This window comes from Jeotgalibacillus sp. R-1-5s-1 (genome assembly GCF_004405105.1).
In the GTDB taxonomy this organism is placed as follows: Bacteria; Bacillota; Bacilli; order Bacillales; family Jeotgalibacillaceae; genus Jeotgalibacillus.
Genome location: NZ_SORW01000028.1, coordinates 57,672 through 266,330 on the forward strand (window position 1 = coordinate 57,672; position 208,659 = coordinate 266,330).

201 protein-coding genes, 2 tRNA genes, 1 other RNA gene, 1 pseudogene and 2 riboswitches (1 of these 207 cut by a window edge) are annotated in these 208,659 nt (G+C 44.0%); of the genes and pseudogenes, 161 read left to right on the forward strand and 44 right to left on the reverse strand.

What is annotated here, in order from left to right; genetic code table 11:
* From E2491_RS11410 to E2491_RS11625, 44 genes are all read left to right on the forward strand, one after another.
* A protein-coding gene (locus E2491_RS11410; RefSeq protein WP_134375779.1) for an ATP-dependent helicase ComFA crosses the window boundary here: on the forward strand, positions 1-1,225 show its 3' portion. It extends 86 nt beyond the left edge of the window; the window shows 1,225 of its 1,311 coding nt (coding positions 87-1,311); its start codon lies beyond the left edge, outside the window; the stop codon is at positions 1,223-1,225.
* A 2-nt stretch (positions 1,226-1,227) separates the two neighbouring features.
* A complete protein-coding gene (locus E2491_RS11415) occupies positions 1,228-1,914 on the forward strand; it encodes a ComF family protein (RefSeq protein ID WP_134375780.1) in 687 nt (228 codons plus the stop codon).
* A gap of 94 nt (positions 1,915-2,008) precedes the next feature.
* On the forward strand, positions 2,009-2,422 hold the full coding sequence (locus E2491_RS11420; protein WP_134375781.1) for a TIGR03826 family flagellar region protein: 414 nt from the start codon (positions 2,009-2,011) through the stop codon (positions 2,420-2,422).
* A 114-nt stretch (positions 2,423-2,536) separates the two neighbouring features.
* The gene (gene flgM / locus E2491_RS11425) at positions 2,537-2,800 is read left to right on the forward strand and encodes a flagellar biosynthesis anti-sigma factor FlgM (RefSeq protein WP_134375782.1); all 264 of its coding nucleotides are present in this window, start codon (positions 2,537-2,539) and stop codon (positions 2,798-2,800) included.
* Positions 2,801-2,817: 17 nt separating this feature from the next.
* Positions 2,818-3,288 (forward strand): flagellar protein FlgN, encoded by a 471-nt coding sequence (locus tag E2491_RS11430; RefSeq protein ID WP_134375783.1) that lies wholly within the window; start codon positions 2,818-2,820, stop codon positions 3,286-3,288.
* Positions 3,289-3,309: 21 nt separating this feature from the next.
* Positions 3,310-4,962 (forward strand): flagellar hook-associated protein FlgK, encoded by a 1,653-nt coding sequence (gene flgK, locus E2491_RS11435; protein ID WP_134375784.1) that lies wholly within the window; start codon positions 3,310-3,312, stop codon positions 4,960-4,962.
* 17 nt (positions 4,963-4,979) lie between these two features.
* Entirely contained in the window at positions 4,980-6,062 is a 1,083-nt protein-coding gene (gene flgL / locus E2491_RS11440) for a flagellar hook-associated protein FlgL (protein WP_134375785.1), read from the forward strand.
* 16 nt (positions 6,063-6,078) lie between these two features.
* Positions 6,079-6,657: a DUF6470 family protein gene (locus E2491_RS11445; protein WP_134375786.1), complete on the forward strand. Its 579-nt coding sequence runs from the start codon at positions 6,079-6,081 to the stop codon at positions 6,655-6,657.
* 9 nt (positions 6,658-6,666) lie between these two features.
* Complete coding sequence (fliW, locus tag E2491_RS11450) at positions 6,667-7,104, forward strand: flagellar assembly protein FliW (RefSeq protein ID WP_134375787.1); 438 nt, start codon at positions 6,667-6,669, stop codon at positions 7,102-7,104.
* Complete coding sequence (gene csrA / locus E2491_RS11455) at positions 7,104-7,325, forward strand: carbon storage regulator CsrA (RefSeq protein ID WP_134375788.1); 222 nt, start codon at positions 7,104-7,106, stop codon at positions 7,323-7,325. Before fliW ends, csrA begins: the two co-directional genes overlap by 1 nt.
* A 401-nt stretch (positions 7,326-7,726) precedes the next feature.
* Entirely contained in the window at positions 7,727-9,406 is a 1,680-nt protein-coding gene (locus E2491_RS17790) for a flagellin N-terminal helical domain-containing protein (protein WP_134375961.1), read from the forward strand.
* Between the two features lie 101 nt (positions 9,407-9,507).
* Positions 9,508-11,424: a motility associated factor glycosyltransferase family protein gene (locus E2491_RS11465; protein ID WP_166805861.1), complete on the forward strand. Its 1,917-nt coding sequence runs from the start codon at positions 9,508-9,510 to the stop codon at positions 11,422-11,424.
* 312 nt (positions 11,425-11,736) lie between these two features.
* On the forward strand, positions 11,737-12,708 hold the full coding sequence (gene pseB / locus E2491_RS11470; protein WP_134375790.1) for a UDP-N-acetylglucosamine 4,6-dehydratase (inverting): 972 nt from the start codon (positions 11,737-11,739) through the stop codon (positions 12,706-12,708).
* A 5-nt stretch (positions 12,709-12,713) separates the two neighbouring features.
* On the forward strand, positions 12,714-13,913 hold the full coding sequence (gene pseC, locus E2491_RS11475; RefSeq protein WP_134375791.1) for a UDP-4-amino-4,6-dideoxy-N-acetyl-beta-L-altrosamine transaminase: 1,200 nt from the start codon (positions 12,714-12,716) through the stop codon (positions 13,911-13,913).
* On the forward strand, positions 13,910-14,644 hold the full coding sequence (locus E2491_RS11480; RefSeq protein WP_134375792.1) for a cytidylyltransferase domain-containing protein: 735 nt from the start codon (positions 13,910-13,912) through the stop codon (positions 14,642-14,644). Before pseC ends, E2491_RS11480 begins: the two co-directional genes overlap by 4 nt.
* 17 nt (positions 14,645-14,661) lie before the next feature.
* On the forward strand, positions 14,662-15,645 hold the full coding sequence (pseG, locus tag E2491_RS11485) for a UDP-2,4-diacetamido-2,4,6-trideoxy-beta-L-altropyranose hydrolase (RefSeq protein ID WP_166805862.1): 984 nt from the start codon (positions 14,662-14,664) through the stop codon (positions 15,643-15,645).
* A gap of 175 nt (positions 15,646-15,820) precedes the next feature.
* Positions 15,821-16,531 carry a metallophosphoesterase family protein gene (locus E2491_RS11490; protein WP_134375794.1) on the forward strand — a complete coding sequence of 237 codons (711 nt, stop codon included), beginning with the start codon at positions 15,821-15,823 and terminating at the stop codon, positions 16,529-16,531.
* Positions 16,518-17,486: an ATP-grasp domain-containing protein gene (locus tag E2491_RS11495; protein ID WP_134375795.1), complete on the forward strand. Its 969-nt coding sequence runs from the start codon at positions 16,518-16,520 to the stop codon at positions 17,484-17,486. Before E2491_RS11490 ends, E2491_RS11495 begins: the two co-directional genes overlap by 14 nt.
* A gap of 13 nt (positions 17,487-17,499) precedes the next feature.
* Complete coding sequence (gene pseI / locus E2491_RS11500) at positions 17,500-18,552, forward strand: pseudaminic acid synthase (protein WP_134375796.1); 1,053 nt, start codon at positions 17,500-17,502, stop codon at positions 18,550-18,552.
* 317 nt (positions 18,553-18,869) lie between these two features.
* The gene (locus E2491_RS11505; RefSeq protein WP_134375797.1) at positions 18,870-19,238 is read left to right on the forward strand and encodes a DUF8042 domain-containing protein; all 369 of its coding nucleotides are present in this window, start codon (positions 18,870-18,872) and stop codon (positions 19,236-19,238) included.
* A gap of 12 nt (positions 19,239-19,250) precedes the next feature.
* Complete coding sequence (locus E2491_RS11510) at positions 19,251-19,451, forward strand: YjfB family protein (protein WP_134375798.1); 201 nt, start codon at positions 19,251-19,253, stop codon at positions 19,449-19,451.
* Positions 19,452-19,599: 148 nt separating this feature from the next.
* Positions 19,600-19,986 carry a flagellar protein FlaG gene (locus tag E2491_RS11515; protein WP_166805863.1) on the forward strand — a complete coding sequence of 129 codons (387 nt, stop codon included), beginning with the start codon at positions 19,600-19,602 and terminating at the stop codon, positions 19,984-19,986.
* Positions 19,987-20,139: 153 nt separating this feature from the next.
* Positions 20,140-22,281: a flagellar filament capping protein FliD gene (fliD, locus tag E2491_RS11520; protein WP_166805864.1), complete on the forward strand. Its 2,142-nt coding sequence runs from the start codon at positions 20,140-20,142 to the stop codon at positions 22,279-22,281.
* 30 nt (positions 22,282-22,311) lie between these two features.
* A complete protein-coding gene (fliS, locus tag E2491_RS11525; protein ID WP_134375801.1) occupies positions 22,312-22,713 on the forward strand; it encodes a flagellar export chaperone FliS in 402 nt (133 codons plus the stop codon).
* On the forward strand, positions 22,713-23,066 hold the full coding sequence (gene fliT, locus E2491_RS11530; RefSeq protein WP_134375802.1) for a flagellar protein FliT: 354 nt from the start codon (positions 22,713-22,715) through the stop codon (positions 23,064-23,066). Before fliS ends, fliT begins: the two co-directional genes overlap by 1 nt.
* 130 nt (positions 23,067-23,196) lie before the next feature.
* Entirely contained in the window at positions 23,197-24,891 is a 1,695-nt protein-coding gene (locus tag E2491_RS11535; RefSeq protein WP_134375803.1) for a methyl-accepting chemotaxis protein, read from the forward strand.
* A 182-nt stretch (positions 24,892-25,073) separates the two neighbouring features.
* Complete coding sequence (locus tag E2491_RS11540) at positions 25,074-26,759, forward strand: methyl-accepting chemotaxis protein (RefSeq protein WP_134375804.1); 1,686 nt, start codon at positions 25,074-25,076, stop codon at positions 26,757-26,759.
* Positions 26,760-26,945: 186 nt separating this feature from the next.
* On the forward strand, positions 26,946-27,929 hold the full coding sequence (locus E2491_RS11545) for an aldo/keto reductase (protein ID WP_134375805.1): 984 nt from the start codon (positions 26,946-26,948) through the stop codon (positions 27,927-27,929).
* Positions 27,930-28,210: 281 nt separating this feature from the next.
* Positions 28,211-28,804, forward strand: coding sequence for a ribosome hibernation-promoting factor, HPF/YfiA family (hpf, locus tag E2491_RS11550; RefSeq protein ID WP_134375806.1), 594 nt, complete (start codon positions 28,211-28,213; stop codon positions 28,802-28,804).
* A gap of 496 nt (positions 28,805-29,300) precedes the next feature.
* Positions 29,301-30,329 (forward strand): YecA family protein, encoded by a 1,029-nt coding sequence (locus E2491_RS11555; protein WP_134375807.1) that lies wholly within the window; start codon positions 29,301-29,303, stop codon positions 30,327-30,329.
* A 241-nt stretch (positions 30,330-30,570) separates the two neighbouring features.
* On the forward strand, positions 30,571-32,181 hold the full coding sequence (gene ggt / locus E2491_RS11560; RefSeq protein ID WP_134375808.1) for a gamma-glutamyltransferase: 1,611 nt from the start codon (positions 30,571-30,573) through the stop codon (positions 32,179-32,181).
* 30 nt (positions 32,182-32,211) lie between these two features.
* On the forward strand, positions 32,212-32,739 hold the full coding sequence (locus E2491_RS11565; RefSeq protein WP_134375962.1) for a chromate transporter: 528 nt from the start codon (positions 32,212-32,214) through the stop codon (positions 32,737-32,739).
* Positions 32,736-33,266, forward strand: a complete 531-nt coding sequence (locus E2491_RS11570; protein ID WP_134375809.1) for a chromate transporter — start codon at positions 32,736-32,738, stop codon at positions 33,264-33,266. Before E2491_RS11565 ends, E2491_RS11570 begins: the two co-directional genes overlap by 4 nt.
* A gap of 36 nt (positions 33,267-33,302) precedes the next feature.
* Entirely contained in the window at positions 33,303-34,130 is an 828-nt protein-coding gene (locus E2491_RS11575; RefSeq protein WP_134375810.1) for a DUF1028 domain-containing protein, read from the forward strand.
* A gap of 529 nt (positions 34,131-34,659) precedes the next feature.
* Positions 34,660-37,173 (forward strand): preprotein translocase subunit SecA, encoded by a 2,514-nt coding sequence (secA, locus tag E2491_RS11580; protein ID WP_134375811.1) that lies wholly within the window; start codon positions 34,660-34,662, stop codon positions 37,171-37,173.
* Positions 37,174-37,256: 83 nt separating this feature from the next.
* A protein-coding gene (gene prfB, locus E2491_RS11585) for a peptide chain release factor 2 (protein ID WP_134375812.1) occupies positions 37,257-38,361 on the forward strand; the annotation gives its coding sequence in 2 pieces (ribosomal slippage) (positions 37,257-37,328 and positions 37,330-38,361; 1,104 coding nt in all).
* Between the two features lie 546 nt (positions 38,362-38,907).
* Complete coding sequence (locus E2491_RS11590) at positions 38,908-39,777, forward strand: YitT family protein (protein ID WP_134375813.1); 870 nt, start codon at positions 38,908-38,910, stop codon at positions 39,775-39,777.
* A 77-nt stretch (positions 39,778-39,854) separates the two neighbouring features.
* A complete protein-coding gene (cccB, locus tag E2491_RS11595; protein ID WP_134375814.1) occupies positions 39,855-40,184 on the forward strand; it encodes a cytochrome c551 in 330 nt (109 codons plus the stop codon).
* Positions 40,185-40,452: 268 nt separating this feature from the next.
* Positions 40,453-41,139, forward strand: a complete 687-nt coding sequence (ftsE, locus tag E2491_RS11600; RefSeq protein ID WP_134375815.1) for a cell division ATP-binding protein FtsE — start codon at positions 40,453-40,455, stop codon at positions 41,137-41,139.
* Complete coding sequence (ftsX, locus tag E2491_RS11605; protein WP_134375816.1) at positions 41,129-42,013, forward strand: permease-like cell division protein FtsX; 885 nt, start codon at positions 41,129-41,131, stop codon at positions 42,011-42,013. The genes ftsE and ftsX overlap by 11 nt, the downstream gene beginning before the upstream one ends.
* A 40-nt stretch (positions 42,014-42,053) precedes the next feature.
* Complete coding sequence (locus E2491_RS11610) at positions 42,054-43,409, forward strand: murein hydrolase activator EnvC family protein (RefSeq protein WP_244093945.1); 1,356 nt, start codon at positions 42,054-42,056, stop codon at positions 43,407-43,409.
* Between the two features lie 435 nt (positions 43,410-43,844).
* Complete coding sequence (locus E2491_RS11615; protein WP_134375817.1) at positions 43,845-44,411, forward strand: TlpA family protein disulfide reductase; 567 nt, start codon at positions 43,845-43,847, stop codon at positions 44,409-44,411.
* Positions 44,412-44,462: 51 nt separating this feature from the next.
* Positions 44,463-45,854, forward strand: a complete 1,392-nt coding sequence (locus E2491_RS11620; RefSeq protein ID WP_244093946.1) for a S41 family peptidase — start codon at positions 44,463-44,465, stop codon at positions 45,852-45,854.
* 82 nt (positions 45,855-45,936) lie between these two features.
* Positions 45,937-47,109: a PDZ domain-containing protein gene (locus E2491_RS11625; RefSeq protein ID WP_166805865.1), complete on the forward strand. Its 1,173-nt coding sequence runs from the start codon at positions 45,937-45,939 to the stop codon at positions 47,107-47,109.
* Positions 47,110-47,124: 15 nt separating this feature from the next.
* On the opposite strand, the gene E2491_RS11630 is transcribed toward E2491_RS11625, so the two are convergent.
* Complete coding sequence (locus tag E2491_RS11630) at positions 47,125-47,370, reverse strand: CsbA family protein (protein WP_134375820.1); 246 nt, start codon at positions 47,368-47,370, stop codon at positions 47,125-47,127.
* A gap of 32 nt (positions 47,371-47,402) precedes the next feature.
* Positions 47,403-48,041, reverse strand: a complete 639-nt coding sequence (locus E2491_RS11635) for an HD domain-containing protein (protein WP_134375821.1) — start codon at positions 48,039-48,041, stop codon at positions 47,403-47,405.
* 595 nt (positions 48,042-48,636) lie between these two features.
* Between E2491_RS11635 and uvrB the strand changes: the two genes are divergently transcribed.
* The 4 genes from uvrB to E2491_RS11655 all read left to right on the forward strand — a co-directional run bounded on the left by uvrB (position 48,637) and on the right by E2491_RS11655 (position 55,385).
* Positions 48,637-50,619, forward strand: a complete 1,983-nt coding sequence (gene uvrB, locus E2491_RS11640) for an excinuclease ABC subunit UvrB (RefSeq protein ID WP_134375822.1) — start codon at positions 48,637-48,639, stop codon at positions 50,617-50,619.
* Positions 50,620-50,625: 6 nt separating this feature from the next.
* Positions 50,626-53,511, forward strand: coding sequence for an excinuclease ABC subunit UvrA (gene uvrA / locus E2491_RS11645; protein ID WP_134375823.1), 2,886 nt, complete (start codon positions 50,626-50,628; stop codon positions 53,509-53,511).
* A gap of 223 nt (positions 53,512-53,734) precedes the next feature.
* Positions 53,735-54,976, forward strand: coding sequence for a DUF4097 family beta strand repeat-containing protein (locus E2491_RS11650; RefSeq protein ID WP_166805866.1), 1,242 nt, complete (start codon positions 53,735-53,737; stop codon positions 54,974-54,976).
* A 157-nt stretch (positions 54,977-55,133) separates the two neighbouring features.
* Entirely contained in the window at positions 55,134-55,385 is a 252-nt protein-coding gene (locus E2491_RS11655; RefSeq protein WP_134375825.1) for a hypothetical protein, read from the forward strand.
* Between the two features lie 356 nt (positions 55,386-55,741).
* On the opposite strand, the gene E2491_RS11660 is transcribed toward E2491_RS11655, so the two are convergent.
* A complete protein-coding gene (locus E2491_RS11660) occupies positions 55,742-56,401 on the reverse strand; it encodes an N-acetylmuramoyl-L-alanine amidase (RefSeq protein ID WP_134375826.1) in 660 nt (219 codons plus the stop codon).
* Positions 56,402-56,563: 162 nt separating this feature from the next.
* Between E2491_RS11660 and hprK the strand changes: the two genes are divergently transcribed.
* Genes hprK through E2491_RS11685 form a run of 5 tightly spaced genes read left to right on the forward strand, consistent with a single transcriptional unit; the run spans position 56,564 to position 60,444 of the window.
* Entirely contained in the window at positions 56,564-57,499 is a 936-nt protein-coding gene (gene hprK, locus E2491_RS11665; RefSeq protein WP_134375827.1) for an HPr(Ser) kinase/phosphatase, read from the forward strand.
* 11 nt (positions 57,500-57,510) lie between these two features.
* Positions 57,511-58,341 carry a prolipoprotein diacylglyceryl transferase gene (gene lgt, locus E2491_RS11670; protein ID WP_134375828.1) on the forward strand — a complete coding sequence of 277 codons (831 nt, stop codon included), beginning with the start codon at positions 57,511-57,513 and terminating at the stop codon, positions 58,339-58,341.
* A 12-nt stretch (positions 58,342-58,353) separates the two neighbouring features.
* Entirely contained in the window at positions 58,354-59,301 is a 948-nt protein-coding gene (locus E2491_RS11675) for a nucleoside recognition domain-containing protein (RefSeq protein ID WP_134375829.1), read from the forward strand.
* Positions 59,288-59,938 carry a pyrophosphatase PpaX gene (ppaX, locus tag E2491_RS11680; RefSeq protein ID WP_134375830.1) on the forward strand — a complete coding sequence of 217 codons (651 nt, stop codon included), beginning with the start codon at positions 59,288-59,290 and terminating at the stop codon, positions 59,936-59,938. The genes E2491_RS11675 and ppaX overlap by 14 nt, the downstream gene beginning before the upstream one ends.
* A complete protein-coding gene (locus E2491_RS11685) occupies positions 59,935-60,444 on the forward strand; it encodes an acyltransferase (RefSeq protein WP_134375831.1) in 510 nt (169 codons plus the stop codon). The genes ppaX and E2491_RS11685 overlap by 4 nt, the downstream gene beginning before the upstream one ends.
* Before the next feature lie 18 nt (positions 60,445-60,462).
* Here E2491_RS11685 and E2491_RS11690 read toward each other — a convergent pair whose 3' ends face one another.
* Positions 60,463-61,056 carry a biotin transporter BioY gene (locus E2491_RS11690; protein WP_134375832.1) on the reverse strand — a complete coding sequence of 198 codons (594 nt, stop codon included), beginning with the start codon at positions 61,054-61,056 and terminating at the stop codon, positions 60,463-60,465.
* Positions 61,057-61,613: 557 nt separating this feature from the next.
* On the opposite strand from E2491_RS11690, the gene E2491_RS11695 reads away from it, so the two are divergent.
* The 11 genes from E2491_RS11695 (at position 61,614) to trxB (ending at position 72,673) form a co-directional block, all read left to right on the forward strand.
* Positions 61,614-62,387, forward strand: a complete 774-nt coding sequence (locus E2491_RS11695) for a SurA N-terminal domain-containing protein (RefSeq protein ID WP_134375833.1) — start codon at positions 61,614-61,616, stop codon at positions 62,385-62,387.
* Positions 62,388-63,022: 635 nt separating this feature from the next.
* Positions 63,023-64,201 carry an ATP phosphoribosyltransferase regulatory subunit gene (locus tag E2491_RS11700; RefSeq protein WP_134375964.1) on the forward strand — a complete coding sequence of 393 codons (1,179 nt, stop codon included), beginning with the start codon at positions 63,023-63,025 and terminating at the stop codon, positions 64,199-64,201.
* On the forward strand, positions 64,198-64,833 hold the full coding sequence (hisG, locus tag E2491_RS11705) for an ATP phosphoribosyltransferase (protein WP_134375834.1): 636 nt from the start codon (positions 64,198-64,200) through the stop codon (positions 64,831-64,833). Before E2491_RS11700 ends, hisG begins: the two co-directional genes overlap by 4 nt.
* A 29-nt stretch (positions 64,834-64,862) precedes the next feature.
* Positions 64,863-66,140 carry a histidinol dehydrogenase gene (gene hisD, locus E2491_RS11710; RefSeq protein WP_134375965.1) on the forward strand — a complete coding sequence of 426 codons (1,278 nt, stop codon included), beginning with the start codon at positions 64,863-64,865 and terminating at the stop codon, positions 66,138-66,140.
* A 21-nt stretch (positions 66,141-66,161) separates the two neighbouring features.
* Complete coding sequence (gene hisB, locus E2491_RS11715) at positions 66,162-66,755, forward strand: imidazoleglycerol-phosphate dehydratase HisB (protein ID WP_134375835.1); 594 nt, start codon at positions 66,162-66,164, stop codon at positions 66,753-66,755.
* A complete protein-coding gene (hisH, locus tag E2491_RS11720; RefSeq protein ID WP_134375836.1) occupies positions 66,756-67,391 on the forward strand; it encodes an imidazole glycerol phosphate synthase subunit HisH in 636 nt (211 codons plus the stop codon).
* A complete protein-coding gene (hisA, locus tag E2491_RS11725) occupies positions 67,388-68,116 on the forward strand; it encodes a 1-(5-phosphoribosyl)-5-[(5-phosphoribosylamino)methylideneamino]imidazole-4-carboxamide isomerase (RefSeq protein ID WP_134375837.1) in 729 nt (242 codons plus the stop codon). The genes hisH and hisA overlap by 4 nt, the downstream gene beginning before the upstream one ends.
* Positions 68,116-68,874: an imidazole glycerol phosphate synthase subunit HisF gene (gene hisF / locus E2491_RS11730; protein WP_134375838.1), complete on the forward strand. Its 759-nt coding sequence runs from the start codon at positions 68,116-68,118 to the stop codon at positions 68,872-68,874. The genes hisA and hisF overlap by 1 nt, the downstream gene beginning before the upstream one ends.
* Positions 68,871-69,509 (forward strand): bifunctional phosphoribosyl-AMP cyclohydrolase/phosphoribosyl-ATP diphosphatase HisIE, encoded by a 639-nt coding sequence (hisIE, locus tag E2491_RS11735; RefSeq protein WP_134375839.1) that lies wholly within the window; start codon positions 68,871-68,873, stop codon positions 69,507-69,509. The genes hisF and hisIE overlap by 4 nt, the downstream gene beginning before the upstream one ends.
* A gap of 673 nt (positions 69,510-70,182) precedes the next feature.
* The gene (locus E2491_RS11740) at positions 70,183-71,628 is read left to right on the forward strand and encodes a tetratricopeptide repeat protein (RefSeq protein ID WP_134375840.1); all 1,446 of its coding nucleotides are present in this window, start codon (positions 70,183-70,185) and stop codon (positions 71,626-71,628) included.
* Positions 71,629-71,722: 94 nt separating this feature from the next.
* A complete protein-coding gene (gene trxB, locus E2491_RS11745) occupies positions 71,723-72,673 on the forward strand; it encodes a thioredoxin-disulfide reductase (RefSeq protein WP_134375841.1) in 951 nt (316 codons plus the stop codon).
* A 149-nt stretch (positions 72,674-72,822) separates the two neighbouring features.
* On the opposite strand, the gene E2491_RS11750 is transcribed toward trxB, so the two are convergent.
* Positions 72,823-73,329 carry an LURP-one-related family protein gene (locus E2491_RS11750; protein WP_134375842.1) on the reverse strand — a complete coding sequence of 169 codons (507 nt, stop codon included), beginning with the start codon at positions 73,327-73,329 and terminating at the stop codon, positions 72,823-72,825.
* Positions 73,330-73,579: 250 nt separating this feature from the next.
* Here E2491_RS11750 and E2491_RS11755 point away from each other — a divergent pair, with 250 nt between their 5' ends.
* The 7 genes from E2491_RS11755 to E2491_RS11785 all read left to right on the forward strand — a co-directional run bounded on the left by E2491_RS11755 (position 73,580) and on the right by E2491_RS11785 (position 79,861).
* The gene (locus tag E2491_RS11755; protein WP_134375843.1) at positions 73,580-74,038 is read left to right on the forward strand and encodes an NUDIX hydrolase; all 459 of its coding nucleotides are present in this window, start codon (positions 73,580-73,582) and stop codon (positions 74,036-74,038) included.
* A 14-nt stretch (positions 74,039-74,052) separates the two neighbouring features.
* Positions 74,053-74,937: an RNase adapter RapZ gene (gene rapZ, locus E2491_RS11760; protein ID WP_134375844.1), complete on the forward strand. Its 885-nt coding sequence runs from the start codon at positions 74,053-74,055 to the stop codon at positions 74,935-74,937.
* Positions 74,934-75,917 (forward strand): gluconeogenesis factor YvcK family protein, encoded by a 984-nt coding sequence (locus tag E2491_RS11765; RefSeq protein ID WP_134375845.1) that lies wholly within the window; start codon positions 74,934-74,936, stop codon positions 75,915-75,917. Before rapZ ends, E2491_RS11765 begins: the two co-directional genes overlap by 4 nt.
* Before the next feature lie 29 nt (positions 75,918-75,946).
* Positions 75,947-76,897: a DNA-binding protein WhiA gene (gene whiA, locus E2491_RS11770; protein ID WP_134375846.1), complete on the forward strand. Its 951-nt coding sequence runs from the start codon at positions 75,947-75,949 to the stop codon at positions 76,895-76,897.
* A 24-nt stretch (positions 76,898-76,921) separates the two neighbouring features.
* The gene (locus E2491_RS11775; protein ID WP_134375847.1) at positions 76,922-77,179 is read left to right on the forward strand and encodes an HPr family phosphocarrier protein; all 258 of its coding nucleotides are present in this window, start codon (positions 76,922-76,924) and stop codon (positions 77,177-77,179) included.
* A 385-nt stretch (positions 77,180-77,564) separates the two neighbouring features.
* Entirely contained in the window at positions 77,565-78,380 is an 816-nt protein-coding gene (locus E2491_RS11780; protein ID WP_208528070.1) for an SDR family NAD(P)-dependent oxidoreductase, read from the forward strand.
* Positions 78,377-79,861, forward strand: coding sequence for an AMP-binding protein (locus E2491_RS11785; RefSeq protein WP_134375848.1), 1,485 nt, complete (start codon positions 78,377-78,379; stop codon positions 79,859-79,861). The genes E2491_RS11780 and E2491_RS11785 overlap by 4 nt, the downstream gene beginning before the upstream one ends.
* Positions 79,862-79,904: 43 nt before the next feature.
* On the opposite strand, the gene E2491_RS11790 is transcribed toward E2491_RS11785, so the two are convergent.
* Positions 79,905-79,976: transfer RNA gene (locus E2491_RS11790), tRNA-Arg, on the reverse strand.
* Positions 79,977-80,216: 240 nt separating this feature from the next.
* On the opposite strand from E2491_RS11790, the gene clpP reads away from it, so the two are divergent.
* The 10 genes from clpP (at position 80,217) to E2491_RS11840 (ending at position 90,242) form a co-directional block, all read left to right on the forward strand.
* Positions 80,217-80,813, forward strand: a complete 597-nt coding sequence (clpP, locus tag E2491_RS11795) for an ATP-dependent Clp endopeptidase proteolytic subunit ClpP (protein ID WP_134375849.1) — start codon at positions 80,217-80,219, stop codon at positions 80,811-80,813.
* A 322-nt stretch (positions 80,814-81,135) separates the two neighbouring features.
* Positions 81,136-81,348: a hypothetical protein gene (locus tag E2491_RS11800; protein ID WP_134375850.1), complete on the forward strand. Its 213-nt coding sequence runs from the start codon at positions 81,136-81,138 to the stop codon at positions 81,346-81,348.
* Between the two features lie 604 nt (positions 81,349-81,952).
* The gene (locus tag E2491_RS11805; protein WP_134375851.1) at positions 81,953-82,192 is read left to right on the forward strand and encodes a glutaredoxin family protein; all 240 of its coding nucleotides are present in this window, start codon (positions 81,953-81,955) and stop codon (positions 82,190-82,192) included.
* A 187-nt stretch (positions 82,193-82,379) separates the two neighbouring features.
* Positions 82,380-83,414 (forward strand): sugar-binding transcriptional regulator, encoded by a 1,035-nt coding sequence (locus E2491_RS11810; RefSeq protein ID WP_134375852.1) that lies wholly within the window; start codon positions 82,380-82,382, stop codon positions 83,412-83,414.
* Between the two features lie 45 nt (positions 83,415-83,459).
* Positions 83,460-84,470: a type I glyceraldehyde-3-phosphate dehydrogenase gene (gene gap / locus E2491_RS11815; protein ID WP_134375853.1), complete on the forward strand. Its 1,011-nt coding sequence runs from the start codon at positions 83,460-83,462 to the stop codon at positions 84,468-84,470.
* Positions 84,471-84,612: 142 nt separating this feature from the next.
* The gene (locus E2491_RS11820; RefSeq protein ID WP_134375854.1) at positions 84,613-85,797 is read left to right on the forward strand and encodes a phosphoglycerate kinase; all 1,185 of its coding nucleotides are present in this window, start codon (positions 84,613-84,615) and stop codon (positions 85,795-85,797) included.
* A gap of 27 nt (positions 85,798-85,824) precedes the next feature.
* Entirely contained in the window at positions 85,825-86,586 is a 762-nt protein-coding gene (tpiA, locus tag E2491_RS11825; protein WP_134375855.1) for a triose-phosphate isomerase, read from the forward strand.
* Positions 86,579-88,111: a 2,3-bisphosphoglycerate-independent phosphoglycerate mutase gene (gene gpmI / locus E2491_RS11830; protein ID WP_134375856.1), complete on the forward strand. Its 1,533-nt coding sequence runs from the start codon at positions 86,579-86,581 to the stop codon at positions 88,109-88,111. The genes tpiA and gpmI overlap by 8 nt, the downstream gene beginning before the upstream one ends.
* 140 nt (positions 88,112-88,251) lie before the next feature.
* Entirely contained in the window at positions 88,252-89,544 is a 1,293-nt protein-coding gene (eno, locus tag E2491_RS11835) for a phosphopyruvate hydratase (RefSeq protein WP_134375857.1), read from the forward strand.
* 548 nt (positions 89,545-90,092) lie between these two features.
* Positions 90,093-90,242 carry a DUF1540 domain-containing protein gene (locus E2491_RS11840; RefSeq protein WP_134375858.1) on the forward strand — a complete coding sequence of 50 codons (150 nt, stop codon included), beginning with the start codon at positions 90,093-90,095 and terminating at the stop codon, positions 90,240-90,242.
* Between the two features lie 243 nt (positions 90,243-90,485).
* On the opposite strand, the gene E2491_RS11845 is transcribed toward E2491_RS11840, so the two are convergent.
* Together E2491_RS11845 and E2491_RS11850 are read right to left on the reverse strand one after the other, a co-directional pair.
* Positions 90,486-91,277, reverse strand: coding sequence for an ABC transporter permease (locus tag E2491_RS11845; RefSeq protein WP_134375859.1), 792 nt, complete (start codon positions 91,275-91,277; stop codon positions 90,486-90,488).
* Entirely contained in the window at positions 91,270-92,223 is a 954-nt protein-coding gene (locus tag E2491_RS11850) for an ATP-binding cassette domain-containing protein (RefSeq protein WP_134375860.1), read from the reverse strand. Before E2491_RS11850 ends, E2491_RS11845 begins: the two co-directional genes overlap by 8 nt.
* A gap of 175 nt (positions 92,224-92,398) precedes the next feature.
* Here E2491_RS11850 and secG point away from each other — a divergent pair, with 175 nt between their 5' ends.
* The 13 genes from secG (at position 92,399) to E2491_RS11915 (ending at position 105,964) form a co-directional block, all read left to right on the forward strand.
* Positions 92,399-92,632 carry a preprotein translocase subunit SecG gene (secG, locus tag E2491_RS11855; RefSeq protein WP_134375861.1) on the forward strand — a complete coding sequence of 78 codons (234 nt, stop codon included), beginning with the start codon at positions 92,399-92,401 and terminating at the stop codon, positions 92,630-92,632.
* Between the two features lie 314 nt (positions 92,633-92,946).
* A complete protein-coding gene (locus tag E2491_RS11860; RefSeq protein ID WP_134375967.1) occupies positions 92,947-93,699 on the forward strand; it encodes an alpha/beta hydrolase in 753 nt (250 codons plus the stop codon).
* Between the two features lie 24 nt (positions 93,700-93,723).
* Positions 93,724-96,042, forward strand: coding sequence for a ribonuclease R (gene rnr / locus E2491_RS11865; RefSeq protein WP_134375862.1), 2,319 nt, complete (start codon positions 93,724-93,726; stop codon positions 96,040-96,042).
* 44 nt (positions 96,043-96,086) lie between these two features.
* The gene (gene smpB / locus E2491_RS11870) at positions 96,087-96,551 is read left to right on the forward strand and encodes an SsrA-binding protein SmpB (protein WP_134375863.1); all 465 of its coding nucleotides are present in this window, start codon (positions 96,087-96,089) and stop codon (positions 96,549-96,551) included.
* A gap of 120 nt (positions 96,552-96,671) precedes the next feature.
* Positions 96,672-97,029, forward strand: a transfer-messenger RNA (tmRNA) gene (gene ssrA, locus E2491_RS11875).
* Positions 97,030-97,593: 564 nt separating this feature from the next.
* The gene (locus E2491_RS11880) at positions 97,594-99,060 is read left to right on the forward strand and encodes an FAD-binding oxidoreductase (protein ID WP_244093947.1); all 1,467 of its coding nucleotides are present in this window, start codon (positions 97,594-97,596) and stop codon (positions 99,058-99,060) included.
* A gap of 11 nt (positions 99,061-99,071) precedes the next feature.
* Complete coding sequence (locus E2491_RS11885; RefSeq protein ID WP_134375864.1) at positions 99,072-99,611, forward strand: hypothetical protein; 540 nt, start codon at positions 99,072-99,074, stop codon at positions 99,609-99,611.
* 1,248 nt (positions 99,612-100,859) lie between these two features.
* On the forward strand, positions 100,860-101,189 hold the full coding sequence (locus E2491_RS11890) for an ArsR/SmtB family transcription factor (protein WP_134375865.1): 330 nt from the start codon (positions 100,860-100,862) through the stop codon (positions 101,187-101,189).
* Positions 101,190-101,270: 81 nt separating this feature from the next.
* Entirely contained in the window at positions 101,271-101,633 is a 363-nt protein-coding gene (arsD, locus tag E2491_RS11895) for an arsenite efflux transporter metallochaperone ArsD (protein ID WP_134375866.1), read from the forward strand.
* Positions 101,634-101,641: 8 nt separating this feature from the next.
* Positions 101,642-103,399, forward strand: coding sequence for an arsenical pump-driving ATPase (arsA, locus tag E2491_RS11900; protein WP_305778193.1), 1,758 nt, complete (start codon positions 101,642-101,644; stop codon positions 103,397-103,399).
* A 5-nt stretch (positions 103,400-103,404) separates the two neighbouring features.
* Positions 103,405-103,680, forward strand: a complete 276-nt coding sequence (locus E2491_RS11905; protein WP_134375867.1) for an adhesin — start codon at positions 103,405-103,407, stop codon at positions 103,678-103,680.
* Positions 103,681-103,764: 84 nt separating this feature from the next.
* Entirely contained in the window at positions 103,765-105,423 is a 1,659-nt protein-coding gene (locus tag E2491_RS11910; RefSeq protein WP_134375868.1) for an FAD-dependent oxidoreductase, read from the forward strand.
* A 172-nt stretch (positions 105,424-105,595) separates the two neighbouring features.
* Positions 105,596-105,964: a PilZ domain-containing protein gene (locus E2491_RS11915; protein ID WP_166805867.1), complete on the forward strand. Its 369-nt coding sequence runs from the start codon at positions 105,596-105,598 to the stop codon at positions 105,962-105,964.
* 43 nt (positions 105,965-106,007) lie between these two features.
* On the opposite strand, the gene E2491_RS11920 is transcribed toward E2491_RS11915, so the two are convergent.
* Both E2491_RS11920 and E2491_RS11925 read right to left on the reverse strand, forming a co-directional pair.
* A complete protein-coding gene (locus E2491_RS11920) occupies positions 106,008-106,901 on the reverse strand; it encodes a DMT family transporter (protein ID WP_134375870.1) in 894 nt (297 codons plus the stop codon).
* A 10-nt stretch (positions 106,902-106,911) separates the two neighbouring features.
* Positions 106,912-107,316, reverse strand: coding sequence for a secondary thiamine-phosphate synthase enzyme YjbQ (locus tag E2491_RS11925; protein WP_134375871.1), 405 nt, complete (start codon positions 107,314-107,316; stop codon positions 106,912-106,914).
* Between the two features lie 243 nt (positions 107,317-107,559).
* Between E2491_RS11925 and ilvD the strand changes: the two genes are divergently transcribed.
* Complete coding sequence (gene ilvD, locus E2491_RS11930) at positions 107,560-109,254, forward strand: dihydroxy-acid dehydratase (RefSeq protein ID WP_134375872.1); 1,695 nt, start codon at positions 107,560-107,562, stop codon at positions 109,252-109,254.
* Between the two features lie 424 nt (positions 109,255-109,678).
* A complete protein-coding gene (locus E2491_RS11935) occupies positions 109,679-110,380 on the forward strand; it encodes a DsbA family oxidoreductase (RefSeq protein ID WP_134375970.1) in 702 nt (233 codons plus the stop codon).
* Positions 110,381-110,641: 261 nt separating this feature from the next.
* Here E2491_RS11935 and E2491_RS11940 read toward each other — a convergent pair whose 3' ends face one another.
* Entirely contained in the window at positions 110,642-112,057 is a 1,416-nt protein-coding gene (locus E2491_RS11940) for an alanine/glycine:cation symporter family protein (protein WP_134375873.1), read from the reverse strand.
* A 376-nt stretch (positions 112,058-112,433) separates the two neighbouring features.
* On the opposite strand from E2491_RS11940, the gene E2491_RS11945 reads away from it, so the two are divergent.
* Positions 112,434-113,399, forward strand: a complete 966-nt coding sequence (locus tag E2491_RS11945; protein ID WP_134375874.1) for a class F sortase — start codon at positions 112,434-112,436, stop codon at positions 113,397-113,399.
* 121 nt (positions 113,400-113,520) lie between these two features.
* Here the strand turns inward: E2491_RS11945 and E2491_RS11950 are convergent, their stop codons facing one another.
* From E2491_RS11950 to E2491_RS11960, 3 genes are all read right to left on the reverse strand, one after another.
* A complete protein-coding gene (locus E2491_RS11950; RefSeq protein WP_134375875.1) occupies positions 113,521-116,598 on the reverse strand; it encodes an efflux RND transporter permease subunit in 3,078 nt (1,025 codons plus the stop codon).
* Positions 116,599-116,882: 284 nt separating this feature from the next.
* Positions 116,883-117,647 (reverse strand): HAD family hydrolase, encoded by a 765-nt coding sequence (locus tag E2491_RS11955; RefSeq protein ID WP_134375876.1) that lies wholly within the window; start codon positions 117,645-117,647, stop codon positions 116,883-116,885.
* Between the two features lie 21 nt (positions 117,648-117,668).
* Positions 117,669-117,986, reverse strand: coding sequence for a thioredoxin family protein (locus E2491_RS11960; protein ID WP_134375877.1), 318 nt, complete (start codon positions 117,984-117,986; stop codon positions 117,669-117,671).
* 189 nt (positions 117,987-118,175) lie between these two features.
* Between E2491_RS11960 and E2491_RS11965 the strand changes: the two genes are divergently transcribed.
* Both E2491_RS11965 and E2491_RS11970 read left to right on the forward strand, forming a co-directional pair.
* The gene (locus E2491_RS11965) at positions 118,176-118,994 is read left to right on the forward strand and encodes an ABC transporter ATP-binding protein (RefSeq protein WP_134375878.1); all 819 of its coding nucleotides are present in this window, start codon (positions 118,176-118,178) and stop codon (positions 118,992-118,994) included.
* 117 nt (positions 118,995-119,111) lie between these two features.
* Positions 119,112-119,357 (forward strand): DUF2573 family protein, encoded by a 246-nt coding sequence (locus tag E2491_RS11970; RefSeq protein ID WP_134375879.1) that lies wholly within the window; start codon positions 119,112-119,114, stop codon positions 119,355-119,357.
* A 265-nt stretch (positions 119,358-119,622) separates the two neighbouring features.
* On the opposite strand, the gene E2491_RS11975 is transcribed toward E2491_RS11970, so the two are convergent.
* A complete protein-coding gene (locus tag E2491_RS11975; protein ID WP_134375880.1) occupies positions 119,623-119,916 on the reverse strand; it encodes a spore coat protein in 294 nt (97 codons plus the stop codon).
* A gap of 12 nt (positions 119,917-119,928) precedes the next feature.
* Positions 119,929-120,156 carry a hypothetical protein gene (locus E2491_RS11980; RefSeq protein WP_134375881.1) on the reverse strand — a complete coding sequence of 76 codons (228 nt, stop codon included), beginning with the start codon at positions 120,154-120,156 and terminating at the stop codon, positions 119,929-119,931.
* Between the two features lie 180 nt (positions 120,157-120,336).
* Here E2491_RS11980 and E2491_RS11985 point away from each other — a divergent pair, with 180 nt between their 5' ends.
* From E2491_RS11985 to lipA, 28 genes are all read left to right on the forward strand, one after another.
* Entirely contained in the window at positions 120,337-121,254 is a 918-nt protein-coding gene (locus tag E2491_RS11985) for a proline dehydrogenase family protein (protein WP_134375882.1), read from the forward strand.
* 720 nt (positions 121,255-121,974) lie between these two features.
* A complete protein-coding gene (locus E2491_RS11990; protein ID WP_134375883.1) occupies positions 121,975-124,380 on the forward strand; it encodes a 3-hydroxyacyl-CoA dehydrogenase/enoyl-CoA hydratase family protein in 2,406 nt (801 codons plus the stop codon).
* Between the two features lie 81 nt (positions 124,381-124,461).
* Entirely contained in the window at positions 124,462-125,640 is a 1,179-nt protein-coding gene (locus E2491_RS11995) for an acetyl-CoA C-acetyltransferase (RefSeq protein ID WP_134375884.1), read from the forward strand.
* 160 nt (positions 125,641-125,800) lie between these two features.
* Positions 125,801-127,585, forward strand: a complete 1,785-nt coding sequence (locus tag E2491_RS12000; protein ID WP_134375885.1) for an acyl-CoA dehydrogenase family protein — start codon at positions 125,801-125,803, stop codon at positions 127,583-127,585.
* A gap of 153 nt (positions 127,586-127,738) precedes the next feature.
* Positions 127,739-128,509, forward strand: coding sequence for an SDR family NAD(P)-dependent oxidoreductase (locus tag E2491_RS12005; RefSeq protein WP_134375886.1), 771 nt, complete (start codon positions 127,739-127,741; stop codon positions 128,507-128,509).
* Positions 128,510-128,534: 25 nt separating this feature from the next.
* Positions 128,535-128,837 (forward strand): ArsR/SmtB family transcription factor, encoded by a 303-nt coding sequence (locus E2491_RS12010; protein ID WP_134375887.1) that lies wholly within the window; start codon positions 128,535-128,537, stop codon positions 128,835-128,837.
* 16 nt (positions 128,838-128,853) lie between these two features.
* The gene (locus E2491_RS12015) at positions 128,854-129,213 is read left to right on the forward strand and encodes an arsenate reductase family protein (RefSeq protein WP_134375888.1); all 360 of its coding nucleotides are present in this window, start codon (positions 128,854-128,856) and stop codon (positions 129,211-129,213) included.
* Positions 129,214-129,297: 84 nt separating this feature from the next.
* Positions 129,298-129,681, forward strand: a complete 384-nt coding sequence (gene gcvH / locus E2491_RS12020; protein ID WP_134375889.1) for a glycine cleavage system protein GcvH — start codon at positions 129,298-129,300, stop codon at positions 129,679-129,681.
* A gap of 805 nt (positions 129,682-130,486) precedes the next feature.
* The gene (locus E2491_RS12025) at positions 130,487-130,849 is read left to right on the forward strand and encodes a toprim domain-containing protein (RefSeq protein WP_134375890.1); all 363 of its coding nucleotides are present in this window, start codon (positions 130,487-130,489) and stop codon (positions 130,847-130,849) included.
* Positions 130,850-131,173, forward strand: coding sequence for a thioredoxin family protein (locus tag E2491_RS12030; RefSeq protein ID WP_371414475.1), 324 nt, complete (start codon positions 130,850-130,852; stop codon positions 131,171-131,173).
* A 93-nt stretch (positions 131,174-131,266) separates the two neighbouring features.
* Positions 131,267-131,371, forward strand: a riboswitch (SAM riboswitch).
* A 143-nt stretch (positions 131,372-131,514) separates the two neighbouring features.
* A complete protein-coding gene (locus E2491_RS12035) occupies positions 131,515-132,540 on the forward strand; it encodes a methionine ABC transporter ATP-binding protein (protein WP_134375891.1) in 1,026 nt (341 codons plus the stop codon).
* Positions 132,533-133,201 (forward strand): methionine ABC transporter permease, encoded by a 669-nt coding sequence (locus E2491_RS12040; protein WP_134375892.1) that lies wholly within the window; start codon positions 132,533-132,535, stop codon positions 133,199-133,201. Before E2491_RS12035 ends, E2491_RS12040 begins: the two co-directional genes overlap by 8 nt.
* A gap of 26 nt (positions 133,202-133,227) precedes the next feature.
* A complete protein-coding gene (locus E2491_RS12045) occupies positions 133,228-134,073 on the forward strand; it encodes a MetQ/NlpA family ABC transporter substrate-binding protein (RefSeq protein ID WP_134375893.1) in 846 nt (281 codons plus the stop codon).
* A 759-nt stretch (positions 134,074-134,832) separates the two neighbouring features.
* A complete protein-coding gene (locus tag E2491_RS17500) occupies positions 134,833-134,991 on the forward strand; it encodes a YuzK family famiily protein (RefSeq protein ID WP_166805869.1) in 159 nt (52 codons plus the stop codon).
* Between the two features lie 201 nt (positions 134,992-135,192).
* Positions 135,193-135,975: a Fe-S cluster assembly ATPase SufC gene (gene sufC / locus E2491_RS12050; protein ID WP_134375894.1), complete on the forward strand. Its 783-nt coding sequence runs from the start codon at positions 135,193-135,195 to the stop codon at positions 135,973-135,975.
* Between the two features lie 17 nt (positions 135,976-135,992).
* Positions 135,993-137,300 carry a Fe-S cluster assembly protein SufD gene (gene sufD, locus E2491_RS12055; protein WP_134375895.1) on the forward strand — a complete coding sequence of 436 codons (1,308 nt, stop codon included), beginning with the start codon at positions 135,993-135,995 and terminating at the stop codon, positions 137,298-137,300.
* The gene (locus E2491_RS12060) at positions 137,300-138,529 is read left to right on the forward strand and encodes a cysteine desulfurase (RefSeq protein WP_134375896.1); all 1,230 of its coding nucleotides are present in this window, start codon (positions 137,300-137,302) and stop codon (positions 138,527-138,529) included. Before sufD ends, E2491_RS12060 begins: the two co-directional genes overlap by 1 nt.
* The gene (gene sufU, locus E2491_RS12065) at positions 138,519-138,953 is read left to right on the forward strand and encodes a Fe-S cluster assembly sulfur transfer protein SufU (protein WP_134375897.1); all 435 of its coding nucleotides are present in this window, start codon (positions 138,519-138,521) and stop codon (positions 138,951-138,953) included. Before E2491_RS12060 ends, sufU begins: the two co-directional genes overlap by 11 nt.
* Positions 138,954-138,986: 33 nt before the next feature.
* The gene (gene sufB, locus E2491_RS12070) at positions 138,987-140,384 is read left to right on the forward strand and encodes a Fe-S cluster assembly protein SufB (RefSeq protein ID WP_134375898.1); all 1,398 of its coding nucleotides are present in this window, start codon (positions 138,987-138,989) and stop codon (positions 140,382-140,384) included.
* A gap of 688 nt (positions 140,385-141,072) precedes the next feature.
* Complete coding sequence (locus tag E2491_RS12075; RefSeq protein ID WP_134375972.1) at positions 141,073-141,921, forward strand: DUF72 domain-containing protein; 849 nt, start codon at positions 141,073-141,075, stop codon at positions 141,919-141,921.
* 22 nt (positions 141,922-141,943) lie between these two features.
* The gene (locus tag E2491_RS12080) at positions 141,944-142,771 is read left to right on the forward strand and encodes a sulfite exporter TauE/SafE family protein (protein ID WP_134375899.1); all 828 of its coding nucleotides are present in this window, start codon (positions 141,944-141,946) and stop codon (positions 142,769-142,771) included.
* Positions 142,772-142,790: 19 nt separating this feature from the next.
* Positions 142,791-144,158, forward strand: coding sequence for a bifunctional metallophosphatase/5'-nucleotidase (locus E2491_RS12085; RefSeq protein ID WP_134375900.1), 1,368 nt, complete (start codon positions 142,791-142,793; stop codon positions 144,156-144,158).
* 57 nt (positions 144,159-144,215) lie between these two features.
* Positions 144,216-145,322, forward strand: coding sequence for an HD-GYP domain-containing protein (locus E2491_RS12090; RefSeq protein WP_134375901.1), 1,107 nt, complete (start codon positions 144,216-144,218; stop codon positions 145,320-145,322).
* A gap of 49 nt (positions 145,323-145,371) precedes the next feature.
* Positions 145,372-146,112 (forward strand): sporulation protein YunB, encoded by a 741-nt coding sequence (gene yunB / locus E2491_RS12095; RefSeq protein ID WP_134375902.1) that lies wholly within the window; start codon positions 145,372-145,374, stop codon positions 146,110-146,112.
* A 67-nt stretch (positions 146,113-146,179) separates the two neighbouring features.
* Positions 146,180-146,349: riboswitch (Lysine riboswitch) on the forward strand.
* A gap of 147 nt (positions 146,350-146,496) precedes the next feature.
* Entirely contained in the window at positions 146,497-148,119 is a 1,623-nt protein-coding gene (locus E2491_RS12100; RefSeq protein ID WP_134375903.1) for a Na+/H+ antiporter NhaC family protein, read from the forward strand.
* A 340-nt stretch (positions 148,120-148,459) separates the two neighbouring features.
* Entirely contained in the window at positions 148,460-149,983 is a 1,524-nt protein-coding gene (locus E2491_RS12105; RefSeq protein ID WP_134375904.1) for a sodium-dependent transporter, read from the forward strand.
* A gap of 15 nt (positions 149,984-149,998) precedes the next feature.
* The gene (locus E2491_RS12110) at positions 149,999-150,106 is read left to right on the forward strand and encodes a methionine/alanine import family NSS transporter small subunit (protein ID WP_134375905.1); all 108 of its coding nucleotides are present in this window, start codon (positions 149,999-150,001) and stop codon (positions 150,104-150,106) included.
* Positions 150,107-150,316: 210 nt separating this feature from the next.
* The gene (lipA, locus tag E2491_RS12115) at positions 150,317-151,237 is read left to right on the forward strand and encodes a lipoyl synthase (RefSeq protein WP_134375906.1); all 921 of its coding nucleotides are present in this window, start codon (positions 150,317-150,319) and stop codon (positions 151,235-151,237) included.
* A gap of 63 nt (positions 151,238-151,300) precedes the next feature.
* Here lipA and E2491_RS17505 read toward each other — a convergent pair whose 3' ends face one another.
* Entirely contained in the window at positions 151,301-151,471 is a 171-nt protein-coding gene (locus E2491_RS17505; RefSeq protein WP_166805870.1) for a hypothetical protein, read from the reverse strand.
* A 114-nt stretch (positions 151,472-151,585) separates the two neighbouring features.
* Here E2491_RS17505 and E2491_RS12120 point away from each other — a divergent pair, with 114 nt between their 5' ends.
* A complete protein-coding gene (locus E2491_RS12120; protein WP_134375907.1) occupies positions 151,586-151,867 on the forward strand; it encodes a YutD family protein in 282 nt (93 codons plus the stop codon).
* Positions 151,868-152,326: 459 nt separating this feature from the next.
* Here E2491_RS12120 and E2491_RS12125 read toward each other — a convergent pair whose 3' ends face one another.
* Together E2491_RS12125 and E2491_RS12130 are read right to left on the reverse strand one after the other, a co-directional pair.
* Positions 152,327-152,554, reverse strand: a complete 228-nt coding sequence (locus tag E2491_RS12125) for a cytosolic protein (RefSeq protein ID WP_134375908.1) — start codon at positions 152,552-152,554, stop codon at positions 152,327-152,329.
* Positions 152,555-152,602: 48 nt separating this feature from the next.
* Positions 152,603-152,872, reverse strand: a complete 270-nt coding sequence (locus E2491_RS12130) for a DUF3055 domain-containing protein (protein ID WP_134375909.1) — start codon at positions 152,870-152,872, stop codon at positions 152,603-152,605.
* Between the two features lie 120 nt (positions 152,873-152,992).
* Between E2491_RS12130 and E2491_RS12135 the strand changes: the two genes are divergently transcribed.
* The 3 genes from E2491_RS12135 to E2491_RS12145 all read left to right on the forward strand — a co-directional run bounded on the left by E2491_RS12135 (position 152,993) and on the right by E2491_RS12145 (position 155,245).
* Positions 152,993-153,430, forward strand: coding sequence for a DUF86 domain-containing protein (locus E2491_RS12135; protein ID WP_134375910.1), 438 nt, complete (start codon positions 152,993-152,995; stop codon positions 153,428-153,430).
* A 64-nt stretch (positions 153,431-153,494) separates the two neighbouring features.
* Complete coding sequence (locus E2491_RS12140) at positions 153,495-154,262, forward strand: TIGR01457 family HAD-type hydrolase (protein WP_134375911.1); 768 nt, start codon at positions 153,495-153,497, stop codon at positions 154,260-154,262.
* Positions 154,263-154,285: 23 nt separating this feature from the next.
* A complete protein-coding gene (locus tag E2491_RS12145; protein ID WP_134375912.1) occupies positions 154,286-155,245 on the forward strand; it encodes a 2-hydroxyacid dehydrogenase in 960 nt (319 codons plus the stop codon).
* Between the two features lie 223 nt (positions 155,246-155,468).
* On the opposite strand, the pseudogene E2491_RS12150 reads toward E2491_RS12145, so the two are convergent.
* Positions 155,469-155,761: pseudogene (locus tag E2491_RS12150) on the reverse strand (NifU family protein).
* Between the two features lie 46 nt (positions 155,762-155,807).
* Between E2491_RS12150 and E2491_RS12155 the strand changes: the two are divergent.
* Positions 155,808-156,146 carry a YuzD family protein gene (locus E2491_RS12155; protein ID WP_134375913.1) on the forward strand — a complete coding sequence of 113 codons (339 nt, stop codon included), beginning with the start codon at positions 155,808-155,810 and terminating at the stop codon, positions 156,144-156,146.
* A 43-nt stretch (positions 156,147-156,189) separates the two neighbouring features.
* Here the strand turns inward: E2491_RS12155 and E2491_RS17510 are convergent, their stop codons facing one another.
* From E2491_RS17510 to E2491_RS12165, 3 genes are all read right to left on the reverse strand, one after another.
* Positions 156,190-156,357, reverse strand: a complete 168-nt coding sequence (locus tag E2491_RS17510) for a hypothetical protein (protein ID WP_166805871.1) — start codon at positions 156,355-156,357, stop codon at positions 156,190-156,192.
* A gap of 88 nt (positions 156,358-156,445) precedes the next feature.
* Complete coding sequence (locus E2491_RS12160; RefSeq protein WP_134375914.1) at positions 156,446-156,760, reverse strand: hypothetical protein; 315 nt, start codon at positions 156,758-156,760, stop codon at positions 156,446-156,448.
* A gap of 274 nt (positions 156,761-157,034) precedes the next feature.
* Positions 157,035-158,102, reverse strand: a complete 1,068-nt coding sequence (locus tag E2491_RS12165) for an NAD(P)/FAD-dependent oxidoreductase (protein WP_134375915.1) — start codon at positions 158,100-158,102, stop codon at positions 157,035-157,037.
* A gap of 241 nt (positions 158,103-158,343) precedes the next feature.
* Between E2491_RS12165 and E2491_RS12170 the strand changes: the two genes are divergently transcribed.
* A complete protein-coding gene (locus E2491_RS12170; RefSeq protein ID WP_134375973.1) occupies positions 158,344-158,583 on the forward strand; it encodes a YuzB family protein in 240 nt (79 codons plus the stop codon).
* A gap of 652 nt (positions 158,584-159,235) precedes the next feature.
* On the opposite strand, the gene E2491_RS12175 is transcribed toward E2491_RS12170, so the two are convergent.
* Positions 159,236-159,928 carry a DUF2225 domain-containing protein gene (locus E2491_RS12175; protein ID WP_134375916.1) on the reverse strand — a complete coding sequence of 231 codons (693 nt, stop codon included), beginning with the start codon at positions 159,926-159,928 and terminating at the stop codon, positions 159,236-159,238.
* 186 nt (positions 159,929-160,114) lie between these two features.
* Here E2491_RS12175 and E2491_RS12180 point away from each other — a divergent pair, with 186 nt between their 5' ends.
* Positions 160,115-160,477, forward strand: a complete 363-nt coding sequence (locus tag E2491_RS12180; protein ID WP_134375917.1) for a HesB/IscA family protein — start codon at positions 160,115-160,117, stop codon at positions 160,475-160,477.
* A 336-nt stretch (positions 160,478-160,813) separates the two neighbouring features.
* Here the strand turns inward: E2491_RS12180 and E2491_RS12185 are convergent, their stop codons facing one another.
* A complete protein-coding gene (locus tag E2491_RS12185) occupies positions 160,814-161,461 on the reverse strand; it encodes an SDR family oxidoreductase (protein ID WP_134375918.1) in 648 nt (215 codons plus the stop codon).
* A gap of 68 nt (positions 161,462-161,529) precedes the next feature.
* The gene (locus tag E2491_RS12190; RefSeq protein WP_134375919.1) at positions 161,530-162,531 is read right to left on the reverse strand and encodes an NAD(P)/FAD-dependent oxidoreductase; all 1,002 of its coding nucleotides are present in this window, start codon (positions 162,529-162,531) and stop codon (positions 161,530-161,532) included.
* Between the two features lie 304 nt (positions 162,532-162,835).
* On the opposite strand from E2491_RS12190, the gene E2491_RS12195 reads away from it, so the two are divergent.
* The 5 genes from E2491_RS12195 to E2491_RS17795 all read left to right on the forward strand — a co-directional run bounded on the left by E2491_RS12195 (position 162,836) and on the right by E2491_RS17795 (position 166,773).
* Positions 162,836-164,050 (forward strand): NAD(P)/FAD-dependent oxidoreductase, encoded by a 1,215-nt coding sequence (locus tag E2491_RS12195; protein WP_134375920.1) that lies wholly within the window; start codon positions 162,836-162,838, stop codon positions 164,048-164,050.
* A 459-nt stretch (positions 164,051-164,509) separates the two neighbouring features.
* Entirely contained in the window at positions 164,510-164,992 is a 483-nt protein-coding gene (locus E2491_RS12200; protein WP_134375921.1) for an NUDIX domain-containing protein, read from the forward strand.
* Positions 164,993-165,307: 315 nt separating this feature from the next.
* Entirely contained in the window at positions 165,308-165,421 is a 114-nt protein-coding gene (locus tag E2491_RS17515) for a YuiA family protein (protein WP_166805872.1), read from the forward strand.
* 229 nt (positions 165,422-165,650) lie between these two features.
* A complete protein-coding gene (locus tag E2491_RS12205; protein WP_244093950.1) occupies positions 165,651-165,941 on the forward strand; it encodes a YuiB family protein in 291 nt (96 codons plus the stop codon).
* 169 nt (positions 165,942-166,110) lie between these two features.
* Positions 166,111-166,773, forward strand: coding sequence for a 3D domain-containing protein (locus E2491_RS17795; RefSeq protein WP_305778194.1), 663 nt, complete (start codon positions 166,111-166,113; stop codon positions 166,771-166,773).
* 55 nt (positions 166,774-166,828) lie between these two features.
* Here the strand turns inward: E2491_RS17795 and E2491_RS12215 are convergent, their stop codons facing one another.
* Positions 166,829-167,626, reverse strand: a complete 798-nt coding sequence (locus E2491_RS12215) for an ABC transporter substrate-binding protein (RefSeq protein ID WP_134375923.1) — start codon at positions 167,624-167,626, stop codon at positions 166,829-166,831.
* 18 nt (positions 167,627-167,644) lie between these two features.
* Positions 167,645-168,124: a divergent PAP2 family protein gene (locus tag E2491_RS12220; protein ID WP_134375924.1), complete on the reverse strand. Its 480-nt coding sequence runs from the start codon at positions 168,122-168,124 to the stop codon at positions 167,645-167,647.
* A 145-nt stretch (positions 168,125-168,269) separates the two neighbouring features.
* On the opposite strand from E2491_RS12220, the gene E2491_RS12225 reads away from it, so the two are divergent.
* The 5 genes from E2491_RS12225 to E2491_RS12245 all read left to right on the forward strand — a co-directional run bounded on the left by E2491_RS12225 (position 168,270) and on the right by E2491_RS12245 (position 173,719).
* Positions 168,270-169,778: a leucyl aminopeptidase gene (locus E2491_RS12225; RefSeq protein WP_134375925.1), complete on the forward strand. Its 1,509-nt coding sequence runs from the start codon at positions 168,270-168,272 to the stop codon at positions 169,776-169,778.
* A gap of 214 nt (positions 169,779-169,992) precedes the next feature.
* Complete coding sequence (locus E2491_RS12230; protein WP_134375926.1) at positions 169,993-171,315, forward strand: Na+/H+ antiporter family protein; 1,323 nt, start codon at positions 169,993-169,995, stop codon at positions 171,313-171,315.
* Between the two features lie 129 nt (positions 171,316-171,444).
* Positions 171,445-171,843 carry a hotdog fold thioesterase gene (locus tag E2491_RS12235; RefSeq protein WP_134375927.1) on the forward strand — a complete coding sequence of 133 codons (399 nt, stop codon included), beginning with the start codon at positions 171,445-171,447 and terminating at the stop codon, positions 171,841-171,843.
* Between the two features lie 60 nt (positions 171,844-171,903).
* Positions 171,904-172,269, forward strand: a complete 366-nt coding sequence (locus E2491_RS12240; protein WP_134375928.1) for a DUF2188 domain-containing protein — start codon at positions 171,904-171,906, stop codon at positions 172,267-172,269.
* 116 nt (positions 172,270-172,385) lie between these two features.
* A protein-coding gene (locus tag E2491_RS12245; RefSeq protein ID WP_134375929.1) for an IS3 family transposase occupies positions 172,386-173,719 on the forward strand; the annotation gives its coding sequence in 2 pieces (ribosomal slippage) (positions 172,386-172,761 and positions 172,761-173,719; 1,335 coding nt in all).
* A 58-nt stretch (positions 173,720-173,777) separates the two neighbouring features.
* Here the strand turns inward: E2491_RS12245 and mnhG are convergent.
* From mnhG to E2491_RS12280, 7 genes are read right to left on the reverse strand one after another with little or no spacing between them, the layout of a single operon-like run.
* Positions 173,778-174,155, reverse strand: coding sequence for a monovalent cation/H(+) antiporter subunit G (gene mnhG, locus E2491_RS12250; RefSeq protein ID WP_134375930.1), 378 nt, complete (start codon positions 174,153-174,155; stop codon positions 173,778-173,780).
* Positions 174,139-174,423: a Na(+)/H(+) antiporter subunit F1 gene (locus tag E2491_RS12255; protein WP_134375931.1), complete on the reverse strand. Its 285-nt coding sequence runs from the start codon at positions 174,421-174,423 to the stop codon at positions 174,139-174,141. Before E2491_RS12255 ends, mnhG begins: the two co-directional genes overlap by 17 nt.
* A complete protein-coding gene (locus tag E2491_RS12260) occupies positions 174,423-174,899 on the reverse strand; it encodes a Na+/H+ antiporter subunit E (protein WP_134375932.1) in 477 nt (158 codons plus the stop codon). The genes E2491_RS12255 and E2491_RS12260 overlap by 1 nt, the downstream gene beginning before the upstream one ends.
* A gap of 6 nt (positions 174,900-174,905) precedes the next feature.
* Positions 174,906-176,387 carry a Na+/H+ antiporter subunit D gene (locus E2491_RS12265; protein WP_134375933.1) on the reverse strand — a complete coding sequence of 494 codons (1,482 nt, stop codon included), beginning with the start codon at positions 176,385-176,387 and terminating at the stop codon, positions 174,906-174,908.
* Positions 176,380-176,721, reverse strand: a complete 342-nt coding sequence (locus E2491_RS12270) for a Na(+)/H(+) antiporter subunit C (protein WP_134375934.1) — start codon at positions 176,719-176,721, stop codon at positions 176,380-176,382. The genes E2491_RS12265 and E2491_RS12270 overlap by 8 nt, the downstream gene beginning before the upstream one ends.
* A complete protein-coding gene (locus E2491_RS12275) occupies positions 176,721-177,146 on the reverse strand; it encodes a Na(+)/H(+) antiporter subunit B (RefSeq protein WP_134375935.1) in 426 nt (141 codons plus the stop codon). Before E2491_RS12275 ends, E2491_RS12270 begins: the two co-directional genes overlap by 1 nt.
* On the reverse strand, positions 177,143-179,551 hold the full coding sequence (locus E2491_RS12280; RefSeq protein ID WP_134375936.1) for a Na+/H+ antiporter subunit A: 2,409 nt from the start codon (positions 179,549-179,551) through the stop codon (positions 177,143-177,145). Before E2491_RS12280 ends, E2491_RS12275 begins: the two co-directional genes overlap by 4 nt.
* A 356-nt stretch (positions 179,552-179,907) precedes the next feature.
* Between E2491_RS12280 and E2491_RS12285 the strand changes: the two genes are divergently transcribed.
* On the forward strand, positions 179,908-180,477 hold the full coding sequence (locus E2491_RS12285) for a DUF5366 family protein (RefSeq protein ID WP_134375937.1): 570 nt from the start codon (positions 179,908-179,910) through the stop codon (positions 180,475-180,477).
* A gap of 314 nt (positions 180,478-180,791) precedes the next feature.
* On the opposite strand, the gene E2491_RS12290 is transcribed toward E2491_RS12285, so the two are convergent.
* Entirely contained in the window at positions 180,792-182,642 is a 1,851-nt protein-coding gene (locus E2491_RS12290; RefSeq protein ID WP_134375938.1) for a transglycosylase domain-containing protein, read from the reverse strand.
* 22 nt (positions 182,643-182,664) lie between these two features.
* The gene (locus E2491_RS12295) at positions 182,665-183,873 is read right to left on the reverse strand and encodes an MFS transporter (protein WP_134375975.1); all 1,209 of its coding nucleotides are present in this window, start codon (positions 183,871-183,873) and stop codon (positions 182,665-182,667) included.
* 177 nt (positions 183,874-184,050) lie between these two features.
* Between E2491_RS12295 and kapD the strand changes: the two genes are divergently transcribed.
* Positions 184,051-184,671: a 3'-5' exonuclease KapD gene (gene kapD, locus E2491_RS12300; protein ID WP_134375939.1), complete on the forward strand. Its 621-nt coding sequence runs from the start codon at positions 184,051-184,053 to the stop codon at positions 184,669-184,671.
* 35 nt (positions 184,672-184,706) lie between these two features.
* Here the strand turns inward: kapD and kapB are convergent, their stop codons facing one another.
* A complete protein-coding gene (gene kapB, locus E2491_RS12305) occupies positions 184,707-185,093 on the reverse strand; it encodes a kinase-associated lipoprotein KapB (protein WP_134375940.1) in 387 nt (128 codons plus the stop codon).
* 123 nt (positions 185,094-185,216) lie between these two features.
* On the opposite strand from kapB, the gene E2491_RS12310 reads away from it, so the two are divergent.
* The 3 genes from E2491_RS12310 (at position 185,217) to E2491_RS12320 (ending at position 187,600) form a co-directional block, all read left to right on the forward strand.
* Positions 185,217-185,978 carry a peptidylprolyl isomerase gene (locus E2491_RS12310; RefSeq protein WP_134375941.1) on the forward strand — a complete coding sequence of 254 codons (762 nt, stop codon included), beginning with the start codon at positions 185,217-185,219 and terminating at the stop codon, positions 185,976-185,978.
* 104 nt (positions 185,979-186,082) lie between these two features.
* Positions 186,083-187,309, forward strand: coding sequence for an aminopeptidase (locus E2491_RS12315; protein WP_134375942.1), 1,227 nt, complete (start codon positions 186,083-186,085; stop codon positions 187,307-187,309).
* A gap of 81 nt (positions 187,310-187,390) precedes the next feature.
* Positions 187,391-187,600, forward strand: a complete 210-nt coding sequence (locus E2491_RS12320) for a hypothetical protein (protein WP_208528072.1) — start codon at positions 187,391-187,393, stop codon at positions 187,598-187,600.
* 56 nt (positions 187,601-187,656) lie between these two features.
* On the opposite strand, the gene E2491_RS12325 is transcribed toward E2491_RS12320, so the two are convergent.
* The gene (locus tag E2491_RS12325; protein ID WP_208528073.1) at positions 187,657-188,814 is read right to left on the reverse strand and encodes a MalY/PatB family protein; all 1,158 of its coding nucleotides are present in this window, start codon (positions 188,812-188,814) and stop codon (positions 187,657-187,659) included.
* Positions 188,815-188,890: 76 nt separating this feature from the next.
* On the opposite strand from E2491_RS12325, the gene E2491_RS12330 reads away from it, so the two are divergent.
* Complete coding sequence (locus E2491_RS12330) at positions 188,891-189,151, forward strand: DUF1871 family protein (protein WP_134375944.1); 261 nt, start codon at positions 188,891-188,893, stop codon at positions 189,149-189,151.
* A 319-nt stretch (positions 189,152-189,470) separates the two neighbouring features.
* On the opposite strand, the gene E2491_RS12335 is transcribed toward E2491_RS12330, so the two are convergent.
* The gene (locus E2491_RS12335) at positions 189,471-190,811 is read right to left on the reverse strand and encodes a sodium-dependent transporter (RefSeq protein WP_134375945.1); all 1,341 of its coding nucleotides are present in this window, start codon (positions 190,809-190,811) and stop codon (positions 189,471-189,473) included.
* A 246-nt stretch (positions 190,812-191,057) separates the two neighbouring features.
* Between E2491_RS12335 and E2491_RS12340 the strand changes: the two genes are divergently transcribed.
* The 3 genes from E2491_RS12340 (at position 191,058) to yugI (ending at position 195,699) form a co-directional block, all read left to right on the forward strand.
* Complete coding sequence (locus E2491_RS12340) at positions 191,058-193,211, forward strand: hypothetical protein (protein ID WP_134375946.1); 2,154 nt, start codon at positions 191,058-191,060, stop codon at positions 193,209-193,211.
* Positions 193,212-193,274: 63 nt separating this feature from the next.
* Complete coding sequence (locus E2491_RS12345) at positions 193,275-195,239, forward strand: hypothetical protein (protein WP_134375947.1); 1,965 nt, start codon at positions 193,275-193,277, stop codon at positions 195,237-195,239.
* A 76-nt stretch (positions 195,240-195,315) separates the two neighbouring features.
* Positions 195,316-195,699, forward strand: a complete 384-nt coding sequence (yugI, locus tag E2491_RS12350; RefSeq protein WP_134375948.1) for a S1 domain-containing post-transcriptional regulator GSP13 — start codon at positions 195,316-195,318, stop codon at positions 195,697-195,699.
* Positions 195,700-195,799: 100 nt separating this feature from the next.
* Here yugI and E2491_RS12355 read toward each other — a convergent pair whose 3' ends face one another.
* Positions 195,800-197,152, reverse strand: coding sequence for an AAA-type ATPase lid domain-containing protein (locus E2491_RS12355; RefSeq protein WP_134375949.1), 1,353 nt, complete (start codon positions 197,150-197,152; stop codon positions 195,800-195,802).
* Between the two features lie 189 nt (positions 197,153-197,341).
* Between E2491_RS12355 and pruA the strand changes: the two genes are divergently transcribed.
* The 3 genes from pruA to E2491_RS12370 all read left to right on the forward strand — a co-directional run bounded on the left by pruA (position 197,342) and on the right by E2491_RS12370 (position 201,573).
* On the forward strand, positions 197,342-198,886 hold the full coding sequence (pruA, locus tag E2491_RS12360) for an L-glutamate gamma-semialdehyde dehydrogenase (protein ID WP_134375950.1): 1,545 nt from the start codon (positions 197,342-197,344) through the stop codon (positions 198,884-198,886).
* A gap of 154 nt (positions 198,887-199,040) precedes the next feature.
* Positions 199,041-200,237 (forward strand): ornithine--oxo-acid transaminase, encoded by a 1,197-nt coding sequence (locus E2491_RS12365; RefSeq protein ID WP_134375951.1) that lies wholly within the window; start codon positions 199,041-199,043, stop codon positions 200,235-200,237.
* 91 nt (positions 200,238-200,328) lie between these two features.
* Entirely contained in the window at positions 200,329-201,573 is a 1,245-nt protein-coding gene (locus E2491_RS12370) for a Glu/Leu/Phe/Val family dehydrogenase (protein WP_134375952.1), read from the forward strand.
* A 265-nt stretch (positions 201,574-201,838) separates the two neighbouring features.
* Here the strand turns inward: E2491_RS12370 and E2491_RS12375 are convergent, their stop codons facing one another.
* A complete protein-coding gene (locus tag E2491_RS12375; protein ID WP_134375953.1) occupies positions 201,839-202,078 on the reverse strand; it encodes a DUF378 domain-containing protein in 240 nt (79 codons plus the stop codon).
* Between the two features lie 171 nt (positions 202,079-202,249).
* Here E2491_RS12375 and E2491_RS12380 point away from each other — a divergent pair, with 171 nt between their 5' ends.
* From E2491_RS12380 to E2491_RS12390, 3 genes are all read left to right on the forward strand, one after another.
* Positions 202,250-203,413 (forward strand): iron-containing alcohol dehydrogenase, encoded by a 1,164-nt coding sequence (locus E2491_RS12380; RefSeq protein ID WP_134375954.1) that lies wholly within the window; start codon positions 202,250-202,252, stop codon positions 203,411-203,413.
* A 210-nt stretch (positions 203,414-203,623) separates the two neighbouring features.
* A complete protein-coding gene (locus E2491_RS12385; protein ID WP_134375955.1) occupies positions 203,624-204,973 on the forward strand; it encodes a glucose-6-phosphate isomerase in 1,350 nt (449 codons plus the stop codon).
* A 222-nt stretch (positions 204,974-205,195) separates the two neighbouring features.
* Positions 205,196-205,597, forward strand: a complete 402-nt coding sequence (locus E2491_RS12390) for a YugN family protein (RefSeq protein WP_134375956.1) — start codon at positions 205,196-205,198, stop codon at positions 205,595-205,597.
* Here the strand turns inward: E2491_RS12390 and E2491_RS12395 are convergent.
* The gene (locus E2491_RS12395; protein ID WP_166805873.1) at positions 205,594-206,340 is read right to left on the reverse strand and encodes an ion channel; all 747 of its coding nucleotides are present in this window, start codon (positions 206,338-206,340) and stop codon (positions 205,594-205,596) included. The genes E2491_RS12390 and E2491_RS12395 overlap by 4 nt on opposite strands.
* A 97-nt stretch (positions 206,341-206,437) precedes the next feature.
* On the opposite strand from E2491_RS12395, the gene E2491_RS12400 reads away from it, so the two are divergent.
* Positions 206,438-206,509, forward strand: a tRNA-Ala gene (locus E2491_RS12400).
* Positions 206,510-206,604: 95 nt separating this feature from the next.
* On the opposite strand, the gene E2491_RS12405 is transcribed toward E2491_RS12400, so the two are convergent.
* Positions 206,605-207,294, reverse strand: a complete 690-nt coding sequence (locus E2491_RS12405) for an MgtC/SapB family protein (RefSeq protein WP_134375958.1) — start codon at positions 207,292-207,294, stop codon at positions 206,605-206,607.
* A 96-nt stretch (positions 207,295-207,390) separates the two neighbouring features.
* Between E2491_RS12405 and E2491_RS12410 the strand changes: the two genes are divergently transcribed.
* On the forward strand, positions 207,391-208,284 hold the full coding sequence (locus tag E2491_RS12410) for a DMT family transporter (protein ID WP_134375959.1): 894 nt from the start codon (positions 207,391-207,393) through the stop codon (positions 208,282-208,284).
* The last annotated feature ends 375 nt before the right edge of the window (positions 208,285-208,659 follow it).

Sequence of the window (208,659 nt, forward strand, 5' to 3'; positions counted from 1 at the left end):
ACTCCAAAAGAAACCAGCGATTGATAATAAAACGTGCATGCGGTGCGGAAATACTAAATCTTATTTGTTTGGCAGTCACCCATGCGCCAAATGCAATAAAAGATGTTTTTACTGCCGCAACTGTATAAGTGTCGGAAAAGCATCCGCCTGTACATCCGTCCTCTTATGGATTGAACAACCTTACAAGAAATCATCTCCGAGTGAACCAATTCTCCATTGGCAGGGCACCCTTTCACCGCCTCAGTTAAGAGCAGCTCATCTTATAAAAGAATCCATTCAATCTAAAAAATCAATACTTGTCCATGCTGTTTGCGGTGCTGGTAAAACAGAGATTTTATTTCCCGCAATCGAGCAGGCGATGCGGCTTGGACTTCGTATTTGTCTTGCAACACCGAGACGAGATGTTGTTCAGGAGCTGGCCCCGCGTTTAAAGCAGGCTTTCCCGACAGCTGATATTGAATCCTTGTATGGAGGCAGCGAGGACAGGCTGTCATTTGCGCATCTTACTATTGCGACGACTAACCAGTTATTTCGTTTTCGCGATGCGTTTGATGTGATGATCATTGATGAAGTGGATGCCTACCCTTATTCTGCTGATCAATCGCTTCAAAAAGCCGTGGAAAATGCCCGCAAACCGGATTCCTCTCTTATTTACCTAAGCGCTACCCCTTCCAGAAATATAAAATTAGACCGGATTGTTCGCATTCCGGCACGTTATCACGGTCATCAACTCCCCGTTCCACAAACGAAATGGCTCGGCAACTGGAAGAAGACAATCAAAAAAGACAAGATCGATCCTGCCTTAATAAAGTGGCTTTTGGCACATCCAAAAGCACTTGTTTTTATGCCTGATGTTGAATCAATGGAGCACTATTCGCGTATTCTTGGGATTCCATCTGTTCATGCCGAGGACCCGTTGCGGAATGAAAAGGTGATGCAATTTAGAAAAGGAGAGGTGAAGGTACTTTTGACGACGACGATTTTAGAGAGAGGCGTAACTTTTTCCAATGTGCATGTGGCGGTTGTGGGAGCTGACGAAGCGGTTTTTACAGACAGTGCGCTTGTTCAGATTGCTGGGCGGGTGGGCCGTGATCAGGATTTTCCGACAGGTAATGTGACGTTTTTTCACTGTGGGCTCACGAATCATATGATGAGAGCGATCCGGCAGATTAATAGCATGAATGAAGAAGCGGGAAAGCTCGGTTTGTTGAAGGAAGGGCTCTGACAATGAGGTGCCTCGTATGTCACGAGAGATTGGCTGTAGATATTGGCTGGTCGGACTTGTTTTCACCTCCGGATCCCGATCCGTTTTGTGAAAGATGCAGACGAAAACTTGTCAGAATTGATGATGATCATAAATGCAGTCTTTGCTCACGAAAAATGGACGTATTGACTGATGCCTGTGAAGATTGTGAGAGATGGGCGAGACATCCGGTTTATGGAAAGGTTCTTGATAAAAACTTCGCAATATATGAATACAATGACGAGCTGAAGGAGTTAATTAAAACGTTGAAATACAGTGGTGACTATGCTCTGGCAGGATGCTTCCAGAAAGAGATGAGACAGACTGTGAAAAAATTAAAGGGAATAGACTTGATTGTGCCTGTTCCTCTTAGTGAACAAAAGCTTAAAGAAAGGGGATTTAATCAGACGGAAGCATTTTTGGCTGAAGCAGGAATTCTTTTTCAGCCGTTTCTTCAGCGGATGAATGATCAGGGTAGGTCGCAGGCAAAAAAGAATAAACGAGACAGACATACCGGACAAAATCCTTTTAAAACGGATGAGCATGTTAGAGGTCAATCCATTTTAATCGTTGACGACCTGTACACAACGGGCACAACCATACGTCATGCAGCATGGACATTAAAACGTGCAGGGGCAGACAGGATTTATTCGCTGACTATTGGACGCTGATAAAAAGTAATTACTGATAAAGTCCTATAACCCACCTTCCACTTATCTGCCTTTTGATATATACTGAAGAAAAGAATCGAAGGAGGGCTTTTTTATGGCTGAACTGCGTAATTGCCCGAAATGTGATGCGATTTTCAACTTTAATGGTTTGCGGGATGTGTGTCCTTCCTGTCATAAACAGGAGGAGGAATTATTTGAGATTGTGTACCGTTTTCTCAGGCAGCGTGAGAATCGTGCTGCTACGATGGAACGGATTGAGGAAGTGACTGGAGCTGACTCGAGCCTTCTATATAAATGGGTTCGTAAGCGCAGATTACACCCTGCCCAGTTTCCCGGACTCGGTTATCCGTGTGATAACTGCGGGACGCTGATCACGCAGGGGAAACTTTGCAGAACTTGTACGGATAATATTAAAAATGATTTGAAGCAGCATGATTCAAACGTAGCATTTAGAGAAGCTGTTGAAAAATCGGGTAAGAAAACATATCTTTCAAACCGGGATCGTTAATAGAAGGCGCATGGGACTTTTTTTCTAATTTCCCCATGCGTCTTTAATTTATTTTTAAATTGCCGATATACTTAATAACGATAACCTTTAGTTCAAGGAAAGCAGGTGAAATCAATGAAAATTAATCCGTTAAATAATAGTGCGATCAATCCGTACAAACGCCAGCAGGCGAAGGTGGAGCAGGCGGAAGCACAGAAGCAGAAAACAACGGATAAGCTTGAGATTTCCAATCAGGCAAAAGAATTACTCGGTAATGGACGTATTCAGGCTGAGCGCAGGGAGAAAGTCGATCAGCTGAAATCGGAGGTTGAGAACGGCACTTATAAGGCAGATCCGAAAAAAACCGCTGAAGATCTTCTTAAGTTTTTCAGAAGCTAATATAAAGGAGTCCCCACATGAGCAAACCACTACTTGAAACCCTTGACCAGCTGATTCAGTTACATCAGGATTTTCTGAAAGTGGCTGAAGAGAAAGCAGATGTTCTGAAAAATAAAGATGTATCTGAACTACAGGTGATCCTGAAAAAAGAACAGACATATGTAGCGGCCATTCAGACATTGGAAAAAAGACGTATGGAACAGGCTTCTTCTTTTATCAGCAAAGACAATGCAACACTTGCTGACATTATTGAAGAAGCCGAACCTTTGTTAAAACAGCATTTGGAGCAAAAACGTGATGAATTGATACTGGCTGTAGCAAATCTGGCACAGCAGAATGAACTGAATAGAGAATTAACAATTACTTCACTACAGTTTGTCAATATGACAATTAATATGCTTCGTCCAAAAAACGATACGATGAACTATTCAAATATGAAGAGAAAACCGCAGCGGATGAATCAGTCAATGTTTGATTCCCGTACCTGAGGATAACGGAGGGACTATTCAATGAGAGCAACTTTCCAGGGGCTTGAAGCCGCAAAACGTGCCATTTTTACACAACAGAGTGCCCTGTATACAACAGGCCACAATATTGCCAATGCAAATACGCCGGGCTTTTCCCGTCAGCGTATTGACTTTAAAGCAACAGACGGATTCCCGACTGCAGCGATGAACCGTCCTGAAATGCCGGGACAGGTTGGTACAGGTGTAGAAGCTGGTGCCGTTCAGCGTTACCGGGATACATTTCTTGATATGCAGTACCGTCAGCAAAATACAGGGCTTGGCTACTGGAGCTCACAGGCACAGGGGCTTCACCGGATGGAAGAAGTGATGAATGAACCTTCCGATCAGGGTCTTTCGAAGGTTCTTGATCAGTTCTGGTCCTCTCTTGAAGATTTATCCGTTAACCCGGAGGATGCTGGAGCACGTGCTGTCGTACTTCAGCGCGGTCAGGCTGTTGCCGAAACGTTTAATTATCTGAACGACCGTCTATCTGTCAATAAAAAGGATATCGGTGCACAGATTGATAATACGAACTTTGGTGTAAACGGTATTTTACGTCAGATCCATGCTTTAAATCAGCAGATTGGTGATATTGAGCCGAACGGTTATTTGCCAAACGATCTTTATGATCAGCGTGACAAGCTTGTAGACGAACTGTCTGAACACGTTTCAATTCGTGTGAGCTATACGAGCAGCGGTGGAAATTCAGGTGGAGCAGCACAGGGCAAGGCCACGATTGAGCTGCTGGATGCCAATCTCAAGCCAATGGCTTTTCTTGTAGATGGCAAAGTGGATCAGGTAAACCAGGTTAAAGTTCAGATGGACGACACGAAAAATCACGTTGTATCTGTCAGCGTAGGTTCTTTTGCAGCGAATGGGAATTTTAACGCTGAACGAACATTTGATATGAACCAGTTTACTTCGCAGGGATCACTGCTCGGGCATATCCACAATTTTGGTTACACTACAGACACGACGGATCCAACAAATCAGAACGTTGAGGTGAAGGGCAATTATCCGGAAATGCTGGATGAAATTGATCTGATTGCCTTTAACTTTGCGGATGCTTTTAATAAAGTTCACCGGGCAGGATTCAGCCTTGAAGATATTACATCAGGAACGAAAACAAACAGAGACTTTTTTACCGGCATGAACTACCTTCCGCCAGTTGATCCAATGGATCCAAATGAGGTGCCAGTTATTGACCCGGCTTCACTCAAAGGTTTTGCCGCAGCCATTAAATTAAGCAATCAACTTTCAAACAATCCTGAAAGAATTGCCGCAGCAGCAGAATCAGAGGCAACACCGGGAGTTGCTTTCTCCGGAAATGGAAGAAATGCTCTTGAAATGGCGAGGGTCAAGGATGCCATGATGAGTTTTAATGGTCAGCAAACGAGCGTGTCAAACTATTACCAGGGCGTCATTGGTAATATGGGGGTTAAGACGTCTGAAGCGGACCGTCTCGGTGGCAACAACCTGATTCTTCTTGATTCCATCCAACGTAACCGTGATTCAGTCAGCTCTGTTTCTCTCGATGAGGAAATGACAAATATGATCAAATACCAGCAGGCGTTTAATGCTGCTTCGCGTAATATTACAGTTGTCGATGAAATGCTTGATAAAATCATTAATGGAATGGGCCTTGTCGGCCGGTAAGGGAGGGAACTGATTAAATGAGAATTACACAATCCATGCTCAGCAATAACTCGCTTCGTCATTTAAGTGAGAGCTATAAAAGAATGCAGACGTATCAGGATCAGCTGAACACAGGTAAAAAAATCACAAAACCTTCCCAGGATCCGGTCGTGGCGATGAAGGGAATCCGTTACCGTACAGAGGTGACGGAAACCCGCCAGTACCTTGAACGAAACCTTTCACAGGTATACAGCTGGGTTGAAAACTCAGATACGTCGCTTGATAAAGTTGGCGCAACGCTCTCCAGAATGCGGGAACTCACCGTTCAGGCATCAAATGATACATATGAGGCAAATCAGCGCCGTGCCATTTCAGATGAAGTGTCGCAGCTGATTGAACATGTGGGGACGATTACAAATACTAAGGTCAATAATCAGTATATTTTCAATGGGACAGATACGATTACACAGCCTTATAATTCGGAGGAAGTGTTTGTCGATCATGCTGATTATGGAACATTTGCACCTGAAGATATTGCGATCGGCTATGATGGAGAGTCTTATTTCTATGATGGCGCAGGCCTTTATGTCGGAAAAGATGATCCATCCAAAACGATCGCATTCGATGGAACAAACTTTGTCGATCAGGCAGGTGCAGTGCTTGAAGAGGATGAGACAATTCTGATGCAAAAGAATATGCTCCCTTCAAACAACGAATCCGTTGAAATTGAAATTATGAAGGGCATTTCACTTGGTGTTAATATCCGTCCTCAGGATGTCTTTACGCCAGCCTTTTTCGGGGATATGAAGGTTTTGTTAAATAAACTTGAATCCGGCGAATCAAATGAGGAGCTCAGTCCGTTTCTAAGCAAACTAGACCGGCATATGGATGCTTTTGTTGCTGAACGTGCAAATATTGGAGCGAAATACAACCGCGTTGAAATGATTGAGACGCGCCTGTCAGAACAGGAAGTGACGGCTACACGTGTTATGTCTGAGAATGAAGATATTGATGCAGAACGTGTGATCATCGATATGCTGTCAGAAGAAACACTTTTACGTGCAACCCTTTCTACAAGCGCACGGATTATCCAGCCTACATTGATGGATTTTCTCCGATAAAAAATGAGGTGAGTGTATGATCCCATCAATGCTGCAATACAATATCACCAATGCCAGAACAGGTATCAACTATAACCAGCCTGTTATGAATATAAAGCAGCCAAAAGCGACACTGGACATTAAGCAGCCAAAAGCGGATATGACGATTTCGACGACACCATCAAAACTTTTGATCGATCAGACGGAGGCATTTGCTGCTATGGATCGTCTTGATCCACTTCGCAGAGCTAAAGAATATGTAGATAAAATCATGGCCGAATATCCTGAACTCGTTAAAAAACGTGCGCGTCAGGGTGATCAGATGATGAGGATTGAAAACGGTGGAGGTGCGATCGCAGCCATTGCTAAAGAAAATGGCACGCCACCTATGAAACAGATGGTGATGGGCTTTATACCAAAAACACCATTTGACGTGAAGATTGATTACCAGCCATCAGAGGTGAACATTGATGTCCGCCGGAATGCACCTGTTATTAATTCAAGTGTCAACAGGCCACAGATTGACATTCCAAGATGGTCTGCTTCTATTTATATGGAGCAAATGCCATCCATTGATTTTGACTATCTAGGCAAAAACATTAATCTCAACGGATAGGATGAGAAGATGAAAACGAAATACCACGGAGAAATAAATGAAACTGATTTTCCGGCTCTGACGTTCGAGGAAGGGATTCCCGGATTTCCTGCTGAGAAGGATTTTGTTTTAGTTCCACTTGATCAGCAGTCACCTTTCACGGTCATGCAGTCAAAAAAGGAACCGGAGCTTGCCTTTATCATCGTGAATCCGTTTGATTTCTATCCTGATTACGAAATCCAGCTATCTGATACGACGATTGCAAAGCTCGGTATCGAACAGGAATCAGATGTGATGATTTTTTCTATTTTGACTGTGCAAAATCCTTTTAAAAACACAACAGCCAACCTGCAGGCGCCTGTCGTGTTAAATAAGAAAAACAAAAAAGCACGCCAGATTATCCTGAATCAGTCTGAGTATTCAACAAAGCACCTCATTACAAGTCCGCTTGTAAAGGAGAAACGCTGATGCTGATCCTCAGAAGAAAAAAAGATGAGTCGATTATGATCGGGGATCAGATTGAAGTGAAGGTTCTCGGGATAGATGGTGATCAGGTGAAGATCGGGATCAAAGCCCCGGGTGATGTGGATGTGTTCCGTACGGAGATTTATGTTTCCATTCAGGAAGAAAACAGTCGTGCTGCGTCACAGACGATTGATATTAGTCAGTTATTAAATCAAAAAAAGTGATCATCACAATAATTGTGGTGATCATTTTTTTGTGGTATTTAATAACCGTGCCGGGTTATTCCTTCGCTTTCCACGGCCGCGCGGTGAGCCAGCTGTGCTGCGCACATCTGTCTCACCTGTCGCTTCTCTGCCGTAGGAGTCTACGGAATAACCCGGCACTAAGTGTTTGTTAAAACTACAAGGATTATAAATAGTCTTATAAATTTATTGTTTTGTAATTTCACTCGTAATCTTAAAAATTATTTATGAAGAATTTTTTATATTTAGTATTAAAGGATCAGCTTTTCGTCCGATATATACATTGTAGCAGCGGAACGCCGGTCGGCCGACGAGCGGTTCGTCTGTTACATATTGCAGGGCCACAAGGACGTGGAACCTTACATTCAGGGAGGAATTTACTTATGATTATCAACAATAACATTCCGGCGTTAAATACTTACCGCCAAATGGGCATCAACCAGGGTGCTGCACAGAAAGCTATGGAAAAACTATCTTCAGGTCTTCGTATTAACCGTGCAGGAGATGACGCTGCAGGTCTTGCGATCTCTGAAAAAATGCGTGCACAGGTTCGCGGTTTGGACCAGGCATCACGTAACTCACAAGACGGTATCTCTATGATCCAGACTGCTGAGGGTGCACTTCAGGAAACACAAAACATCCTTCAGCGTATGCGTGAGCTTGCTACACAGGCTGCCAACGATACAAACGTTGAAGTTGACCGTAAAGAAATCCAGAAGGAAATGAACCAGCTTACTTCTGAAATTAACCGTATCGGTAATACTACAGAGTTCAATACTCAGAAGCTACTTGATGGAAATCTTTCATCTACATTTACAACTACATCTAGTTCTTTGGCATCTACTACAGGCGCTGCAACATTCAGTCATGCAAATGTTACGTTAGTAGCTGGATTAACTACTAACAACATTCCTAAATTCATGAATGGTACTACTGAAAATGAAGTTGCAATTGATACTAGTGGTAATTTCTCGCAAAATATTTCATCTTCTCAGGGAACAATCACAATTACGAGAAGTGGTGACCAGTTAAATGTTAACCTTTCAACGTCCACTACAGGTAACGGGACTTTAGAAATAGCAAATGATGACATCTCTGTTGATGAAGATGGTAACTTCACTTATGACGCTCATGGAGTAAGTTTTACTCTAACAGCTGAAGAGTTTAGTAAGCTAGGTGAAGGACAAGGAATCTCGATCACAGGTATCGATAGTGCTGCAACTGAAGCAACTACTTCTAGCAGCTTTAGTTCAGTTGTAGGTGTATCAGCAGGTGGAACGAACCCTGAAATTACAGGATTTGAAGTTGATGCAACAGACGCAGGTGCATTCGCAAATGCTAGTTCGCTGGAAGTAACATCTAACTCTGCAGGAGCAACTGTGACCATCAAAGACGCTAGTGGAAATGTATTGAGTGAAGATACATTTACTGCTTTGAGTGCTGGTGGAACGCTTTCTTATGACGCTCACGGAGTTGAGTTCGATCTGGCTATGGAAGATGCTGAAGGTGTATCTTTTGTACATCAGTTTGCTACAACATCAACTGAGAATGTTGAAGACAAATCAGTAAGTTTCCAAATTGGCGCTAACCAGAACCAGGCGTTAAGCATCTCAATCAATGATATGAGAGCAAGTGCACTCGGAATCAGTGGTACTGGTGACCAACTATCTTTCACAAACCGTGAGGGAGTTGTAGAAACTGTATCATTAACATCTACATCTGATGTTACTGATGGTACTGATAACGTTGGTGTTGAAAAAGCACTTGACGTTTCTACTCACGAAAATGCTGCTAAGGCAATTACAGTTCTTAACAACGCGATTGAGTCTGTATCTTCTGAGCGTTCTAAGCTTGGGGCAACTCAAAACCGTCTTGAGCACACAATCTCTAACCTGAACAACTCTTCTGAGAACCTTCAGGCTGCTGAGTCTCGTATCCGTGACGTTGACATGGCTAAAGAAGTAATGGAAATGACTCGTGCGAATATCCTTGGACAGGCTTCTCAGGCAATGCTTGCGCAAGCTAACCAAGCTCCACAGGCAGTTCTTCAGCTTCTTGGATAATTTCTCTATTGAAAGGGCTCGATATTTAATTGAGCCCTTTTATTTTAATAAAGCTTAATCTTTTAAGCTTTATTAAAATGAAAGGGTGTGTAAAGTTATTTATGTCAACTATTACTACAGATTTATATCTGAAAAATACATACAAAAAGAATATAGATTCTTTGAGCAAGATTTATCCTGAAGTAGCAGAGCGATTAAAGGATACAACAGTTAATAATAACAAATATTCATTAAAGAAATTAAAGAAAAATAATTATAATTTAGAAGTAAAATACAAGAATTTATTCTATTACAATGGTATGGATCCATTTCAAGATTCAAAAAGTGAACTGCAAAAATTAAATTTAGTAAACACAAAAATGGCTTTATTTCTTGGATTAGGATTAGGGTATGAATTGTTAGCTTTTGTTAAAGAGGTTTCACAAAAGCAAAAAACAATGCAAATTATGGTTGTTGAAAAAGAATGGGAGATTTTCAAATTAGCACTCATGGTGAACGATTTTTCTAGTTTTATTAATAACAAAAATTTTTTGTTTATTATAGGAAAAAATGATGAAGAATTACCTCACGAGTTGTTTCATATACTAAAATCAAATAATCGTATATTATATCTAAAAGCGACAAACCCTGTTTATCACACGAGTTCATTAAGGGTTAATAAAGATTATTATGTAAATTTAATTAAAGTTTTTAGAGAAACAGGTTTGCGGGTCATTGAATTTTATGGGAATGATCCTGAAGATTCTTTAATTGGAATAGAGAATATGCTTGAAAATATAATTGAAATTGTGAATAACCCTGGAATTGATTATTTATACAATAAATTTAAAGGGAAACCTGCTATTATAGTTTCAACCGGTCCGTCATTGAATAAGAACAAGCATTTATTAAAAGGGCTCGAAGATAAAGCACTAATAATATGTCCGGATGCATCTTTAAGAATATTGATCGGCATGGGTATCAAACCTCACCTTGTTACTTCACTCGAAAGGGTTCCTCAAGTAATTGAATTAGTGAAAGGTTTTAAAAAGGAGGAAGTGGAGGATATACATTTTGCGGCATGTCCCGTCATTCAAAACAGTGTGTATGAGGCGTATCCTGGTCCACGAGTAATTGTATATAGAGATTTCTCTCATTTTAATTGGCTGGGCATTGAAAAGGGAACCCTTAACATTAAAGCATCGTCAGGGAATATGGCATTTAAGCTAGCAGAGGCATTGGGATGTAATCCTATTATACTTACTGGACAAGATTTAGCGTTTAGTAGAGATGGTACTACTCATGCTAAAGGTGCCGACTTAGGTGAAAGACAGGAGTCGTTTCTTAAAGGAAATTACTTAAAAGTCATGGGTAATGATGGAGAACTAATTGAGACGACACCTGTGTGGAATATGTTTAGAAAAGGTTACGAAGAAGATATTCACTTTTATAGCGGACAATGTATTAATAGCACTGAAGGTGGCGCATATATTCAGGGAACTGAAATAATGCCTTTAGCAGAATCAATTCAAAGACATATTAATAAGAGCTTTAATCCCCTCGAATTAATTAAAGAGTCTCTTTCTAATTTTAAAGATTCCGATCGTTTTAATGATATAAATAGAGTAAAGATTTTGTTAGATGAAACCATTTTAGATACAGATAAGATCATTGAAATTTGTAATTCATCTGTTCAAATGATTAATGAAAAAAAGATATATTTGGAAGAAATTGTTTTAAATCGACATACTGAATTTTCAGACCGAAAATTAATAAATATTAACAATGAGATATTGAAATGTAAATCAAAGATACAAACTGCTTATCCTAAAACTTTTGGAGGGTTAATAATGCACACGATACAGTCATATTTCATTAAATTCGAAATAGATATTAATGCAATTCCTTCGAAATATAGTTCTAATCACCAAGCTATTGCTGAAAGTAGTTTACTACATGAGGTTTTTTTTATAAATGTGGCAAAAATGACTAAGAAAGTGCAAGAATGTCTAAAAACAGCAAGTGAAAAACTAAATTAATTACTTTCACGTATCGATTTCTTATTTTTTATGATTGGAATAAAGTTTAATAATAAATTTGAGTAGATCAAAATTAACAAAGTTGGCCCCTCGTGAAAATCTTGCAATCTTACATTTTTTATGATGTAAATGATTCAGGTAAAGGAGAGTTATTTTTAGCTCTCCTTTATTTTTCGTATAAAATTAATGTAATATGAAAAAAAATAGCCGATATAAGTTATATAATTGAATAATCATGTTTTGTACATATAAAGTTCATTATTTTTGAAGGATAAATCATAAATACTTATTTTCCTATTAGGAGTGATTAAATTGAATTTAGACAACAAAATAATTTTAGTTACAGGTGGAACAGGATCTTTTGGGAAAAAATTCACAAAGAAAATAATTGAATCTAATTTAAAAAAGGTCATTATTTTTAGTCGTGATGAATTAAAGCAATATGAAATGGCCAAGGAATTTACTGATCCTAGGATCAGATTTTTTATTGGAGATGTTCGAGATAAAGATCGATTGTACCGTGCTTTTGACGGAGTTGATATAGTAATACATGCAGCTGCTTTAAAGCACGTTGAGGCTTGTGAATATAATCCATTTGAAGCCGTAAAAACCAATATAAATGGTGCTCAAAATATCATAGAAGCTGCCATAGATCGCGGCGTTGGAAAGGTTATTGCGCTCAGTACTGATAAAGCAGCAAGTCCGGTAAATTTATATGGTGCTACAAAGCTTGCTTCAGATAAACTTTTCGTTGCCGGAAATTCGTATGCTGGGGATAAGCCAACACGGTTTTCTGTCGTTCGATACGGAAATGTTGTAGGTAGCAGGGGGAGCGTTGTTCCATTTTTTAAAAAGCTTGTTGATCAAGGATCAGATTCAATTCCAGTTACAGATGAGCGTATGACGCGTTTTTGGATTACTTTAGATCAAGGAGTTCAATTTGTTATAGATAGTTTAGATAGGATGAAGGGTGGGGAGATTTTTGTTCCTAAAATTCCAAGTATGAGAGTAAAAGATTTAGCTCGGGCTATAGCTCCAAATGTAGAAACTAAAATCATTGGCATCCGTCCTGGAGAGAAACTTCATGAATCTATGATTACTGAAGACGATGCCAGGAGAACCTTGGAATATGATTCTTATTACGTTATACAACCCGAATTTCCTTGGTGGGATGAGGGGTTTGCAAATGGTGGAATAAAACTTCACGATGGTTTTAGCTATGTCAGTGATCGTAACAATGATTGGTTAACAGTGGAACAGCTGAGAGAACTAGTAAAGGGTTGAGCAAAATGAAGAGTAAGCTCACGTTAGAGAATGCAACTAAAAGAAAAGAGTTCTTACCTTATGGTCGTCAGTGGATAGATGAAGATGACATTAAGACGGTCATTGATGTATTAAAGGGAGATTACCTCACGACCGGGCCATATGTTCAAAAGTTCGAACAAGCAATTGCCCAATATACCGGAGCTAAATATGCAGTCGCTTTTTCTAACGGTACTGCTGCTTTGCACGGGGCGTGTTTTGCTGCAGGAATTGAAGCAGGTGACGAAGTGATCACAACACCCCTTACTTTTGCAGCCAGTTCAAATTGTGTGCTGTATCAGGGAGGGACACCTGTTTTTGCAGACGTTGACCCCAATACTTATAATATAGATCCAGTTGAAGTGGCATCGTTAATTACGCCAAAAACCAAAGCGATCATCCCTGTAGATTTTACAGGACAACCAGCAGACTATGAGAAACTGAATGAATTAGCAAAAAAGCATAATTTAGTGATTATTGAAGATGCTGCACATGCGCTGGGAGCAACATACAAAGGCATGAAAACAGGTTCTTTCAGTGATATGACGATGTTCAGTTTCCATCCTGTTAAGCATATTACGTCCGGCGAGGGTGGAGTCATTACCACAAATAGTGAAGAGTATTATCGTAAATTAGAGATGTTCCGCTCTCATGGCATCACACGGAATCCTGCACTCTTAGGAAACAATGAGGGGCCATGGCATTATGAAATGCAATTTCTGGGATACAACTATCGCATGACTGATATCCAGGCTGCATTAGGGGAAAGTCAGCTGAAAAAGCTTGATCATTTTATTGATGTTCGTAAGAAATACGCATTAATGTATACAAATTCATTTAAAGAGTTGGATGAAATCATTACTCCATTTCAGCACGGAGACGGTGAATCGAGCTGGCATTTATATACGATCAGGTTGAATAAAAATGTTTTTCGTACAAATAGAAAAATGGTTTTTGAAGCACTTATTGATGAAAATATTGGTGTTAATGTTCACTATATACCAGTGTATCAGCATCCCTATTATAAAGAACTTGGATATCCAGATGGTCTCTGTCCTGTTGCTGAAGAAATATATGAGAGTATTATCACATTACCACTGTTTCCTGCAATGTCTGAAAACGATGTGAATGATGTGATAGCTGCGGTTAAAAAGGTAATCATTGAATTACGGGAGAAGACGGTATGAAGATAACTGCGATCATTCAAACCAGGATGGGCTCTACACGTTTGCCGGGGAAAGTGTTGAAAAAATTAGGCGACAAGACTGTACTTGCGCATGTTATCGAGAGAGTTTCACAGTCAACTGAGGTTGATGACATCATCATTGCAACAACAGAAAACCCGGAAGATCACCAGGTTGTTGATGAAGCATTAAAAGCTGGGGTGAAAGTTTTTAGAGGTAGTGAATCTGACGTTTTGAGCAGGTATTATTATGCTGCTAAACAAAACAATACTGATGTAGTCGTCAGAATTACCTCTGACTGTCCATTAATTGATCCAAACATTATTGATGAGATGATAAAATTATACATTAATGAAAGTTATGATATAGTTACAAATGCTGGATCAGACATTTCACAAAGAACATATCCAAGAGGACTTGATGCGGAAATATTTTCTTTTGGGGAATTGAAGAATGCGTTTTCATATGCAAAAGAACCTTATCAATTAGAACATGTTACCCCGTATTTATATGAGAACAGTAATAATATTTATATTTATAAGCATCCTTATGATTATTCGATGTATAGATGGACGCTAGATACCAATGAAGATTTTAATCTAATTACTGAAATTTATAAAAGGCTATATAGGGGAGAACATAGTTTTTACTTAAACGATATTATACAAGTATTTAAAAAAGAGGCTGACCTTTTCGCAATTAATAAACATATAGAGCAAAAGAAAATCAATTAAATTGAAGGATGAAAAACATGAAGGTGTTAATCTTTACTGAAGGCGGGAGTCAAAGTGGATTTGGACATATTTCAAGATGTTGCTCTATTTACGATGAATTAGAGCGGAGAGCTATTAGCGTAAAATTTATTATTTGTGGGGATAAAAAACATATAAGTGAAACTCTGAAGAATAGAAAATACGAACTTTATAATTGGACTGAACTTCAAAATATTAAAAGAATCAATCTGAAAGATATGATATGTATAATAGATTCATATAAAGCATCTTCTGCCATATACAATTATATCGCCAACCAATCAATTAAAATTTTATGCATAGATGATTATAACCGTTTAAATTATCCGGAAGGTATTGTATTAAATCCATCGATATATACAGACGAACATTATTATCCTGAAAACATGAATATCAAATATTTATTAGGAAAAGAATACATCATTCTTAGAGATGCATTTTATAGTCGACATACAAAAATAATAAATAAAGATGTACAAAAAGTATTGATTACTTTAGGAGGCTCAGACATAAGAAACCTTACACCGAAAATAATGGACTGCCTAAAAGTATATCCACATATTTCTAAAAACGTAGTAATTGGAAGCGGCTTCAACAATATTAATGAAATTAAGCAAAAATGTGATTGTAAAACTAATCTACATTACAACTTAATCGATGAAGATATGAAAAATTTTATAGACGTTTCTGACATAGTAATAACAGCAGCTGGACAGACTGTATATGAATTGCTGAGTAGGAGAACACCTTTTATTCCCATTCAAGTGGTTGATAATCAGAAATACACGACAAAAGGTTTAATTAAATTTAATTTGGTAAATAAAATTTTGAACTGGGAAAAAGTAGATTTTGAAAAAGATTTAATGAATGAGTTTAATATACTTATGAACTATGATGAAAGAGTAGCCTTAAACAAAAGATACAAAACTCTAATTGATACTTCTGGTATAAAAAAAATTGTTACCGCATTATTAGAAAGTTAATGTCAAGTGAATTAAATTTGGAAACAATACTATAATCTGGATTTGGGATAATAATTATTATTTCCTGAAAATCACCATAAAAAAACGAGAAATTTTAAAATATCAAGCTTTATTTTTTTGTAGCCGATTATGTATATATGTATAGAATTATTTAACATGAGAATAGGTGAAATGAATGAAAGTGGCAATTTTTTCAGATATACATGGAAATAACTACTCATTTGAAAGAGCATTTAATTCCATGTTAGATGATAATGTAGATTATTTTCTTTTCTGTGGTGATATTTGTGGTTATTATTACAATCAGAACGAAATAATTGATGTGTTAAGATCAATCAAAAACATTCGTTGCATATTAGGAAATCACGATAAGATGTTTTTAGATATTATGAAAGGCAAGGTAGATTTAGAATTTTATTCAGGAAAATACGGAAAATCTTTCGAAAACCTTTCTTTTAATATTACAAAAGAGAATTTTCTTTTTTTGGAAAAACTACAAAGTGAGTGTGTATTAACAATAGATGGACTGAATATTGCTATGTTTCATGGTACACCATGGGATTCATTAAATGAATATTGTTATCCTGATTATAATTTTGATAAATATAAAGAATTTAACTTTGATTATATACTTCAGGGACATACTCATTATAGATTAAATAAAAAAATTGGAAATACACACATAATTAATCCGGGTTCACTTGGACAACCTAGAGATGGAAAACCGCCATGTTATGTACTTCTTGATACTACTACCCGGAGTATTGAATTTATATCCATTAAATATGAAATTGAAAAGTTAATTTCTGAAATAAAAGGATTTGATGCTGAGCCAGCATATCTCGTCGAAGTTTTGAAAAGGAGTTTTAAGTATGCTGAAGAATAGGAACCTGAAATTATTTGTGACTGGTATTGGTGGAGATATAGGATTTGGAATTTTAAAGTGTTTAAACGAGATAAAATATCACTCTATGCTTGTAGGTTGCGACATTAACGATTATCCAATTGGGAAACTTGAAGTGGATAAATTTCACATAGCCCCTAAGGCTTCTGAAAAAGATCACTATATAAATTTCATGTTAGAGATATGTTTGAAGTATGATATAGATATAATTATACCTAGCTCCGAACAAGAAATAAAAGTATTAAATGAAAACAAAGAATTATTTAATACTTATAACATAAAAATATTAATAAATAATAATTTTATAGTTAGGAATTTTACAGATAAGCATAAAACAATAGAGTTTTTCAAAAAAAATCACATCAAGCACCCTAAAACATATATATTGAAAGAATTTAAAGGAGAATTAAAATTCCCTATAATTCTAAAACTTAAGGAATCAGTAGGGGGTAAAGGCATATTTAAAATAGATGATGAAATAGACTTAGATTATTTTAAGAAGAAACATCAAGATGCAATTGTTCAGGAAATCATAGGTACAATAGATAATGAATATACAATAGGGATATTTTCGGATGGAAAGTCAACTTATAATATCGCTTTTCAAAGATACTTAGGTTTCGGGAGTTTAAGTCGGCAAGTAAAGTTAGTTCAAGATGAAAAGATTGATCAGTTGTCAAAAAAAATTGCGAAAATTACTAATTTAAGAGGATCTATTAATGTACAAGTTAGGAAAGACTTTACTGGAGAATATATACCCTTTGAAATTAACCCTAGGTTATCTAGCACTATTTATTTTAGACATTATTTCGGATTCGAAGATTTAAAATGGTGGTTAGACATATATCTAGGTAATAAAATCTGCTATACTCCTAAGTTTAAAAAAGGAGTTGGCGTAAGGACATTAAATGAGGTTTTTTTTGATTTAGAGAAATGAGAGGTACTTGATCATGAATCGTGTTATTAAAATTGGAAATAGGGACATTACTAAAGAGTCCACAGTATTTATTATCGCTGAAATGTCTGCAAATCATGGACGAGATATAGATATTGCCAAAAAAACAATAAAAGCAGCTAAGGAAGCAGGGGCTGATGCTATAAAAGTTCAAACTTTTACTCCTGATACTATTACGATTGATTGCGATACTGAGCATTTTAAACTGAATCAAGGAACTATATGGGATGGAAGAACTCTATATGATTTATATAAAGAGGCCTATACCCCATGGGAATGGCACGAAGAACTCATGAATTATGCTAAAGAACTCGGACTCATTTGCTTTTCTAGTCCTTTTGATCATACAGCTGTAGATTTCCTAGAGAAATTAAATGTACCGGCTTATAAAATTGCATCCTTTGAAATAACAGATATTCCTTTAATAGAGTATACAGCTTCTAAGATGAAACCAATGATCATTTCAACTGGCATTGCTACAATTGGTGAAATAGATGAAGCAGTAAATGCTTGTAGAAGAAAAGGTAATGATCAGATCATTTTGCTGAAGTGTACGTCCGCATATCCGGCAAAAATTGAGGATGCCAATCTAAGAACGATCCCAAACTTGAAAGAAACATTTCATGTGGAAGTGGGTTTATCAGATCATACGATCGGTTCAACTGTTCCTGTTACAGCTGTAGCATTAGGAGCAAAGGTTATAGAAAAACACTTTATTCTGGATAAAAGTATAGGAGGACCGGACTCCAGCTTCTCAATGGACCCTCAAGAATTTAAAAGCATGGTTGAAGCAGTTAGGGATGCGGAAAATTCTATGGGTAAAGTTGACTACGAGATGACTGATAAAAAGAACAAGAGTCGTGAATTTGCGAGGTCTCTTTTTGTAATTAAAGATATCAAAGCTGGAGAAATTTTCACAAACGAAAATGTGAAATCAATTCGACCAGGCTATGGTTTACCACCCAAGTATATTGATGAAATAATAGGTTCAATCTCGACCAGAGATTTAAAAAGAGGAACTCCTGTTAATTGGGGCCATATAAAATGATGGTTTCACGTATCTGTTTGAAATTTTCATACTTTATTAAACTTACTCAAGCAAATAATTCAGATGTATCTTAAGTTTTTTATATAGATGCCGATTATAATAAAAACGATATTAATAATTTCATACTAATTTTTCGTAAATTGTGTCTGTTAGTAACAATCCAATTAACTTTATTGTATAAACACAAAAATAAGTTAATGCTCGATGTATGTCATTCTTATTAAGAAAAACGGAAAAAATATTCAGTTCTTGAAAAACTTATGTAATTGTCTGATTTAGACATGTGTTAAATTAAATTCAGTTTAGGATGTGATGATATGGAAAAGTATAGTGATGTAATAAAGCAGGCAGTTAATTTATCGGATACTATTCTGGAAGCAATTTTACATACCCGTAAATTGATTGATGAGTGCAAAAATGAACAGGCAATTTTTATGTTTGAGGAATCAATGAAGGGCTATGCTCAACTTAATACTTCTATAAAGCCAATAGCATTAGAGATAGAAAATAATGACTTATGCACAGTGCTCGATAATATAACTGATTCAGCGTATAATGTTGTGGAATTCTTTGGATTCAAAGATTTTCAAAAAGTCATAGAGATACTTCAGTTCTCTTTAATTCCACAGTTCAGTCAGTTTCAGCGTATAATGACATCTTCATTTGAACCATTACTTTTACAATAAAGGAGAGATTGGATGGATATTGCACTATTATCAATGGCAATGAGCCAAGGGCAGCTTCAGCAGAATACGTCAATCGCCCTAATGAAAAAACAAATGGGTCAGGCAGAGCAGCAGGGTGCAGCGTTACAGGAGCTGATGAGCTCAGCTGATTCCTTGGCTATTCAACATGCTGCACAGCCACACTTAGGCGGGAATATTGATATTAAGCTTTAATCAGCAGTCCTATCATAAGGGCTGTTTTTTTATGCTGTGATATTGAATAAGAATTGATGCATATCAAAAAAATTACACACTATCCTCTACACTATACACCTGTCATGACCGATATAAAGAATAAATATGAATGCAGGAGAGGGATGACATGAAGATTCAAGTTGCATCAAACACCACGGTGAACCGTGAGCTGTTAGATAAGATCGTCCAGGAGCGCCGCCCAAATGAAACACCAAATGTAACAGAAGCTGCCGTGGAGCAGGCAAAAGAGGCTGTGAAAAAAGCCAAGCGTGATGAAAACAGCCATGAAACACTGCAGGAGATACAGCGTCAGGTTGATCAGACAAATAAATTGTTTGAAGTCAATTATACGACTGTTAAATTTAATGTTCATGAAGAAACTGAAAGACTGATGATTAAGGTGGTTGACAAAAAAACGGAAGAAGTCGTCCGTGAGATTCCATCAGAAGAATTTCTTGATATGGTTTCACGAATGGTTGAATATATGGGATTCATGATTGACGAAAAAGCTTAAAAGACAGTCCTTTGAAACGGAAAAACGATTCCGGAGCAGAGGACTGTTTTTTGATATTTTTTCTAAACTTCATGGACAACGTGCCGATACTACTTATAGAAGAAAATTGGCTTCTTTGTTCGGAATTTATAGAAGCCTGGAGGGATGATAAAAATGGATCGAATTCGATTTGGTGGTCTGGCCTCAGGTTTTGATACCCAAAGCATTGTTGAAAATCTGATGAGGGCTGAACGTCTTCCTTTTGATAAAATCAAACAGCAGAAGCAGGCACTGCAGTGGAAGCTGGAGGATTACCGTTCTGTTAATACAAAGCTGTCTACATTTAGAGACAGTCTTTTGAATATGCGTTTACAGTCAACCTTCACATCTAAGACTGTTGCATCTTCTGATACCAGTAAAATAACAGCAACAGCGAACTCATCAGCTGGTAATGTATCTTATACTTTTGACAAGGTGACGGCACTTGCTACTGCTGCAACCAACAATAGCGCTGATAAGATTAGTGCAGATGGCATTAAACTTGATTCGACACAAAGTATCTCATCACAGAGAGATGTTTTTGATGGTTTAACTTTTCATGCTACTGCAGTCAAAGTCGGGACTGCTGTCACGGATAAAATCGAAGTAAAGACTACAGGTACAGATTTTAGACTTAGCAATATGTCTGCAGGTGGAGAAGTTCAGTTTGGTGCCAACCCACCTGTAATTAAGGTCAATGGAGATGCAAGAAACCTAATTACAAGTGCAACAGCAGAACTTGGGGACAATGACGTCCGTCTTTTGAAAAATGGGAATCTGGAGTTTGGTAAAGCGTTAGCTGTTAATGATGAAATTCAAGTAGATTATAATTACCTCCAGGTGGATACAGTCAGAACGAATTCCACACCAACTAGTCAGCTTCAGCTGAGACAGCACGGATTTGTGAATTCGGTGGACGTGCCTGCTAAGATTAAAACATTCAGCTATACGACTAACGCAAGCGGACAGAGAACATATGGAGCTGAAAAGAACTGGTCCCAGGGAACGATTACTCCGGGTGACTCATTTGAAACAGCGGTTGGAAAGCTTGAAAATGATGAATACCTTGTGGACAATGAAGGGAAAATACATTTTGGAGAGCAGCTGGCAGCGAATACTGAGTTGAGGGCAACTTATGCTCATGAATATGCGAAGGCTTCTGTAGAGGTTCACAGGGAAGCAGGAAGTGAAGTAAAGGAATTTAAATTTGATGGGAATCTTACGTTGGATCAGGTGATCTCAAGAGTAAATAGCGCTAATATTGGCATTAATATGTTTTATGACAAACAGGCTGATAAGGTTGCCGTAACACGAACTGAGACAGGGAATTTCAACGATAATAGTACTGAGGGTGTTCCTGATACTGCTAAGGAAATGATCTTCGGCAATGATTTCTTTGGTTCTGCTCTAAAACTTGATTCAGCGGGAGAAATAAATGGAACGAATGCGCAGTTTACAATGAATGGCCTTAAGACTGAAAGATCCTCTAATGCATTTACTGTAAACGGAATGTCTTTCACTCTAAAAGGGACGTTTGATAGCACTAATAACAGTGGGGATAACTCTGTTTCTATAACGTCATCAAATGATACAGACAATGCATTGGAAAACATCAAAAAATTCGTAGAAGAATATAACACGCTCATTGACGAAATGAACGGCAAGCTTCGTGAAGAAGTAAACCGTGACTATAAGCCGTTAACAGATGAACAGCGTGAATCCCTCTCCGAAAAAGAAATTGAAAAGTGGGAAGAGGAAGCACGTAAAGGTAATCTGAGAAATGATCAGTATTTACGTTCTGCCATTGACGGTATGCGATCAAGGTTTTATGAGTCAGTTAATACAGGCGGTGCTTTTTCTAACCTGACTCAGATCGGGATCACGACAACCCGTAATTATATGGATGGCGGTAAGCTTGAGATCAATGAGGATAAGCTGAGAGAGGCGCTTGAAACAGATGCGGATTCTGTTTATCAGCTGTTTGCTGCAGATGGTGAAGGTAACCGTGGTATTGCCCGTACGATTGGGGATACAGTGAGTACGACGATCACGCGCATTACAGACCACGCAGGTAACGGGATTCGTACGAATCAGTCCTTTACACTCGGACGAAACCTTGACGACATTGACAGCCGGATCTCTAATTTTGAACGTCGCCTTCAATCGACTGAGGACCGTTACTGGAAGCAGTTTGCCGCATTTGAAAAAGCAATGCAGCAGCAGAATGACCAGCTGAGCTATATGCTTTCACAGCTTGGTATGAACCAGCAGCAATAAAATTGAAAGACAAAAGGAGAGGTTTTTCCCATGGCAATGGCAAATCCTTACGCGAAATATCAGAATAATACAGTGACAACCGCTTCCCCGCAGGAATTGACGTTCATGTTGTATAACGGCTGTCTGAAGTTTATGAATCAGGCAAAAGCGGCGATGCAGGAAGAAAATATCGAAGAGCGTAATCGTTTAATCGGCCGTGCTCAGGCGATTGTACAGGAGTTTATGGTGACGCTTGATCTGAATGCTGACGTTTCAAAAGGGATGCTGCAGCTTTATGATTATGCGAACAGTAAGCTAGTGGATGCGAATGTGAAGAATGATCTTGCTTCACTTGAGCAGGCGGAAGAAGTGATTCAGCAGCTCCGTGATACGTGGAAGGAAGCAATGCAGCTGAATCGTCAACAGCAGTTCGGGAATAAGGATCAGGCTTAATGGCAGTTCTCCATGAGCTATCAAAGCTTCACCGTTCTATGCTGTTGTTTATCCGAAACGATGCGGAGAAGGCGGAACGCGAGATTGTGATTGAGCGCATTAATCAGTTTCACGCTGAGCGAGCCGTGCTGCTTGATCAAGTAACACCTCCTGAAACGGATGAAGATCGCGAGCGGGTGAATGAAATTCTTCAGTTTAACGAACTGATTACCCGTTTTATCGAACAATCCGGTGCAGAAGTCAAAAAAGACATCCAGCTGCACCGTCAGAAGAAAAAACAAAATCGTCAGTATGTTGATCCCTACAGTCAGCAGAGAGGGATGGACGGGGCGTTTTACGATACGAAGAAATAGATAAGCAGCCGGAAAATTTCCGGCTGCTTTTAAATTTGTCAAACTTGTGAATTGGTTAATTAGCACTATAAAACATCAAACATCTTCCGATAATAGTAAAGGATAGATTGAAATTACTGGAGGATGAAAGATGAACATCAGGACGAGACTTGTGGCTGCATTCAGTGTGATGGCGCTGATTATGTTAATGTTAGGGGCTGTGAGTATATATGCCTTGCAGCTGGTGAATCAGAATGGTAATGAAATGTATGAGCAGCGGGTTTTGCCTAATGCGATTTTGATGGATATTACGCGTCTTGCTGAGAATACGCGGGTGCAGATGGTCAGTGCGGCTCTTTATGAAAATCCTGAGCTGACGCAGTCTGCTGAGAATAATATGGGACGGATTGATGAATTGATCGCCTCTTATAAAGAAGCAGGTGTGCACGGCAGTGAAGTGGATATGGTGGCTAATTTTGAGGCTTCCTGGACAAAGTTTACGGATGCTGTGAAAACTGATATCGCGCTGATTGAAGAGCGTCAATTTGAAGAGGCAGAGAAGGGACTTCAAAGTTCTGGCACGCTGTTTGCGGTAGCGCAGGGGAATCTGCTTCAACTGAAAATACGGAATGAGGAAAAAGCAGCTGAGCTTGATGAGACAAACGGTAAGATTTATGAGGCAAATCGTAATCTTGTGATTGGAATAGGTATCGCTGCACTCATTTTGGCTATTGGTCTTGGTGCTTTTATGGGTCAGCGAATTGGCCGCGCAGTCAAAATGGCTTCTTCAAGAATGGAACAGATTACTGAGGGGGATCTGACTGGTGAACCGCTCGTGTCGAAACGCCGGGATGAAATTGGGAACCTGATTCGTGCTGAGAATAAAATGCAGGAGCAGTTGGCTGAAGTGATTCGGAAAATCAATGAGGCGACCGCTCATGTCACGGCGCAAAGTGAAGAGCTGACCCAGTCGTCAAATGAAGTGCGTGAAGGAAGTGAGCAGATTGCCGTTACCATGCAGGAGCTGGCATCTGGATCTGAGGCGCAGGCGAATCACTCAGCTGATCTGTCTGAAAAGATGGATGGCTTTGCGGCAAAAGTACATGAGATGAATCAGCAGAATCGCGAGATCACGGAGCGTTCTGAGTCAGTGATCAAAAACGCTGAGGAAGGGTCAGAGATGATGGAGGCTTCCGTTCACCAGATGATGGTCATTGATCAGGTGATGGCTCTATCTGTTGAAAAGGTTAAAGGGCTGGATCAACAAACCAATGAAATTTCTAAGCTTGTGAATGTTATACGGGATGTGGCAGAGCAGACAAATCTGCTGGCGTTAAATGCTGCGATAGAGGCTGCGCGTGCCGGTGAGAACGGTAAAGGGTTTGCTGTTGTGGCAGATGAGGTTCGAAAGCTTGCTGAACAGGTATCTAAATCAGTCAGCGAAATTACCGGATTTGTCGGTGGGATCCAGCGTGAGTCAAGAGAAGTTGTAGAGTCTCTCGAAAAAGGCTATCAGGAAGTGAATGATGGAACACAAAAAATTGCAGGCACCGGTGAAAAGTTTAGCGAAATTCATCGATCTATTGAAAGTATGATCGGCAAAATTGCTGATGTGTCAGTGAGTCTTGCTTCGATAAATGAAGACAGCCAAGTGATGAATGCCTCTATCCAAGAGATTGCCTCTGTTTCTGAGGAAGCGGCTGCCGGTATTGAAGAAACGGCTGCTTCCAGTCAGCAGTCACTCAGTACGATGGAGACCATTTCTGCGAGTGCGGATGAACTGGCAAAGCTTGCTGAAGACTTGTCTGAAGAAGTTAAGCGTTTTAAAGTCATCCCAACTGAATAGCAACTTTTTATGATTTTCGGCCTCCAAAAGAGATTTTGGAGGTTTTATTATTTTTCAGAATATCAGGAGAATGATTCAATTATATTGTGATAAAAATAAAAAAATTGAGACTATCATACTACTATTTAAACCGTCCGATATATAAATTAGATAGACATTATGAATTTGAGGAGTGTTGGGCGATGAAGATTAAAGGGAAGCTGATTATCTCATATTTGGCTCTAGGACTTTTAGTCATCGTTTTAGGAGCTGTCAGTTTATTTTCTTTAGGACAGATGAATGCAAATAGTGAAAGTACTTATTATGACCGTGTCATCCCGATTATGAAGTTAGGTGAGGTCGGAATGCTGACGGAAAATACCCGGGTACAGGTGATGTCGGCTGTCGTAAACAGAGACCCATCATTAACAGCGAATGCAGAGGAGAATATTGCTAAAGTAGCCGAACTGCTTGAGGAATATCAGTCGACGGCTATGACAGCGCAGGAAACGGAAGTCGTGCAGCGATTCGAATCTGAATGGAATATTTATGCCGAGCGTGTTCAGGTGCTGGCAGGCACGATTAGCCAGGGAGATTATGACGCAGCTGAGGTTCAGCTTGGTGAAAATGCCCCTTATTATTCCACTGCTAAGGACTCCCTTATCGAGCTTGAGGAATTGAATGTTTCCATTGCAGAATCAACTTATAAGGATTCAGTGAGCCTTTTTGAATTCAACCGGTTACTCATTTACATCATTGGTATAGCTGTCGTCATCGCAGCAATTGTGCTTGGTATTTTCATGGGACGTGCGATTGGCGGGCCATTAGCGAGAGTGGCGGACCGGATGCAGCTTGTGGCGAACGGTGATTTAACAAATGAACCGATTCATTCTAAACGTAAAGATGAAATCGGTGTTCTTGTCAAAGCGACGAACAAAATGCAGGAGGATCTGCGCTCTGTCATTCAAAGTATTTCTGCTGTTACAGGAAATGTATCGGCTCAGAGTGAAGAGCTGACACAGTCATCGGTTGAAGTACGTGAAGGCAGCGAACAGATTGCCGTGACGATGCAGGAGCTTGCTTCAGGGTCTGAGGCACAGGCGAATAATGCAGGTGAGCTATCAGAAAAAATGGAGCTGTTTGCGTTGAGAATTCAGGAGATCAATGATCAGAGTGCTGATATTTCCAGACAATCGGAATCGGTTATTCGTCATGCAGAGGACGGTTCTTCCATGATGGAAGAGTCGGTTCAGCAGATGATGGTCATTGATGATGTGATGGCGGATGCGGTTCAAAAAGTTCGTGGACTCGACCATCAGACGAATGAAATTTCAAAGCTTGTCAATGTCATCCGTGAAGTGGCAGAACAGACAAACCTGCTTGCACTAAATGCGGCGATTGAAGCAGCCAGAGCAGGTGAACATGGTAAGGGGTTCGCTGTCGTTGCAGATGAAGTCCGGAAGCTTGCTGAGCAGGTAGCGAGCTCAGTTAATGAAATCACTGGTTTTGTCAGTGGGATCCAGATCGAATCAAAAGGCGTCGTCACTTCTCTTGAAAAAGGGTACGGTGAAGTCAATACGGGAACTCAGAAAATTGCCGGAACTGGCGAGAAATTTAACGAGATCAACCACTCCATTAAAAATATGATTGAGATGGTCAGTCAAATTTCCGTTAACCTGTCTGCGATCAATGAAAACAGCCAGGTCATGAATGCCTCCATCCAGGAGATTGCCTCCGTTTCAGAGGAAGCGGCTGCCGGGATTGAAGAAACGGCAGCTTCGAGTCAGCAGTCCCTTAGCACGATAGAGACGATCTCTGCAAGTGCGGATGAATTGGCGAAGCTTGCTGAAGGGTTGTCGGATGAGGTTGGGAAATTTAAATTAACTTAATTTCTACTGTGTGTAGATGTTATTTAAATAGTTGAAAATGAGAAACGGACACGTCAGTTTAAAGGCGTGTCCGTTTCTCAATTCTGGAAACATTTAATAAAACTGAATTTTGTAAATGTTTGTTCTTCTTTGGTGATCCGTTGTACAATTAGGGGGAGAAGTCGTGTTTGAAGGAGAGTGACATCGATGAAGTACAGACAGCTGGGGAATACTGATTTCAGGGTGAGTGAAGTCAGCTTCGGAACGTGGGCGATCGGTGGTGCGTGGGGCAAAAAAGATGACCGTGAATCACTGCGGGCCCTGCATTATGCAATTGATCGCGGCGTAAACTTTTTTGATACGGCTGATGTATATGGTGACGGTCACAGTGAAGAACTGCTTGCAAAAGCGACAAAAGGCCAGGAAGAGCACATTCATGTCGCGACTAAGTTTTGCCGCGCGGGTGATATTCATGATCCAAAAACGTACGAAATGCCGCAGGTTGAAGCCTATTTGGATGCAAGCTTAAAAAGGCTGGAGCGGGAGCGAGTTGACTTGTACCAGATTCACTGTCCGCCAAAAGCCATTTTGGAAGACGGCAGTGTGTTCAACGTCCTCGATGACCTGACGCGTAAAGGGAAAATCCGCTATTACGGCGTCAGTGTGGAAACAGTGGAGGAAGGGCTGATCTGTCTTCAGCATCCAAACGTCAGAAGTCTCCAAGTGATATTTAATGTTTTCAGACAGAAACCGCTTGAAGAGCTTTTCGGTGAAGCTCAAAAAAAAGGCGTCGGTATTATTTCTAGAGTGCCGCTAGCGAGTGGACTGCTGACGAACAAATTTACAAGTGGTCATCAGTTCGAGGAAGACGACCACCGCCGATTTAACGAAAATGGTGAGCAGTTCAATGTGGGTGAGACTTTTGCCGGACTTGGTTTTCAAAAAGGCGTGGAGCTGACAAAAAAGCTCGAATGGATCGAAGAAGGCCGCGGTAACATGGCACGTGCCGCCCTGCGATACATTCTTGATCAGCCCGAAGTCAGCTGCGTCATACCCGGTTTCAAAAACCAGGCCCAAATCGAAGAAAACTTAAATGCCCTGCATACCCCGTCATTCAGCGGAGCAGAACTGAATAAATTACGTGATTTTTACCATAACGAAGTACATGATCATATCAGGGGTGCTTACTAATGAAGTTGGCTGAAGTGGAAGATGGCGACTCCTGCGGCAGAGAAGGGCAGGTGAAACTCTGCAGGCGCGCAGCGTCAAAGAGGTTCACCGCCCGGCCGCGGAAAGCACCATCTGGAACGGAAGCCAACGTTTCAAAAGACAGCTAATAACTTGACATCAAACCAAATAAATGTCTATAAATTCGACAAAAAATTAATAAAATATTTACGGTTAAGCAGGAGATTGCAAGGGTAGAGGAGAAATAGGTAGTATAGCTTTTATGATTTAAAGGAGGAGTTCACATGTTGAATTATAATGTCAGAGGAGAAAATATCGAGGTAACTCCAGCGATCCGCGAATACGTGGAAAAGAAAATCGACAAGCTAGAGCGCTATTTCAACGATACACCTGATGCCAACGTGCATGTTAACCTAAAGGTGTATAACGATAAACAAACGAAAGTGGAAGTCACGATTCCAATGCCACGACTTACCCTTCGTGCTGAAGAGCGTCATGAAGAAATGTATGCTGCGATTGATCTGATCTTAGATAAACTAGAGCGCCAGATCCGCAAACATAAAACGAAAGTAAACCGTAAATTCCGCGAAAAAGGCAACGAACCTGAATTCTTCGCAACAAGCGTCGATGCGGAAAACGGAATTGAAGAACTTGAGCCGGTTGCAATCGGCGCAGATGATGACGGAGACGACAGCGAATTCGACATCGTCCGTACAAAAACATTCAACCTGAAACCAATGGACAGCGAAGAAGCCGTCCTCCAAATGAACATGCTGGGCCACAGCTTCTACGTCTTCACTGACGCAGAATCAAACGGCACAAACATCGTCTACAAACGTAAAGACGGCAAATACGGGCTGATCGAAACAGAAGCCTGATCATATGATACGGAAACGTCCCTTGATTGGGGCGTTTCTTTTTGGTTCTGACGGGATTGTTGCAAGGAGGAGAGTTTCTGGTGTAAGAGAGCTTGATTCTGTTATAAGGCTCATGATTTGAAAGAGAAATGTTGATAAGGTAGTGATTTTTGTTGATAGCCGCTGGATTATTGTTGAAGCAGCGATGGTTTATGTTGCTAGGATGGCAATTTCTGTCGATGGCTTGTGTAGCTATTGAAGCGGCTTGGTTTTGTGTTGTTGTGGATTATATTGGAAATAAACATCTTCTCAAACCAGAGGACCTTCCACACCCGAAGACTCCTGTGGCGGAAAGGGACAGGTGAAACAGCGTAATGCGAAGCATTAGCTGGTTCACCGCCCGGCCACGGAAAGCGCAGGGTGTGGAAGGTCCGGTCCCCCTATTCAGCATGATTTTTGCCTTTTCCGCTCCGCATGGTACAATAAAGGGTGATTATTTTACAAAGGAAGTGCCGATATGCAAGTAGTTGGACGTAACGAACCGTGCCCGTGCGGCAGCGGTAAAAAATATAAAAAATGCTGTGCATCAAAAAAAGTTGTGAATCTCCAAACCCTCCTTGTCAACGAACAAATGGATCTGCAGCTGGCTTTTTTAAATGAAGGTAAAGCACCAAATCCACAGAACAACAAGGATTCTTACCAGTACATTCTTGAAGAAACGCAGGATGTGTTTGGTGAGCCGCAATTTTTAACCGTTTATTTAACATACTTATTTGGCTTAAGAGAAACGCCTTCTCACTGGGATGCTTTTCTGGATGAACGTATTCCACAAATGGAAAGACCCCGCATGAAGGAGCTCGCTTCAGAATGGAGAGAGCCTGTTTCTGTGCTGGCTGACGTTGGTGAAATGGATGAAGCAACCCGTGAGGTCCAGATGACGGATCTGCTTGATGGAACGGTGTATGATGTGATCATTCCGGAATTCCACTCATGGGCATCGATCGATTTTCTATTCACGTATCTGCTCCCACTTGAGGATAAATGGGTGCCGTATGGCTTCATGTTCCCGTCTGTTTATACGAAGGATGAAAAATCAACGCTCGTAAACCGTTTACAAGTGTTGAATCGCGATGAATTACTGACTGATGAAGGTATCGTTTCTGTGATCACAGCGCTTGTCGGCCGTGATGAAGCGGATGGTGAGGACTGGTTTGCGGGAATGCTTGCGGATCATGAAGAGAATGAAGACCAGCAAAGCGCACTGCATGAAATGAAAGCATACTGGGATGGACAGGGAGATGACTCACTTCCACTATTTGCGTGTCATTTAGCAGCGGATTATTTTGCAGAACACGGAGAGAAAATCCGCAAACCGCAAACCTATCTGGCTGCGATTTCCTACCTCATGTCACAGCACGCAACCGATACACCACTGACCCAAAAAGAAGCCGGTGAAGCCTTTGACGTAACCGCTTCAAGCGTATCATCCGCTGTGAGAAAAATTGAAGACTGGTTTAAGGAAGAATTGAGTGAGTTCAAGAAATAAGAGTGAGAGCACATGGCTGAGGCTGTGTGCTTTTTCTAATGGGGGACGGAGCGGCTGTTCTTTTTTCTGAGCTATGTCCCTCATTCATTAAAAAGAACCAGGGGCTCCGTCCCCGTGTTCCTGTCAGGCTGGAGCGCAGTGCTCCACCTCCTGGCAATCGCTGTCTGGAATTTTCTCAACATTTCAACTATAATGGACGGGTGATGTTTTTCGGAATTCGAAATAAAGGAGTGTTGAGTATATGAATCAGGATTTTTTGTATCATCCGTTTGCGTCTCAGCGTAATACGGTGTTTGCGAAGCGTGGGATGGTGGCGACGTCTCAGCCGCTTGCTGCTCAGGCGGGTCTTGAGATTTTGCAGAAGGGTGGAAATGCGATTGATGCGGCGATTGCGACTGCTGCGGCGTTAACCGTTGTAGAGCCAACGTCTAATGGGATTGGCGGGGATGCGTTTGCGCTTGTCTGGACGAAGGGGAAGCTGCATGGTTTAAACGCTAGTGGACCGGCGCCGAAGTCCATTTCTATTGAAAAGCTGAAGGAAAAAGGGCATGATAAAATGCCGGTGTTTGGTGTTGAGCCTGTGACGGTGCCGGGTGTTCCTGCAGCGTGGGCAGAGCTGTCTGAAAAACACGGCAAGCTTTCATTTGAGGAGCTGCTGCAGCCGGCGATTCGTTTAGCTGAAGAGGGGTATCCGGTTTCACCGATCCTCGGAAAGTATTGGAAGCTTGCGGCGAAGAAGTTTCAGGAGATTTTTAAGGATGACGTTTATAAGCCGTGGTTTGATACGTTTACTCCTGACGGCAAGATTCCTGAAATCGGTGAGATGTGGGCATCAAAAGGTCATGCTGATACGTTAAAGGAAATTGCTGAAACGAAGGCTGAGAGCTTTTACCGCGGGGCGCTTGCTGAAAAGATTGATACATATATGAAGGAACATGGCGGTTATTTAGCGAAAGAGGATTTGGCCGCTTTTGCACCCGAATGGGTTGAGCCGGTTTCTGCGAATTACCGCGGTTATGATGTGTGGGAAATTCCGCCGAACGGTCAGGGAATGATTGCCCTGATGGCGCTCAATATTGCAAAAGGCTTTGAGTTTAATGAGTTCCAGAGCGCGGACAGTTATCATAAGCAGATTGAGGCGATGAAGCTTGCATTTACAGATGGAAAAGCGTTTATTACAGAGCCTGAGGATATGCCGATTTCTGCTGAGGAATTGCTATCTGACGGTTACGCTGAGAAGCGGCGCGGACTGATCGGTGACGAGGCACTGAATCCTGAGCCGATGGAGCTTCCGAAAGGCGGGACGGTTTACTTAGCGGCTGCGGATGATGAAGGCAATATGATTTCCTATATTCAGAGTAATTATATGGGCTTTGGATCGGGTGTGGTTATTCCGGGTACGGGGATTGCGCTTCAGAACCGTGGGCATGATTTCAGCCTGGACCCTGAACATCCGAATGCACTGAAGCCTGGTAAAAGGACGTATCATACGATTATTCCGGGCTTTTTAACGAAGGATGGAGAGCCGGTTGGACCGTTTGGTGTGATGGGTGGCTATATGCAGCCGCAGGGACATTTCCAGGTGGCGGTCAATACGATTGATTTTCATTTAAATCCTCAGGCGGCACTTGATGCGCCGAGATGGCAGTGGATCAATGGAAAAACGGTTCACGTTGAGCCGCATTTTCCAAATCATTTAGCGCAGGCTCTTGTGCGCAAGGGACATACGATACAGGTAACGACAGACGGCGGATCGTTTGGCCGTGGTCAGATTATCTGGCGTGATCCGAAAACAGGTGTGCTTCGCGGGGGAACGGAATCCCGCACAGATGGACATATTGCAGCGTGGTGATGAAAAGTGAGTAAACAAAGTGGATTATTTATGGCGTTTTTCAGGGTGGGGATCTTCGGTTTTGGTGGAGGTCCTTCCTCGATACCGCTCGTTCATAAAGAAGTGGTGGAGCAGTATAAATGGATGAGTGATGAAGAATTTTCAGATGTGCTGGCGCTCGGTAATGCAATGCCGGGACCGATTGCAACAAAGATGGCGGGCTATATCGGGTATCGTGTAGGTGGCGTTGCCGGGATGATCAATGCGGTTCTGGCAACGACCATTCCAACGGTTGTCGCCATGATTTTTTTGCTGACTGTGTTAAATGCATACCGGGATGTAGCCTGGGTAAACGGGATGGCGGCTGCGGTTGTACCGGTTGTCGGGGTGATGCTTGCTGTGCTGACGTGGGATTTTGTGAAAAAGTCCAAAGGTGCGCTCGGCTGGGGCCTGGCGATTGTGATGATCGCGGGAAGCCTTGTGCTGCTTGAAGTACTTGGTGTACATCCGGCAATTGTGATTCTGGCGATTTTACTTTATGCCCTTCTTTTCGGCGGGAAGACAGGTGCGAAGGCATGATTTACTGGGAAATCTTTTTAGCATTTTTTATTCCGGGGATATTGGGTTATGGCGGCGGACCGGCTTCGATTCCGCTTGTTGAAAATGAAGTGGTGGACCGATATGGCTGGATGACGACACAGGAATTTTCAGAGGTGCTTGCGCTCGGAAATTCACTGCCGGGTCCGATCGCCACAAAAATGGCCGGATATATCGGTTATGCGGAAGGTGGCATTTTAGGTGCAGGTGTTGCGCTGTTTGCAACGGTTGCGCCGTCACTGATTTTAATGGTTGTACTATTAGGCCTTATTATGAAATATAAGGACTCACCGCGTGTGAAAAAAATGTCTACGCTTGTTCGCCCGACGATTGCGGTACTGCTGGGCGTGATGACGTGGGGATTTTTCGCAGATGCGATTGAGGCAAGCGGAACGGTTCAGACGGTTGTACTCGCTGTAATCAGCTTTGTGCTGCTTGAACGGTTTAAAGTTCATCCGGCTTTTGTGATCGCCGGAGCGCTGGTTTATGGAGCGGTTTTCTTAGGGTAAACAAAGAAAAAAGTTCATTTAGAGGGAGTGTTGACGATGACGTATTCCATTGTTGCCTATGATCCGGTTGAAAAAGAGTGGGGTGTGGCGACGCAGTCGAAGTTTCTCGCAGTTGGCGCCGTTGTGCCGCATGCTGTGGCAGGTGTCGGTGCGGTAGCGACCCAGTCTTATGCCAATACTGCGTATGGACCTGAGGCGATGACGTACATAATGGCTGGTAAAAATGCAGAGGAAACCATTAAGCTGTTGACTGATGAAGATGAAGAGCGCGATTTTCGTCAGGTTGGAATTATTGACAGCCAGGGCAACCCTGCAACCTTTACAGGATCAAGATGTTACGACTGGGCAGGCGGTGTGACCGGCAAAAACTACGCTGTCCAGGGGAATATTCTCGTGGAAGGAACCGTCGAAGCGATGGCCAGAGCGTTTGAAAATGCAGAAGGTACGCTTGCTGAACGGATGCTTGCTTCCCTTGCAGCCGGTCAGGCAGCAGGAGGAGATTCCCGCGGTCAGCAATCCGCCGCACTTTTAGTCGTGAAGGATAAAGGCGGTTATGGTGGCTATAACGACCGCTACATCGATCTACGTGTGGATGACCACGCCACACCGGTTGATGAACTGATCCGCATTTACCGCATGCACCAGCTTTATTTTGCGAAAGCGAAGAAAGAATTCGTGGCGAAAGTTGAGGGTGAAGTCGAGCGAAAACTTGAGCTGCAGCTCGCACGCCACGGCTACTTAAAAGACGGTATGTCCATCCACCAGGCGCTGCGCAACTACCTCCACACCGAAAACTTCGAAATGCGCGAGCAGGCTGAAGGCTACGTGGATATGGAAGTTGTGGAGTATATGGAGAGAAGTTAGAGATGAAACCGAATCCTTAAGGGGTTCGGTTTTTTTAAATGGTTAAAAGGCAAAATATCATGCGAGGTCCACAAAATACAGCCCGAGGTCCGCAAAATAGTCGGGAAAGTCTATCTAATTAGAGCACACCCCCTCAAAATACCCATACTACAGTGAAAAATCACAAGCGCAGCGTCCGTTTAAGCAGGTTTTGAGTAACCTGAGAGCATCCAGTGCCCCCGGTCTGCGCCGGGAGTATACAAAATGAGGAGCGAGGTCCACACAATAAAGACCGAGGTCCACACAATAAAGACCAAGGTACGCAAAATAACCAGGAAAGTCGATCTAATCGCACATCCTCTCCGCACAGTCCCCATCACCAAAATAACCCACACTCATCCCCCCTTTTCTTGTATCCCTTCTTATGTAATGGTAAGATAAGTACGTATATTTATATGTTTAATGATCGCAAAGCAGGGGAATAAAATGTTCCGCTGATTTTGATAAGGAAGGATGGCGCAGGCTGTCCGTTAAATAAAGGAGCGTTAACATGCTTGGAATTTTAAACAAGGTGTTTGATGGGAATAAGCGTGATGTGAAACGGTTTGAGAAGACGGCTGAGCAGGTTGAGGCTGCAGCGGTTGAGATGGATAAGCTGACGGATGATCAGCTTCGTGCAAAAACAGACGAATTCAAAGCGCGTTATGAAAAAGGCGAATCCACTGATGATTTAATGGTTGAAGCATTTGCGGTCGTGAAGGTAGGAGCGAAACGTGTGCTTGGCCTGGATCCTTACCGCGTGCAGATCATGGGTGCGGCTGCACTTCATGAAGGTAATATTTCCGAGATGAAAACCGGGGAAGGTAAAACACTTACTTCCACCATGCCGGTTTATTTAAATGCACTGACTGGAAAAGGTGTTCACGTTGTAACGGTCAACGAATACCTGGCCAGCCGTGATGCTGAGGAAATGGGTCAGCTGTATCAGTTTCTTGGACTGACAGTTGGATTAAACCTGAACAGTATGGATAAGGATCAGAAGCGTGAAGCGTATGCGGCTGATATCACATACAGCACAAATAATGAACTTGGATTTGACTATCTTCGTGATAACATGGTGCTTTATAAGGAGCAGCGCGTTCAGCGTCCGCTTCATTTTGCCGTGATTGATGAAGTTGACTCGATTTTAATTGATGAGGCGCGTACACCGTTAATCATTTCGGGTCAGGCACAGAAAAATACACAGCTTTACATTCAGACGAATGCATTTGTACGTAATCTGCGTCCTGAAGAAGATTTTACCTACGATGAGAAGACGAAGGGCGTTCAGCTGACGGAGGAAGGGATTACGAAAGCGGAAAAAGCTTTCCGTATTGAGAATCTGTATGATTATGCTCATGTAACCTTGAATCATCATATTACCCAGTCACTAAAAGCGCATGCGTCAATGAAAGCTGACGTAGATTATGTAGTAGAAGAAGGCAAAGTTGTCATCGTTGACCAGTTCACCGGTCGTTTAATGAAAGGCCGCCGCTACAGTGACGGGCTTCACCAGGCGATTGAGGCGAAGGAAGGTCTTGAGATTCAAAACGAATCAATGACGATGGCTTCGATCACATTCCAGAACTACTTCCGTATGTATGAAAAGCTGTCCGGTATGACAGGTACAGCAAAAACGGAAGAAGAGGAATTCCGCAACATTTACAACATGCGCGTCATTGTCATTCCGACGAATCGCGACATTGTCCGTGATGATAAAGCAGATCTCATTTATGCGTCAATTAAAGGGAAGTATGCCGCTGCGGTGGAGGATATTGCCGCGCGTCATGAAAAGGGCCAGCCGGTTCTTGTCGGTACAGTGGCGATTGAAACGTCTGAAATCATTGCTAATGAACTGAAGAAAAAGGGCATTCCGCACAACGTTCTTAATGCGAAAAACCATGGTCGTGAGGCGGAGATTATCGCGGATGCCGGTAAACGCGGTGCCGTGACGATCGCAACTAACATGGCCGGTCGTGGTACGGATATCAAGCTTGGCGATGGTGTGAAGGAAATTGGCGGACTTGCGGTAATCGGTACAGAGCGTCATGAATCGCGCCGTATTGATAACCAGCTCCGCGGACGTTCAGGCCGTCAGGGAGATCCGGGTGTGACGCAGTTCTACCTTTCAATGGAAGATGATCTGATGCGCCGATTTGGATCAGACAATATGAAAAACATGATGACCCGTCTTGGTATGGATGATTCCCAGCCGATTCAGAGTAAAATGGTCACGCGTGCTGTTGAATCAGCGCAAAAGCGTGTTGAGGGTAATAACTTTGATGCACGTAAGCAGCTTCTTGAGTATGACGATGTTCTTCGTCAGCAGCGTGAGGTCATTTACGCTGACCGTAACGAGGTGCTTGATTCAGACAGCCTTCGCGGTATCATTGAAAAGATGATCGAGTCTACGGTTTACGGTGCCGTTGATGCCCATGCACCGATGGTTGAAGAGAGAGCGAAATGGGATCTGACAGGTCTTGAGCACTTTATTTTCGCAAACCTTCTGCCTGAAGGTGAAATTAAGGCGGCAGACCTCGAAGGTAAATCGAATGACGAGATGAAGTCGTTTATCCTTGATAAAGTCATGGCGCGTTATGATGCGCGTGAGGAAGAGCTTGCCGAAAGAATGCGTGAGTTCGAAAAGGTTGTTCTTCTGCGTTCACTTGATTCGAAATGGATCGACCATATTGATGCCATGGATCAGCTTCGTCAGGGTATCCATCTGCGTGCGTATGGTCAGATTAATCCCCTTCGTGAATATCAGAATGAAGGATTCGCCATGTTTGAAACGATGCAACAGACTGTAAATGAAGAAGTAACGAAGTATATTATGAAGGCGGAAATCCGCAGTAACCTTGAGCGTCAGGAAGTCGCGAAAGGGCAGGCCGTTAATCCAAAAGAAGAAGGCGCAGCGAAAAAGAAGCCTGCACCGGTCCGTCGTGAAAATACCGTAGGACGTAATGATCCTTGTCCTTGCGGAAGCGGCAAAAAGTTTAAAAACTGTCACGGTGCCATTCAATAATTGATTGCCAAAGTCCCGTACTTTTTCAGGTGCGGGACTTTCACAGGCATATACAAAATAGAAAATAAAGGTGGACTTTTAACATGGAATTATCAGATGTAAGAAACGAGCTCGAAAAAACAGCCAGCGTTCTGGCGGACTTCAGGGGGTCTCTTTGACTTAGAAAACAAAGAGGCACGACTTGCAGAAATTGATGAACTGATGGTTGAACCTGATTTCTGGGATGACCAGCAAAAAGCGCAGGGCATTATCAGTGAACAGAATGGGTTAAAAGATGTTGTAGTCGGCTACCATAACCTCGTGGACACGCAGGAAAATCTGGAGTTAACGCTTGAGCTGCTTCGTGAAGAGCCGGATGAGGATATGAAGGCTGAGCTTGTAACAGAGCTGAAGGAATTCAGACAGACGCTTGATGAGTTTGAGCTGCAGCTTCTGTTAAGTGAGCCATACGATAAAAACAATGCCATCCTTGAGCTTCACCCGGGTGCCGGTGGGACTGAGTCGCAGGACTGGGGCTCTATGCTTCTGCGTATGTATCAGCGCTGGGGCGAAAAGCGCGGCTTTAAGGTGGAAACGCTGGATTATCTTCCAGGAGACGAAGCCGGTATTAAATCCGTAACACTTTTATTTAAAGGGCACAACGCATACGGCTACCTGAAGGCTGAAAAAGGTGTACACCGTCTCGTGCGTATTTCACCGTTTGATTCATCTGGCCGCCGACATACATCATTTGTGTCTTGCGACATCATGCCGGAATTTAATGATGAAATTGAAATCGAAATCCGCACTGAAGATCTGAAAATCGATACGTACCGTGCAAGCGGCGCCGGCGGTCAGCACATTAATACGACCGATTCAGCGGTCCGGATCACGCACATTCCAACCGGCTCTGTTGTATCGTGTCAGTCTGAACGCTCACAGATTAAAAACCGCGACCAGGCGATGAAGATGCTGAAAGCCAAGCTTTATCAGCTGAAAATCGAGGAGCAGGAGCAAAAACTTGCGGATATTCGCGGTGAGCAAAAAGAGATCGGATGGGGAAGTCAGATCCGCTCTTACGTTTTCCACCCTTACTCTATGGTGAAGGATCACCGTACAAGTACGGAATCAGGAAACGTGCAGGGTGTGATGGACGGCGATCTTGATCCGTTTATTAATGCTTATCTCCGTTCGAAGATTACGAATTAATTGTTTTGATGAGGGAGTCCAATTTGATTGGGCTCTTTTATAATCGTGCCGGGTCATTCCTTCGCTTTCCGCGGCCGCGCGGTTAGCCACCTTGCGCTCCGCGCTACGCTGTCTCACCTGTCGCTTCTCTGCCGCAGGAGTCTACGGAATGACCCGGCACTTATTATGTGATACTCCCTTATGTATTTTTAAATGACAATACTAAAATAGAATAAAATCAAAGAGCAGAACCTGTTTAATTTCAGGAGAACGTTAATGAAGGTAGTGTTCTTGTCGAAAACCAATCAACTTCTGTTGAAGGCATTCCAGCCAATAATGTTAACGTCGATAGGAGATTTGATTTCGCTTATAGACAATTTGTTTCTATTTATCTCATAAATAAAAGTGTCAATACACCTCCAGCACCCCACCCTCAAACACCCACTTCTATCTCTTTATACAATCCTTTACCACACTAACGCTCTATCCTGACAGCATTCACACGGGCGGGACTTCGTGCTATACTCCAAAACGTTGTCGAACGTGTGAAGAAAGGATGAACGATTGATGAAAAAACGTAATCGTGGGGTACAAAAAGCGTCTGGAAAATGGCCGGTTGTGCTCGATTTTGTGTATATTTTAGTTGGGGCGTTTTTTGTTGCAGTGGCGTTTAACGTGTTTCTGTTGCCGAATAATGTGGCATCAGGCGGTGTGAGCGGGATCAGTACGATCTTAAATGGAGTGTTTGACTGGCGGCCTGCTTATGTTCAGTATGCTTTTAATATTCCTTTATTTATAGCGGGGTTAATCTTTCTTGGCGTACAGTTTGGATTGAAAACGGCAGTCGGCACAGTTGTGCTTCCTTTTTACGTGCTGCTGACTGAAAATTGGGAGCCATGGACAGAGGATCCGCTGCTCGGCGCATTGTTCGGCGGGATTGGTGTTGGAATAGGTTTAGGAATTGTTTTTCGAGGTAAAGCATCTACAGGTGGGACAGACCTTGCCGCACAGATTATACATAAATACAGCGGGTTAGGTCTTGGCACGTGTGTTGCGATGATTGACGGCATGATTGTACTTGCCGCCGCACTTGTTTTTGAAATTGAAGCAGGGTTGTATGCATTGATCGGTCTTTATGTGACGAGCAAAACGATTGATCTCGTTCAGGTCGGGTTAAACCGTTCGAAAATGGTGCATATTATTACCAACCGCCAGGAAGAAATCAGTCAGGCTATTTTTGAGGAAGTGGATCGCGGTGTAACAAAGCTGTCAGCGTACGGCGGTTATACGGATCATGAGCGTCCGATTTTGATGTGTGTGATTGATCAGACAGAATTTACAAGATTGAAAAATGTAGTTAAAAAGATCGATCCGAAAGCATTTGTCATTGTCAATGATGCGTCCGAAGTCCTTGGCGAGGGTTTTAAAAGGGAATAAAAAGTTATTTTGGAAAAAGAACGATTCACTTTCATTTATATAAAAGAAAGTGAATAATTGAAGAATGAGGTGAAGAAATGAAGAAATGGTGGTTAGCATTAGCAGCAGGTTCTGTTCTCGTACTCGGTGCGTGTGGCGGAGGAGAAGAAACAACTGATAGCGGATCAGGCGAACAGGCGTCATCCGGTGAACTGGACCCGCGTGAAGTGTATGTTGGGAACTGTTCAGGCTGTCACGGTGATAATCTGGAAGGTGGAAGCGGTCCAAACCTGGAAGATGTCGGATCTCGCTACAGTTATGACGAAATTTTGGACATTATTCAGAATGGTAAAGGCCGTATGCCTGGCAATCTGATCGAAGGTGAAGAGGCAGAAGTTGTCGCACAATGGCTTTCTGAACAGCAATAAGGATGGAAAATAAAAGAGTCTTTTGCCTAAATTGGTAAAAGATTCTTTTTTTGTTGCAGTTAAGAAATATAAATGTAATATAAATATCGTTAACAAAAATTCTTAGAATGATATAATACTCTTGTGCCAAAAATTCGAGCTATTTTGTCCATGTTAGACAGATAGCTATTTATTCCTATAAAATACAAGGATTGGCGCTGTCGAATTGAATCTGCAGCCAGGCGACTATCATCATAGAATGAAATACAGCGATAAGGTGAGTAATGATATGATCGAGATGAAAGAGGTTTACAAGAAATACCCGAACGGCATCATGGCTGCAAATGGGTTTGATGTTAAGATTCAACCCGGCGAATTTGTCTATGTTGTCGGACCATCCGGAGCTGGTAAATCAACATTTATTAAAATGATGTACCGCGAAGAAAAGCCGACAAAGGGTACCATTTCCGTTAATGGAATTGATATTGGCAGCTTAAAAAATAAGCGTGTGCCTTATTTAAGAAGAAACATCGGTGTGGTGTTTCAGGATTTTAAGCTTTTAAGTAAGCTTACGGTTTATGAAAATGTCGCATTTGCCTTAGAAGTAATTGAGGAACAGCCAAAGGTAATCAAGGAGAAGGTTATGGAAGTCCTTTCCCTTGTTGGGTTGAAACACAAAGCCCGCATGATGCCCGATGAGCTTTCCGGAGGAGAACAGCAGCGCGTATCGATTGCAAGGTCCATCGTTAACACTCCAAAAGTGGTGATTGCCGATGAGCCAACTGGAAATCTTGATCCGGAGACGTCATGGGAAATTATGAACCTTTTCGAAGAAATTAATTCGAGAGGTACGACGATAATAATGGCTACGCATAACCGCGAAATAGTCAACACGATCCGTCACAGAGTACTGGCCATCGAAAACGGTGTCATTGTACGTGATGAACAGCGGGGGGACTACGGTTATGAAAACTAGAACATTATCAAGACACTTCAGAGAGAGCTTTAAAAGCCTCGCACGGAACGGCTGGATGACTTTTGCATCTATCAGTGCCGTTACCGTTACACTATTGTTAGTCGGTGTATTCACTGCGCTTATGTTAAATATGAACAAAGCAGCAGATGATATAGAAAATGATGTAGAAATGAATGTGTATGTTGAACTTGAAGCTGATGAAACAGCTATCGCTTCACTTGAACAGCAGATGGATGAATTATCGGGTGTCGAATCGATTACCTTTTCATCTAAGGAAGAAGAGCTTTCAAGCCTTGTAAGCAGTTTTGGTGAAGACATGGCACTGTTCGAACAGAACAATCCGCTACGTGACAAATTTGTTGTCAAAGCAGTCGATCCGAGACAGACTGAGCGTCTGGCCTCACAGATCGAAAATTTTGATAACACATACAGTGTCGAGTACGGAGAAGGAAAAATCGATCAGCTGTTCAGTGTGCTGGAAGTCAGCCGGAATGTCGGTGCCGTTTTAATCTTCGGTTTACTGTTTACCGCAATGTTCCTGATTTCAAACACAATTAAAATCACGATCATGGCAAGAAAGACGGAAATTGAGATTATGAAACTCGTTGGAGCCTCCAACTGGTTTGTCAGAATTCCATTTATTCTTGAAGGGATCTGGCTGGGCATCATCGGTTCCATTCTTCCGATAACTGCTGTTACACTGCTTTATTACAACGTTACACAGTTTATGGAACCAAGACTGGAAGGTTCATTCATTCAGCTGCTTGAGTTCTCACCATTTATTTATCAAATTAACGCATTAATCCTTCTGATGGGCGTCGTAATTGGCGTATGGGGAAGCTTTATGTCCGTCAGAAAATTCCTGCGCGTTTAAACATAAAAAAAGAGTACTAGATTCGAAGGGAGAACAGATTGTGAAAAAGTCATTCGTCAGTTTGTCATTAGCAACAGCGTTAGTTGTAAGCAGCGTTCCTGCTTTTTCAAATACAGCAAGTGCTGAGTCACTGGATAATTTAAAAGAAGAACGTTCAACAATCGAAAGCCAGCGTGAAGAAATCAGCGGTGAAATTTCAACAACGAATTCACGTATCGAAGAAATCGTAGCGGAGCAGGAAGCTGTTACAGCTCAGATCAAAGAGCTTGACGCTAAAATTGCCAGCACAACAGAACAAATCAACCAGGTTTCAGCAGAAATTGATGAAACAAATGCTCAAATCGCTCAGTTACAAACTGAAATCGAAGAGCTGAAAAAGAAAATTGCTGAGCGTGATGCACTTCTTCAGGAACGTGCACGTGCAATTCAGATTTCAGGTGGATCAGTCAGCTATGTTGACGTACTGCTTGGCGCTGAAAGTTTCGGTGATTTCATCGACCGTTTCACAGCAGTTAACACGCTAGTGGATGCAGATCGTAAAATCATGGAAGAACAGCGTAAAGATAAAGAAACACTTGAGCAAAAAGAAGCTGAAGTTCAGCAGCAACTAGCTGATCTTGAAGCACAAAAAGCGGATCTTGATAATCTGAAAGCTGATCTAGACGGTCAAAAAGCAGATAAAAATGATTTAATGGCAAGCCTTGAGGCAAAACAGGCTGAGCTTGAAGAAGAAAAGTCTAAGCTTCAAGAAAAAGACGGTGAGCTGAAAGAGCTTGCTGCAGATGTTGAAAACCGTATCGTAGCGGAACAGGAACGCCTTGCAGAGCTTGCACGTCAGCGTGAACTTGAGCGCCAGGCAGAGCTTGAAGCACAGCGTAAAGCTGAAGCTGAAAGACAGGCTGCAGCAGCGGCAGCGAGCCAGACTTCAGGTGGTGGATCATCTGCACCAGCTGCAGCGCCGGCACAAACTGCACCAGTAACAGGTGACTGGGTAAGACCGGCATCTGGAAGAACAACTTCAGAGTTTGGTTATGACATTCTTAACGGACAGCCACGTTACCACTACGGTATCGACGTTGCCGCTCCGGTTGGAACGCCAATCGTAGCAGCTGCTGGCGGTTATGTCATTGAAGCATCATCTGGACACAATGGTGGATACGGAAATATGGTAATGATTGCGCACAACATTAACGGACGTCAGTTTACAACTGTTTACGCACACTTGAGCAGTATTTCAGTATCGAATAATCAATATGTCGAAGCCGGCCAGTATATTGGTGGAATGGGTAACACAGGTTATTCTTTCGGTTCTCACCTTCACTTTGAAATTCACGAAGGTGGCTGGAATGGATCTAAATCAAATGCTGTAAACCCTCGTAAATATATCGGATTCTAATACTCTTAATTGAACCGGGACTACTCTTTGAGTGGTTCCGGTTTTTTGTTTTGGGTGGGGACGTCTGGTGGGGTGCGTTGGCAGAGGAGAAGGCGCTGCGGGATTCCATCACTGCCGGAACTTATTCAGGCTTTTGAGAAATTAATCCCTTCTTTCCAGAAATCGATTCCTTCGTTTGAAAATTTAATTCCTTCATTACCTCAAGCAGCCTCCCTAATTCCTTCTTTTGAGGTGACGGATTCCTTCAATAATCTCAGGAATCCCTTCTTTCCAGAAATTAATTCCATCACTTGACGTTAGAGAATAATCCCCAGTTTTACTTCCACTTCCCAAGCATCAAGTAATCTCAGATATTTATCCAAACTCCACTAAATTCTCTACCCGTCTTTTTCTATCCTCCCAGGCATAGGATGTCTAAAAAGGGGGACCGTTACGGTGAGAAAACGTGGCCTGGCCTGGCTTTTGATGATGACTCTTTGTTTTGTGATGTTTTTTATGGGTGTAGAAGATCGGACGGAGCCTGGATTTAAACAGTCGGAAAAAGCGGAAGCGGTGTCGGGATCCGAAACGTATGAAAAGGCACCAGATTTTCAACTTGAAATGATGAATGGTACGTGGATCTCCAGTGATACTCTCAAGGGTAAGCCGGTTATTTTAAATTTCTGGACGAGCTGGTGTCCGCCATGTGTGGAGGAGATGCCTGAACTTGAAGCATTTTACCGCACAGAAAGGGAACGGGCTTCAATCATCGCAGTCAATTTAACGAAGGGTGAATCGGGTGCAGATGCAGTGAAAAAATTTTTGGATGAGGAAGGGCTCTCACTTCCGGTAAGTCTTGACAGGGAGGGTGTCCTTCAGGAGACTTTCCGTATTTCGGTCATTCCAACAACGATTATATTGACACCGGACGGCCGGATTTTTGAACGGATTCCCGGTCCGGTGGATCAGAAAAAGCTGACTGAAATCACTGACAGACTTCTATCCTCGTACAAGCCGTCATAGCCTAGGTGAGAAATGCAATTGAAAGGCGGGGGAAAAGTGAGGAAAGCGCTCATGATGATTATATGTGTAGCACTGGGTGCCGGTCTTTTTTTCGGGGTGGACCGGATGTGGCTGAAACGGGTACCTGAAACAACAGATGAGCAGGTCACGCTTTCAAAAATTGAAAAAGCGCAGAAAATCATTCAGGAAAGCTATGTGGACAAAGTGGATGCTGACAAGCTGATGGATGGTGCTTTAAAAGGCATGGTGGCGGCGTTGAACGATCCATATTCTGTTTACATGGACAAGGACGCTTCAAAGCAGTTTAATGAATCATTACATTCTTCATTTAGCGGAATCGGTGCGGAAATTACGAAGCAGGACGGACAGTTTGTTGTGGTATCTCCTTTAAAGGAATCCCCGGCTGAAAAAGCAGGTCTTAAGCCGAATGATGTGATCAAAAAAGTGGACGGGGATGAAGTCGCAAGCTTGACGATTTACGAATTAACATCGAAAATACGCGGTCCAAAAGGAAGCAGGGTTCAGTTAAATATTGAACGGGGACAGAGTGAAAAGGAATTAACGGTAACGGTTGTTCGTGACGATATCCCGATTGAAACCGTATCGCACAGCGTGTTTGAACAGGATGGTGTGAAAACAGGCTACATTGAAATTACGACTTTTGCAGAGGGCACCGGCCAGGACGTTCAAAAAGCGCTTGAAAAACTTGAAAAAGAGGAGATAACAGGGCTGATCCTTGATGTCAGGGGCAATCCTGGCGGGCTGTTATCCAGTGTGGAAGAAGTACTTGATCCATTTATCACAGATCGCAAGCCTTTTATGTATGTCGAGGAGCGAAACGGAAATCGTGAGCCTTTAACTGCCAAAACGAAGGAGAAAAAAGAATATCCCGCAGTTGTCCTGATTGATGGAGGAAGTGCGTCGGCAGCGGAGATTTTAGCTGCTGCGATGAGAGAAGTTGAAGGGACAACACTAATTGGAACGAAAACGTTTGGTAAGGGAACGGTCCAGCAGTCGCTTGATCTCGGGGATGGCAGTCAGATGAAACTGACGGTATCGAAATGGCTGACGCCTGATAAACGCTGGATTCATAAGAAAGGAATTGAACCGACGATTGAAGTCGTGCAGCCTGATATTTTCTCACTCTCACCGCTGCAATCCGCCGTTATTCTGAAAAAAGGGATGAATGATGAACGAATTGCGTCCCTGCAGAGACTTTTAGAGGGGCTCGGGTATGACATTGACCGTAAAGATGGCTACTTTAATACAAAAACAGAGGAAGCGGTTATGAAATTTCAAAAAACCGCCGGCTTAAAAGAAACGGGTGAGGTCAATACTTCTACTTTGAAAAAGCTAGAAGAGACGCTTACAGCCTATCAGGAAAATGTCAATCATGATCACCAGCTCCAGTCTGCACTGGATTTTCTGGGTAAAAATCAATAAGTATCGAAATTCTCATGCGGCATCACTCCTTGTCTGATACAATAAAGCTACCTTTATTATGTCAGAATCCGGGAGGGATAGTTTGATTGATCAATGGTTTTCAGAACTTTTAACGGCTGGGCTGTCTATTTTGCTGAATCCGGTTTTATACATAGGAGCAGTCGCAGCCGGATTGGCAGGTGTCTGGCGGATTAAGCGTGAACGGAAAGATCTGCGTACATCTGTTAAACCGTGGTATATTGAGCTGGCTGGATTTTTCGGTCTGTCACTGATTCTTGGACTCCTATTTTCAGTTGGACTCAGCGGTGCAGGGATTCCGTTAAATCTGTACTGGATTTATGCGGTCAGTGCATTGACACTGCTGATTATGCTCACGGGTCAATTCCGATTGCTGTCGTCAGCGTTTCTGTTTCCTATTGTGGCAGGAGGAGCAGTCGCGATTATGTTTTTTAATGTGACGCTGCCGGAGTGGTTTCCTGAACCGGCAACAGAACTTCTGCTTCCCGCAGCGGTTATCATGTCTCTATTGCTGATCGGAGAGGGGTTATTAATCCGCTTCAATGCAGGGGAAAATACATCCCCGCGATTTATAACTACACCAAGGGGGATGAAGGCTGGAGCTTTCTTTACAAAAAGAATGTGGCTCGTGCCGCTGCTGATTCCTGTTCCGGACGGTGCCATCACTGCATTGGGCTGGTGGCCGCTGATTGACACAGGCGGCAGCTATTCGTTGCTGATCTTACCGGCAGTCATCGGGTTCCAGCTGACGGTTGTGCATGATTTGCCTGACAGCATTTTAAAACGGATTTCAGCGCAGGTGATTTGGCTTGGTCTTCTGTGCGGAGTGATCGCAGCTGGCTCCATTTACGCTCCCGTTCTGATCTATGTGTCATTTGCTGCAGCTTTTATCGGGCGTCTTGTGCTGGTTCTCAGAACAAGGGCATTATGCCGTTATTCCGGGTATCATTTTATTGATAAGGAACGCGGTGTGATGATTATCGAGGTTCTTCCCGGGTCACCAGCTGCCAAAATGGGTCTGCTTAGAGGGGAAATCATTCATAAAGTGAATGGTCAACTCGTTAAAAATGAAACAGAGATATATGCAGCACTGCAAAAAAATCTTGCTCACTGCAAGCTTGAAATTTTAAATTATGACGGGGAAGTCCGGTACGCACAGACTGCCCTTCATGAAGGACAGCATTATCAGCTTGGACTGATCCTGATTGAGAATCGTTCAAGATACCAGGCATCATAAAAAAACAGCGCGGCCTCACACGGCACCGCGCTGTTTTTCGTTATACTTTTTCATATATCTGTTGACGTACCAGAGCCCCACAGTCAAAGAAGCTGCATCAATGATCACAACGTACCACGTTTCCACATACCCCTTATAAGAAGAAGCGGCAATCAGGGCAACCGTGAGAATCATGGCAATGGTACGGCTGTAGGTAACGCGTGTAAATAATATGACTAAAATAGCTGGTGCGACCATTGCAAGAATAATTTTGGTCTCCATCGTATTCACCTCATGAATCCATCATACTGAACTCACTGTGATGGTGCAATAAGATTCTGAGTGATCTTGCTCAGCTCACTGTGAGGAATAAATTTCTCTGACAGCATATCCGGCAGGACGCGGTTTAAAAAGAACTCAACGCTCGTCATTTCGTGATAGCGGACAATGGTTGTCAGTGCCTCCTGATAGATTTCCAAAAAGATCGGTTCAGGATTTCCCTTCTGAATTTCCCCGAAGGATTCATAAAGCAGGTCGATCTTATCCGCCACCGCTAAAATCTTTCCTTCAAGCGATCCATCTTTGCCTTCTTTAAAACGCTCAAGATAAATCGCTTGATACTCCTCAGGAAACTCTGCCATCACAAATTTATGCGCCATTTCTTCCTCAACCTGGCTGAATAACCGGTTCAGCTCATCCGACGCATACTTCACCGGCGTTTTAATATCCCCTGTGAAAATTTCAGGATAATCATGATTCAACGCCTTCTCATACAAATCCTTCCAATTCACCTGTTTGCCGTGATGTTCTTCCACTGTACCGAGAAACTGCGCAATCTTCGTCACTTTAAATGAATGAGCAGCCACCGTGTGCTCGTTATATTTAAACTTCCCCGGACAGCGGTACAGCTTTTCCATATCCGACAGGCTCTTAAAATAATGATGAATCCCCATTTTCCTTCACCCCGTTAACTGATTTAGCTTATAGTAGCACCACAAAACCTCCGAAACAAGGGATAAAGAGTTAATTTTGTTTAAATAGGTGGTGTAATGGCGAGATTTAATGAATCAGCGCTAAAGTCTGTGTGCATTTATATCTCGCCATCTTTAAAAATCAGTAAATATACACTCCTGATTTTTTCATCTAAAAATATATCTGGGAAAGAAACGATCGAAGGCCCGTCCTCATCCGCAGACTCCTGTGGCGGAAAGGGATGTAATGTACTTCCTTCCAATAACAAAAAAGTATTATGACTCTGCATCTTAGGGGCTGTCTTTTCCGCAGACTCCTACGGCAGAGAAGCGACAGGTGAGACAGCGTAGTGCGTAGCACTAGCTGGCTCACCGCGCGGCCGTGGAAAGCGAAGGGAAAGACAGCCCCGATCGATAAAGTCAAACATACGTTCCCTTTTTACTATCTTTTCTATAGCCCACTATGCTAAACTTGACTGAGACAACAAATTTGAATTTTCCCCTGTTTCATTTCATGATAAAGGGTATGAATAGATAGAAGAGTTATTTTTGCATTTACAACAGGAGGCGTTTTAATATGGTGCAGTCATTTGACCTTCAGTCATCTTACAAACCTGCAGGCGATCAGCCTGTAGCAATCAAAAAACTCGTAGAAGGTGTGAAAAAAAAGACACGCCATCAGACATTACTTGGGGCTACCGGGACAGGAAAAACCTTTACCGTCTCAAATGTCATTCAGGAAGTGAAAAAGCCGACGCTGGTCATTGCCCATAATAAAACGCTGGCAGGACAGCTGTATAGTGAGTTTAAGGAGTTCTTTCCGAACAATGCTGTTGAGTATTTCGTCAGCTATTATGATTACTATCAGCCGGAGGCGTATGTGCCTCAGACCGATACTTTTATAGAAAAAGATGCAAGTATTAACGATGAAATTGACAAGCTTCGTCACTCGGCAACCTCCGCTCTGTTTGAACGGGATGACGTCATTATTATCTCATCTGTTTCATGTATATACGGCCTCGGTTCTCCTGAAGAATATAAGGAACTGGTTGTTTCACTGAGAACCGGTATGGAAATAGAACGGAATCAGCTGCTGAGAAGGCTCGTTGATATCCAGTATGAGCGGAATGATATTGCCTTTACGCGCGGTACTTTCCGTGTTCGTGGGGATGTAGTGGAAATTTTCCCTGCAAAAAATGATGAGCACTGTATCCGTGTAGAGTTTTTCGGGGATGAGATCGACCGGATCCGCATGGTGGATGCACTTACAGGTGAAATTCTGGGTGATCGTGATCATGTTGCGATTTTCCCGGCTTCCCACTTCGTTACGCGTGAAGAAAAAATGAGAATTGCCATTGAAAACATCGAGAAAGAGCTTGAAGAGCAGCTGAAGGTTCTGAGAGAGGAAGATAAGCTTCTGGAAGCACAGCGCCTCGAGCAGCGGACACGATATGATCTTGAAATGATGCGTGAGATGGGCTTTTGTTCAGGGATTGAGAACTACTCCCGTCATTTGACTTTACGTGAAGCAGGCGCAACGCCATATACACTGCTGGATTATTTCCCGGATGATTTTCTGCTTGTCATTGATGAGTCACACGTAACACTGCCACAGATCCGCGGGATGTTTAACGGTGACCAGGCACGTAAAAAAGTGCTGGTGGATCACGGCTTCCGTCTACCGTCTGCGATGGATAACCGTCCGCTTCGTTTTGAGGAATTTGAGAAGCATGTCAGCCGTGCGATTTATGTATCAGCTACACCGGGTCCTTATGAGCTTGAACATACAAATGAAATGGTCGAACAGATTATCCGTCCAACGGGTCTTCTGGATCCAACAATTGAAGTTCGTCCGAGCGAAGGTCAAATTGATGATCTGCTCGGTGAAATCCAGGAACGGATTGCGAAAAATGAACGTACACTTGTGACCACCCTCACGAAGAAGATGTCTGAAGACCTGACAGATTATCTGAAAGAAATCGGAATTAAGGTGCAGTATCTGCATTCAGAAATTAAAACGCTTGAACGGATTGAAATCATCCGTGATCTGCGCGTTGGTAAATATGATGTCCTGATTGGGATCAACCTTTTAAGGGAAGGACTGGATATTCCTGAGGTTTCTCTCATTACGATTCTGGATGCCGACAAAGAAGGCTTTCTGCGCTCAGACCGTTCACTGATCCAGACGATTGGCCGTGCAGCGCGTAACTCAAATGGACATGTCATTATGTATGCTGATAAAATCACCGATTCCATGCAGCGTGCGCTTGATGAAACGGCGCGAAGACGTGAAAAACAGATTGCCTATAATGAAGAACACGGCATTACACCTGTAACCATTAACAAAGCGATCCGTGATGTGATACGTGCAACGCATGCTGCTGAAGAAGCGGAAGAATATGTTTCACCGGCTGAAAAAATGAAGAAGATGTCCAAGCCTGAACGCGCGAAAGTCATTGAGTCTATGGAAATCGAAATGAAGGAAGCAGCAAGGGCGCTTGACTTCGAGAAAGCTGCAGAGCTTCGTGATCTTATTTTAGAATTGAAAGCGGAAGGATGACCAAACATGGTGAAAGACCATATAACGATACAGGGTGCCAGAGCCCACAACCTTAAAAATATTGATATTAAAATTCCTAGAGACAAGCTTGTCGTCATGACGGGATTATCCGGTTCAGGGAAGTCGTCTCTTGCTTTTGACACGATTTATGCAGAAGGTCAGCGCCGCTATGTGGAATCTCTTTCGGCTTATGCAAGACAGTTTCTCGGACAGATGGATAAACCGGATGTAGATACGATTGAAGGACTGTCACCGGCAATTTCCATTGACCAGAAAACGACGAGCCGAAATCCGCGATCCACTGTCGGAACTGTTACGGAGATTTATGATTACCTGCGTCTGTTATTTGCACGGGTTGGCAGACCGTTCTGTCCGGACCACGGCATTGAAATAACGTCCCAGACGATTGAACAAATGGTGGACCGCATTTATGAATATCCTGAGAGAACCAAGCTTCAGGTTCTTGCACCACTCGTTTCAGGACGTAAAGGGACCCATGCGAAAGTACTCGAAGATATTAAAAAGCAGGGGTATGTGCGCGTCCGTGTAAATGGGGAAATGCGTGATATCAGTGAAGATTTTGACCTTGATAAAAATAAAAAACATACGATTGAAGTGATCATTGACCGGATCGTTGTCAAGGCGGGGTCTGAATCCCGTCTGGCTGATTCGCTTGAAACCGCGCTTCGACTTGCAGACGGGAATGTGATTGTAGACATTATCGGGGAAGAGGAGATTAAATTTAACGAGCATCACGCCTGTCCGGTGTGCGGTTTTTCAATTGATGAACTTGAGCCGCGTATGTTCTCTTTTAACTCGCCGTTTGGGGCATGTCCAGATTGTGATGGGCTCGGTACAAAGCTTGAGGTGGATCTTGATCTGGTGATTCCTGATTGGAGCCGCACACTGAAAGAGCATGCGATCGCTCCATGGGAACCGACCAGCTCCAACTATTATCCTTCGATGCTTGAAGCTGTATGTAAGCATTACGATATTGATATGAATATTCCGGTTAAAAAGATCCCGAAAAAGAAAATGGATAAAATCCTCTACGGATCTGGGAAAGATAAAATTTATTTCCGCTATGAAAATGATTTTGGTCAGGTAAGAGAAAACAATATCATTTTCGAAGGCGTACTGCCGAACGTGGAGCGCCGTTACAAGGAAACGAGCTCGGAATATATTCGTGAGCAGATGCAGAAGTACATGGCGCAGCAGCACTGTCCTTCCTGTGATGGACACCGCCTGAAGCGTGAGAGTCTGGCTGTGAAGGTGAATGACCTTCACATCGGACATGTCACCGCCTTTTCTATCGAAGAAGCAAGATCATTTTTTAACGGACTTTCCTTGACGGATAAAGAAATGCAGATCGCACGCCTGATTATGCGTGAAATTAATGAGCGCTTAAGTTTCCTGGTGAACGTAGGACTCGATTATTTAACATTAAGCCGTGCAGCAGGAACACTGTCTGGCGGGGAAGCACAGCGGATCAGACTGGCTACACAGATCGGGTCTCAGCTGACAGGCGTTCTTTACATTCTGGATGAGCCTTCCATCGGTCTGCATCAACGTGATAACGACCGTCTGATCAGCACACTGAAGAATATGCGAGACATTGGAAATACACTCATTGTCGTTGAGCATGATGAAGATACGATGGTAGCAGCCGATTATCTGATTGATATTGGTCCGGGAGCCGGTGTCCATGGTGGAGAGGTTGTGGCCGCAGGTACCCCTGAAGAAGTGATGAAAAACAAAAAATCGCTGACAGGCCAGTATTTATCCGGTGAGAAGTTTATTCCGCTGCCTGCTGAACGAAGAAAGCCTGCGGCGAAAAGAATGCTTGAAATTACCGGTGCTAAACAGAACAACCTGAAGGATGTAAACGTGAAGATTCCACTTGGTCTGTTCACATCCGTAACAGGTGTTTCCGGTTCAGGAAAGAGTACGCTGATCAATAGCATTCTCCATAAATCGCTGGCTCAGAAGCTTCATAAATCCAAGGTGAAACCGGGTGAGCATAAATCGATTAAAGGAGTTAATCATTTAGACAAAGTCATCGATATCGATCAGTCTCCAATTGGACGGACACCGCGTTCGAATCCGGCGACCTATACTGGTGTGTTCGATGATATTCGTGACGTGTTTGCTACAACAAATGAAGCAAAGGTCCGTGGTTACAAAAAAGGACGTTTCAGTTTTAATGTCAAAGGCGGAAGATGTGAAGCATGCCGCGGAGACGGGATTATTAAAATTGAAATGCACTTCCTGCCGGATGTATATGTTCCTTGCGAGGTTTGTCACGGGAAACGGTATAACAGAGAGACGCTTGAAGTAAAATACAAGGGCAAAAATATTGCTGATGTTCTGGAAATGACGGTTGAGGATGGACTGAAATTCTTCGAAAATATTCCGAAGATCAGCCGCAAGCTTCAGACGATTGTGGATGTTGGTCTTGGTTATATTACACTTGGTCAGCCTGCCACGACTTTATCCGGTGGGGAAGCCCAGCGTGTGAAGCTGGCATCCGAATTGCACCGTCGTTCAACAGGACGCTCGCTCTATATTCTAGATGAGCCGACAACAGGTCTGCATGTGGATGATATTTCACGCCTATTGACTGTTTTACAGCGCCTTGTAGAAAATGGGGACTCTGTTCTGGTGATCGAGCATAATCTGGATGTTATTAAAGCATCTGATTATATCATTGATCTCGGTCCGGAAGGCGGAGACCGTGGTGGGACAATTCTTGCCACAGGAACACCTGAAGATATTGCACAAGTAAAGGAATCCTACACAGGCAGTTATTTAAAGCCTGTATTGGAGCGGGACAGAAGCCGTATGGATGAACGGATGGCGAAGCGTACAGGCGAGGCTGTCACAACATCCTGAAAATAAGCCCGCAGAATGATGGGCCACTCAGTCTTCAGACCGGTGGCCCATTTCGTTTCTTTTGCCATACTGGAGATGAAGCCAGCGCAGTGATCTAATCCGCTGAAATGTGCCATGCTGATAAAAAATGAAACTTTTCGTTAGGCTGCTGCGTATAATCAGTCAGAGACCGTTCCACACAGTTGTTATGGCAATTTCAAACACAAGGAGAGTGTCAAATACGATGGAAAACGAACGCAAACGCATTTTAAGTATGGTTGAAAAAGGCACGATTACAGCATCAGAAGCATTAACCCTGTTAGAAGCCCTGGAGAAAGAGCCGAAGAAAGAGTCATCTTCTTCATACAGCACACAGGAAGAATCGAAAACGTCGAGCCAAACGCATCAGCAATCAGGATCTTCTTATTCTGAACGTCATCAGGAGCAGAAGCGCTCAAAGAAAACTGATTTCCCATTTAACTTTGAGGAGTTGTTTGGCGGTTCGAAAACGGGTGGCAGCAAATCAAGTGCCGAGAAAACGAAGAAATCAGTGAATCAGTCTACAGAAAAGCTGATGGATTTTATGCAGACTGCCTTTGACAAAGTAAAAGGGATGGATCTTGAATTCAATATGGGTCCTTCACTGGAGTTCAAGCATGTGTTTGAGTCTGAAAATACGGAGCTGCTCGATATTGAGGTCAGCATTGCTAATGGTAAGGTCACGATCCGTCCGTGGGATGAGGATTTTGTACGCGCAGAATGCGATGTGAAGGTTTACCGTTCGGAGGACCAGCAAAAAGCAGTGAATCAGTTGAAGGAGCAGGTTGTATTTGAGACGAAATTCAAAAAACTCCGTTATTTATCTGATCTGAAAATGATTAAGCTCGATACGGTTTTGTATGTGCCGAAAGCGAACTATGACCGCTGGGATATCCGTCTGTTTAATGGGAAATTCCACGGTGATGGCGGGAATGTTAACAAAGTGAAGGTGAAAACCGCTAACGGAAAAATTGAGCTTTCCAATATGCTTGTAGAAAAAGCTGAGCTTGAAACAGCCAATGGCGGTATTGAAGTCACGAACGCACGTGCAGACTACATTGATGTGGATTCTGTGAACGGCAAGGTGATTCTTGAAGGAGCCATTGATGCTGTGGATGCCCAGTCGGTTAATGGAAAAATCACCGTAACAACGACAAGCACAACCGCCCGAAAAATCGATGCTTCCACACTTGCAGGAGCCATTGAAATTACGGTTCCGGACGAGCTTTCCCTTGATGGTACGCTAAAATCAAACTTCGGAAAATTCCATGTGGATTTTAATGACATGGATCATGTAGAAGAGCGTGAAGAAATGATGCAGCGTAAGTTACATTTCACACGTAATCGGGAACATGCATCGAAACTTCTGCTTGAAGCAGATGCTAAAACCGGCACGATCAGCATACATTCATCTAAAGGAAAGAGTGAAACCAAATCAGACGTTTAAACGTCTAATATGATGACCAGGTTTAACAGCATAGTATAGCAGCCCCCCGTTTTCGTCCCCCCAGACTGACGGAGGGGCTGTTTTCTATTTTGAGAAATGTTTTTTATGACGCCTAAGATGGTATAGTAAGATTAATTACATAAGGCAGGTGATCGGGATGGAAACGTTTATCAAAAGGATCATGTGGTTCGGGTTCGGAACGGTGGGAGCTTCTATGCTCGGAATAGGCGTGTTATTTACCGTGCTGGCTCTTTTTACATGGAATACAGATATCATCGGGTTTTTTAAATGGATCCTGCTGATTTTTTATTGGGCAGTAGGCGGTATCGGACTGCTTGGTGCACTTGGAATTCTGGCAGTAGGGTTAAAGCTGAGGTTTACGTCCTCCAGTAAAGAAACTGTGGCATAAAAAAGGGATCAAACTCAATGTTGAGTTTGATCCCTTTTTTATGTGACACTTTAGAGAATGCTACGCACTATTAGGTCAATGTAAGGTTTATCAAAATACAGTTAAAAGCCGTGAATTTTCTGTCGTAACGACAACGCTTTCTGTTGATCGCCATCATGTTTATGTCAACCCAACATAAAGAGAGCGCGGTCTTGTCATAAGCTTCAGTTTTAATGTTAATCGCCAGCAGATTTCTGTTGATAGAAGCAGAGAAAGTGTTGTAAGAGAGGTATGAATTGTCAACTCACACTGCTTGCGTTCCGACAATTCATGAAGGGTGCATCGTTCAAGCAATCCGCTTGTGAGACATTGAGAAGTTACTTCTCCGTTATCATCGCATCAAATCCTGCGTTCTTCAAATCCTGCGCGTGCTTTTTGGCATTTTCAATTGAGCTGAATGCACCTGTCTGGACGAGGTACATTGTTTTTTTGACTCCGAGAAATGTAAGGATAGAGGCTGCGATGGTGTGACCGCATAGAATCCGGTAATTCTCACTGGCCAGAAGCTTTTTTTCTTCTCTATTGGTCATAAAGCCGCATTCGATCAGCACAGCCGGCATAACGGTTTCTCTCAGAACGTGAAAATCTGCCATCTTGATGCCGCGGTCTTTACGCCGTGTCTCTTTAATAAGCGAGTAGTGTACGGCTTCGGCAAGCGATCTTGATTGTGGATCGTTTTCCTGGTGGATATACGTTTCGATCCCGTGAATGTCATTCCAGGAGCCTGATCCGTAAGCATTGGCGTGAATGGATATAAACAGCGTTGCTTTTTCACGATTGGCCAGGTTTGTTCTCTCTTTTAATGGAATGTCCCGGTCATCGTGATGTGTCATGATGGTTTGTATTCCTTGTGATTCGAGCTTCTTTCTTGCAGCCTGGCAGACAGCCCGGTTAAAGGCGTACTCTCTCATCCCATCCGGACTTCTTTTACCCGGTGTGTTGTAGCTGTGGCCTGCATCAAGAACAATCCTGGTCATGTCATTCCTCCTCATCAATCGTTTTTTTATCATTAAGAAGATCGTATGGAAGGAGGTAATCAGTCACCTTTTAACAGGATGTTTCAGTCATCTAATCTAGTGAATCAATTTTCAAAGTGCTACAATAGACAGTATGTGAGAAAACATGCAAGGAGGCTTATTATGCCAAAGGTAACGACGAATGATATTATTGAAAAATTCGGTCTGGAGCTCGTCAGTGGGGAAGAAGGGATTCACCGCCCTGTAACGACGAGTGATATTTCAAGACCCGGACTCGAGATGGCGGGTTACTTCAGCTATTATCCTGCTGAGCGGATTCAGCTGCTTGGACGAACGGAGATGTCCTTTTATGAGCTTCTATCGACTGATGAAAAGAAGGATCGGATGGGTCAGCTTTGTACGGACAATACACCAGGGATTATTTTATCCCGCGATATTGAGGTTCCGGCTGAGTTAATTGAAGCTTCTGAGCGCAATCAGGTGCCTGTGATGAAGACGCCTGTGAAGACGACGCGGTTCTCAAGCCGTCTGACAAATTTCCTTGAAAGTAAGCTTGCGCCATCTACTGCCCTGCATGGTGTGCTGGTTGATATTTATGGAGTCGGTGTACTGATCACAGGGAAGAGCGGTGTCGGTAAAAGTGAAACCGCACTGGAACTCGTCAAGCGTGGTCACAGACTAGTAGCGGATGACAGTGTGGAGATTCGTCAGGAGGATACGGATACGCTGATCGGTTCTTCACCGGAGCTGATTGAGCATTTGCTTGAGATTCGTGGACTCGGAATTATTAATGTCATGACGCTGTTTGGTGCAGGTGCAGTCCGTGGCCATAAGCGGGTGACGCTCGTGATTGATCTTGAAATCTGGGATAAGACGAAGCAGTATGACCGTCTTGGTCTGGATGAAGAGACGATGAGAATTATCGATACAGATGTTACAAAAATCACGCTGCCGGTTCGTCCCGGACGAAACCTGGCCGTTATTATTGAAGTCGCTGCGATGAATTTCCGTTTGAAGCGTATGGGGATGAATGCGGCTGAGCAATTCTCAAACCGTTTAAATGACATCATTGTAGATGGAGACCATGACGATATTTAGGAGGAAATCAGATGCTTTTTACTGCACAGCCCATTGATCCGATTGCGTTCAGTATCGGCCCATTAAGTGTTGCCTGGTATGGACTGATTATCGGAACAGGGATTGTTCTTGGATATATATTGGCTAATCGTGAGGCAGATCGCCTTGGCATGCCAAAAGATATGTTTGCTGATCTGTTAATCTGGGCCGTTCCGATTGCGATTATTTCAGCGCGGATTTATTATGTGGCGTTTCAGTGGGACTTTTATTCCCAAAATCCTGGCGCAATCATTCAAATCTGGAATGGCGGTATTGCGATTCACGGAGCGCTGATCGGATCGATTGCGACGGGTATCATTTACGCGAAAATCAAAGGATTATCTTTTTGGAAGATTGTCGATATTGCCGCGCCGAGTATTATTTTAGGACAGCTGCTCGGGCGCTGGGGGAACTTTATTAATCAGGAGGCACACGGTGGTGAAGTATCACGCAGCTTCCTTGAGGGTCTTTTTATCCCGGACTGGATTATTAATCAGATGTATATTGAGATTGACGGGACGTTTGCTTATTATCATCCGACGTTCCTGTATGAATCCTTATGGAGCCTAGTTGGATTTGTTCTGTTGCTTGGGCTTAGAAAAGTGAATCCATTACGCGGTGAAATTTTCTTATTTTATGTCATCTGGTATTCAATCGGCCGTGCCTTTATCGAAGGGCTCAGAACAGACAGCTTAATGCTGACGGAAACGATTCGTGTTGCACAGGCGTTATCCTTTGCGCTCATCGTGATTGCGTTGGCGATTCTCCTTTACCGCCGTTTCGGTAAAGGCATTACGACCCGTTATGCAGATAAGCAAAATTAGGTGGCGGTAGAGATGTCAAAACAAACGTGGATTGACGGATTAAAAGCAGGACTTCATACAACATGGACACTTGGGAAGATTATTTTCCCGATTACTTTTTTAATTACAGTACTTCAATTTACGCCGGTGCTGCCGTTTATCACTGATTTAATTGCTCCGTTTATGGGATTGTTTGGATTGAGCGGAGAGGCGGCGGTTCCGCTTGTATTAGGGAATCTGCTGAATCTTTATGCCGGAATTGCAGGAATTCTTTCACTGGAAATGACGGTAAAAGAAGTTTTTATTATTGCTGTGATGCTGTCCTTCTCACATAATCTGCTGATTGAGACCGGAGTGGCACTGAAGGTAGGCGTGAAGCTCTGGGTGATTTTACTCGTGCGCCTCGGGCTTGCTTTTACGTCAGCAATCATTATTAACCTCGTCTGGCAGGGCGGCTCTGAGATTGCCCAGTACGGAATGGTTCCGCCCGGGGATCCGGATGTCAGCGGCTGGGGAAGCATTTTACTGCTCGGGCTGGAAAAAGCGGCATTCGGTATATTCCAGCTCGCTCTGATTGTCATTCCGCTGATGATTGTGATTCAGATCATGCGTGATTTAAAATGGCTGGACGTATTTTCTAAATGGATGGCACCGGTCACCAGAGGACTTGGTATGAAGGAAAATACGTCCATGACGCTTGTTGCAGGACTGACGATTGGACTTGCATACGGTGCGGGCGTCATGATTAAGGCAGTGAAAGAGGATGGAGTCAGTAAAAAGGATGCAACGCTTGCTTTCATTTTCCTCGTCGCCTGTCACGCGATCGTAGAGGATACGCTGATTTTCATACCACTGGGGATTCCGATTTTACCACTGGTGATCATCCGTGTGACAACAGCTGTATTATTGACGATCATTGTGGCAACAATATGGAACCGATACGAAGCAAAAGAGAGGGAACCGCAATATGAGCAAAATTGACACGGTATTATTTGATCTTGATGGAACATTGATCAACACAAATGATTTAATCATCTCGTCTTTTCTTCATGTCATGGATCATTATTATCCAGGGGAGTATGGAAAAGAGGATGTATTGAAATTTATGGGGCCGCCGCTGTTTGATTCTTTCAACGCGCTGAACCCTGAAAAAACTGAAGAAATGATGGCTTTTTACCGCGAGTATAATCTGCGGATGCACGACGAGCTTGTCACAGGGTTTGAAGGCGTTGAGGAAACGGTCAAAGCGCTTCATGAAAAAGGAATTAAGCTCGCGATCGTATCGACTAAACGGAATGACGTGGTGCACAAAGGCTTAAAACTGATGAAGCTCGATCCATATTTTGATGTGGTTATTGGCCTTGACGATGTGAAGCATGCCAAGCCGCATCCGGAGCCGCTTGAAAAAGCACTGGCTCAACTCGGATCAAAACCTGAGCATGCGATTATGGTAGGCGATAATCACCACGATATTGAAGGCGGACAAAATGCCGGTACAAAAACAGCAGCTGTTGCCTGGTCAGCAAAAGGACGGGATTATCTTCTTCAGTACAACCCTGACTATATGCTGGAAACCATGCGTGATTTAGAGAAAATTGTACTGGAGAACGGCGAATGAGACGGACGGATCGATATCCTGTAGAGGGTTCGAACTCATTGTGGCAGCTGTATAAAACGGTTCCCTTTGTAAAAGTGGCCTGGAATTTTGCCATATTACAGACAGCCAGATATACGCCATTTTTCCGGGTGAAAAACTGGATGTACCGCACGCTTTTACGAATGGAAGTCGGTGAGAAGACGGCGTTTGCTCTCATGGTAATGCCTGATATTCTCTTTCCGGAGAAAATTAAAGTCGGCCGGAATACAGTAATCGGCTACAATACAACCATTCTGGCTCATGAATATCTGGTGAGCGAGTATCGTCTTGGCGTTGTTGAAATTGGCGATAACGTCATGGTTGGGGCGAATTCCACGATTTTACCCGGTGTAAAAATCGGAGATGGTGCCGTGGTGTCTGCAGCCACACTCGTACATCGCGACGTTCCTGCCGGCGCATTTGCCGGAGGGAACCCGATGCAGATTATCAGAATGCCTGATGAATCAAAAGAAGAGCCCGGAAAATAATTTTCCGAGGCTCTTTTTTTATGCACTTGCCTGTGTTTTAAAAGGTACACGAGTGTGTGGGAAGGATTGCAGCACTTTCACAGATACAATCGCTGCCACTACTGCTAAAATGATGTCCTTTGGAATCGTCGGAAGCATCCATGCCCATGCGATGGCATAAGAGAAGCCGTCCGGTGCATTGAACCAGAGTTTATAAGCCATATACATCCAGTTCGTTCCGATAAAATAGTTGATGGCTGTTCCAATAAGTGTTGCCGTTACAAGCATGGCGAACGTTTTCTTCTTTTCCACCATTAATCCAACAACCCAGGCGACCACAATATAAGATAAAATAAATCCGAAAGTCGGGCTGATTAATGTACGGAAACCGCCACCCCACTGAGCAAATACCGGCATTCCGGCAAGCCCGATGAGCAGATAAACAACCATTGCCACCGGTCCCCATTTCTTACCGAGCAGCACACCGGCAAGCAGACAAACCACCGTCTGAAGCGTAACCGGCACATTTCCAATCACAAGAATCGGAACAATCGATGTAATATTTGCCCCAATCGCCATCAGCGCAGCAAATAAAGAAGCCAAAATCATTCCATGAAGCGGTGACTTAACCATATGTATATCCCCTTTGCTTTAATCTAAAATTAGTATAGTAAACAAGATCACTTTAAGTCAACTTAATTTTTATTTAAGTTAACATAAAGGTGTTGAACCTTTTTAATACATTTAATTTAGCCGTTCAATATGTAGATAACATAAGAATATTTCACTTTTAGAGGGCCGTTGACATCCGAAGACTCCTACGGCAGAGAAGCGACAGGTGAGACGGCTTAATGCGGAGCATTAGCCGGCTCACCGCGCGGCCACAGAAAAGCGTAGGCGACTCGTCCAGCCCCGACAAGCATAAGGCGAAGATGAAAAGAGGGCTGATCTTCGCCCTCGTTCATCTTTGACTTATGACCTCGAGGGGCTAGTCGCCGCAGCTAGGCCGTGGAAAGCGAAAGATGTCAAAAACCCTGTTTAGTCATTCACATCCGGTTCAGCGTGTAACAAAACGATTTCAATTATATTATAGAAGGGTTATGGGTTTGCTTTTTTTGGATTCTCATGTACAATGCACAATAGGCTTAAAAAATAGAGAAATACACATTCCGGAAGGAGTTTTTTTCAACATGAATTTCAAAAAAGTATTATTACCTTTTGCAGCAGGCGCACTGGCACTTGGACTTGCAGCCTGCAGTGAAGATGAAGCAGCAAATAACGAAGAAGCAGCAACAGAAGAGCAGGCCGGTGGCGAACAGTCTACTGAAGAGCAGCAGGCTGCACAGGAAGAAATGCAGGCTAAGCTGGACGAGCAGAAAGTAGCGGACGATGAAGTCGTTGCAACTGTAAACGGTGAAGAAATTTTGGGTGTCGATTACAATAACGTGATTCAAAGAACTCAAATGCAGTTCCAGATGCAGGGACAGGACCCAACATCTGAAGAAGGAGCAAACCAAATTAAAGAACAGTCACTGAATCTGTTAATTGATCAGACGATTCTTCTGCAAAAAGCAGATGAAGCAGGTCTTGAAGCTTCAGAAGAAGAAATCGATGAGGAATATGCAGCCTTCGCTGAGCAAAATGGCGGAGAAGAGCAGTTAACAACAACTCTTGAAGAGCAGGGTATGACAGTTGAAGAATTACGCGGTCAAATGGCTGAGACAATTAAGTTTGACAAATATATTGATCAGGTGGCACCAGTAGAGGAGCCAACGGATGAAGAAATTCAGGAGTACTATGACCAGGCAGCTGCCCAGGCAGAAGAAGCAGGTCAGGAAGCACCGGCTCTTGAAGATGTTCGCGATACAATCGTACAGAACCTGCAGCAGTCTGAGCAGCAGGAACTTGTAACAGCTCACCTTGAAGAAATTAAGGCAGAGGCTGAGATTGAAACGTTGATCTAAATAGGTGATGAAGGCAGTTCCTTATGGAGCTGTCTTTTTGTTTTTTACTTGTAAAACCGTGCCGGTGACATCCTCCGCTTTCCGTGGCCGGGCGGTGAACCCCTTGTGCTCCGCACAATGGTTTCACCTGTCCCTTTCCGCCACAGGAGTCTACGGATGTCCCCGCCACTAAGTGGGTTGTTTCTATCATCACTCGCAAGTTGAATGAGGTTAGGAGGTACAAAACCATGCATAACCATGTCGACAGTAATTCAAAACTGTGTTTAAACATCCTTCGTTCGCGGCTGGTGGTTCGCAATATTTTGGAGAAGTTTCGAAAAGTCTCATTGCTCTTTCGCAAGATTTACCTTAAGTTTCACAAGGTTTTCAAACCGTTTCTCAAGGTTTTGCCTCTCTTTCGCAAAGTCGTGACCTTTGACGCATCCCGCACTCTGCATTTTTTCTTCTGAAAATGGCCGTAATCTGGACCCGATTCTCTTGACGCACAGCACAGATCCTAGTAAACTACACATTATCTTTACTTTATTAGCATATTAGCGAACTAAAGCGTTTTGTATTCTTTTCGTTTTCCTGAAATGAGATCGGGTATACTTAAAGAATGATGAGATTTCGTGAATGAAAGGGCTGAAACGATGATGTCAAAGCTTTTTATGTTTGAAAAACCAATGGGAATGAGGGATACGTTTCCTCATTTATATAAGATGAAAAAAGAGATTCGATCGAAGGTAGAGCAGGAGTTGTCGACGTGGGGCTATGAATTTATGGAGACGCCTGCGCTTGAATATGATGAAACAGTTGGTGCGGCTTCTGCGATTTTGGATCAGCAGCTGTTTAAGCTTCTGGATCAGCAGGGCCGAACGCTCGTGCTCCGTCCGGATATGACGGCGCCGATTGCCCGTGTGGCGGCTTCGAAGCTGTTAAAGGACCGCAATCCGCTCCGTCTTGCTTATGCAGCGAATCTGTTTCGTGCCCAGCAGCGGGAAGGTGGACGTCCGGCTGAGTTTGAGCAGATTGGTGTAGAGCTGATTGATGATTCAACGGTGAGTGCGGATGCTGAAACGATTGCGCTTTTGGTGTCGGCACTGAAGGCGGCAGGATTAGAGGATTTTACGATCTCTGTCGGGCATGTCGGTTTCGTACAGGAGCTGTTTTTGCAGATTGTCGGTACGGAAGAGCGTGCAGAACAGCTGCGTAAATATTTGTATGAGAAGAACTATGTAGGCTTCCGTCAGCATGTGGAGTCATTGTCATTGTCCTCAATTGATAAACAGCGTCTGCTGAAGCTGCTTCATATTCAGGGTAACGATGGTTCGATTGAAAAAGCGGAGGCTCTTTTAGAAGGCAACGGAGGAAGAGAAGCGCTTCGTGAGCTTGAAGAGTTATGGGACGTTCTGCGTGATTATGGTGTGGACGAGTATGTGAAAATGGATGTATCGCTCGTTAGCCACATGTCATATTACACAGGTGTGCTGTTTGAAGTATATGCGGACAATGTCGGCTTCGCGCTTGGAAATGGCGGACGTTACAATAATCTGCTGCGTCAGTTTGGTGCAGAAGTCGGGGCGACGGGATTTGGGATCCGGATGGATTATCTGATGGAAGCCTTAAACACAGAAAAAACTGAAAACCAGCCGGCACTTATTTTATTTTCAGGAGAGCGCCGGAAAGAAGCGGTAGAGCTTGCCGCTGAATACAGACGTGCACAAAAAGCCGTCATCGTTCAGGATGTCAAAGGTGTTTCAAATGTGGACCGGTTTACAGCCGGGTTCAGTGAAGTGCATACGTTTATCGGAAAGGCAGGGGATCAGGCATGAAAGAATTAACGATTGCCATGCCAAAAGGGCGTATTTTTGAAGAGGCGGTAGTGATGCTGAAGGAAGCGGGCTACAATTTACCGCCTGAATTTGATGATTCACGTAAATTAATCATTGAGGTGCCGGAGGAAAATCTCCGCTTTATTTTAGCGAAGCCGATGGATGTTCCGACATATGTGGAGCACGGCGTGGCGGATATCGGCATTGCAGGGAAAGATGTGATGCTTGAGGAAGAGCGTGACGTATATGAACTGCTGGATTTGAAAATCAGTCACTGTTATCTTGCTGTAGCAGGACTTCCAGATACGAAAATGAATGAAGTAGCGCCTCGTATTGCAACAAAGTATCCGAATGTGGCCTCCTCGTATTTCCGCGAGCAGGGGGAGCAGGTTGAGATCATTAAGCTGAACGGTTCGATTGAAATCGCCCCGATTATCGGATTAACCGACCGGATCGTGGATATTGTGTCAACGGGCCGTACGCTGAAGGAAAACGGGCTGGTAGAATATGAGCATATTGTGGATATTACATCACGCCTCATCGCGAACCCGGTCAGCTATCGTCTGATGCACGACCGGATCAGTGAAATGACGAGCCGTCTTGAAAAAGTCGTGAACGGTGTGACAGAGTAACCGTTTATCATAGAAAGGATTTGCTAATGATGAGAATCCAGAAGCTGAAAGATCAGAAGATTACACGCCAATCTCTTGATAACGGAACAGAAGAGCAGCGTAAAGCGGTTCAGGAGATTATTGAACGTGTGAAACAGGAAGGTGATGCAGCCGTCCGTCATTATACACGTTTATTTGATAAAACAGAGTTACAATCACTGGCTGTAACAGAGGATGAAGTGGACGAAGCGCTTCGTGAACTGGATGAGGGTATACTGGCTGTCTTACAGGAAGCAGCCAACAATATCCGGTCGTTTCACGAGCGTCAGGTACAGCAATCCTGGATGACCACACAGGAAAACGGGACAATTCTCGGTCAGAAGGTGACACCGCTTGATGCAGCAGGTATTTATGTTCCTGGTGGCACGGCAGCTTATCCTTCATCTGTTCTAATGAACGCGATTCCTGCTCAGGTGGCAGGTGTTGGTCGCATTGTGATGGTGACACCTCCCGGGGAAGATGGTAAAGTGCCGGCGGGTGTGTTAGCGGCAGCGCGTCTTTCAGGTGTACGTGAGATTTATAAAATTGGCGGCGCACAGGCAGTTGCTGCCCTTGCTTACGGAACCGAAACGATTCAGCCGGTGGATAAGATTACGGGACCGGGTAATATTTATGTGGCACTTGCGAAACGTGAAGTGTTTGGTATTGTTGATATTGATATGATCGCAGGGCCGAGTGATGTCACGGTATTGGCTGATGAAACGGCTGTGCCGAGAGAAGTGGCGGCAGATCTGCTGTCACAGGCGGAGCACGGAGAGCTTTCTCAGGCAAACCTAGTGACAACCTCTAAAGAGCTGGCAGAAGCGGTTAAGAAGGAAGTGGAGCTTCAACTTGCTGAATTACCTCGTCAGGAAATGGCACGTGTGGCGATTGAAGAACACAGTGCGATCTATCTTGCGGATTCTCTTGATGAAGCAGTTGAAGCAGTAAATGAGATTGCGCCGGAGCACCTTGAGATTCAGACGGCCAACAGCATGGAATTGGTCGGACAGATTCGCCACGCTGGTGCCATTTTCGTCGGACGTTACAGCTCTGAGCCAATCGGGGATTATTTCGCAGGCCCGAATCATACGCTTCCGACAAGCGGTACAGCGCGTTTTTCAAGTCCGCTTTTAGTAGATGATTTTGTGAAAAAGTCGAGCATTATTTTTTATAGTGAAGCCGCATTTCAGGAAAATGCGGATAAGGTGGCACGTTTTGCCCGTTTAGAAGGGTTAGAAGCGCATGCACGCGCCGTGGAAGCACGGTATAATGTGAAGAAATATTAATTTGGCTGGGGGAAGAATCAGATGAGCAGCAATCGTACAGCATCCATTAAACGTAAAACGAATGAAACGAACATTGCACTTGAGTTTTCAATCGACGGCGAAGGAGTATCCAATATCCAGACGGATGTGCCGTTTATGACGCATATGCTTGACCTGTTTACAAAGCACGGTCATTTTGATCTGACAGTGGACGGGCGTGGTGACGTTGAAATTGATGGCCACCATACGACAGAAGATATTGGCATTGTGCTTGGTCAGGCTCTTATTGAGGCTTTAGGAGATAAAAAAGGAATCAAGCGTTACGGTAATGCATTTGTCCCGATGGACGAGGCATTGGCGCAGGTAACGGTGGATTTGAGTAATCGTCCTCACCTTGTGATGAACGCTGATTTCCCGACTGACCGCGTCGGTTCATTTGACGTTGAGCTCGTGCACGAATTTCTATGGAAGCTGGCGATTGAAGCCCGCATGAATCTCCATGTCAACGTACACTATGGTCACAACACGCATCACATGATTGAAGCGGTGTTCAAAGCGCTAGGCCGTGCACTTGATGAAGCAACTTCTATCGATCCGCGTGTTAAAGGAGTTCCATCCACGAAAGGAATGTTGTAAATGATCGGCATCGTAGATTATGGTATGGGGAATCTGTTCAGCGTCAGTAAAGCATTGGAGCGGCTGAACGTTCCTTATATCATCAGTGATAAAAAAGAACAGCTGTCTAAAACAGACGGACTCATTTTACCGGGTGTCGGCGCCTTTCGCGATGCGATGAAGCTTCTGAATGAAACAGGTCTGGCTGATTTTATTAAGGAGCAGGCGGATGCAGGCAAGCCGATCCTCGGTATTTGTCTCGGTATGCAGCTTTTATTTGAGGGCAGTGAAGAGAATGGCGTGTTTGAAGGGCTTGGACTGTTAAAAGGGAAAGCTGTGCGCTTTTCCGGGGAGTCAGACGGTGAACGCTACAAGGTACCGCACATGGGCTGGAACAAGTTAAAGTTTCACCAGGATTCACCGCTGACTGAAAATGTGGCGGAGGAGCACGTTTATTTCGTGCACTCCTACTATATTGCAGAAGAGGAACGCGGAGCCCTGATTGCATCAAGCGATTATTTTGAAGAAGTGCCGGCTGTTGTCGGTAAGGGGTCAGTTTTCGGTATGCAGTTCCACCCGGAGAAAAGCGGGGACCTTGGCATGGCGCTTTTAAATAACTATACACAATACGTGAAAAAGACGGAGGTGCGCGCATGAGTTTTACGATCTATCCGGCGATTGATATGAGAAACGGAAAATGTGTCCGCTTAACTCAAGGGGACTATAATCAGGAGACGATCTACGGCGATTCTCCGTTCGATATGGCGAAGCAGTTTGTGGAAGAAGGTGCAGAATGGATTCACATGGTGGACCTTGACGGTGCCAAAGACGGCAAGCGAATCAACGATGAATTTGTTGTCCGTGTCGTCAAAGAGCTTCCGGCACGCGTCCAGGTTGGCGGCGGAATCCGTACCGAAGAAGATGTAAAACACTATCTCGATCAGGGCGTTGACCGCGTTATTATCGGCAGCCTTGCCGTTACGAACCCTGCTCTCGTTAAAGAATGGCTGAAAAAATACGGGGACCGCATTGCCATCGGACTCGATGCGAAAGACGGTTACGTGGCAACACACGGCTGGCTGGAAACATCTGAGCTGAAAGCGGTGGATCTCGGTAAAGAGCTGGCTGAAGCCGGTGCAACCACATTTATTTTTACAGATATCGCAACAGACGGCATGCTGAGCGGACCCAATGTGGATGCTGTTATTGAAATGGCTGAAATGACAGGGGCTCAGGTGATCGCTTCCGGCGGTGTCAGCTCGCTAGAAGACCTGCGCACCCTTCAGGCTGTATCAGGCAGTGGCGTGTCTGGCGCCATCGTAGGGAAGGCGATCTACACAAACAAATTCACAGTCAAGCAGGCTGTTGAGGAGATTTCATAATGCTTACGAAACGAATTATCCCATGTCTTGATGTAAAAGAGGGCCGCGTTGTCAAAGGGATTCAGTTTGTTGAACTGCGTGATGCAGGCGATCCCGTTGAACTGGCGCGTGCTTATGATGAACAGGGTGCAGACGAGCTTGTCTTCTTGGATATCTCAGCCTCACACGAAGGACGCAAAACAATGGTCGATGTCGTGCAGAATGTCGCGTCAGAGCTTGCAATTCCATTTACAGTAGGTGGAGGCATTAATGCGCTTGAAGATATGAAACGGATTCTCCGTGCGGGCGCGGATAAGGTTTCACTCAATACAGCCGCTTTACTCAGACCGGAGCTTATTCGCGAGGGTGCTGATTATTTCGGTACGCAATGTATTGTTGTAGCGATTGATGCGAAATGGGATGAGGAAGCAGGCACGTGGCGCGTGTATACACATGGCGGCCGCAATCCGGTTGATAAATTCGCTGTGGAGTGGGCAAAGGAAGCGGAATCACTTGGTGCAGGAGAAATTCTGCTTACTTCTATGGACAGCGACGGCGGGAAAAAAGGCTTTAACGTGGAGCTGACAAAAGCGGTGAGCGAAGCCGTATCCATTCCAGTCATCGCCTCAGGCGGAGCCGGTGGTGCAGAGGATTTCACTGAAATTTTTAAAGAAGGAAAAGCAGATGCTGCCCTGGCCGCATCGATTTTCCATTACGAAGAAACGAGTGTGAAGGAAGTAAAAGCACACTTAAGATCAGAAGGAGTGAATGTTCGATGAGTTTAAATACAGGAAGCATTCGCTTCGATGAAAAAGGGTTACTACCTGCCGTTGTTCAAGACGCGGATTCAGGTGAGGTTTTGACGGTTGCTTATATGAATGAAGAGTCTTTAAAGAAATCTATTGAGTCCGGTGAGACATGGTTTTACAGCCGCTCACGCCAGGAGCTTTGGCATAAAGGAGCGACAAGCGGCAATACACAGAAGATCGTGGATATGACGCTTGACTGCGACGGCGATTCACTCGTGGTGCGCGTAAAACCGGCCGGCCCGGCATGCCACACAGGGGAGCGCTCCTGCTTTAATGAAAAAATCTACACGTCTGAAACTGAAAAAGCAGGCGGTACAGGCATTTTAGATACGCTTGAAGCATTGATCAAAGAACGTTTTGAAGAACGTCCGGAAGGTGCTTACACGACATATTTATTTACAGAAGGTGTAGATAAAATCCTGAAAAAAGTAGGCGAAGAAGCCTCTGAGGTGATTATTGCCGCTAAAAACCGTGATAAAGAAGAGCTTAAGTGGGAAACCGCTGACCTTCTTTACCACACACTCGTGCTGCTGCGCGAACAGGATCTTCCACTGTCAGATGTAATGAGCGTGTTGGAAGAACGACACAACAGACCGAAGAAATGATGAAGTGCCCTCCAATGTTGATTGGGGGGTATTTTTTGTTAGACATATTCAAAGCCGGGGCGATGGGCATCCTCCGCTTTCATTGTCTAGCTACGTTGGGCATGGGAATCATCCGTTTCGTTCTGTGGCCGATCATGAGTCCACAGAACAACTCGACACTATTATAGTGATTCATAGTGACGGTTACGATATCTTTTATTGTACGAAAAGGTTGTATGTTCTTTTGTCAGGAAGAATCGAACAGTATGCCGCGGAGTCAGTGTGAGTTGGAAATGTATGTATTTCCGCGTCAAATCAGGGGTGTGTGGTTTGATGGAATTAAATTCGGAAGTGAAGGAATTGTAAGGTCGAAGTGAATGAATATTGGAAAGTTATGAAGGGATAAAAGATGTGTGGAACCGATTTGAAGGAATTAAATTCCAGAAAGAAGGAAACCGTTTTTAGAAAGAAGGATATAAAATCTGAAACGAATGAATAAGTGGCGGTTACGAAGGAATCCTGATCGCAGCGCCGACCCCGGACTTTTTCTTCACCCTCTCATAACACCACCCACCGTATAATATTCTCATTCCGCCGTTGTCTCACTTTTACAAGATCACAAAATCAATCACCTTTAAAACCTTCCGTCAATATGTTAAAATTGATAAGTTAATACAACGTACGGAGGCTATAAATGAAAAAAGGATCGGATCATCAAAAAGGACAACTTGTTCCATTTACACAATCAAGTGAAACGCTGTATAAAAAAGGCATGGCCGTGTATCAGAAGGGACAGTTTGATAAGGCAATCAAATATTTAGGTAAGGCGGCTGAGCTTGAGCCCGATGAACCGATGATCCCGCTTCAGATCGCGATGATTGAGACGGAACTTGGTGAGTTTCAGCAATCGAATGAGCGGCTTAAGTCGATTGAAGCGGTCGATCCGACTATGACGGAAGTGCATTATCTGATGGCGAACAATTTTGCGCATCTTGGCTTGTTCCAGGAAGCGTACCGGCATGTAAATGTTTACTTATCTGAGGAACCGGATGGTGAATTTACAGAGGATGCAGAGGATTTGCTTGAGCTTCTGGCACTTGAGGATGAAGACGGTTTTGATGAGGAATTTGAGCATGATGAACTGATTGTCCATCAGGAGAAGGCTGGTAAGTATCTTGCTGAAGGAAAGTTTGAGCAGGCGGTAGAGCTTCTGGAAAGTGTTGTTGAACGTTTTCCTGACTACTGGTCAGCTTACAATAATCTTGCACTGGCATATTTTTACCAGGGTGAAACGGAGCAGGCATCAGCCATTTTGACGGAAGTCCTTCACCGGAATCCGGGTAATTTGCATGCTTTATGTAATCTTGCGGTATTTTATCATTATGAAGAGCGGACGAAAGAGCTTGAGGAATTAATGGATGCACTTGAGCGGATCCGTCCGTTTATGGTGGAGCACCGATTTAAGCTTGGGGCTACGTTTGCGCTGGTCGGGCGTCATGAACAGGCTTACGGATGGCTGAAAAGTCTTGTGAAACGGGGTTTTGAAGGGGATAGCGGCTTTTATTACTGGCTGTCACATTCGGCGTGGCATTCAGGTCATAAGGATGTTGCGGAAAATGCGTGGAAGCGTGTGATCAGTGATCAGCCTGATAAAGCGGGCCAGGAGCCGTGGGCGAGTTCGATTTTTGATAACCATGAACAGCTGAAGTCGCTTTATCCGGAGGAGCGGATGTTTCTTTTGTTTAAAGAGCTTCAGGTGTCAACGGATATTCTGGATGAAGAGCCACCGGATTATTACTCCGGGATTGAGTTGTCTTATTTCGAAATACTCCAGAATCCATATATCATGGACCATCCGTTTAATCGGGCGCATGAAGTCGCTGGCGAATTACTGAAGCGCTATAACATTAATTATAAAGATCATCACGGACTGTTTTACATGTGGTTCCACATTTTCTACCATGCAGCGAAGGATCGGTATGCGTTTAAAAATGTCGGAGCATTAGCAGCAGCTGTTGAATATATGTGGCACAAGGTAAGAGGTACTGCAAAGTCACAGAAAGAAGTGGCGAAATCGTACGGTGTTTCTGCCTCAGCACTCGCAAAATACCGTGATGAAATTGCCTCGTACCTTCCATAAGCAGATTAGTGGATTTTTAAATTTGACTGGATTACGATGAGATAGGACTATATAAAACAAACTCTTTACTTGAACGAAAAAGGAGTGTCATGTCATGACAGAAGAAAAAATTTATGACGTTGTGATTATTGGTGCAGGACCGGCTGGAATGACAGCTGCGGTCTATACGTCACGTGCGAATCTATCTACTTTAATGCTTGAGCGGGGAGTACCTGGCGGGCAGATGGCGAATACAGAAGATGTTGAGAACTATCCGGGATTTGATCATATTCTTGGACCGGACTTATCAAATAAAATGTTTGAGCACGCAAAGAAATTCGGTGCTGAATATGCCTATGGTGATGTAAAGGGCATTGAGGACGGCAAGGAATATAAGACGATTAAAGCCGGTAAAAAAGAATATAAAGCCCGTGCTATTCTGATCACGACAGGTGCAGAGTATAAAAAGCTTGGCGTACCGGGTGAAAAAGAGCTTGGCGGACGCGGTGTATCTTACTGTGCCGTGTGTGACGGAGCTTTCTTTAAAGGGAAAGATCTTGTCGTAGTCGGTGGGGGAGACTCTGCGGTTGAAGAGGGCGTTTACCTCACACGCTTTGCAAACAAGGTAACGATCGTTCACCGCCGCGATGAGCTTCGCGCTCAGAAGATTCTTCAGCAGCGTGCGTTTGATAACGAGAAAATTGATTTCATCTGGAATTCAACTGTGAAGGAAATCAATGAAGAGAACGGTAAGGTTGGTTCTGTTACGCTTATGTCTACAGAAGACGGAACAGAAACTGAGTTTAAGGCAGACGGAGCATTCATCTATATCGGAATGGTTCCACTGACAAAGCCTTTCGCGGATCTTGGCATTCTGAATGATGAAGGTTATATTCAAACAGATGAGCTGATGCGTACAAACGTACCGGGCATTTTTGCTGCAGGAGATGTTCGTGACAAAACACTTCGTCAGATTGTTACCGCAACGGGAGACGGAAGTGTGGCTTCACAGGCCATCCAGCATTACGTGGAAGAACTTGCTGAAACGTTAAAGGTCGGGTCTTAAGAGATAAACAAAACTTTATCTAATCGTTACCCATTTGTAACAGCTGTGCAACAATTTGTGGGTATAGTAAGACCATAAGTAATTGACCCCCTTTTAGTATAAATTACTTTTTTGGCACGAACGGATCGACGTTCGTGCCCTTTTTTTGTCTATGCTCCTCCGGATGCTGCACTGGAGTTATTGCGTTTTTCAATCGCATGAACGCCCATGACTACGGCAATCAGTTCATCCGTTAATAATGTAGCGGAATGATTTCTCAGTTCAAAGGCAGGAGAAGAGAAAAAGTCATTTACCTTTTTAAAGACAGCTACGACTTGGTCTGACTGGTCCAATATAGAATATTCTCTTGAAAAAGCAGGCGAGTGAATTTTGTAGATCGCAGCAGGTGTCATATACGTATAGCGTTTTGTGAAAAAAGATAATGAGTATTTGACCGTTCCAAGCTCACGGCCGCCCGGCTGTTTGATCGTCCATTTGTTTGAGAAGAAAGGGAACGAACCCTCAACCAGGACATTTCCTTCCTGATCTTCAACACTGACACTGGATGTAAATGAGGATTGCAGATTTAAACGTCCGATCTGTTCTTTTGAAGAATTAAAAATATCTGTTTTACCTGCTGAGAAAAAACGATCAGAAAAGTACACTTTATTTTCCATTCTTTTCAACTCCTTTTCTCTTATACGAAAAATCGTTTTAGATGTTTCAGTTGAAATGAAAAAAATGTAAGTTTTCAAGCTGACATTCTCATGTAAGATGCATAAAACTCTGGAAGTGTTCCTTTTAATATAAAGATTCAGTTCTAATTAATGTGAATAAAAATACAATAAGATACAGACCGATCTCGTTGTGACGGTTCATAAAAAAATGTATAATGTAATGAATGAGCAAAAGTTGGCAGGTGATGATATGCAAAGGATAACGAATTGCGTTTATATAAAAGATAACCAGGCTCTGCTGCTTCAGAAACCGCGCAGGGACTGGTGGGTGGCACCAGGTGGAAAGATGGAGCCGGGTGAGTCTGTACGTGATGCCTGCATTCGTGAATACCGCGAAGAGACAGGGATCTACGTTAAGAACCCTGAAATTAAAGGCATTTTCACGTTTATTATAAAAGACGGCAATGAAGTCGTGTCGGAATGGATGATGTTTACGTTCCTCGCGACCGAAGCTGACGGTTTGATTTTAGAGGAATCACCGGAAGGCATCTTGGAATGGCAGCCGTTTGAGGCGATTCAGTCACTTGATATGGCTGAAGGTGACCGTCACATCCTGGAGTATGTGATTCACGGTCAGGGTGTCATCTATGGAACATTTACGTATACGAAGGATTTTGAATTGCTTTCTTACCGTTTGGATCCTAGCTGAGGGGGAGTGCTGATATGTCAAAGGATATGGAAATTGTGATTATTACCGGGATGTCCGGTGCAGGGAAAACAGTTGCTGTGCAGAGCTTTGAAGACCTCGGCTTTTTTTGTGTGGACAACCTGCCACCAACGCTGCTGCCGAAATTTCTGGAGCTGATGAAAGAGTCCGGGGATAAGATGAACCGGGTGGCAGTCGTAATGGATTTAAGAGGCCGTGAATTTTTCGACTCTCTATTTCAGGCTCTTGACCAATTTGATCAGGAAGAACAGTTGAAGCCGCGTATTCTCTTTTTGGATGCGGACGATCAGGCACTGGTCCGCCGCTACAAGGAAACGCGCCGCTCTCATCCACTGGCAACGGCCGGTCTTCCAATGGAAGGGATCCAGCAGGAAAGAAAGCTGCTGGCGGATCTGAAAGGACGGGCCCAGACGATTTATAATACATCCTCTCTGAAGCCGCGTGAGCTGAGGGAGAAGATTCTCAATGAGTTCTCTGAAAATAAAAAGTCATTGTTCACTGTCAATGTGATGTCGTTTGGATTTAAACACGGCATTCCGATTGATGCGGATCTTGTGTTTGACGTACGCTTTTTGCCAAATCCGCATTACATTGACCATATGCGCCCGCAGACAGGTCTTGATGAAGAGGTTTCGGAGTACGTGCTGAAGTGGACCGAAACGCAGAAATTTCTGGAGAAGACCATTGATCTGTTGCAATTTATGCTGCCTCACTATAAGCGCGAAGGCAAAAGTCAGCTGGTGATTGCGATCGGCTGTACAGGCGGTCAGCACCGTTCTGTTGCTTTAACAGAGGAAGTCGCCCGTGCATTTGCAAAAGATTATCATACACAGATCACACACCGTGATATTGAGAAACGTAATAAAGGAAAAGTAAAATGAAAACGAAGCGTTACCAAAAAGGAAATGTTGTTGTCATCGGGGGAGGAACGGGTCTATCCGTTCTTCTGCGTGGACTGAAGCAGTATCCTATCAATTTAACGGCCATTGTAACCGTTGCAGATGATGGAGGCAGCTCGGGGAGGATCCGCTCAGACCTGAATATCCCTCCGCCGGGTGATATTAGAAATGTGCTCGCAGCCTTATCTGATGTTGAGCCTCTCGTTGAAGAAATGTTCCAGTACCGCTTTGCTAGTAAAAACGAGCTCGGTGGGCACTCACTTGGAAATTTAATCATTGCGGCAATGACCTCTATCACTGGAGATTTTGCCCACGGGATTGAAGAGATGAGTAAGGTGCTGAATGTGCGTGGACGCGTTCTGCCGTCAGCCAATCAGAGTCTTCTTTTATCAGCGGAGATGGAAGATGGAACGGTGATAAGGGGTGAATCGAAAATCCCCTTTAGCGGAAAGAAAATCAGCCGCGTTTATTTAACACCGGAACACGTGAAGGCGTTGCCTCAGGCAGTTGAAGCCATTGAAGAGGCTGATATGATCATTATTGGCCCCGGCTCCTTATACACAAGTATCCTGCCGAATCTCCTTGTAAAGGAAATTGGTGAAGCTGTTATCAAGAGTACCGTGCCAAAGGTATATATTTGCAACCTGATGACACAGGCTGGTGAAACGCTGCACTATACAGCATCAAATCATATCGAGGCATTGTACGACCACATGGGGGAACGGTTTATCGATTATATTCTTGTGAATAATGAAGATGTACCGGAGGAGATCCGCTCACTTTATGACAAACAAATGGCGGAACCCGTAAAGTTTGATGTCGAGAGACTTCGTGCGCTCGGTTTAAACGTGGTCTATGATAAAATTATTATGAATAAGAATGGGCTGATCCGTCATGATACGGATCGAGTTGCAGAAATTATTGTCCGCTTAATTGCTGAAACGAAAAATCAGCTCGCATAAGGACTTGGCTATAGAGAGGCGGGAACAAAATGTCTTTTGCGTCAGAAACAAAAAAGGAATTAACGCAAATTGAAGCAAATGATTGCTGTTCAAAAGCCGAACTTTCCGCGCTAATCAGAATGAACGGCTCGCTTTCATTTTCAAATAGAGCATTGATTGTGAACATCCAGACTGAAAATGCAGCGATCGCACGAAGAATTTACACACTGATTAAAAAAAGCTATACCGTTCAGGTAGAGCTGCTCGTGCGAAAGAAAATGAGGCTCAAAAAGAATAACGTATATATTGTAAGGATTGCTGAACAGGCGAGAGAGATCCTGGAGGATTTGAATATCCTTGGAGAAGGCTTCAGCCTGAATCATTCTATCTCACCATCTGTTATCGGCAAAAAATGCTGTCAGCGTGCTTATCTCCGCGGTGCATTTTTAGCGGGGGGATCGGTCAATAATCCTGAGACATCCTCTTATCACCTTGAGATTTTTACACTCTACGAGGAGCATAACGAATCACTTTCCAAACTGATGAATCAATTCGGTTTAAACAGCAAGACCATTGAACGGAAAAAAGGATTTGTTACGTATCTGAAAGAAGCAGAAAAGATCACTGAATTCTTCAGTCTGATCGGTGCACATCAGGCACTTCTGAGATTTGAAGATGTACGGATTGTACGTGATATGAGAAATTCCGTTAATCGTCTAGTGAATTGTGAGACGGCGAATTTGAATAAAACAATTGGTGCGGCACTCCGCCAGGTTGAAAATATCCGCTTTATCGAGCGCCATGCAGGACTTGGCATTCTGCCGGACAAGCTGCGTGAAATCGCTGAGCTGCGTGTCGCTTATCAGGATGTCACGCTGAAGGAACTTGGCGAAATGGTCTCAGGCGGTACAGTCAGTAAATCAGGCATTAACCACCGATTAAGAAAGATCGATGAAATCGCTGAAAAACTGCGTAAAGGCGAAATGGCACATACAAAATAACATAAAAATAGAGGGGGCAATTTAATGAAAAAACAGGAAGTAACAGTGGGATTAAAAACAGGACTGCAGGCGAGGCCTGCTGCCCTGTTTGTACAGGAAGCAACAAAATTTCAGTCAGATGTGTTTATTGAAAAGGATGGCAAAAAGGTCAACGCGAAAAGCATCATGGGCCTCATGAGCCTTGCGCTTGGGACAGGGACCAACTTCGTGTTAATAACAGAAGGACCTGATGAAGACGCAGCACTGCAAACGCTTGCATCGTATGTAGAAGAAGAGAAGTAAATGTGATGAACCCCCGCGCTTAGTGCGGGGGTTTTTATGTGTTGTTTGTGGTGATGAGGCGGATGAAGGAAAGTGTGGAGTCGGGGTGCAAGCGGATCGACAGAAGTTAGTGGGCTAAGAACAGAAAGTGGCGTGTGATCGACATGAATCTTAGCTCTATCGACAGAAGTTGAGCCGCTCATGACAATTTGATGTTAAAACGTTGGACTAGCGACGTGAAAGGGACTGCTATTGACATAAAGGAATGGCCTAACGACAAAAAATGATGGCCTTTCGACATAAGTAAGCCTCTATGAAAGATAAATGTTAAGGGATTTGCAGGCTTTTTGCAGTGGCTCGCCGAATATAGCCGTTACCACATATGTAAAAGCAGGTGACAATAATTGTGTATGACTACAGTTTTCTCGAGAAGCTCATGTTTCCTCATAGACCTTTACATAAAAAGAAATTACGAAGCCATTTAAAAGGAAAAACAGTTGTCATCACGGGAGCGAGTTCAGGGATTGGCGAACAGACAGCCACTCTTTTTGCAGGGCCGGAGGTGCATCTTATTTTAATTGCCAGACGTGAAGACAAACTTCAAGCCATCAAAAAGGATTTAATAAAAAAAGGTGCACACGTGACGATCATGTCTGCGGATTTAAGAGATGACGCTGAGTTGAATAAGGTCACACATGAACTTTTGCAGCTTGAGCGGCTTGACGTGCTGGTCAGTAATGCCGGTTTGTCGATTAACCGGTCGCTTGAAGCATCACAGGATCGCTTTCATGACTTTACCAGGACGATGGCGATTAATTATTTTGCGCCGGTGAAGCTTGTGTTGGAGCTGATGCCGCTGTTAGCAAAATCAAAGGGACAGATCATTAATGTCTCCACGATCAATGCGATCCTGTCTCCTTTATCCGGCTGGGCAGCTTATCAATCCTCTAAAGGGGCCTTTGATATCTGGTTCAGGTCTTCAGAAATAGAATTGAATAGATTGGGCATCCGGACTTCAACAGTCTATTTTCCCCTTGTCAGAACACCGATGATAGAGCCTACTGCCTCTTACAGAAAAGCGCCCGCGATGCATGCTGAACATGCAGCTGAACTCATTGGCAGGCTTATCATCTGCAATAAAAAAATTCATAAGCCCTGGTGGCTCCTTCCCGGTCAGGTTGCTTCCGTTTTTGTCAGGCAGTGGGGGAGGCGTGGAGCATGAGCGTGATCAGGCTGTTCTTTCCGGCAGGTTGGTTTTATTTATTATGTGCCGTCATGAGTCGTGGGGTTAATCTGCTCACACTATTGGCTTTTTCGGCACAACGCTATTCACAAAAGACCGCATTGATTGATCAAGGTATGAAAATTTCTTATCAGGAACTTTACCGTGATTCGCTGGCATTGAAATGTATGCTAAATGAACGCTATCAAATTAAAAAGGGTAAAAGGGTAGCTTTAATAGGAAGAAATTCAAAAGAAATGGTGAAGTCCATTTTTGCTGTATCGGGTACAGGCGCAGATTTATATTTATTACATGCTGACGCCGGTGAGGCGCTCCTTCATCAATTTATACATGAGCATGCGTTTGATCTGGTTCTTTATGATTCTTCTATTTTAAAGGTGGATCGTGGACAGAGTCTGGCGTTATCGGGCGTTCAGGATCTGATGATGAAATCAGACATACATAAAAAGAGTCCGCGCTCATCAGCCGGAAGGATCATTCTTTTAACCGGGGGTACGACGGGGAAACCTAAGCAAATCACGCATCAGCCATCCGTCGTTAATTTTTTGCCACCGTTTTTCACGATGATTAAACGGTTGAAATTGTTTGATTATAAGACAGCTTACATACCCACGCCTCTGTATCACGGATACGGATTTGCTATATTACTGTTATTTATCGCGCTCGGGAAAAAGATTGTAATAAGCGGCAAGTTTCATGCACGTGAAGCTTGTAAATTAATTGAGAAATATAAAGTTGATTTTATACCCGTTGTGCCACTGATGATTGACCGGATGATAAAAGAGGAAGTGGCTTCTTTGCGATCGCTCCGCTGTATTGCTTCCGGGAGTGCGGAGTTAAGGCCTGAATTGGCTGAAGAGGTTGTAAGTCGCTTAGGGCCCGTTTTGTATAATCTGTACGGGACGTCTGAAGCGGGCCTGAATTTGATTGCCACCCCGGCTGACCTAAAGTATTCAAGCAAAACAGTGGGACGTACGATTCCGGGCTCGAATATCAAGGTTGTGAATGAGAATCAAGATGAGGTTTTACCCGGTGAATCAGGACAATTATTAATAATAAATAATTGGTCCATGAAGTCTGCGGATGAATGGATTGAAACGGGTGACATAGGCTACGTTGACCATAACGGGTATTATTATCTGCAGGGGCGTAAGGATGACATGATCGTGTCTGGCGGAATCAATGTTTATCCAGCTGAGTTAAAGGACATATTGCAGCGGCACCCGTCTATACTCGAATCTGAAGTTATGGGAATGGCTGATGACGAGTACGGCCAACGTTTAGCAGCGTGGGTGATATTGAAGCAGGATAAAGACGAGACGGAGCAGAAGCTGATGGAGTGGATCCGGACGAAGGCTGCCCGTTATCAGGTGCCAAAAGAAATTAAGATTATTCATGCATTTCCATATACGCCGATCGGTAAGGTTGACAGGGCGGCGTTAAAGAAAATCATTCCATAAAAAAACCGCTTACCCAGGTGGATAAGCGATCAGCTGTTATGTACGCCCTCGAAGGGAATCGAACCCCTATCTCAAGAACCGGAATCTTGCGTCATATCCATTAAACTACGAGGGCAAGATACGCTGTGTTAAGCGCGCTTTTCTATTATAATCGAGCACTGGTATGAATGCAAGGGCAGATTTAAAAACGATTTGGCATCGATAAAACTTGTTAAACGTATGCTGGAATGGGTATGATGAAAGAAGAACAAAAGGTTGAATCGATTTGTTTGACCTTTTTTGACCATCATTGTATGATTGTCAGTACATACTTACCAGTTACACCAACATTACCTTTTTGAAGGAGGATTTTCACATGAATCTAATTCCTACAGTTATTGAACAGACAAACCGCGGTGAACGTGCATATGACATTTACTCACGTCTGTTAAAAGACCGGATCGTTATGCTTGGAAGTGCCATTGATGATAATGTGGCAAACTCCATTGTATCTCAGCTTCTTTTCCTTGAAGCGGATAACCCTGAAAAGGATATTTACCTTTACATCAACAGCCCTGGTGGAAGCATCACGTCTGGTATGGCGATTTATGATACGATGCAGTTCATTAAGCCAAAGGTACACACAATCTGTATCGGTATGGCAGCATCTATGGGTGCATTCCTTCTTGCAGCTGGTGAAAAGGGCCATCGTTATGCCCTGCCAAACGCAGAAGTCATGATTCACCAGCCACTTGGCGGTGCACAAGGTCAGGCAACAGAAATCGATATCGCTGCAAAGCGTATCCTGTTCCTGCGCGACAAGCTGAACAGCATCCTTGCTGAGCGCACTGGCCAGGATATCGAAACGATCGCCCGTGATACTGAGCGTGATAACTTCATGACAGCAGAACGTGCGAAGGAATATGGTCTGATTGATCAGATCATGGACCGCAATAAGCTTGCTGACAAGTAAGACTGAATACAGAATCTGCTGGGGAACTCTTTTTGAGTGCTCCAGCAGTTTTTTTGTGATTCAAATGATGTCATTATCCGAAATACCACAAGTAATTTAATAAGAATATAAGAGAACGATGGTAACTCTTAACCGGCTTATAAATCCATCCCTGGATACTCTTCTAAAATAATGTTCATATTTGTTGATCTCCTGCATATATTTATAGAATGGAGGCTTCTCTTTATTACAGAAAAATACATAATTATTTTATTCCTGTAACATGTATTGATTATGCATGTTTTATCTGAGAGGATAAGCCGGATGGAGGGATTACAACAATATGAAAAATTCAGACAGTCTTACGTATTTCCGTCCTGTTGTCACGGTTCTTGGAATAGACTATCAGGTGGCATTCGAAGAATTCCGGGACTATTATTCAATCTCAGTTCAGTTTAGGGAAAATCATACGATTACGATTCCCGGCTTTGACGTAAGAGAGATGATGGAGCAGCTGGAGCGCTGCATTCAAACATATATAGAAGAAGATAGGTAACCATTTTGCCTTTCCTATAAAATAGGGAAGGCTTTTTATTTTTGGATGAAGGTCTTTTATCACTGAACTCACAAACTTTCCGCTGACCTCACGAATTGTTGTCCGCAGCTCACGAACTCGCGTCACAACCTCACAAACTTCATGGCTAACCTCACGAATTCCGCCTCCATCCTTACAAACTCCATCCGCTGATTAATTACCTTCACTTACTCCAAACTGGGCTGGGTCAAATGACACTGACCTCACAAACTTTCCGCGGACCTCACGAATTGTCGTCAGCAGCTCACGAACTCGCGTCACAACCTCGCAAACTTCATGGCAAACCTCACGAATTCCGCCTCCATCCTTACAAACTCCATCCGCTGATTAATTACCTTCACTTACTCCAAACTGGGCTGGGTCAAATGATACTAACCTCACAAACTTTCCGCGGACCTCACGAATTGTTGTCCGCAGCTCACGAACTCGCTTCACAACCTCACAAACTTCATGGCTAACCTCACGAATTCCGCCGCTGACCTCACGTTCCCGCACACATCACTTCCCATTCAAATCATATTCAAGCATAATAATAACCATGATCAGACATTGGAGGGACGAAACCATGATTGTCCATTTTTATACCCGGCCGAACTGCGGGCTGTGCGAGGAAGCGCGGCTGATGCTCGAGCTTGTACAGGAAGATGCACATTTTGACATTGAGGAACGTAATATTGATACATCTGATGAGTGGACAGAGAAGTACGGTCTGATGATTCCGGTCATTGCAGTGGATGATGAAATTGTACAGGCCGGTCAGATTGATTATGTGACAATAAGTAAACGTTTTCAAAAAAACACTTGACTTTATTGCTTGAACTCGTTCTGTAACCCTGCTATGATTGAAATTGTAGCAGGGATCTTTTTTTTGCCGCGATTGGGACATAAAATGTCTATGCGGGACAAAAAATGACCAAGTGACGCACTTCGATGTCCGGCATTCAGTTAAAGCCTGACTTTGGAGTGAATTTTCACCGAAAAGGAGCTTTGACATGCCAACTTTTATTGACATCCAAAAGCGTCTGGTGCCTGACCTGCTAGATGAGATGCAAGTGAAATATCAGATTTTACGATCGGTCCGTTTTTTGCAGCCGGTTGGCAGAAGAAGCCTTGCCCAGTCACTCGGTATGACAGAACGCGTCCTCAGGAAGGAAGTGGATCAGCTGAAAAGCCAGGATCTGCTTCATATTGATGCTTCCGGAATGAGTCTGACGCAGGAGGGTCTTGAACTGCTTGTGCCGCTTGAGCGAATGATTAACGAAATTACGGGTATATCCGTAATGGAGCAGTCATTAAAACAACAGCTTGGCGTAAAAGAAGTGATCATTGTGCCCGGTAATAGTGATGATTCGCCTTGGGTGAAGGAAGAATTAGGACGAGCCGCTATTCAGAGTATGAAGCCGTATGTGGGTCATAATACGGTTGTGGCTGTTACGGGCGGAACGACGATGTCGGCCGTTGCGGGGATGCTGACTCCGGATTTCGCGACACCGGAAACGCTGTTTGTTCCGGCGCGAGGGGGCATCGGAGAAGATGTGCAAAACCAGGCCAACACGATTTGTTCCACAATGGCAATGAAATCCGGCGCCCGTCACCGTGTGTTGTATGTACCTGACCAGGTGAGCAGGGAAGTCTATGAGTCGATCACGAAAGAACCGGCAATTAAGGAAGTGATGTCATTAATCACTTCAGCCGACATTGTCCTTCATGGCATTGGCGAAGCCCATACGATGGCAAAACGCCGCAATACGACAGAGGAACACTTTCAGACGATTTCACAAGGCAAAGCCGTCGGTGAAGCATTTGGTTATTATTTTGATGTGGAGGGCAATATCGTCCACAAAGTAAAAACCATCGGGCTTCAATTAAAGGATCTTGGCTCTGTGCCAAATGTTTTTGCCGTTGCAGGCGGAAGCTCAAAGGCGCAGGCGATTCGCGCGTATTTTAAAGGCGCACCACAGTCTTCCTCGATTCTGATTACAGATGAGGGAGCAGCGAAAGAGCTTTTGAAAGGGTCCCCCTTTTAAAATAGATTTAAAACCATCCCCAACAATTTTAAGGAGGAATTATTCATGACAGTGAAAATTGGAATTAACGGATTTGGACGTATTGGACGTAACGTATACCGTGCATCACTTAACAATCCAGAGGTGGAAGTAGTAGCAGTAAACGACCTTACTGATGCAAACATGCTTGCACACCTTCTTCAGTACGATACAGTACACGGCGTACTTGACAAGAAAGTTGAAGTTGACGGTGAAGATAACCTGATCGTTGATGGACACAAAGTAAAAGTTCTTGCAGAGCGCGATCCTGCTAACCTTCCATGGGGTGAGCTTGGCGTTGATATCGTAATCGAGTCAACTGGTATCTTCACTAAAGGTGAAGCTGCTGCGAAGCACCTTGAAGGCGGAGCGAAGAAAGTTATCATCTCTGCACCGGCAAACGGCGAAGACTTGACTGTTGTTATGGGTGTTAACGAAGACAAGTACGATCCAGCAAGCCACAACGTAATTTCAAACGCTTCATGTACAACTAACTGCCTAGCACCATTTGCAAAAGTGCTTAACGACAAGTTTGGTCTTAAGCGCGGAATGATGACAACTGTTCACTCTTACACGAATGACCAGCAGATTCTTGACCTGCCACACAAAGACTACCGTCGTGCGCGTGCAGCAGCTGAGAACATCATCCCAACATCAACTGGAGCTGCTAAAGCAGTATCATTAGTTCTTCCTGAACTTGAAGGCAAATTAAACGGTATGGCAATGCGCGTACCAACACCAAACGTATCACTTGTTGACCTTGTTGCTGAATTCGAGCAGGAAGTATCTGTTGACGAAGTGAACGCAGCACTTAAAGAAGCGGCTGAAGGTAAGCTTAAAGGCATTCTTCAGTACAGCGATGAGCCACTAGTATCAAGCGACTACAATGGCAACACTTCTTCTTCAATCGTTGATGGTCTTTCAACAATGGTTCTTGAAGGAAACATGGTAAAAGTACTTTCTTGGTACGATAACGAAACTGGTTACTCTAACCGTTGCGTTGACTTAGCTGCTTACATGGCTAAAAAAGGTCTGTAAGAGTTTCGTAAATGATTCAGGTATGATTTGGTCTTTGGACCGGTCATCCCTTATAATAAGAGGGTGAATGGGGAGCGGGGAAAACATCCCCCTCCCTTTTTTCAGCCGCTTTGCCAATCTGATCAGAAGGAGGCCGATTTAATTGAATAAGAAAAGCGTTAAAGACATTGAGCTAAAAGGAAAACGCGTCTTTACCCGCGTTGACTTCAATGTCCCGATGAAAGATGGAGAAGTGACGGATGATACGAGAATCCGTGCTGCACTGCCAACAATCAAGCACTTGACTGAGGCAGGAGCAAAGGTTATTCTTGCGAGCCACCTTGGACGTCCAAAAGGGGAAGTTGTTGAAGAACTTCGTCTTGCCCCTGTTGCTGCTTATTTTGCTGACTTAATCGGTAAGGAAGTTAAGACAGTGGACGAAGCATACGGACCAAAAGCACAGGAGGCTGTTGCCGGACTTGAGGAAGGCGACATTCTTGTCCTTGAAAACGTACGTTTCTACCCTGGTGAAGAGAAAAACGATGCTGAGCTTTCTAAGGAATTTGCTGCGCTTGCTGATGTATACGTAAACGATGCATTTGGCGCTGCTCACCGTGCACACGCATCAACAGCAGGGATTGCTGAACATCTTCCAGCTGTATCAGGTCTGTTAATGGAAAAAGAGCTTGATGTTTTAGGGAAAGCATTATCAAATCCTGAGCGTCCATTCACAGCCATTATTGGCGGAGCAAAAGTAAAAGATAAGATCGGCGTAATCGATCATCTTTTAGACAAAGTGGATAACCTGATTATCGGTGGCGGACTTGCTTATACATTTGTAAAAGCACAGGGCCATGAAATCGGTAAGTCTCTTTTAGAAGAAGATAAGATCGATCTTGCTAAAGAATTTATGAAAAAAGCAGAAGACAAAGGCGTTAAGTTCTATATGCCGGTTGATATTGTCGTTGCAGATGATTTTTCAAATGATGCCAACATCAAAGAAGTACCAGTTGATGAGATCCCGGCGGACTGGGAAGGTCTTGATATCGGACCGAAAACACGTGAGCTTTACCGCGACGTGATCCAGCAGTCCAAGCTTGTGATCTGGAATGGGCCGATGGGTGTATTCGAGCTTGATTCATTTGCAAACGGAACGAAGGCAGTAGGACAGGCCCTTGCTGATGCACAGAATACATATTCTGTCATCGGTGGAGGAGACTCAGCAGCAGCCGTGGAGAAATTCGGTATGGCTGATAAGATGAGTCACATCTCAACAGGTGGCGGTGCCTCTCTTGAGTTTATGGAAGGTAAAGATCTTCCAGGCGTTGTCGCATTAAACGATAAGTAATAGCCAGACCAGGAAAGGATGAGATCAATGCGTAAACCGATTATTGCAGGAAACTGGAAAATGAATAAAACAGCTGCTGAAGCAAAAGCATTTACTGAAGAAGTAGCAGGTAAAGTACCTTCTGCTGACAAAGTGGATGCAGTCATCTGCTCGCCGGCTCTTTTCCTTGAAAGCCTTGTTGGCTTAACAGGAAATTCAGACGTAGCAGTAGGTGCACAAAACATGCACTTTGAAGACAATGGTGCGTTTACAGGTGAAATCAGCCCTGTGGCACTGAAAGACCTTGGCGTTCAATATGTGATTTTAGGTCACTCAGAGCGTCGTGAACTGTTCAACGAAACAGATGAGGCTGTGAATAAAAAGACTCACGCTGCATTCAACCACGGCCTGACACCAATCGTGTGTGTAGGTGAAACGCTTGAACAGCGTGAAAATAACGAAACAAAAGATTTCGTTGCCGGTCAGGTAAAAGCAGCGCTTGAAGGCTTAAGTGAGGAGCAGGTGAAAAATACTGTGATCGCTTATGAGCCAATCTGGGCCATTGGAACGGGTAAATCGTCTACAGCTGAAGATGCCAATGAAGTATGTGCACACGTACGTGCTGTCGTGGCTGAAGCGGTATCTAAAGACGCAGCAAATGCTGTCCGTATCCAGTACGGCGGCAGTGTAAAACCTGCAAACATTAAAGAATATATGGACCAAAGTGATATTGACGGCGCCCTTGTTGGTGGTGCAAGCTTAGAAGCGGATTCATTCCTTGCACTTCTGGAGGCTGGAGCGAATGCCTAAAGCACCTGTTGCCCTCATTATCCTGGACGGTTTTGCCCTTCGTGATGAAACAAAGGGAAATGCTGTTGCACAGGCGAACAAGCCGAACTTTGACCGTTACTGGGAAACCTATCCTCATAACACGCTGACAGCAAGCGGTGAAGCTGTTGGACTTCCGGGAGGACAAATGGGTAACTCAGAGGTTGGACATTTAAATATCGGTGCCGGCCGTACGGTTTATCAGAACCTGACGCGTATTAACATCTCTATTCGTGAAAAGGAATTTTTCTCTATCCCGGAATTCCTTCGCGCAGTGGATAATGCCAAGCGTCATAACAAGTCTCTTCATATTATGGGTCTGTTATCTGATGGCGGCGTGCACAGCCATTACAACCATCTGTTTGCCCTTTTAGAGCTTGCAAAGCAGGAAGGGCTGACAAATGTATTTGTTCACGGCTTCCTTGACGGCCGCGACGTAGGTCCTTCAACAGCGCTTCAGTATATTGCGGATACAGAAGCAAAAATGAAGGAAATCGGCGTCGGCGAATTTGCGTCAATCTCGGGACGCTATTATGCCATGGACCGTGACAATCGCTGGGAACGCGTTGAGAAATCCTACCGTGTGATGGTTGACGGTGTGGGTCCTTCCTACAGCTCTGCTGAAGAAGGTGTTCAGGCTTCCTACGATGAAAAAGTGTATGATGAATTCGTGATTCCATTTGTTATTGAAAAAGATGGAGCGCCTGTTGGGAGAATTCAGGACCATGATTCAGTGGTCTTCTTCAACTTCCGGCCTGACCGTGCAATCCAGATTTCATCGGCTTTAACGAATCCGGACTTCAAAGGATTTGACCTTGGAGAAAACAAACCTGACAAGCTGCAGTTCGTATCCTTTACGCACTACAGCGACAAAGTTCAGGCAGATGTTGCCTTCAAGAGTGAAGATCTGAAAAACACAATCGGAGAAGTGCTGTCCTCAAATGGATTAACACAGCTCCGTATTGCTGAAACAGAAAAGTATCCTCACGTGACGTTCTTTATGAGCGGTGGACGTGAAAAAGTTTTCCCGGGTGAGGAACGTATTCTCATCGATTCGCCAAAGGTGGCAACGTACGATTTACAGCCTGAAATGAGCGCTTACGAAGTGACGGACGCGTTACTTGAAGCAATCAATCAGGACAAATTCGACGCCATTCTTTTAAACTTTGCCAACCCGGATATGGTTGGACACAGTGGCATGCTTGAGCCGACAATTAAAGCGATTGAAGCCGTTGACGAATGTCTCGGAAAAATCGTGGATCTGATTCATGAAAAAGGCGGCCATGCGATTATCACAGCAGACCATGGTAACTCAGACGAAGTCATTACGACAGATGACAAGCCAATGACTGCACATACAACAAACCCTGTCCCTGTGATCGTCACAAAAGAGGGTGTGGAGCTTCGCGATGGAGGAATCCTTGGCGATCTTGCCCCAACGATGCTTGATCTTCTGAAGGTTGAAAAGCCGGAGGAAATGACAGGTGAAACGTTAATTAAAAAGTAAGACATGTCCGGCAGTAATTCCGGCCTGCCGAACGAATGGTTGACCCGGCAACATCAGGACGTGAATTTGCGGTGATCGTCCAACTGATTGTAAGTAAGCTGAATGAACAAAAATTATTCAAAACGAGGAGAGATTTAACAATGCCATTTATTGTAGATGTGTATGCACGCGAAGTATTAGACTCACGCGGCAACCCAACAGTAGAAGTGGAAGTTATTACAGAAAGCGGCGCATTTGGCCGTGCACTTGTACCATCTGGTGCATCAACTGGTGAGTACGAAGCAGTTGAACTTCGTGACGGCGACAAAGGCCGTTACCTTGGAAAAGGCGTTCTGAAAGCAGTTGAGAACGTAAACAACATCATTGCACCTGAACTGATCGACAGCTATTCAGTACTTGATCAGGTTTCAATCGACAAAGCGATGATCGAGCTGGACGGAACTGAAAACAAGAGCAAGCTTGGCGCTAACGCAATCCTAGGTGTATCTATGGCCGTTGCACACGCTGCAGCTGACTACCTTGATATCCCACTTTATCAGTACCTTGGCGGCGTAAACGCGAAGCAGCTTCCGGTACCAATGATGAACATCGTAAACGGTGGAGAGCACGCTGACAACAACGTGGACATCCAGGAATTCATGGTTATGCCTGTAGGTGCTGAAACATTCCGTGAAGCACTTCGCATGGGCGCAGAAATCTTCCACGCACTAAAAGCAGTACTTCAGGCAAAAGGCTTGAACACAGCTGTAGGTGACGAAGGTGGATTTGCTCCAAACCTAAGCTCTAACGAAGAAGCACTTTCAACAATCATTGAAGCAATTGAAAAAGCTGGCTACAAGCCAGGTGAAGAAGTCGTTCTTGCGATGGACGTAGCAGCTTCTGAAATCTTCAACAAAGAAGACGGCAAATACCACCTGTCAGGCGAAGGCGTTGTGAAAACATCTGCTGAAATGGTTGACTGGTATGCTGAACTTGCTGACAAGTACCCAATCGTATCAATCGAAGACGGTCTTGACGAAAACGACTGGGATGGTTTTAAGCTTCTAACAGAAAAAATCGGTGACCGCGTACAGCTTGTTGGTGACGATCTATTCGTTACAAACACAACGAAGCTTTCACAGGGAATCGAGCAGGGTATTGGTAACTCTATCCTGATCAAAGTGAACCAGATCGGTACACTGACTGAAACATTTGACGCAATCGAAATGGCGAAGCGCGCTGGTTACACAGCTGTTATCTCTCACCGTTCTGGTGAAACAGAAGATGCAACGATCGCTGACATCGCTGTTGCGACAAACGCTGGTCAAATCAAGACTGGTGCTCCATCACGTACAGACCGCGTTGCGAAGTACAATCAGCTTCTTCGTATCGAAGATCAGTTGGCTGCAACGGCTCAGTACCTTGGTGCAAAAACGTTTTATAACCTTCGCTAATCAGTGAATGGTATATGCAGGACTATCCTTTGGGTAGTCCTGTTTTTTGTTTTTGAAAACCGGGCCGAGGGGCATGCATAATAGCGGGCCATTTTAAATTAGAATTATTGGAACCGGCGAGCTCCGCGTCAGGCGGCGCTTTCCACGGTGTCTAGCTGCGGCGACTAGCCCCTCGAGGTCATAAGTCAAAGATGAACGAGGGCAAAGGTCAGCCCTCTTTTCATCTTCGCCTTATGCTTGTCGGGGCTGGACGAGTCGCCTCCGCTTTTCTAAGGCCGCGCGGTGAGCCAGCTGTGCTGCGCACATCTGTCTCACCTGTCGCTTCTATGCCGCAGGAGTCGCCGCCTGACGCTCCGCTCACCTGGGATGAGTTTGCATATTTGAGTTATGGTTAAGGGATAATAAATAAGAACTGGCGAGTTCGAATTAATGTCAGAAAATACAGAAAATAATTTACGCAATGTCTTTCATTGGATATAATGAAGGTAGCAAAGATTTAATCCAGACGTATTCTGATTCAAAAAATCTTGAAAGAGGAGGCGTTTTTAATGGAGCAAATCATTATGTGCGAAGTGGATAGCTGTAAATTTAACCGGGAAGGCAGCAGGTGCGGGGCGGAAAAGATTTTTGTCGGTGCCCACAAAGGTCATGCCGACTCCAGTGACGAAACGGATTGCAAGACGTTTGAGCATGTATAAGAAAAGGCCGCCTCTTTGAGAGTCGGCCTTTTCATTGACTTTTTTTGAATTTTAACTTTCTTGAACTAAATAATGTTTACATTGATATCACTTAGATTGTATTTAATAAAAGTGCCGGGACATTCCGCAGACTCCTGCGGCAGAGGAGCGACAGGTGAGACAGCGTAATGCGAAGCATTAGCTGGCTCACCGCGCGGCCGCGGAAAGCGGAGGAATGTCCCGGCACGGCTTCAATATTCGATGTCAATCCGTACTAACAGCCTTCTTAGCAGAAACGGCTGAAAACGTAATGGTAATCGCACATAACCCGATGATGACTAAGAACCCAAGCACAATCGGCCATGTATCAGTAAAGCCGTCAATCAAAACAGCACGCATTGCTTCGAACAGATACGTGACAGGGTTTATTGATGCAGCCACCTTCAGCCACGCAGCATCAATCAGCTCATACGGCACAAACGTCGTGCTCAGGAAAATGAGCGGGAAGAAGATAAATGTTCCTGCCTGGGCAGACTGTGCATTTTTAGCGCGTAATGCAACGCCTACAGAGTATCCGGCAAAGGCAAGGCCCCAGCCTAATGTGAGCAACAGCACAACGACGACACCTAGTGCGCCTCCAGCCACTTCAAGGCCGAGGAAAAAACCAACGCAGATAATGAGTCCTGCCTGGATCACTAGCTGCAGCATCCCGGCAATAATCGGTCCGAGCACGATGGCAAGCCGTGAGCTTGGTGTCAGCAGAAGCCGCGAGAAAAATCCGTTATCGAGGTCCTTTACAAGCGCTTGCCCCGCTCCACCGGCACCGCCAATCGCAGCAGAAACAATGGATACCGGTAAAATAAAGGCTAAATAGTTCGCTCCTTCAAAGGCGGGAAGATTAGCAATTCCGCTCAAGCCCGCTTCATAGACAAACAGGAAAAACATACTGATCGCAAGGTTCGGAATAAAGATGAGTGGATTCCGCAGAATCGTTATGATACTTCGTTTCGTCATGACAATAGTATCGCTGAAAAAGCTTCCCTGCTGATTATTCATGAACGGCACCTTCTTTCTTATCATTCGTCACCTGAATGAATACATCATCCAGAGAAGGCGGCTTCACATTAAGCTGAGCAGGGTGGAGGTTTTGTTCATCCAGCTTTCTGATCACATCCGCTAAAATGGATGTCCCGTTTTCCGCAAGGATCGTCACATCATTTTTCAGTCTCTCGGTCTGGTAATCAGGTGAGGAGACGGCCTCATACGCTTTTATGGCATCGTCTTCCTCGTCAAATTGTAAAACAACGGCATCAAGGCCAAGCGTCCGTTTCAGCTCCTCAGGGGTTCCCGTTGCAACGATCTGACCCTTATTGATAATAGAAATGCGGTCCGCAAGCTGATCGGCTTCTTCAAGATACTGTGTGGTCAGGAAAATGGTTGTTCCCTCTTCCTTATTCAGACGCTTAATTTCCTTCCAGATCGCTTTGCGGTTGGTCGGATCAAGGCCCGTAGTCGGTTCATCCAAAAATAAAATCTTTGGTTTATGCACAAGCGTCATCGCAAGGTCCAGCCGTCTTCTCATCCCGCCTGAATATTTGCCGCTCATCCGGTCTGCATCTTCTGTCAGGCCTACGAGTTCGAGCAATTCAGCTGCCCGTTCTTTTGCCTGCTTTTTGCTGAAGCCGAACAGTCTCGCCTGAAATTCAAGTAATTCCCGTCCTTTTAAATCAGGATCGATCCCCGTTTCCTGGAGGGCAACACCAATGGAGAGGCGCACTTTTTCAGGATCTTTATTGACATCATAACCGGCGACCTCCATCGTTCCCGAAGTTGGTTTAAGCAGGGTGGTTAACAGCTGAACAGTCGTGGATTTACCGGCTCCGTTAGGTCCTAAAAACGCAAAAAATTCCCCTTCTGCCACATCAAATGAAACGCCCCTGACTGCTTGAACATCTCCTTTAAATGTTTTGACTACATTGTTAACATGGATCGCACCATTCATCTTGATAACCTCCCGACATTTGTGTCAGTTTTCATAGCCTTATTGTATGCTGTTCAAATGATTTTGACAATTTGCAGTGTTTTTATTCATCCTGTGAAAACAAAGATTGTATGGTGTATGGGCGTATGATAAAATGAAAAAAGTGTAAGGTTCGGTTCAGGAGGTGGAACATATTATGGAAACGTTATTAACTGTGTTACTTGTGATTACCAGTATTTCATTGATCGTCGTGGTTCTTCTTCAGTCAGGGAAAAGCGCAGGTCTTTCTGGCGCCATTTCCGGTGGAGCGGAGCAGCTTTTTGGTAAACAGAAAGCACGCGGAATTGACCTTGTTTTAAATCGTTTAACTATTGTTCTGTCGGTACTGTTTTTCGTCTTGACGATTGCAGTTGCCTATTTCATAGGATAAATGTGAGAATCCCGATCATGACTGGTCGGGTTTTTTATTTGGAGAAAGCCGGGCCGGGGCGCATTTTCCGCTTTTGGCCTTTGATCATACAAGAGTGGTTAAATAACCCGGGAAAGTTGTCAAATAACCCTTAAGAGTTGTCAAATCACTTCAAAGAGTGGTTAAATACCCCGAAAGAGTGGTTAAATAACCCCGAAAAGTGGTCAAATAGATTCGTCCTCAGCTAAGATACTTTCTTAAACCGCCCGAATAGCATTCCGGCGGGATCTTTACTAAAATAGAGACAGATGAATATGCAACAGGAGTGACTTATGATGAAATTGAATTTGCCAAAACCATTTACGTTTGAAGGTGGGAAGCGTGCGGTGCTTTTATTGCACGGGTTCACCGGAAATTCGTCGGACGTCCGGATGCTTGGGCGTTTTTTAGAGAAGAACGGTTATACGTCTCATGCGCCGCATTATAAGGGGCATGGTGTGCCACCGGAGGAGCTTGTGGAGACGGGCCCGAAAGACTGGTGGAAGGATGTTATGCGCGGGTATGACCATCTGAAGGCGCAGGGCTATGAGGAGATTGCGGTTGCCGGACTTTCTTTGGGAGGCGTATTTTCGCTTAAATTAGGTTACACTGTTCCTGTAAAGGGTATCGTGACCATGTGTGCGCCAATGTACATTAAGAGTGAAGAAGTGATGTATAAAGGAGTTTTGGATTACGCACGCGAATTTAAGAAGTATGAGAAGAAAGATGAAGATCAGATTGAAGCTGAAATGAAGGAATTTGAAAAGACACCAATGAAGACGCTGAAGTCACTGCAGGAGTTAATTGGTGATGTCAGAGAGTCTGTTGATATGATTTATACACCGACATTTGTGGTGCAGGGACGACATGATCACATGATTAATACGGATTCTGCCAATATTATATACGACGGTGTAGAAACTGATCAGAAAAAGCTCAAGTGGTATGAGGAATCAGGACATGTGATTACGCTTGATAAAGAGAAAGAACAGCTGCATGAGGATGTGCTGACATTTCTTGATTCGCTTGACTGGTCCGCCGATAAATAACGGCTGGAAATGGAGGAATCGCCGATGGAAGATTCGATTATGGAAATGAGAGACAGGCTTCTGACGTTTATGAGGGAGGAAGCCTACAAACCGCTGACGGTTCAGGAGCTCGAAGAAGAGTTCGGGATTACGGATTCAGTGGAATTTAAAGCGCTTGTGAAATCACTCGTGATTTTGGAGGAAAAAGGGGAGATTGTACGTACGCGGAGCAACCGCTACGGTGTCCCTGAGAAGATGAATCTCGTTCGTGGTACGCTGAGCGGTCATGCGAAGGGATTTGCTTTTTTAATTCCTGAAGATAGTGAGCGTAAGGATATTTTTATCCCGCCAAATGAGTCTGCGAATGCGATGCACGGGGATAAAGTACTCGTGCGCGTATCAAGCCAGTCCCGCGGTGACCGTGAAGAAGGAACCGTGGTGCGTATTCTGGAGCGAGGCACAAAGCAGGTCGTCGGTACGTATACGGAAAGCAAAAACTTCGGATTTGTCATTCCAGACGATAAGAAAATGGCAAGCGATATTTTCATCCCAAGAAACGCTAACAAAGGAGCAGTGGAAGGACACAAGGTGATTGTGGAAATCACTGCGTATCCGGACGGCCGCAACAGCGCTGAAGGGGAAGTCGTCAAGATTCTCGGACATAAAAATGATCCGGGTGTCGACATTTTATCGATCATCCATAAGCACGGGATCACGATTGAATTCCCGGATGAAGTGATCAAGCAGGCGAATGAGGTACCGGATGAAATTGATCCGGCTGACTTAAAGGACCGCCGTGATCTGCGTGACGTGACAACCGTTACGATTGACGGTGCGGACGCGAAAGACCTCGATGATGCCATTTCGTTAACGAAGCTTGATAACGGGAATTACCTGCTTGGCGTTCATATTGCTGACGTCAGTCATTACGTGACAGAGGGCTCTCCAATTGATGAGGAAGCTTACGAGCGCGGGACGAGTGTGTATTTAGTTGACCGGGTCATCCCGATGATTCCGCACCGTTTATCAAACGGGATCTGTTCACTGAATCCAAAGGTCGACCGCCTGACGCTTTCCTGTGAAATGGAGATTGACCAAAACGGCGGCGTGGTGAATCACGAGATTTTCCAGAGTGTGATCCGCACAAATGAACGCATGACGTATTCTGACGTGAATAAAATTCTCGTGGATCAGGATGAAGCGCTGATTGAGAAATATGAACCGCTTGTGCCAATGTTCCGTGAGATGGAACAGCTTGCGGCGATTTTACGCAGTAAACGATTTGGCCGCGGCGCGATTGACTTTGACTTTAAAGAAGCAAAAGTGATGGTGGACGAAGAAGGTCATCCGGTTGAGATCGGCATCCGCGAGCGTTCTGTTGGTGAAAAGTTGATTGAAGAATTTATGCTGGCAGCCAACGAAACGGTTGCTGAGCATTTCCACTGGCTGAATCTGCCGTTCATTTACCGTATTCACGAGGATCCGAAAGCTGAAAAGCTGGAGCGGTTCTTCGAGTTTATTACAAACTTCGGGATCACGGTAAAAGGTTCCGGTAACGAGATTCATCCGCGTGCGCTCCAGGAAATCATTGATGATATTCAGGGACGTCCGGAGGAAATGGTTGTGTCAACGATGATGCTTCGCTCTATGCAGCAGGCAAAATACAACGAAAACAGTCTCGGTCACTTTGGACTGGCAACTGATTTCTATACACATTTCACCTCACCGATCAGACGTTATCCGGATTTGATCGTGCACCGTCTGATCCGCACGTATTTGATTAATAAAAAGGTGGATGACCGTACGCAGCAGAAATGGGATTCCATTTTACCGGAGCTTGCGGCGCATACGTCCGGTCGAGAAAGACGCGCTGTTGATGCAGAACGTGAAACGGACGAGCTGAAAAAAGCTGAATTTATGATGGATAAAATCGGTGAAGAATTTGATGGCGTAATTTCATCTGTCACAAACTTCGGGATGTTCGTCGAGCTGCCAAATACGATTGAAGGTCTCGTACACGTCAGCTACATGACCGATGACTATTACCGCTTTGATGAGCGTCATATGGCGATGATCGGGGAGCGGACAGGTAATGTCTTCCGCATTGGTGATGAGATTACGATCCGCGTTGTTAATGTCAATAAAGAAGAGCGTGCGATCGATTTTGAAATCGTCGGAATGAAAGGCACACCACGTCAGCGTCGCGAAACCGCCAAGGTCATCCAGAGTAAAGAGCGCAGCAGCTCCGGCCGCGTCAGAAAGAAAAGCGCCGGCAAGCAGGATGACGGTAAAAAAGGCAACAAAAAGAAGTGTTATAAAGGTGTACCGAAAAATAAAAAGAGTAAGAAAAAGAAACGTAAATAGGAGTCAGGGCTTCCCTGGCTCCCAAGCCACAGGGGGAGAAGATTATGCCAAAAGGAGAAGGAAAAACAGTCGCGCAAAACAAAAAAGCGCGTCACGATTATTTTATTGAGGAAACGTATGAGGCCGGGATCGTGCTTCAGGGAACTGAAATCAAGTCCATCCGCCAGGGTCGCGTGAATCTAAAGGATTCCTTTGCCCGCATCAGCAACGGAGAAGTGTTCCTGAACAACATGCACATCAGCCCGTATGAACAGGGAAACCGCTACAATCATGATCCTGAACGTGAGCGCAAACTGCTTCTGCACAGACAGCAGATCAATAAGCTGATCGGTGAAACAAAGCAGCAGGGTTATTCACTCGTACCGCTAAAGCTGTATTTAAAAGACGGCTATGCCAAAGTACTGATCGGTCTTGCAAAAGGTAAGAAAAACTACGACAAGCGTGAAACACTGAAGAAAAAAGAGGCAAAACGCGATATCCAGCGTGCCTTCAAGGAAGCGCAGCGCTAGTTGCATCTTGAAAAAAAGACAGCATGTGTTATAATAATATCAGTCGCTTTTAGTGACTGCCCCGGTAATTCCGGGATCCCGTACTGAAATAAGCGCGTCTTATTTCATCCTTTTACACATGGGGACGTTACGGATTCGACAGGAATGGTTCGAGCTTGAGTTGCGAGCCGGAGGGACCGTCTCCGTCATCAACGTCAACACAAATAGTTAACAACAAACAAGATTACGCTCTAGCTGCCTAATAAGCACTTGAGACCTCACCTGTCTATCGCCCATGTAGACTGTGCTGAGGTTCACTTATAGTGGGATACGCAAGTCGCTGCCACCTGAAGTAGCTTGAAGAGACCAATCAGGATAGCCGTTCGGACGCCTGTCAGTTGGCATATGTTACGGTGAATCGCAAATAGGCTGACTACGCTCGTAGAAGCTTAAGTATTGAAGTTTCTGGACGTGGGTTCGACTCCCACCGTCTCCACCAAATTATTATTTGGTGGTTTTTTATTTGTCTAAAAAAGGTTTGTAGATAAAACCGTGCCTGAAGCTCCCTCCCTTTCCTTCGTCTAGCTGCAGCAACAAGCCCCTCGAGGTCACAAGTCAAAGCTGAACGAGGGCAAAAGGCAGCCCTCTTTTCAGCTTCGCCTTATGCTTGTCGGGGCTGGACGAGTCGCCTCCACTTTTCCAAGGCCGCGTTTCGTTTATTTTACAATCCTCTAAAAAAATTCACGATCCAAAAAATCGAATTGTATATTATAAAAAATCTATTTTTTAATAAAGAACCACAACGAATTTAAAAAAGCAGCAACTGGTCTGTATCTGACATTTAAAAAAATGTCATTTTTGGCAATGTGATTATTAGAGCTGATGTATAATTAGACTATGAATCAACGGGCTATTAACTTATTTTATTCAGATGAAAGTAACAGGGCTTTTTCAGCTAACGGATCAGGTTTGTGGATTAGCTGGAAAAGTCAAAGAGTGGCTGCTTATGTTGATTTTAAAACAGGTCATAAAGTAGCTTTTCCTTAAACCAACAGGAGGTAATATGAAAATAATTGAGTTAATTAAAAAACCATGGTTTTTTGGGGTTTTAACTTGTATTGTTGCGATCGTGGTATTTTGGAATATTCCAATTGAGAAGAGAGAATATGGACTTTCTCAGAGTAATTTAACAACAGATTATACAGGCCTTCTACCGGAACGAATTGAAAGCGTAATACGATCAGAGAATCGTCTCCATTTACAAAAGATTGTAAGAGAAGCAAATGAAAGCGGCCACCATATTTCAATTGCTGGATTACAGCACTCACAAGGCGGTCATACGTACTATAAAGATGGTATTGTACTTGACATGCGGACATTCAACAAGGTGTTAGAAATAGATGAGCAGGCTAAAACAATACGAGTGGAAGCTGGAGCAACCTGGGAAGATGTCCAAGAAGCTATAACCCCTTATGGATTAGCCTTAAAAGTGACCCAATCGCAGTCGATTTTTACAATAGGAGGTTCACTTTCAGTCAATGCTCACGGAAGGGATATCCGTTTTGGTTCAATGGCTGAAACAGTAAAGGAAATGACTTTATTAACACCAACAGGTGAAATCAAGACTGTCAGCCGTGATGACTCGGAGGCCTGGATGAAGTACGTGATTGGCGGATATGGATTATTCGGTGTGATCTTAGATGTAACATTGGAATTAGCCGAAAACGAGATATACACCATTCATACAGAGAAACTAAATACAGCTGATTATGAATCCTATTTTGCTAATCTAATAGACGACACAAATACAGCTATGCACTATGCTAGAGTAAGTGTTGCTCCCAATACGTTTTTAGACGAAATGTATGTAATCGATTATAACTATACAGGAAAACAGGATGATGAAACATCACTTAAAGGAGAAAAAGGTGTTCGACTCAGTAAGCTTGCACTTGATTTGGGTCGGCAAGGTGGTGTTTTGGAGGATCTTTTCTGGAAGTCTCAAAAGCTATATATTGATTCAATAGATGGCAATGAAATTACTCGAAATAACGCTATGCGCTCGGAATCAACATTCATGGAATTTACGAAACATGGTCGGGTCGAAGTGTTACAAGAGTTTTTTGTTCCAGTCCATTCATATGAAGAATACATAAGTGATTTAAAGCAATTGATTTCACCTAACGACAAAGATGATGATTTTAAAGTCCATAATATTACAGTGCGATATGCAGCTGAAGACAGCCACACGAGTTTAAGTTATGCCAACGAAGATATGTTTGGTCTGGTTATATTGATAGAACATGGATTAGCAGAAGAAGAAATTGCTAATGCCACCTCAAGGATTCAAGAATGGACCAGCTTAACAACAAAACACGGAGGAACCTATTACCTTCCATATTATCGCTATCAAACAAAAGAACAATTCAGGGACACCTATCCTGAATGGGAAAGTTTCCTGGACGAAAAATTAAGAAGAGATCCAAACGAAATCTTTCAAAATTTATTCTATGACTATTATATCAAGTGAAGGAGCACGGCATGAAGATTAAGAATGTATGGCAGATCCCTCTCGTTGTAACAGTCGGACAGGTAGCTATTTTTCCATATTATATTATATGGTTAAAAGAGGTATCTTTGACTTTCTCTTTATTTGCATGGATGTTTGCCATTTTTTCTTTCTCAGCTGCTTGGGGGTTTCGTCTTTTTCAGTTGAAAAGGAGTAAGCTTGATTCCTCAATTTCCTTTATTTATATTGGGATGGGTTTTGTATATATAGTTGTGGGAGGGGTAAAGCATACATTTGAATACCTTCCATACCTTGTCGTTTTGTTACAAATTTCACTAGGCCTACTACAGGGTTATTTTCGTGCATGGCATATCGAACAGAAGATCTATCGCTTACATGTTGTGAATCACTACCTAGTTGTTGGAGTAGCTATGATTGGGCTTTCTTTTGTTAAAATAGTTTCCCCCGGAGTCTTTATTACTGGCTTTGGATGTGTGTTGTGTTGTTGTGGATTTTTGGATTTTATCAGTAAAAAAAAGCTAAAAATAAATAGCAAGAATCCTGTACTTTAAATGTATCTTACTGGACTTTGGAAACTATATAGAAGATATCGTTATCTTAGCTCCTGTTGTTTTTAATTAATGGGGGCTTCTTCAAGATGAATAAGTTTCTTTTTTGTTGAACTAATTGAACACTAACGGGCATTTTAGTGAAAGAAAGTATAATAAAAGGGTAAATGATAATGCATCAGACTGAATTTCTTAAAATTAACAAAGAGGGTGAAAGGTTGCTGAGGGCTTTTTTGCAGCGGCAGCATTGCCTGTTGATGGTCCTTATAGACCTACTAAAAGGCATTGAGTTTCTTCTATGATGTAAAATCGAAAAGATATTAGAATTAGGATTCGGTAATGGTCAATCTTTAAAAAATTGTGGATGAATTTTGTGGAGAATTTAATAGTGAAAGTGATCCCTATGATTGGTACTCAACCAAAAGGCATCAATGATTCCTTAAACAATGATTGTTAAATGTTCCTAACCATAATAATCCTTATTCAATTAACGGTTGCTTCAGTTAAATATCTCCATAATGATAAGACCTTCAACATACCACGCTTTAAATATTGATAGGATATTGAAGGTCTCTTTGATGCTTCAAACCTTTTTTCTGTAATTTCTCAATCCGCAACCTATCCATGTGTTTAACATATCCATTGTTCCTTGATCTACATTAATGATATCTGTATTAAGATTCTCGATAACTGTAAAATAGTTACTTGTTTCTGTTATTTAAGCTATTGCTTTGTTAATGTTTACAACTTTCTCACCTGTCCAAGGGTTGTCTGAACCCCAGACACAGCAATAAAAAAGAAACCTGACTCACCAGGTTTCTTTTCCCCATCATCTATAGGTTGATCTTCTTGACTCTCCACTGCTTTTCCTGCTGAGTGTATTGATTCAGCTTGGATGAAAGTTGGCTGGCCTCATGCTGATTCACGAAGAACTTGAATGTTTTGCTGAGTGAATCCTTTAGGACTTCATGAGTGCCGTTGTTTTTTCTGTGTAAAATATACATGTTGTCTGTCAGCTCCTTCATTAACGATTGATTAAATTGTGCCAAAAAACGAATGAAAAAGTTGACGAATCGTGGGATGATTTTTGGTTTTTATTCGACATTTTATGGGTATATCCCTTTATTTTCCTTGTTATGTGGGTGGTCCGGTTTTTCGTAAGAATGTGTGAACGGAGGAGATTGTGGTAGCGTATATAACCTTTTTGTTATATAGTGGACGGAGAAACTTTTTTAGAAGGTGGGTGATGGGATGATTTCGACTGCTCCCGGTGTGGAGAAGATGAGTGCTTTTTTTAAGGTGCTTGGAGATCCGACGAGGCTTGAGATGCTGAGAAGGATGTATACGAGTGAGCATTGTGTGTGTGAGTTTGTTGAGATGTTTCAGATTTCGCAGCCGGCGATTAGCCGACATCTGCGGGTGATGAAGCAGGCTGGGATTGTGCTTGAGCGCAGGGACCGTCAGTGGAATTATTTCCGGTTGAATGAGCAGGATCCGTGTTATCCGATTCTTGTTCAGGCGATCAAGGAGCTGGGTGAGCTGCCGATTCACGAACAAAACCTTTTGAAAATAAAATGTTAACGGACGGAGGACTCCGTTCTTTTGTAGACTGTATATAACAGTATTGTTATATGCCTATATTCAACAGAGAGGATGTTGACAATGAAAAAGATTCAGATTTTTGATCCTGCGATGTGCTGTTCGACAGGGGTCTGCGGAACGAGCTTTGATCCTGACCTGCCTAGGGTGGCTTCAGTTGTGAGCTTTCTGAAACAGAAGAATTATCCGATTGAGCGGTTTAATCTGACAAGTGAGCCTCATCGTTTTGTAGAGAACAAAACGGTTCAGGAGGCGTTGGCGAAAAATCCCGAGGGTCTGCCATTTACGCTGGTGGAGGGTGTGATTGTGCAGGAGGGGACTTATTTATCGAATCAGGCATTTTCTGAAGTGACAGGAATTGCTGCAGATCAGTTTCCTTCTGCAGGTGATGCGCCGAAGCAGAAAATCAGATTATCGATTCAGTGAGGAGTGGAATGATGCAGGATTTTTTAATCGACGAGCTTCCACTAACCCCTTTTGTATTTTTAACCGGAAAAGGGGGAGTAGGAAAGACTTCTACAGCTTCCCTGCTGGCGATTACGCTTGCTGATCAGGGGAAGAGGATATTGCTGGTGTCTACGGATCCTGCAAGCAATCTGCAGGATGTATTTGAGACGGAGCTGACGGAAACGCCTAAGGAAATCGGGGATGTACCTAATCTTCATGTGGCGAATTTTGATCCTGAACAGGCTGCAGCTTTATATAAGGAAAAGGTTGTTGGCCCTTACCGCGGCGTGCTTCCGGACCTGGTTGTCCAGTCGATGGAGGAGCAGCTTTCCGGTGCCTGTACGGTTGAAATTGCGGCTTTTGATCAATTTACCGGGCTGCTTTCTTCAAGAGAGCTGAGAGGGCAGTACGATCATATTTTGTTTGACACTGCGCCGACAGGGCATACGCTCAGGCTGTTGAGTTTGCCGAATGCCTGGAATGTCTATCTCGATGAGAACACGAGTGGTGCGTCCTGTTTAGGTCCGCTGGCCGGTCTTACGGACAAGAAATCTCAATATGAGTATGCAACAGAGATGCTGCGCGATGAGACGGTGACAACACTGCTGCTCGTTGCACGTCCGGAGGAGTCAACGCTGACAGAGGCTGCAAGAGCTTATAAGGAATTGAAGGAAACCGGCATGAAGCATACGCTGCTTGTGATTAATGGCGTTTTACAGTCAGAAGATCAGGGGGATGCATACCGTCAGTCCTTTATTAAAAGGCAGCAGCTCGCGCTGGAAAATATGCCGGCAGAATTATTGGAGCCACAACGTTATTATCTGCCTTATGTGACTGCGAGTCTGGCAAGTGTTGCTGATATCAGAGGGTGGTTAACGAAATCTCCAGGGCGTGTTCCGGTGGAGCGGGAGGCTTTTCGGGGTGATCGACTTGAGACGTTCGTAGAGGAGCTTGAGCAGGCTGGCCCGGGAATTGTCATGGCGATGGGGAAGGGTGGCGTCGGTAAGACAACGGTCGCTTCCATGATTGCCACGAGTCTTGCTGATCGTGGGCATCGTGTTATTTTAACGACAACGGATCCTGCCTCACATGTCGAGCAGGTGATGGGTGAGATGGATCAGCCTCTGTTATCAGTAGAGCGGATTGATCCTAAACGGGAGACGGAACGATACAGAGACACTGTTTTTAAACGGGCAGGTGAAATTTCGCCGGAGGAAAAGGCGCTTCTTGAGGAGGATCTTAATTCTCCGTGTACAGAGGAGATTGCTGTTTTCCGTGCGTTTGCCGATACGGTTGCGCGGGCTGGAGAGGCGTTTGTGGTCATTGACACTGCACCAACCGGTCACACCCTCCTTTTACTGGATGCGACAGAGGCGTATCACCGTGAAATGGAGCGCTCAACGGGTGAAGTGCCGGAGGCTGTGCGCTTACTTTTACCTAAATTGAGGGATCCAGCTTTTACACATGTGTTGATTACAACACTGCCAGAGGCAACGCCGGTTTATGAGGCGTCACGTCTGCAGGACGATTTAATACGCGCAGGAATCCGTCCGCAGGGGTGGATCGTGAATCAGTCACTGGCTGTCACTGATACACAGGATGCCATTCTTGGTCAGAAGGCAGAGAATGAGCACAGATGGATTCAGGAAATTGAGCGGCTGAGTGACGACAAAGCTGCATACATTCCATGGATGGAAAAGCAATTAACAGGCTATCATACATTACTTGAAGCAGTGAAAGGATGAGGAACATGAACATTACACCAGGTGCTGTATCATTTTTAAAGCAGGTTGTTGAAGAAAAAGGAGCAGAGGGAATCCGCTTCTTTAAAGCGGGAGAGGGCTGCTGTGGACCAAGCTTCGGACTTGGACTGGACCCGTCACAGGAAAACGATCAGATTCATCAGTTTGATGGGTTGCAGCTTGCTGTGGATGCTGAGCTTGGCTCAGTGGATGCGATTACCCTTGATGTGGAAGAAACACCGGAGGGACCTCAGATTGTTATGCTTGGCGGAAATGCCTGCTGAGCTCTTATGACAAACGATGCGGGAAGTTGAACGCTCCCGCTCTTTTTTTTGTACTATCATTTAAAACACGGAGGGAAATAACTCATGACGAAGCTGATGATTATTGGATCGGTCGCGGCCGGTACATCTGTCGGGGCGAAAGCACGAAGAAACAGTGAAGACCTGCAGATTACGATATACGACAGAGATACTGATATCTCTTATTCAGGCTGCGGAATTCCTTATTATGTTGGAGGAGAGGTGTCCGGTCTTGACGAGCTGACACCGAGAAATGCAGCATGGTTTAAAAAGCGTTATAACATTGATATTCACACACAGCATGAGGTGGAGAGCATTAACCATCAGGAAAAAACGGCTGTGATCAGAAATCTCGTAACGAATGAAACATTTACGGATACGTACGACACGCTTGTTCTGGCAACCGGGGCATCAAGCTTTGTTCCGCCAATTCCGGGTGTAGAGGCTGAGAATGTATTCAGCGTCCGGAATATCCGCAATGCCGGTGAAATCCGCTCTTATGTAGAGACTCATCAGCCAAAAACGGCGACGATTGTCGGAGGCGGTTTTATCGGACTTGAAATGGCTGAGCAGCTGACGCAAAGAGGGATTGAGGTGACACTGATTGAACGTCTCCCGCAGGTCATGCCTCCACTTGACCGGGATATGGCACAGCGAGTGGCCGATCATTTACAGGATAAAAAGGTGAAGCTGTTGACCGGGGAAACGGTTCAGTCTTTAGATGGCGGACAGCGTATTACTTCTGTTCAGCTCGAAAGTGGACAGGCTGTTGAGACCGATCTTGTCATCCTTTCTGTTGGCATTCGTCCAAACACTGAGCTCGCAAAGGAAATCGGGGTAGAAATCGGCAGCACAGGTGCGATCAAAGTAAACAGAAAGATGCAGACGAATGTACCGGATGTGTATGCGGTTGGAGATGTGACGGAGAGCTTTTCTCTGATCACAGGAAAGCCGATATACAGACCGCTTGGATCAACAGCCAACAAAACAGGCAGAATTGCCGGACAGGTGATAACAGGGGATGAAGCAGAGCATCGCGGTATTTTAGGTACCGGGATCTTTAAAGTGTTTGATCTGGCAGTGGCCCAGACAGGTCTGACGGAAAAAGAAGCGGCTGAAGAAGGCTATGAAACTGAAGTGCTTCACAACATTAAACCCGACAGGCCTGAGTATATGGGCGGCAAGGAAATGGTCATCAAAGCAGTGGCCGATCGCAAAACAGGTAAGCTGCTTGGTGCCCAGATCGTGGGACCGCAGGGCGTTGATAAACGAATTGATGTATTTGTTACAGCCATCTCATTTGGCGCGAAGGCAGAAGATTTGTTCCATCTTGATCTTGCCTATGCACCTCCGTTTGCGACGACAAAGGATCCTGTGATGTATACGGGTATGGCGCTGCATAATGCCATCAGTGAAAAGGCTCCGCTGATCACGCCGCAGCAGCTGATCCGTGAAACAGAGAACGGTGAAACGTTCCAGATCATTGATACAAGATCCAAAGCTCAATTTGAAAAAGCGCATGTGAAAGGAGCGGTTCATATTCCGCTTGGCGATTTAAGAACGAGAGCGAATGAACTGAACCGTGACCTGAAAACCGTTGTATATTGTAACAAAGGTGTGACTGGAAATGCTGCGCAGAATATCCTGATTAATCACGGCTTTAAGCAAGTGTATAATCTGTCAGGTGGAAATAAAAACTATCAGCACGTGGTGAACAGCCGCTAAATTCAAAAAGCCGTCTTTTGACGGCTTTTTCCAAATAAATAGGGAGAGCACACTTCAGGCGTTTAATATGCTAAAGAATTTATAAATATAGTAGAAATTTCTGGCATGTGACCGATAAATAAAGAAACCGGTACTCTTTACCGGTGACCCTATTTCACGTGAGGTGAGTCCTTTGCGATACAATCGAAAAGACAGTTTTCGCTTTACCTTCAAAACCCCGCTAAAGGCTGCATTTTCTATTTATGAGCTAAACGGAAAAGAAGTTCATTCTCATGCAGGCACGGCTTTAATGCACGATCTCAGTCCGAGCGGAACTAAAATCAGCACGAATCTTAACCTCCCAGTAGATAAAAATAGCGATTACCCTGTAAAGATCCATTTGCAATTCATGCTGAATCAGTCTGTATATGAAATAAAGGCTGAAATCATCTGGAAGAAAATTTACTTTGATGATTATTTTTACGGTGTGCATTTTTATGCAGGTGATGACATTAAAGAAGAAATTATTCAGCAGTTAAAGGTGTATGTGAAACAGGTATAGAAAAGCGGAACAACTCTGACACGAGTTGTTCCGCTTTTTTGAATTACGCTGCTTCAACAGCTGACCCTTTTCTGCTCTTTGCCTTTCTGTTGGCAATATAGATCCCGCTGAAGATGATCAGCATGCCTGCAATCAGTGATGGCGTAACGGCTTCATCCAGGAGGACACTTCCCCAGATCATGGCTGAAACCGGAGCTAAATAGGTGACGGTTGTGGCGAACTCGGGTGAGCTTTCTTTTACCAGATAATAATACAGCAGATAGGCGATCCCTGAGCCAAAGCAGCCGAGTCCGATTGCAGCGATCCAGAACGTCTGATCAAACGTAAAGGCTGCAGGTGAGGTTCCTGACACAAGCATGGCAGCAAGACTGATGATTGCCCCTGTAATAAGTGAGCTCGTTGACAGCAGCACGACCCCCGTATTTCTGGCAAAGCGCATGACATAATGGGAGCCGAAGCCATAGCACATCGCTCCGAGGACCATCGTGCCAACCCCCACAAACTCAGATGAAAATAATCCGCCTACATTAAATTCAATCAGGACGAGGACGCCTAGAAATCCTGTAGCAATGCCTGTCCATTGTCTTGCATTAAGCTTCTTTTTAAATAGAAAGAAACCGATCAGTCCTGCACACACAGGAGTGAGCGCATTCAAAACGGAAGCCGTATTGGATGCAATCTGTGTCTCGCTTAAGGCGATCAGTGCCCAGGGAAAAGCGGCGTTAAACAGTCCGATTACCACCAGGTGTCCCCATGGAACAGGTGTCGTCAACCGCTTTCGCTGAGTCCATAAAATCGGCAGTAAAATCAGCGCTCCCGCTGTACAGCGGATAAAAACGGTTCCCCAGACACCGGAGGATTCGGCAAGCAATTTAATAAAGACAAAAGACAGTCCCCAGATTAAACTGAGTCCTGCCAGTGCGAAATAAGGTCTCATAAGCTTCTCCTTACTGTCCGATCAGCGTAACGGTGTAGGAACGTGAGCGTCTCGGTCCGTCAAATTCACAAAAATAAATGCCCTGCCATGTGCCTAACACGAGCTGTCCGTTTTGAACAGGGATCGTCTGGGCATGTCCAACTGTACTTGTTTTCAGGTGAGCGGCCGTGTTGCCCTCCATATGAAGGTCCTGATCGTGATGCCATGGATACACTTCATCGAGGCGTCTCAGAAAATCGGTTTTAACATCCGGATCTGCATTTTCGTTTACCGTAATACCGGCCGTTGTATGTCTGGACGTCACAACGGCAATCCCTGAAGTGAAGCCCTGATTCGTGATCCAGTGCTGCACGTCATCTGTTATCTCAATCATTTCATCGCGTTTTGAGGTAAGTAAAATAAAGGTTTCAAACATGTATAATCTCTCCTTTCTCTAACAGTGTAACGCCTGATAGAAGTTTAGGAAACTCCTAATTAAGTGTCACGTTTTTCCACTGTTCACAGCATGTTGAAATGAAAGCGTTTTAATTTACGGAAATATTGATAAATTCAGAATACTTGTTGATATACCTCACATAGCTGTGTATGATGGTCTTTATATAAAGCTCTGAGACAGGGCTTCAATTAAACTAACAGATACAGCGGGAGGATGAAGACGATGGATTCAACGAAAAAAGATTTACGTATCAGAAGTAAGGTGATCAGTGAAGGAGTGAATCGTGTACCAAACCGTTCAATGCTTCGTGCTGTTGGATTTAAAGATGAGGATTTTAAGAAGCCGATGATCGGGATCGCCAGCACTTGGAGTGAAGTCACACCGTGTAATGTACATATTGATAAGCTCGCAGCACAGGCAAAAGCCGGAGCGAGATCAGGCGGCGGTGCGCCAATGATCTTTAACACGATTACAGTATCTGATGGCATTGCGATGGGGCATGAAGGAATGTTCTACTCACTGCCGAGCCGTGAAGTCATTGCGGATTCGATTGAAACCGTCACAAGTGCAGAACGTCTTGATGGCATCGTGGCAATCGGTGGCTGTGATAAAACAACCCCTGCATGCGTTATGGCCATTGCGCGCATGAACATTCCATCCGTTTATGTGTATGGCGGCACGATCGCACCAGGGAAGCTCGATGGGAAGGATATTGACATCGTTTCTTCTTTTGAAGCGGTAGGACAGTATCAGGAAGGTCTGATTGATGACGAGCAACTTTATAAGGTGGAATGTCATGCCTGTCCGGGTGCAGGCGCATGTGGCGGTATGTATACAGCCAACACCATGGCATCTGCGGTTGAAGCGTTAGGGATGAGTATCCCTGGATCTTCTTCTACACCGGCAGTTAACAACTATAAGGAAAAAGAATGTGAGCAGGCTGGTGAGCTTGTTGTACAGCTTCTTGAAAAAGACATTTATCCGCGCGATATCATGACAAAAGAAGCGTTTGAAAATGCGATTACTGTCGTGATGGCACTTGGCGGCTCAACGAATGCGTTTCTTCATTTACTGGCGATGGCTCATTCTGCAGAAGTCGATCTCACAATGGATGATTTCGAGCGCGTGCGCCAAAACGTACCGCACATTGCAGACCTGAAGCCGAGCGGTAAATACGTGATGCAGGATCTATACGAGGTTGGAGGCGTGCCGGCTGTGATGAAGGTTCTTTTAGAGGAAGGGCTGCTTCACGGGGACTGTATGACCGTAACGGGCAAGACTGTTGCTGAAAACCTGGCAGAAGCTGCGCCGTTAAAAGAAGGACAGGATGTCATCCGTCCGTTCAACAACCCGCTTAAGAAAACTGGCCCGCTTGTCGTGTTAAAAGGAAACCTTGCTCCGGAAGGCTCTGTTGCCAAAATGTCCGGACAGAAAATCAGCCGCTTTGAAGGGCCGGCACGTGTCTTTGACAGTGAGGATGACTGTGCAAAAGCGATTGAAAACAACCAGATCAAAGAAGGCGATGTAGTCGTGATCCGTCACGTTGGTCCAAAAGGCGGACCGGGAATGCCGGAAATGCTGTCAATCACAGCGATGATTGTCGGCCGTGGACTGAACGGAAAAGTCGCGCTCATGACAGACGGCCGCTTCTCAGGCGGATCACACGGGTTCGTGATCGGGCACATTGCACCTGAAGCATCGGTTGGCGGACCGATCGGATTGCTTAAGGAAGGTGATATCATCACGATCGACAGCGAAACGCAGGAGATCAACGTGAATCTTTCGGATGAGGAGTTTGAAGCACGTGCGAAGGCATGGGTGAAGCCGGCGCCGAAGCATACGCGAGGCATTCTTGCGAAGTATGCGAATGCCGTGTCTTCTTCATCGAAGGGTGCTGTGACAGACTGGTTTGAATAATGTTTTTGGAGCTGCTTCCTTTGGAGGCAGCTTTTTCTAAAAAAGCCGGGCCAGATTCCCCCTTCGCTTTCCACGGCCGCGCGGTGAGCCAGCTAGTGCTACGCACTACGCTGTCTCACCTGTCGCTTCTCTGCCGTAGGAGTCTTCGGGGGAATCTGGCCCTTTGGTTAAAAATCTATTTGCTCAAGTTCATCAAGTGCTCCGGCGTTCGCCGGATTGTTCTTGAAAGTGTCCGAGCTAGGGGCGAAAGTGACAAGGTTGAGCCAAAAAGTGTCCGAACTCGAGATGAAAGTGTCCAAGTGCACGGCCGCCTTCCGTTTTTCGCCCCTGCAAATCTGCCACTCCTCAGGCAGATTTTTCGATTCCCTCACGAAAAGAGGATATGATAATAGCATCAGGTATTTTTGAAGGAGGCAGGTTGTTGATGAAGATTGAGGTTTGGTCTGATTATGTATGTCCGTTTTGTTATATAGGGAAGAGGAAGCTTGAGAAGGCGCTTGAGTCGTTTGAGCATCGTGACCAGGTGGAGGTAGTTTACCGCAGTTTTCAGCTGGATCCGAATGCGCCGTTGAATGCGTCTGAGGATATGTATACGACGCTTGCTAAGAAGTACGGTATGTCTTATGAGCAGGCGGTTCAGATGACTGAAGGGGTTGTGCAGCAGGCGAAGGAAGTCGGTCTTGATTATGACTTCAGCAAAATGAAGCGTACGAATACGATGGACGCTCACCGTATTTCCCACTTTGCGATGGAAAAGGGGAAGGATAAGGAGCTGACTGAGCTGCTGTTGAAGGCTTACTTTATAGAAGGAAAGCATCTTGGAGAGCATGAGGAGTTGCTTGCGATTGCTGCTGAAGCCGGGCTTGATCGTGATGAGGTGAAGTCGGTGCTTGAGAGTGACCGTTATGCTGATGCTGTCAATGCGGATATCCAGACGGCGTCTCAGATTGGTGTGACGGGTGTTCCGTTTTTTGTACTTGAATCAAAATATGCGATTTCAGGTGCACAGCCGGATGAAGTGTTTGCCGGTGCATTAAAGCAGGTGTGGGATGAGACGAATAAGTCTCCGCTTGTCAATGTAGGCGGACAGGGAAATGCATGCGCAGATGATTCATGTGATATTTAATAGATGAACCGGACAAACCTGAGTTTTTCAGGTTTGTCCGTTTTTTTGTGTGGGTGAAATTTTTAAGAGTGGTTAAATAAACCCGGAGAGTGGTCAAATAACAGAAAAGAGTTGTCAAATAACCTCAAAAAGTTGTTCAATTATCCAAAAGTTTGGTCAAATAACCCCGAAGAGTGGTCAAATCGCCGCCGCAAGCAACCCAACAACCCCACAACACAAAAAAAGCCGTGCACGAGGCACGGCTTTTAAGCTAAAACGCTATTAAGATGCATCCTTCTTCGCTTCGTAGCGGATTTCATCCCAGCAGTCTGTATTTTTAATACCGAGTGCTGTCGGTTTGAAGGTTGGATCAAGTCCCTGGCTGCGCTGCTGCTCGTAGTCTTTAAGCACCTTGATCGCAATACCGCTTAAGAGCACGATACCGATAATGTTGATGATCGTCATCAGGGCCATGAATACGTCAGCCATGCTCCACACGAGTCCAAGGCTTGCGTATGAACCGAACATGACAAGTCCCATTGTCAGAACGCGATAGATGTTAAGCGCTGTTTTGCTCTTTTTGATAAATTCAATGTTTGTTTCACCGTAGTAGTAGCTTCCGATAATGGAGCTGAATGCGAACATGAAGATCGCTGCAGCAATAAAGATACCTGCCCAGTCACCAACCTGTGCACTCAGTGAGCTTTGAAGAAGTTCGATTCCTTCAAGTCCTGTTGACTGGTAATCTGTGTTGACAAGGATAATGAACGCTGTTGCAGAACACACAAGAAGTGTATCTACGTAAACACCAAGCGTCTGGATAAAGCCCTGCTTTGCCGGGTGGCTTACGTTTGCAGTAGCTGCAGCATTTGGCGCACTACCCATACCGGCTTCGTTCGAGAATAGTCCACGTCTTACACCCTGCATGATCGCTGCACCAATACCGCCTCCAAGCGCCTGTTCAAATCCGAACGCGCTGCTGACAATCGTTGCAAATACAGCAGGAATCTGAGAGAAGTTCATCACAACAACAATCAATGCAATGCCAATATAAAGCACGGCCATAATTGGTACAATGATACTTGAGAAGTTCGCAATACGGTGAACACCACCGAAAATGATGATACCTGTAAGAACAGTTACAATACCACCTACAACCAGACGGTCAATACCGAATGCACTTTCAAATGCGAGTGAAATTGTATTACTTTGAACTGAGTTGAAAATCAATCCAAACGTGATGGCAATGAGTACGGCAAAAATGATGCCTAACCAGCGTTTATTCAATCCTCTTTCAATATAGTAGGCAGGTCCGCCGCGGTAAGCTTTACCGTCACGTACTTTGTATACTTGCGCCAATGTACTCTCGATGAAGCTCGTCGCACCTCCGAGAAGTGCCACGATCCACATCCAGAAGACAGCACCCGGTCCACCAATGACGATCGCGACTGCGACCCCTGCAAGATTTCCTGTACCGATACGCGTAGCGGCACCAATAGAAAACGATTTAAAAGAGCTGATGCTTTTCATTCCATCTACCACAACTGATTTGTCACCGAGTACCCGTACCATTTCTTTTAAGTAACGGAACTGGACAAAGCGTGTTGCAATTGTGAAGTACAAACCGGCACCGAGTAACCCGGCAATCAGGATGTACGTCCATAAAAAATTGTTTAAACCATCAATAATTCCTTGCATGTTCTCCACCTCATCTGATTGAATTGTCTGAATGTTGTATAATGTACATGAATATTCATCGCTTGTAAATAGGAGATCGTAGGAAAGAATGTTGATTTATAAAGGTTCATGTAATTGATTTTTCCTTAAAATAGAAAACGGTATGCAAAAACGTGCATATCAATTTCCAGTTAATATTCAGAAAAATCCCTTTCCTTTAGCAAATGGAAGCGTTACAGTAACAAAATCATTTCCATTAGATAATCGAAATAAAATCTATCTGGAAAGGACAATTGTCTTTCTAGAAAAAATTTTTTATTTGTTTTAAAAATGATCCATTTAAAGAAATAAACCGTTATCTTTTTATGAATCGACCTTTAAAAGGAAGTGACGTGCTGTGGTTAGAAAAATCATGTTATCTGTTATGAGTGCGGCGGCGCTGTTTCTCGTTGGTTATGGTGTATTGCTTGCCAGTGAGAAAAATGAACCGCAGGAGCAGCAGGAAACGGCTTCAGCCCAGGAAAGTGATGAAACGCTTGGATCACTCGATGAAGCCGTAGCTGATGGAGAAGAAGAGGAATTTCCGATCCTGGAGCGGGATCTGGAAAAATATGAAGAGTTAATGGCAGCAAGGGAGCCGGAAGTGACGCCTTTAACCCCTGTCAGCTTAACCATCCCATCACTGGAGATTGAAGCGCCGGTTATTCAAGTGGGAATGCTTGAAAATGGTGAAATGGAAGTGCCTGAGGATGTCAATGAAGTCGGCTGGTTTGAACCGGGCGTGATGCCGGGTGCAAGAGGGAATTCAGTTCTTGCCGGTCACGTAGACAGCTATCGCGGACCTGCGGTATTTTTCAAACTGAAGGATTTAAAACAGGGTGACGAAATTATCGTAACCGGTGAAAATGGAGAAACGCTGACTTTCGCTGTAACGGATATTCAGACATATCCATCTGATGGTGCACCAATTGAACGTATTTTCGGACCATCAGGCGAGCGGAATCTCAATCTGATTACGTGTACCGGTCCCTTTAACAGAGACTCCGGTCAATATCCGGACCGTCTTGTAGTCTATACTCAACTCGTGGAAGAAGAGCCTGTTGAGATCGACTACGAACCATCTGTCCCTGAAAATGTTGAACTGACTGGTAATCTGCTGAAATGGTATGCCGTGCGCGATAAGGAAGTAGTCGGCTACCGCATTTATCAAAAGCAGGAAGACGGTACATTTGATTACATTGACAGCGTTTCTTATTTTGAACGTAAGAGTCTTGTGATCGAAGATGAACAAGGTGTCTATGCCGTATCATCCGTTGCTATTGATGGCAAAGAATCAGCAAAAGCGATCCTGCCACCGCAATAAGATAAAGCCTGCAACATCCGGTTTCCTAATCGGGTGCTGCAGGCTTTTTTGTTAAGGGAGTCGATTTGGATATTTAACAACCAAAAAGGGATGAAGCACATAGCTTCATCCCTTTTTATAATCAATATTGTCCACTTGCCTTAAGTTCTTTTCCTTTACGTCTGAAACGAAGGAACACAAGATACAGCATCGGCACGATAATCAGTGTTAACAAAGTAGAGAATGAAATACCGGCAATGATCGTAATCGCAAGCGGGGTGAACAGTGCGTCACCACTTACGGCAACCGGGATCAGTGCGACAATGGATGTTACAGCTGTCAGCACAATTGGACGGATTCTGACACGTCCTGATTCGATAACGGCTTCTTTTACGCTCATACCACCTTTGATTCCCTGTTCAATAAAGTCAATCAGCACAACAGAGTTTCGTACGACGATACCTGTCAGTGATACCATACCCATGACAGCCAGGAAGCTGATTGGTGTTTGAGTCACAAACAGTCCGAGAATCGCTCCGGCAATAGCGAGATAAACGGCTACCAGAACAAGGAATGGAAGAGATAACGAGTTAAACTGGAACGCAATTAACAGATAGACAAGGAAGATAACAATAATAAACAGTAAGATGATCTCTGAGAAGAAGTCATCCTGAGCTTCATTTTCCCCGCCAAGTGTCAATGTATAATCGGCATCCAGGTCTGCTCGGACATTATCCACAATCTCTGTTACTTTTGCTTCAAGGTCTTCCACTTCTCCAGGGAATGCGCGAATCGTAATCGCGCGTTCTCCATTTTCGTGTGGAATTCTTTGAAGCTGTGACGTTTCCTCAGCAGTCACCAGGTCACTTAAAGGAACCAGAGTTGGTGGTCCCTGAGTGGAAGTGCCTGCAGGAATCTCAATCTCTTCTAAAGGAATGTCCTCTCCCTGTGGAACAGGATCTACAAGAATCTTTAGATCACGCTGGGTCACCCCATCATCAAACGCAGCCATTGGCACCCCTTCTGTCACGAGGCGGATCTGCTGGCTGATTTGTTGAACAGAAATACCATTTTCCTCGAGCGCTTCACGATTTGGTGTGTAGGCGATCGAAGGTTCCTCTGCACCAATGTTATCCAGAACAAGATCAACACCCAGTGCATCAATTTCTGACATCACTTCATCACGAAGACTGATCAGCTGATCAAGCTCAGGACCAGCGACCGTAACAGTTACTGGCGCACCAGCTGGTGGTCCCTGCTGAATCGTTTCCATAAAGATCGTTGCATCAGGGTACTGGCTTCGAAGTTCATCCTGCCAGTCATCAATCAGTCCCTGCGAAGTCTGATTTTCGCGGTCTACACGCGCGACAATTTGTCCCGTATAATCACCGGTTGTATCAAGCGAGCTGTTAAACAGGTTAGGCAGTCCGGTTCCGGCGAAAATGGACGTTTCATAAACGCCTTCATCCTGCTGGAGTGTCTGCTCTATTTCCTGAAGGGTAGCAAGCGTCTCCTCAAGCGGCGTTCCAATCGGAAGCGTCACGTCCACCGTTACCTCTTCACGATCGGCAGCCGGAAAGAATTCAAATGGTGTTAATACGACTAAACCAAATAATAATGTGGTCAGCACGAGGCCGATGATAGACGTTAAAAACGGTTTTTTGATTGTTTTCTTCAGGATCTTATCTGCATAAACATCTGCAATCCAGTTCAGCGGTTTACCTAAAAGCCCCGGAGAATCAGATACTTTTTTCTTTGTTGTTTTATAGAAGCTGTAACGCATCATTGGTACAAGAACGAGCGCTACAATCGTTGATGCCAGAATCGTTGTAATCAGAACGGTTGGCAACGCACGGATAAAGGCACCGTTTCCTCCTGATAAAAACACAAGAGGGAGGAAGGTAAAGACAATGGCGAGAGATGAGGTCACGATAGACACCCACACTTCTTTTACGCCTGTAACAACGCCTGGCAGTGCTTTATCACCAAGCTTGAAACGACGCTGGATGTTATCGTTCACCACGATTGAGTCATCGACCAGGATACCGAGGGCAATAATGACCCCGATGACAGAAATCTGGTTCAAGTCAACGCCTGCTGAAGGGAGCGGAATGATCCCCATTAAAACGGATACAGGTACGGCTACAGCTACAACAATCGCACCGCCTGCAGTCAGACCGAGTGAACTCGTCACGATAACCGCAATTACAGCAATCGCCAGCGACAGGAATAATCCGTCGAAAATCGTATTAACAAGGTCAGCCTGAGAATAATAAGGCTCCAGTGTTAAGTCTTCAGGCAGCGTTTCTTCAAGCTCTGCTATTTTTTCTTCTACTGCCTCATTGACTGACGGAATATCCTGTCCTTCATCTAAAAATACGGTAAATGAAACAGCAGGACGATCTTCAATTGTAATTAAATCCTCTGTTTTCTTCGGTTGAACTTCAACAGCACCCACATCTGAGAGCTGTACCGCTTCACCCTGTGGATTTTGTCCGATGACTACCTGTTCAATTTCTTCGACTGCCTGATAAGATTCAATAGATAGCTGATAAATCGTGCCATCACTTTCCTGTTTTCCTAGTGGAACAGGGTTAAACTCTTCGTTAATGGCTGTCATTACCTGTGGAAATGCAAGGCCATTTTCGCCAAGACTGTCAGAATCGAGCGAAATGATGATTTCGTCTTCCTGAACACCTTTTACAGTCGTGCTGGAGACACCAGGGATCGCTGAAACTTCTTCATCCCACGTATCCATAATCGTGGAAAGACCATCGAAGCTTGTGCGGTTTTCCGCTGTGATCATGTAAGAGGCTACTGGGAAATTGGCAGCGGCCTCACTGACAGTTGTTTCGAGCACTTCTTCAGGAAAAGCGGCTGATGCGTCAGATACTTCCTGACGAATGGAGGACAGTGTTTCCTGTTTATCTGCTCCTTCTGCGATCGTCACAATAATTTGAGAAAAGCCTGCAGCAGAAGAGGAAGAGAATTCCTCAACACCGTCAATCCCCTCAATATTCCGTTCGATCGGATTGGTTACATTTTGTTCAACAGTTTCAGGTGTCGCTCCGGGATAAACGGTTGAAACCGTCGCAATGTTAATTTGCGTTTCCGGAATTTCACGCTGTGGAAGCTGAAGAAAAGTCAGCACCCCAACAATGACAAATAAAATAAATAAGATCATAAAAATCTTTGATCTTTTCAGCACCCACTCAAACATGTGTGCACCTCCTGCTTTCTCTTTGTAGTAGTAGAATAACCTTACTTTTTCACATTACCGACAGATGTGTCAAGAAAGAAGGTGCCGGGGTGTGTTTTCACATAGAAAGTCTAAGAAACTGGTTATTTCAGGGGAATTAGTGCGATTAAACATTTGATTTAGAAAACCTTTCTGTAATCATGATGACCCACTGGTAATGGATGCATTCCTGTTTCAAAAAAGAACACATTTTTTCTGAAATCTGACCACACAAAAAACCACAGTTGAATCAACTGTGGTTCGGTTTAATAAACTCTTTTTTCCCATATAACCTTCATACCGTCTAAGCCTTCGATGGCGTAATCTGCCAATGGTGTAAGCTGCTGCAGCATCTCAGGTTTCTCATTGACGAGGACACTTTTGCAGCCCGCCGCTTTTGACATCATCAAATCCACAATACTGTCGCCAACAACCAGTACCTCGTGAGCGGGAACTGTAAAATTACGCAACACCTTATCAAGCATATCAGGGGCGGGTTTTCCATGTGCGACAGAAGCAGGGGTTACAATAAAATCCGCTTTGTTATGGAAATCCAACAGCTTCAGGCATTCAACTGTCCGATCGTGCTGATCAGACGTCACAATACCTACGACATATCCTGCTTCTTTTAAAGAGTATAAAAGCTCCTTAGCTCCCTGTGTCGGAATAAATGCGTCCTTTATATTAAGGGAGCGGTTGCTTTCTTCAAGAAGCTTTTCAGATAAAGCCAGCGATTCAACCCAGGGCTTTTTTGTCTGCTGGTAAATGAGTGCGGCAATTGCGATTTTTTCTTCTTCTTCGCCCGCAATCGCAAGAAGTCCACTGTGATCAACGCCTTCACTGTCAACACCCATCATACGGTCCCACAAATCACCGTTGTGAAGACCGGCAATCGAAATAAAACGTTTTTTTCTTTCTTTATTTAACGCAATCCAGAAAGGCTCAGCCTGGAATAACGTACCGTCTTTGTCAAAAGCAATGACGGATGCTGAAATGGGTTGATCCCCAATCTGAATCGTCCTGATTGACATCGCTGACCCTCCGTTTAACTTTTATTTTTGGGCCTCTAAAAACTCTGTTACCTGTTCAGGTGATTTGGCATTGGCAGAATGCAGGTGCGCTTTCTTTTCGCCGTTTTGGAAAATAAGAAGACTTGGAATGCCCATGACTTCCTGTTCATCTGCGATTTCCGGCAGCTCATCACGATTCAGATTGAACCATTTATAGCCGTTATATTCATCCATTATGTCATCAATGAACATGTCCATTCTGCGGCAGTCCGGACACCAATCAGCTGTAAACTTCACAATAACCGGCTCTCCACTATTAATTGCCTCTTTAAATTGTTCAGTATTTTTAATTCCTTGCATGATACATCCCTCCATAGTGAAATCATAAAAGGTTTAATCCTAAAACGCAAAAGAAAGTGATTAATGTGTGAAAAAACTGATAATGATTCTCAGAATCATTGACTTGAGAGTCATTCTCAGCTAGACTTATTAACAGATTAATTGTACGACTGCGACGATTGCGAAGGAAACTAAAGGAGACAAGAGCTCATGCTTAAAACTCAGTCACTTACACTTGGATACGGAGATTCCATTATTATAGAAGAACTGGATTTAACAATACCAAAAGGCGAAATTTCTGTTTTAATCGGAGGTAACGGCTGCGGTAAATCAACCCTGCTGCGTTCCATGGCCCGCCTGTTAAAGCCGCATGACGGAGATGTCCTGTTAAACGGAAAAGAAATTAACCGCTACTCCTCACGTAAGGTTGCACAGGAAATGGCGATCCTGCCACAGTCACCTGTTGCACCTGAAGGACTTACGGTACTTCAACTCGTTAAGCAGGGGCGCTACCCTTATCAGGGATTCCTTCAGCAATGGTCCGCAAAAGATGAAGAAGCTGTTCAAAATGCACTGGCATCAACCGGGATGCTTGAGCTTCAGGACCGCTTTGTGGACGAACTTTCCGGAGGACAGCGTCAGCGTGCCTGGATTGCGATGACACTGGCGCAGGATACCGACATCATCCTGCTGGACGAGCCGACAACCTATCTCGATATGACGCACCAAATCGAAATTCTCGATCTGCTGTTCGAATTAAATGAGCGCGAAAACCGGACAATCGTCATGGTCCTTCATGATTTAAACCTTGCCTGCCGCTATGCTCACAACCTGATTGCCGTAAAAGACCGTACCGTTTACAAGCAGGGGAAACCGGAAGAGGTCATCAGCTGTGAAATGGTGCGCCACGTATTCGAAATGAACTGCCAGGTCACAACGGATCCGCTGTTCGGTACACCGTTGTGCATCCCGCACGGAAGAGGACGCTGCATCGTTCAGCAACCCGCTAATCCGGCAGTGGCCCAGTAAACTGACCAGATTCGATCATTTCGAGAGTCAGCTACTGTATAGATAAACACTGATTAAGAAAAAATGAGGAAACCGTCTATTTGGCGGTTTTTATCTTTTTAAAGGAGGAAGTCTGTCATGATAAACGAAAAAATAGATGCAATGGTAGAAAAATACGCAGAACTACTGACCGGAGATACTTCTGAAGAATCTATCGAAGAAATCAAACTTTATATTCTCTATAACCATATCGCCAAATCCATGCCAGCCTTAGCGAAGCATTGGAACGCTGTTTATCCGGAAGGGAAAGACGACATGAAAAAAATTGTGGCTGATATTCAGCGGAAAAATAAAGTGCTGAGAGAAGAGAAGAAGGATACATAAGAAAACCGGGCTGGGGGACATCCTCCGCTTTCCATGGCCGGGCGGTGAACCCCTTGTGCTTCGCACAATGGTTTCACCTGTCCCTTTCCGCCATAGGAGTCTACGGATGTCCCCCAACCCTATTGTTTATAATCCGCATATTTCAAATAATAACAAAATGCCGCGTAGTAGCTAACGATATTAAGCAAGGACGATCCGCGCGAAACATTGAATCGCGACAATTGAAAGAAAATCACACACATTTAAGGATGAATTTCTAATCTGCTTAACTCAACGGCAGCTGGCTCTGGTCAGTTCTTGCCTGCTGGGCAGCGGTCTGGATTTTGTTCGGTGTTTCCTGCTCAGGTTTGTACCAGTTCTGCTGCTGCATGAAAGAATAAAGAGTGTGCTGCTGTCTTGCCGTTTCCTCTGTAATAGACTGGATAAATTGAAACAGCGGCTGATTACTTGCTTCATTGGCGGCTACACTGTAGCTGACTGCCAGATGTTTTTCGAGAATAAGAATATCCGTTGCCCAGTCACGATCTGTCATGACGGCATTTGTCTGAATTTCCTGCATGCTGATTCCTCCTTACTGGATTTGTCCCGGCTGTGTCTGCTGTGATTGACCTGCCAGAAAAGCTGTCGTCTTCTCGTAATGATTTCTGTGCATGTTGCAGCATGTTTCAAGCTGTGCCTTTAACTGGGGATTCGTGCACTGTGCCGCAGCATAATGAGCTTTTTTCGCTGCAAGCATGTTCCATTCAAGAACGTCTTTCAAATAGAGGACATCCTTCGTAGAAAGTGATTGTTGATTCATCTCATATCCCTCCTTTAAAATCGGACTTAATTTGTCCAAATAATTCAGGTTTTATGCACCTATCTTTGTATTCAAATAAAAGGATTAATGATAGAATTAGACTGATTCATGTAACGATTTCCTATTTTCAAAAAATAGAGAGCGCTTGCAGGAAATATTTGATTCAGGGGGTTTGACATCATGGAACGAGTGATGCGTGATTTCTTTTTGTTCTTATCTAAAAATAAGCCGATGACCAAGGCGGCAAAGCAGTACGGACTGCGTTTCGGTGCAGCACGCTTTGTAGCAGGTGAAACCGTTGAACAGGCGGTAGAAGCCATTAAAAAACTCAATGAAGAAGGGCTTTGCGTCACGCTTGATTATCTTGGTGAATTTATAGATAACGAACAGGAAGCAGCAGAGATGACGGATCAGTGTGTGAAAGCCGTACATGCAATCGGTGAACACAACCTTGATTCACAGCTGTCACTCAAGCTGACATCAATGGGCCTTGACCTTTCAGAAGAGATTGCACTTGAAAACATGCGCAGAATCCTTGATGCTGCGGTTCAACATAACGTATTTGTCACCATTGATATGGAAGACTACGAAAGATGCGGCAAGACACTCAATATTTTCAAACAGCTCAAATCTGAATACGACAACATCGGCACCGTGATTCAGGCATACCTGTACCGTACAGAAGAAGACATGGTCGCCCTGAATGAATTTTCACCAAACCTGAGACTCGTAAAAGGCGCTTACAAAGAATCACCTGAAGTCGCCTACACAGATAAAAGCCAGGTCGATGAAAACTTTCGCAAAATTATCAAAATGCATCTGCTAAACGGCAACTACACAGCCGTTGCTACGCACGACGATGCAATTATTGACTATACAATCAAGCTAGTCGAAGAGCACAACATTCCAGCTGATCAATTCGAATTCCAGATGCTTTTCGGCATCCGCGAAGAACTTCAGCGCAAGCTTCATAAAAAAGGCTACAAAATGCGCGTATACATGCCATTCGGGACAGACTGGTACGGCTACTTCATGCGCCGCCTGGCAGAACGCCCAGCCAACGTGGCATTTGTTGCTAAAGGGATTATTAGTAAATAAACATAACCGGGCCGTATTCCCCCTACGCTTTCCGTGGCCGGGCGGTGAACCCCTTGTGCTTCGCACAATAGTTTCACCTGTCCCTTTCCGCCACAGGAGTCTCCGGGGGATTACGGCCCTTTTTTGATGAAGGAAATATAGCTGGAATTTTTATCTCTCATTTGCTTTTGCAGATTTTTAAGTGAGTTATTAAAGATTTTTATATTGCCATCTGTTATATGTGGGTGTGACGTTTTCAAATTAAATTCCACTTCATTAAAAACAACAAAAGTACCGGGGGATTCCGCAGACTCCTGCGGCAGAGGAGCGACAGGTGAGACAACGCAGCGCGAAGCGTAAGTTGGCTCACCGCGCGGCCTTGGAAAAGCGGAGACGGGCGTTTAGGGACGTACAAACTGGACCGGCCTCGACGGAGATAAAGGAAACACGGTGAACGAAGTGAACCGATGTTGACTTATCGGACGAGGGGACGGGAAGTTTGCTAGTCGCTGCCCGACGGAGCTAGACAAAGGAAAGCGGAGGAATCCCCCGGTACGGTTTTTAATAAATACTCTCAAATCAATAAATCACAGTCACACCACTCATTTTTTTACATAAAATAATGAAAGCGCTTTTTTAATGGTTGATTAATAGTGTGCCATCCATTAAAATGAAATTGTAAAGAATTTTCTTATATTTTTTTATCCAAAAAATGAATGATGATTCATTCAATTAACGGAAATGCACAATAAGGGGGATATTCAGTTGAGCAGACGTATTCAAAAAGCTGCCGTTATCGGATCAGGCGTCATGGGATCAGGCATTGCAGCACATTTAGCTAATATCGGTATTCCAGCGATGCTGCTAGACATCGTTCCGAATGAATTAACAGATGAGGAAAAAGCAAAGGGACTTACACTTGAGGATCGCGCAGTGCGCAACCGCTTCAGTGAAGGAGCCATTAAAAAATTATTTAAACAAAAACCTGCGCCGCTTGCGACGAAGTCAAATGCAGCACTGATTCAGGCTGGTAACCTTGAGGATCATCTTGAGCAGCTTGGTGAAGTGGACTGGATTATTGAAGTGGTTGTTGAAAACCTTGATGTGAAAAAGAAAGTGTTTGAGAAAGTGGAGCAGTACCGAAAGCAGGACAGCATTGTCAGCTCGAATACGTCAGGGATCTCCATTGAGGCGATGACTGAGGGACGTTCGAAGAATTTCAGAAGGAACTTCCTTGGAACTCACTTTTTTAACCCGCCACGTTATCTGAAGCTGCTGGAAGTCATTCCTACAGCGGATACGGACCCGGAAGTCGTTCAGTTTATGAAGGTATTCGGTGAGGATGTTCTGGGTAAAGGAGTCGTATTTGCGAAGGATACGCCGAACTTTATTGCCAATCGCATCGGTACATACGGTCTGCTCGTCACGGTAAAAGAGATGCTGAAAGGCGGATACAGTGTTGGGGAGGTTGACTCCGTAACTGGACCGCTGATCGGGCGTCCGAAGAGTGCGACATTCCGTACGCTGGATGTAGTAGGACTTGATACATTCATTCACGTAGCGAAAAACGTCTATGACAAAGTGGACGGTCAGGAAAAAGAAGTGTTTGAAGTTCCGGACTTTATGCTTCAGATGCGTGACAATGGCTGGCTTGGAAGTAAGTCAGGTCAGGGATTCTTTAAGAAGGAAGGCAAGGAAATCCTGCAGCTGAATCCTGAATCAATGGAGTATGAAGCACGCGGAAAATTGAAGGCTGCCTCTGTTGAGATGGCGAAGCAGGAGAAAGGCTTCGCCGGCAAGCTGAAGACGCTTGTTTACGGTAAAGACCGTGCATCTGAGCTGTTATGGTCAATTCTTGCACCGGTTCTTGTGTACTCGGCTGAACTGACAGGTGAGATTGCAGACGATATTACCGGTATTGATCAGGCGATGAAATGGGGCTTTGGCTGGGAGAAGGGTCCTTTTGAAACGTGGGATGCCATTGGTGTAGCAAAATCAGTTGAAAGAATGAAGGCTGAAGGCTTACACGTTCCTGCGTGGGTGGAAGAGATGATCGCAAACGGTCATGACTCGTTCTACAAAGAAGAAAATGGAGATCTTTTCTTCTATTATAACGGTGAATACCGTTTGATCGTTGGAAATGAAAAAGCGATCAACCTGAAGCAGCTGAAGAAAAAGCAGGGTGTCATTAAAAAGAACACAGGTGCAAGCCTGATTGATCTTGGAGATGGCGTTGCGCTTCTTGAATTCCACTCGCCGAATAATGCGATTGGTATGGACATTATCCAGATGATTAATTTCGCGGTTGAGGAAGTGTCTAAAAACTATAAAGGTCTTGTTATCGGGAACCAGGGCAAGAACTTCTGTGTTGGTGCGAACCTTGCGATGATCCTGATGGAAGCGCAGGATGATAACGTGTTTGAAATCGATATGGTCGTGAAGCATTTCCAGGAAGCGATGATGAAGCTGAAGTATAGCTCATTCCCGGTTGTGGCTGCACCATTCGGAATGACGCTCGGCGGTGGAACAGAGGTTTGTCTGCCGGCTGATCACATTCAGGCATCAGCTGAAACGTATATGGGACTTGTTGAAGTCGGTGTTGGCTTAATCCCTGGCGGCGGCGGAAACAAAGAGCTTTACCTGAATTACTACAACTCACTTCCAAAAGGTGTCGATTTCGACCTTCAGAAAGTCGCGAACAAAGTGTTTGAAACGATTGCGATGGCGAAGGTGTCAACATCAGCTGCTGAAGCGCGTGACAATCACTTCCTGACAGCGTCAGACGGCATCAGTGTCAATGGAGATCATCTCATTTATGACGCGAAGCAGGCGGTCATTCATTTAGCGGAGCACTATACAGCTCCTGTTAAAAAGAAAGTACCGGTTGTCGGTGAAACAGGTTACGCAACATTATTGCTTGGGGCACAGTCGATGCACCAGTCAGGCTTTATCTCAGAGCATGATCTGAAAATCGCCAAAAAGCTTGCGTATGTGATTGCAGGTGGAAAAGTTCCGTTTGGTACAGAAGTTGATGAAGAATATCTGCTTCGCCTTGAGAGAGAAGCTTTCCTGAGCCTGATTCAGGAACAGAAATCTCAAATGAGAATGCAGCACATGCTCGTAAAAGGCAGACCGCTTCGTAACTAATTAAAGATGGCAGCAGGCTTAGTTTTTCAGCTGCTGCATTCATAGATTGAAAGAATCGATGAGACATAAAGGGGGAGCACCATGCGTGAAGCAGTGATTGTGGCTGGAGCAAGAACTCCGGTCGGAAAAGCAAAAAAAGGAACGCTGGCTCATGTGCGTCCGGATGATTTAGGAGCACTTGCAGTCCGCGAAACATTAAAGCGTGCAGGAAATTATGATGGGGAAATCGATGATCTGATTTTCGGCTGTGCGATGCCGGAAGCAGAACAGGGAATGAATATGGCGCGTAATATCGGCGCACTTGCAGGATTATCTTATACGGTTCCGGCAATTACGATTAACCGTTACTGTTCATCAGGTCTTCAGTCTATTGCTTATGGCGCTGAGCGCATTATGCTTGGGCAGGCTGAAACGGTCATTGCCGGCGGAGCAGAATCCATGAGTCTTGTGCCGATGATGGGTCATACTGTTCGACCGAATGTCAAAATTGCTGAAGAAATGCCTGAGTATTATATGAGCATGGGCCATACAGCAGAGCAGGTTGCTCAAAAGTATGGCATCTCACGTGAGGATCAGGATGCATTTGCCGTTCGCAGTCACCAGAAGGCAGCAAAAGCACTTGCTGAAGGAAAGTTTGATGATGAAATCGTACCGGTGGATGTGACGTTCCGTTCTGTCGGAAGAGACAATCAGCTGCAGGAAAGAACAATCCAGTTCACACAGGATGAAGGTGTTCGTGCTGATTCAACCGTTGAATCACTGAGCAGACTCCGCCCGGCATTTTCCACAACGGGAAGTGTCACGGCAGGTAATGCTTCTCAGACGAGTGATGGAGCAGCTGCTGTAATGGTGATGGAACGTGAAAAGGCTGAAGCGTTAGGCTTAAAGCCGATTGCGAAGTTCCGTTCATTTGCAGTAGGAGGCGTACCACCGGAGATCATGGGTGTTGGTCCGGTTGAAGCGATTCCGAAAGCACTGAAGCTTGCAGGCCTATCACTATCTGATATTGATCTGTTTGAACTGAACGAAGCTTTTGCTTCCCAGTCAATTCAGGTCATCAGACAGCTTGGACTGAATGAAGACATTATCAACGTAAATGGTGGCGCTATTGCCCTTGGTCATCCACTTGGCTGTACAGGTGCAAAGCTGACACTTTCACTGCTTCATGAACTGCAGCGCAGACAGCAGCAGTTTGGAGTTGTCACAATGTGTATCGGTGGCGGAATGGGTGCTGCCGGCGTATTTGAAATGATTAACTAAATCAATTAAGGCTCGTTCGTACATTTAAAGGTGCGCCGTTCCGTTACGAACGGTCCCTTGCAACCGGGTCTTGCGTTGTCCCATTTCTGCTCAGTTTGCAGGATCCGGTTCCAAGGGAAATGAGTCTCAAACTAAACGAACAAACAGGGAGGAATTTTTCATGTCAAACGAAACAAAACAGCTTGTAAAAGGCGGAAGTTTTCTAATTGAGGAAGTGGAAGCAGCAAGCGTATTCACACCGGAGGATTACACAGATGAACAGAAAATGATTGCCAAAACAACTGAGGATTACGTATTAAACGAAGTCGTTCCTGAAGTGGAGCACATCGAAAATCATGAGTTTGACCGTTCAGTTAAGCTGTTAAAATCAGCTGGTGAGCTTGGTCTTCTTGGAGCGGATGTTCCTGAAGAGTACGGCGGCCTTGGACTTGATAAGATCAGCTCAGCTTTAATTGCTGAAAAAATGTCACGTGCAGGCGGCTTCTCCATTACACACGGTGCACACGTTGGAATCGGATCTCTGCCGATCGTTCTTTTCGGAAACGAAGAGCAGAAGCATAAGTATCTGCCAGCCCTTGCAACAGGCGAAAAAATCGCTGCATATGCACTGACAGAGCCAGGTTCAGGATCGGATGCACTTGGTGCTAAAACGACGGCTAAGCTGAACGAAGCAGGCACTCACTACGTGTTAAACGGTGAAAAGCAGTGGATCACCAATGCCGGTTTTGCTGATGTATTTGTCGTTTACGCAAAAATCGACGGAGAACACTTCTCTACATTTATCGTTGAACGTGAATTCCCAGGCGTGTCAGTAGGCGCTGAAGAAAAGAAAATGGGTATTAAGAGTTCCTCTACACGCACACTGATCCTTGAAGATGCTGAAGTACCGGTTGAAAATCTTCTTGGTGAGCACGGTAAAGGACATGTGATCGCCTTTAACATCCTGAACATTGGTCGTTACAAGCTCGGAGTAGGTACGGTTGGTGCTTCTAAGCGTGCGCTTGAGCTCGCAGTGAAGTATACAAACGAGCGTAAGCAGTTCAATACGCCGATCTCTTCTTTCAACCTGACAAAAGAAAAGCTTGCGACAATGGGTGCAAAGCTTTATGCAACAGAAAGCTCAGTGTACCGTACAGTTGGTCTGTTCGAAGATCGTATGAGCCAGCTTTCTGATGAAGAAATTAAGGATGGAAAAGAAGTAGCGAAATCAATTGCTGAATATGCGATTGAGTGCTCACTGAACAAAGTATTTGGCACTGAAACACTTGATTATATCGCAGATGAAGCGGTTCAGCTTCACGGCGGTTACGGCTTCATGCAGGAGTACGAAGTAGAGCGCATTTACCGCGACTCCCGTATCAACCGTATTTTCGAAGGAACAAACGAAATCAACCGCCTGCTCGTACCGGGAACTTACCTGCGTAAAGCAATGAAGGGCGAGCTTCCACTTCTTCAAAAAGCACAGGCGCTTCAGGGCGAACTGATGACGATGATGCCTGAAGAAATCAGTGACGAGCCGCTGGCACAGGAAGCATACCTTGTGAAAAATGCAAAGAAAATCGGTCTGTTAGCTGCCGGTCTTGCTGCTCAGAAATACGGAAAAGCACTTGAAGCAGAACAGGAAATCCTGGTAAACATTGCAGATATCGTATCACTTGCTTACGCAATGGAATCTGCTCTTCTCCGTACACAAAAAGCAGTTGAAAAATCAGGCCTTGAAAAGAACCAGCAAAAAGTTCTTTACACACAAATCTTCTGTCAGGAAGCATTCAACGAAATCGAAGGACACGCGAAAGAAACACTGATCGCAGCTGAGAGCGGCGACACACTTCGCATGATGCTGTCCGCCCTTCGTAAATTCACTCGCTACACGCCAGTGAACCTGATTCCAAAGAAACGCGAAGCAGCAGCAACACTGATTACGGCTGAGAAATTTGTGGTTTGATGATGAAGCAAATTCGGAGCACTCTTTTAAAGGGTGCTCTTTTTAATGTTTAAGTGTCAATGATAAAAGGTAGAGTATGACATTGACATATAGGGGCTTTACTATTATTATATGTTTAAACTTTTAAACATATAAACAGAAGGAGTGTTTTAGATGAATGTGTTAATTACTGGCGCTTCAGGTGGAATAGGGATGGAGCTTGCGAAGCTGTTTGCTGAAAAAGGTCATACATTACTGTTAGCGGCGAGAAGCGAGGATAAGCTGAGAGAACTGGCTGATGAGTGGATGCGTAAATTTACGATTGAAACGCATATTTTCAAGAGTGATTTATCAAAGGCAGGAGCAGCTGAAAAGCTTTATGGTGAAGTGAAAGCAAAAGGATTAAAAGTTGACATTCTGATCAACAATGCCGGAGTCGGTCTTTTCGGAGAATTTCATAAAACGGACCTGATAAAGGAGCAGGAGATGATTCAGCTGAATATAACATCGCTGACAGAGCTCTCCAAACTGTTTGGCCGTGAAATGGTGGAGGCGAAGCAGGGTAAAATTCTTAACGTAGCCTCAACAGCTGCCTTTTTCCCGGGTCCTCTGATGGCGGTTTATTATGCGTCAAAGGCTTATGTGAAATCGCTGACTGAAGCACTTGATAATGAATGGTCAGATCATGGCGTTCAGGTGTCCGGTTTGTATCCTGGACCAACGAGCACAGGCTTTAAAGATGCGGCTGAACTTGATGATTCAAAATTGTTTAAGAACGGCACGATGAAAGCGGAAGCGGTGGCTAAGATTGCATTTATTGAATTTATGAATGGGAAAAGACAGATTGTACCTGGCGGCATGAACAAGCTGCAGTCTAAAGCAAGCAGGCTCATTTCACGGAAAACTGCAGCAAATATTGTAAGGAAAACGCAGGACAGGGTATAATATTGGCAGGAACGGGGTGACAGCAATGGGGGAACAGGCAGTAAAAGCATTTCGCGACTGTATACCATTATTTCAGGCGCTGAGTGATCCGTATCGTCAGGATATTGTGTTGATTCTGGCTGATATAGATTCCATGACGGTCAATCAATTGACAGACAGACTTCCACTTTCCCGTCCCGCTGTTTCACACCATTTAAAAATCCTTCGTGAGCAGGGCATTTTGAAAATGGAACAGCAGGGCACACAGCGGTATTATTCACTCGCCCTCGAAGGTGCACTGGAGCAGCTGAAGCATTTAATTATTACGGTAGAAGACCGTTGTTATTAGATAAGGAGGAGTTACTATGGCAATTACTTTTTATACGTATCCGAAATGCGGCACGTGCCGTAAAGCAAAAAAATGGCTCGATGAAAATGATGTGGATTATTCAGAGATTCATTTAGTGGAGTCTCCGCCATCGAAAGAGACGTTAAAAGATCTTCATGAAAAAAGCGGAGTGGAGCTCAAAAAATTCTTTAATACGAGCGGAATGAAATACCGTGAGCTTGGATTAAAGGACAAACTTCCTACAATGAGCGATGATGAAAAGCTTGAGCTTCTTGCTTCTGACGGAATGCTGATCAAGCGCCCTCTGACAACAGACGGCAAACACGTAACAGTCGGCTTCAAAGAGCCTGAATTCGAAGAGAACTGGAAGGCATAAACATAGAAAGTTTTCTTGTTTTCACGGGCTGATTGTGACAAGATGAAAGAGTGAAATGATCTTTTAACATGTGGAGGGAAAAACATGAGTTCACCAAAAGAATTGCGTTATTCTGAAGAGCATGAGTGGGTAAAGGTTGAAGACGGAAAAGCAACAATCGGCATCACAAAGTTCGCACAGTCTGAGCTTGGCGATATCGTATTTGTTGAGCTTCCTGAAGTAGGCGATGAGCTAAAGGCAGACGAGCCATTCGGAAGTGTTGAGTCAGTTAAAACCGTTTCTGAGCTTTACGCACCAGTCAGCGGTAAAGTAGTTGAAGTCAACGAAGACCTTAACGACAGCCCTGAATACGTGAATGAATCTCCATACGAAAAGGCATGGATGGTCGTAGTTGAAATGTCTGACGAGTCAGAGCTTGATGAGCTGATGGACGCAGAAGCTTACGACAACATGACAAACGAAGGGTAATACATAAAAAAACACCGCTGCGGCGGTGTTTTTTTCGATATATTGACCCAAAATCATTAAATGCCCCCGGTCTGCGCCGGGATTTTTCGTGAGAGTTGTTAAATAACGGCTGAGAATGGTCAAATAACTAAGGAAAGTTGTCAAATAAAGCAAAAGAGTGGTTAAATAATCCGAATAAGTTGTCAAATAACCTCAAAGAGTTGTCAAATAAATCTGCTGGACGAGTCTCCTCCGCATTTCAAATCATTTACTCAAGATCATGAAATGCCCCCGGTCTGCGCCGGGATTTTTCACGAAAGTGACCAAGCTGAGTAGGAATGTGACCAAGCTGAGGTAGTAAGTGACCAAGTAACAGGTGGAAGTGTCCAAGTTCAGCTGAAATGTGACCAAGTTTGCTCCGAGAGTGTCCAAGTCCTAATCCAGCCTCTGCATTTCTGTGTTTAGCTCCAGTTCGCAGCGGCTAGTGCGCTTCCCTTAGTTCTGTCCGATAAGTCAACATCGGTTCACTTCGTTCACCGTGTTTCCTTTATCTCCGACGGGGCCGGTCCAGTTTGTACGTCCCTAAACGCCCGCCTCCGCCTTTCAAGGTGTCCAGCTGCGGCGACTAGCCCCTCGAGGTCATAAGTCTAAGCTGAACGAGGGCGAAGGTCAGCCCTCTTTTCATCTTCGCCTTATGCTTGTCGGGGCTGGACGAGTCGCCTCCGCATTTCTTATATTTGCATTTCCCACCCATACAGGCGAAAATAAAAGTAGTATCATATACTGGAATCAAGCCGTGACTAAGGATGATAGGGTGTGATCGGGTATGGATGATTTGTATGGGAAGGTCATTATTGTTGAGGGGACTTCTGATAAACGGAAGGTGCAGCCGATTATCAGGGAGCCTGTTGAGATTATTTGCACGAATGGAACGATCAGTTTGACAAAGATGGATGAATTGATTGATCAGCTTTTTAATAGAGAAGTGTATATTCTGGTTGATGCTGATGAAGCGGGTGAGAAGCTTAGAAAGCTGTTTAAACGCGAGTTTCCTGAGGCAGGACATCTTTACATTGACCGCATGTACAAAGAAGTTGCGACTACACCGGAACAGCATCTGGCATCGGTTCTGGTTGGAGCGGATATTGATATTTACACGGAGTATTTGGAAAAAAGGATGAATTCTTAAATGATCAAGGAATGGACCATTGATGAACTGAATAAACATATTCAAACAGGTAAAAGCACTGCGATGTATTTGTATACGCCGATGTGCGGGACATGTAAACTGGCCGGTAAAATGCTTGAGGTGACGGCTGCTGCAGTGAAGGAACCCGAGATTGGTAAAGCGGATCTGAATTACGTGGAATCGTTGGCAGAACAGTATGAAATTGAAAGCGTACCTTGTCTGCTGCTATTCAAAGACGGCCGGCTGCAGGAGAAGATTTATAAATTCGAATCGGTCCCGACTCTATTTGAAGCATTTCAGCGCTTAACTTTACAGACAAAATAATTAAACTTTTTTATTGACTTTAAAAATTCAGCATGATACGATTTGTCTCGTACTCAAATTAAACGACATTAATCGACATTTAAATATAGTTAACTCTTATCAAGAGTGGTGGAGGGACGTGCCCGATGAAACCCGGCAACCGACAGTCAGCTGACTGGAAAGGTGCCAAGTCACACAGGATAACCTGGCAGATGAGAGAAAGACGTCTATTACGTACGCCTTTCTGCTTATCTGCGGGAAGGCGTTTTTTATTGATCCCGGGAAGGTGCCGGGGGACAGGCACTGCTAAACGTTGATCCTTTAACGGGATAATAAGTTAATTTATGAAAGTAGGTGATGGCATGATTACCATCTCAGATGTTAAAAAAATCTTTAAGACAAAAAGCGGTCTGTTAACTGCTGTTGATAATGTAAACCTTCAGATCGAGGAGGGCGAAATTTTTGGTGTCATTGGCTACAGTGGTGCCGGAAAAAGTACCCTGATCCGTATGCTGAACGGTCTGGAGCAGCCATCGGAAGGAAAAGTAGACATTAATGGTAAAGTGATTTCCTCTATAAAAGGTGGAGACCTCCGAAAAGCCCGCCAGAAAATAAGCATGATTTTTCAGCACTTTAATCTGCTCTGGTCAAGAACGGTTGCGGAAAACATCGCTTTTCCACTTGAAATTGCAGGCGTTCCAAAAAGCCAGCGGGAGAAAAAAGTAAATGAACTGATTGAACTCGTTGGACTTGAAGGAAGAGGGGACGCCTATCCTTCACAGCTTTCAGGTGGACAGAAACAGCGCGTCGGCATTGCGCGCGCACTGGCCAACGATCCTGAAGTACTGCTCTGTGATGAAGCAACATCAGCATTGGATCCACAAACGACTGATTCCATTCTCGAGCTACTTGTTGATATTAATAAGCGACTCGGTCTGACAATCGTCTTAATCACTCACGAAATGCATGTAATCCGTAAGATCTGTCACCGTGTTGCTGTGATGGAAAACGGAAAAGTAGTAGAGCTTGGAAATGTGCTTGAAGTGTTCAAGCAGCCGAAGCAGCCTATTACAAAACGGTTCGTACAGCAGGTCACAGAGCCGGAGGAAACGCGGGAAACAATCGAGCATCTGCTCAAGGATTATAAGGGTGGCATCGTTGTGAAGCTGTCTTTTGTGGGCGAATCTGCTGAACAACCGCTCATCACAACATTGATCCGTAAATTCGACCTGGATGTTAATATCGTTCAGGGTAAAATCTCTCAAACGCAAAACGGTTCGTACGGTTCTCTGTTTATCCATCTTCGCGGAAATGACGATGAGGTTCAGAAAGCTGTAGCATTTATCGAAGAATCAAATGTCGGTGTGGAGGTGATCACACATGATTGAGCAGATTTTTCCGAATGTTGACTGGGATTCAATGTGGGAAGCCACGTATGAAACGATTTACATGACGACTTTATCAGTGGCTGCGACATTCATCATCGGACTGGCTTTAGGTATCGTATTGTTTTTAACTTCAAAAGGGAATCTGTGGGATAACAAAATCGTTTATGCGATCACAAACGCATTGGTTAATATTTTCAGATCGATTCCGTTTATTATCCTGATTGTATTGTTAATTCCATTTACCCGGGCTATGCTCGGAACGATTCGTGGTGCTGATGCAGCACTGCCTGCTTTAATCATCGGAGCAGCTCCGTTTTATGCCCGTATGGTGGAGATCGCCCTTCGCGAAATTGACAAGGGTGTCATTGAAGCAGCCCGATCTATGGGAGCAAAAGTCAGTACGATTATCTTTAAAGTATTGATTCCTGAATCACTGCCAGCTTTAGTATCAGGTATTACCGTAACCGCCATTGCGCTTGTCGGATATACAGCGATGGCTGGTGTTATCGGAGCAGGAGGACTTGGAAACCTTGCCTTCCTTGAAGGATTCCAGCGAAGCAGGGAAGACGTAACTCTTGCCGCGACGATTATCATTTTGATTATTGTATTTGTAATCCAATTTGTTGGTGACTTTTTCACCCGCAGACTGGATAAAAGATAAAAACATTTTAAAGGAGAGACACACACATGAAAAAATTCGTAGCAGGAACATTCGCAGCAACAAGTATTTTGGTATTAGCCGCTTGCGGTTCAGATAATGCAGAGGAGGGCATCGGTTCTGGTGAAGACGGCGAGCCGGTTGAACTGACAGTTGGAGCTTCCAACGTACCTCACGCTGAGATTCTTGAGCAGGCACAGCCGATTCTTGAAGAAGAAGGCATCACGTTAAATATTGAAACGTATCAGGATTATATTCTTCCAAACCAGGATCTTGAAGCTGGTGAAATTGATGCAAACTACTTCCAGCACGTGCCTTACCTGGAGTCACAGATCGCAGAGCTAGGTTATGACTTTGCCAATGCTGGAGGAATCCATATTGAGCCAATCGGTGTCTATTCTCAGAAGCATGAATCACTTGAAGATCTTCCAGAAGGTGCAGAAATTCTTATGAGTAACTCAGTAGCTGACCATGGCCGTATTTTAACAATGCTTGAAAAAGAAGGTCTGATCACACTTGATCCTGAAGTGGAAAAAACAGCTGCTGAAATTTCAGATATCGTAGAAAACCCTAAGAATCTTCAGTTTGAAGCAGATTATGAAGCAGCACTTCTTGTACAGCTTTATGAAAACAATGAAGGTGATGCAGTACTGATCAACTCAAACTATGCAATCGATGCAGGTCTGAACCCGCTTGAGGATTCAATTGCAGTGGAAGACTCTGAGTCTCCATATGTAAACGTAATTGCTGTAAACAGCGGTGATGAAGAGAACGAAGCGATCCAGAAGCTTGTTGAAGTTTTAACTTCACAGGAAATCCAGGACTTCATTCTTGAAGAGTGGGGCGGATCAGTCGTACCGGTTGACGCTGAATAATTTTCTTAGAAACGGATCTCTTGATGAGGTCCGTTTTTTAAATTGTTAAATACAATTAATAAACCGGGCCTGGGGCATCCTTCGCTTTCCGCGGCCGCGCGGTGAGCCAGCTAATGCTTCGCATTACGCTGTCTCACCTGTCGCTTCTCTGCCGCAGGAGTCTTCGGATGCCCCAGGCCCTCTTTTTGTTTTTATAAACAATGCTAAGTTTGTGAGGATAGAGGTGAAGTTCGTGAGCTTGAGCTTCCTGAATGTGAGGTTAGATGAAGAATTCGTGAGGTTAATCGGCCCGAATGTGAGTTCAGTGAGAAAAAGCCTGTATGCCGCGGAACTTAGTAGCATGACCGAACCCCGAACTGCTTCCGCGTCAAACAATCCCGGGACAAATGTGAGTTTGTTATCAACTTTTGTGAGGTTAGAGAAAGAATTCGTAAGCTAGTGCCGTCTGAATGTAAGGTTAGATGGTGAATTCGTGAGGTTAACCATTGCGAATGTGAGTTCAGTGATAAAAGGCCTGTATGCCGCGGAACTTAGTAGCATGATCGAACCTCCATACTGTTTCCGCGTCAAACAATCCCTGCCTTAGGGTCCATCCTGATCAAAAATAAATTTGAAAAATTAAAAAATCTTTTGTAAAATGTTTACCAATATTTCCACGGGGTATAACCCATAACAGATAAGAGTCAGGAAGCCACGGACAAAAAACTTGAAAAGGAATGATTCATTATCCAATCGATTAAAGTGGATTACACGACCGACATGGAAAAAGCGATGCAGAGTTCTCACGGAGTAGGCTACGAAACGTATATGAGAAAGCATGATGTTCGGATGGATGTGGAAATGAAGAGAGAAGCAGACTATAAAAAAAGTCAGGAGCTTCTCAGAGACCTTGAAGGAAAGCCGTCGAATCATATATAATAGGAGAGATTGAAAAGTCAGTGTTTATTACACTGACTTTTTTCTGGTTATTAGGGAAGGATAATTGTCAGATAAAACCTGTCTGATAGGCAGGTCTGCCATATTTGATTCTAGTTTTAATTTGTTATAAGATTAGAATGAGAATAAACTGAGAATGGTTCTTCCATATCAAATAAGTGTAAAAACGGAGGTAATTCGACAATGGCTTCAACATTAGTTATTAAAGATCTTCATGTTGAGATTGAAGGCAAAGAGATTTTAAAAGGTGTAAACCTTGAATTAGATAGCGGTAAAATCCATGTTATCATGGGACCAAATGGAACAGGTAAATCAACACTTGCTTCTGCAATTATGGGTCACCCGAAGTTTGAAGTAACAAAAGGTGAAGTGCTGTTAAACGGCGAAAACGTTCTTGAGATGGAAGTGGACGAGCGCGCGCTTGCGGGTCTTTTCCTTGCAATGCAGTACCCAAGTGAAATCACTGGTGTAACAAACGCTGACTTCCTTCGCTCTGCGATCAATGCCCGCCGTGAAGAAGGACAGGAAATTTCATTAATGAAGTTCATCAAAGAACTTGATAAAAACATGGAATTCCTTGAAATGGATCAGGATATGGCACAGCGTTACCTGAATGAAGGTTTCTCCGGCGGTGAGAAGAAGCGTAACGAAATTCTTCAGCTAATGATGATTAAGCCAGAATTCGGTATTCTTGATGAAATCGACTCCGGTCTTGATATTGATGCACTTAAGGTTGTTTCTAAAGGAATCAACAAAATGCGCAGCGAAGATTTCGGTTGCCTGATCATCACTCACTATCAGCGTCTTCTTAACTACATTGAGCCTGATTATGTTCACGTTATGATGCAGGGCCGCGTCGTGAAATCAGGTGGACCTGAACTTGCACAGCGCCTTGAAAACGAAGGATATGACTGGATCAAGCAGGAGCTTGGCATCGAAGACGAAACAGTAGGACAAGAAGCGTAACAGATAGGAGGATGAACATGACGACACAAACAAAATTGCCGGTTGATCAGCAAGCGGTGCAGGCTTTCTCAGAGAAGAACGGCGAGCCTGGCTGGCTGTCGTCCCTTCGATTGGACGCCCTTGCGAAAGCGGAAGAGCTGTCACTGCCGAAGCCGGATAAAACGAAAATTGATAAATGGAATTTCACACAGTTTGCCAAGCATGCTGAAGCAAGCGAAGTGTATGCTTCTCTTGAAGATCTGCCTGCAAGTGTGAAATCTTTAATTGACGTTGAAAAGCAGGAAAACCTGTATATTCAACGTAATAATACACCTGCTCATCTTAAGATTTCTGAAGATCTTAAAAGTAAAGGCGTTATTTTCACTGACATTTTAACTGCAGCGAAAGAGCACCCTGAACTCGTTGAGAAATATTTCATGAAAGATGCTGTCAATGTTAATGAGCATAAGCTTACTGCATTACATGCAGCATTGGTTAACGGCGGTGCATTCCTTTATGTGCCGAAAAATGTAGAGCTGACTGAACCGATTCAGGCTGTTTACATTCACGACAATGCAGACGTAGCATTATTCAACCATGTTCTTGTTGTGGCTGAAGCTAATAGTGCGGTAACGTATGTAGAATCTTATCTTGCAACAGAAGAAGTGCAGAATTCGATTGCGAATATCGTTTCTGAAGTGATTGCAGGCGATAATGCACGCGTCGTTTACGGTGCGGTTGATAACCTGGCTTCAGGTACAACAACGTATGTAAACCGTCGCGGTATCGCAGGACGCGATGCGAAAATCGAATGGGCACTTGGCATGATGAATGATGGAGATACAATCTCTGAAAACATCACGCATTTAATTGGTGACAATTCATTTGGTGATACGAAGATGGTTGTCGTCGGACGTGGCAATCAGAAGCAGAACTTCACAACAAACATCAGACACTGGGGTAAAAACTCTGAAGGGTATATCCTGAAGCATGGTGTCATGAAGGATGCAGCTTCTTCGATCTTTAACGGTATCGGTAAAATTGAACACGGTGCAACGAAAGCAAATGCAGAGCAGGAATCACGCGTTCTGATGCTTTCTGAAAAGGCACGTGGAGATGCCAACCCGATTCTTCTGATTGATGAAGATGATGTTACAGCAGGTCACGCAGCATCTGTAGGCCGTGTCGATCCAATGCAGCTTTACTACCTGATGAGCCGTGGTATTTCACAGACAGAAGCAGAGCGTCTGATTATTCACGGATTCCTTGCACCGGTTGTGACGAATCTTCCAATTGAAGGGGTTAAGCGTCAGCTGACAGAGGTTATTGAAAGGAAAGTGAATTAATGAATATTCAGGAGATCCGCAGACAGTTTCCGATTTTGGACCAGGAAGTGAATGGGCATCCGCTCGTCTATTTGGATAGTGCAGCTACTTCACAGAAACCGCTGTCTGTAATCCAGGCGCTTGAGGAGTACTATAAAGGCTACAACTCAAACGTACACCGCGGTGTACACACGCTTGGAACCCGCGCGACAGACGGGTACGAAGGAGCTCGTGAAAAAGTTCGTAAATTCATTAACGCGTCATCAACAGAAGAAGTCATTTTCATGCGAGGTACGACCACAGCGATCAATACCGTTGCGCAAAGCTATGGCATGGCGAATGTTTCAGAGGGTGATGAAATTGTCATCACGCATATGGAGCATCACAGTAATATTATTCCATGGCAGCAGCTCGCAAAAGCAACTGGCGCGACGCTGAAGTATGTTCCGCTTCAGGAGGATGGCACACTCTCCCTTGATGATGTAAGAGAAACCATTACGTCAAACACAAAAATTGTTTCGATTATGATGGTATCCAACGTGCTTGGCACGATGAATCCAATTAAGGAAATCACGAAAATCGCTCATGGAAATGGTGCGGTGATGGTGGTTGATGGGGCGCAGGCAGCACCTCACATGAAAGTGGATGTTCAGGACCTTGATTGTGATTTCTTTGCTTTTTCCGGTCATAAAATGGGAGGTCCTACGGGAATCGGCGTTTTATACGGAAAGAAAAAGCTGCTGAATAACATGGAGCCGATTGAGTTTGGCGGAGAAATGATTGATTTTGTCGGCCTTCAGGAATCTACATGGAAAGAACTTCCGTGGAAATTTGAAGGTGGGACGCCAATCATTGCCGGTGCGATTGGTCTTGGTGCAGCCATCGATTTTCTGAATGACATTGGATTGGATGAAATTGAAAAATATGAACATCATTTAGCGGCTTATGCAATGGACAAGCTGTCTGAGGTGGAGGGTCTGACGATTTACGGACCAAAGGATCCTCAGAAGCGTGCAGGACTTGTGACGTTTAACCTTGATGACGTGCACCCTCATGATTTAGCTACAGTGCTTGACTCTGAGGGGATCGCAATCCGTGCAGGTCATCACTGTGCACAGCCGCTGATGAAATGGCTTAACGTATCGTCTACGGCACGCGCAAGCTTTTACCTGTATAATACAGAAGAAGAGATTGACCGTTTAGCCAGTGGACTCGTTAAAACAAAGGAGTATTTCAGCGATGTCTTTTAATAACTTAGATACGCTTTATCGTCAGGTCATTATGGATCACTACAAAAATCCGCGTAATAAGGGTGAGCTCAGCGACAGTGTAACAGTTGATATGAACAACCCGACTTGCGGAGACCGCATTCATTTGACACTTGATGTGCAGGACGGCATTGTACAGGACGCGAAGTTTGACGGAGAAGGCTGTTCGATTTCCATGGCATCTGCATCGATGATGACGCAGGTGATCAAGGGACAGCCAGTTGAAAAAGCAATGAAGCTGTCAGAAGTATTCTCTGATATGATGCTTGGAAAAGAATATGACGACTCCATTGACCTTGGTGATATCGAAGCATTGCAGGGTGTGGCAAAATTCCCTGCGCGTATCAAATGTGCAACGTTATCCTGGAAGGCAATGGAGAAAGGGATTGGCAATCAGTCTGAATAACTGTGAGCCACCAAACCAGAAGGAGGAATCACCATGGCAAAGAAAATGCCTGAAGTGGGCGATTATAAATATGGTTTCCACGACAAAGACGTGTCGATTTTCCGTTCAAAGCGCGGACTTACTCGTGAAATCGTAGAAGAAATCTCACGAATGAAAGATGAGCCGGAGTGGATGCTGAAGTACCGTCTGAAAGCACTGGAGCAGTTCTACAGCATGCCGATGCCTCAGTGGGGCGGAGATTTAAGCGGCCTTAACTTTGATGAGATTACGTATTACGTAAAACCATCTGAGAAAAGTGAGCGCAGCTGGGACGAGGTACCGGAAGAAATCAAGCGTACGTTTGACAAGCTTGGTATTCCGGAAGCTGAGCAGAAGTACCTTGCCGGTGTATCTGCACAGTATGAGTCTGAGGTTGTTTACCACAACATGAAAGAAGATCTTGAAGAGATGGGAATCGTCTTTAAAGACACAGATTCTGCTCTTAAAGAAAATGAAGAGATCTTTAAAGAGCACTGGGGAACGGTTATCCCGTCAAGCGATAACAAATTCTCAGCGCTGAATTCAGCAGTATGGTCAGGCGGATCGTTCATTTACGTACCAAAAGGTATTAAAGTGGACACGCCGCTGCAGGCATACTTCCGTATTAACTCTGAAAACATGGGTCAGTTTGAGCGTACGCTGATTATTGCAGACGAAGGCTCAAGCGTACACTATGTTGAAGGTTGTACAGCGCCTGTTTACACAACAAATTCACTGCACAGTGCCGTTGTTGAAATTATCATCAAAAAAGATGCTTACTGCCGTTATACAACGATCCAGAACTGGGCGAACAATGTATTCAACCTGGTAACAAAGCGTGCCGTTTGTGATGCAAACGCAACGATGGAGTGGGTTGACGGTAACATCGGTTCGAAGTTGACAATGAAGTACCCTGCAGTCATCCTTCGCGGTGAAGGCGCACGTGGTATGACATTATCAATCGCTTTAGCTGGTAAAGGTCAGCACCAGGATGCAGGTGCGAAAATGCATCACCTTGCACCGAACACGTCATCTACGATCGTTTCTAAATCCATCTCTAAACAGGGTGGTAAAGTAACGTACCGTGGAATCGTGCACTTTGGACGTAAAGCGCATGGCGCCCGTTCTAACATCGAGTGTGACACGCTGATCATGGATAATGAGTCAACGTCTGACACAATTCCATACAATGAAATCCTGAATGATAACATTTCACTTGAGCACGAAGCAAAGGTTTCAAAGGTATCAGAAGAGCAACTGTTCTATCTGATGAGCCGTGGAATCTCTGAAGAGGAAGCAACTGAAATGATCGTAATGGGCTTTATTGAACCGTTCACGAAGGAGCTTCCGATGGAATATGCGGTTGAGATGAACCGTTTGATTAAGTTTGAGATGGAAGGTTCGATTGGTTAATCGGATTTTGAAAAAACCTGTACTCTATGAGTGCAGGTTTTTTGTTGTTAATAAGAAGCGGGCCGGGGAGCATCCTCCGCTTTCCATTGTCTAGCTGCGACGGGCAGGGACTAGCAAACTTCCCGTCCCCTCGTCCGATAAGTCAACATCAGCTCACTCCGTTCGCTGTGTTTCCTTTATCTCCGTCGGGGCCAGTCCAGTTTGTACGTCCCTAAACGCCCGTCTCCGCTTTTCATTGTCTAGCTGCGGCGGGCAGGGACTAGCAAACTTCCCGTCCCCTCGTCCGATAAGTCAACATCAGCTCACTCCGTTCACTGTGTTTCCTTTATCTCTGTCGGGGCCAGTCCAGTTTGTACGTCCCTAATCGCCCGTCTCCGCTTTTCTAAGGCCGGGCGGTGAACCCGCTGTGCTTCGCACATCGGGTTCACCTGTCCCTTTCCGCCATAGGAGTCTGCGGATGCCCCTCGCCCCTTTGTGTTGTTATCGGACTTTCTTATTGTGGAAGGATCTAAAGAAAAACCCGGGAGCGTGGCATCCAGTCTTCTTCTTTTTGATGAGGGGGAAGAAGAAAACCACGTGGGGCAAGTGTGTGTTAAGGAATTTTGTGGACTGCTATTCATCTGTAACGGATCTGAAACGGCTTATGTTACAATAGGTCCATATCTGAATGGTTGAGCAGGTGATGGTTGTGATTTATATTGGTTTGACCGGGTGGGGAGATCATCCGGATGTGTATGAGGAGCATTCTTCTAAGCAGGATAAGTTGAAGGATTATTCGGGGCATTTTCCGATTGTGGAGCTGGATGCTTCTTTTTATGCGGTTCAGCCTGAGCGGAATATGAGGAAGTGGGTGGATGAGACACCATCTGCTTTTAAATTTATTGTGAAGGCGTATCAGGGAATGACGGGGCATCAGAGAGGGGACATTTCTTTTGACTCACGTGAGGAGATGTTTCAGGCTTTCCGATTATCGCTGTTGCCTATGATTGAGTCGGATAAATTAGGTGCGGTCTTGCTGCAATTTCCTCCATGGTTTGATTGTAAAAAGCAGCATGTTGATTACATAAGATATTGTAAAAGTAAGTTAGAGGGGCTTCCGCTTGCTGTTGAGTTCAGACATCAGTCGTGGTATGCTCCGGAATTTAGGGAGAAGACGCTGGACTTTCTCAGACAGCAACAGTTTATTCATAGTGTGTGTGATGAGCCGCAGGCGGGAGATGGATCGATTCCGCTAGTGCCGGTTGTGACGAATGAGCAAACGACGGTTTTCAGGCTTCATGGTCGTAACACTGCTGGCTGGACGCGGAAAGGGAATGAAAATAACTGGCGTGAAGTCCGGTATTTGTATGAATATCGTGAGCAGGAATTGAAGGATCTTGTTCCGGTGCTGCAGGGACTTGATCGGGACTCTCGGCATGTCTATGTGCTTTTTAATAATAATTCGGGTGGACATGCTGCAAAAAATGCAAAGCAGATGATTGAGCTGCTTGGCCTTGATTATGGTGGTCTTGCTCCGAGACAGCTTGGTTTATTTTAATGAGGATTGGACTGAATGGATTATGGAATTGATTTTGCTGGCGTTTATCGGGCTGGTTGCCGGCGCAGTTGGATCATTGATCGGCCTTGGTGGAGGCGTGATTGTGGTGCCGGCTCTATTGTTTTTTGGCAGCTCACTGATGTGGATTGATGGGATCACGCCGCAGACGGCAGTTGGAATCTCACTTGTTGTGATGATTTTTACAGGGCTTTCCTCCACGCTTGCCTATTTAAAAACTAAAACGGTTGATGTGAAAAGTGGTCTCTTGTTTTTTGCAGGAAGTGGACCCGGTGCAGTAGTGGGTTCGTGGGTAAACCAGTATTTGACGCTTGGAAATTTTCATCTGGCTTTTGGCCTTTTTATGATTTTTTTATCCTTTATTTTATTGATTCGAAATCGAATTAAGCCAATTGAAAAGTTTAAAACAGCCTCTTTTCAAAGGCATTTCACTGATAGCCAGGGACAAAGTTATCAATACGGTTTTCCACCTCTAGTTGGCGTTGCAGCCGCTTTTGCCGTTGGATTTGCTTCTGGTCTGTTCGGCATTGGTGGCGGTTCGGTGATGGTTCCAATTATGATTATTGCATTTTTGTTCCCACCACATGTTGCTGTCGGAACGTCTATGCTGATGGTCTTTTTATCATCGATTCTCGGTTCTGCCTCACATATCATGCTTGGAAATGTGAATTGGCTGTATGTTGCCGCACTTGCTCCGGGCGCATGGTTTGGTGCGAAGCTCGGCGCATGGTTAAACCAGAAGCTTGACTCGAATGGACTTGTACTTGCGTTACGGATTATTTTGGTGCTGATCGGAATAAGATCCATTTTTGAAGGGTTGTATGGTGTCTGATTTTGAAAGGAGTGGCAGGATGAAGGAGAGAATTACCCTCTATCATACGAATGACCTTCACAGTCATTTTGAACACTGGCCAAGAATTCATCAGTTTTTACAAACGCAAAAACAGCTTCACGAAGATCGCGGTGAAGAGGTTTTTTTATTCGACATTGGCGATCACGCTGACCGTTTTCACCCTTTGACAGAGGGGTCTGCCGGTAAAAGAAACGTTGATTTCCTGAATGAGGCCGGCTATGATGCGGTTACAATCGGTAATAATGAAGGAATTACGTTCTCCTATGAAGAATTAAATTCTTTATATCACCATGCAAATTTTCCGGTCATTGTGGCAAATTTGTTTATGGAGTCCGGAGAACGGCCTGACTGGGCGATTCCATATTTAATCAAGACAACAAAAAGCGGTATTAAAATAGGCATTACAGGGGTTACGGCTGAGTATCCGGCATTTTATAGGAGGCTCGGGTGGAACATTACCTCTGCGAAAGATGAATTAAAGGCGCAGGTCCGTCTGTTAAAAGAGAAAGTGGATGTGATCCTTTTTCTTTCACACCTTGGTATTCGTGAGGATGAATGGGTGGCGGAGGAATGCAGGGATATTGACGTCATTATGGGTGGTCATACACACCATGTGCTCGAAAACGGAAAAAGACATTTTAATACTCTGCTGGCTGCTGCGGGTAAATACGGGATGTATACAGGGAAGGTCGAAATTGAGTTTGACCATGTTTCCCGGGAAATAACGCAGTCATCAGCCATATTATACGAGACGGACAGCCTGCCGAAAGCTCACGATGAGCAACTGCAGATTGAGGCGTGGGAGACAGAAGGGAAGCAGCTTCTATCGAAGGAAATTGTGACATTGAACAAGGAAATTCCTCATAATCCGCTTGAAAAGGAATCGCCTTTATCACAGATTTTGGGAGATGCTTTACTTGACTGGTGTGAGGCTGACTTTTCCATCGTGACCGGTGGGCTGCTGCTTGATTCCCTGCCGGCGGGAAAGGTGACGGAATATGATCTGCATCAGATTCTTCCTCACCCGATTAATCCTTGTGTCGTGGAGCTGACGGGAAGTGAGGTCAAGGAAGTGATCAGACAGTCAATGAACCATGCCTGGCCGACAACCGTCATCAGAGGATTGGGCTTCAGAGGGACAATTCTGGGGGCTTTTGTTTATCGGGGGATGGAAGAAAAAGGTCATCAATTTTATGTTAACAATGAAGAAGTTCAGTCCGATAAAATATATAAAGTGGCTACGGTGGACATGTTTACGTTTGGCTACTTTTTCCCTGAAATGCACCGAGCTAAAAAGCAGTATTTTATGCCGGAATTTTTAAGGGATATTTTAAAAGAAAAGCTGATAAGTAAAGAGATGATTTAGAGATAACGTAACCTGTTATGCATTGAATCTTTCAGCAATCGGCGGAAGGGTGATGGCATGAGACTCATATCAACTAAAATTCTTAGAGCCGGCATGACGCTTGGCAATACCATTTACAATGTCAACGAGCGTCCGCTACTGCATGCTCATGTTACGTTGACAGAACAGATGATTAAAAGGCTTCGACTTCTCAATGTTCAATACGTCTACATTGACGATGAACGTTCTAAGGGAATTGAGATTGAAGAAACTGTGCCATCGAATGTAAGGCAAGAGACGATTAAGGAAATGCAGATGGCATTTGAGCTCATAAAGTCTCCAAAGAAAAGTAACATTTCTGCGATGCTGGAAAAAAAGACGATGGCCATTCAGTCAACGTTGAAGAATATTATGGCTGAAATGAGCAGCAATAAGGATCTGCTGATGATTTTATCAGATGCCTATCTGTATGATTCGTATATTTTCCATCATTCATTTAATGTAACACTTTATACGCTTGCCATCGGCAAACAGCTCAAGCTGCCTAATATTCAGCTTGAGCATCTTGGAATGGGTGCGATGCTCCATGATATCGGAAAAATCATGGTGGATGAAGACATTTTAATGAAGTCATCACCGCTGACTGAAGAAGAATTTATTGATATTCAAAAGCATGCTTCAAATGGCTTTGAAATCCTTCGTAACATCCATAACGTGTCACTGCTCAGTGCGCATTGTGCCTTTCAGCATCATGAAAGAATTGATGGATCTGGGTATCCAAGAGGTTTAAAAGGACCTGATATCCATCCTTATGCCAAAATTATTGCTGTGGCTGATGTGTTTGATGCCTGTACATCGAACAGGGTATATCGCGAAAAAATGTTACCATCCGATGCGCTGGATATTCTCCAGTCCGGATCCGGTACGTTATTTGACCCGACTGTGATTAAAGCATTTACACAATCCATTGCGATTTATCCGAATGGCCTTTCAGTTGGACTGAATGATGGAAGGAAAGGTATTGTGGCGAGGCAAAATGCAGGTATGTCATCGCGCCCTGTCATACGTATTGTGGAAGAAAGCGGCCGCATGCTGGCAGCTACGTATGAACTCGATCTGAGCCTGTTTCCGGAGCCGGTTATCTCAGCAACGGATATTGAATTCAGTACAGAAACCGTCCATTAGTTAATGAGCCCTTTTTTCTTGCATACAATGCAGAGAGGAGGGCTTTTTCATGCGAATAAAACCGTTATCTGTACGTGCAGTCTGGATCATATCCTTTGTCCTGTTTGGTGGGATGACCATCACGGGGCTTTTTCTCATTAATACCGGTATTAAACCAACATTGATGGTTTATGCGGAATCCCAGACACAAAAAATTGGTGCGCTGGTGATCAGTAAAGCTGTCAATAAAGAAATTGCCAACGTAATGGATATCAATGAAATTATTGAAAATGTTCCAACGGACTCATCCGAAATGATCACAACCAAATTTAATACAGAAATCATTAACCGTGTTATGTCCGAAACGACCGAGCTTGTTCAGGGGCAGCTGCGCGCAATAGAACGTGGAGATACGAGTGTACTGAAATCCCTGACAGAGCTTGATATTGAAGTAGAGGATGCCGGAGATATGGAGGGGATTGTCTACACAGTTCCGCTCGGTCAGGCTACGGGAAACGCGCTTCTCGGGAATCTGGGACCAAGGGTGCCGATCCGTTTTCATGCGGTAGGGAGTGTGACATCCAATATCAGATCGGATATTACGGAGTTTGGGATTAATAATGCTTTTGTCGTCATCAATATTGACTTGAACGTTAGGGTACAGATCATTGTTCCATTTGCAACAGAGGTTACAACGATCCGACAGGACATTCCAGTAGCCATGGGTCTCATCCAGGGTCAGGTTCCTGAGATATACAATATGGGCGAAGGAATGTCGCCATCACTCGAGGTTCCACTTCCTTCACCATAAGTCTTGAAATCGAAATGAAATCCTGCTATAGTAGGCTAGTAAAATGAATAATCACCACATCATAATCCGATGGGGTAGAGGTGCAGTGTTCAAGAGTAAGCTGTGTGAGGATGACAACGTTGATCACAGGTGAAAGGGGATGTCTGCCGAAATGGTAATAATCGGTCAAAGATATTATCATTGGGGTTATCTTTAACATGGATAACACTCTCTTGCCGCAGAAACACTACGTTTTTGCGGGTTGAGGAGCTACAGATCGTGATGGAGCATAACATTACTGACACATACAAGGGTAATGGTAGAGTCCTCTATCATTGCCCTTTTTTGCGTTTTTACGATTTTGCCTCATTACTTACCCTATCAAACAATAGAGGAGGGAACATTATGGAAGGTTCATGGTTATCACTTTTACCGCCTGTTATTGCGATTTTAATGGTTGTACTGACACGGCGAGTTTTATTATCACTTGGAGCAGGAATTGTTGCAGCAGCTCTGCTTCTGACAAGTTTTTCTCCGGTTGGAACGCTTCAGGAGTTGTGGATGTCGTTCAGCGGCGTATTTTGGGAATATGGTTCTGATGGTGAACCGGGTGCACTGAATCTCTGGAATATCTTTATCATGCTATTCTTACTTATACTTGGTGTGATTACAGCATTTATTAATATTTCAGGTGGAGCAAGAGCGTTCGGGGAATGGGCAATGAAACGTGTGAAAACACGTGCAGGGGCTCAGCTTGTTACCGCCTGCCTGGGCGTTGTGATTTTTATTGATGATTACTTTAACAGCCTTGCTGTAGGACAGGTGGCCCGTCCGATTACAGACCGCCACCGTGTCTCACGTGCAAAGCTTGCCTATCTGATTGATTCAACAGCAGCGCCTGTCTGTGTTGTATCTCCGGTATCGAGCTGGGGGGCATACATCATTGCTGTAATTGGTGGGATTTTAGCTACACATTCCATTACAGAGTACACAGCATTCTCAGCATTTATTCAAATGGTGCCGATGAATCTTTACGTTTGGGCAGCACTTGGGATTGTATTTATTGTGGCGCTGCGTGGTGTTGATTTTGGACAGATGCGTGTGCATGAGAATCGTGCAATTGAAACAGGTGAAGTCTATGATAAAAATAAAGACATTCCTGGTGAGTTGAAAAATGATCTGCCTACATCAAGCCATGGTACGGTTGGGGATTTAATCTGGCCAATTATTGCGCTTGTAGTGGGGACTGTTGCATCCATGATGTATACAGGGGCTCAGGCGTATCAGGATGAAACAGGACAAGCAGCTACACTGCTACAGATGTTCGAATATACGGATGTAGCGAAATCTCTTGTTTGGGGTGCGCTGGTCGGTCTGGCTGTTGCCATTATTCTGTTTATCCGTCAGGTGAACCGTTCTAATAAGATTGGTGGATCTGAGTTTGTTTTAGGTTTAACAGAAGGTGTTAAATCGATGCTTCCGGCCATTTATATTCTTGTGTTTGCCTGGATGATTGTCGGTCTGATTGATAGCCTTGGTACAGGTGTTTACTTGGCAGGACTTGTTGAACAGTCCAATCTTCCAATCGGATGGTTGCCGGTACTGTTATTCCTTGTTGCCGGTATTATGGCCTTTTCAACAGGGACATCATGGGGGTCATTCGGTATTCTTCTGCCGATCGCAGGTCAGATTGCAGCAACGACAGATGTATCGTTACTTCTTCCAGCACTTGCAGCGGTTCTTGCCGGTGCGGTGTTTGGTGACCACTGTTCACCGATTTCTGATACGACGATCCTTTCTTCTACGGGAGCGGGAAGCAATCATATTGATCACGTAACGACTCAGATTCCTTACGCAGTGACTGGTGCTGTAATTGCATCAGCAGGTTATATTCTGCTTGGATTTTCAGGCAATACATGGCTTGCGCTTGGGTTAGTGATCGTGCTGCTCGCGCTGTTTGCGGTTATCATGGGTCGAAATCCTGAAAAAGCACGTGTAGTATCAGCAGAAGAAGGCTTGGAAAAATAATCTTTGAAACTGTTCAGAGTTTTCTCTGAACAGTTTTTTTATGTTTTTTCCAATTACATGCAGTCCTTGTGAGTGATTTGTAACACGGGACTTTCTGACTGTGGTTCTTTTCATTTCCATTATTCGATTTTTGAAAAAATTTGCACGGTATTTTACCTAAACGTTGTAAATACAAGGTTTTTGATCGGAAATAAATTTTTTTGCTATAATATCAGAATTTTAAAAATAGTGCTTTTACATTTAGGAAGCAAGTGCTATACTGTTTTTAGATTATGAGAAATAATCTGAATATATAAAAACTTCCAACATAATATGGAAGAAACTAATTGGGGGGAAAAAGATGAATCGTCAACAGTGGGGAACTCGTGCCGGCTTTATTTTAGCTGCTGTAGGTTCTGCAGTCGGACTCGGAAACATCTGGCGTTTTCCGTACGTTGCTTATGAGAACGGTGGAGGAGCATTCTTTATTCCATATTTATTTGCACTCTTAACTGCCGGTATTCCTATTCTTGTAATGGAATTCACCATCGGTCATAAGTACAGAGGATCAGCGCCGCTGTCATTCTTCCGCATGAGCGGGAAAAAGGCAGAATGGTTAGGTTGGTGGGGAGTATTTGTCGCCTTCGTGATATCCACCTACTACGCCGTCATTATAGCCTGGGCCATGCGTTACACAATCTTTTCGTTTAATCAGGCCTGGGGAGAAGACACACAGGGATTTTTATTTGGGGAATTCCTTCAGTTAGATGTTAACCCTGGTGAAACAGGTGGCATCGTGTGGGGTGTTCTGATCCCGCTTATCCTTGTTTGGGCTATCACTCTCGGCATTCTGGTAGCTGGTGTTAAAAAAGGAATTGAGTATGCGAACCGCATTTTCATTCCAACGCTTGTGATCTTATTCTTAATTATTGTGATTCGTGCAGTAACACTTGAAGGCGCAGCTGAAGGCTTGAACGCTTTCTTCCAGCCGAATTTTGAAAACATACTTGATCCGGATGTCTGGGTAGCCGCATACGGACATATTTTCTTCAGTTTATCGATTGCTTTTGCGATCATGATTACTTATTCAAGTTATCTGCCGAAAAAATCAGATATCACAAATAATGCCTTTATTACAGGTTTTGCGAACTCCGGCTTTGAGCTTCTGGCAGGAATCGGTGTATTCGCAGCACTTGGTTATATGGCGTCTCAGCTAGACGTTCCTGTCTCAGAAGTTGCGACTGCAGGAGTTGGACTTGCGTTTGTTGTATTCCCGCAGATCATTAATCAGCTTCCGGGCTTAAACGGACTTTTCGGTGCTCTATTCTTCCTGTCACTGACATTGGCAGGACTTACGTCACTCATGTCTATTACTGAAACATATGTAGCAGGTATTACAGAGAAGTTTGGTGTATCTCGTAACAAAGCCATTTTATTTGGTGGTGGACTTGCAGCATTAATCTCTGTTCTATTCGCCACTCAGGGAGGATTATTCTTCCTTGATGTAGCTGACTACTTTATCAACCAGTTTGGTGTAGCAGCAGTAGGACTGGTTGAAGTTGTAATGGTTGTATGGATCCTTCGTAAGGCAGACCTGCTTCGCGACCATGCAAACCTGACTTCACAAATCCGTCTTGGCGGCTGGTGGAAAATCTGTCTTGGATTCGTTACGCCAATCGTACTTGGTTTTATGATGGTTCAGCTTCTGACTCAGAATATTCTGCAGCAGTTTGATAATGATACAGGAAACTACGAAGGGTATGCGACCAGCTTTATCCTTGCAGGTGGGGTATCTGTAGCAGTTGGAGCACTTGTTGTAGGTCTCTTGTTCTCACTTGGAAAATGGAGCCGTTCAACTCCTATTGAGCTTCCGGACAAAGACTAAAGGAGGTAGTTAAATATGACAGGCAGTGCGATTTTTATGATGGTTGTTGGTATTGTCCTCCTTTGGGGCGGACTCGCAGCCAGTATTGTGAATGCAGTAAGTAAATCAAAAAAAGAAGTGTAAGTCACTGATGAAAAGCCTGTAGCGATCTGCTGCAGGCTTTTTTTCTTTTAGGATTTCATGAAGTTGTTCTGATAACGCATACACTTTTCTGACGACATCCTCTTGTGATGATCTTTTTAGTGTGATAAAGTGTCTGTAAATAGGTTCTGTACTAGTGATTATTGAACTCCTGTTATATAGAAGTAAACCTTGAAATGGAGGAAAGTGGGAATGAGTACAACGACGAAGGACGGCCTCCTCAGAAAGCCGGAGTGGCTGAAAATTAAGCTGAACACGAATGAAAGTTATACCGGATTAAAGAAACTGATGCGTGAAAATAATCTCCACACTGTATGTGAAGAGGCGCGGTGCCCGAATATTCATGAGTGCTGGGGTGAGAGAAGAACTGCAACATTCATGATTCTTGGAGATGTTTGTACGCGTGCCTGCCGTTTTTGTGCGATCAAAACAGGCCTGCCGACAGAGCTTGATCTGGCCGAGCCGGAACGCGTGGCAGATTCAGTCAAGCTGATGAATTTAAAGCATGCTGTTATTACTGCTGTTGCCCGGGATGATCTGAAGGATGGCGGTGCAGCAGTGTTTGCTGAAACGGTCCGTGCTATTAAAAGAAAAAATCCTTTTACAACGATTGAAGTCCTTCCATCGGACATGGGTGGCATTTTCGAAAATATAAAGACGCTGATGGATGCACGGCCTGATATACTTAACCATAACATTGAAACCGTTGAACGTCTGACGCCAAGAGTCCGTGCACGTGCAAAGTATCATCGTTCTCTTGAACTGCTGAAGCGTTCAAAAGAATTGCAGCCTGATATTCCAACCAAGTCGAGTTTAATGATTGGATTAGGTGAGACAGAGGAAGAAATCATTCAGACGATGGATGATTTACGTGCTCATGATGTGGATATTATGACAATTGGTCAGTATTTGCAGCCTACGCGTAAGCATCTACCTGTTATTAAATATTATACGCCGCTTGAATTCGGTAAATTGCGCAAAATTGCCATGGATAAAGGCTTTAAGCATTGTGAAGCCGGTCCGCTTGTCCGTTCTTCGTATCATGCAGATGAGCAGGTTAATGCTGCATCGCGTGAGCGCCAGGCTCAGGGAGAAGTACATGATAACGAGTAAGTTTGATAAAGAGTGAAACAGAACTCTGATAGCAGAGGCTGTTTCACTCTTTTTTTGTATCTGTTATCTTCGGGACGTTTCTCCGGATTCGTGATCCATTTCAGGCGCAGCAGGAGCAAGGTGCATGGTCTCAGCTGTTTGTGGTTTTATATTTTCTGCTGCTTCAGGTGGTTCAGGCTTTGAACAGCCAGCCAGTAAAATGACTGTCAGGAATAGAATGGTTGTTTTAATCATTTTAAGCACCTCCGTTTTTAATGGTTAGTATGTACAAAGCGTGAGATTTTACTTAGGAAAAGATGGTTTTGTCATGTATAATGGAGGAAGAGACAAATTCAGGAGTGGTGGATAATGATTACGATCCATAATCATCAGTATGAGATTATTGAGGAGTACCGCGAAGGCTTTAATGAGGAAGCGTTTGAGGGCAGATATAGTGAGATTCTTCATAAGTATGATTACATAGTAGGCGACTGGGGATATGGACAGCTCCGGTTGAAGGGTTTTTTTGATGATCAGAACCAGAAGTCGTCGTTTGATACGAAGATTTCGACGGTGAAGGATTATTTGTATGAGCATTGTAATTTTGGTTGTCCTTATTTTATTGTGAAGAAGGTTGCGGTTAAGAAGTAGTTATAAAAGCCGGGCCGGACTCATCCTCCGCTTTCCGTGGCCGGGCGGTGAACCCGCTGTGCTTCGCACATCGGTTTCACCTGACCCTTTCCGCCACAGGAGTCTGCGGATGAGTCCGGCCCTTTGGTTTGCGTAAAACTTCATTCCTATAGTTTTTTAGGGTGAATAAAACCGGGCTCGATTCACCCTTCGCTTTCCTTTGTCTAGCTGTGGCGACTAGCCCCTCGAGGTCATAAGTCAAAGATGAACGAGGGCGAAGTGCAGCCCTCTTTTCATCTTCGCCTTATGCTTGTCGGGGCTGGACGAGTCGCCTCCGCTTTTCCAAGGCCGCGCGGTGAACCCGCTGTGCTTTTAACCTGACCTTTTCCGCCACAGGAGTCTACGGATGAGTCCGGCCCTTTGGGTTGTATAAAACTCATTATGCTGGTTTTAAAAGAAAGTAAAAAGCCGACGATTCTTTTAAGGCTTATGGGTTCCGGGATCGAGTCTTGGTAGGTGTTTATGGAGCCCTTTGTTTTCATAGTTGAAGGCGCTGTAGTAGCGCTGTCCGGGTAGCCATGGGCCGCTTTTGTTTTTGACGATGGAATATTTGCCGCGTGGTGCGCCGTATGGACCTTCGGGCAGTGTTTCGACGGTCAGGTATTCACGCTGGACTTCGACGTTTGAAAAATCGCTGTATTGTTTCATGAAAAAACCTCCTCTGCAGTTAGTGTGGAGGAGGTTGTGTGTTTTTATTCAGCGGATGACTTCCTGGAGAAAGTCGCGCATTTCTGATGCATCTTCTTCTGAAAGCTGATAGGCATGCTCGAGGTAGCCTGGTTCGTCGAGGTCGTCCTGGCCGAGGATGGCGAAGCGGCTTCCCTGAATATCAAAGACGACTGCTTTTCCGTAGTAGCGGTCTGAATACATAATGGCAAGATCAAAGCGCTGGTTTTCGCCCATAAAGCTGACAAAGCGCGTTTTGGTTTCTTCTGTATCATCGTAAAGGTAAAAACGTTCGTTCATAACAAAACCTCCAGTGGCAGAATTCTGTTTCCATTATACCGATTAACAGTCCACATGCCAAAGTTCGCCGTTTTATATGGTACACTAGGGGTATACGTTGTAAAATGGAGCGTGAGAAAAATGTATTTTGTTGACCGCGAGACGATTCATGCGACGCTTTCTTATATGGAGGAGCAGATTGCTTTTTTTGAGGCACAGACTTCATGGTCTACCCGGATCGCAGAGCTTGCACTCGAGCGCTGTACCCACGTGATTATTGAATCCATTATTGATGTCGGGAATTCGATGATTGACGGGTTTATTATGAGAGACCCGGGCAGCTATGAGGATATTATAGAAATTTTAGAGGATGAGAAAGTCATCACGCCTGAAATGAAGCCTCCACTTGTAAAGGTCATTAAGCTGAGGAAACTGCTCGTACAGGAGTTTACAAGCCTGTCACACAGTCAGCTTGAGGAGACGCTGAGAAATCATTTATCTGAACTTCAGGCGTTTGCACCAGCAGTCCGTGATTATCTGACAAATGAGCTCGGCCCCGTTTCAGCATTTAGAAATTAAGCTAAAAAGGGCTCTATTCCTTAAGGGGATAGGTTCTTTTTTATGGATTGAAAGGAAGTAGACAATGAAGCAGTATAAAGGATATTTGATTGATCTTGATGGAACAATGTACAGAGGGACGGAAGCGATTCCGGAAGCGGTTGATTTTGTGAAGAAGTTGAAAGATAAAGGCATTCCTTATTTGTTTGTGACAAATAATTCTTCAAAAACACAGGAGCAGGTTGCAGCTCACCTTCAGGCATTTGACGTACCTGCTGAGCCTGAACAGGTGTTTACGACATCTTTAGCTACAGCCTCCGTTATTTCCCGGGAAAAGTCGGATGCCACTGTCTATGTGATTGGTGGAGATGGGATTCGCCAGGCGCTGACAGACAAGGGATTGACGATTCAGGACGAAAAGCCTGATTATGTTGTTGTAGGACTGGACCGGGATATTACGTATGAAAAACTGGCGCTGGGCTGTCTGGCTGTCAGAGGCGGCGCGAAATTTATTTCGACAAATGGAGATATTGCGATCCCGACTGAACGCGGACTGCTTCCGGGTAACGGTTCACTCACATCTGTTATTGCCGTTTCAACGCAAACTGAGCCGCTGTTTATCGGTAAGCCGGAAGCGGTCATTATGGAACAGGCACTGCACGTACTTGGACTGCCAAAAGAGGAAGTGGTTATGGTTGGGGACAATTATGATACGGACATTCAGGCAGGATTCAACACCGGCATGGATACGTTAATGGTTCATACAGGCGTTTCACCTAAAAGCCTGCTTGAAACGAAAGAGCATCAGCCGACATACTCAATTAACTCATTAGCAGAATGGAACATCATCTGACTTAACAGCGAGGAGTGTATGACATGAAAAAAATTTATATTACCCGGAAAATTGATGATCAGGTGATTGATCAATTAAGGAAGCAATTTGATGTACAGGTGTGGAACAAAGAAGATCAGGCTGTACCGAAAGAGGAATTACTTCATCAGGTAAAGGACAGTCATGCGCTTCTCACTATGTTATCTGACAGGGTTGATCAGGAGGTTTTCGAGGAGGCACCCCATTTAGAAGTCGTGGCGAACCTTGCAGTCGGATATGACAATATTGATCTGGATGCTGCTAAAAAGGCAGGCGTAACCGTCACGAACACTCCGGACGTTTTGACGGATACGACAGCGGATCTGACATTTTCGCTGATCATGGCTGTCGGGCGAAGAATTACAGAGGCTGCTGAATATGTGAAAGAAGGAAAGTGGACGTCATGGTCACCTTATCTGCTCGCAGGCACTGATATTCATCATAAAACAATCGGGATTATCGGAATGGGAAGCATTGGACAAGCCGTTGCACAACGCGCAAAAGGTTTTGATATGGACGTTCTTTATCATACGAGGTCCAGAAAACCAGAAGCAGAACAGCGCTTTAACGCGAAACACGTTTCTCTTGAAGATCTGCTGAAGGAATCTGATTATGTTGTCATGCTTGCCCCTTTTACAGAGGAAACAAAGCAGATGATGGGTGAGAAGGAATTCAGATTAATGAAGAAGTCTGCTTATTTTGTTAACGCAGGCCGCGGCACAACGGTGGATGAGCAGGCCTTGATCGAAGCACTGCAAAACGGCGAAATTGCCGGAGCAGCACTTGACGTGTTTGAAAAAGAGCCAATCAGTGCTGACCATCCGCTCCTTGCCATGAAAAATGTTGTTGCCATCCCGCACATCGGCAGTGCATCCAGGGAAACACGCCTGATCATGATGAAGCTTGCAGCAGATAACATTGCAGCTGTGCTTCAGGGCAAAGAGGCTTTAACTGAAGTGAAATAGTAAAAGGTGGTGAACTGGTAACATGGTTCACCACCTTTTTCAATTTATGCTGTAATCTAAACATTTCTATAGGAAAGAGAAATGATTTAATAAAAAAACCTGGTCATTCCGGAGATTCCTGCAGCAGAGAAGCGACAGGTGAGACAGCCTAGTGCGGAGCACCAGCTGGCTCACCGCGCGGCCGCGGAAAGCGTAGGAATGACCAGGCACGGTCTGTATACAATTAAAATACTTGTTCTACTTCTACAACGCCAGGTACTTCTTCTAATAGAGCACGCTCAATACCAGCCTTCAGCGTGATCGTTGAACTTGGGCATGTACCACATGCACCAAGAAGTCTCAATTTAACGATTCCATCTTCCACATCAACGAGTTCACAGTCCCCGCCATCACGAAGAAGGAATGGACGAAGCTTATCAAGTACCTCTTGAACTGAATCTTTCATTTCTACTTCTGTCATTCGAATCGACTCCCTTCCTGTCTTCTATTATAATAAGGATAACAAAAAAAATCCATTGATCTTTATCAATTGATTCTCAATGAACTGAAAGGGCTGATCTGAATGTCACAACACCCCGTTACGATTACGGTATATGGCGCTGAAACCATCTGTGCAAGCTGCGTAGGCGCACCTTCATCAAAAGAAACCTATGAGTGGCTTGAAGCCGCCATTGGCAGAAAATTTCCCGGGCAAACATTTAAAATGGATTATGTCGATTTAAATACAGAGCATGAGGATCCGAAAAAAGCCGCCTTTGTTAAAAAGGTCTGGGAAGAGGATTTGTTTTATCCTGTTGTACTCGTTGAAGATGAAATTGTTGGGGAAGGGAATCCAAGATTGAAAGCGGTCTATAAAGAACTTGAGAAATATGGTTTTGAGGCTGCTCCACAGGTGAAATGAAAAACGCCGTACCCGCTTACTTGGAGGGTACGGCGTTTTCTGATTAAAGCTCTTTGAAATTTAGACCTTTTAAAATATCCAAATCTTTCTTTTCACACAAATAACACGTATCATGCTCATCGCGCATGACGATATGGTCATCACTCGTATTTTCATAATCCTCTGGAACCTCAACCAGGTTATATCGTTCATGGAAAGGAAGTAAAGACATATTCACCACCACCTGTAAATCAAGATGGTTTCAGTATACTGGCTTTCCAGTATTTATTAAGAAATAGTCGGCTGTGAATGTGCAATGTTCAGGCAAGGTGCTCTTTAATTGCAGATAAATGGTGACTTGCCATTTCATAATTCAAATCAATATTCGTTAATAGCTCAAAGGTAGGATCATAACTCATACTTCTTTTCAGCAGATAGAAGGTTGAAGGCCTTTCATGCTGAATCACAGACATAATTTCTGAGGTCGGGAGGGTCAGATGCTTCGTTTTTACACGCAGGAAAGAGGTAATAAACTGTTTGTAAGCAAGGACATTTTCGTTTTGATCGGGACATGTTCGTAACAGTTTGTCAAAACGGAGAAGTGCTTCTTTTAGCTCAGGTTCAGTATAATTCATTTTTGTCACCATCCTTTTTAGGGTATATAGTTATGGTTTTTTATTAATTTTAGGTCAATATACTTAATTTTATTTCCCTCAGTTTGTTATAATAAAACTCATTTTGTAGATTTATTATCGATTAATGATAAAAACTTTTGCGGGTAGTGATTTTTAAAAACGGTCCGGACTCATCCTACGCTTTCAGTGACTATTTGGTGAGCTTTTTAAGAATATCGTGAGACTAGAGACAAATAAAAACACGCTCAAATGGAGTGAGCGTGTTTTGCTATGATTAACCATTATGATATTTATACATCCACAACACGCCTGATTTTAAGAGGCGGGCGATGCGGCCTGTGATGGTCCGGTCGGCAAGGTAGGCAAAGCCTTGTTTCTTGCCGAGGGAGCCCATAAAGCCTTTGAGTTTGATCTTTGGCATTTCTGCTGGCAATGTGCCGCCTTTCCAGCGTGTGAGAAGAACGTCTACAATTTGTTCAGCCTGTTCTTCCGCAAGCTGGGCGCTTGGGGCAAACGGAAGGCTTGCACAGTCTCCTACAACATAGACGTGTTCATTGTCAGGCAGATTGTGGTACTGGGATAATACAACACGGTTGGATGAATCTTTTTCACCCGGCAGGTTTCGTACTACTTCAACCGGTTGGATACCGGCTGTCCATACGCATACATCAACAGGAATCGATTCTTCGTGATTGTGCAGCATGGTTGGTTCAACTTTAGTGATATTGGATTTGCTGACAACTTCTACATTGTTGGCGTCAAACCATTTTTGTACATAGTTACTCAGACGCTGAGGGAAAGCGGGCAGAATCCGTTCACCACGATCAAACAGTTTAATGGTCAGATCTGAACGGCTCTCGCGCAATTCACTCGCCAGTTCAATTCCACTCAGACCTGCTCCAACAACACCCACGACTGATCCGGATGGAAGGTTGGAGAGCTTTTCATAGGTAGCGCGGGATTGCTGGATCGATTGAATACTGTACGTGAATTCATCGGCTCCTGGAACATTGTGATATTTATCTTCACAGCCAAGTCCGACAATCAGATCATCATACGCAACTTCAGATCCATCCTCAAGGATGACCTTACTTTCCACGGTGTTGATTTCTGTTACTTTTCCATATTTTAAATGAAGGCGCTCATGCTCTGGAAAACCGACCCGGATTTCAGTATCTGAAACGGTTCCCGCAGCAAGCGCATAATATTCTGTTTTCAGACAGTGATAAGGTGTCCGGTCGATTAATGTAATCGTCACATCTTCTGGAAGCTTATCTGGTAACAGGCGGAGAAGAACCCGCATATTTCCGTAGCCTCCACCCAATAATACTAAGTGTTTCATGGATAGCCCTCTCTTTGCAATAAACGTATAGTAAGCACTTTCAATAGGATGATTAATTCGCACATTACGTTTTATCATAACGTTTTCATTCACTAAAAAGTATAGCGGAATAGAGAACAATGTACAATCATTATAAGAGAATTCTTTCACAAACTTGTCAAAATGACGGAATAGCTGACAAACACCAATCGTTGACGTTTTTTGAGAAAAAAGTTACATTTGACTACAGGTAGAGGTGAAAATAATGAAACCAATTATTGAATTTTGTATTAGTAATCTTGCAAGTGGTTCACAGGAAGCTTTGGAGGAGCTTGAGCGGGATCCGAATCTTGATGTGATTGAGTATGGCTGTCTCGGTTATTGCGGGATTTGTGCGGCGTCTCATTTTGCGCTGGTGAACGGGGATATTGTGGAGGCTGATTCGCCAAAAGAGCTGGTGGATGAGATTTATACGTATTTGGAAGAGAATCCGATGTTTTAAATGCGTTTTGATGAACGGGCCTGATGAAGGCTCGTTTTTTATTATGAAAAGAAACCGGTCCGTGACTCATCCTCCGCTTTCCGTTGTCTAGCTCCGTCGGGCAGGGACTAGCAAACTTCCCGGCCCCTCGTCCGATAAGTCAACATCAGCTCACTTCGCCGTGTTTCCTTTATCTCCGCCGGGGCCAGTCCAGTTTGTACGTCCCTAAAAGCCCGCCTCCGCTTTTCCAAGGCCGGGCGGTGAACCCGCCTGTGCTTCGCACTGTCGGTTTCACCTGACCCTTTCCACCACATGAGTCTGCGGATGAGTCACGGACCTCTGGATGAAATCATCTTCTAATTATTGAAGTAAAAAAAAGAAACACCGGCTGGACTCACTGTTTCCGATGCCGCGTGGTGAGTTATGGAATGAATCATTAAATCATTATTTTTGATGTAGATAGCGTGCCAAATGGTGTTGATAGACGCTTTATTGTTGTCGATAGCAATTATTAAGTTGTTGATACCAGCATTAAATGAGTCGATAGATGATTGGATGCGTCCTGGACATTCGTTTGCAAACATGAACTGAGAGGTTATAACATAAAAAAATCCTCCTCCGGAATCATGAAAGAGAAGGATTGTATGCTGCTAAGATTGATATGCAGTCACTTTTAACTCGATTGCATTTGTTTTTGTTCCCGATGTGCCTGCCAGCGGTCTTTAGCCATTTTGACCATTTTCGGTTCGGTTGAGCTGTGTTGTTTTTCGATGATTTTTGAGAAGTAGCGTGTTGCCTGATCTTCTTCACCGAGACGAAGGGATAGTTCTGCCAGGATGTATAGGATTCGTTCTGTTGACATTTGTGTGCCTGCGTAGTCTTCTTTCGAGTAGGAATCCTGGTAATTCGCATGAGCGAGTCGCTGAAAACGTTTCTCCTGCTCGGCATTACCTAATTCACGATACAGCCAGGAAAGTCTCAGGTACAAGCCGGCCATGGTAATGCTTTTTTCCTTTTTGAGTGTTCCTGTGTACACAGCAAGTTTATAGGCTTTGATAGCGTCTGAAATCGAGCGTTCTCCTGAGAAATCCTGACCGCTCCACTGTTTGGTGATTTTTTCATCAATTTCTTCCCGTGCCCCGGGAGGAAAATAGGGTGCGGTATCATCTGTGAAAGCATAGCCGCAGTCTGGACAAACATGAACATGATAAAGACTTGGGTTGATTTCCGGATTTTCATACACAGGCATTAAATCCGTATCATGTTCCTTCACTCTGACAAAACGGCCTCTGATTTTAGTTGTTTCGAAATTTTTGGCACATAAGCCACATTTTATTTTTTTTGAGTACAAAGGAGTTAATTCCATTTTTGTCACCTCAATTAGTTAAATGATCACTTAAGATCTCATTCAGTAGTTCAAGATACTTATTATTATACCCGTTTAATAGGTCTTTAGAAACCATAATTACAATTATTTCGTGAGTTGAAATGGTTGAGCAGAATACCTGGACACGCTATACTTAAATCAGCGATAAACGTAGGAGGTGCTGAAATGGCAAACGTGATTAAATTATCAGAAGCTGCAGCGCTTCAGGTAAAAGATATGATGGAGCAGGCTGAAGAACAGAATGCCTTTTTAAGAGTTGCCGTTAAAGGCGGCGGTTGCAGTGGATTATCTTATGGCATGGGATTTGAGCATGAAGTAACAGATGAGGATCAGCAGGAAGATCACCATGGAATCACGGTATTGATCAAGAAAGAAGATGCTCCGATTTTAAATGGAACGGAGATCGATTATAAGCAGTCATTAATGGGTGGCGGTTTCACAATTGAGAATCCGAACGCCATTGCATCATGCGGCTGCGGATCATCCTTCAGAACCGCAACAAAGGCAGGAACGCCTGAAAACTGTTAAACAAAAACCCTATCCTTGCTGAGGATGGGTTTTTGTTTTGAATATCATTAGTCTTATGAATGATCATATCATTTGTTGGAACCTGCTTATTAATAAATGAAATTTATTATTTATTGCATTCTAAAATACTTTCAGTCCGACTTAAAATGAACTACTTATGAATTTACATAATTAGTGCCGGGGCATTCCGTAGACTCCTGCGGCAGAGAAGCGACAGGTGAGACAGCGTAATGCGGAGCATTAGCTGGCTCACCGCGCGGCCGCGGAAAGCGAAGGAATGACCCGGCACGGTTAATATATAGTAAAACCCTATCCAAATCCGGATAGGGTTTTCTTTTAAATAGAAGAAAGTGCTTTATCGATCGGATGTTCACCATTCACCATTTCAAATGATTTATTATGAAGGTTCTCGTATAGAATGGCTTCAACCAATACTGTTGCAACATCTTCACGCGTAATGTCTCCATTGTGGGAGTCAAGTTTTGCGGCCGCAGTAATCGTTCCCTTGGCGCTGTCATCTGTTAGCGCACCAGGTCGGACAATCGTATAATTTAGACCGCTCGCTTTTAAATGTTCATCGGCATTATGCTTTGCCTTCAGATAATGGTGGAAGGTTTCGTTGTCGGCTGCGACTGAAGGGTCATCAGCACCGACAGAACTTAACATGATAAAGCGTTCAACCCCTTTGGCTTTTGCATAATCTACCGCTTTTTTAGCGCCTTCTTCATCTACTGACGTTGTTTTATCCATTCCTGTATCGGGACCGGATCCTGCAGCGAAAATGACCGCGTTGACATCTTCTAATGCGTAATCAAAATCTTTTTCCAGATCGGCAATGATTGGACGTGCTCCGAGGTCTTCCATTTTAGGTGCCTGCTCTGCTTTACGCACCATTGCCTTTACAAGATGCTGGTCACTTTCAGCCAGTTTTTGAACAACCATTTGTCCTGTTGTACCGTTTGCTCCAATGACTAATACGTGCATGTTCATCACTCTCCCAATTATTGTAGGTCCTATGTGTACCGTACCCGGATTGGGAGGGAATAAACAGATCAGCTGAACATAGAAGTACTGTGCATCGGCTGGACTCGTGCTTTCGGATCAATGGATGCCTTTGCATTGTTTACTGCTGTAGGTGCTTCGCCAAATCCTGCTGCAATGAGTCTGACCTTGCCATCATACGTGCAAATATCACCCGCAGCATAAATGCCAGGTATATTGGTTTCCATTCTTGAATTAACGACAATGGAATTTTTCTCAATAACAAGATTCCACGTTTTAATCGGACCAAGACTTGAAATGAATCCGTAATTAACAACAAGATGATCAAGGTCGATCGTCATGGTATCCTCTTCGCGTACCTTTTGTATTGTCAGCGACTGAAGATAATCGTTCATCGTCTGATAGCCGACCGGCACATACGGCGTGACGACATTGACCGAAGAATTTTTGAGCTGCTCAACACTGTGTTCGTGTGCACGGAACGAATCCCGACGGTGAACAAGTGTTACTGTATCTGCTACAGGTTCGAGCATCAGCGCCCAATCAACTGCGGAATCCCCGCCACCAAGTAACACCACGTTTTTCCCTTTAAATTGGTCAAGGTTATCGATATAATAATGAAGATTTTTTTCTTCAAAATCATGTAATCCATCGAGGTCGAGCTTTCTTGGCTGAAACGCACCATTTCCGGCTGTAATAATGATCGTGCGTGAATAGTGAACTTCTTCATTTGTTGTTAAAATAAAGACGCCGTCCTCACGCTTTTCAACATTTATAACCTCCTGACTTAAACGGATTTCCGTATCAAACCGGCTCATCTGTTCAGTCAGATTATCAACGAGCTCCTGCGCTCTTACTTTTGGAAACCCGGCTACATCATAAATATATTTATCCGGATAGAGAGCTGTCAGCTGACCACCCAGGTGCGGAAGACTTTCGATCAGTTTTACACTTGCCTGACGCATCCCACCGTAAAAAGCTGTGAATAACCCGACAGGACCGCCGCCGATGACCGTAATATCGTAAACAGCTGTATCTTCTTTCTTCACCATAATCCCTCCAAACAATCTCTCAACTTGCCTGTAGTGTATCATACACAGGCTTTTGACATGTATTCCGGTACTCCGTTCAAACATATTTCAGACTTTTGGATGAAACGCTATTGACAAAGTTTTCTGATTTCCATTGAATAACTTGAAAATGTGACAAAAAAAGAATATGATAGTGAAAGACAAGAATTGTTACTACACGTATGATGTTCTCTTTCGTGAATAATTTCACAATCTTTATGTTCAGGCATGCGTTGCTGCCTTAATTGCATCGTAATCTCATATTAAAAAGGTGGAAGTGATCCAATTGAAAAGACCAACAGTGGTTGTTTTAGGAGCAGGATATGGCGGTTTATCCGTTGTCACGAAACTTCAGAAGCTAGTTAATCCGGATGATATGGATATCATTCTTGTAAACAAGAATGACTACCATTACGAAACAACATGGTTACACGAAGCATCTGCAGGAACGATGCACCATGATAAAGTACGTTATGACATTGATGGTGTTATTAACAAAGGAAAAGTAAACTTTGTAAAAGCAACAGTTGAAAACATTGATACAAAGGCACAAAAGGTTATTACTGACCGCTCTGAAATTGCGTATGACTACCTTGTAGTAGGCTTAGGATTCGAAGGCGAAACATTCGGCATTCCTGGTCTGAAGGAGCACGCATTCTCTATTGCCAACATTAAGGCAGCACGTCAGATCCGTGACCACATCGAATATCAATTCTCAACTTACAGCCTTGAAGAAACAAAAGATCCTTCAAGACTGACGATCGTTGTCGGTGGTGCCGGATTCACAGGAATCGAGTTCCTTGGCGAACTTGCTGACCGTGTACCTGAGCTTTGTGAAGAATATGATATCGATCCGAAAGCCGTTCGCGTTCTTTGCGTAGAGGCTGCGCCAATGGTACTGCCAGGCTTTGATAAAGAGCTTGTTGATTACGCTGTTTCTTACCTTGAAAGCAAAGGAATTGAATTCTCAATCGGCACACCGGTTGTAGAAGCAACTCCAGAAGGCGTTAAAATCAAAAAAGGCGAAGACACATTCGAAGAGATCAAAGCACAAACAGTTGTTTGGGCAGCGGGTGTCCGTGGAAACCCAATCATTGAAAAAGCAGGATTTGAAAACATGCGTGCACGGATCAAGGTTGATGCAGACCTTCGTGCCCCAGGTCACAACAATGTATTCATCGTTGGAGACTGCGCACTTATGATCAACCCTGAGAATGACCGTCCATACCCACCAACTGCACAAATTGCGATGCAACAAGGTGCTCACACAGCACACAACCTTGTCGCATTAGCAAAAGGTGACGAGCTTGAGCCATTCTCTCCAGACCTTAAAGGAACAGTATGTTCTCTTGGTGAAAAGGAAGCAATCGGTGAAGTATTCGGCCGCAAGATCACAGGTAAACAGGCTGCATTCATGAAAAAGGTCATCGATAACCGTGCCCTTTACATCATTGGCGGACCTGGACTTGTATTCAAAAAAGGTAAACTTAACGTACTATAATGTATAGAGCAAACAGGGACAGCCAATCGGTTGTCCCTGTTTTTGTCGATCGGACAGAAAGATTTGTCGATAGAGGCTTTGTTATTGTCGATAGAGGCTTTGTTATTGTTGATAGCAGGTTTGAATCTGTTGATCACTTTTACAAATGCGTCTCTGATGTCGATAGCCTGACGAGAAATGTTGATAGGAGCGGTGAAAATGTGAATAGCGGCCGTGTTCCTGTTTCTGTCGATAGAGGCAATCTTTCCGTCGATACGTCACTCCACCACCAGCTTACATATTCCTCTTCCACAAAAAACATTCTGTAATCCCGATTGAAATTCAACTCAAACCATGTAAGATTGATTGTATGACAAATTCATCTTATAAAGAGGACTGGACACACCCCGAGACTCCTGTGGCGGAAAGCGCAGGGTGAGCCCGGTCCGGCTTCACCTATAGTAAAAGAGGAGGATCCCCATGAAAAGAGGCAACGTATGGCTCGGCGCAGCCGGACTCATCGAAAACAGCAAAGGCGAATGGCTCGTCGTCAAAAAGAAATACGGCGGATTAAAAGGAAAATGGTCTATCCCCGCAGGTTTCGTGGACCAGGGCGAAACCGCTGATCAGGCTGCCGTGAGGGAAGTTAGAGAAGAAACGGGCATCATCGCCGACGTGATCAAGGTTGGCGGCTTCCGGAGCGGTGTACTGAAAGAAACGATCAGTGATAACATGATCATCTTCATCATGAAAGCCCGTGATGAAAACCAGCCATTGCAGGTCCCGGCTGAAGAAATCGAGGAAGCAGCCTGGATCCCTAAAAAAGATCTCAGACATCACCCGGATGTTTCTTCCATGATTCCCGTCATGATTGATCATGAAGAAGCAGCTACACTCGAAATCAACCGCAACTCCGATCCTGGAGCGCAATTCGGCTATACGACGTACCATTTGTTTTTCTGATACTTATTCAAACGTGTGAAAGCTTATCCGTTACATAGGAAACTTTTCCAATATTTATTTTACATTTGATTAGGATATTAGCAGGAAGCGCATCCCGCATAACAGATCAGCAATTTATGAACGACTATTGACAATAAATGTGAACATTTCATGAAATTTATACAACCTTCTAAATTTTCTGATAATTAAAGAAAATAGGCGTTAGGGGGTTATGTATTCGCTTACATGGTCATTTTTCGCTGATTTTGCTCCTTTTCAGCCGTTAACAGCCCATGCTATAGTACTCTCAATACAACACAAGAGAGGGTGCTTCCCATGAAAAAACGTTCAAATAAAACGTGCGACTACTGTTCAGGTCAAGGTTACTTTCAGCTTCGTCTAGGCGGATCTGAAACATGCCCGAACTGTGGCGGCAACGGTAAAAAATAAAGAAAAGTGGATGCAGAGCGCATCCACTTTTTATTTTGACTCTGGGTTCTAAAACATAATTGAATTTTTTTAATATAACATATTAGTCAAAGTACGCTTGATTTGTGTCATCTAATCGAACCTTCCACTTGCAGCATTGCACCGGTGTAGGAAATAAGGTACACTGTTTTAGTGAATGTGGAGGTGTCTCTTTTTGGAATCATTTGGATTGGCTGAATTGTTAATTTCAATGCTGTTGTTTCTTATCCTGTTCTTTGGGATTGGATTTCTTTTAAATATGCTTCTGCGCATGACCTGGATCATGGCAGTGATTTATCCGGTTATTACGATTTTAATTGTCGATGAGGTTCGCTTTATCGAATATTTTCGTGCGCCCGGAGAATCTTTTACGGCACTTGGTGACCGATTTACCTCGCTGGCAGCAGCGGACATTTTAATATTATCAAGCGGTATGGCTGGAGCGATCATTGCAGGACTTGTGATGATGTGGCTTCGTAAGCAGGGTTACCGAATGTTCTAAAAGCTCCCCGGGATACGAGGAGCTTTTTTAATTGTCAGTCAATTTGGATTTTTTCGTGAGAGCTCACTTCTGTCAGATCTTTTTCCAGGCATATATCATGTTTCCAAAAAATAAAATGATTAAAGTATGGAATCGTGGGGAAAAGGACACATTGGAAGGAGTGGAAGTAGTGAAAGTTAATATAAATCTGTTTAGAAGTGCTGCTTTTGTATTATTTGCAGGGGTGATCTCCTTGTTTTTTGTGAATGATACAAAGGCAGCCTATGAATCTTCCTGGAGTATTGAACCTCCGGAATATATTGCAGAGGCACAGCTGCCGCTTGTTGAGGATCTGCGTCTTTTGGAAAACCGGACATTATCGCTGGAATCAAAAAGGCTCGTTCAGGATGATACAGCTTCAACATTTATCGCATCAAGGCTGGCTTCATCAGAAGATAAGGTCATTCCAAGACATGTAAAGGACAACCCTAAAAAGGTTGTTACAGCAACGGGATATACAGCTGGTGAGGAATCTACCGGTAAAAATCCCGGAGATCCCCTTTATGGCATTACGTTTTCAGGTGTTGAGGTAACACGTGATCATTATTCTACCATTGCAGCCGATCCGAAAGTGTTCCCGATCGGATCGATTTTATATATTCCCGGTTATGGCTATGGTGTAGTGGCAGATACGGGAAGTGCTATTAAGGGTAATATCATTGACCTTTATTATGACACTGTGGATGAAGTGTTTAATGAATGGGGTAAGCAGAAGGTTGAAGTTTATGTATTGAAGGAAGGCGACGGAACCTTTACCGAAGAAGAACTTCATAAATTAAATCAGGGTGCCTGACTGAAAAGAGCCGGAAACCGTTCAAATATTGAACGGTTTCCGGCTCTTATATTTATTAAAAAGGAGATTCAAGATGATTGTAGGCGTCAGGGTGTAACAGCTTACCCAGCCTGATTAAACCTTTTATCAAACGTGGTGATGGCCGGCAATATAATTCTTCTTCAAGAATATGAATGCGGTTCTCTCTTACGGCATCCAACTCTGATGAACCGGGGCGTTTTTTGACAACAGCAGGATTTACACGGCTGATTTGAACGCCTACCCAAGCCAGACAGATATGGTCGGGCTTTCGATTACACACGTCATTCCAATCGGTCTGCACACTTGCCAGTTCCACATCCCGAAAGACATTCGTGGCACCTGCCAGCTCACTGATCTCGGTCAGCCAGTTGACGCTGCCTGGTGTGAAAATCGGATTTGGCCACCACTCCCAATAAATTGAGGGCGTTTCAGTAAGCTGTGCGCTGATCCTCTTACATTCGGTTAACACATCTTCTATATCCTGACACACCTTCCTTGCATGATCCTCTACTCCGGTCAGCTTGCCAAGTGTCAGAAGGTCTTCTTTAATATCAGCTATGCTCTGAGGGTTGAAAATCGTATGGGGAATCCCCCTGCGATCAAGTTCCTCAATATTCTTTTCCATTCCCGGAACACTCAGCGAAGATAATACGAGATCAGGCTGAAGCGATTCTACCAGATCGATATTGATAGACAGATCAGGTCCGAGCTTTGTGAGATTTTGAACCGATTCAGGAAAATCAGAATAGTCATCGACTGCGATTAATGATTCTGTCAGTCCAAGTGCCTCCACAAGCTCAGTATTACTCGGACAAAGTGAAACGATTTTCATGTGCCAGGCACGTCCTTTTTACAGTGATAATAAATAGTGAAGAAGCAGTGTCAGGAGAATTCCCGTTAAACCCCCGAAGAAAACCTCTATCGGCTTATGTCCAAGAAGTGTTTTTAATTCTTTTCTCTTTTCCTCTTCATCTTTTTTCTGCCAGCCTTTTGCCTCTGATACGAGCTTGTTGAAATCTCTCATCAGTTGGTTAATCACGGCTGCCTGCTCTCCAGCCTGAAAGCGCACACCGGTTGCATCAAACATCGTGATAATTGCAAAAACAGTGGCCAGGGCGAAAACAGGTGAAGCAAGACCTGATTCAAGTGCAATTCCAGTCGCAAGTGCGGTAACGGCAGCAGAGTGAGAGCTCGGCATACCGCCAGTTGATGTGACAAGTGACCAGTCCACCTTGCGTGAAGCAATGAATTGGATCGGCACCTTGACGACCTGGGCAAATAAAATAGCGAATAAGGATGCCCAGAGGGGGAAGTTAGTGAAGATTTCCATGAAGTGTTTCATTCCTCTCTAGCGGCCGGAATCGACAGTTTTGTTGAAATTATAACATATTTTAAAGACTTGCCGGACAATGGTTCACACGTTATTCGAAATAAACAGATATTTAACGTATACTTAACAATGGAGGTGTTTTTTAATGAAATGGACAATACATAATACAGATGATGTTTTAAACACAAAGCACGATTACATGCTGACTGCGGTCTGGAACCGCCCGACGGTTGAGGGATTTACAAAAGAGCTTGATGAGGCTCTTGAAGGTAAATTAACTGACCTTATTAAAGAAGGGGACATCGAGACAAAAAAGAAAGTTGTTTCTTTTCTCCCGACACTTGGATCGCTTGAATCCAAACGGGTTGTGTTTTTAGGTCTTGGTAAAGAAAACAAGCTGACGTTTGATTTATTACGGGAAGCGTTTGGATCACTTGCGAAAGAGCTGAAAAAGAAAAAGGTCAATACGCTTGCGATCGCGCTTGATTCATTTACAACGGATGAAGTGGATGCTACGGATGCAGCCCAGGCTTTATCAGAAGGTCTGATCCTTGGTGGATATGAGTTTGAAGGATATAAAAAGAAGCCAAATGTAGCGGATGTAAGGCTTGAAAATATCACGATTTATTCAAATCACGATGATCAGGAATTACAGGCGGCGCTTGAAGTCGGAGAAGCAATGGCAATCGGGACAAACGAAGCCCGTACACTTGTCAATATGCCGTCCAATCTATTAACCGCAGTCAAAATGGCGGAGTACGCACAGGAGCTTGCGGACCGCCACGGCTTTGAGGCTGAGATTCTTGGCAAAGAGGAAATTGAATCACTCGGAATGGGTGCGCTTTTAGCGGTGAATCAGGGCTCTGAAATCCCGCCGAGAATGATCGTCCTGAAGCATAAAGGAAAAGAAGAGTGGAAGGACGTACTTGCCCTTGTGGGAAAAGGAATTACGTTTGATACAGGCGGCTATTCGATTAAGCCGAAGGATGGCATTGTCGGAATGAAGGCGGATATGGGTGGAGCGGCAGCCGTACTTGGTGCAATGGAGATCATTGGCCGCCTGCAGCCGGAACAGAACGTTATGGCAGTGATTGCTGCAACGGATAACATGGTCAGCCATACCGCATTCAAACCGGATGATGTCATTACGTCCCTCAGCGGAAAAACGATCGAAATTCTGAATACAGACGCTGAAGGCAGGCTTGTTCTTGCAGATGCCGTCACGTATGCAAAACAGCATGGTGCTGATTATCTCGTTGATGTTGCGACCCTTACAGGCGGTGTTATCGTAGCGCTTGGGCTTGATAAGACAGGGGCACTGACCAATAATGAGCCTTTCTTTGAAAAGGTGCTGGAAGCGTCTGCCGAGGCGGGAGAGTTTATCTGGCAGCTGCCGTACACTGAAGGAGATCGCAAGCGTGTTCGCAACAGTCCGGTCGCTGATCTGAATAATTCACCAGGCCGTGATGGGCATGCGCTGTTTGCCGGTGCATTTATCGGGGAGTTCACGGAAGGAACACCATGGGTTCACCTTGATATCGCGGGAACAGCAACAACGAAGGCACCGCATTCGTTAGGACCGGCCGGGGCAACGGGTGTCATGGCCAGAACGCTGGCATTACTGACAGAGCAGTTTTTATTAGAAGACGAATAATCATGTTAAAAAGCCGGGACACATTTTTGTGTTCCGGTTTTTTTAATATGGTGAATAGTATGCGTATAGGTCCATTCTTTAAAATTTTCACGCAAATTAGACTTTCTGTTGAAGCGTTGACAGATAAACCTTGAGTTGGTATGGTTTTAAAGGTATTTTAATACGTTACCTGTTTAGCAGAATAAAGAACTTATTGTTAGAGGAGATTTTATACATGAATGCTGTTATTATAGCGGTTTTAGTTATGCTTATTTTAAGTCTCCTTCGTGTAAATGTAGTAATTGCGCTGATTGCCGGTGCGGCAGTCGGGGGTCTTGCAGGCGGTTTATCTGTTGAAGAGACAGTTGCTGTATTTTCTGAAGGAGTGGGCGATGGTGCGAACCTTGCGTTAAGTTATGCATTGCTTGGAGGTTTTGCTGTCGCAATTTCTTATACAGGCTTACCTAAGCTGATGGTTGATAAAATTATTAAACTAGTCAGCAGAAAAGGAGAAGCAAGGGAACAGGTACTGCCAAGGGTACTCATTATTCTCTCTATTTTGTTTATCTCCTGTATTTCTCAAAATGCTGTGCCCGTGCATATTGCATTTATTCCTATATTAATTCCGCCATTATTGCTGGTGATGAACGAGTTAGGCATTGATCGTCGATTAATTGCTACCGTTATTACATTTGGTTTAACGGCCCCCTATATATTATTGCCGTATGGCTTTGGAATCCTTTTTCATGATTATATTGCTACCAACATGGAATTGAGCGGACTTGCTATTAGTATGAGTGATATTCCTGTTGCGATGCTGATTCCGACTGCTGGAATGGTGCTTGGTCTGCTGATCGCAATCTTTTTCAGCTACCGGAAGCCCCGTGAGTATCGTAACCGCAAAATCACAGCATCTGATGAAATGTCAGATAAGGTGATTTCTACAAAAGATCTAATTGTCACGATCATTGCAATTATTGCAGCACTTGTGATTCAATCCATCTTCCAGTCTATGGTCTTTAGCGCAGTGGTCGGTCTTGTGATCCTGTTTATCTCGGGAACAGTTAAATTATCTGATCAGGATCAGCTGATGATCGATGGAATGAAGATGATGGCTTTTATTGGGTTTGTCATGATCTCGGCCAACGGTTTTGCCGGAGTGATTGGTGAAACAGGAGCGGTTGACAGTCTCGTTAACAGTACATCTGATCTGATTGGTGACAATAAGGCGCTGGCTGCGCTATTAATGCTGATTGTGGGGCTTGTCGTTACGATGGGGATTGGATCCTCATTTGCGACCGTTCCGATTATTGCAGTCCTGTTTGTTCCGCTGTCACTGGAGCTTGGATTTAGTCCTCTTGCTACGATTGCTTTGATCGGAACAGCTGGTGCGCTTGGTGATGCGGGATCACCGGCATCAGACAGTACGCTTGGACCTACAGCAGGTTTAAATGCGGATGGTCAACACAATCATATTTGGGATACGTGTGTTCCAACCTTTATCCATTACAACATTCCGCTGATTATATTCGGCTGGATTGCAGCAATGGTATTATAAAAACAAGCGGCTTCCTGGAGGATCAGGGAGCCGTTTTTATGTGGAGAAACCTGATGTTATGAATACTCATTCATATTTTTCTTGCACCATTTACAAAAATACGTCACGATAAGATCAGGGGGCGATGAAATGGATCAGAACAATTGGACACAGCATACGCTGATGGACGCTTTAGGGATCGAAATGAAGGAAGTTGGAAAGGGCAAAGTCATTGCAGAAATGCCGGTAGATGGAAGAACACATCAGCCTTTTGGATTTTTACATGGAGGCGCCTCTGTCGCGCTTGCTGAAACAGTAGCGAGTGTCGGCTCAGCTGCACTTGTCGATCTTGAACATAACCATTGCTTTGGTCTCGAGATCAATGCCAATCATATTAAAGCAAAACGGGATGGCGTGGTTACGGCGATTGCAGAGGTCATACATAGCGGAAAATCAACAATGGTCTGGAATATCAGAATTGTTGATGAGGAGGAAGATCTGATCTGTATTTCCAGGTGTACAGTTGCAGTTGTGCCAAAAAAGAAGTAACGTTTACTTTTTCTGTTTAGTGGAAAATATCCACTAAACAGAAAAGGTGGTGCTCGATTAATGCCATGGAATAAAAACGATTATCCTGATTCGTGGAAAAATCTTGAGCCGGCTGTGCGCAACAAGGCCATCGAGATTGGAAATGCGCTCGTTGAAGAAGAGGGATATGAAGAGGGCCGTGCCATTGCCATTGCAACAGATCGTGCAAAAAAATCCATTCAGAATGATGACCAGGAAACGTATGAGCTCAGGCCGCATGATGATGGATGGCAGCTGATCAAAAAGGGGTCTCATAAAGCGATTTATACGGAAGAAACAAAGGCTGCGCTTGAAGACAAAGCCAAATCTTATGTGACAGAGCATAATGGTATACTCAAAGTATTTAAGGCGGATGAATCCGTTGAACAGACATTATATAAAGTATAAAAAAACATCCCGGGAGCGTGAACTATACCCCAGATAACGGACACTGATAAAAAAGTGCCCCTATCTGGGGTTTTTTGTGTTTCAATAGATTTAATCATTGGGGGCGGAGGATATACATGAGTAAAAATATTTATAATGAGTTTCAAATTAAAGAGCTGGAGAAGAATCCTAACGTATTGAATGCTTCTGAAAGGTCAATTTCCTATAGTCCTAAGTTTAAGATTAAAGCAGTGAAGGATTATCAAGCTGGGAAAGCACCCTCACAGATCTTTCTAGAACAAGGTTTTGATCTTGATATGATTGGTAAGAAACAACCTAAAACCTGCCTTAGGCGTTGGAGAAATACTTATGAGCGCTTTGGAGAGGAGGGTTTCCTTACGGAACGCAGAGGCAAAGGGAGTACAGGTCGCCCTTCTACAAAAGAACTTTCTGTGGAAGAAAAGTTAAAGAAAGCTGAAGCGAAAATCAAGTTTCTTGAGGCAGAGAATGATCTCTTAAAAAAGCTAGAAGAGTTAGAGAGGCAGGCGTTGAAAAAGAAACGATCTTAACGGCATCTGAGAAGTTCGCCTTGATCGAGAAAACAATCAGAGTTCATCAGTTACACAACGCTGTTTCCTATCTGTGTGAACTGGCAGGTGTTAGCCGCAGTGGTTATTATGATTGGGTGAAGGCTGCCCCATTACGTGCACAACGAGACGAACAGGATGAATTAGATGTAGCGTTAATCAGAAAAATATTTATAAGTAAAAGAGAAAAAGTAGGGGCTCTCCAGATAAAAATGATTATGGAGAATGATTATTCAGCCTGCATGAACCACAAAAAGATTAGACGGTTAATGTCGAAATATAACCTGATAACGAAGATAAGACAGGCCAATCCTTATCGTAAGATCGCTAAAGCCACACAGGAGCATCGAACCTGTCCTAATTTGCTTAATCGTGATTTCAACCAAAGTGTACCTGGAAAAGTCCTGCTGACTGACATTACTTATCTCTATTACGGAAAAGGGCAAAAAGCATATTTATCCTGTGTAAAAGATGGGGCTACCACCGAAATATTGGCCTACAATCTTTCTACGTCTCTAGAAATGGATATCGTCTATCGTACGTTAACAAAGTTAAAGGAAGCTGTTGATGGTCAGTTTCATCAAGGAGCCATATTACATTCTGATCAAGGAATGCATTACACGCACCCTCGCTTCCAAAGCGAAGTAAAAAAGCTCGGCTTAATACAATCAATGTCCCGAAAGGGAAACTGTTGGGATAACGCCCCAATGGAAAGTTTTTTTGGCCATTTTAAAGATTTAGCAGAATACAAATCTTATGATAATCTTCAAGACGTAAAGAGGGAAGTAGATCGTGTGATTGGAGAATATAATCACGATCGCTATCAATATGGGTTAAATAAAATGACCCCGGTACAATACCGGAGTCACTTACTAGCTGCATAGGTGCTTTTTAAACTGTCCGAAAATCGGGGCACAGTTCAGCGATTCCCGGGATGTTTTTTTACTTTTTACTTTTACTTTTACTTTTCGCCTGTTCATGTTTCTCTTTATCAGCAAGATCATCTCTCACTGTCTCAGGTGCAAGCTTAACACCTGTATTATAAGCAGCGCGTGCAATTAAATGTCCACCTACAGGAGCGGTAATCAGAACGAAAAATATACCTAATACGACTCTTGAATTAAATACTCCATCCTCTGTTAAAAAGAAGATAAGTGTTCCGATCAGGATACACATAACGCCAAGTGTTGCGCTTTTAGAAGCAGCGTGGGTTCTTGTGTACAGGTCCGGTAAACGGATGAGACCAATAGCCGTTACTACGGCGAAAAAGGCTCCGATCAGAATAAATCCGGCTACAAAGTATTCACTTACGTCGATCACGGTCCACAATCGCTCCTTTCTCTAGATATTTGGAGAAAGCAACGGTTCCGATAAAGGCAAGGATCCCAAGTAGAAGAATGACTTCAAGAAAGACACTTGAATCAAGCAGCATGGAAAACAGGCCTGTCATTGCGATCAGACTAATTCCAAGTGAATCCAGTGCAATGACCCGGTCAGCCGTTGATGGGCCTTTTACGACACGGATGACGATTCCAATCATACTGGCTGCAACGGCAACCAGCGCAATGTATATAGAAATAGTCAGCATCAGCGGCTCACCTCCATAATTGCCTTCTCAAAACCTTCCCTGATCGATGAAACGTTTCCTTTAATATCAGATGCATTCAGCGCATGAATATAAAGGGTTCCGTTGTCATCACTCACATCCATCACGAGTGTTCCAGGCGTCAGCGTGATCAGCAGGGAGAGAAGGGTCACTTCCCATTCTCTCTCAAGCTTTGTATCGTATTTAAATACGCCTGGTTTTAAATCCATTTTTGGACGGAGGACAATCGCTAGCACTTCAATGTTAGCCTTAATCAGCTCAATAATAAACAGCACAGTCAATTTAATGACAGCCCAGACTCTGAGAATATAGAGCCTCGTTTGAAAGAACCTGCGCATTGCAAAGATCACGAGCAAACCAAGGAAATAACCGATGATAAAGCTCGATAAGGTAAATGAACTGGTCAGAAACATCCAGAGGAACGCTAAAAAGAAATTTAATAATACTTGAAATGCCATATCACATTACTCCTTTAATACTGCTTCAATATAGATTGCAGGATCGATGAGTGGTTCTACCGCCATGGTAATAAACGGGCGTATTGCTTCTGTCCCGACACCATAGAAAATGGCGATCAGAACAAGTGCAGCCGCCGGGACCCATAGACGGTTTGCCGATTTAGCTTTTGCCCCGTGATACTCTTTTGGCGTTCCCCAGAAGCCATTCATGAAAATCTTCATGGCTGAATATAAGACGAGCAGACTTGAAATGAGGACAAGCAATGGTCCTACAATATCTCCAGCTTCAAATCCTCCCTGAACAATCAGCAGCTTTCCAATAAATCCGCTTAAAGGAGGAATTCCCGCTAAAGCCAGTGCAGCAACAAAATAGGTCCAGCCGATTCTCGGGTAATCGCGGATCATCCCACCCATGTCTTTCAGGTGACTTGATCCTGCAATCGCGATCATGATCCCCACGAGCAGGAACAGTGCTGCTTTAATGACCATATCGTGCAGCAGGTAGAAAACAGCCCCTTCAAGTGAAGCAGGCGTCATTGCTGCGACACCGTATAGGATAACTCCTACCGCAACCACAATATTGTAAATAATAATGGTTTTTACTTCTCTGTAGGCAACGGCTCCGATTACTCCAACAACAATGCTCAATAAGGCAAGGACACCTAATATTTCATGGGTGTAACCTGTATCCTGCGTAAAGAATAAAGTATAGGTTCTCAGGATCGAGTAAACACCAACCTTCGTTAAAAGGGCCCCGAATAAAGCAAGCACGGGAATTGGTGGAGCACTGTATGACCCTGGAAGCCAGAAGTAAAGCGGTACGATTGCGCCTTTCAAGCCAAATACCATCAGGAAAAAGATCGCAATCACCGTAACAATCCCTGTATTTCCAAGCTCACTGATCCGCTGGGAAATATCAGCCATATTCAGTGAACCGACAACAGAGTACAAGTATGCTACGGCTGTTACAAATAGCGCTGAGGAAATGACGTTAATCAGCACATACTTAATGGATTCGCGAAGCTGAGCCTTCTTACCACCTAACACAATCAGCAGGTAAGAAGAAATCAGGAATACTTCAAAGAATACGAACAGGTTAAAAATATCACCTGTTGTAAAGGCTCCGTTAATCCCCACAAGCAGGAACATTACCCCGATGTAGAAAAAGAAGCTTTCATATTTTTCATCCATATAAATCATCGCATACCAGACAACGAAGAAGGTCAGGATGCTGGACGTTAATACGAGTAGAACTGAAAGCATATCCGACACGAGCGGAATTCCGTATGGTGCCGGCCAGCTTCCAAGGTTAACTGTCTGAATACCATTCGCTTTTACCTCTGCAGCCAGTACAACTGATGCAACGATTGTTGCTCCGATGGCTAACAGTGAGATGAAACGCTGTGCTTTAATTCGCTTCGGGAAAAACATTAAAATCACAGCAGCTAAAAGCGGAATGAGAATCGGCAATAATGGTAAATTAATCATTTGATTCATTCCCTTTCATTTCTTCCATATTGTCTGTTCCGAGCTCCTGATAAGCACGATAGGCAAGTACCAGGAAGAATGCCGTTACCCCGAAGCTGATGACAATAGCAGTTAAAACGAGCGCTTGTGGCAGGGGATCCGTATAGGATGTAACCCCATCCAACAGTACAGGCGCGTCTCCCGTTTTTAAACCACTCATTGTAAGCAACAGTAAATGTGCACCGTGACTGAGCAGAGCAGTGCCGATGATGACACGCAGCAGGCTCTTTGAAAGGATCAGATAAACAGCGGATGTGAATAACACACCGACCACAATAGACATTAAGATCTCCATTATTCACTCTCCCCAATCGTTTGAATAATGGTCATTGTTACACCAATTACGACCAGGTAGACCCCAATATCAAACAGCACGGCTGTGTGAAGAGAGGTTTCCCCTAAAAGCGGGAGATTAAAATAGTCGTATGCATGTGTCAGAAATGGCTGATTAAATAACAATGCACCAGCACCGGTTAATACGGCGATTAATAATCCTGCCGCGGTCATCATGCGATAATCAAACGGCAGAATCGTATTTAACGTTTTGACATCATAAGCAAGCAGCAGCAGGACGAGTGCAGCAGCTGTCATCAGTCCTCCAATGAATCCTCCTCCGGGCGTATAGTGTCCGGCAAAAAACAGATTGATGGAGAATAAAATGATGATGAATGATATCACGGTTGTGACGGTTTGTAAGATGACATCATTAGGTTTCTTCATCCTTTTTGCCTCCTTACTCCACGGAAGTGAACCATCGCATAAATACCCAAAGCAGCAACTCCAAGTACACAGATTTCAAACAATGTATCAAAGCCACGGAAGTCAACAAGAATAACGTTTACCATGTTTCCACCGGCAGCCAGCTTATACACGTTATCGATGTGGTACTGAGAAATCGATTCAAATACAGAGCTGTTACTGTATGCAGAAATGGCAATCAGTGTAATGGTTATACCAACAAGAATCGAAATGACTGCATTTCCGAAGCGGAAGCCCATGCGTTCTTCCTTCCGGCTGATTTCCGGTAAGTGATAGAAGCACAGCAGGAACAATGCTACAGAAACAGTCTCAATTACCAGCTGGGTTAAAGCCAGATCCGGTGCTCTGAAAAATACAAAGAACAATGCAACAGAGTAACCGACTGCACCAAGCGCAATAATCGATGTCAGTCTTGATTTAGCAAATAGAATCGTAATGGCAGATGCAATCATCACAACAGCCAGAATGACTTCATAAATCCGGATCTCTGCAAGGTTGGACGTATCAATTGAAAATGCATCCCGCACTACGAGTGTTGAAAGCAAAATCGCAACGAAAAATCCGAAGATATAAAGAAGATAGGTTCTCATATAACCAGTCATAATACCTTCAGTCAGCTTAAAGCTTCCGGACTCACCTTTTTCAAGTCCGCGGTCATAAACACCATTGATCGTAAACTGCTCAGGAATCCGGTTGTAGATACCCTGCCATTTACCAAGCGTAGCGTACAGCAGCGTACCGAACAGGACAATCCCGATCGTCATAAAGAGCTCAGGTGTAAACCCGTGCCAGAAATAAATGTTAACGTAAACCTCCTGGCCTGAATCCACAAGACTTGGCAAAATGGCTTCAACAGCCGGCTTGATCATGCTGTTAGACAGCAGGTTCGGGAAAAATCCGAACACAATCACAAGTGCACCAAGCACGATTGGTGAAATCAGCATGCCAATCGGTGCCTCATGAGGTTTCTTTGGAAGCTTATCAAGCTGAAGCTTTCCAAGGAAAGTTTTAAACAGCAGCATAATGCTGTAAATAAACGTGAACACACTCGCAATCCATGCAATAACAGGGAATAAAATGCCCCATGTATCCATCGAGAAAAGGTTAAATTCAAGTATTTCAAGTGTGGCAAGCAGGAACATTTCCTTACTCAGGAAACCGTTAAATGGTGGGAGTCCTGCCATTGAGAATGTCCCGATTAACGCGATCGTAAAGGTAATCGGCATCAGGTTCACAAGTCCGCCGAGATTTCGAATGTCCCGTGTACCGGTCTCATGATCCACAATACCTGCAACCATGAACAGGCTACCTTTAAAGGTTGCGTGATTGATCAGGTGGAACACAGCTGCAATCGTTGCGCCCATATAAATATTCTCATCCAGCTGGTCAAAATGAAGTGCAGCAGCACCAAGACCGAGCAGTGACATAATTAAACCGAGCTGTGAAATGGTCGAAAATGCAAGAATTCCTTTTAAATCAGTCTGTTTCACAGCATTAAATGAACCCCAGAACAGGGTGAAAAGTCCGAATCCGGCAACAAGCCAGAGCCAGATTCCTGATTCTGCGAACACCGGACTCATGCGGGCAACAAGATAAATACCCGCCTTAACCATCGTTGCAGAGTGAAGATAAGCCGATACAGGTGTAGGTGCTTCCATCGCATCAGGAAGCCACACGTGAAACGGAAATTGTGCTGATTTTGTAAATGCTCCGAGTAAAATCAGAAGCATGGCTGGGATAAACATTGGATCCTGCATGAGTGATCCGGACATACTGATTAATTCCTGAATGCTGAAGGTTCCACTCATAATATAGAGAAGAACGATCCCTCCAAGCATCGAAAGTCCGCCGAAAACGGTAATCAGCATTGATTTCTGAGCCCCGTATCTTGAGCGCTCTTTATCATACCAATATCCGATCAGCAGGAATGAGGAAATTGAAGTGAACTCCCAGAACATATACAGGACGATCAGGTTGTCGGATAAAACGACACCAAGCATCGCACCCATGAACATGAGTAAATAAACATAAAAGTTATGGAGTGCTTCTTTTTCTTTTGCAAGATAATAGATCGAATAGAGAACGACCAGTGAGCCGATCCCCGTAATAAGCAGGGCAAATAAAAGCCCCAGACCATCAACATGAGCATTAAAATTGATCCCAAGTGATGGTATCCATTCAAACGTCTTTGAAACGGTCTGCCCCCCACTCGTCACCGGCAGGTACTGAATGAAGTAAATAAACAGCGCCAGCGGCACAAGCAGAACGAACCATCCGGTATGAATATTCCGGAATCCCTTAAACAAAAAAGGGATGAAGACTGCCGCAATAAATGGCAGTACGATGGCAATATGAAGCAGCGACAAAGAAAATCCCTCCCTTGAACATTTATCACAATCACAATAAGCATTTAAATAAGGACTGTATTTGTATACATCCAGCCGTGCATACCCAGTCCTTTGTGACATGATCATTTTTTTTACGTATAGCAAAAGTATAACGTAAAATGACCCTCTATGCATAATGTAACACTTACGGTTACAGGCTTTATCAAAATCTATATATAGGTAGAAACGGGTATAAATAATCAAAAAAAATTTATAAACGGTGTCGAAATTTGTTCTATATTGAAAAGAATTCAAACCTTTTGCCGGTAGGTCCTTCCAAAAAAATGATGAAACGATTATGATAAAAAAGAGAAATTCGGCTGGGAGCGTAGTGAATGAAAAATACATATTTGACTGGTTATTTACCGTTATTTTCAATTTTGCTGTTCAGTCTCTCCTTTTCTGTGTACGGAGTCGGGGTGCTGACAGATTTGTTTAAAGGAATAGGCATTTACGCAGGGATGAGAGAATTCCTATCTGAGCTTGAGCTCAAGCTGTTTGTCCTGATCCTGCTGATGATTATCTGTTTTATGATTCTTGCAGCGTTAAAACTGATTGCAGAGACGATCAACGAAGTGTCGCTTCTGTTTTTCTCCAGGGATAAAGAAGGGGAGGCATTGACAAGGGTTCGTGCGGGTTCACTCATTTATTTTTTCGGATCACTTGCAACGATCGTCAGCCTGCAGTCAATTGTGGGCCTGCTGATCATCTTCGCCCTGACATCGATCGTGTACTTCATGTATTTTGTGATTAAAGTCAGCTCAACATTAAGCGCAGGAGGGACAATCGGGGTTATTCTATTCGAGATTGTCACTTGGTCAGCGCTTTTGTCAGCAGTATTTTACGTAGTCTTAAGTCTTTACAACGGACTGCTCGGCAGCTTACCGATCCTGGAGCAGATATAAAAAAGGCGTTACACAAATTGTGTAGCGCCTTTTTAAATGTATATTATAAAAACCGGGCCGAGGGGCATCCTCCGCTTTCCATGTCCAGCTGCGGCGACTAGCCCCTCGAGGTCATAAGTCAAAGCTGAACGAGGGCAAAGGTCAGCCCTCTTTTCATCTTCGCCTTATGCTTGTCGGGGCTGGACGAGTCGCCTACGCTTTTCTAAGGCCGGGCGGTGAACCCCTTGTGCTTCGCACAATGGTTTCACCTGTCCCTTTCCGCCATAGGAGTCTGCGGATGCCCCTCGTCCCTTTGTGAATGCGTAATAGCAGAATTACCGGTTAATATCCTTCCAAATCAAATGAGCAGGGCGGTCGAGTTCGATGGACTGCATGTTTTGTGGTAAATCGTGACCCACCCATACACCACTTGTGTACTCATTCGTTAACCCGACTGTCCAATAATCAAAGTATTCGTTGGTTGTGCCTGTCTTGATACCGATATACGGCTTTTCCAGGTAAGCAGGTGAACCGGTTCCGGATCTGGCAGCTGTCGCAAGAAGCTCACGCATTTTGGCTGTTGTCTGGCCGGACCAGACTGGAATATAGTCCTTTGGCCATTCGTAGAGCACGTTACCTTGAAAATCGGTGACTTTTCTGATTGCGTGTGACTGTCTGTAATTACCGTCAATAAAGCTTGTGTATGCATCTGTAAGTTCGAGTGGAGAAACACCGTAAGTGAAACCTCCTGCAGCGGCTGCGAGTGTCTGATCACTCAGACCAACCTGGTTAAAATCAAAAGCATTCAGATAAGCGAAGGATTGCTCCACGCCTGTTTCCTCCATCATCCGAATCGCCGGTGTGTTGAGTGAAAGCAGAAAGGCGCGTGAAATAGACACGTCCCCGTATTCAACCCCACCGTAATTTTCAGGACAGTAGTTCTGGAAACAGTATGCATCTGCATTCACATTTTGAGTAAGGTAAGGCTGAAATGTCTCGATATAAGGCCCGTAAACGAGCAGCGGCTTAATGGCTGAACCCGGCTGACGGACAGCCTGATAAGCTCTGTTAAAATTATATTTCTGATAGTTTTTACCGCCGGAAAGACCGACAATTTCCCGTGTCTGATTTTCGATAACAACTGCTGCACCTTCCACACCGTTATATGGCAAATTCGAACGGACAGCTGCTGTTGTCTGATTTTGCATTGCAGGATCAAGTGCGGTATGAATATTGACACCGGATTTTAAAATCTGCTGGACACGGGCATCCAGGCGTTCATCAATCGCTGCTTTTTCTGACGTTTTTTTAGCCTTAACAAGCTGATCTTTAAATCCTTCGTGATGGGCAATCAGCTGACGTAATTCGTATTCAACATAAAACGTATAGTCAGGGTATAGTTCATTGGATTCCACAGGTTTAACTGTGATTTGTTCTGCTTTTAAGGCAGCGGCTTCCTCAGCGGTAATTTTCTGTTCAGTTACCATCAGGTCAATCAGGCGTTCCTGACGTTCTTTTGCCTGATCAAAATTGGATAGAGGGTCGTATTTTCTCGGGTTATTCGGGATCGCTGCCAGAAAAGCCAGCTCTGCTTTCGACAGTTCACTTAAATCCTTCTGAAAATAGTATTTCGATGCGGCCTTTATTCCGTATACGCCATTGTTGTAATAAATAATATTTAAATAGGCTGTTAAAATCTCATCCTTTGACCATTGGCTCTCAATCTCACTTGCATAAAACAGCTCGGTCATTTTACGGTTATACGTTTTCTCCTGAGTCAAATACAGATTTCTGGCGAGCTGCTGGGTAATCGTACTGCCACCCTGCTCGATATGGGTAAAAACCAGGTTTTTGACAACAGCCCGGATGATCGCCCCTGCATCAAAACCGATGTGGTCATAAAAATTCCGGTCCTCTGAATAAACCGTTACATCCTTTAAAAATTGAGGTAACTCTTCGGAGGTAGCGTGCATTCTCATGCCTGGTTCGCTTTTTGATATTTGTGCCCCATTGCGGTCGAAGATAAAGCTAGTCTGCTGAACAGTTTGCTCATTAAGCTGCACTTTTTCATCAAGTGCCTTCTGAAAATCAGACTGCGCCTGGATTTCTTTATTTGTTTGAAGCCAGAAGAAAATACATAACGGGATAAGGAGAAACACACCCATAAACCCCATGGTCATTCTCATTTTAGGAGTCTCCATTCTAAAGTTAGTTCACGGACGATTGCTGTGTGCTTATTTGCCTGCGGCTCCACCATAAAAGACTAAAGGCTCCGAGAAATAAAGCACCTGTCACATAAAAGACGGAAGAAATCCCGATAAATCCGGAGATCACACCCCCAAATACGGGGCCTGCCACATTGCCGAGAAAACGGAAGCTTTGATTATAACCGAGCACTTCCCCCTGCATGGATACAGGTGCAGCATGACGGATGAAGGCTGTCACGCTTGGAATAATTCCGCCGATCGCGATGCCAAATAAGAATCGCAGAATCACAAGCTGCCATAATTCAGTGACGAGTGCCTGTGGAATGATGAAGAGAGCTGACAATACGAGAAGGATCACCAGTACTTTTTCATAGCCGATCGCATCTCCGAGTCTGCCCCAGCTTCGTGTAGCAATAAGATTGCCGAAGCCTGTTGCAGAAAATGCCATACCCGAAAGAAAGGCGATGTTAGCTGCGCTCGTCAGTCCATCCACATAGAGCGCTAAAAGTGGCTGAATACTGAAATTCGCCATCTGAACAAGGAAGGATAAGACCATCACGGTCATTAGCATGCGGTGACTCGTAATATGTCTGAACACTTCTTTTCTTGTATACGTCCGTTCTTTCTTTTTATCGGCATCTTTTTTCTTTTCTGAAATACCAAACATCACAACGGTTGCTGCAACAGAGATCGAAATCGCGGTGATAATAAAGGTGTAGCTGAAACCGAATGTATCTGCCATCAGCCCCCCGAGGAGTGGGCCGAACAATCCGCCGGTTACGGTTCCCATTTGAAGGGTGCCGAGCGTGCGGCCGGCAATATGTTTTGGTGTCTGTGAAGAGATAAGGGCAAGAGAAGTAGGGATAAAGCCGGTTACAACGCCCATAAACATCCGGAGGATAAACAGTCCTTCAACCGACTGAATGAATCCCATGAGAAAGATGCTGAAGGCAATGCCATAGCCGGTGATCATCAGGATCGGCTTATAGCCAAACCGGTCACCGAAACGTCCCCAGATCGGAGAGACAAAAAACGCAGTCAGAAAAGTTACACCGAATACAAGGCCGGACCATCTTTGAACATACTCGTCAGAAAAGTCACCCATTGTTTCTATATAAAGAGAGAGAAACGGAAGGATCATAGTGGCACTCGCTGCCACGAGGAAATTGGCGATCCACATAATGATTAAGTTCTTTTTTTCAACTTTAATAACAAACACCTTCTAACATTCATCTGAATTATTTCGAGAGTCGTAACAAGTATAACGTAATAAAAAAACGATGCAACTTGAAATCACTCATATTATGTCGCAAGAAAATTCAGACATTTATATGTGGATTACCCAACTACATGGTATAATTAATCACATGAGAAAGGAGGAAAGAACATGACCGGCGCTGATCAGACCATTATTTTTCTGGATTTTGAATTTTCCATGCCGGATGGAAGGGGACCAAAGGGCTTTTATCCTGAAATCATTGAAGTAGGTCTCGTAGCCGTCAGAAATGGAGAAAAAGAACAATTTTCAAGCTATGTGAAACCGAAAAAATTCAAAAGGCTCTCCAGAAGGTGTAAATCCTTCCTGAATATCAGTCAGGAGCAGGTCGATAGCGGCATCTCTGTTCATTCCCTTGTCAAAAAGTTAGCAGAGCTGAACCACGATGGCTTTTGTAAAGTTGTGACCTGGGGCAACATGGACATGAAGGTGCTGAGACAAAATTGCGAAAAGGCCGGGCTGATCTTTCCGTTCACCGGTGAATTTGTCGATTTATCCATGGAGTACAAACGCTTTTTTGGAGACCGGAATCAGACAGGATTATGGAAAGCCGTTCAGGAATATGGAAAGGATGGGACTGGTAAACACCATAAGGCCCTCGATGATGCGATGACGACCTACCATATATATCAGCTGGTAGAAAAGGATAAGCGCTATTTAAACAAGAGCGAACCGACTACGATTGGGGACAGAGTGGATTTTTCCGCTTTACGCCAGTTTCTGGTTCAATAAAAAAGAGCCCTCCTGAGAAGGGCTTTTATTTTTGGTCAGGAAAAATTCATGTTATACATCAGCTCATATTCTTTTTTAACACCTGCAAGTGCTTCAAGGCTTTTTTGATTAAAGGCTGAATCCTCTTCCTGTAATCTCCTTTCAAGCTCCGCGACAGCCTCAGCTAAATGCACATAATAATCACCCGGTTCCCCGTCAAACGGTTTCACCATGGATGATGGGATATTCGCACGTTCATTAAATGCGAGCGCTTTTCTTTCATGAAAGAGTGGAACATCCACCTGATTCGGGTTGTGCAGATCACCCTGAATTGGATGCTTCAATACATCTTTAATCTGGACAACCTTTACACTGTCTTTATCCTCTGTCACCACGCCAATATAAGCGCCGGTTTTATAAAAAGCTTTTACATATTCAGTCATTCTTCACGCCTCCTGTAAGTATGTTACACTCACCAATTTTTTGGCATTCCTCACTATTTAGTTTAACGTAACATAATGATTTTTTCTGTAAATTAGGCTAAAGTATAATATGGAGGCGAGAAAATGAAAATTAAATTGATGTTGTCATTGTTATTTGTATTGTTGTTAGCAGCCTGCGGAGGAAATGCTGACAGTGGCTCAGATACTGAAAATACGGAGTCTGCAGAGCCTGCTGAAGAAACGGCAGAAGACACGTATGCTGAAGCGGAACCGGTTGAAGAATTGCCGGCAGTGGAAGGATACCCACAAACAAATCCTGAACCGGGTGAAAATGAGCCTGTTGCTACCATCCAGACGAATTACGGTGATATTACAGTGAAGTTTTTCCCTGACCAGGCACCTTTAGCAGTTGAAAACTTTTTAACACACGCTGAAGAAGGTTATTATGATGGCGTGATTTTTCACAGAGTCATTGAAGACTTTATGATTCAGGGGGGAGATCCTGATGGGACAGGTGCCGGCGGCGAAAGTATTTTCGGTGAACCGTTTGAGGATGAATTTTCACCTGAACTCGTTCATATCAGAGGCGCATTATCAATGGCCAATTCCGGTCCTGCAACGAATGGCAGTCAGTTTTTCATTGTGCAAAATCAGAATATGACTGAGGACCTTGTTGCACAAATGGAATCAGCCGGTTTTCCTGAAGAGCTGATTACGATGTATCAGGAAAGAGGCGGCACGCCATACCTTGATAACCGTCATACTGTTTTTGGACAGGTGATTGAGGGCATGAACATCGTTGATAATATTGCAGCGGTTGAAACGGGTAGTGATGATCGTCCGGTAGAGGAAGTCGTCATTGAATCTGTTGAGGTTCAGGAGTAAATTCCATCACAGGTTTTTCAAACATGAAGGCTGGAACGGGGAGTGGTTCCGGCTTTTTTTATACAATCTTGACCTAATCATTTTACATACATGGGGGAAATAATATGGACGAACTTTTATTGAAATACGCAAAGCTTGCTGTCAGGACAGGAGTCAACATTCAGGAAGGACAGTTTCTGTGGATTGCGGCTTCAGTTGACAGCGCTGTTTTTACAAGACTTGTAGTTGAAGAGGCTTATCGTGCAGGAGCGGGTAATGTACACGTCCAATGGCACGATGATCTCGTAACAAGACTTTTTTATGAAAAAGCACTTGATCAGGAACTCGACTATTTCCCGGAATGGCTGACAACGGCGCATGAAGAAACGGTTGAGCGGGAAGGGGCATTCCTTGTTATCGAGTCTGATAATCCCGATCTTCTAAAGGGAATCTCCTCTGACCGGATTGCCGCTTTTGCAAAAGCAAGAGGAGAGGCGCTCGGTGCTTTTTATGAAGCAATTGAAACAGATCGCATCAGCTGGTCTATCGTGGCAGTGCCTTCTGCTGATTGGGCACTGAAGCTGTTCCCGGAACAACCTGAAGTGAAAGCAGTCGAGAAGCTGTGGGAGTCCATCTTTTCTGTGACAAGAATTCTAAAAGATGACCCGGTACTTGAATGGGAACATCATATGGAACATCTCAGAAAAAGAGCGGCCTCCTTAACTGAAAAGCAATATACGGCACTGCATTATCAGGGACCTGGTACAGACATCACAATTAAACTTCCCGCTCACCATAAATGGCTGACAGGGGGCTCGAAAAATAAAAAAGGTCATGACTTTATCGCAAATCTGCCAACAGAAGAAGTGTACACAGTTCCTCACAGATTAGGTGTGAACGGCTATGTGACAAACACAAAACCGCTTGCCTATCAAGGGAATATCATTGACGGATTCACGCTCACATTTAAAGAGGGGAAAGTCACTGATTTTAAAGCGGATGTCGGAGAGGAGCTGCTTGAAAAAATCCTGACAATGGACGAGGGGGCACCGTACCTTGGCGAGATCGCACTCGTACCTCACCGTTCACCGATTTCTGATTCAGGCATTCTGTTTTTTAATACGCTGTTTGATGAAAACGCATCGAATCATTTTGCGCTCGGCTCGTGTTATCCGACCTGTATTGAGGGTGGAACAGAGATGAACGATGAAGAAAGGCTTGAGGCAGGGTTAAATGACAGCATCGTTCACGAGGATTTTATGATGGGCTCTGCTCAGATGAACATTGATGGGATCAGAGCGGATGGAACGCGAGAACCGGTCTTTCGCAATGGGAATTGGGCAACTGAATAGGCTGTACACGAATTGTTCACGTGATGTATGAAGGAAGCGTTGTTATAATGAAGGAAATTGAGTAAGCGAGGAGGCTGCGCCGTGTTCTACGACTTGTTTATTTTGCAGCTCTTTTTATATTTTCCGGAAGATAAATCGGAATACCTTCCAGCTGCATTATGGCTATTATTGTTTGTTATTATGACGTATATTACGTTTCGCTGGATTATCCGTGTGTCTAAAAGACAGGCGGAGGAAACGAAAAAGCTTGAAGAGAAAATGTTGAATGAGCGTAATCATTCTTCTAAATAGAAAAAGGCCGGGATGAAGAATCCCGGTCTTTTTTGTTTCTAACTCACCCCAAAAAATTATTTAAATACCATCTGCAGTCTTCTAAGTCCTTCTTCGACCATTGATCTTGGGCAGGCGATGTTCATTCTGATGAATCCTTCTCCGCCTTTTCCGTATTTATCACCAGGTTCAAGTGCGAGTCCGGCTTCGTCGACGAGTTTCTTTTTGATTTCTTCGTCAGATAAACCGGTTTTTCGTGCGTCCAGCCAGAGAAGGTAGGTGCTGTCAGGCTCCATCATGTTAATCTGATCCATTTCCGTGACCGTATTTCTGACAAGCTCAAGGTTTCCGGTCAAATAATCAATAAGTGATTCCAGCCATTCCTCTCCTTCAGAATAAGCGGCTTCCATTGCGGTGATGCCAAATGTGGAGAGAGTGAAAAATCCCTGACGGCCCTGTTCCTCCTTAATTTTCTCACGGGTTTCTTCGTTTGAACAAATAATAGCCGACGCCTGGAGACCTGCGAGATTAAAGGTTTTGGACGGTGCAACGAGTGTAATAATATGATCATGTTCATCACCGGCTGCTTTTGCAGTAGGTACGTGGCGGGCGTGTCTGTAAATTAAATCTGAATGAATTTCATCTGAAACGAGCACGACATCATGCTCTGCACATAAATCAGATAGTCTCTTCAGCTCATCACTGCTCCATACTCTTCCCGAAGGATTGTGCGGGCTGCATAACAGAAACATTTTTACATCAGACAGCTTCTGACTGAGATCCTCCCAGTCTATTTCGTAGCGGCCGTTTTGCTCAATTAAGTGATTGGTCACAACGGTCCTGCCATTTTGTTCAATCATGCCGAAAAATGGTGTATAGACAGGTGTCATGGTTAATATGTGATCACCGGGAGCCGTTAATGCCCTGATGGCAGTTGCGATGGAAGGGACCACGCCGATTGAATATAAATACCATGATGCATTGGTTTTCCAGCCGTGCCGCTTTTCAAGCCAGCCGGCGATGGTCCGTGCTGTTGATGGCGGAACAAATGTATAACCGTATGGAGGCTGTTCTAGCCGCTTCGTTAAGGAAGTCATGACGCTTTCAGGCGGGGCAAAATCCATATCCGCCACCCACATCGGAAGCAAGTCACTCTTTCCGAACAATTCATTCATCATGTCCCACTTCACGGAATGTGATCCGGTTCTTTGCGTTTCGCGGTCAAAATCAATCATGCAAACACTTCCTTTCCAATTCTCTATTCTATGGTATGATAGATGAAGCATTTTTCAAAATGATTAGGTGGTACAAATGAATATAAGTGAAATGGATTTAAAACTCATGATTATTCTGCAGGAATGGGACCCATTTGATAAAGGGGAAGAAGGGTACGATCATGAAATTGCTGAAGTTATTCAGTCTGTTCATGAACTGCATCACCCGACGGATCTGGCCAGACACATTCAGGCAATCTATGAGTCTGCGTTTGGTCAATGGATCCCGTTGCAGGACTGTACAAAAGTATCCTACAAGCTGCTGGCAGTGAAAATGGATGCTGTATATGAGGAATAGAGAAGTGAAACCGCACTGATGGTAAGTGCGGTTTTTTATATGGGGTTTGGTAACTTCAGATACAGTGGACCTTCCATGCGCGAAGACGACCAGTATCCTGTCATGATTTGAATACGCGTATGGAGAGCCGTGTTCACTAAAAATGCTGTAGTCCAAATGTCTCTGAACTCACGAATTATTAAATAAGCTCACGAACTTTCCCGCTAAACTCACGAACCTGAGAGGGGAACTCACAAACTCCCACCGCAAACTCACAAACTCATACCGGAACCTCACATTCCAGAAAAAAGAACGGGCAGCAGCCCGTTCCATCAAAAATTTATATAATGTTTAATTTCTCTAAGAAGATTAAAATAATCGCCAGTGGTGCGACCACCTTGATCAGAACATACCAGACAGTCATCCAGCGGTATGTGCCTCCAGCTCCTTTAGAGAGTTCACCAAACACATCTTCTTTTTTCAGCTTATATCCAACAAACAGACTGATCAGTAATGCGCCGAGCGGAAGTCCGAAGCTGCTTGTAATATAATCGGCAAAATCGAACATGATATAGCCTGCAATCGTTACATCTGAGAATACACCGAATGACAAAGCACTTGGTAGTCCTACGATAAAGATCAGAATCCCGGAGATCCAGGCATACTTTTTACGTTTGTCATCCTGACCACGTGAGAAAGTGGCAGTCACGATTTCGAGAATCGAAAACGCAGACGTTAATGTTGCAAACAACAGCAGGACAAGGAAGACAAACATGAACACGCCGCCGAAAGCCAGCTCGTTAAAGATCGCAGGCAGCACAACAAATACAAGTCCCGGTCCTTCTCCCGGTTCAAATCCCAAAGCGAATACTGCAGGGAAAATCACAATTCCGGCTAAAAGGGAAATGACGATATTCAGGATCGCAACCGATGCAGTAGAGCGTCCAAGGTTATCCTGATCCTTCAGGTAGGATGCATAAGTAATCATGACAGAAACCCCAACACTTAAAGCGAAAAAGGATTGACCCAATGCCAATAGCATTGTATTGCTGTCAAAGTAGCTCCAGTCAGGTATGAATAAATACTCAATTCCTTCCATGGCACCGTCAAGTGTAAGTGAGCGAACGGCTAACAGAACAAACATCAAGAGCAGAGCTGGCATCATGATCTTGCTGGCACGCTCAATTCCGTTTTGGATACCACTCTGAACGACCCAAATCGTGATCGTCATAAATAGCGCCTGTGCAATCAAAACTTCTGCGGGATTGGCAATAATCGACTCAAACAGGCCACCGTACTCTGCCTGGGTCAAGCCTGACAGCCCGCCTGTTACACTTCTCCATAAGTAAGATAAAATCCAGCCGCCAACCACACTGTAGAAAGATAAGATAATAATAGCGATAATCGTTCCGATAATTCCGATAAACGGCCAGGCTGTTCCCGGCGCAAGCTTTTTAAACGTTGTCACAGCATCCGCTTTACCTCTGCGGCCAATGACAAATTCAGCAAGCAGGATCGGTCCGGCGATTAAAATAGTGAACAGGATAAACAAAAGAAGAAAAATACTTCCTCCGTTTGAGCCTGCCATATAAGGAAACTTCCAGATCGCCCCCAAACCGATTGCAGAACCGGCTGCAGCAAGGACAAATCCGAGTTTTGAAGACCATTGCTGATTACTCATTTCATTCACCTCTTCAAGTCATGATTTGTATATGCTACTACATACCAGGATCAGAAGAAAAGACTTTTTTGAAAATTTCACGAATCCATTTAACGACACGGGCCCAACTGCATACAAACCTGTTAGATCCTAGTCTGTTTACTAAAATAAGAATAAAACAAATCCTCTTCTGTCTTTTTTGAAACATTCTGATAACATAGTACGTATAAAAGGTATGCGCAACAAATATAGAGGCAGGTGTGAAAGTTGAGAGAGAAATCAAAAGAGCAGCCTCAGGAACAGCCTGAGTTTTTATATGAAGCGGATGAGATTAAAAAAGCAGAGCTTCTTTCCATTATGATGGGATATGGTGAATCAGAAAAACCTGAAGCTGTCAGTCATGTACTGAGTCAATCCGATCAGAAGCGCGATATCATAAAGGCATTTATCCGTTATGGTGAATCGAATCCTCCCGAAGGCCCTTCCATGAAAGTGTCTGCATTTGCAGAGGATCAGGAGCTTCATCAATCCATTCAATCATTACCCTACACACAGAAAGTACTTGTTTTACTAACTTCATTTTACCCCATTACAGATGCTGATGCAGCTGCCTATATTGGTATTTCTGAAGAACAGGTCAAGGTTGAAAAGCAGGAAGCGTATCATACCCTGGCTGAAAGCACGAACACTGAGCAGGATCAGATACCTGCTATGCTGACATTTTTAAATAAAGCCTATAAAAAAGTGCCTTTGACCTTGCAGCAGCAGGATTTCACCGCTGTTGATCAAGCGGGCAGCACAAGTGAGACAAAAGCAAAGGGTAAGAACTGGCCAGCTGTTACGACCGCAGCTGTCATATTACTGGCCGGAGGTCTTGCATTTGCCCTGAATGACCCGATTCCGGAAGAAACAGAAAGAACAGCCGCAGCGAATGAAGAGCGGGAGGAAGAGGAAGAGTTTATTATTCCTGAAGAAGAAATTGATGTTGCTAATCAGGAACTTGAAAATAAGAAAGAAGAATTGGTTGTGCAGTTAGGCCTCTCTGCTGAAGAAGTGAATCAGTTACCAGTGGTTGAAATGGCGAAGGGTCAACTGATGCATTTGGAATACCTGAACGAGCAAAACGATCCGTATTATTCAAATCTAAGTGAAGAAGAGTTAAGACAGGAAATTGATGTGATCAAAGACTCTGCCTTACTATCGATTGCGCCTCCGCTTTCGTTTTTAAATCCGGACCTGCCTATGTATAATCAGTGGCTACCTGAAAAAGATCTGTATACAACATCAGATGTAGCGACAGCTTTCTTCCATGATTATGCCCAGTCTCTACGTGTCGTTTATGAGGAAAAACTGAATGCACAAAGAGAAGAAATGGCGCCTTGGAGCAGGTCTTATTTTAAAGAAAGTGAGCTGCCGGAGGATGAACGGGTACTGAGAGAAAAAATCCGCGAAAATGGATTTGATTTTGAATATGATTTTGATCAGAACCGTTTTCATGTAATGATAGGCGGTGAAAATTTCGATACCGCCATCATGTCACTCGATCCTGTTTTTCAACAGGTTTTAAATAATTTACCTGAGCTGAATTTAGGAATTTACGGTGAACTTCATCACAGCGGTACGCAATCCCCAGATGATCATTTAAAGGCACTTCTTAAAATAGATGAAAATATAAATTTTTTGCATGAATCATCTCCAGACATGTCAGACCCATTCACAAGTTCAAGCTTTTTGTTTAGCAGTCTGAACCAGTTCGAGATGCTTTTTGCTCAATATATATCGGGAAGTCCTGAAAAAATGATTTTTGAAAACGGCTTCTTAAAAGAGGACGTCAAACAATCCTGGGAGAAAGTGCTGGCAGATGAAAGTTTGAAAGGAAAAGAAATATATAAGGTAGTCGACTTTCAATACAGGCTATTAAAAAACAATAACTTTGAACTTCTGCGTGGAATAGAAAATACGAGTTTTTTGTTATATCCCGATATCAGGCATTGGTATCATTTTAATGGCAATTCCACATTTGTTGATTTTCCGCTTGAGCACTATCACGGTAAGGTCTATGAACTATATACAACACCTGAGAACCGGAACATGTTGTCTGTATTGCAGGCAGAACAGATTGCGATGCTTTATCTAAACAGTATTAAGATGCAGGATACAGAAGTACTATACTCATTTTTTGAACCAACAGATAAGTTACCTTCATTAGAGGAGTTTCAGACATTGGTGCCACCGGATATTCTAGGGAAGCTTGAGCTTGACCGAATGAATAATATTTATGTCAACTCGACTGGCTCTAATGACAGTCTGTCTGTAAATGTGGAAAAAAACGATGGCACGATGCTGATCATTACAATGGTCAAAACTGATGAGGGTTATAAAGTGAAATTTACAAGTGATCAAATGTTTAACCGTTATTAATTGATGAAGAGGTCGCTTCGTTTTAATCTGAAGTGACCTTTTTAATGTGCAGGGAGTGATTGGGTGCTTACACCTCAAAAGGAACTGAATGACTTTTTGTTTGCGATGGGGCTTTCGTTTGAGGAGCGCGGGCGCCTGTTTAAGGAAATGGATCAGGACAAAACACAGAAAGCTCATTTGAAATGGCTTTTGAATCAGATAGAAGCCATTCCCGTTTCAGAAGAGGGAAAAGATGAGTTTATTCATTATGAAGATCAGGAACTGTGGCTGGAAATCATCAGGCTGCCAATGAAAATGAGGGCGGCGATTGTTTTATTTTACATAGTTGATCTGGATGAGTTTGAGATCAGCGAAATGACGGCAGATAAAGAAGAAGCTTTGTCTTTGCTCACGGATCAGCTCCGTATGAATCGGGGTTATGACGTTTCGGCTGACCAGATGGAAAAAATGCTGCTGCTGATAGCAAAGGTAATTAAGAATCGTGAAACAGAGACGTTTGAAGTCGAGCCGGTCAGGACAGAACCTCTAGTGGAGAAAAAATCCAACAGGATGATTTATTTTACGGGGGCAGCGATATTGCTGCTTTCAATCGTTATCGCTTTTCTGACGAACGAGCCTGCTGAAAACACTGCAGAACCGGCAACGATTCGTTTACCGGATTCAATGGAAAGCGAAATGCAGGAGATGACAAGGTTAAAGGAATCTGTTTTTCAATCTCATATGACGAAAACAGGGCTGAATGAGGAAGATTTGAAATCAATTGATTTTTTTGCCCCTTTTTACAATGAATATGACAGTATTGTTAATGCCATCGGACAGGCTGAGGCAGCGTTTGAGCTTGAAGGGGTCAGAATGCAGATGGAGCGGCTGATCACAATGGGGGATTATGTCTACAACACACCGATCGAAAGATTTGATCAGAATATAGCTGACATACAAGGGGAATCAGATTTTGAAAGGCAGAAGCAGGCAGGGGATGCCCTGAATATTTTCATTGATGCAACGGAGGGAATGCAGGCGTTATATCAGAAGAAAATAGATGAATACACTTATGAACTTGACCAGCTTTCAGGAGGGAATCTGTCTGAGTATTCCCCTTCAAGGGAAACTCAGGAGTTGATTGATGTCATTGGTCAAAATGGGTTTGAAGTTGTCATTTTACCGGCTGAAAAAGAGTACAAGGTGGAGTATGGCGGAGACAAATTCAAGGAGGCTGCCGGTGATCAGTTAAATGCTGCCTCTATTTCTTTACTTTATGAACAGGCTTCACTTCCTTATGTACAGGATGGTGAATCGGATCTTTCCTATGACCAGATGGCACGAAAATTACTGCTGTCTGAAGAAATATTGTCAGGGCTGGCTGGCAGAAACATCGTGACGGATGATTATTTGCTGCAGCATACTCAGCTTTTTCATGAGTTTTTGGATAAGCTGAGTGATGGAGAAAATCGGCTTTCATCAGAGGTCCGTAAAGTTTGGGAAAGTATGATCAAAACTGAAAATCTTAAAGAATCGACGACTGCCAGGTATATAGCCACCATTTATGAAGAACTTGAAGCGGAAAATTTTATCATTAATCCAGAAACAAGCGAGATCATTCATCGGTATACACAGGCGCCGGCCGTTTATCGTGTGAGGGAGAATGAAAATTACTTCCCGCTAAATCAGACGCCTATGTTCGAAAAAGCTAATATGATCGCAACTTTTCAGGATGAACTTGATGTCAAACCTCTGCTTCCGGATCAGGTGATTCAGGTTTATATTCAAACGATCCTGACTTCTGAAAAAGAGGCAGCCTATTTTCTGGCTGACACGGCACTTTCATATGAGGAATTTGAAAATCAACCATGGCAGGTGCCAAGCTTTCAGGCGGATGGGCTCATTGAATTTATAACTCATTATGATTCTGACAATGCTGCAAGGATTACGGCAGTTCACACTGACGGTTCTGAATATCCGTTCGAACTCGTTCAGAAGGATGGTCGATGGCAGCCAGTTTTCGATCCGGCTCATTTGACATGGTTTTGATTTAATCTCTCAACTATGATATAATCAATAATTGCGTGAAAACGATAAAAAATAATTGGTTATAGGAGAGATTTCCATGTCTACAAAATTCGAAGCAGGACAAGAACTAAAAGGTAAAGTAACAGGCATTCAGGCATACGGTGCGTTCGTTGCACTTGATGAAGATACACAAGGTCTGGTTCACATTTCAGAAATTACTCACGGTTACGTAAACGACATCAACGACCACCTTTCAGTTGGTCAGGAAGTAAACGTAAAAGTTCTTTCTGTTGACGAGAAAGCTGGAAAGTACAGCCTTTCAATCCGTGCAACTGAAGAAGCACCAGAAAAGCCACAGCGTAAAGAACGCCGTGCACCACAAGCTTCAAAAGCTGTATCTCACACAGAAGATACAACTGGCTTCAACAGCCTGAAAGACAAGCTTCAAGAGTGGATCGACCAGTCTGACATGAAGCGCTAATTTTTTTACTGAAAAACCGGGGCTATTGCTCTGGTTTTTTCTTTTGCGGGGGACGGAGCGCCCGTTCTTTTTTTCAAAAAGGAACGGGCGCTCCGTCCCCCTATTTCTTGAGTCGCAGCAGCCCGTTCTTTTTCATCCTATATTGCAGATTCTGGCGGCTCATGCCCAGTGCGTCTGCTGTTTTGGTAATGTTGTGGTCATGGTATTGGAGCGATTTCTGAATATAGTAGGATTCTGCCTCCTGCAGGAATGCATCGAGTGTTTGTGAGGCTTTGCCTTCTTTGACCATAAAGGCTGAGCTGTCGAGCACTGGAGCGGGACTTGCCGGGTCATCAAATTTCAGCCTGAAGTAGTGGGGAAGGTGAGTGAATTCTATCTGCTGGTCATTCCCGAGTGCGAACATGGAAGCTTCCATGACATGTTCAAGTTCACGGACATTTCCAGGCCAGTCGTAGGAAGAAAATAGATGAAGCACTTCCTCGCTTACGTCCTTGACTGAAGTCTGGAATCTGGCGTTGAAATCCTCAATAAAATATTCTGTCAGTTCTTTCATATCCTCCAGGCGTTCTCTGAGTGAAGGAACAAAAATCGTCCGTTCGCTTACGGTGTAATAAAGGTCCTTCATCAGTAAACCATCCTGTACAGCATCAATCGGATCCTGACTCAGTGTCAGGATAAAAAACTGTTTCAGGCTTTCGCCACTCCGTTTTTGTTTCTCACTGATAAGATGCTGATTCAGGAGCTCCTGCCATTTAAGCTCCAGATATTCAACATGCCCCATAAAATAAGTTACCGGTTCATTTGATGGTTCATTCATTTCGCTGAAGAAGCGGTCAATGCTTTCTGAGGAAGCGGTTCTGAAATCTATCGCATGAAATGCATCGTGCTGATAGCCGCGTTCAAGATGAATGCTTTGCGCCAGGAGCTCCTTGCCGCTTCCCGCTTCCCCGCACAGCAGCAGAAAATCATTCGCGTGTGCGGCCTTTTTTCCTTCAAAAATCATTTGTGCAACTAAAGGCGTGCTTCCGGTCCAATGGTCAAAGGAAGAAAGTGTTGGCGGCTTTGTATCTTTAGTTTGGCCAACCTGCCTCAGCTCTCTTGCCATCTCAATCGCACCTGCAATTTCTCCGTTGACGATAATAGGGAAGGTATCATTCAGCGTCATAATCTCATGGCCATTTACATTAAAGTAGGACTGTCTGACGTTCAAAATTGGTTTTTTGGATGCGAGGGCCTGCAAAAGCGTGCTCCGTTCATCCGGGTGAAATTGAAAAATATCCTGCAGCCTTTTGTCGAGAAGATCAATATCATTCATCGCTTCCATTTCACGCATTTTCTGGTTGTAAAAAATCGTTCGCCCGTTCGGATCGACCACGTGAATGCCGCGATCAATCTGGTCCAGCATGGCAGAAACAAATTCCGTGCTGATCACAGTCCCTCTGTGTGATTTCATCTAACCACCCCTTGTTAAATCATTGATCATGTATTCATCTATTTGAAATTAAGAATTTTTAAATGACTGAAAAGAAAAAATACTTGAAAAATGCAATCATCTTTTGCATTATTATATATGTAAGGGTTTTCTAACTGCAAATATTTTTTGCACTGTACCCAATAACATTTATATATAGGAGGTTTACTTATGATTCCTTACAAGCATGAGCCATTCGTTGATTTTTCCGTGAAGGAAAACAAGAAAGCATTTGAAGAGGGTCTTAAAACGGTTGAAGGTTACTTAGGTCAGGATTATCCGTTAATTATTGATGGTCAGAGAGTCGTGACTGAAGATAAAATTGTCTCTTATAACCCGGCTAAGAAAGATGAAGTCATCGGACGGGTATCCAAAGCAAATCAGGAGCTTGCTGAAAAAGCGATGCAGGCAGCTGAAGAAGCATTCAAATCATGGAGAAAAGTAAAACCTGAAATCCGTGCAGATATTTTGTTCCGTGCTGCTGCCATTGTGCGCCGCCGCAAACATGAATTCTCAGCATTGCTTGTAAAGGAAGCAGGTAAGCCTTGGAATGAGGCGGATGCTGATACAGCAGAAGCCATTGATTTCCTTGAATATTATGGCCGTGAAATGCGCGCCATGAAAGACGGCAAGAAAGTGGAAAGCCGTCCTGGTGAGTTTAACCGTTATGATTACATTCCATTAGGAGTGGGCGTTGTTATCTCTCCATGGAACTTCGCGTTTGCCATTATGGCTGGAACAGCTGTGGCTGCTGTCGTGACAGGGAACACAGTTCTTCTTAAGCCGGCCTCAACAACACCGGTTGTTGCTGCAAAATTTGTTGAAGTAATGGAGGAAGCAGGCCTTCCTAAAGGTGTTTTGAATTATATTCCTGGAAGCGGAAAAGAAGTGGGAGACTACCTGGTTGACCACCCGAAAACACGCTTCATCTCTTTCACTGGATCACGTGATGTAGGAACGCGTATTTATGAGCGTGCTGCGAAAGTACACCCAGGTCAGATCTGGCTGAAGCGCGTCATTGCTGAAATGGGCGGTAAGGATACAATCGTTGTGGATAAAGACGCAGACCTTGAACTGGCTGCTCAGTCTATCGTGAAGTCTGCATTCGGCTTCAGCGGACAGAAATGTTCAGCATGTTCACGTGCCGTTGTGCTTGAAGAAGTTTACGACCAGGTACTTGAGCGCGTAGTTGAACTGACGAAAGAACTTTCTGTAGGTGAAACGAAGACGCCTGATACATTTATGGGGCCGGTTATTGATCAGGCTGCATTTGATAAAATCATGAGCTATATTGAAATCGGGAAAGAAGAAGGCCGTCTCGTTGCAGGCGGAGAAGGCGATGACAAGAAAGGCTATTTCGTGAAGCCGACTGTATTCGCTGATCTTGCACCGGACGCGCGTCTGATGCAGGAAGAAATCTTCGGACCGGTTGTTGGATTTACAAAGGCGAAGGATTTTGATCATGCCCTTGAAATCGCAAATAACACTGAATACGGCCTGACAGGTGCTGTTATTACCAATAACCGCATGAATCAGGAAAAAGCACGTGAAGATTTCCACGTTGGAAACCTTTATTTCAACCGTGGATGTACAGGTGCGATTGTTGGATACCAGCCATTTGGTGGATTCAACATGTCAGGAACAGACTCAAAAGCGGGTGGCCCTGATTACCTGACGCTTCACATGCAGGCAAAAACAACTTCAGAAATGCTGTAAAGGATGATGCCGGCCGGCAAGAGATGATAAAGCGGGAGGAATTCCCGTAAAAGGGAAACTGCCTTTTTCCTCTCTTCCAGCCGGCTCTTCTCATATTCAGGAAAGAATCGCTTTGTTATATAATGAAACCAGAACAACTAAAGGAGTGTGCAACATGGTGACATCAACATCAACGTCAATTATTGAAAAAACGGAACGCTTCGGCGCAAATAACTATCATCCACTGCCAATCGTCATCTCAGAGGCTGAAGGGGTATGGGTAAAAGATCCGGAAGGTAATAAATATATGGATATGCTGAGTGCATACTCGGCTGTTAACCAGGGGCACAGACACCCGAAAATCATCCAGGCGCTGAAGGACCAGGCGGACAAAGTGACGCTTACTTCCCGTGCATTCCATAATGATCAGCTTGCACCATGGTATGAACTCATCTGCGAATTGTCAGGAAAAGAAATGGCTCTTCCAATGAATACCGGAGCTGAAGCGGTTGAAACAGCTGTTAAAACAGCAAGACGCTGGGCTTACGAAGTAAAAGGTGTGGAAAAGGATCGTGCTGAGATTATTGCCTGCCACGGGAACTTCCACGGCCGTACCATGACAGCCGTGTCCCTTTCATCAGAAGCGGAATATCAGCGCGGATTTGGTCCTATGCTTCCAGGAATCAAACTTGTACCTTACGGAGATCTGGATGCTTTGAAAGAAGCGATCACACCAAATACAGCAGCCTTTTTAATTGAGCCGATCCAGGGGGAAGCTGGAATTGTTTTTCCGCCAAAAGGTTTCCTGAAAGCAGCGCGTGAGCTGTGTAAAGAGCACAATGTTTTATTTATTGCAGACGAAATCCAGGCCGGTCTTTGCCGTTCAGGAAAAATGTTTGCCTGCGAATGGGAAGATGTAGATCCTGATATGTACATTCTCGGCAAAGCACTTGGAGGCGGTGTATTCCCGATTTCTTGTGTTGTGGCAGATAAAGAAGTACTTGGCGTTTTTAACCCTGGCTCACACGGCTCAACATTCGGTGGTAACCCAATGGCATGTGCCGTATCTATTGCTTCACTGAATGTATTGCGCGATGAAAATCTTGCCGACCGCTCACTTGAGCTTGGTACGTACTTCATGGAAGCGCTGCGTAAAATCGATAACCCGATCATCAAAGAAGTGCGTGGAAGCGGACTGTTTATCGGGATGGAATTGAATGAACCTGCACGTAAATATTGTGAGGAATTAAAGCAGCAGGGACTGCTTTGCAAAGAGACGCATGATACGGTGATCCGATTTGCACCGCCGCTTGTGATTTCTAAAGAAGAACTGGATTGGGCGATCGAAAAAATCACAGCTGTTCTTTCCTAACTTTCTTCTTAAAATCATCGTCTAATGAGTTGGGTTATGTTACAATTATGCCGATTCACACTAATTGAAATAAAAGAGGCGAACAATAATCATGGCAGAAAATTTGAATCTCTTTACGTCTACGCAAGAGGTTATTCACGAAGCACTGACTAAAATGGGGTATGATGACGCTGTTTACGAATTAATGAAAGAGCCAATGCGTCTTCTGACTGTACGTATGCCTGTCAGAATGGATGACGGAAGTACACGTGTTTTCACGGGTTACCGTGCACAGCACAACGATTCTGTCGGACCGACTAAAGGTGGAGTACGTTTTCATCCGGATGTGGATGAAGAGGAAGTAAAAGCACTTTCAATGTGGATGACATTAAAATGTGGAATCGTTGACCTCCCTTACGGTGGAGGGAAAGGCGGTATCATTTGTGATCCGAGAACAATGTCAATGGGAGAGCTTGAACGCCTGAGCCGTGCCTATGTGCGCGCGATCAGTCAGATTGTAGGACCTACAAAGGACATACCTGCGCCTGACGTGTATACAAACTCTCAGATTATGGCTTGGATGATGGATGAATACAGCCGTATTGATGAATTTAACAACCCTGGATTTATTACAGGGAAGCCAATCGTTCTTGGTGGATCCCAGGGGCGTGAAAAAGCGACTGCCCAGGGTGTAACCATCTGTATTGAACAGGCTGCTAAAAAACGAGGTATTGATATTAAAGGCGCGCGTGTTGTTGTGCAGGGTTTTGGTAATGCAGGAAGCTTCCTTGCGAAATTCATGCATGATGCAGGCGCTAAAGTCATTGCGATTTCAGATGCACATGGCGCCATTCATGATCCGGACGGTCTTGATATCGATTATCTACTTGACCGCCGCGACAGTTTTGGTACCGTCACAACATTATTTGAAAACACGCTGACAAACAATGAACTGCTTGAAATTGAATGTGATATTCTCGTTCCTGCAGCCGTATCTAATCAGATCACGTCTCAAAACGTTGATAACATCAAAGCAAGCATCATAGTAGAAGCAGCAAATGGACCAACAACCATCGAAGCAACTAACCGCCTTAATGAGCGGGGTGTCCTTCTTGTACCTGACGTTCTGGCAAGTGCCGGCGGTGTTACCGTATCTTATTTCGAATGGGTACAAAACAACCAGGGCTACTACTGGACAGAAGAAGAAGTTAACGAGAAGCTCGAAAAGAAACTCGTTGACGCCTTTAACCAGGTATACGACCTCGCCCAAAGCAGACGCGTCAACATGCGCCTCGCAGCCTACATGGTCGGCGTAAGAAAATCAGCCGAAGCCAGCCGATTCAGAGGCTGGGTATAAAGAAAAGCGAAACCGGGCGTTTAGGGACGTACAAACTGGACTGTCCTCGACGAAGATAAAGGAAACACGGCGAACGAAGAGAGCCGATGTTGACTTATCGAACGAGAGGACGGGAAGTTTGCTAGTCCCTGCCCGGTGTAGCTGGACACAAAGAAAAGCGGAAGTTCGCGTTTAGCTGCGTATGCGGTGGACTGACCCCAACAATCAAAACACCTCAAAATCGATTTCGATTTTGAGGTGTTTTTTGTACAATGTGACTGCCTGATTATCGTACAGGTTCCGGTTCGCGTTCTGTACGGATCACACGTTCATCATCCGTTTTGAACAGAAGGCCAAGGTTGATCAGACCGGCGATTCCGACCAGGCCGTAAATCACCCGTGAAATAGCTGAGTCCTGTCCCCCGAAAAGGGCCGCTACTGCATCAAATTGGAAGAATCCGATAAGTCCCCAGTTTAAAGCACCGATAATCGTCAACACTAATGCAATTCGCTGAATGGCACTCATTTTAACGCCTCCTTTTTATCAGGGTCGTTTGTAGTTTGTCCTGAGCGGGTAAGAATATTCGCGAGCATCTTCTTTGCATTCATTGTATGAATAGATGATAATATTGGATGGAAAAAGGAAATGTGACGAGCAGTAATGCTGTTTGTACAAATGTTTTAGGAGGCGGAATTGATGGAAACATTTACGTTTTATAACCCGACAAAACTGATCTTTGGTAAAGACCAGGTGGAGCAATTAAAAGAACAGGTTCCGCAATATGGCAATAAAGTGCTTCTCGTTTATGGCGGAGGGAGCATTAAGAGAAATGGATTATATGATCAGGTGACAGGCCTGCTTAAGGAAATCGGAGCTGAGGTTCATGAATTATCAGGTGTTGAACCGAACCCGCGCTTAACGACTGCAGAAAAAGGAATCAAGATTTGTAAGGATGAAGGAATTGAATTCATTTTAGCAGTAGGAGGCGGAAGTGTTATTGACTGCACGAAGCTGATTGCTGCTGGTGCAAAATATGATGGAGAAGCTTGGGATCTCGTAACGAAAAAGGCTTTTGCTAAAGAAGCGCTGCCATTCGGTACAGTTTTAACGCTTGCGGCAACAGGTTCTGAAATGAACGCAGGATCCGTTATTACAAATGCTGAAACGCAGGAAAAATACGGCTGGGGAAGCCCTGTAACATTCCCGAAATTCTCTATTCTTGATCCTCAAAATACATTTACTGTACCACAGGATCAGACGATTTATGGAATTGTGGATATGATGTCTCATCTATTCGAGCAGTACTACCACAACACAAAAAATACGCCTGTGCAGGATCAACTGATCGAGGGTGTACTTCGTACAGTCATTGAAACGGCTCCAAAGCTTGTCAATGATCTTGAAAATTACGAGCTGCGTGAAACAATCCTTTACTGTGGTACACTTGCGCTGAATGGAATGCTTCAGATGGGCTACAGAGGAGACTGGGCTTCTCACAACATTGAGCATGCGGTATCTGCTGTGTATGACATTCCTCATGCCGGCGGTCTGGCAATTCTGTTCCCTAACTGGATGAAGCATAACCTTGAAGTCAACGAAGCACGTTTTGCTCAAATGGCAGTTCGTGTATTCGGCGTTGATCCTGAAGGTAAATCCGATCGTCAAATCGGAGAAGAAGGGATCGAGCGTCTGCGTCAGTTCTGGACTGAAATCGGTGCACCGTCGACACTTGCTGATTACGAAATCGGAGATGACAAAATCGACGTCATGGCTGATAAAGCAATGATAAACGGCGAATTCGGTAACTTCAAAAAGCTTAACAAAGAAGATGTCGTTCAGATTCTGACAGCATCACTATAAAACCAACGTAATGATTAAGCGGGTGAAGATAGAAAATCTCACCGGACGTTTTCAAAAAAGAGGGTATTTCACTTTAAAGTGATACCCTCTTTTTTATACGTGTGGATATTTTTCAATTGTATCCGTTTACATACGGGACCTTTCTTGATAATCAAAACAACATCATATAAAGTGTAAACAGATAACTACAAAAAACGGAGGATAAACGATATGACTTCAATTCGTTTTGATTACTCAAACGCGCTGGATTTTTTCGGCGAACATGAATTAACGTATTTACAGGATACAGTGAAACAGGCTCACCACACTCTTCATGAAGGAACGGGTGCAGGAAGTGACTTTTTAGGATGGATTGACCTTCCGGTTAACTATGATAAAGAGGAATTTGCCCGCATTCAAAAGTCTGCTGAAAAAATCCGCAAGGACTCTGACGTTCTTTTAGTCGTTGGAATCGGCGGTTCATACCTTGGAGCACGTGCCGCACTGGAAATGCTGAACCACAGCTTTTACAATGCACTGTCTAAAGAGCAGCGTAAATCTCCACAAGTGCTATTTGTAGGAAACAATATCAGCTCCACTTATATGAGAGATCTGATGGACCTGCTTGAAGGGAAGGATTTCTCCATTAACGTCATTTCGAAATCTGGCACGACGACAGAACCTGCAATCGCGTTCCGTATCTTCAGAAAGCTGCTTGAAGAAAAGTACGGAAAAGAAGAAGCGAAGTCACGTATTTATGCGACAACGGATAAAGCAAAGGGCGCACTGAAAACATTAGCTTCTGAAGAGGGTTTTGAAACATTTGTTGTACCTGATGATGTGGGTGGACGTTACTCTGTACTGACTGCAGTAGGTCTTCTGCCAATTGCAGCAGCCGGCATTGATATTGAAGCGATGATGAAAGGTGCGGCAGATGCACGTGAAGAATACAGTTCTTCAGAGCTTTCTGAAAACGGGGCTTATCAGTATGCAGCGATTCGTAACATCCTTTATAACAAAGGGAAAACAATCGAGATGCTCATTAACTATGAGCCAGGTCTTCAGTATTTCAATGAGTGGTGGAAGCAGCTGTTTGGTGAAAGTGAAGGAAAAGACTTAAAAGGTATTTTCCCTGCATCAGCCAACTTCTCAACAGACCTGCACTCTCTTGGACAGTACGTTCAGGAAGGTAGACGCGATCTGTTTGAAACTGTTGTGAAAGTTGCAAAGTCACGTCACGAGTTAACGATTGAAGAAGCGGACAGCGACCTTGACGGACTGAACTATCTCGCGGGTGAGACGGTTGATTTTGTAAACAATAAAGCATTCCAGGGAACACTGCTTGCTCATAATGACGGAGGTGTACCGAACCTGATTGTGGAAATCGATGAAATGGATGCCTACAATTTTGGTTACCTTGTGTATTTCTTTGAAAAAGCATGTGCGATGAGCGGTTATCTGCTTGGCGTAAATCCATTTGATCAGCCTGGTGTAGAAGCATACAAAGTCAACATGTTTGCGCTTCTTGGTAAGCCTGGGTTTGAAGAGAAAAAAGCTGAGTTGGAGAAGCGTTTGAAATAATTTCCTATGTAAAATCGTGCCGGGCACATCTTACACTCCGTGCCCGGCACTTTTGGATTTTTTTAAGAAACGCAATCAAATGTAATCAAGATAGAATGAACATCCTGACAATAAGCTGACTTCGGTCAGTTTTTTTGTTTTTTCAAAGGAAAGTACTCAGAGTGGTGGTGTTACATGAATCGGGGGATGCGGGGTAAGCTAGGTTAAAAAGGAGTGGTTGCTGTGCATGCTTATTCATCTGATCTTGAAGGGAAAGTTTTTCCATTGTATTTACTTGAAGAAAAATTAAAGCCTGAAGGATTCGCTATTGGTGGCGGATGGGATTATGATCATGGAAGCTTTGATTATCCCTTGGAGCTTGAAGGTACTTATGTTCATTTAAGGCTTCCTTTTAAGCCGGTTTCAGGAGAGTTGGACAGACAGGAGGCGTATGTGGAATTCAGGCAGCCTTTTCTGCTTGCCCATCAGTACCAGGATGATGTTGATATTGAGGCTTCTTCAGGAAATATCCAGGCTTCATTTAATCAGTTTCAGTCACCGGTTGATGAGGATGCAACGCTCTCTTCTGCTTATGTAGCTGAAGGAGAGCGTATTTTGAGAAGAGTGGAGGATATTCTTTCTTAATGATCCCTTACTTCCATGACTAGGGCGTTCCCAAGTACTTGTTTTGACTCAATCAGTTTATCTGCTCCTGCTGTCAGTGCGTGATCTGATAAATGACCGGAAACGAGCTCGGCAATGCACAAGGCGGATGGGTTCATTCTTTTTGCTGATAATATCGTTAAAATCGTCTGTGCATCAGCCGCTTCCTCATTTAAATGCTGGTCAGCCGTAATGACAACTGATTTCGCGAATGGCATTCCTGCCCGTTCTAATACGCCGGGTGAATGGGGAACACCATGGATAAATCTTACATGCGACAGGTGAAGCAGAGGGTGTACGGATAACGAAAAGTCGATTAACACGATGGGCTGATTGCCTAATTGATCAATTAAATAATAGGATCGTGCATTCCACCCTATTATGATCGTGTGGTTTGTGCAGTTTGTTTTGAGTGAACCTGATTCGACCTTTGTCTGCCTGTTCAGCATAAAGGAAGCGGCAGTAAAGAAATAGGCAGAGATCAGTCCTGCGCCTATCAACATTGTGAAGACAGCAAGCATTCTCCCGGGTGCAGAGGAAGGGACCAGGTCTCCGTACCCGACTGTTGAAATTGTAATGAAAACCCACCAGAATCCGTCCGTAACTGTTGGGAATGTTTCAGGCTCGATTAAATGAATGATGGAACCTGAAGCTGCAACGAGCAGGATGACGGCTGTCAGTAAGAATAACCATCTTGGCAATCTGCCGATCTCAGGAATGTGCAACTTAATCACCTCATGTCCAGTATGGCCCGGAAGGTGAAAAAACTTTCAATTAATACTTGAAAGGCTGGAGGCAGAGCGGTAAAATAAAAAATGTCGCGGGGCTATAGTTCAGCGGGAGAATGCTTCGCTGGCAGCGAAGAGGTCAGGGGTTCGAATCCCCTTAGCTCCATACCCGACTCAGCATTGGTGTCTGAGGATTTTCAATACAAAAAAGGCTTCGGGGGATTCCCTGAAGCCTTTTTTGTATGTGATAGTTATGTTTGTTTATCTGGTCTCAATCTCAGCACCTGCTACATGCTCGAGTGCAACGATGTATTCATATAATTCAGTAACTGTACTTTTACTCGAAATAGCGGCGTGTAATTCAATCATGTGAAGGTGATCACGTGTATCCTTCAGTCTAATCTGATCAATTTTAACGTGATGCTGTCTCAAAGCTTCAAGAATTTGTTTTCCTTTAGAAGCATCATTGAGCATAACTTTCAGATAGATTTCTCTTTCCCTGAATCTCGCCGGCCCTGTCCATTTGAAGATAACAGGAAGAAATTCCACGCTGATGATAATCAGGATCACGCCGAGAATTGCCTCGATGAAAAATCCGGCACCAACGGCAATGCCTACTCCGGCAGCGCCCCAAATAATAGCGGCAGTCGTTAGCCCTGAAATTGTATCATTGCCTTTGTGGAGAATAACGCCTGCTCCGAGAAAACCGATACCTGAGACGATCTGCGCCGCAAGTCTTAGTGGATCCATTGTAATATTTACGTCCGGGTCACCGCTGAATGTATAGGCGGATTCAATGGAAACGATCGTCAGTAAACAGCTTACAATTGATATGACCAACGATGTTTTCATGCCGACCGGTTTTCTTTTTAATTCCCGTTCAATCCCGATCACGAGTCCGAGTATAGCAGTGAGTCCAAGCTTTACGAAGATCAGTTCATCATATACCACAGGACATTCCTCCTTTTCTGATAGAAACGGGAATGAAATCAGCGTAATATAAGTTATGTCTTACTATTATTATAACTCGTCAAAGGAGATTTCACTATGCCGCCCAAAGCAGGTCTTGCATCACTGGCAATCATCGTCGGTGTCATAACCGTTTCATTTTCAGCCATTCTCGTAAAACTGTCTGCCGGTGAGCCGGGCGTTATTGCTTTTTACCGGATGTTTTTCAGCGCTTTAATTTTGATGCCATTCTTCCTTGTAAAAGAAGCAGCAAAACTTAAGGATCTCACTCGAAAAGACTGGGTGCTGACATGCATCGCCGGAATCTTTTTGGCTTTCCATTTTATTTTATGGTTCGAATCTCTTCAATATACATCGGTTGCAAGCTCTACCGTCCTTGTTACGATGCAACCCCTGTTTGCCTTTGTGGGTGCTTACTTTTTCTTTGGAGAACGGTTCACACCCGGTGCTGTCGTGGCAGCTGTCATTGCGATCTCCGGCAGTGTGGTGATCGGGTTTGGTGATTTCAGAGTAAGTGGACTGGCGTTGTGGGGGGATGTATTAGCGCTTGTTTCCTGCGCGCTCGTTACTGCGTACTTACTCTTCGGGCAAAGTGTAAGAAAAAGATTGTCTCTGCTCACTTATACATTTATTCTCTACAGTATCAGTTCTATTGTCTTGTTGGTTTATGTTCTTTTAAAGGGTGAATCTCTCGGTCCTTTTCCGCAACAGGAATGGATATTGTTTATCTCTTTAGCGGTATTACCGACACTTCTCGGTCATTCATTATTTAACTGGTCGATCAAGTGGGTAAGTACAACGGTGATTTCTATGGCCATACTGTTCGAACCTGTGGGAGCAACCATCTTTGCCTATCTGATATTAAACGAAGGAATTACTCTATCCCAGACGATTGGTGGTTCAATCATTTTAGCCGGTCTTGGTTCGTTTATTCTATCAATGAGGAAAACAAAAAAGCCGATTAAAAATTAGTATGGCGTTACCATCACGTCTGTTTTATAATTAGACTCTTCTAAAATAGCGCCCGGCAGTGGATTTTTTCAAAGTTTTGATCGGGATAAAAGTTTTTTTGAAAAAGTATATTAAAAGTGTTGCACAACGAAAAAATGCGTGATATATTATTACCTGTCCTTAAGAAAGCCGGACAACATCAACACAGAAAAAGACAACTTGAAAAGTTGAAAAAAGTGTTGACACGAAAGGCTTCAGGATGTAAGATGATTAAGTCGCTTGATTGGAAAAACAAGCACTTTTGCAAGATTGAACCTTGAAAACTAAACAACCAAACGTCAACGTTTAAGATTTTAAGTCTTTTTCGAATAAAAAAGACAATGAGCTTTTCAAACA

Coding starts and splice junctions, on each gene's coding strand:
- E2491_RS11415 (WP_134375780.1), top strand. CDS start 1,228: ATGAGGTGCCTCGTATGTCACGAGAGATTGGCTGTAGATATTGGCTGG.
- E2491_RS11420 (WP_134375781.1), top strand. CDS start 2,009: ATGGCTGAACTGCGTAATTGCCCGAAATGTGATGCGATTTTCAACTTT.
- flgM (WP_134375782.1), top strand. CDS start 2,537: ATGAAAATTAATCCGTTAAATAATAGTGCGATCAATCCGTACAAACGC.
- E2491_RS11430 (WP_134375783.1), top strand. CDS start 2,818: ATGAGCAAACCACTACTTGAAACCCTTGACCAGCTGATTCAGTTACAT.
- flgK (WP_134375784.1), top strand. CDS start 3,310: ATGAGAGCAACTTTCCAGGGGCTTGAAGCCGCAAAACGTGCCATTTTT.
- flgL (WP_134375785.1), top strand. CDS start 4,980: ATGAGAATTACACAATCCATGCTCAGCAATAACTCGCTTCGTCATTTA.
- E2491_RS11445 (WP_134375786.1), top strand. CDS start 6,079: ATGATCCCATCAATGCTGCAATACAATATCACCAATGCCAGAACAGGT.
- fliW (WP_134375787.1), top strand. CDS start 6,667: ATGAAAACGAAATACCACGGAGAAATAAATGAAACTGATTTTCCGGCT.
- csrA (WP_134375788.1), top strand. CDS start 7,104: ATGCTGATCCTCAGAAGAAAAAAAGATGAGTCGATTATGATCGGGGAT.
- E2491_RS17790 (WP_134375961.1), top strand. CDS start 7,727: ATGATTATCAACAATAACATTCCGGCGTTAAATACTTACCGCCAAATG.
- E2491_RS11465 (WP_166805861.1), top strand. CDS start 9,508: ATGTCAACTATTACTACAGATTTATATCTGAAAAATACATACAAAAAG.
- pseC (WP_134375791.1), top strand. CDS start 12,714: ATGAAGAGTAAGCTCACGTTAGAGAATGCAACTAAAAGAAAAGAGTTC.
- E2491_RS11480 (WP_134375792.1), top strand. CDS start 13,910: ATGAAGATAACTGCGATCATTCAAACCAGGATGGGCTCTACACGTTTG.
- pseG (WP_166805862.1), top strand. CDS start 14,662: ATGAAGGTGTTAATCTTTACTGAAGGCGGGAGTCAAAGTGGATTTGGA.
- E2491_RS11490 (WP_134375794.1), top strand. CDS start 15,821: ATGAAAGTGGCAATTTTTTCAGATATACATGGAAATAACTACTCATTT.
- E2491_RS11495 (WP_134375795.1), top strand. CDS start 16,518: ATGCTGAAGAATAGGAACCTGAAATTATTTGTGACTGGTATTGGTGGA.
- pseI (WP_134375796.1), top strand. CDS start 17,500: ATGAATCGTGTTATTAAAATTGGAAATAGGGACATTACTAAAGAGTCC.
- E2491_RS11505 (WP_134375797.1), top strand. CDS start 18,870: ATGGAAAAGTATAGTGATGTAATAAAGCAGGCAGTTAATTTATCGGAT.
- E2491_RS11510 (WP_134375798.1), top strand. CDS start 19,251: ATGGATATTGCACTATTATCAATGGCAATGAGCCAAGGGCAGCTTCAG.
- E2491_RS11515 (WP_166805863.1), top strand. CDS start 19,600: ATGAAGATTCAAGTTGCATCAAACACCACGGTGAACCGTGAGCTGTTA.
- fliD (WP_166805864.1), top strand. CDS start 20,140: ATGGATCGAATTCGATTTGGTGGTCTGGCCTCAGGTTTTGATACCCAA.
- fliS (WP_134375801.1), top strand. CDS start 22,312: ATGGCAATGGCAAATCCTTACGCGAAATATCAGAATAATACAGTGACA.
- fliT (WP_134375802.1), top strand. CDS start 22,713: ATGGCAGTTCTCCATGAGCTATCAAAGCTTCACCGTTCTATGCTGTTG.
- E2491_RS11535 (WP_134375803.1), top strand. CDS start 23,197: ATGAACATCAGGACGAGACTTGTGGCTGCATTCAGTGTGATGGCGCTG.
- E2491_RS11540 (WP_134375804.1), top strand. CDS start 25,074: ATGAAGATTAAAGGGAAGCTGATTATCTCATATTTGGCTCTAGGACTT.
- E2491_RS11545 (WP_134375805.1), top strand. CDS start 26,946: ATGAAGTACAGACAGCTGGGGAATACTGATTTCAGGGTGAGTGAAGTC.
- hpf (WP_134375806.1), top strand. CDS start 28,211: ATGTTGAATTATAATGTCAGAGGAGAAAATATCGAGGTAACTCCAGCG.
- E2491_RS11555 (WP_134375807.1), top strand. CDS start 29,301: ATGCAAGTAGTTGGACGTAACGAACCGTGCCCGTGCGGCAGCGGTAAA.
- ggt (WP_134375808.1), top strand. CDS start 30,571: ATGAATCAGGATTTTTTGTATCATCCGTTTGCGTCTCAGCGTAATACG.
- E2491_RS11565 (WP_134375962.1), top strand. CDS start 32,212: ATGGCGTTTTTCAGGGTGGGGATCTTCGGTTTTGGTGGAGGTCCTTCC.
- E2491_RS11570 (WP_134375809.1), top strand. CDS start 32,736: ATGATTTACTGGGAAATCTTTTTAGCATTTTTTATTCCGGGGATATTG.
- E2491_RS11575 (WP_134375810.1), top strand. CDS start 33,303: ATGACGTATTCCATTGTTGCCTATGATCCGGTTGAAAAAGAGTGGGGT.
- secA (WP_134375811.1), top strand. CDS start 34,660: ATGCTTGGAATTTTAAACAAGGTGTTTGATGGGAATAAGCGTGATGTG.
- E2491_RS11590 (WP_134375813.1), top strand. CDS start 38,908: ATGAAAAAACGTAATCGTGGGGTACAAAAAGCGTCTGGAAAATGGCCG.
- cccB (WP_134375814.1), top strand. CDS start 39,855: ATGAAGAAATGGTGGTTAGCATTAGCAGCAGGTTCTGTTCTCGTACTC.
- ftsE (WP_134375815.1), top strand. CDS start 40,453: ATGATCGAGATGAAAGAGGTTTACAAGAAATACCCGAACGGCATCATG.
- ftsX (WP_134375816.1), top strand. CDS start 41,129: ATGAAAACTAGAACATTATCAAGACACTTCAGAGAGAGCTTTAAAAGC.
- E2491_RS11620 (WP_244093946.1), top strand. CDS start 44,463: ATGATGATTATATGTGTAGCACTGGGTGCCGGTCTTTTTTTCGGGGTG.
- E2491_RS11630 (WP_134375820.1), bottom strand. CDS start 47,370: ATGGAGACCAAAATTATTCTTGCAATGGTCGCACCAGCTATTTTAGTC.
- E2491_RS11635 (WP_134375821.1), bottom strand. CDS start 48,041: ATGGGGATTCATCATTATTTTAAGAGCCTGTCGGATATGGAAAAGCTG.
- uvrB (WP_134375822.1), top strand. CDS start 48,637: ATGGTGCAGTCATTTGACCTTCAGTCATCTTACAAACCTGCAGGCGAT.
- uvrA (WP_134375823.1), top strand. CDS start 50,626: ATGGTGAAAGACCATATAACGATACAGGGTGCCAGAGCCCACAACCTT.
- E2491_RS11650 (WP_166805866.1), top strand. CDS start 53,735: ATGGAAAACGAACGCAAACGCATTTTAAGTATGGTTGAAAAAGGCACG.
- E2491_RS11655 (WP_134375825.1), top strand. CDS start 55,134: ATGGAAACGTTTATCAAAAGGATCATGTGGTTCGGGTTCGGAACGGTG.
- E2491_RS11660 (WP_134375826.1), bottom strand. CDS start 56,401: ATGACCAGGATTGTTCTTGATGCAGGCCACAGCTACAACACACCGGGT.
- hprK (WP_134375827.1), top strand. CDS start 56,564: ATGCCAAAGGTAACGACGAATGATATTATTGAAAAATTCGGTCTGGAG.
- lgt (WP_134375828.1), top strand. CDS start 57,511: ATGCTTTTTACTGCACAGCCCATTGATCCGATTGCGTTCAGTATCGGC.
- E2491_RS11675 (WP_134375829.1), top strand. CDS start 58,354: ATGTCAAAACAAACGTGGATTGACGGATTAAAAGCAGGACTTCATACA.
- ppaX (WP_134375830.1), top strand. CDS start 59,288: ATGAGCAAAATTGACACGGTATTATTTGATCTTGATGGAACATTGATC.
- E2491_RS11685 (WP_134375831.1), top strand. CDS start 59,935: ATGAGACGGACGGATCGATATCCTGTAGAGGGTTCGAACTCATTGTGG.
- E2491_RS11690 (WP_134375832.1), bottom strand. CDS start 61,056: ATGGTTAAGTCACCGCTTCATGGAATGATTTTGGCTTCTTTATTTGCT.
- E2491_RS11695 (WP_134375833.1), top strand. CDS start 61,614: ATGAATTTCAAAAAAGTATTATTACCTTTTGCAGCAGGCGCACTGGCA.
- E2491_RS11700 (WP_134375964.1), top strand. CDS start 63,023: ATGTCAAAGCTTTTTATGTTTGAAAAACCAATGGGAATGAGGGATACG.
- hisG (WP_134375834.1), top strand. CDS start 64,198: ATGAAAGAATTAACGATTGCCATGCCAAAAGGGCGTATTTTTGAAGAG.
- hisD (WP_134375965.1), top strand. CDS start 64,863: ATGAGAATCCAGAAGCTGAAAGATCAGAAGATTACACGCCAATCTCTT.
- hisB (WP_134375835.1), top strand. CDS start 66,162: ATGAGCAGCAATCGTACAGCATCCATTAAACGTAAAACGAATGAAACG.
- hisH (WP_134375836.1), top strand. CDS start 66,756: ATGATCGGCATCGTAGATTATGGTATGGGGAATCTGTTCAGCGTCAGT.
- hisA (WP_134375837.1), top strand. CDS start 67,388: ATGAGTTTTACGATCTATCCGGCGATTGATATGAGAAACGGAAAATGT.
- hisF (WP_134375838.1), top strand. CDS start 68,116: ATGCTTACGAAACGAATTATCCCATGTCTTGATGTAAAAGAGGGCCGC.
- hisIE (WP_134375839.1), top strand. CDS start 68,871: ATGAGTTTAAATACAGGAAGCATTCGCTTCGATGAAAAAGGGTTACTA.
- E2491_RS11740 (WP_134375840.1), top strand. CDS start 70,183: ATGAAAAAAGGATCGGATCATCAAAAAGGACAACTTGTTCCATTTACA.
- trxB (WP_134375841.1), top strand. CDS start 71,723: ATGACAGAAGAAAAAATTTATGACGTTGTGATTATTGGTGCAGGACCG.
- E2491_RS11750 (WP_134375842.1), bottom strand. CDS start 73,329: ATGGAAAATAAAGTGTACTTTTCTGATCGTTTTTTCTCAGCAGGTAAA.
- E2491_RS11755 (WP_134375843.1), top strand. CDS start 73,580: ATGCAAAGGATAACGAATTGCGTTTATATAAAAGATAACCAGGCTCTG.
- rapZ (WP_134375844.1), top strand. CDS start 74,053: ATGTCAAAGGATATGGAAATTGTGATTATTACCGGGATGTCCGGTGCA.
- E2491_RS11765 (WP_134375845.1), top strand. CDS start 74,934: ATGAAAACGAAGCGTTACCAAAAAGGAAATGTTGTTGTCATCGGGGGA.
- whiA (WP_134375846.1), top strand. CDS start 75,947: ATGTCTTTTGCGTCAGAAACAAAAAAGGAATTAACGCAAATTGAAGCA.
- E2491_RS11775 (WP_134375847.1), top strand. CDS start 76,922: ATGAAAAAACAGGAAGTAACAGTGGGATTAAAAACAGGACTGCAGGCG.
- E2491_RS11785 (WP_134375848.1), top strand. CDS start 78,377: ATGAGCGTGATCAGGCTGTTCTTTCCGGCAGGTTGGTTTTATTTATTA.
- clpP (WP_134375849.1), top strand. CDS start 80,217: ATGAATCTAATTCCTACAGTTATTGAACAGACAAACCGCGGTGAACGT.
- E2491_RS11800 (WP_134375850.1), top strand. CDS start 81,136: ATGAAAAATTCAGACAGTCTTACGTATTTCCGTCCTGTTGTCACGGTT.
- E2491_RS11805 (WP_134375851.1), top strand. CDS start 81,953: ATGATTGTCCATTTTTATACCCGGCCGAACTGCGGGCTGTGCGAGGAA.
- E2491_RS11810 (WP_134375852.1), top strand. CDS start 82,380: ATGCCAACTTTTATTGACATCCAAAAGCGTCTGGTGCCTGACCTGCTA.
- gap (WP_134375853.1), top strand. CDS start 83,460: ATGACAGTGAAAATTGGAATTAACGGATTTGGACGTATTGGACGTAAC.
- tpiA (WP_134375855.1), top strand. CDS start 85,825: ATGCGTAAACCGATTATTGCAGGAAACTGGAAAATGAATAAAACAGCT.
- gpmI (WP_134375856.1), top strand. CDS start 86,579: ATGCCTAAAGCACCTGTTGCCCTCATTATCCTGGACGGTTTTGCCCTT.
- eno (WP_134375857.1), top strand. CDS start 88,252: ATGCCATTTATTGTAGATGTGTATGCACGCGAAGTATTAGACTCACGC.
- E2491_RS11840 (WP_134375858.1), top strand. CDS start 90,093: ATGGAGCAAATCATTATGTGCGAAGTGGATAGCTGTAAATTTAACCGG.
- E2491_RS11845 (WP_134375859.1), bottom strand. CDS start 91,277: ATGAATAATCAGCAGGGAAGCTTTTTCAGCGATACTATTGTCATGACG.
- E2491_RS11850 (WP_134375860.1), bottom strand. CDS start 92,223: ATGAATGGTGCGATCCATGTTAACAATGTAGTCAAAACATTTAAAGGA.
- secG (WP_134375861.1), top strand. CDS start 92,399: ATGGAAACGTTATTAACTGTGTTACTTGTGATTACCAGTATTTCATTG.
- E2491_RS11860 (WP_134375967.1), top strand. CDS start 92,947: ATGAAATTGAATTTGCCAAAACCATTTACGTTTGAAGGTGGGAAGCGT.
- rnr (WP_134375862.1), top strand. CDS start 93,724: ATGGAAGATTCGATTATGGAAATGAGAGACAGGCTTCTGACGTTTATG.
- smpB (WP_134375863.1), top strand. CDS start 96,087: ATGCCAAAAGGAGAAGGAAAAACAGTCGCGCAAAACAAAAAAGCGCGT.
- E2491_RS11880 (WP_244093947.1), top strand. CDS start 97,594: ATGAAAATAATTGAGTTAATTAAAAAACCATGGTTTTTTGGGGTTTTA.
- E2491_RS11885 (WP_134375864.1), top strand. CDS start 99,072: ATGAAGATTAAGAATGTATGGCAGATCCCTCTCGTTGTAACAGTCGGA.
- E2491_RS11890 (WP_134375865.1), top strand. CDS start 100,860: ATGATTTCGACTGCTCCCGGTGTGGAGAAGATGAGTGCTTTTTTTAAG.
- arsD (WP_134375866.1), top strand. CDS start 101,271: ATGAAAAAGATTCAGATTTTTGATCCTGCGATGTGCTGTTCGACAGGG.
- arsA (WP_305778193.1), top strand. CDS start 101,642: ATGATGCAGGATTTTTTAATCGACGAGCTTCCACTAACCCCTTTTGTA.
- E2491_RS11905 (WP_134375867.1), top strand. CDS start 103,405: ATGAACATTACACCAGGTGCTGTATCATTTTTAAAGCAGGTTGTTGAA.
- E2491_RS11910 (WP_134375868.1), top strand. CDS start 103,765: ATGACGAAGCTGATGATTATTGGATCGGTCGCGGCCGGTACATCTGTC.
- E2491_RS11920 (WP_134375870.1), bottom strand. CDS start 106,901: ATGAGACCTTATTTCGCACTGGCAGGACTCAGTTTAATCTGGGGACTG.
- E2491_RS11925 (WP_134375871.1), bottom strand. CDS start 107,316: ATGTTTGAAACCTTTATTTTACTTACCTCAAAACGCGATGAAATGATT.
- ilvD (WP_134375872.1), top strand. CDS start 107,560: ATGGATTCAACGAAAAAAGATTTACGTATCAGAAGTAAGGTGATCAGT.
- E2491_RS11935 (WP_134375970.1), top strand. CDS start 109,679: ATGAAGATTGAGGTTTGGTCTGATTATGTATGTCCGTTTTGTTATATA.
- E2491_RS11940 (WP_134375873.1), bottom strand. CDS start 112,057: ATGCAAGGAATTATTGATGGTTTAAACAATTTTTTATGGACGTACATC.
- E2491_RS11950 (WP_134375875.1), bottom strand. CDS start 116,598: ATGTTTGAGTGGGTGCTGAAAAGATCAAAGATTTTTATGATCTTATTT.
- E2491_RS11955 (WP_134375876.1), bottom strand. CDS start 117,647: ATGTCAATCAGGACGATTCAGATTGGGGATCAACCCATTTCAGCATCC.
- E2491_RS11960 (WP_134375877.1), bottom strand. CDS start 117,986: ATGCAAGGAATTAAAAATACTGAACAATTTAAAGAGGCAATTAATAGT.
- E2491_RS11965 (WP_134375878.1), top strand. CDS start 118,176: ATGCTTAAAACTCAGTCACTTACACTTGGATACGGAGATTCCATTATT.
- E2491_RS11970 (WP_134375879.1), top strand. CDS start 119,112: ATGATAAACGAAAAAATAGATGCAATGGTAGAAAAATACGCAGAACTA.
- E2491_RS11975 (WP_134375880.1), bottom strand. CDS start 119,916: ATGCAGGAAATTCAGACAAATGCCGTCATGACAGATCGTGACTGGGCA.
- E2491_RS11980 (WP_134375881.1), bottom strand. CDS start 120,156: ATGAATCAACAATCACTTTCTACGAAGGATGTCCTCTATTTGAAAGAC.
- E2491_RS11985 (WP_134375882.1), top strand. CDS start 120,337: ATGGAACGAGTGATGCGTGATTTCTTTTTGTTCTTATCTAAAAATAAG.
- E2491_RS11990 (WP_134375883.1), top strand. CDS start 121,975: ATGCACAATAAGGGGGATATTCAGTTGAGCAGACGTATTCAAAAAGCT.
- E2491_RS11995 (WP_134375884.1), top strand. CDS start 124,462: ATGCGTGAAGCAGTGATTGTGGCTGGAGCAAGAACTCCGGTCGGAAAA.
- E2491_RS12000 (WP_134375885.1), top strand. CDS start 125,801: ATGTCAAACGAAACAAAACAGCTTGTAAAAGGCGGAAGTTTTCTAATT.
- E2491_RS12005 (WP_134375886.1), top strand. CDS start 127,739: ATGAATGTGTTAATTACTGGCGCTTCAGGTGGAATAGGGATGGAGCTT.
- E2491_RS12010 (WP_134375887.1), top strand. CDS start 128,535: ATGGGGGAACAGGCAGTAAAAGCATTTCGCGACTGTATACCATTATTT.
- E2491_RS12015 (WP_134375888.1), top strand. CDS start 128,854: ATGGCAATTACTTTTTATACGTATCCGAAATGCGGCACGTGCCGTAAA.
- gcvH (WP_134375889.1), top strand. CDS start 129,298: ATGAGTTCACCAAAAGAATTGCGTTATTCTGAAGAGCATGAGTGGGTA.
- E2491_RS12025 (WP_134375890.1), top strand. CDS start 130,487: ATGGATGATTTGTATGGGAAGGTCATTATTGTTGAGGGGACTTCTGAT.
- E2491_RS12030 (WP_371414475.1), top strand. CDS start 130,850: ATGATCAAGGAATGGACCATTGATGAACTGAATAAACATATTCAAACA.
- E2491_RS12035 (WP_134375891.1), top strand. CDS start 131,515: ATGATTACCATCTCAGATGTTAAAAAAATCTTTAAGACAAAAAGCGGT.
- E2491_RS12040 (WP_134375892.1), top strand. CDS start 132,533: ATGATTGAGCAGATTTTTCCGAATGTTGACTGGGATTCAATGTGGGAA.
- E2491_RS12045 (WP_134375893.1), top strand. CDS start 133,228: ATGAAAAAATTCGTAGCAGGAACATTCGCAGCAACAAGTATTTTGGTA.
- E2491_RS17500 (WP_166805869.1), top strand. CDS start 134,833: ATGGAAAAAGCGATGCAGAGTTCTCACGGAGTAGGCTACGAAACGTAT.
- sufC (WP_134375894.1), top strand. CDS start 135,193: ATGGCTTCAACATTAGTTATTAAAGATCTTCATGTTGAGATTGAAGGC.
- sufD (WP_134375895.1), top strand. CDS start 135,993: ATGACGACACAAACAAAATTGCCGGTTGATCAGCAAGCGGTGCAGGCT.
- E2491_RS12060 (WP_134375896.1), top strand. CDS start 137,300: ATGAATATTCAGGAGATCCGCAGACAGTTTCCGATTTTGGACCAGGAA.
- sufU (WP_134375897.1), top strand. CDS start 138,519: ATGTCTTTTAATAACTTAGATACGCTTTATCGTCAGGTCATTATGGAT.
- sufB (WP_134375898.1), top strand. CDS start 138,987: ATGGCAAAGAAAATGCCTGAAGTGGGCGATTATAAATATGGTTTCCAC.
- E2491_RS12080 (WP_134375899.1), top strand. CDS start 141,944: ATGGAATTGATTTTGCTGGCGTTTATCGGGCTGGTTGCCGGCGCAGTT.
- E2491_RS12085 (WP_134375900.1), top strand. CDS start 142,791: ATGAAGGAGAGAATTACCCTCTATCATACGAATGACCTTCACAGTCAT.
- E2491_RS12090 (WP_134375901.1), top strand. CDS start 144,216: ATGAGACTCATATCAACTAAAATTCTTAGAGCCGGCATGACGCTTGGC.
- yunB (WP_134375902.1), top strand. CDS start 145,372: ATGCGAATAAAACCGTTATCTGTACGTGCAGTCTGGATCATATCCTTT.
- E2491_RS12100 (WP_134375903.1), top strand. CDS start 146,497: ATGGAAGGTTCATGGTTATCACTTTTACCGCCTGTTATTGCGATTTTA.
- E2491_RS12105 (WP_134375904.1), top strand. CDS start 148,460: ATGAATCGTCAACAGTGGGGAACTCGTGCCGGCTTTATTTTAGCTGCT.
- E2491_RS12110 (WP_134375905.1), top strand. CDS start 149,999: ATGACAGGCAGTGCGATTTTTATGATGGTTGTTGGTATTGTCCTCCTT.
- lipA (WP_134375906.1), top strand. CDS start 150,317: ATGAGTACAACGACGAAGGACGGCCTCCTCAGAAAGCCGGAGTGGCTG.
- E2491_RS17505 (WP_166805870.1), bottom strand. CDS start 151,471: ATGATTAAAACAACCATTCTATTCCTGACAGTCATTTTACTGGCTGGC.
- E2491_RS12120 (WP_134375907.1), top strand. CDS start 151,586: ATGATTACGATCCATAATCATCAGTATGAGATTATTGAGGAGTACCGC.
- E2491_RS12125 (WP_134375908.1), bottom strand. CDS start 152,554: ATGAAACAATACAGCGATTTTTCAAACGTCGAAGTCCAGCGTGAATAC.
- E2491_RS12130 (WP_134375909.1), bottom strand. CDS start 152,872: ATGAACGAACGTTTTTACCTTTACGATGATACAGAAGAAACCAAAACG.
- E2491_RS12135 (WP_134375910.1), top strand. CDS start 152,993: ATGTATTTTGTTGACCGCGAGACGATTCATGCGACGCTTTCTTATATG.
- E2491_RS12140 (WP_134375911.1), top strand. CDS start 153,495: ATGAAGCAGTATAAAGGATATTTGATTGATCTTGATGGAACAATGTAC.
- E2491_RS12145 (WP_134375912.1), top strand. CDS start 154,286: ATGAAAAAAATTTATATTACCCGGAAAATTGATGATCAGGTGATTGAT.
- E2491_RS12155 (WP_134375913.1), top strand. CDS start 155,808: ATGTCACAACACCCCGTTACGATTACGGTATATGGCGCTGAAACCATC.
- E2491_RS17510 (WP_166805871.1), bottom strand. CDS start 156,357: ATGTCTTTACTTCCTTTCCATGAACGATATAACCTGGTTGAGGTTCCA.
- E2491_RS12160 (WP_134375914.1), bottom strand. CDS start 156,760: ATGAATTATACTGAACCTGAGCTAAAAGAAGCACTTCTCCGTTTTGAC.
- E2491_RS12165 (WP_134375915.1), bottom strand. CDS start 158,102: ATGAAACACTTAGTATTATTGGGTGGAGGCTACGGAAATATGCGGGTT.
- E2491_RS12175 (WP_134375916.1), bottom strand. CDS start 159,928: ATGGAATTAACTCCTTTGTACTCAAAAAAAATAAAATGTGGCTTATGT.
- E2491_RS12180 (WP_134375917.1), top strand. CDS start 160,115: ATGGCAAACGTGATTAAATTATCAGAAGCTGCAGCGCTTCAGGTAAAA.
- E2491_RS12185 (WP_134375918.1), bottom strand. CDS start 161,461: ATGCACGTATTAGTCATTGGAGCAAACGGTACAACAGGACAAATGGTT.
- E2491_RS12190 (WP_134375919.1), bottom strand. CDS start 162,531: ATGGTGAAGAAAGAAGATACAGCTGTTTACGATATTACGGTCATCGGC.
- E2491_RS12200 (WP_134375921.1), top strand. CDS start 164,510: ATGAAAAGAGGCAACGTATGGCTCGGCGCAGCCGGACTCATCGAAAAC.
- E2491_RS17515 (WP_166805872.1), top strand. CDS start 165,308: ATGAAAAAACGTTCAAATAAAACGTGCGACTACTGTTCAGGTCAAGGT.
- E2491_RS12205 (WP_244093950.1), top strand. CDS start 165,651: ATGCTGTTGTTTCTTATCCTGTTCTTTGGGATTGGATTTCTTTTAAAT.
- E2491_RS12215 (WP_134375923.1), bottom strand. CDS start 167,626: ATGAAAATCGTTTCACTTTGTCCGAGTAATACTGAGCTTGTGGAGGCA.
- E2491_RS12220 (WP_134375924.1), bottom strand. CDS start 168,124: ATGGAAATCTTCACTAACTTCCCCCTCTGGGCATCCTTATTCGCTATT.
- E2491_RS12225 (WP_134375925.1), top strand. CDS start 168,270: ATGAAATGGACAATACATAATACAGATGATGTTTTAAACACAAAGCAC.
- E2491_RS12230 (WP_134375926.1), top strand. CDS start 169,993: ATGAATGCTGTTATTATAGCGGTTTTAGTTATGCTTATTTTAAGTCTC.
- E2491_RS12235 (WP_134375927.1), top strand. CDS start 171,445: ATGGATCAGAACAATTGGACACAGCATACGCTGATGGACGCTTTAGGG.
- E2491_RS12240 (WP_134375928.1), top strand. CDS start 171,904: ATGCCATGGAATAAAAACGATTATCCTGATTCGTGGAAAAATCTTGAG.
- E2491_RS12255 (WP_134375931.1), bottom strand. CDS start 174,423: ATGCTGACTATTTCTATATACATTGCGCTGGTTGCCGTTGCAGCCAGT.
- E2491_RS12260 (WP_134375932.1), bottom strand. CDS start 174,899: ATGGCATTTCAAGTATTATTAAATTTCTTTTTAGCGTTCCTCTGGATG.
- E2491_RS12265 (WP_134375933.1), bottom strand. CDS start 176,387: ATGATTAATTTACCATTATTGCCGATTCTCATTCCGCTTTTAGCTGCT.
- E2491_RS12270 (WP_134375934.1), bottom strand. CDS start 176,721: ATGGAGATCTTAATGTCTATTGTGGTCGGTGTGTTATTCACATCCGCT.
- E2491_RS12275 (WP_134375935.1), bottom strand. CDS start 177,146: ATGAAGAAACCTAATGATGTCATCTTACAAACCGTCACAACCGTGATA.
- E2491_RS12285 (WP_134375937.1), top strand. CDS start 179,908: ATGAAAAATACATATTTGACTGGTTATTTACCGTTATTTTCAATTTTG.
- E2491_RS12290 (WP_134375938.1), bottom strand. CDS start 182,642: ATGAGAATGACCATGGGGTTTATGGGTGTGTTTCTCCTTATCCCGTTA.
- kapD (WP_134375939.1), top strand. CDS start 184,051: ATGACCGGCGCTGATCAGACCATTATTTTTCTGGATTTTGAATTTTCC.
- kapB (WP_134375940.1), bottom strand. CDS start 185,093: ATGACTGAATATGTAAAAGCTTTTTATAAAACCGGCGCTTATATTGGC.
- E2491_RS12310 (WP_134375941.1), top strand. CDS start 185,217: ATGAAAATTAAATTGATGTTGTCATTGTTATTTGTATTGTTGTTAGCA.
- E2491_RS12315 (WP_134375942.1), top strand. CDS start 186,083: ATGGACGAACTTTTATTGAAATACGCAAAGCTTGCTGTCAGGACAGGA.
- E2491_RS12325 (WP_208528073.1), bottom strand. CDS start 188,814: ATGATTGATTTTGACCGCGAAACGCAAAGAACCGGATCACATTCCGTG.
- E2491_RS12330 (WP_134375944.1), top strand. CDS start 188,891: ATGAATATAAGTGAAATGGATTTAAAACTCATGATTATTCTGCAGGAA.
- E2491_RS12335 (WP_134375945.1), bottom strand. CDS start 190,811: ATGAGTAATCAGCAATGGTCTTCAAAACTCGGATTTGTCCTTGCTGCA.
- yugI (WP_134375948.1), top strand. CDS start 195,316: ATGTCTACAAAATTCGAAGCAGGACAAGAACTAAAAGGTAAAGTAACA.
- E2491_RS12355 (WP_134375949.1), bottom strand. CDS start 197,152: ATGAAATCACACAGAGGGACTGTGATCAGCACGGAATTTGTTTCTGCC.
- pruA (WP_134375950.1), top strand. CDS start 197,342: ATGATTCCTTACAAGCATGAGCCATTCGTTGATTTTTCCGTGAAGGAA.
- E2491_RS12365 (WP_134375951.1), top strand. CDS start 199,041: ATGGTGACATCAACATCAACGTCAATTATTGAAAAAACGGAACGCTTC.
- E2491_RS12370 (WP_134375952.1), top strand. CDS start 200,329: ATGGCAGAAAATTTGAATCTCTTTACGTCTACGCAAGAGGTTATTCAC.
- E2491_RS12375 (WP_134375953.1), bottom strand. CDS start 202,078: ATGAGTGCCATTCAGCGAATTGCATTAGTGTTGACGATTATCGGTGCT.
- E2491_RS12380 (WP_134375954.1), top strand. CDS start 202,250: ATGGAAACATTTACGTTTTATAACCCGACAAAACTGATCTTTGGTAAA.
- E2491_RS12385 (WP_134375955.1), top strand. CDS start 203,624: ATGACTTCAATTCGTTTTGATTACTCAAACGCGCTGGATTTTTTCGGC.
- E2491_RS12410 (WP_134375959.1), top strand. CDS start 207,391: ATGCCGCCCAAAGCAGGTCTTGCATCACTGGCAATCATCGTCGGTGTC.